Consider the following 230,686-nt stretch of genomic DNA (forward strand, 5'->3'; position numbering starts at 1 on the left):
TAACAATCCGAAAAAATTGTCCTTGCGAAATGAACTATTGCACCACAACAGTTGAATAAACACAATTGTGTTTATCTACATTATATTTATCTCAGTAAATATAATTATTTTTCTTACAAATCAAATGGGTTTTTATAAAATTAAAACTGCTTTTTGCTACATGGGTATAGATTTCTGTAGTTTTAGTTGAATTGTGTCCCGATAAAAGTTGAATGTACCTTATGTCTGTTCAATACATAAAAATTGCTTTCTTTTATTTAGACTCGTGGAGGGATTAATTCAAAATGCTAGTTCAAAATTAAAGAAACAGAAGACATAACAAATCAACTTTGGGATGTTTTTGAAAAAACGATTTAGTATTAATATTTCATACTGAATTAAGGTATTGCAAAATAGCAAATTAGGAGAAAAAGTTTTTAATAGCATTCTGTAAAAAAGGAAAGGTATAAAAGACTTATAAAAAGAAATAAAAAATGATGAGGATTTTGAATATTTTAAAAAAGTTTAGTAATACGCCATAGCACATTGCTTTTTCTCATTCACCCTGTCTCTAGCCCCAGTCGAGAGGTCAAAAAAGCAATAAGCTATTGGCAAAAGTCCTGTATAAGTAGCTTGTTTAAATGCTGTTTCACCAAACAACTATTTAAAACGCTACCCATACAAACACTTCATCCAACGCTCAATAAAAAACAAAACCTATTTTTTAAGAGATAATCCCCCTTAATTATAGTATTTGCTTAACTTTACTCGCACCCAAATCTTATTTTTATTTATGCGTTTATTAAGGCTATATAGTTCTATTTTAGTATTATTTTTTTCAGTAATAGTAAGTGCCCAAATACCTACTTATTACAGCAATATAGATTTCTCTCAAACCGATGATGCTCTTAAAAATCAAATAAATACATTAATAATAGCAACATATACAAACCAATTACCATATACAAGTGCTTCTACAGATGCTTGGGATATTATTAAAACAGTAGATTTAAACCCTTCAAATAATCAAAATGTGCTTTTAGTTTATGGTTATGATGATTTAGATAATACCTATAAAACAGATAGAACACGTAGTAAAGACTTAAATTGTACCTCAAACTCATGTATAGGTTTGTGGAATAGAGAACACGTTTTTGCAAAATCATTAGCAAACCCAAGTTTAGACACAAGTTATCCCAGTGCAGGTACAGATGTACATAATTTACACGCTTCAGATTCACAAATGAATTCTTCAAGAAATAACAGAGTATATACATCAGGTAATGGTAACTCTACAATAACAGCACCTTTATAACTTAAGTAACTCGCAAGTTTTAAAGAATAATTTCCCGTATTCCCAAAACAGTAAAAAACAGAAACGCCTTTGGTTTGCTTAACTACCCAATTTAACATGGATTGATACCCCTTAACATCATTAGTAAAAACACGGTGTTGCATTGCTAAGTGGCAACTTACGTCTATTGTTTTTTTTTTAGATACATCGATACCTACTACTTCTTCATAATTTTTAATACTTTTATATTTAGATATTTAAATTATGTAGCATAAACTATTTCCTTTAACGGGCTCTGGTAACCTAGTATTCCAATTGGTTCTATGCAACAGTTAAGAAGAAAAGAAGACTAGTACGTGTAATAAGACATTAACTTGAAGGCCGTTTTAGTTCTCTTTAAATTAATAAATCAATATAAAAAATCGTTAGCTATAATTTGAATGAAGCAATTAGTTCAAGATTTGATTAAGTTTCAGAATTTATAGATTTCATGTTACTAAACAAATAAACATCCTGTCCTTGCAAATATTTATTCAAACATTACTTATATGGATTATAGTAGTCCACCACCAAGAAAATTACGCTTATATTTTTTGGAGGAGATTAAAAACCCGTATTTTGCTTTAAGTCAAGTCTTTTAACCAATAAGAAAATGAGTAAACCATCCGTATCAAATTTTTTATCATTTTAATTATGCATTTCTTATGTAAAATAGCCAACATAGGGATCAATAGAATTACGTCGATTTATTGGAATCATCAAACTTTTGTTCTCGTTTTTTTGCTAATCACAAGCGTAATAAGGGCGCAGGACATCAAAATAGACAGCTTAAAGAAAGAATTGGCACTTCATACCAAAAAAGATACTGTAAAAGTTAATTTGTTAATCGATCTTTCTAAAAGTTATTCTACATCAGATATAAACCAATCCAACGGAAAAGCTCAAGAAGCCTATGATTTGGCTAAAGAGCTTAATTACAAAAAGGGAGCTGCAAATAGTCTACTAAGATTGAGCAATAATGCTTTAAGAAACGGAGAACGAGATAATGCCGAAAACTATACGCTTAAAGCCTTCGAAATATGCAAGGAACTGAAGGATCCAGATTGTATTTATGCTTCCTATACGTCTTTGGGAAAAATAGCATACTTAAACGGTAAATTTGATAAGGCTACCGACTTTTATAAGACAGTACTTGAACTAAGCCTTAAAAATGGTGACTCATTAGTTCAAGCAAATATGTATAATCATATTGGAGCCTCCAGGTACAGAAAAGGAAATTTTGATGAAGCTATCGACCTGTTTAAAAAAGCAGCTAATATAAGTGAACAATTAGGGGAGGAAAAGTTAAACTTGGACATTTTAAATAACATTGGTGCTATTTGCCTTAATCAAGGTAGGTATACAGAAGCTCTAGCTTATTTTAATAAATGTTTGAGTATACATACTACAAATGATAACAAGGAAGATATTGCCGTTTCTTCTTATAACATAAGTGCGGTTTATTATGAATTGAAACAGTACGATAAAACACTTGATTATCTAGATATTGCGCTAAATATTTATAGGGAATTAGATGATAAGAAACAGATTTCCAGAACATTAATCAATAAGGGTGCGGTTTATGCAGATTTAAAAGATTTTGAAAACGCCTTGTTGTATATGACAAAATCTATAAACCTTAGCAAAGAAATCAATGATAAAACAGAATTAAGTGGGGGTAATTTTCAACTTGGGGATTTATACTTTTTAATGGATCAACCTATAAATGCTTTGAAACATTATAAAGCTTGTTTAGAGATAAGTGAATCTATTGGAGATAAGATTTATAGCTGCCATGCCCATATTGGATTGGCAAAAACGTATGTTTCTCTCAAAAATTATTCTAATGCTCTAATACACGCCGAGAAAGGAAAAAAAATAGCAAATGAACTAGAACTTCTGCCTCAGCAAATATTGGTATACAAAACAATGGCAACCATATATAACGCAAAGGGGAACTATAAAAAAGCCCTTGAAAGTCATCAGCAATTCAAATTATTGAACGACAGCCTCTTTAATAAGGAAAATATCGAAAAAATTGCCCAGTTGGAATACGAATACAAATACAAGCAGGCATTGGATTCTGCTAGTATACGCGAATTAAAACTTACTAAAACGGTAATGAGCACTTCACAAGACCTTGCAAAGACCAAACAAAATTATCTTTGGGCCGTTATCGGCATTTTGGTTATCTCTATCCTGTCCGGTTCTTTGGTATTCTATCAAAAATACAAGAACGTTAAAGTAAAAAACCAAAATATTATTACCGAACAAAGGTTGTTGCGCTCGCAAATGACTCCACATTTTATATTTAATTCGCTTTCAGTCTTGCAGGGCATGATCTTGAACAAAGAAGAGAAAAAATCAATTACCTATCTATCAAAGTTCTCTAAACTATTACGACTTGTTCTAGAAAATTCAAGGGATAAAATAGTTCCCCTCATTCAAGAATTGGATGCCATAGACAATTATATGATCTTACAAAATATGGACGCCAATACACCTTATGACTATAGTTTGGTGGTGGATGAAAACATAAATATCAATCTCTTTTTGGTTCCGCCAATGTTAATTCAGCCTTTTATCGAAAATGTTATAGAACATGCCTTTACCAATGACCAAGAACAATGCGAAATAGAGATTCACCTTAGTTTCAAGAATCAAAAGTTAAGCTGTACCATAACAGACAACGGTGTTGGAATAGATGCCATGCTCCAAAAAACAAATAAAAAAAAGAAGTCGTTGGCCACCACCATTACCAGTGAGCGGCTAAACCTTTTGGCCAAAGATTTCAACATGCCAGGATCCGTATTTGTCGAGGATAGAAAAAAATATAATGAGCAAGGAACCAAAGTTACTTTGATCATTCCCTATAAAATAATAAAGAATTCATGAAAGCACTTATCGTTGAGGACAAAGCCTATATTAGAAAAGGCTTGATAAATCTTTTGGAAACGGTTGAAACCAATATAGAAATCATAGGTGAATGTGCTACGGTCAAGGAGGCCGTTGTGGTCTCGAATGCCTGTAAACCAGAATTGATATTTCTGGATATAAATCTCACCGATGGTACTGGATTCGACTTTCTAGAACAAACCGGGCACCTTAGCTTCAAAACCATATTCATTACCGCCTATGAAGAATATGCTTTGAAGGCACTTAAGGCCGGAGCCGTAGATTATCTTTTAAAACCTGTTGACGTTGAAGAATTGGATTTGGCCTTAAAAAAGATAAAGACCTTACCTTTTACTGAACAAAAAGAGCAAATAAATACGGCAAAAAAAGTTTGGTATCAAGATGATGCTACTCTGGTTCTTTCGCTTAGCGACAGTTTTCAGGTCATAAACCTGCAAGAATTATTGTACTGTGAATCCGACAAGGGGTATACCACATTCTACTTGGCCAATAATAAAAAATACGTGGCTTCCAAACCATTAAAGGAATACGAGGAGAAACTTGAAAAAGTCAATTTCACCAGGCCCCACCAGTCTTTCATGGTAAACTTGAAATTCATAGACAAATACGATAAGTCGGGCATCATCTATTTAAAGAATGGTCAAAAAATTCCTGTTTCCTCCCGAAAAAAGGAAGCTTTTATAACCACTTTTTTGAAATACAATAGTCATTGAGAAATATTGTTCCAATGATTAAGATCAACAGAAATAGCCATCTCTCCAAAACGCATATTCCCTTACTTCGCACGAATAATAATTCTCGGTTTACGAAAATAGATTGGCTATTTCATAGGAAATGCCATTGCCCCATCTTTACCCTGACCAAACCATTTCTTACTTAAGCCCGCTTCGAAAATCACACTTTTCCAATGGTGCTTATCAAGAAATATTAATATCAAATATTAATGGAAAACATCAAATCCAAACTAGGCCAAGGAGGCCTTGTACTTGCAGCTATGAGCCTAATTTCTGCTCTTTTGTCAATTTTTGATTACAACATCAGATTACTTGCTTGGATAGATAGTTGGGGCAGTACCATAGGATGGGTGCTCAGGGTAGTATTGATTCTAGCAGGTGGTGCGATGTTTTTTCTATTTGGAAGAGCAGAAGAGTAATAGTCAATCAACATAAAAAAGCATAAAAATGAAAATACACCCAATAATTTTAATGATAGTAATAACGCTGGTTTCCTGCGGAGGAAACATGGCAAAACAGCCTGCCAACGCCGATGGCTTTGCGGGCATTGAGAAAGAAATGAAAAGTGAATTTGGAGATAGTGCTTACTATACGGATTTGACTATCATTTACAATGAATCCATCGGTAATAGCATTTCGACCACGGTAACCGATGCCCCTGAATCTTTAAAAATGAGGCAATGGACCTACTCATTGGGCAACTGGAACCAAACTTCCGAAGTAACCTTGGAAATACCAGAGGGTACCAAGGCGGCAGATTTTATGTTTCAATTGGGTGAAAAAATCAGTCTTGGGAAATTAGGAGCACTCGTTGAAAAATCGAGTGAGCAATTAAAGGCCGAGAAAGACATCGAGAACCCCCGACTTGAAATGGCTTTTGTCAAATACCCAAAGAACGGTGATGTGAGTGATGCTCAATACATCGTAAAACTGCAACCTGAAAATGGGGGGACTTCTTTTTCTTTTTCATACAAAATAGACGGTTCATTAATTGAAATGGACTACTAAAATTCCGAACCTATTCCTCAATTAAATTAATTTATTTAACCAAAATAATCATGAACAATAAACTTAAAACTATTTACTTAGCCGTAAGTGTACTTTTTCTAAGTGTTGCCTGCAACAATGATGATGATGGAGTTGTAACCGTAACACTGTCCGATTTAGAGGTAAGCCTAGATGAAAATCCCCAAGAAGGTGATTCCGTGGGCACCGTACAAACCGATGTTTCCGCCACAAATTTTAATATCGTCTCACAAGCACCTACGGGAGCTTTGAATATTGACGGTTCTACTGGTGAACTTACTGTAGCCGATGCGACCTTATTCGATTTCGAGACCCATCCTACGATTACGGCAACCGTTACCGCAGACAATGCAGAAAATTCGGCAAGCATTACTATAAACCTGAATAATGTGAATGAGGTTTCCGGTCAGAATTTAGAGGTGACCATAGATGAAAATCCTGCCGAAGGGCAAGCTATCGGTAGTATACAGACCATTGGCAATGCTTCGGGCTTTGCCATCACGTCCCAGACACCGAGCGGCACTATGGATATTGATTTCAATTCGGGTGAACTTACCGTATTAGATGCTTCGCTATTCGACTTTGAAACCAATCCTGTACTGACAGCGACCGTTTCTATTGAAGATGCCGATAATCCGGTAACCGTAACCGTGAATCTTGAGAATGTAATTGAAGTAACGGCCCAAGACTTTACGGTCTCTATTGATGAAAACCCAACGGATGGACAGGTTTTAGGAACTGTACAGGCCAACAGTAACAGTACTTTAGCGTTTTCATTTACCTCGCAATCACCCATGGGCGCCATGGCCATTGATGCTGCTACGGGAGAATTAACGGTAATTGATCCCAACCTATTCGATTTTGAGACGAACCCCGTGATTACAGCAGAGATTTCGGTGACAGATGGTGCAGAAACAGTTACGGCCACGGCCACCATCAATCTAAACGATGTAGATGAAGTATCTGCCACAAATACGGATTTGACCATTGATGAAAACCCTTCCAATGGCGATGTTGTAGGAACCTTACAGGCCAGTGGCTCAAATGTAACCTATACCATTACCTTCCAGAATCCGGCTGGTGCATTTACGATAGATCCAAATACAGGTGAATTGTACGTAGCGGATGAAACCCTTTTCGATTTTGAAACCAACCCCAATATGTTGGCCACCATTTCGGTAAGCAATGGTACCGAAACAGTTTCTGCCAATGCGTTCGTAGAACTTAATGACTTGAACGAGATTGGGGAATTCAAGTATGGTGGTGTTATTTTTTGGATAGACCCTGCAAGTAACAATAGTGAAGGCTTGGTTTGTGCAATTTCAAGTTTAACCGTTAACGCCTGGGGTTGTTCAGGTACACTAACAGGGGCTTCTGGAGCTGGTATCGGAACAGGAGAAACCAATTCTGAGGCAATTATAGCTGCAGGTTGTATTCCATCTGCCGCATTATCTATTTCCAATTTAGATTGGAATGGTTATGATGATTGGTTTTTACCAAGTGTGGATGAATTCAATGAAATAGCGATAAACTACGACGATTACATTGCACCAACGATACTCGCCAATGGAGGAAGCGCCCTTTTTAGTACAGTATGGACTTCTACAGAAGTTAATGCAAATGATGCTTATATAGCTTTTTTAGGGGGCAGTGCTCCCATAGCCCTTCCTAAAAATACTGCAAATTTCACCGTATTGCCAATCCGGTCTTTTACGGACTTTTAAAAACAAACTACCGCCACAGATGGTCAAAACCATCTGTGGTTTTTCATTTATAACCAAAATCATACAACCAATGGAGAACTTAATTCAAATAAAACAACCATACAATTCTTTAGATGAACTCTATGAAGTCTTAAAAAAAGAATCCGGTTTTGAGTGTTCAAAAGAATATGATGTTTGGGAACAACGTACAGACACCAGCGGTCAAATGGCACAATGTATTGTACTTAAAAAAAGTGGCATGCACGCTGTTAAGTTACTTTTTGTGAATGAAAACACGGTGAAAGTAAACCATATCATTCCCAATAAACTAATGCATGCCTATTTCGGAAAAAGTGTAAAGGCTCGCAGAAGCATCTTAGACGTGATTACTGGAGCCCTAAAGCAGGCCGTCTTGGTAAAATCGCAGCAGCAAGCCTTTGAGGAATTGGAGGGCAAAATTAAAAGTTTAGCAGCCTAAAATCAATAATGTAATCCAATTAATTACATAACAATAATGGATAAAAGCAACAATTATTTTCCACCAATACATCTTAAAAAATCATCGACAAGGCAGGATGAAAAATGGGACGAGGCAGTAGCTCTTTTTAACAGTAAACAATATAACGAGGTAGTGCCTACCCTGCTGGATTATGTTGGGAATCATCTTTCCGGTAAAAAAAAAGGTGACACCTACGAAATACCCCATGGGTCGGTAGTGGTATCCATTACCCAAACAACTGATGAGCTGTTGATCAAATGCCCTTTTTTGAACATAAAAAATGCCAAAAAAGTACCCATGATGCGAAAATTGGCAGAACTCAGAATGTATCCGCTCAATTTGACCAATATAGTTTTAGATGGTCATTTGGTGTATTTTTCTTTTTCATGCCCGATAAGTCTTTGTGAACCGTACAAAATCTATGGGGTGCTTCGGGAAATATGCTATTACGCAGATAGCTATGACGACGAGTTTATAGAAAAATTTGGTGCAACCCACATACAAGAGCCAAAAACAACCCCTTTTCCAGAAAACAGCAAACAGGAAGCTTACGATAATTATCTAAAAATTTTGGGGGATGGCCTACAACGATTTGACCGGTACATGGAAAAACGGCATGGAAACAATGCATGGTACATGTTGAACATCACCTTAAAAAAGATAGAGTTCCATGCAGAGCCCCAAGGGTATATACGTACCCTATTGGAAAAGGCGATAGACGGACTTTTTGATGGTAGGCTACCATTTCATGACCGATTGCTGAATGGAAAATTGGCCTTGGAAAAATTGAAAGAACTCCCTAAGGAGCAATTCATGGCCGACCTCTATCAGACAGAAACCTTTATTCCCTATAAATACAGCGGAAAAAAGGAAAATATCAGAGAAAACTGGCAAGAAAATTATGAAGAAGCGCAGGAAATGATCTCCAATTCCAGATTCGAGGATGCTTCTAATCTTATACAGTCCTGTTTTTACAATATGTTCTTTTACAATTTGGTGAACGAAGAAATCAGCAAACCGATTACCGACGCCCTATCACAAGCCAGTGATTTGCCATGGAGCCAAGCGGCCCCCATTCTTTTAAAGGGCATGCAAACCATCATGGAAGATACGTTTATGGGTGCCGATTACGGTATGGACCTTACAAAACTTATGGGCGAACAAATGCAGCAATCCATGGCGGCCATGCAAAAGATCATGGCAAATTTTAAAACCAATTAAGCAAGGAATCATGAAGAATATAGAAAGTTCGGTATTTAAAGTAAATACTTCAAACGGCACGGGCACAGGTTTTTACAATAAAGAAGATGATATTATCATCACAAACTACCACGTTGTGGCGGGTTGTCATACCGTTAGCCTGGAAGGGAAAGATAAAAACAGGTACTTGACCCAAGTACTTTATGTAAATCCGGGAAAGGACATTGCGTTTTTGCGAGCTAACGACCTTCCAAAACCTATTGAAACGGTGGTGATTAAACATCAGACAGAATCAAATTCAAGAGATAAGGTGATCGTCTTGGGCTATCCCTACGGTATGCCGTTTACGGTAACCGAAGGTATTGTTTCAAATCCGCGCCAAAGTATAGGTGGCCGCTATTACATTCAAACGGACGCCGCCATCAATCCTGGAAATAGCGGAGGGCCGGTAATCAATGAAAAAGGGGAGTTAATGGGGATTGTGACCTCAAAATTTTCCGATGCCGACAATATGGGTTTTGCCATTCCCATGGAAACCCTTCGGGAAGAATTACAAATTGTAAATGATTTATCGGATTCCTTTACCCTAGGATGTCCCAACTGTGGGGGGCTTATTGAAGAAAAGACCGATTACTGCCCCAATTGTGGTGCAAATATAGACGAAAAGTTATTCGAAGAAATGATCCTTTCTGACTTTAGCCTAAAGGTAGAGGAGGCCATCACTAAATTGAGTATTAATCCCGTTTTGGCTAGGTCTGGCAGGGAGCGTTGGTATTTTCACCAAGGCAGTGCAGAGATACGCATATTCGTTTATGACAACAATTATCTATTCGCCACCTCTCCCCTAAACGACTTGCCCCGTAAAAATCTGGCCGAGATTTATGAGTACATCCTAACTGCGGATATGGGCCCGCATCGATTGTCAATTTCCGATAATCAGATCTATTTATCGTACCGCATCCATATCAGCGATTTGTATTCCGACCATAAAAATGAAACTCTGGAGTGTCTAGCCCAGCTTGCCACCAAAGCGGATGAACTCGACAATATATTCGTGAACGATTTTGGAGCAGAAATGACGCATTATAGTAAATAGTGCTTCCTAAGTCTAACATATCACATGAAACAGGTAAACTTAAAAGGATTAATGGTTCTACAATATAATATTTCACAGCATGGCACATTCTTAATAAAGTTTGGTGCTATGCTGTTCATTGCCCTATTATTTGTTTCATGTAAGGCATTAGTGCCAACTTCTAGAGAAAAAGTGGTTTTTAAGACTTTGGATTCCGTACTATATCCATTTCAAGAAATCACGAATGATAATGGATTAAAATCATTTTCTGATTTGCTTGAAGAAAAAGAAATAGTGCTTTTAGACGATTGGAGAAAGACAACATCAATTTTAGCAAATTTTTTTCAAGCGGAATGCGCGGGCTGCTCCAACCGAACAGCAGACCTAAACCCCCTTTATAAAGCAGAAAAAGGAAAGTTTATCCATTTTGGAATTCAAAACGAGATGGGTGTCGAGAATTGGGTTTTTAAGAAAAACGGACGATTTATCACCCGTTTTTATATGTTTCAAGGCGAAACACAAGAAAAAATCAACGAAAAACTAAAAGACTTTCGAAATATAGACTATGTGTTGGAAGGAGTTTATCCAATCGAAATCAATACTAAAAATGCTTGCCTAGAACATGTATCATATGCTCATGGTTTAGATGCCGACAATCAATGGTACAAAACCATATCTCCAACAAAAATCAGCTATGCTATAGACTTAAAGCAAAAAAATCCCGTTTTAAGATTTATGTTCAAAGGTGGATTGTACTCGTATCAAAAACCTAATAAAAATGGGCAAAATCAAATCATCAACTTTGTGGAGCCCTCTTTTTACGCTAATGCTGTAACTATTGATGAGCCTCAATCCTATTCTTCCCTTACCGATGCCTTTTATGCCAATGCCACATTTTTCTTGTTCTTTTTGGAGCAAGATGCCGAAGTTTCAATCCGTATGAAGTCAAAGATAAAGGGTATGGATTTCCGTTTCTCCGTGCTAGAAAACAATGGTTTTTTCACCATGGAAGAATACCTCAACAAAAAGGGAAAATTGCATGGTCAATATCGAGAAAAATTAAAAAAGGGCGAGTACTTGATCCGGGTTGTACATGAGAATGCAGATTTCATGCAAAACCCATTGTATACCGTTGAGATAGATAAAGAAAACGTGCATTAACCCGAAGCTATGAAATCATATGACCATTAAAAATAAACCAACGTTGTGTTCATTCTAATCATTGCCATACTGATTATTGTAGCAATTCTGCTGTTGATTCTTGCTTTTAGGTTTTTCAAGTGGACCTTAAAAAGCAAAAAACGGATACGGGCAGTTTTGGCCGTGTTGGTATTTGGTGCGACGGGACTGGTAATCCACCACTTCTTTTTTAAGGATATGCGGTTTATTCAGTCAAACGTATATCCCAATTTGTATTTGGTAAAATATCCGAATAAAGATTATTCCGTAGTACAGAAGGCCATACAAGAAAAAATAAAGGTGCACCTACAGACCGAGCATAAAACCGGAAAACCACTTTCGTATACCGGCGAAAATGGGATTTATTTTTATAAATACGGGGGAATGACCTTTGGTTTTATTGGAGAAGCTGGTACTGGCTATTTTATTGACCATGAAGAAGATTTTGGGGGCTTTGTAAGCGAAGAACTGGGTATGTACCGTGATTACCGCTTGGCAGAGTTTTATTATGACCCATGCCCAAATGATTCAACCTTATACTGTGGCGAAATCAATTATTTCAAAGAAGGTGAATTCTTTAAAGCAGATAGCCTAAAGAATATTTTTTCAAATGGTATTTATCCTAAAACAAAACGTGTAAAATGAAGTTTCAAGTTGTAATTATAGCACTCATATTGCTGTCTTGTGGCCAGGAGAACAAGCGTGTTGAAAAAGAGCAAAAAGCTAAAGATTCGGTGAATACCCTTCTTATGGAAGCTTCAGAAAACTTAAACGCGGACGAATGGGAGGCTCCAGCTGAAGCTCAAGAAAAAAGTCCAACGGATATCAGCATCCTAAACCTGTATAAATCCATGGAAGACAAGGATGAAGAAGAATTTCTACGGCAGTTTCCTAAGGATTTTAAACAATTTCAAAGCTATTTTGGCTGGGATACACCAAATGACGCCCCCCATGAACTTTACGAACACAGTATACATTATATCGAATACTTGTTTTATTTGCTGCGAACCAACAAATACCCTAATTATGAAAAAAATATTATCCGTATTTGTGAGAACGGACAATGGGAAGCAGATGGGGTCAACTACTTTCAACATCATGTGCTAAACTATGTAAGGGAATACAAAAAATATTACTTGATAAACGAGCTAAGTAACGAAAAGGCAAAATCGGTGCTATTCTTTCTCTATGACGGGCCACATCCAAAATTTGATGCTGATTTTGCATCACATTTAAATACTTCAAAAAAACAGATTTTAGAGGATTTATTTGAAACAGCGTTTTTTGATGACAATGAAAATCCGGACCCATTTCCAGAAGACCAAACCAATAGCACCTTCACCTTATCCGATTACATGGAAAACGAGCACTTTTTTATCAGGGATATTGACATCAACAACGATGGTATACGTGATAAAATAGTAAGTGCAGGGCCTTATCAAGGAGACGAACTATTGCTCTTTACAAATGAAGGGGAAGAATACCGATTCGCTTTAAAAACCACCAATTTTTCTGAAGATGGAGGCAACCAAATTGTTGATGTGGTCGCAGAACCCGATGGTTTTTTCATTAAAACTGCCTTTCCTGATGGCGGACTAAACGAGGCCAACCATCACATAGCCTTTAAAAAGAATAGTTGGATACTGACCAATTCGGTCTACAGAACCCGAAGCAGCAATCAAAAAGATGCTTTTATCTATGTATGCGATGTAGCGCAAGGACTAAATATGGCCGACACCCATTTTTTTGAGAAACTAAAGGGGATGCCCGATGAAGTTGAAAAAGACACTGTTTGCACGAAAGAAATGTTATAGATGCGAATTTTAAAACACATATTGGCCTATCTATTTTGGACGCTGTTGTCATTGTTCATAGGCATTGGCTATATGCGTTTGGTTTTAGGAGCCAATACGGCAAGCGAAGAAGGATTGGGCTATCTGCTGCATCTATTTTATGATATAGGGATGATTCAAGTTGGTCTGTGGGTTGGGAGCGCCATTGCAATCTGCTTTGTGTTGTTAGATATTTTTTACCTAAGAAAGAAACTGAAAAACAATCCCAAAAAGACGGTTATCCGTTTGGCGGTATTGCTAATGATTACCATACTCGTTGCCATAGTGCATTATTTACTCGAAAAAGTCATTGACGTAATTTAAAATAAGAAATGAAATACTTAATCCTTCTACTTTCTCCTTGGTTCCTTTCCTGTAACCATGGTGTTAACGAGAAAAATACACCCAAAATAAAAGTTCAGAAAATAGAAACAATTCAGGAGAAAGTTGACGCACCAGCAACCGATATTAAACCCACAAAGTTTAAAAGTGCATTGCGGCCCAACAAACCAGTATTGTTGAATGAAATATATACTGATACCCTAGAGTTTAGCGACTATTACGACGATGCCGATGTCTGCTTTCTGATCGGCAAAAAAAAAGGTGTAGATATTTCACTGGTATATACCTGGGATTGGATGAACAATCAAGAATACAATTTTAGACCAGGGGATATGATAGCGGTGCAATGGAAAATGGATAGCCTAGTTGAGGGCGGTGATGAAGAAGAGATTGAGATTTTGGAAAGGGCCTTGAACGCCAGAAAAATAGCATCTCACAATCATCCGGTACAATTTTTAAGTCGCCAAATAGCCTATGATGAAGCCGTGGGTGCCGAGGTAAGTACTATGGTCATCAACCAATCCTATTTGCACAATATCACGCCACCAGAAAAGGCGGCCTTGGCCTTTGTAGCTTATGATATTGGTAACGAATGTGAATGGGGTTATGATTCAAAAGGGGAACGTGTCCTGTGGTGTCGCATAGTATCAGCATTGGATTTGGCCCACCAATGTTCCGACAGGCAGCTCAGCTTTTTACGAAAATGGTTTGCCAAGGATACTATCTCCCTGAAAAAACTGGAAAGTTGTCCCACGATGCCGAACACAGCAACAATTCAGACCACTTTTGATGAGATTCTAATACAGAACAATAAAGCCGAAAAAACAATTACGGTGAGCTATAAAGTGACTGGAATTAATATGCGGGCGTCAAAATCATGGCAATTGTCACAGACCGATGTTTTTGAATATGATTCGGAGCATATTGCTTTGGTCGATTCAAAAAAATCGGATGTATCTGAAGATAAAATCAATATGAATCCTGATGCCGTTGAAAATACTGGCCCTCAAACCTTTGTTTTGTCCCTTAAAGACCACATACTGGAAGAATGGAAGAAACAAGACAATTTTGATTCCCTTAAAATCACATTTACCAATAATGTTTTAAGTATTAAAGACGATGAAGGTTTTACGTTAAGTAATTACGATTTTAATGAGATGGTCATTAACGGAACAAAAGAACCCCAAACAATATACCTAACGGTCACCAAAGAAGGAGGCAGTGCGGGTGGCAATGTAATGTTGGCAGAAACTTATTCTTTAACAGTTCTGGATACTGAAAATTTTGAGATAGCGAGCGTAAAATCCTCATTAATCGATTAAATAGTAAAACTTTAAAAAATAGTAAATGCGATTAAAATTAATAACGGTATTTCTAGGAACCACGACGTTGCTTTTCGGGATAATGGCTGGCGTTTTATATGTCCTGATCAATTCATATGAGGAAACAGTATATGAGCGTGAATTGACCATTATGAGCTATCAAAAAGTCATCGATGCTATGGGAAGAAGTAATGGAATTTCATGGGATAAGCTAAATACTGAGCTTACGATAGACTTTAATCTTGGTGAGAGTGGATATAATGGCTTTAATAATCAATATTATTATGTGCTACACCCTAAAAACAGAAAGGTAAACCCTCATGAGATGTCGAATTTCATGGGATTGCAGTTAGTTTTTGATCAGCATAAAAAACTAAAAACAGTGGATTTATATAAACCATAATCGTCATTAAATGAAAATTCAATATCACATAGCCTTACTAGTACTAATAATCTCCTGTGGCCAAGGCCCCAAAACGGATAAAGAACCGGAGATCGAAACCCAAGGCGCCGTTGAAATCATTGAAACGGCATTGGACACCTTACCTAAGAGCGTGCATTTAGATTTTGGCGAAGTAATTGCCAACAGCCAAACTAAAAAATTGCCACACATCGAAGACACAAATTTTGACAGTTTTATCGATGAAGACGATTACGATGAAGTAGATGCCGAAGCTTTGAAATTGAATCAAATCTATCCTGATTTTAATTCGGAAGGCCATAATTATAGAGCGATCACCATCTATAAGATACCTGTGAATACAAATTTTCACACCATTGTCACAACCATTCAACACGGAGATAATGAAATGGAGACGATTATAATCAATTATGATACGGAAGGGAACATCATAGATCACAAACAAGTAGCTTTCGATGAAATAGCCGAAGGCATGTCCAGGAGCGTCTCCCGAATTAGCGAAAGCAAACTAACGGTAAACAAAATATTTTGGGGCAACACCAAAGAAGTGGAAGAAATTGAATATGAAATTAGGGGTAATGGCACCATTGAAAAAGTAAGTGTCAAAAAATTGAACGATTCCTTTAAAAATTTTGCGCTGATCAATGGCGTTTTAACGGACCTGAATTTGGATTGGGTGCAAACAAAGACCGATTTGATCAGTACTCTGGAACACCCTGACAACCCCAACGAAAGCATTGTGGTCATCCCAGAAGTTGTGGATGAAGGCGAGCAATATTTTGACCTGAACAGCCACATTGTAATTGCGGACAACCGTTCTGGAAAAATAATGAACAAGTACTTTGAAAGCCAACAGTCGAACCAATGGGTATCGGACGCAGTTGAATTGCGGGAAATAATCATTGACACGGCCCTGTATCCTATTACTGAAGAAATAAAAGCTTTTGGAATACACGTGAATTACTACGGAATGTCACGGGTCAATCCGTACTCCAATAAAACATTAGCAATATTCGTGAAATCCGGTGATTCTTTAAAAAAAGTGTTGCACAACTATAGTGTGATGAACTATGGCGGGGAGTGGGACGGTGATTGTAATGGCGAATTTGTTCATGAGGGGAAAACTTTGGTGACCGGCACAAAAAAATCCAACGGCTATTATGATATACTGGTCAACAATAAGATAACAAAGACTAAAAACTTTACGGATAAAAATGGTGAATGCCAATCAAATGAAACCGTTGAGAGGAAAGAAATGACCCTGAAATTCAATGGAAGTACGTATGCCGAACATGATTCTGAGGCTATTTTATTTTCCGAGTACCATCCAGAAAAATTGGAGGGTATTCACATAGACAGATTTGATGTAGATCATGCCTATCAGTTGGAGGCATTCAAAATAGCAGCAGGAAACTATAAACCAGAAGACGGACGAACCGTAGCCCCAGATACCGAAACGGATTGGGGCGATAGGCTTTTAATGTTGGATGCATCCAACAAAACAGTATACCAATCAAAAGGGGTTGGAGACCTCTATCTTTTTGAGCCCCATTTTTATAAAAGCAGCGCATCGGACAAAGTCATTATTATTTGTCAAATGGCATTTGAATATCCATTTGGAGGTGAGGCCTTTATTCTTGAAAATGGAACCCTAAAACAAATTGGAACCCTTGATATGGAAGGTGGTGATGAAGAAAAATATTTGACCGAAATCGTAGAAATAAATGAGATTGACGACACCATCATTTTCGCACTGAAATCCGATGAAGTGATCTTGAAGCCTGGTTCAGAAGACACGCTTAAGACCAATAAAAATGTCATTTACGTGTATCAAAACAACGAATTGGCGTTGAAAACAAATTAGAAATGAATTTTAGGAACATCCCATTTTTGATAGCATTCTTTTTGGTTCAGGTGTTTTACGCCCAAAGTGAATCTATGCTGCCTGAGCTGCCCGCCAAGGGAAGGTCAATGCAAAATATAATTCCGACCAATTATAAAATTTTGTCAAAAGCTTCAGGAGATCTAAACGGAGACGGTTATAAAGACATCGTATTTGCGATCGAAAGTCCCATAGAGAAAAAATATGTCTATAAGCACGGTTCTGATAGCGATACCCTACACATTAACCCGAGGGTATTGGGTATCTACTTTGGCAAACGCAATGGAAAATTCAAGAAAGTACTTCAATCCAACGCGTTTATCATCAACCGAAATACACCGAATATGGACGAGCCTTTTAAAGGGTTACAAATCCTTCCAAATGGAGATTTGCAAATTGATTTCTATATATGGCCATGTCGCGAATGCACTTCATGGTCTTCTCACGAATACCTTTTCAGGTTTCAAAATAAGACTTTTGAATTGGTAGGGTATGAAGAAAGCATAGAGAACAGGGTTTTAAACGAGGGAACTTCTTATAGCATCGATTTTCAAAATAAAACACTGAAAATGATAACCGAAACCCGCAATGAGGACGATGAACGTGAATATAAGGAGGCCTTACAAAAATTTGAGTTAGATCACTTAAAAACAATCCAGTCTTTGGGTAAACCATTTGAGTGGGAATTTCAACAGTTACGCATATAACCATTTAAAAAAAGTAATATGAAAATCATTATCGCCATTGCAATTCTAGCGCTTATCGGGCTTACTGGCATTATTGTCAACAACCGGATAATTGGTAAAAAAAATCAAATCAAACAGGCCTTTGGCAGCATTGAGATTTATCTTAAAAAAAGGTTTGATTTGATTCCGAACCTTATCGCCATGCTCAACAAATATCTGGCGCATGAAAAGGAAACCTTGCTAAAGATCACAGAACTACGTAGTGCTGTTGAAAAAGCCTCCGGGGCGAACGAAAAAATAAAGGCCTCAAACGAGCTAACGCATATTATTGGCGGGTTGAACATCAACGTGGAAAACTACCCTGATTTAAAGGCCGACAAGCAATTCACGAACATCGAACGTGAACTTTTTGATATTGAAGACCAGATATCCGCGGCACGCCGTGCCTACAATGCGGCGGTCACCAGCTATAACAATACCATAGAAATGTTTCCCGCAAGTATTATCGCGGGTATTCGAAAAGACCAACCCGGCACGCTATTGGAAATTCCTAAATCTGAACAAAAAGAAATCAACGTTAATCAATTTTTAAATTCATAAATCATGCAAATGTTCGAAAACTTACCCTGGTACGGTTATGTGATACTGGCCATCGCTATTGCTTCTTATGCCATTCGTTATTTTAAAATTGGAAAGAAAGAATACGATGCCCCGGTAAAGACGAAGGCAAAATTTAGAAAGTCGCCAAACAGTGGACTCAATCAAGAACAATTATTTGGCTTAGCCTTGTATACGCCCATAGCCGAATGGTGGAAAGCCAACACCAACACCCTTTCATTTCTCACTGCCAAAGATGTTAAGCCCTATTTGGAAGGTTGGGGCATTGATACCGTGGAAGGGTATTGGGATTTGACCGAGTATTTTATGAAAGATGGTCGCCGATGGTACTTTGATTTTATCCAAGGAATGATTGAAAACGAACCTCAAGAAAAATGGGATGAACTAATGGATCAAAAATTCGGCAGTAATGAGCGGGCCCATCGTTATTTGAAAACGTTAAGTTCTGGAGAAGCCCTAAACAGTTTAAAGCAAAAAGGCATCATCCTTTTTGATTCCGAATTACAGCTTGGTGTGGCAGGTTATGATGCGACAGTATTGGTAGGGCAGGCACGTAAAGCCTATACCGGCAATATTATTTCTGAGGAAGAAGCCTGGAAGGTCATCAATTTTGCCAAAGCATTGGCCTTGCAACATTTTTCCTCTTGGGAAGATTTTGGAAAAAGCTTTGCCCTTGGTTTTGCCATAGATATGAGTGCCAATTCCAATACGTACAAAGAAGAAGTATTCCACCTTTACAAACAGGTTTTGGAAAGCCCAGACAGTCCGTGGAACACCATAAAATGGCCATAATAGTAAGATAATGCAAGAACGCATAGTAACGGCCTATTCCGAAACAAGCAAAGTGTTGGATACGCTTTATAAAAAAAAGAAGCGCACCCTTTTTTTGCAAAGAGTCATGTGGGGCATTACCGGTGTGTACCTCATATTTATGCTTGCATTGTTGGGCATACAACACATACCAATGCTCCAAAATACTTCTTTGGCTTTTTTGGATGTATTCAAGAACAGTCACACCAATCCCTACGCATCCCTCTATCCAATAATGGGGCTGATTGTCCTTTTGTATCCGACCACCATCTTTTTTACCAGGGCATTTCAAAAATTCAAAACCATTGAACAGAAAACCATTGCTAAAATGGTCAAAATGCTGTTTCCACAGGTTGAGTTTACCCAAGGAGCAATGGCCCCATCCAATGAAGTGGTAAAAAGCAAATTATTCCCTTGGATAAAGGAAGAAGCACCAGTTTATAGTTACGGGCAGATTAGACGGAGAACCAATGATACAGAAATAAACATAACGGACTTGGGCATTGTGGAAAACAATGTGGCCAACAAATTTTGGGGTATATTAATGCGTATTCCCGTTCTAAATATGTTAGGCGTTATGTACCAGACCGTATTCAAGAATATGGTAACCAAAAAATTGGCAGACAACACCAACTATTCTTTCCGAGGTATGTTCTGTTGGTTGCGGTTTAAAAAGAAATTAAACGGCCATACGGTGGTATTGTCCAAAAACCAAATGACAAAAGTGGACCGATTGGCCAGTTTTAATTTTAGGGAAGAGCAGGAAATACATTTGGAAGACCCAAGATTTACCAGCAAGTTTATGGTGTACGGTACCGACCAAGTGGAGGCTCGTTATGTTCTATCTGCTTCAATCATGGAAAAAATTGTTGCTTTAAAAGAAGAATTTGACCGACCCATATTGATGTCTTTTCAAAATAGACAAATGTATGTAGCCGTAAAAAATGCGAATGGGCTGTTTTCATTCCCATCAGGTAAGCTGGACAGTATGAAGCTAGTGGAAGAATTGGCTAATGACATTGAAACTGTCTTGGAGATTTCCGAAGAATTGGGGTTGTAGATGATATTTTCTTGATTAAAATAGATTCTATTCAGGATTTAGTTCAAATAAGCTAATTAACTTTACTTTACAAAACACCCATAAGTTCTGCCTTTAAATGCATTGTTATGATAACAGTTTAGAGTTCGGTTAATTAGTTTTTTTTGTTTTTAAAATATTGATATATAGAACATTGTGTAAAAAATATCTTTCAAGTTATTCCAGCGCATTTTAGTGTTTAGTTTGACATATATGTTTTATAGTTAAATTTGACATCTATGAAGCAAGATTACCAAAAGTGGTCTGTAATTCGGTTAGTAATAAAAGCATAAACAAGGAGAAACCCAGTAAATATGAGGGCTAAAAAAATAGGTTCGAATCCTTTCGTATTATAATAATATATACCAACTTTTTTAATACTCAACAAACCTTGCGTATAACATTTTCAAGGGCATCGTCAGCTTCCTTATGCATAAAATTGGCTTGATAATTTATTGTAGTCTTTAAATCACTATGACGATATAGTTTTTGGAGCATTACAGGATGTATTGTCTCACCAGCGATGTTGCCAAAACTATGTCTGGCAATATGCATGGTAAGCTTTTTGTTTATTCCAGCCTTCTTTGCAATAGATTTAAGGTAATAGTTTAATTTTTTATTTGCTGTTTTAATTTTTCTAAAGACATCTTTTGGATCTTTCATGTTGGCTTTTTTTAGTTCAGGAAATATGAAATCGTTGTTATGTCTTTTATATTTTTCATAGGATTTTAGTATTTCGTAGACTTTTTCAGGGATTTTTAATGATAATAATTTTGAATTTTTCCCCATTCTATATTGAAGTCTACCGTCTTTTATGTCGCCCCATTTTGTACGAAGAACATCGGAAACCCGAACACCTGCAAAATTGAAGCTATATAGCCAAATATTTCTGGTATGTACCTCTCCATATGAGAGGTTATTAAGATTCTCTATACGAAGGATTTCATTTGCATTTAAACCTGTCTTTTCACTTTCAGGAAATTTAATTTTTATTCGGTCACCACCAAATGGATAAAGTTTCTTTTTTACAATTCTAGCTTTAATAGCTCTATTGTAAAGAAGTCTTATTAAAACGAAAACGTTCATTATTGAGGTTTCGCAGAGTTTGTGTTCCTTTATTAGAAATACCTTGAATTTTTTTAAAAACCGTTCATCAATTTCCGAAAAACTTAATTGTTTAGACTTGTTGAATTTCAAAATATATCCAATATAGGCTGAATCGCAGGAGAGTCTATTAAACTTGTTCAATACTTCTAATTCATCTAAATGTTCTTGCGCGAGTTCAAAGAAAGTCGATTTTTTGGAAGCTCTGTCTCTGTAAATATCTTTCTTAATTTGTACAGCCGTGGCATCCCTATCCTTAGTTTGCAATGCAATAAGTTCTTTGTTTACTTGCTTAATCTTGGACTTAATAAGTCCATTAATTTCTTTTGAATTGGGGTGGTGTTTGTTTACAGATTTGTTTTTGTCATCCCAGTCTTCAATTTGGATATAGATACCAATATGCTTGTAAGTCGAACGACGATTTTTTGTTATTCTTATGGCGAGTGGATAAAGCCCTTGTTTGTTGGGCTTTTTTCTTAAGGTTATTTGAGCTCTAACTGCCATTGCTGTCCTGTCTTAATTGCGAAAGTCAAATCAGGTACAACATTTTAATTAAAAATATGTTGTAAAGATAGTAAAAACCTAAGATTTTTGGGTACAACATAGGTACAACATTTATTGATTTTGAGTGGTTTTAATTGCATATAAACAAAATCAATAAAAATGTAACTAGCTAAAAATCAACTGATTTGTGTTTCTTTGAGCAAATATACGCTAGACTTAGGATCTAGTGCCGCGAGGTGTGAGAGTTCGAGTCTCTCCGCCCGCACAAAAAGTAAAGCTTAATCAATTGTTTTTTTCAATTGCTTAAGCTTTTTTAGTTTTACAACCTCTCATAAAATGACTCACGATTTGTTTTATTAGAGTATTTAAGCTTATTTTAAAAATCGTATTCGGTTGTATTAAAAATTTCTTTTAGAACAAAGTAACTTTCTAAAACACCTATATTCTCAATTTTTGAAAGTTTAGACCTGATAAATTCATGATAAGCATCTAGACTTTCAAGGTTTATTTTTAAAAAGAAATCTACCTTTCCGGCCATATGATAGCATTCTTGAACCTCTTTTAAAGATTTAATTTGTTTGTCAAAGGTGTCTATAAATCCTTGATTATGATAGCGTAATGAGACCATGCATATAGCTGTAATTGGTCTGTTAATGCGTTTTTTATCAATTAATGCCACGTACTTTTTAATATAACCATGTTTTTCTAATCTTCTTATACGTTCATATACTGGAGAAGCTGTTAGGTTAAGAAGAGAAGCAATTTCTTTGGTTGTTTTTTTAGAATCGTTTTGTAGAATTCTTAAAATTTTAAGATCAATATCATCAATACGTTCCATTGTTGCAGAAAAATTCACTTTATGTAATATTAAAAATTTATTTAAAAAGGGATAAAAACTTTAAAATAACTTATAAAAAGATAAAAATACTTATTTTATGATATTTAACAGTATATATAATTGTTAAATGTTGTTATGTGTAATTTTAACCTGTTAAAAGTGTTTTTATGGAAGAAAAAATCTTAATAACGGGGGCTAATGGTCAGTTAGGATCTGTATTAGCAAATGCCTTAATAGAAAGGTATGGCTCAAATAGTATAATTGCTACAGATTTAAAACACAAGATTAAATTTAAGTGCTACTTTGAAGTTCTTGATGCCACAGATTATGATGGTATTCAAACATTAGTAAGAAAGTATTCAATAACGCAAATATATCATATGGCTGCTATTCTATCGGCTACTGGAGAGAAAAGGCCACATCTTACATGGGATGTTAATATGGAAACACTTTTTAATGTATTAGAAGTTTCTAGGCTTAATAATATTAAGAAGGTGTTTTTTCCTAGTTCTATTGCTGTATATGGAGCAGATGTTCCTAAAACCAATGCACCACAAAATTTTGCAACAACTCCAAACACAGTTTACGGTATTAGTAAAGTAGCTGGAGAACTTTGGGCTAATTACTATTTTAATAGATATGGGCTTGATGTTAGGTCTATTAGATATCCAGGTGTTATAGGTTATCAATCTTTACCAGGGGGTGGCACCACAGATTATGCTGTTGAGATTTATCATAAAGCTATAAATCAGGAACCATATGAATGCTTTTTAAATAACAAAACAACGTTGCCCATGATATATATGGAAGATGCTATAAGAGCCACTATAGAACTTATGGAGGCGCCATTAAAAAATTTAAGTGTAAGAACGTCGTATAATGTAGCTGGATTGAGTTTTAATCCAGAGGAATTAGCAAGTTCTATTAAAGAGATTTTACCAGAATTTCAAATTAGTTATAAACCAGACTTTAGGCAAGACATTGCTAATAGTTGGCCTGAAAGTATTGATGATTCTAAGGCAAGAAAAGATTGGAATTGGAAACCTAAATATAATTTAAAAAAGATTTCCGCAGATATGATAAAAAATCTACAACTACATTATAATTATAAAACACAAAAATCATAAACTATGTATGCCATTAAAGAAGATTTATTAAAAGATTTAGAGTTCATTAAAGCTAGCGGACTCTATAAAAATGAAAGAGTTATTACTTCTAAACAAGGGGCTGCAATTAGTACAGTTTCGCAAAATAATGTTTTAAATTTTTGCGCTAATAATTATTTAGGTTTAGCTTCAGATAAGGAAGTTATTGAGGCAGGTATAGAAGCTATTAAAACCCATGGGTTTGGGTTGTCTTCAGTTAGATTTATTTGCGGTACACAAGATATTCATAAAGCCTTAGAGCAGAAAACAGCTGAGTTTTTAGGAATGGAAGATTGTATTTTATACGCTGCTGCTTTTGATGCTAATGGAGGATTGTTTGAACCTTTGCTTTCAGTAGAAGATGCTGTGATATCAGATGAGTTAAACCACGCTTCAATTATTGATGGTATAAGGCTCTGTAAAGCAAAAAGATTCCGTTATAAACACAATAATATGGAAGATTTAGAGGAGCAATTAAAACTTGCTTCACCTTTAAGAAGAAAGCTAATTGTAACAGATGGATCTTTTTCTATGGACGGTACTATAGCTCAACTTGATAAAATTTGTGATTTGGCCGATAAATATGGCGCATTGGTTATGGTTGATGAATGTCACTCTACAGGATTTATAGGGAAAACAGGTAGAGGGACTCACGAATACCATAATGTAATGGATAGAGTAGATATTATTACAGGTACTTACGGTAAAGCGCTAGGAGGAGCTTCTGGTGGGTTTACAGCGGCAAGAAAAGAAATAGTAGATATTTTAAGACAACATTCACGCCCTTACCTGTTTTCTAATACGGTTGCTCCAGCAATTGTTGGTGCATCACTTAAGGTTTTAGATATAATATCTAATTCAACACATTTAAGAGATAAGCTAGAACAGAATACAAAATATTTTCGTTCAGAAATGACGAAAGCAGGATTTGATATTTTACCAGGAGTTCATCCTATTGTTCCTATTATGTTATATGATGCTAAACTTGCTCAAGAGTTTTCAAAGAAACTTTTAAGTGAGGGTATTTATGTAGTTGGTTTTTTCTTTCCAGTAGTGCCTAAAGATAAAGCTAGAATAAGGGTTCAGCTATCAGCAGCTCACGAATTAGAACAAATTAAAAAAGCAGTAGACTCATTTGTTAAAGTAGGAAAAGAATTGAAGGTTATATAAATGTTTAGAATTTTATTGTATTTACAGTCAATAGATTTTTTACTTCCGTTTATTAAATTTTGTTAATAAAGAATTGCTTCTCAGTTTTTGAGAAGCTTTTTTTGTTATTCAAACTTTTTCCTAATAAAAAGTAATGTTTCGTTGTAATATGTATTTTGCTTTTTAATTTTTGTTTTAATTATTTTTGTAAAAATAATATCAACAAAAGCAGGTAGCATGAAACTCCATCTTTTAGATAGAAGTAGCATTAGTAATAGTTCTTTTACCACTAAGGTAAATGAATATCCTTATTTTTTAAAAATTTGGCACTATCATCCAGAATTAGAACTTGTGGTTATTCTTAAGAGTGAAGGTACATGCTTTGTTGGTGATAGTATTGAAAAATTTGAGGTTGGTGATGTTGTTCTAATTGGTAAAGATTTACCACATATGTGGTTAAATGATGAAGACTATTTTAATGAAGAGTCTAATAAATCTGCTAAAGCCATAGCTATTCATTTTAAACAAGATTATTTAGGTAACACCTTTTTTAAAACGCCCGAAATGAGTCATTTATCAAAGCTTTTTGAAAGGGCTAAATTTGGGATAAAGTTTTTAAATGTTAGTAAAAATCTTATTTTGGAAATTCAAAATATGATGAAACTAAAAGGCTTTGATAAGACTATTACTTTTTTAACTATTCTTGATAAATTAGCCAACCATAAGCAAACTAAACAATTAGCAAGTGAGGGGTTTGTTAACTCATTCAAATCTTCAAAAAGTGATACCCAAGATAAAGTACAAGCTTATATATTTAAAAATTTTAATAATAATATAAGTTTAGATGAAGCTGCTAATATTGCGCATATGAATACATCGGCTTTTAGTCGTTATTTCAAACGTGTAAACAGAAAAACATTTTCTCGTTATGTAACAGAAATTCGTATAGGTTATGCCTGCAAATTACTTATAGAGAATAAGTTTAATATTTCAGCTATTTGTTATGAATCTGGATTTAAAAATATTTCAAATTTTAACAGACAGTTTAAGCTTATTATGAATTGCACACCCTCTGATTATCTTAAGAATTATAGAATTAAAACATCGTCTATTTAAGTAAAATAATTTTTTATTTTTAATAGATGATTTTAGTTTAAAAAGTGTCTTGATTTTGCAATTTTATAAATCAAACTGTTTTAAAGGCAATAATAGTATTATAATTAGTCAAATATTTGTAAGATGCACTTTTAATAAGACCGTACTATTGTATTTGTAAATTTTACTGTAAATTTTTTATGAGTAACAAAAATAAAATATTAAAAATACACCCAAAGGATAATGTTTTAGTAGCATTAACAGACTTAGCAAAAGGTGAGAAAGTTACGTATAATTCGCAAGAATTTACCCTTCAAGATGCTGTTGCTGCTAAGCATAAATTTACTACAGAAAAGTTAAGTAAGGGAGATGCTGTGTATATGTATGGGGTTTTAGTAGGAAGAGCTAAAAAAGATATTAAAGAAGGTGGGCTCATTAGCACAACTAATTTAGAGCATGATACAGAAAAATACAGTGCAGAGGATTCTGAAAATAAAGAAGTATGGAGTGCTCCTGATATTTCTAAATTTGTAAACAAAACTTTTAACGGTTATCACAGAGCAGACGGGAAAGTAGGTACAGAAAACAATTGGTTAATAATTCCTTTAGTGTTTTGCCAAAACAGAAATGTAGAAGTATTAAAACAAGCATTAGTTGAAAAGTTAGGTTTTGGAAAACAACAACATCTAAAATTAGATGTTGATACACTTATTAATGATTATAAAAATGGTGCTTCTGAAGAAGATATTCTAAAAAAAGATATTTTAAAAGAAGAGAGACATCAATATAAAAACCCGCTATTTCCTAATGTAGATGGTATTCATTTTTTAACCCACGAAGGTGGTTGTGGTGGTGCTACTTCAGATTCTATTGCGCTTTGTCATCTCTTAGCAGGTTACATAAATAACCCTAACGTAGCGGGAGCAACTGTTCTAAGTTTAGGTTGTCAACATGCACAAGCTAGTATTTTAGAAAATGCCTTGGCTAAAATGTCTCCCAATAATAAAAAACCTGTTTTTGTTTTAGAACAACAACAAATTCAATCAGAACAAGAATTATTGGCAGAGGCCGTTAAAAAAACATTTATTGGTTTAATGCAAGCCAACAAAATAGAACGCAAACCAGCACCATTAAGTAAGCTAGTAATTGGTTTAGAGTGTGGAGGTTCTGACGGTTTTTCTGGTATATCGGCTAACCCAACTTTAGGATATGTATCTGATTTAATTGTTGGTTTAGGTGGAGCAACAGTACTTTCAGAGTTTCCAGAATTAAATGGTGTTGAGCAAGAATTAATTAATAGGTGTACTAGTAAAGAGAAGGCAAAAAAATTCTCCCAAATTATGTCTACATACAATGCAAAAGCAGATGCTTTAGGCGCTGGTTTTTATGCAAACCCATCACCTGGAAATGTAAAAGATGGTTTAATTACTGATGCTATAAAATCTGCTGGTGCTGCTAAAAAAGGAGGAACATCACCCGTTGAAGATGTTTTAGATTATACAGAACAGGTAACCAAGCCAGGATTAAATTTATTATGTACTCCTGGTAATGACGTTGAATCAACTACTGGTTTAGCAGGTTCTGGCTGTAACGTTATATTGTTTACCACTGGTTTAGGTACGCCAACAGGAAATCCTATTACGCCAGTAGTAAAAGTTTCAACAAATAGCGCCTTATATAAGAAAATGCCAGATATTATAGATTTTAATACTGGGGCTATTATAGAAGGTAAGGCTTCTATTGAACAAATGGGAGAAGCGTTGTTAGATTTTGTTATTGAAGTTGCAAGCGGAAAATTAACAAAAGCAAAACAATTAAGACAAGATGATTTTATACCTTGGAAAAGAGGTATGTCACTATAACAAAAAGGAGTATTTTTAACATAATTAACCTAAATAAGAATGACAAAATTTAGTTTAAAAAATAAAACGGCTATTGTAACCGGAGGCGGAAGTGGTATAGGAAAAGCCATTTCATTAACCTTTGCAGAGCAAGGCGCCAAAGTTCATATATTAGATTTTAATTTAGAAGCTGCTAAAGAAACAATTAACGAAATTAAAGGTAAAGAAGGACAAGGTGAAGCTCATAAATGTGATGTAGCTAATCAGGAAAATGTTAATAGCATCATTAATAGCATTGCTTCAAAAGAAAAAATAAACATCTTAGTTAATAATGCTGGTATTGCGCATGTAGGTAATATTGAAGCTGTTGAAGAATCAGATTTAGACCGCCTATATAACGTAAATATAAAAGGTGTTTATAACTGTATTAAAGCCGCTTTACCTTCTTTAAAAGTAGATGGCGGAGGTGTTATTTTAAATTTAGCCTCTATTGCATCTACTGTTGGAATTTATGATAGATTTGCATACTCCATGACTAAAGGAGCAGTGCTTACCATGACCTATTCTATAGCAAAAGATTATATAAAAGACGGTATTCGTTGTAATTGTATTGCACCAGGAAGAGTACATACACCATTTGTTGATGGTTTTATTAGCAAAAACTACCCAGGTAAAGAAGAAGAAATGTTTGAAAAACTTTCTAAAACCCAACCAATTGGAAGAATGGGGACTACACAAGAAATGGCAGATTTAGTATTGTTTTTATGCTCTGATGAAGCCGGATTTATAACTGGGTCAAATTATGCAATAGATGGTGGGTTTGTAACCTTAAACGGAAAATAATAACTAATTTATAGACACAAATATATATGAAACTAATAAGATTTGGGGAGGCAGGTAAAGAAAAACCAGGCATCCAATTAGAGAATGGTAAAAGAATTGATGTATCTGCATTTGGTACAGATTATGACGAAGCCTTTTTTGGAGGTGACGGATTAAAGAACTTAGAAAACTGGTTGAAAGAGAATCAAGATGATTGTCCTATTGTTGATGATTCTGTAAGGTTAGGACCTCCATTAGTACGTCCATCAAAAATTGTTTGTATAGGTTTAAACTATGCTAAACATGCAGAAGAAAGTGGTATGGAAATTCCAAAAGAACCAGTGATTTTCTTTAAATCAACTTCTGCTATTGTAGGACCTAATGATGATGTAATTATTCCAAAAGGAAGTGAAAAAACAGATTGGGAAGTAGAGCTAGCTGTGGTTATAGGAAAAAAAGCATCTTATGTAGATGAAGCAGATGCAATGAATCACGTTGCTGGTTATGTACTGCATAATGATTATAGTGAGCGTGCTTTTCAAATAGAAAAATCAGGCCAGTGGTGTAAAGGAAAAGGTTGTGATACTTTTGCTCCTTTAGGGCCATTTATTGCCACAGCAGATGAAATTAAAGATCCAAATAACTTAAACCTTTGGTTAAAATTGAATGGTGAAAAAATTCAAGATAGTTCAACATCAGATTTTATTTTCAACATTCAAGAAGTTATAAGTTATTTAAGTCAATTTATGACATTACTTCCAGGTGATGTTATTTCCACAGGAACACCTTCAGGAGTTGGTTTTGGTTTTGAACCACCAAAATATATGAAACCTGGTGACGTTGTAGAACTTGGTATAGAGGGCTTAGGAACTTCTAAGCAAGTTGCAAGAGCTTACCAAGGCTAGTCTGTATTAATTTTATAATATAAAGTTGTTTTAGTTTTAGGTTTGTTTAACTGATATATTTCAGATTGAGCAAACCTTTTTTTATTAATAATAAAATATATAAGTTGCTCTACTTAGGTTGTTTTTTAAAAAAAGAGCAAAAATAGTATTGCTTTATATCATTTTTTAGATAGACAATTATATATTTTCGTTTTAGTATTGTAAATTAACATTCAGTAAACTAAAACTCATGAAAGTAGGTTTATTTATTCCTTGCTATATAAATCAATTATACCCACAAGTAGGTATAGCAACCTTAGAATTATTAGAAAAACTTAAAGTAAACGTTTCTTATCCGTCAGGACAAACCTGTTGTGGTCAACCTATGGCAAATTCGGGCTACGAATATGAATCTGTAGGTGCCTGTAATAATTTTGTAGAAAACTTTAAAGATTTTGATTATATAGTAACACCTTCCGGAAGTTGTGCTTATCATGTAAAAAAACACTACAATATCATTCCGCAAACAGATGAGGTTACTAAAGTACGTAATAATGTATATGAATTATGTGATTTCATTTTAAACGTATTAAAAGTTAAAAACCTAGGGGCTTCGTTTCCGCATAAAGTAGGTGTGCATAAAAGTTGTCATGGTTTACGTGGGTTGCGTTTAGGCTCTTGTTCAGAATTGGCAATAGACTCGTATTCTTATATTGAAGAATTATTAAGTGAAGTAAAAGGACTTGAATTAATGCCTGTAAAAAGAAGTGATGAGTGTTGTGGTTTTGGCGGAACTTTTGCAGTAACTGAAGAAGCTGTTTCTGTTAAAATGGGTAAAGATAAAGTGCAAGACCATTTAGAAAGTGGGGTAGAAGTAATTACTGCTACAGATACCTCTTGTTTAATGCATTTAGAAGGTTTAATTAACCGTAACAAAAAACCATTAAAGGTTTTACACGTAGCCGAAATATTAAACAGCCAAATGTAATTAAAACAAAACCATCTAACTGACCAACAAAATTAAAACTATGAGTCACGCAAAATTAGCATCCGTATTTAATAAAGACGAAAAACGTGTAGATTGGCACGATAAAGCGTTATGGTTTGTAAGACATAAAAGAGACAAAGCTGCTCATACCGTAAAGGGGTGGGAAGATTTAAGAAATTTAGGTCATGGCATAAAAGCACATATGCTAACTAATATAGATAAATACCTAATTGAATTTGAAGAAAATGCCAAAAATAATGGTGTACAGGTGCATTGGGCGGCAAATGGAGAAGAACACAATAAAATAGTTCATAGCATAATAAAAGAAAACAATGCTAAAAAGGTAGTAAAGAGTAAATCTATGCTTACCGAAGAGTGCCACTTAAATCCCTATTTAGAGAAAGACGGCATTGAAGTAATTGATACTGATTTAGGAGAGCGTATAGTGCAATTAGCTAAAGAACCACCTAGCCATATTGTGCTCCCTGCAATTCATAAAAATAGATTTGAAGTTGATGAATTGTTTCAAGAACATTTAGGAACAAAACCTGCTAATGGAGATCCTCAATATTTAACCAATGAGGCGCGTAAACATCTAAGAAAGAAATTTATAGAGGCAGATGTAGCTATTACAGGTGTGAATTTTGCCATTGCAGAAACGGGTGAATTTGTAGTTTGTACTAACGAGGGTAATGCCGATATGGGTGCGCATTTAGCGCCAGTGCATATAGCTTGTATGGGTATTGAAAAAGTAATTCCAAAACGCGAACATTTAGGCGTGTTCTTGCGTTTGTTAGCAAGAAGTGCTACAGGGCAACCCGTAACCACCTATTCGTCGCATTTTAAAAAACCAAGTGCTGGCAAAAAAATGCACATTATTATTGTAGATAATGGGCGTTCAGAACAATTAAGCAGACCAGATTTTAGAGCCTCATTACATTGTATTCGTTGTGGTGCTTGTATGAATACCTGTCCTATTTACAGACGTAGCGGAGGCCATAGTTATGATTATACTATTCCAGGTCCTATTGGTTCTATTTTATCTCCAGGAAAAGATTTAAAAAAATATAGTACCTTACCATTTGCTTCCACTTTGTGTGGCTCATGTTCAGATGTCTGTCCAGTTAAAATTGATATTCATACCCAATTATATAAGTGGAGACAAATTATAACCAAAGAAACACCACAGCCTTTTGTTAAAAAACAGTCTATGAAGGTTATGGGGAAAATTTTCTCAAAGCCCTCACAATTTGAAACCGTTGGTAAAGTAGCAAGGTGGTCTTTAAGAAACTTACCAAAATCTGTCATCAACTCTAAACCTAATGTTTGGGGTAAAGCCAGAGATTTACCAATAGGCCCGAAGCAAAGCTTTGATGAATGGTATAATAACAGAAATAACAACAAAAAAGACTAAACTATGGGGAGTAGAGAAGCCATATTAGCAAAAATAAAGTCTAACAAACCTGAACCTTTAAGTTTACCTCAAATTGATGCTGGTATTTTTGAAGAAGGTTTAGACATAATTAAAGAATTTACTAAAAAAGTAGAAATTGTTGGCGGTAATGTTTTACAAGCAAGTTCTAATGAAGATGTTATAAACCAAATAAAATCTATCATTCCAAATACTGCTATAAATTATTCTACTTTAGAAAATACACAGGATTTTAACACCCTAGATTTAGCTACTGTTAAAAACCCAAAAGATCTTGAGGATTTAGATATTCTAATTCTAGAAAGTAATCTTGGAGTTGCAGAAAACGGAGCTGTTTGGGTGTCTGATAACGAATTACCAATTAGAGTACTTCCTTTTATTACAAAACATTTGGTTTTAGTCCTTTCTTCTGAAGATATTGTGCCTTATATGCATCAAGCTTATGAAAAAAAACAAAATCAATCTTCTGGTTTTGGAGTTTTCATCTCTGGGCCTTCAAAAACGGCAGATATAGAACAATCATTAGTTATTGGAGCACATGGAGCACTGAGTTTAACCGTTTTTATCAAATAATTATAATAAAAAAACTAACCTTTTGGTTAAAAAGAAAATTTAATAATATTCTGTTTTTAAAAAGTTCCTCTCATTTAAGGAGCTTTTTTTGTACTTTAAAATACAACTCAAAAGGTTTCGTTGTTTTTAATGAAAATATTAGGTTTTTAACTTCCCAACTAATTAAAGATTATATATTTGCAAAAAAACTAATTTTCTTATTTGAAAGATGTTTATTGATTAACTCCTTCAAAAGAAAATATTTGTAAACCTAAAAGTAAACTAATCGTACATTAAAATGAACAAAGCAATTGATCAGCAGGCGGCAGATAATATAAGAGCACTAGCTGTAGCCATGGTAGAAAAGGCCAAATCAGGACACCCAGGTGGGCCAATGGGAGGGGCAGATTTTATGCATATCCTATATTCAGAGTTTTTTAACTATGATCCAACAGATATGACCTGGCCATTTAGAGACCGCTTTTTTATGGATGCAGGCCACTTATCTACTTTAATGTATGCACAATATTACCTTTTAGGAAATTATAAAAAAGAAGATGTTGCTAATTTTAGACAATGGGGTTCCATTACACCAGGACATCCAGAAGTTGATGTAGCTAGAGGTATAGAAAACACATCGGGACCATTAGGGCAAGGGCACACCATGGGTGTGGGAGCCGCTATTGCAGCTAAGTTTTTACAAGCTAGATTTGGTGATTGGATGAACCATAAAATTTATGGTTTTATTTCAGATGGTGGAATTCAAGAAGAAATTTCGCAAGGAGCTGGTAGAATTGCAGGTCATTTAGGACTTAGCAACTTTATCATGTTTTTTGATTCTAATGATATTCAATTATCAACTTCTACTGATGAGGTTACTACTGAAGATACAGCCATGAAATATGAAGCTTGGGGCTGGAAAGTAGTTACTATAGATGGGCATGACCATGACCAAATAAGAAAAGCATTAACTGATGCAAATAACGAAACAGAAAAGCCAACCCTAATTATAGGTAAAACTATTATGGGTAAAGGATGTGTAGCTGCAGACGGAAGTATGTTTGAAGGTTATTGTGAGTTACACGGACAACCAATTGGAAATACTGGTGCAGATTATGAAAAAACGCTTCAGAATTTAGGAGCTGATGTTGAAAATCCATTCGAAATTTATGATGAGGTAAGCGATTTTTATAAAAATTTAATTGCTGAAAAAACAGCTAATGCTTCAAAAAAGAAAGCAGAAATTGAGGCTTGGAAACAAGAAAATACTGAATTAGCAGAAAAATTAGACTTTTTCTTATCAGGAGAACTACCAAAATTAGATTTTGAAACTATAGAACATAAACCAGGGTTAGCTACCAGAGCTGCTTCTTCAAATGTATTAGCTTATTTAGCTGAAAATGTAGAGAATATGATTGTATCATCGGCAGATTTATCTAATTCTGATAAAACCGATGGTTTCTTAAAGAAAACATCAGCCTTACAAAAAGGTGATTTTAGCGGATCATTTTTACAAGCTGGGGTTGCAGAATTAACTATGGCATGTATTGCAAACGGTATTGCTTTACACGGAGGCGTTATTCCTGTGGTGGCAACTTTCTTTGTGTTTTCAGATTATATGAAACCAGCTATTAGATTAAGTGCTATACAAGAATTGCCAGTTAAATATGTATGGACACATGATGCCTTTAGAGTAGGTGAAGATGGTCCAACACACCAACCTGTTGAGCAAGAAGCACAAATTAGATTATTAGAAAAACTTAAAAATCACAGTCATAAACAAAGTTTCTTAGCTTTAAGACCAGCAGATTCTGCAGAAACGTCAGTAGCATGGAAAATGACTATGGAAAACACAAACACACCTTCTGGTTTAATCTTGTCTAGACAAGGAATTAAAGATATTCCTGCTCAAAAAGCATCAAGATATGAAGAAGCTCTTGGAGCAGAAAAGGGGGGGTATTTAGTGAAGGAAGTAGAAAATCCAGATGTTGTTTTAGTGGCTAATGGATCGGAAGTTTCAACCTTAATTGCAGCTGCAGAAATTTTAGAATCACAAGAAAATTTAAAGGTTAACATAGCTTCTATTATTTCAGAAGGCTTGTTTAGACAACAACCTAAAGCCTACCAAGAAAAAGTAATACCAGCAAATAAGCCATTATTTGGTTTAACAGCAGGATTACCAGTAAACTTAGAAGGACTAGTAGGAAAAAAAGGGAAAGTATTTGGGTTAGACCATTTTGGATATTCAGCACCTGCAGGCGTTCTTGATGAGAAATTTGGGTTTACAGGAGCGCAAGTAAGCCAAAATGTAGTAGAGTATTTAAACACAGTTTTAATAAAATAAAAACTAAATAAGATGAAATTTTTTATAGATACAGCTAATCTTGATGATATAGCAGAAGCACAAGCATTAGGAATTTTAGATGGTGTTACAACAAACCCATCATTAATGGCTAAAGAAGGTATTACTGGAGAAGAAAACATATTAAATCACTATAAGAAGATTTGTGATTTAGTTGATGGCGATGTAAGTGCCGAGGTTATTTCTACAGATTTTGAAGGTATGGTAAAAGAAGGAGAAGCACTGGCCGCTTTACACCCTCAAATTGTAGTTAAATTACCTTTAATTGCAGATGGTATTAAAGCGTGTAAGTATTTTTCAGATAAAGGTATTAGAACCAATGTTACTTTGGTGTTTTCTGCGGGTCAAGCCTTATTAGCGGCTAAGGCCGGAGCTACTTATGTGTCGCCATTTTTAGGACGTTTAGATGATATTTCAACAGATGGTTTAAATTTAATTGCAGAAATTAGACAGATTTATGATAATTATGCTTTTGATACGCAAATTTTAGCAGCATCTATTCGTCATACCATGCATGTTATTGATTGCGCTAAATTAGGATCTGATGTTATGACAGGCCCATTATCATCTATCACAGGTTTATTAAAACACCCTTTAACAGATATTGGTTTAGCTAAGTTTTTAGCAGATTATAAAAAAGGAAACTAAATCTATTTTTCTTTATATAAATAAAAAAGCTTCTCATTTTTGAGAAGCTTTTTTTATTACAACAAAAACTAAACTTAAACTACAATTTTACCATTTTAAAGGATTGTTCGGCTCCTAAATTATTTTTAATTTTTACTAAATAAATACTTGGTGGTAGATTAGAAATATTAAAGGCATAACCTTTTTCAAAATCGCCTTCATAGGTTAAAATCTGTTTGCCTGTAAGGTTATAAATAGATACAGAATTCACCTCTTTATTTATTTTAAACTCATTTCTTGTAGGATTTGGATAGACCATTAAACCAGTTTCAAAAATTATGTCTTCTGTACTTAATGAAGCTGTTTGGTTCCCGTATATTTTAAACTCACCAGCATCTAAACTAATAGCTTGTGTTGTATTGGTAATGTTTATAGAAGTATTACCTGTTTCATCCATTAAATCATACCAGGTTCCTGTGTAAGGGAAATTAGGTACAATGCTTTGGGTTGTTGTTTCAAAATTTGCTACAATAACTACATTTTTGAGTTCAGGTCCTGATGTGTTTAAGTCTCCTGTGTAAATATTAATTATTGGGGTTAAGTTTCCAGAATTTATTGTGTAATTGCCTTCAAATACATCTTCATTTATTTTTAAAGCATTAATTCTAGCCCAATCATTATATATTTGACTTCTGTTGGTGTCTCCCAACCAGTTTTCTGTCCATTGTGGTTGTGGTTTGGTGTCTAATTTACAACCATCATTATCATAAGATCCATTTGAACATGTAAAGATAGAATTATCCATTCCTAAATCACCAAAATGCCAAATCATTTTAGGACCAGGGATTGTTAAAGAAACGGCTCCTAGTGCAGACATTCTTCCTAGAGAAGCATTTAAATCGCCCATAATACCTGTGTTTCCATAAGTAACGTTTTTATACATTAACCGTTCTTCATCATGACTTTCGGCGTACCCAACTAGTCTTGGTTCTGTAAATCCTCTTGATACGTGTCCCATTCTACTTATATCAGAATCTGTTGCATACCCCATGGTTAATTGGTTGTAAGAGTCAGTCATTTTACCCCAAAGCATGATGCCTTTTCCTTCATCTGCTTTATAATTGGCCCATTCTATTTCTTCGTCAAGTGATGTTAAGCCATTACCATCTGCATCCCAATCAACACCTAAATGTTCAAAAATAACGTAATGATCAGGGTCTAAGCTCCATGAATAATCGGCATATTGTTTTAGTATGTCAACTCTATCATCATTATAGTCATTGGTACAGCCTTCATTGTTTTCGCAATTATTGGTGAAGCCTTTGGTTAAATCCCAACGGAAACCATCAATTTTAAATTCTTCAATCCAATGTTTAATAACACTTTCTACATAATTTTGTGTTCTAATGCTGTTAATATGGTCAAAATCATATCCAACAGAATAACTGTGAGCTGCTGTAGTGTTAAAATATGGGTTTTCACTGTTTGGGTCTCCCCAACCGTCTCCATCGGGGTCACTCATCCACATTCTAACCATAGGATTTCTACCAAACGCATGATTTAAGGCTAGGTCTAGTATTACAGCAATGCCATTTTGATGACAGGTGTCTACAAATTCTTTAAATTTTTCTTCTGTTCCATAATATTTATCTAAAGCCATATGGAAAGATGTGTTGTATCCCCAGCTTTCATTGCCTTCAAATTCCATAACAGGCATTAGTTCAATGGCATTGATGTTTAAGTTCTTAAAATAGTCTATTTTGTCTATTAAATCCTGAAAGTTTCTATCGGCATCAAAATCTCTAATTAAAACTTCATAAATTACCAAATCTTCTTTTTTTGGTTTTGAAAAATTGGTTACTTGCCAATTATAATCTGTTTGCCCCGTTTGTAGTACGGTTACTTCTCTTTCTTGACCTTCTGGATATTCTGGTAAGTTTGGGTAGGTTGATGCAGGAATGTATGGATCATCAAAAGGAGATAAAACCAAAGTGGAATAAGGATCGGCAGTTTTAACTAATTCTGGAGAATTGGCTGGGGGATTTTTATCTACTACCCAGTATTGGTAAGTTTCTATTTGTCCTGGAGTTAATCCAGTTAAAGTAATCCAAAATTTATTTCTAGTAACGTCCCAATTCATTGCATAGTTAGCATCTGGTTGCCAGTTATTAAAGCTACCAGCTACGTAAATAAAATCCTTTCCTGAAGCATACAAAACTAGTACTGCTTCTGTATCGCTTAAATATGTAATGCCATTTTGATAATCAGTTGGCATTACACTAATGTTTTGTCCGGGGTCTACTAGGGCGTTAAAACTCTTAGTAATAGTGGTGCCATTTAAGCTTACTTCTAAGGTGTAAATTTGGTTGTTTGTTATGTTAGTATGGGTATACGAATAAGATGAAATACCCGATTGTGTGTTAATAACAACATCATTGGCTTTTAGCACGTATTCTGCATTGCCACCAATGTTAGAAGCAGTAATAGATAAACTTTCACCAGAACTGAGAATAGTTGTTGAATTTTGAGCAGGACTACTTAAGCTTACTTGAAATGTACCAACATCAAAATAGAAATCAGAACAGTCATTAGCTTTTAATTCTTGAGAGCCGTCTTCATTTCTAAAGACCATACCCATTTTAATGGCATTTTCAATTTGTGTGCTTGTTAAGCTGTAATAAGTTTCAGGAACCATGGTAATGCTCCAGGTACCATCTCCATTATTAGTCATTTCTCCTGCACCATCGTCTTGCCCCCAGTTACCAACTACGTTATATCCCCAAGGATCAGAATCATCACCTATACCTGAGTGCATATATACTTTTGTAGGATTTGAAAAACCATTACAGTTTGATGCTGTTGAATTAACATCAACGGTGATGGTGATGGATTCATTAACATTAAAGGGATATGGGGTAATGGTAACTTGACCAAAAATAATGCTAGAAATGAAAAAACAAAGTAAAGTAAAAATATTTTTCATAAATTAATAGTTTAGTTGAAAAAGGCTGACCTACTAAGATCAGCCTTTAATTATTTGTTGAAAAATTGTATTAATTAACTTGGTTTAGCTCATAGGTTAAATTAGCTAAATCTAACATAATTCTATAGTTTCCGGCAGTAACAGCAATATTGTCTCCACCACCATCTAAAGTACCATCAACACCTGTGTCTCCGTAATCAGTTCCCCAATCTTCATTCAGTCTAAATTTAATTTCACCATCTACAATTGGTACAATTTCAGCAACCCAAATATCATTACTTAAAGGTGTTAAAGAGAAATCTGGAGTAGCTCCCCAATCGTTATAACCAGATCCTACAATACCCCAAATATCTGTTTCTTCCATTGTGTAGGTGCCATTTTCAAAATCTAAAGTTATGGCATAAAATCCAGCAGTAACAGCAATATTGTCTCCACCATCATCTAAAGTACCATCAACTCCAGTATCTCCAAAGTCTTCAACCCAATCGTTGTTTTTTCTAAATTTAATTTCACCATCAGTTAATTTAACACCAACTTTAAATGTATTTGTTACATAATCATATGTGAATTTTGCATCTGGAGTAGTTCCCCAATCATTGTATCCAGACCCTACAACACCCCAAGAGAATTCTTCTATAGTGTATGTTCCATTGGCAATATCTAAAGTAATTTTATAATCACCTTCGGTAACTGCAATGTTTGAGCCACCAGCATCAAGAGTACCATCGGCATCATTATCACCATAATCATTTGTCCATTCGTTATTTTCTCTAAATTTAATTTCACCATCAACAAGAGATACGTAGGCTACATAAACATCTGCCACATCGGTTGTGTAGAAAGGTGCGTCTGCAAAAGCACCCCAATTATTATAACCAGAGCCTACAATACCCCATGAAGAAATTTCAATACCAGAACCGCTTCCTGTACTTGCTTCTAGTAGGGTAACTGTTATTTGTTGAGTTTCTGTGAACATTTCTGTAGTAGAAGAGGTGTCTCCAGGAAATGCACGAACCCTGAAATTTAGAATACCAGAATTAGGAGCAACAATACCGTATTCTTCAGCTAAAGTTTTTAAAGTACCTATAGAAACTTCAATTTGATTGTTAGCATTAGATAGGGTTGAAACTGTTGTTGCATCTGTAAAGTCTCCTAATATTGAAGATTGTAGTTCATAAGATATATTAGTTTGTACGCCAAAATCTGCATCGTTAAAAGAAAATACAGCACCAATATTGTTGTTTGTACTTGTTTCTGCAGGTAATACATATTCTGATAAAAATGTATTATTAAATGCGAATTCACCTTGAGGTGCAGCGGTAAAAACTAAATCATCGTCTGTATCGCATGCGGTTATACTCAAAAATAGAGTAAAGATTATTACTAAAGGTTTTATATAATTTTTCATTTTATTTAGTTTTAGTTTAATAGCCTGGGTTTTGCGTTAAGTTAGGATTAGAAAGAATGGTGTTAGATGGTATAGGGAATAAATTTCTAAAGTCTGAGACAGCAGTTCCGTTGGCTGAATTTCCTTTAAAAGGCCATAGGTAGGAGTTGGTTGTGAAATAGTCATATCTAACTAAATCTGTTCGTCTTTGTCCTTCCCAGTAAAGTTCTCTGGCTCTTTCATCTAAGATAAAATCTAAAGTTAAATCAGATTCAGAAATATTTCCGGAAGTATCTCCATAGGCTCTTTCTCTAAGTTCATTAATTAAAGACACAGCAGTTGTGTTGCTTCCGCTAGAACCTCTTAAGGTAGCTTCGGCGTAGTTAAGGTAAATTTCTGCAAGTCTAATTAAAGGTAAATCTGTATCAGCAAAGTTTCCAGAGGCATCACTACCTTGATTGCCTTGAGAATCTAAATTAGAGAATTTAGTTATAGCATACCCATCGTTAAAAGAAGTGATATCTGAAATTTCAAGATTTTGACCATCTGTATAAAACATAGCGCGTTGATCTCCAGATTCCATTTTATTAACAAGAGCACTAGTGGTTCTGTTACCTGCCCAACCACCATTTACACCAAATGCACTAGCATCCATACTACCGCCTATAGCAGCATGAATTAAGAATGTAGAGCCTCCATAAGTTTGACTGTTAAGACCATCAAAATTAGCAGTGAAAATAAATTCATTTTGAGCGCCGTTAGTATCGTTATCGGCTAAAAACAATTCATCATAAGCTGTACCGTTTCCATTGGTGTCTGTAGTGTTAATGATATAAGATGAGTTAATAACATTTTCTGAAAAAGTTATACAATCTTCATATCTGCTAGTACTTGTCCAAACTTCGGCATTTAAGTAAAGTTTAGATAGAAGCGCCCATGCAGCTACTTCATCTACACGACCATATTCATTTGCACCGCTACTGGCTAAATTGTTTTGAATGTCTAATAATTCTGTTTCTATAAAGTCGAAAACTTCTTCTCGTGTGCTTTGAGAAGGTAATGAAGTTTCTATTTGTGTTACAAGTGGTATATCTCCATATAAATCGATTAAATTATAGTATGCAAATGCTCTGATAAACCTAGCTTCTGCAATGTATTCTGTAACAACATCATCACTTAGGCTAGATGCGTTTTCTATAAAGGAATTAGCAAAAGATACTGTTTGGGCTAAACGGTTATACATGGCATCTGTAAAATCGTTACTGGCAGTCCAATACATACCGTGTAAATCTTGTAAACCAGCATCTCCCCAAGCAACAACAGCATTATCTGTTGTAAGTTCGTTTAGGTTAAACAACATTCTGGTGTATTGAGAGAACCCTTCATCTATATTAGAAATATCAGCTTGTCCTGCAGGTCCTTCTTGTCCTGTAAGTGCAAAACTTGCATAAACTTTAGCAAGAGCACTTTTAGCTTCCTCTGCGTTTGAAAAAACATCTTCTTCTGTGAAGCTGTCTGGGTCTATTGGCGATTGGTCTAAATCGTCGTGACAACTAGCGGCAAATAATAATACGGCTAGAGGAAAAATTAGGTTTTTTATTAATGTCTTCATAGTTTACTTTTTTTAAAAATCGAAATTAACGCCTAACACGAATGATCTAGGTCTGGGGTAAAAGTTGTTATCTATACCACCAGAAATTTCAGGATCAATTCCACTATAATCTGTGAAAAGAGCAACGTTTTGTAGTGAGCCGTAAAATCTTGCATTAATGCCTTTTAGAATTTCATTTGCATTGTAACCAAGTGTTATGTTGTCTATTCTAAAAAACGATCCGTCTTCTACAAAATGATCGCTTAATGCGTTGGTTTCTTCTATGTTATAAAATCCTGTGTTATAGTAATCTGAAACAATATTACTTAAGTAATTATTGGTTGTAGGTACTACATTGTTTAAAATGCCTTTAGAAGCGCTAACATCGTTGTAAACATAATTACCAATACTAGCTCTTGTTACTATAGCTAAATCCCAATTTTTATACCTTAAATCTGTATTTATACCCATTGTAACATCTGCAAGCGCATCTTTATAAAGGTATTTGTCATCATCATTAATAACGTTATCTCCATTTAAATCTGCAAAAGCGCCTTCAATTGGTTTACCGTTAACATCATAAATTTGTTTGTATACATAGAAACTGTATGGCGATTCACCTTCACGATTCACCTGTACATTGTTACCAGTACCTGTAGAAATGCCACCTGTTGGCTGATCATCTGGTAAGTTAGTTACCTCATTTTGGTTAAATGAAACATTGTAATTTACATTCCACTGAAAGTTTTCGGTTTTAACAGGAATAACATTTAATGCAAACTCTATACCTCTGTTTTCCATGTCTCCAATATTAGCTTGAATGGTGTTAGAGAAGTTTGTAAATGGGTCTACAGTAGAGGTGGCAATTAAATCTTCAGTTTCTCTAATATATGCATTAAATAAACCAGATATGCGGCTATCTAAAAGGCTAAAATCTAACCCTATATTTAATGTGCGACCAACTTCCCATTTAAGATTGTCGTTAATAGCTTCTGGTCTATATGTTTGGTAAAAAGTTGATCCAAACTGATATCCAGCGGTATCTGTACTACCTGTATAGCGTGTTAAAAACAAATAATCTCCTAAGCCATTAACGTTACCAATTTCACCATAACCAACTCTTAATTTTAAGTTGTTGAAAAATGAGTCTTCCATAAAGGATTCGTTAGTAATATTCCAAGCTAATGCTAAAGAAGGGAAAAAGCCCCAACGATCGTCTGGGTTTAATTTAGAAGAAGCATCGGCTCTTAAACTAGCTGTTAAAAGGTAACGGCTATCATAGTCGTAATTTAAACGTCCAAAGTATGATAATAAAACGTTTTTAGATTTATCTATAAATTCATATTGGTTGCCATCTTCTTCGTCTTCACTATCATAACTATAATCGTTATATTCAAAAGATTGATAAGAGTAACCAGCAACCATATTAATATTATGTGTATCCTTAAAGGTTTTCTTATAAGTTAAATATGCATCAAATAATTTGTTTGTAGCTTCTTGCGTGTAGCTTGTAAGAGAACCATTCCAGTCTATATCTGCAGATGATAAATACTGTGATGTAATTTTACGACCATGACTGTTAGATTTATCTAAAGCTACATTTACCGTTGCAGTTAAAGCTTCAAAAAAAGGTAGCGTATAATCAAATTTTGCATTTCCTAAAAAGCGTCTAACCTCTGCGGTATCATCAACCAAGTTTAATAAAGCAACTGGATTTGTTGGAGATAATGAAATTTGAGTATAACCAAGTGGAGCAGAACTATTTTCTACTAACCAACCAGAATAACCACCAAAAGGTGATGAGCTGTCATAAACAGGTTGTGTTGGGTCATAAACTAAGGCGCTACCAATGGCATCACGATTAGCAAATTTATTTTCGGTGTAACTACCTTTAGCGTTTAATTCAATTTTAAGATGATCATCTAAAAGTTTAGGAGTTAAGCTTAATGCACCTGTAAGACGTTCAAAATTATCTCCTTTTAAAATTCCATCATGATTTGAGTAGGATACTGAAGCTCTCATAGGTACACCAAAAGCGCTACCCAAAGCACTAAAGTTATGGTCTTGCCCAAATGCTACTGTATAAATTTCGTCTTGCCAATCTGTATTAGCATTACCAAGTAGGCTTGCTGTTGTATCATCGTAATTAGAATCTAATTCAATAATATTTCTAAATTGATTAGCATTAAGCACATCTATTGTTTTTGTTGGGTTGTGTACTGTGGTAGAAGAGCTTAGGTTAAATGTAAACTCTTTATTTTTTCCTTTTTTAGTAGAAACAATAATAACACCATTAGCACCTCTAGAACCGTAAATGGCAGTGGCCGAAGCATCTTTAAGTACACTTATGCTTTCAATGTCATTAGGGTTAATTAAATTTAAAGGGTTACGAGAACCACCAACACCATCATTATCAATAGGTACTCCATCAATAACGTATAAAGGAGAGCTATTAAGGCTTAAAGATCCTGTTCCTCTAATTCTAATTTCTTGGCCTTCACCAGGAGCTCCGCTGCTAGAGGTTACGGCAACACCTGCAATTTTACCACTAATAAGCTGTTGCGCAGATACTATAGGGCCATCATTAAAATCTTCATCTGTAACCAAGTCTACAGTTCCTGTTAAGTCTTCTTTTTTAACACTACCATATCCAATAATTACAATTTCATCTAATTGTGCTGTGTCTTCGGTTAATTGAACGTCAAGCGTTTTTTGACCATCAAAAACAATTTCTGTAGATTGATAGCCTATAAATGAAAAGACTAAAATGTCTCCTTTGTTGGCTTCAATTTGGTATGCACCGTCAAAATCTGTTGCTGTTCCGGTTGTTGTGTTTTTTATTACAACATTTACTCCTGGGAGCGGAATGGAAGTTGATTTTTCTGTTACTGTTCCTTTAACTGTTGTTTGTGCAAATAAACTTATTGGCACAAAAAACAAGAAAAGCAGCAACTTATTCATTGTTGTCTTCATACAATAACTTTTAGAATTAATTTCTCAGTTTTAGTTAGTCAATATATTTTCACTTCTCGAGGATAAAACTATGTAAAGAAATTGTTAACAGATAATTTTTAATTACGAAATTCTCAGCGAAATCGTTTTCGTGTTAACAACTTTTTATTTTAAAGACAAAAAATTGATAAAACCCTATATTTGAGTGATTAGCTTAATATGTTTATATTTAACTTTACAATTAGAATTTTCTATTTACCTGATTAATAGCTACATGAAAAAAAAGATAACATTAAAACAAATAGCAAAGGAATTAGATGTGTCTGTTTCTACCGTTTCTAAAGCTTTAAGTGGAAGTAAAGAAATTAGTGAAGATACAACACAAAAAATACAGGCATTTGCTAAATTATATAACTATCGGCCCAATAATATAGCTCTTAGTTTAAAAAACAGAAAAACAAAAACTATTGGTATTTTAATACCAGAAATAGTGCACCATTTTTTTTCAACTGTAATTAGAGGTATAGAAAGGGTAGCTAATAGGCGTGGTTATAATGTTATTGTTGGTTTGTCTAATGAATCTTTTGCCAAAGAGGTTATTAATATGGAATTACTGGCTGGTGGTAGTATAGATGGTTTTATATTATCTATTTCAAAAGAAACACTATTAAAACAAGATTATCATCATTTTAACGCTACAATAAACCAAGGCATACCAATTGTTATGTTTGATAGGGTGGTAAATGAAGTAGATTGTGATAAGGTGATTGTAGATGATGAAAAAAGTGCTGTAAAAGCTGTTAAACTACTTGCAGATAAAGGTTGTAAAAATATAGCTTTAATTACAACAATGGATTATGTGAGTGTAGGTAGATTAAGAACACAAGGTTATTTAGAAGCGCTTCAAGATTGTGATATTGAAGCTAATTCTGATTTAATTTTAAAAATAGATGATAGCTTAGATGTTGAAAATCATTTAGAAATTCTAGAAAATGAAATTGAAAACTTTTTTAGAGCTAATAAAACCATAGACGGTATTTTTGCGGTAAATGAACTTTATGCTATAACAGCAATGAAAGTAGCAAGAAAATTAGGGTTTAATATTCCTAATGATATTCAAGTAATAGGATTTACAGATGGGGTGTTATCTAAACATGCCACACCTAGCTTAACAACGGTTAGTCAACACGGTCAAAAAATAGGCGAGCAATCGGCTAATTTACTTATAGATAGGCTAGAAGCAGAAGATTTAGAACAAAATTCTTATATAACAAGCAGCGAACGAAAAAAAGACTTTATTAAAATGGTTATTGAGACCGAAATTATTGAGAGAGAATCTACTAAATAATTTTTTTTAGAATAATTAAAAATCTTTTCTATATCTTTGTTGCAGAATCAAGACTTATATTTTCACTTCTCAAATAAGTTTTGATAAGTAATATCGCTTATCAAATAGTATTAATTAAACATACTATTTAATGGAAAAGCGTAGATTAAGTTTCTGGGAAATATGGAACATGAGTTTCGGTTTCTTAGGAATTCAGATGGGTTTTGCCCTTCAAAATGCTAATGCAAGTAGAATACTTCAAATTTTCGGAGCCGATGTTCATGAACTATCGTGGTTTTGGATAATAGCGCCTTTAATGGGGCTTGTTGTTCAGCCAGTAATTGGTCATTATTCCGATAAAACTTGGGGGCGTTTTGGTAGGCGTAAACCATACTTTCTAGTAGGAGCTATTTTAGCCTCTGTTGGTTTAATATTAATGCCACAAGCAGATTTGTTTATTGCATTTTTACCAGCGCTATGGGTTGGTGCAGGTATGCTCATGATTATGGATGCCTCATTTAACATTGCAATGGAGCCTTTTAGAGCTTTGGTTGGTGATAATCTTAGAACAGACCAAAGAACCCTTGGGTTTAGTGTACAAACCGCTTTAATTGGTTTTGGCGCCGTAATTGGTTCATGGTTGCCATATGCGTTAACTAATTGGTTTGGTGTTTCAAATGAAGCAACAGAGGGAACAGTACCATTTAATTTGGTTTTATCATTCATTATTGGAGCTATTATTTTAATTATTTCAATTTTAGTTACGGTAACTACTACTAAAGAATATTCTCCAGAAGAACTGGCAAGTTTTGATAATGAAACCCTAGAAGAGAGCCCTGATAAAAAATCTAGTTTATTAGATATTTTTGAAGATTTTAAAAAAATGCCAGACACCATGAGACAGCTAAGTTGGGTTCAATTTTTTTCCTGGTTTGGCTTGTTTGGTATGTGGGTGTTTGCAACTCCAGCCATTGCACAACATGTTTATGGTTTGTCATATACAGATAGTAGTAGTGCAGCCTTTCAAGATGCTGGAGATTGGGTAGGTATTTTATTTGGAGTTTACAATTTAGTATCTGCTTTTTATGCCTTTGCATTGCCTAGAATTGCCAAAAAAGTTGGTAGAAAAAAAACACACGCAATTTCATTGTTAATTGGTGGTATAGGCTTGCTTTCTATTTACATTATGCCAGATAAAAATTGGCTAATAGTTTCTATGATAGCTGTTGGTATTGCGTGGGCAAGTATTTTGGCTATGCCTTATGCCATTCTTGCAGGGTCTATTTCACCAAAGAAAATGGGTGTGTATATGGGAATTTTCAACTTCTTCATTGTAATACCTCAAATAATCAACGCATTAATAGGAGGTCCATTAGTTAAGTATGTTTACAGCAATCATGCAGTTTTTGCTTTAATAACAAGTGGAATAAGCTTTTTAATAGCTGCTGCTTTAGTATCAAAAGTAAAAGATGTTGATGATATAATTCAGGAATAAAATGAACAAAATAGGAGTTATATTCGATTTAGACGGTGTTATTGTAGATACCGCCAAGTACCACTATTTAGCTTGGAAAAGCGTAGCTAATAAATTAGGTTTTGAATTTACAGAAGAGCACAACGAACTGTTAAAAGGTGTGAGTAGAGTGCGTTCTTTAGAAATTCTTTTAGATATAGGAGAGGTACAAATTTCTGAAGAAAAAAAACAAGAATATTTAATTAGTAAAAACAAAGAATATTTAGGCTTTATCACAAAAATGAAAGCTGATGAAATTCTTCCTGGAGCTTCAGAACTGTTAGATGCTTTAGATGAAGCCGAAATAAAATATGTATTGGGCTCTGCAAGTAAAAATGCACCGTTAATTCTCAAACAACTAGGGCTTTATAATAGGTTTGCTGGCATTGTTGATGGTAACAGTGTGTCTAAAGCTAAACCAGACCCAGAGGTGTTTTTAATAGGAGCAAAAAAACTAAACCTACAACCAGAACAATGCGTTGTTTTTGAAGATGCAATTGCGGGCGTAGAAGCGGCAAATAAAGCCCATATGATTTCTGTTGGTATAGGTGATAAAAATACCCTTTGTGAAGCAGATTATAATTTTAATGACTTAACAGAAATTCCAGAAGATTTCTTTAAAAAGTTAACGACTTTAAATTGAGAAAACAATGAATCAAGACTATATAAAACCAGATAATTGGTCAATCATAGAAGAAGGCTTTCAGCCTCAATTAGTAGAATCTTCCGAAAGTTTATTTAGTATCGGTAATGGAGCCATGGGGCAACGAGCCAATTTTGAAGAAACTTATACAGGAGAAACCTTTCAAGGTAGCTATATTGCAGGAGTTTATTACCCAGATAAAACCCGTGTAGGCTGGTGGAAAAATGGTTATCCAGAGTACTTTGCTAAAGTACTGAACGCCCCTAACTGGATTGGGATAAACGTTGTTGTTAACGGAGAATCGTTAGATTTAAATACCTGTAAAAAAGTAGAAAAGTTTAGGAGAGAACTAAACATGAAAGAAGGATGGTTGTCTAGAAGTTTTGTGGCAACCTTACAGAACAACACAACCATAGAAGTAACCACAAAGCGTTTTTTAAGCCTAGATTTAGATGAGCTAGGTGCTATAAAATACAGTGTTACCCCAATAAATACCGATGCCAAAATTAGTTTCATACCGTATTTAGATAACGGTATAACCAATAAAGACACCAATTGGGATGATAAATTCTGGGATGTTATAAGGGTGAGCCATGAAAAACAACAGGCTTTTATTGAGGCAAAAACCATGAAGACAGATTTTTATGTTTGTACTTACATGGAATCCCAAATTTCAATTAATGAACAACCTATAACCGTAGAGCCTGCTGTTCAAACTACCTTAAATTATATTTCATTTGAATATGAGCAGGATGTTAATAAAGGAAATCCTTATACGATTACTAAATTTGGAGGATATACGGTTGATAGAAACCACGACAAAACCCAATTAGTTTCGGCTGCAAAAAATGTTTTAAAAGAAGCCTTTAAATTAGGGTATGACACCTTGCTAACTAAACAAAAAGAGGCTTGGGCCAGTATTTGGGAACGAGCAGATATTACTATTGATGGCGATGTAAAAGCACAGCAAGGTATCCGCTTTAATATTTTTCAATTAAATCAAACCTATTTAGGTACAGATTCCAGATTAAATATTGGTCCAAAAGGATTCACAGGCGAAAAATACGGTGGTAGTACCTATTGGGATACAGAAGCGTATTGCATTCCGTTTTATATGGCAACCAAAGATCAAAAAGTAGCCAGAAACTTGTTGGCGTACCGTTATAATCATTTAGAAAAAGCCATAGAAAATGCCGAAAAATTAGGGTTTACAAATGGTGCAGCGTTGTACCCAATGGTAACTATGAATGGAGAAGAATGTCATAACGAATGGGAAATTACTTTTGAGGAAATTCATCGTAACGGTGCTATTGCATTTGCTATTTATAATTACCACCGTTACACGGGCGATTATAGTTATATCCCAGAGAAAGGTTTAGAAGTGCTTATTGGAATTGCTCGTTTTTGGAAGCAGCGCGCTACATTTTCAAAAGATAAAAATAAATACGTTATTCTTGGTGTTACAGGTCCCAATGAGTACGAAAACAATGTTAACAATAATTGGTACACTAATTATTTAGCACAATGGTGCATTAATTATGCTTTAGAAAATATAGAAAAGGTAGAAGAAGAATATGTGCTGGATTTTCAAAGAATTGTTAAAAAACTTAATCTTACCGAAAAAGAATTAGCACTTTGGAAGGCAGTTGCAGATAATATGTATTTCCCTTATTCAGAAAAACATCAAGTGTATTTACAACAAGATGGTTTTTTAGATAAAGAATTAATAACAGTATCAGATTTAGATAAATCGCAACGCCCTATAAATCAACATTGGTCTTGGGACAGAATTTTACGTTCTCCATACATCAAGCAAGCCGATGTACTTCAAGGGTTTTACTTTTTTGAAGATCAATTTTCTGATGAAGAATTAGAACGTCATTTCGATTTTTATGAACCTTTTACCGTTCATGAAAGCTCTTTATCACCTTGCGTACACAGTATTCAAGCTGCTAAATTAGATAGGATGGAACAAGCCTATACTTTTTACTTACGCACCTCGCGTTTAGATTTAGATGATTATAACCATGAAGTACATGAAGGACTTCATATCACTTCTATGGCAGGAACTTGGATGAGTATTGTAGAAGGTTTTGGTGGTATGCGTGTAAAAAATAATATGTTATCCTTTACTCCTAGAATTCCAAAGCAGTGGAAAGCTTATTCGTTTAAAGTGAATTTTAGAGAAGCTATTATAAAAGTCAATGTAACTCAAAACCAAACAAATTTTGAAATGGAAGGTGAGCATGAATTGCAAATTTTAGTTAATAACACTTTGGTAACCATTAAACCAAATACTTTGGTTATGGTTTAATTTTATTTTTTTAGAAATGAAAAAAAATGTGAAATTATTAGTTGTGTTTATACTAACACTTAACTTTTCTTGTCGTAATAAAGAACAACATTTAACTACTATGGCTACTGTTGCTACATCAGAATCTATTACAGAATATCATGATATAGAGCGCATAGAGCCACATAATTGGTGGGTGGGTTTTAAAACTAAAGAGTTACAGTTGTTGGTTAAACACTCTAATATTTCTAAAGCTACTCCAAGTGTAAATTATAAAGGGGTTACTATTAAAAAAGTTCATAAAGCAAATAGCCCCAATTACTTGTTTTTAGATTTGGTAATTGATGAAACAGCTAAAGCAGGAAAGTTTAATATTGAATTTACGTTTCAAGACGGCAATAAAAAACAACAGACCTACGAATTAAAGGCAAGGAAAAAACCTGCCGAAGATTTTGTTGGCTTTAATAGTTCTGATGTTATTTATTTAATTACACCCGATCGTTTTGCAAACGGAGACCCATCAAACGATATTAATGAAAATCTTTTAGAAAAATCCATAAATAGAGATGATGATTATGCCAGACATGGTGGCGATATTAAAGGTATTACAAATCACTTAGATTACATTCATGATATGGGCTTTACGGCCATTTGGCCATGTCCTTTATTAACCAATAATATGCCTCAGGCATCATACCATGGTTACGCAATGACAGATTTTTATGAAATCGACCCTAGGTTTGGAACCTTAGATGAATATTTAGAGCTATCTTCTAAAATGTCTAAAAAAGGCATGAAATTAATCATGGATCAAGTAGCTAATCACTGTGGTTTAAACCATTGGTGGATGAAAGATTTACCATTTAAAGATTGGGTGAATCATCAAGATAATTTTGAAAAAAATAAAGATGTTTGGGATAATAAAAACATCATAAAATCTAATCACGTAAGAACATCTAATCAAGATATTTACGCTTCAAAAAAGGATAAAAAAGAAATGACAGATGGATGGTTTGTTTCTGCAATGCCAGATTTAAATCAACGTAATCCTTTTATGGACAAATATATCATCCAAAACAGTATTTGGTGGATTGAAACAGCAAATTTAGGTGGTATACGTCAAGATACTTATCCGTATTCAGACAAAGATTTTATGAGTACTTGGGCAGGAGCCATTATGCATGAATATCCCAATTTTAGTATTGTGGGTGAAGAGTGGAGTTACAATCCGCTACTTATAGGTTATTGGCAAAATGGAGCAAACAATAAAGATGGGTACAACTCCAATTTAAAATCGCCTATGGATTTTGCTATGCAACGCAATATTGTTGAGGCTCTTAACGAAGAAGAGGCATGGGATAAAGGCTTAGCTAAAATGTATGAAGGTTTAGCAAACGATTTTCATTATGCTAAACCAAAAGATATCATGATATTTCCTGATAATCATGATATGAGTCGCATTTTTACGCAGCTAAAAGGTGATTTAGTTAACACAAAAATGGCAGTAAGCTATATTTTAACCTTACCAAGAATTCCACAAATTTATTACGGAACAGAAGTTTTAATGGGCGATTTTGAAAAACCAGGAGATCATGGCTTAGTAAGAAGTGATTTTCCAGGTGGATGGGAAGGCGATACTGTAAATGCTTTTACCGGAAACGGATTGACCAACGAACAAAAAGAGATGCAATCTTACGTTAAAAAATTACTCAATTACCGTAAGAGCAGTAAAGCCATTCACGAAGGGAAAACAATCCATTTTGCTCCACAAAACAAGACCTATCTGTTGTTTAGAAGGTTTGGAGAAGAAGTGGTGGTGCATATAATCAATAAAAACGATACCCCATTTCAACTTGAATTAGATCGGTTTGAGGAGATTGGCTTAAAAGGTAAAACTTTAAAAAATATCATTACCGGAGAAACTTTTGTTTGGGATGATGTTCTAGAACTAAAAGAAAAAGGTAGCCTAATTTTAACTACAAAGATTTAATAATATGAGGCGTTTTTTTATAATAAGTTGCTTATTCTTTTTTATGTCTTGCAAAACAGATAAAAAACACAATATTTCAAAAACAGCTAAAGCACTTTCAACGCATGTTTTTAAAATTGAAAATGCTACTTTGTTCAGTGGCTCATTATATAGAATAGATAGCATACAGTCTAAATATATAACACCAAGACCAGTAGATGTTTGGTTGCCAGAAAACTATTCAAAAGAAAAGAAATATGCCGTTTTATATATGCATGACGGACAGATGTTGTTTGATAGCACCACGACATGGAATAAACAAGAATGGAAAGTAGATGAGTGGGCATCTAAACTTATGAACGATAAAATAACCAAAGACTTTATTGTAGTTGGTATTCATAATATCAAAGAGTTAAGGTGGTTTGATTTATTTCCACAAAAAGCTTTTTATAACCTAGAAGAAGACACAGATGTAGCCATGCTTCATGATGGTTACGATGGCTTTGAAGAGTCGCTATTAAACGGCGATAATTACCTTAAATTTTTGGTAGAAGAATTAAAGCCGTTCATAGATTCTAAATACTCCGTTTATACCAACAGAGAAAATACATATGTAGCAGGTTCTAGCATGGGTGGATTAATGAGTATGTACGCTATTTGCGAATATCCCGATGTTTTTTATGGAGCAGCTTGTCTTTCAACGCATTGGGAAGGAGCTGCCCCGATAGAAAATAATCCGTTGCCAAATGCTATTTTTAAATACATGGAAGCTAATTTACCATCGGCAGAAACCCATAAACTTTATTTTGATTATGGAACAGAAACACTAGATGCGCATTACCCCAAACACGCCCCTAAAGTAGATGAAATATTAACATCTAAGGGGTATGATAAAACGAACTCAAAAAATTTAATGTTTGAGGGAACAAACCATTCAGAACATGCATGGAATCAGCGTTTATATGTTCCGTTAACATTTTTATTAGGGAATACAGATGAACAAATTTAGTACAGTCTTTTTATTCGTTTTTGTCGGATTATTTTCATTCGGACAAAATAAGAACAGAACGTTTTTTGATGTAAACTACACTGAAGGAGACTTTCTAACTATAAAAGTAAACGACGGTTTATATAAAATTCAATTTTATACAAAAGATATTGTAGAGACCACTTTTATTCCAAAAGGAGAACAGTTTGATGAGTCCTCACATGCCGTTATATTACAGCCCAAAAAAGTAGATGTAGTTTATAGTTATAGCCCTAAAAATGACAACGTTTTTTTCAAAGCAAAAGAAGGTATAACTGTAAAAATTCAAAAGCATCCTTTTCAAATTTCATATGTTTATAAAGACAAGCCAATTGTTTCAGAAAAAGCAGGTTATGTTAAAAATGATAGTTTAGAAACCATTCAATTTAACCTCACTAAAGATGAAGTCTTGTACGGTGGTGGTGCCCGTGCTTTAGGAATGAACAGAAGAGGAAATAGGTTGCAACTTTACAATAGAGCGCATTATGGTTATGAAACCAGAAGTGAATTAATGAATTACACCATGCCAATTGTACTATCATCTAATCAGTATATGATTCACTTTGATAATGCTCCAATTGGTTTTTTAGATTTAGATAGTAAAGGTGATAATACGCTTGCCTATGAAACTATTTCTGGTAGAAAAACCTATCAGGTTATTGTAGGCGAAAATTGGTATGATTTATTAGATAATTATACCAATTTAACAGGAAAACAACCAATGCTGCCACGTTGGGCCTTAGGTAATTTTTCAAGTAGATTTGGGTATCATTCACAAACAGAAACCGAAACTACTATTGCTAAATTTAAAAAAGAAAAAATTCCTGTTGATGCCGTTATATTAGATTTATATTGGTTTGGAAAAGAGGTTATGGGTACTATGGGAAATTTAGAGTTTGATAAAGATTCTTTCCCAAACCCAAAGCAAATGATTAAAAACCTAAGAGACAATAATGTTGAAACCATTTTAATTACAGAGCCCTTTATTTTAACGACATCAAAAAAATGGGATGAAGCCGTTAAAGAGGATATTTTGGCTAAAGATTCTTTAGGAAATCCATTTACATATAATTTCTTTTTTGGTAATACAGGACTCATCGATATTTATAATCCAAAAGGAGAAAAATGGTTTAAAAATATATATAAAGATTTAGCAAAAAGAGGAGTTACAGGTTTTTGGGGAGATTTAGGAGAACCCGAAGTACACCCAAAAGAACTAATACACGCTACCGGAACTGCCAATGAGCTACATAACATTTATGGGCATAATTGGGCAGAATTAGTTTATGAAGCATCAAAAGAGATTAGTCCAAATAAAAGGCCATTCATATTAATGCGTGCAGGATATTCTGGTTCACAACGTTTTGGTATGGTTCCTTGGTCTGGAGATGTTAACAGAACTTGGGGTGGTTTACAAAGTCAACCCGAAATAGCATTGCAAATGGGTATGCAAGGGCTAGCGTACATGCATTCAGATCTGGGGGGATTTGCTGGTGCCAATTTAGACGATGAATTGTACGTGCGTTGGTTGCAATACGGCGTGTTTAACCCAATTTTTAGACCGCATGCACAAGAAGAAGTTCCTAGCGAACCCGTTTTTAGAAATGAAAAAGCTAAGGATTTAGCTAAAAAAGCTATAGAATTGCGTTATAAGTTGTTGCCGTATAATTATAATTTAATTTATGAAAATGCTAGGTTTGGCAAACCGTTAATGCGTCCACTTTTTTTTGAAGAGCCTAATAATGTAGCGTTATTCAATTATTCAAAAACCTATTTATGGGGAAACGATATATTGGTATCTCCTGTTTTAGAACAAGGCAAAACAGAACAGGAAGTGTACTTTCCTAAAAACGCTATTTGGTTCGATTTTTATTCAGATGAAAAAGTAAAAGGCGGACAAACAAAAACAGTTTTGTTAAAAGAAAATAATATCCCCACTTTTATTAGAGCAGGAGCGTTTATTCCCATGGCAAAACCAATGCAGTCTACCAAAGAGTTCAACGCTAATCATTTAGATGTGCATTATTATTTTGATGAATCTGTAAAAGAAAGTGAAGCAGAATTTTATAATGATGATGGGGCATTAGCCAATGCGTTTGAAGCAAATAATTATGAAATTTTAGAGTGCAAAGCAGAATTTGATAAAAATCGTTTAAAAATTGAATTTGAAGCAAAAGTAGCAGCAAATTACAGCTCCCAAATCAAAAACTTTAACCTTATAGTTCATAACATACAAAAGCAACCAAAACGGATTAATGTTGGAGGAAAAAAAGTGCATGTTGAATGGGATAGTAAAACAAAATTATTAACTGTGCCTGTGGTTTGGGAAGCTTCAAAAGGAAAAAAAGTACAAATAAAATTTAAAAATTAATAAAATGAATAAAACCATTGTTCTGATTTTTATAATAGCGTCTATAATAACTTCTATAATAACGTTTGGATGTAAAAAAGAATCAAAAAAGGAGATGGTTGAAAAAACATCTTTAAACAAAAAGCAAGTTATATATCAGGTATTCACGCGTCTTTTCGGAAATACTAATACTACCAATAAACCCTGGGGAACTATTGAAGAAAATGGCGTTGGAAAATTTAACGATTTCACAGATAAAGCCTTGAAAGAAATTAAAGATTTAGGGGTTACACATATTTGGTACACAGGTGTACCACATCATGATGTTATTACAGATTATACTAAATATGGAATTTCAAACGATGATCCAGATGTGGTAAAAGGACGTGCCGGATCACCATATGCTGTTAAAGATTATTACAACGTAAACCCAGATTTAGCTGTAGATGTTAATAATCGTTTAGGTGAGTTTAAAGCACTTATTGAGCGTTCTCATAAAGCAGGATTAAAAGTTATTATTGATATAGTGCCTAACCATGTGGCTAGAAATTATGAAGGTTTAACCAACCCTGAAGGCGTGGTAGATTTTGGTGCTAATGATGATAAATCTGTAACTTATCACGTAAATAATAACTTTTATTACAACCCTGATGAGTCATTTAAAGTACCAGTTTGGGAAAATAATTATTCGCCTTTAGGAGATGAAAAACATCCTTTAGAAGATGGTGAATTTGATGAAAAACCAGCAAAATGGACAGGTAATGGGTCTAGATTATCTCAACCTAGTATGAATGATTGGTACGAAACCGTAAAAATAAATTATGGTATTGCACCAGATGGAACTAAAGATTTTGATGAACTTCCAGAAGGTTTTGAAAATAAAGATTACAAAGAACATTTACAGTTTTGGAAAGATAAAGAAATTCCAGACTCATGGCATAAATTTAAAGACATTGCTCTGTATTGGTTAGATTTTGGAGTAGATGGTTTTCGTTTTGATATGGCCGAAATGGTGCCTGTAGAGTTTTGGAGTTACATGAATTCTAATATTAAAAATAAAAATCCAGAAGCTTTTTTATTAGCAGAAGTGTATAATCCAAGTTTATATAGAGATTATATTAAAAAGGGAAAAATGGATTATTTATATGATAAAGTTCAGTTGTATGATACTCTTAAAAACGTAATGCAAGGACACGGAAAAACAGACAATATTCCACCTATTCAAGAGGATTTAAAAGATATTGAACATCATATGTTGCATTTTTTAGAAAATCATGATGAACAACGTATAGCAAGTCCAGAATTTGCTGGAAATGCAAAAAAAGGAATGCCAGCTATGGTAGTTTCTGCAACTATTAGTACGTCTCCAACTATGATTTATTTTGGGCAAGAATTGGGAGAGCCTGGGGCAGAATATGCCGGTTTTGGAAAACCATCAAGAACATCCATTTTTGATTATATAGGTGTGCCAACACTACAACGCTGGGTAAATAATAAACAGTTTGATGGCGGACAATCTACTATTGAAGAAAAAACATTAAGAGACTTTTATAAACGCTTACTAAACTTTACAATTAATAGTACAGCTTTAGCTGGTAATTATCAAGATATTCATTTGTATAACAGAAAATATACAAATAATTATTCAGATAAAGTATTGTCTTTTGTTAGGTGGAATGATGAAGAAAAGCTAATAGTTGTAGCTAATTTTGACGATTCAAATTCCTATGAATTCAACTTAAAAATTCCGCAAGAGTTAATTAAAGACTTAAGTTTAAAAGATGGAATTTATAGTGTTAAAGATGAATTGTATGGTAAGTATAAGTCAAATTTAAACATTAAAAATTCCACAGGAACTATAAATATTAAAATCAACCCGTTAGAATCGTTTATTCTAAAAATTTATTAAAATGAAAAAAAGCATAATTCTGGCGTTAATTTATGTTCCACTAGTTGTATTTCTTGTCAATTGTAAGGAAAATAGAAAAGAAAAAGATAAAACACCCTTTGTTTGGGAAGGCGCCAATATCTATTTTTTACTAGTAGATAGATTTAACAATGCAGATGCTACAAACGATATTAATTTTAATAGAAACAAAGAAACAGCAGTATTAAGAGGTTTTAAAGGAGGCGATTTAAAAGGAGTAACTCAAAAAATAAATGAGGGTTATTTTACTAATTTAGGTGTAAACGCTATTTGGATGACTCCCATTGTTGAACAAATTCATGGAAGCACCAATGAAGGAACAGGTGTTACTTACGGATATCATGGATATTGGACAAAAGATTGGACAGCCATAGACCCCAACTTTGGCACTAAAGAAGATTTACATGAATTAGTAGAGGCGGCCCATAAAAAAGGTATTAGAATTTTATTAGATGCCGTAATAAATCATACAGGACCAGTAACAGAAAAAGATCCTGTTTGGTCAGAAGATTGGGTAAGAACAGAACCAAAATGTGAGTACACAAATTATGAATCAACTGTAACTTGTACTTTAGTTGAAAATTTACCAGATATAAAAACCGATAGTAATGAAAATGTAGAGTTGCCACAAGTATTGGTAGATAAATGGAAAAAAGAAGGCAGGTACCAACAAGAAATAGCAGAGTTAGATGCTTTTTTTGAAAGAACAGGTTATCCCAGATCACCGCGCTTCTATATTATTAAATGGCTAACAGATTATATTACAGAGTTTGGAATAGATGGTTACAGGTGTGATACCGTAAAGCATACCGAGGCTTATGTTTGGGAAGAATTTAAAACCGAGTGTGATTATGCTTTTGCTAAATTTAAAAAGGAAAACCCAAACAAAGTTTTAGATGATAATAACTTTTATTTAGTGGGAGAGGTTTACAATTACGGAATAAGCAATGGCAAGTATTTTGATTATGGAGATAAAAAACAAAACTATTTTGACAATAAATTTAATAGCCAAATAAACTTTGAATTTAAGTGGAACGCCAAACAAATGCCTATTCAAGAAATGTTTGCTAAATATGATAGTATTCTTCACTCAAATTTAAAAGGGTTTGGTGTTTTAAACTATTTAAGTTCGCATGATGATCATGATCCGTTTGATGCCAAACGCGAAAAACCTTTTGAAACAGCCAATAAGTTATTGTTAGCTCCAGGAACTTCTCAAATTTATTATGGCGATGAATTAGCTCGTGTATTACTTGTTGAAGGAGCTAGTGGAGATGCCAACTTAAGATCTTTTATGAATTGGGAAGCGCAAGAAAGTAACAGTGAAATTTTAAAACATTGGCAAAAATTGGGTCAATTTAGAAATAATCATCCAGCAGTTGGAGCGGGCAAACATCAAATGTTAAGTTCAAATCCATTTGTGTTTTCAAGAAGTTTTTCAAAAAAAGACTATCATGATAAAGTGGTTGTTGGTTTAAATCTTCCAAAAGGAAAGAAAATAATTAATGTATCTTCTGTATTTCAAAATGGTGAAAACCTCCATGAAGCATATTCAAATCAAGATTTAAAAGTTAAAAACGGAAAAGTTAGTGTTAATTCAGAGTTTAGTATTGTTCTTCTAGAAACTAAATAGTAAATTTAGTGTTACTTGTTGTAACATTTTAAGTGTTATGTAGTCTTTATTATAACGACTAACACAAATATTTGTAAATTTGTTTTGCAATACTATTCATATGACCAACATTAACGATAATATAGAATCGCCATTATTTCTAAAAGTAAGTTTTAGTGTTCTTTTAGATTATTATGAAGATTTAGCTAAACATCAAGACCAATTTGTTGCAGCTAGAGCTAAACATGTCTTGAAAATAGCAGAAGATTATCCAGAGTTGCGTAATGGGTTTACAAGTACTAAAATATTAGAAGACAGAAAAGAGGAAATTAAGGTAATACTTCAAGACTCTTTTAGCCCGGTCCTAACTAAAAATGAAATAAAAACAGCATCAATTCCTTTTCATGATATTATTTTTAATAAATCAGAACGTTTTAAAAATATCATAAAAACAGCAGGTGAAGGTTTTCAACTTCACATAAAAAATATGTCAGAAGATTATAGGTATATTGTTGCCTGTACAGTTATTTTAAATTTTTGCTATGGTTATGATTTGAATTTTAAGCGTCCGTTTTATTATGAAATACCAGATGCCAATGGTATTATGAGATATTACAAAATAATGTATAATGCAGATTTTTGTAAAATAAAACCAACACTTTCAGCACCAAAAATTACTCAAGAAGATTATGAAGAATTATTAGATAATTTTGAGAATTTTGACCTTTGGAAAGAGAAATTCCCGCCTAATAGCTACGTTTTTGAAGGGTTTGTTATTTCAAATATTTTTGATGTTACAGATGATCAATCTATATCTAATATAAAATCAACACTTATTTCAGATGAAAGTCACAAAGATGCTTCTTTTATAGAAAGGTTTTATGAAATATTTAGGTCATTACTTGGTCTTAAAGATATAAAGGTGGGGTTTTCTATGTATAATGCAGAAGATAACGCGTTTGAAAGCCTTTATGGAGTTAATGCTAGTAGTTTTTTGTTGGGTGATTTAGAGAAAGAAGATTGTAAAAAAGCATTATGTGTATGGTCTTACAACAGATTAATTAAAGAGCATAAAAACCTATCTATTTCAGATGTAGATAAAGCATATAGCAAATCAAAAGGAAAAATACCTCAAATAAAAGCTTTACATGAACAAGGTATAAAAAGTGCCATTTTTCTTCCTATTGCCAATGACTATGGATTAATGGGAGTTGTAGAAATTATTTCATATAAACCAAAAGCTTTAAATAGTATTAATGCGAATAAATTGGTTGATGTTATGCCTTATATTATTTCGGCTATTGAACGATCTAAAGCTGAAGAAGAAAACCTTATTGAGGCTATAATTCAAAAGGAATGTACATCAATACACCCAAGTGTGCACTGGAGGTTTGTAAAAGAGGCTAAAAATTTTATAAAAGATGAGGTGTTAGGAAAAGAAGCCCGTTTTAGAAAAATTGTTTTTGATGGTGTTTATCCGCTCTACGGTCAAATTGATATTAAAGGATCTTCAGAGGCTAGGAATAATGCAACTAAAGAAGATTTAAAACTACAGTTAAATGCTGTAAAAAGTATATTAAAAAAGGCTACAAAAATAGAGCCACTTCCTATTTATGAGCAATATATCTATCAGGTAGAAAAATATTTAGAAGGATTAGAAGATCACTTTCAAGTAGATAGTGAGCAACAAATTTCAGAGTTTTTCAAACAAGATGTAGAGCCTACTTTTAAACACTTAAGTAAGATTGATGAATTGTCAGAACTCATAGAAGGTTATCATAATAGTATTGATGAAAAAGTAGAAGTACTTTATAAGCACAGAAAAGATTATGATGATACTATTGCTACTATTAACCAAGAAATGGCTTCTTTGTTAGATAGTAAGCAAAAAGAAGCACAAGCAATGTATCCGCACTACTTTGAGCGTTTTAAAACAGATGGTGTAGAGCATAATATGTATATAGGAGAATCTATTACTAAAGAAGATAGTTTTAATCCATTATACTTATACAATTTACGCTTGTGGCAGTTGCAAGTAATGTGTGAAATGGAAAATATGTATTATCAAATGCGGTCAGACCTTCCTGTTTCATTAGATGTGGCTTCCATGATATTAGTATTCAATCAACCTTTGTCTATTAGTTTTAGAATGGATGAAAAGCAGTTTGATGTTGATGGTACATATAATGCCCGATATGAAATTGTAAAAAAACGAGTTGATAAAGCTTATATAAAAGGAACAAACGAGCGCGTTACTCAAAAAGGGAAAATAAGTATAGTCTATTCTCAAAAACAAGACGAGATAGAGTACATGCATTATATTAAGTTTTTACAAGATAAAAACTATTTAGATACAGATGTTGAAATAGTAGAACTTCAAGATTTACAAGCGGTTACAGGGCTTAAAGCTATACGTGTAAGTGTGCTTTATCATAAAAATGAAAATGATAAATCATTCTATACTTATGATGATTTAATGAAAGAAATTAAAGCTTAATCTTATCAATAAAATAGTTTAAGATCCTGCCCCAGAAAATTGAAAAGCAATAGCAAATGCAATAACACTTACAATTATTCCAACCATAAAAACACTGTAGGTAAGTCTAAGAATTTTGTATTTTTTATCAAGAACCAAACCTAAAAAATAAAGGTCTTTTTTCATTGAAGAATACAAATAATCACGGTCTTGCATCATTTCGCCCATAGCCCATTCAAAATCATTAAGCTTCATTTTATGAAAGTTGCCAAAAAATAAAAGGTTAACTTTTTTATTAGCTACATCTTCTTTTGTGAATTTACCTCTAGTAACATTGGGTCTTGTTGCTAAAACAGACAACACAATAGATGCCACTGTTACAACCACAAAAATAACTGTTGGTGTAATTAAATAATAATTTGACGGATTGTCTAGTTTAGGAATAAGATTTGCTAAAACCATAGACACAATAATAGCGTTTACAGAAAGTAAAATATTAGCTTTAGTATCAGCAATATTACTTAGTTGCATGTGGTTTTTTAGAGTAACTCTAAACATAGTTTCTATACCGCGTTCTGGTAATGCAACCTTGTTTTTTTTAAATTTTAATTCTTCTTTTTTTTGCTTTAGTTTCTTTTCATCTACAACTATTTTATTTTTTCTTTTAAGTAACTCAGAAAGGTTTTTGCTTTTTCGTTTTTCCCAAAGTGAAGCAGCTTCGGATGTGTAGAAATGATGTTTTTTAGTTAAGAAAGTAATATTTTCGTCTAACCATTCGGTTTCACTTAATACGTTGTTGTCTAACAATTCCCATTCCTTTCTTAAAAGTTCAGATGATTCTAAATAATTCTTGCTTCCAACATGAGAGCAATCGGCATCTCTAATTATTTTTTCAAGAAATGTTTTAGGCTTATAATCTATTTCAGTTGACATAATAAGTTGGCAAACGGCTTCAATTTTATCTGCAGGATATTTTTTAGATTCTAGAAATTCTCTAGCAATTTTAGTACTGTTTTTTTCATGGTTTTTACATCCTTTAATAAAACCTGTGTCATGTAACCAACTACTTAAGGTAAGCAGTTCTTTATCTGTGTCTGTTAAGTTACAAAGCTCTGCAAGCTCCAAAGATTTTTCCACAACACGTTGTGTATGTGTTAAATTATGATAAACAAAAGATTTGTCTAGTTCTTCATTTAAAAGATTTGTAGCAAATTTTTCGGTTTCTAGTAAAAGGTTACTCATAAATTATAAGGTTTAATGTAAAAATACTAAACTTTGCATTAAAGTATGTAAACGATTTTATTTGTTGTAAATTTCAATCTTTAATTACAATTTGTTGCAAATTAAAAGTGTGTAAGAGAACGAATAAAGTACCGACATATTATTAGTAAAAACAAAGAAAGAAATAATTAATATGATAACTTGGAAAGATGTTATTAATTTTTCGGTAAACGGAAATTTAGAACCAGACCTTCGTGTTGAAAAAACAGAACAAGAGTGGTTAAAACAATTAACACCAGAGCAGTTTAGAATTACAAGACAAAAAGGAACCGAACGCCCACATAGTGGTGCATTATGTACAAGTCACGATGCAGGTAAATATAGTTGTATCTGTTGTGGTTCACCATTATTTGATTCTACAATTAAATTTAGTTCTGGCACCGGATGGCCAAGTTTTACTCAGCCCATAAAAGATAATGCTATTAAGTACCAAAAAGATGATTCTTTTGGTATGGTTAGGGTAGAGGTTATGTGTAACACTTGCGATGCCCATTTAGGACATGTCTTTCCAGATGGACCAGAACCTAGCGGTTTGCGTTATTGTATTAATTCTGAATCTTTACAATTAGAAAAACAAAATGAATAAAAATATACAATTAGCCACATTTGGGGGTGGCTGCTTTTGGTGTACAGAAGCTGTTTTTAAAGAGTTAAAAGGTGTTGAAAAAGTAGTGTCTGGATATTCTGGTGGTAATGCTCCTGGTAAGCCAACTTATAAAGAGGTTTGCTCTGGTTTAACAGGGCATGCAGAAGTAGTTCAAGTAACGTTTGATGCTAATATGATTTCTTATCAAGATATCATAACTATATTTATGACAACACATGATCCTACAACTTTAAACCGTCAAGGTGAAGATGTAGGTACGCAATACAGGTCTGTTATTTATTATCATGATGAAAATCAAAAAGAAATAGCTAATAAAATTCTTAAAGACATAGCTACATATTATGAAAACCCTATTGTTACAGAGCTTAGTCCGTTAGACGTCTTTTATCAAGCTGAGGATTATCATCAAAATTATTATAGTAACAACACAGAGCAAGGTTATTGTAATGCTGTAATAACTCCTAAATTGGCAAAATTCAGGAAGTTATATGCAGAAAAGTTGAAGTAAGAACTTAAGTGTAATTACTATTTTTAAATTTTAGAATTAGCTATTCAAATGACAACCCATTTAAAAATCTTTTTAGCTTTTATTGCGTTATTAACTTTAAATAGTTGCGCTACATACAAAACTCAATACAAGGGAGCTGTTATTACAGGCAATTTTCAAGAAGAAGATATAATACATTCCTTCTACTTAATTGGAGATGCTGGTAATTCGCCAATAGGAAGTAAGTCTATTGCAGTTAAAACTTTAGGTGAAGAACTAAAAAAGGCATCAAAACATAGTACAGTATTGTTTTTAGGTGATAATATTTACCCAAAAGGAATGCCTACTAAAAAATCAAAAAGCAGAGTATTTGCAGAACATCAGTTAAATGTTCAAACAGATATTGTTAAAGATTTTAAAGGCGAAGCTATTTTTATTCCGGGTAATCATGATTGGTATAATAATGGTTTAAAAGGATTAAAACGTCAAGAAAAATATATAGAAGAAAGGTTAGGGAAAAACACATTTTTACCAGAAAATGGTTGCCCAATAGAAAAAGTTGATATATCAGATGATATTGTTTTAATAATAATAGATTCAGAATGGTATATAACAAACTGGGATAAACACCCAACCATGAACGATGATTGCGAAATTAAAACCAGAGCTAAATTTTTTGAAGAATTAGAAGGTTTAATAAAAAAAGCCAGAGGAAAGACTACGGTTTTAGCAATACATCACCCCATGTTTACAAATGGGCCTCATGGGGGGCAATATTCTTTTAGTTCTCATTTAACACCTTTACCAATATTAGGAACATTAAAAAATATACTCAGAAAAACCAGTGGTGTTTCACCAGCAGATATTCAAAATAAAAAATATAACACGCTTAAAAAACGTATAGTTACTTTAGCACAAGAAAATGATAAAGTTGTTTTTGTATCAGGTCATGAACATGGTTTACAATATTTAGTAAAAGATAATCTACCACAAATAATAAGTGGATCAGGATCTAAATCAACCGCTACCAGAAATGTATCTGGTAAATTTTCATCAAGTGAATTAGGATATGCAAGATTAGATGTTTTAAATGACGGATCATCTTATGTTAGATTTTATTCTGCAAATAATAATGAGCTTATTTACCAAAATCAAGTTTATTCAGAAGATGAAAAAGAGTATACAGATAAACACAATGTTTCTTTCCCTAAAGAAGTAAAAGCATCTGTTTACACCAAAGAAGAAGTAAATAAAAGCAAGTTTTATAAAACCGTTTGGGGAGATCGTTACAGAGAATATTACGGTGTTAAAGTTAATGCGCCAACGGTAAATTTAGATACCCTATTTGGAGGCTTAAAACCATTTAGAAAAGGGGGTGGGCATCAATCAAAATCGTTACATCTAAAAGATAAAGCGGGTAAACGCTATGTTATGCGGGCCATAAGAAAAAGTGCGGTTGTGTATCTGCAAGCTATGGCTTTTAAAGATCAATATATCGAAGGTCAGTTTGATAATACCTTAACAGAACAATTGTTGCAAGATTTCTATACAGGCTCTCATCCTTATGCGCCATTTGTAACTGGAGAACTGTCAGATGCTGTAGGTTTATACCACACCAATCCTGTGTTGTATTACGTGCCTAAACAAGATGCTTTAGGACAATTTAATACTAATTTTGGGGATGAATTGTATATGATAGAAGAGCATGTTTCTGATGGTCATGGAAATCTTAAAAGTTTTGGATATTCTAACAAAATAGAAAGTACCGATGATTTAATTAAAAAACTGCGTAAAGATGAAAAATATGAGGTAGATGATATCATGTTTTTAAGAGCACGTTTATTTGATATGGCTATTGGAGATTGGGATAGACATGTAGACCAATGGCGATGGGCCGAGTTTAAAGATAAAGCTTCTGGAAAAATAATTTACAAACCCATTCCAAGAGACAGAGACCAAGCTTTTTCAATAATGGGAGATGGTGCTTTAATGAATTTTGCAACAAGAGTGATTCCGCCTTTAAAATTAATGGAAGGTTTTAATGAAGATATTAGAAATGTAAAAGGTTTTAATTATAGCCCGTTTTCATTAGATATGATGTTGCTTAACAAAACAACTTTAAAACAGTGGCAAGAACAAGCCTTATATGTTCAAGAGCATATTACAGATAATGTTATAGATAAGGCTTTTAAAGAATTTCCTAAAGAAGTACAAACCCAAACAATTTTAGAAATTAAACAAATTTTAAAACAAAGGCTTAAAAATCTACCACAAATAGCAAATCGTTATTACCATACTTTAAGTAAATATGTGCTTGTTACTGGTACCGATAAGGATGATTTTTTTGAAATAGAAAGAATGCCTAACGGAAACACTAAAGTTACTGGGTACAGAATTAAAAATGGTGAAAAGGCAGATATATTTTATGAGAAACTATTTAATACCGATGAAACCAAAGAAGTTTGGATTTATGGAGTAGATGATAAAGATGTTTTTAAAGTTTTTGGCGAAGGAGATAATTTAATTAAAATTCGTTTAGTAGGTGGGCAAAATAACGATGTTTATACTATAGAAAATGGTAAGAAAGTAAAAATTTACGATTATAAAACTAAGAAAAATACCTTCACCACAAATAAAGGAATTAAAAAGCTAACAGATAATTATGAAACCAATATCTATGATTATACCAAGCCTAAAAACAATACCAATCAATTTATTCCAACAATAGGCGCTAATCCTGATGATGGATTAAAAATAGGATTTATAAATACTTATACACATTACGGTTTTGCTAGAAATCCATTTACATCACAACATACTGTTTCTGGAGCATACTATTTTGCAACAAACGGCTATGATGTTTCGTACAATGCAGAATTTGCTAATGTTGTTGGTAACATGAATCTTCAATTAAATGTAAAATTTACAAGTCCTAATTATGCAGTTAACTTTTTTGGTTTTGGAAATGAAACAAGCAATCCAGAGGCTGATGAAAATGACGGTTTAGATGTGGGGTTAAACTATAACAGAGTAAAATTACAAACCTTAAAATTTTCACCAGCATTTATATGGAAAGGTGATTTAGGAGCTAGCTTTAAAATAGGACTTAACTATGAATCTATTGAAGTAGAAGAAACAGAAGGCCGGTTTATAAATGAATTTATAGGTGATAATATAGAAACCAATAATACGTTTTTAGGTGCTAAAATGGAATATAGTTATCATAATAAAGATAATGAAGCCTTTCCTACTTTAGGTATGGAATCTAATTTTCAGTTAGGCTATACAACAAACATAGATAATTCAAAAGGTTTTGGGTATTTTATCCCTTCGTTAGGTATTGATTACAAGGTAATCTCAAGTGGACAATTAGTTTTGGCTTCTAAAGTAAAAGCACATATAAATATTGGTGATGAAGATGATATAGAATTTTACCAGGGCGCTAATATTGGTGCAAATAGCGGATTAAGAGGTTACAGAAACGAACGTTTTACAGGTATGTCTTCCTTTGTGCAAAGTACAGATTTGCGCTTAAATCTTAGAAAAATTAAAACAGGCTTGTTGCCATTAAATTTTGGGGTTTACGGTGGTTTTGATTATGGACGCGTTTGGTACAAAGAAGAAGATTCTAATGTTTGGAATAACTCTATAGGCGGTGGCGTTTTTGCAAATGCAGCAGATGTTATAACTTTAAATTTATCGGCTTTTAATAGCGATGACGGTGTGCAACTAGCCTTTAAACTTGGTTTTGGGTTTTAATTAAGGCTTAATTTGTATAAATTACCTCCTTCACCATGTGCTTTTTCATCAGTAATTAATAATGTGTTGTTGTCTTTAAAGCAAATACCTTCTTTTTGAGAAATGTAATCAAAAGGTATTTCGGTTACATTACCATTAAAAAAATCGTCACCTTTAAAATTAGAGAATACCCAAACAGATTTAGGTGTTAATAATACCATATGTTTACCATCATCACTTATGTCTGCAGAGGTAATCCAGCAATCAGATTCATTGCAAGTGTTAAAAGAACCTACTAATTCTGCAATATGATAACCTTTTGTTGCAGGGAGTTTGTAAAGATTGGTTTTTCCAAAGTTGTTTTTTACACGGCTCTTAGTAAATAAATACAAGCTATCATTGTAATGAAAAAAAGCTTCGCAGTCAAAATACATTTTTTTCTTTTTAGGCGGGAATTTTGTTTGATTTTTAAACTTAAAAGAAATACGTTCAACATCAATTTTTTTCCCTTCTATTAAAGCGGTTTTATTAACTTTTAAAATGGCTAAGTTGTCTCTTTTATTGTTGTTATTGCCAAAGTCGCCAATATAAAGATTACCCTCATCGTCTGATGTTAAATCTTCCCAATCATGATTTTTTGCATTAATTTTTAACTCGCTAATAATTTCTCCTTTGGTATTCAAACCATACAACAATGGTTTGTTTCCGCTGTCATTTAGCATCCAAATTACATTAGTGCTTTCAATAATTTCTGTTCCAGAAACTTCCTTTAAATCATTAGGTAAATCATTTATAAATTTTAATTTCCCTGTATTACAGGATGTTGATAAAGCTAAAAGAAATAAGAACGATTGTTTAAGCATAAAGTAGATTTAAATGCTAAATTTACATTGATTTTTTTATTTATGGAACATTATGATGTTATAATAATTGGGGGTGGTGCAGCTGGCTTTTTTGCAGCAATAAATACAGCTGAAATGAATCCAGATTTACACATAGCTATTTTAGAAAAAGCTAAAGAAGGGCTGCAAAAAGTGAAAGTTTCTGGTGGTGGGCGTTGTAATGTAACACATGCAGAATTTATTCCTTCAGAATTAATACAGAATTACCCAAGAGGCGATAAAGAATTATTAGGGCCATTTCATCAGTTTATGACTGGAGATACTATTGAATGGTTTGAAAAACGCGGAGTAGCCTTAAAAATTGAAGAAGACGGGCGCATGTTTCCAGAATCTAATTCCTCTCAAACTATAATTGATTGTTTTTTAACAGAAGCTAACAAGCATAAGGTAGATGTTTTTTACAGTACTACGGTTCAATCTATAAATAAGCATCATGAATATTGGGAGTTACAAACAAATAAAAATAATTTTCATGCTAAAAACATTGTAGTTGCTACCGGAAGCAGTGTTAAAGTATGGAAATTACTAGAAAAATTGAATCACCATGTAGTAAAACCTGTACCTTCTTTATTTACCTTTAATGTAAATGATAAACGCATTAAAAACATTCCAGGTGTAGTGGTTCAAGATGTTTTGGTTAAGGTTTTAAATTCTAAATTAGAATCTCAGGGGCCACTGCTTATAACACATGTTGGTTTTAGTGCTCCAGCTATTTTAAAACTATCGGCTTGGGGAGCTATAGAATTAGCTGAAAAGAATTACAAATTTCAAATTGAAATTAATTTTATAAACCAAGATTTTCAGGAGTGTTTAGAAACTTTAAAAGACATTAAGCAAGCATTAGCAAAAAAAACAGTTCTTAAGTTTTCGCAGTTTGAATTGCCTAAAAGATTATGGCAACAATTAGTGCTAGCATCAACTATTGAAGAGAGTACTAAATGGGCAGAAATAAATAAAAAGCAATTAGAAGCCTTGGCAACTCAATTAACCAAAGCTGTATTTAATGTTGATGGAAAAAGCACCTTTAAAGAGGAATTTGTTACAGCAGGTGGTGTAGATTTAAAAGAGGTTAACTTTAAAACCTTTGAAAGTAAATTACATAAAAACCTATATTTTGCAGGAGAGGTGTTAAATATTGATGCCATTACGGGAGGTTTTAATTTTCAAAACGCATGGACAGGAGCCTACATTGTTGCAAAAAATATTTCAAATTAAATGAACACTTTCATAGCACTTTTAAGAGGGATTAATGTTAGCGGACAAAAGAAAATCCCTATGGCAGAACTTCGAGAGTTGCTAGAAAAAAAAGGTTTTAAAGATGTGAAAACCTATATTCAAAGCGGTAATGTTATTTTTAATTTTTCAGAAACAAATAAAGACTCTTTGGCTTTAAAAATCCATGAGGCCATAAAAGCACATTTTAGATTTGAAGTACCCGTTTTAGTACTTTTTCCAACGGAATTAAAACAAATATTTAATGATTGTCCATTTCCAAAAGAAAAAAAAGAACATAGTTATTTTACATTTTTATTTACAGGTCCAGATAAAAAATTAGTAGATAAACTTACTGCAATATCTTATCCTAATGAAGAGTTTATAATTACAAACAACTGTATTTATTTTTATTGTGCAGTTGGTTATGGTAAAGCTAAATGCAGCAATAATTTTTTTGAAAATAAGTTAAAAACCACTTCAACAGCTAGAAATTATAAAACCGTAGTAAAGTTGTTATCTTTGACATCTCAAATAAATTAGATGACAGCAAACGATTTTATACCAAAAAAAACATTTAAAAACAGTAAAAACGGAAGCGTAACATGGGAATCTCCAAGTAATATTGCTTTAGTTAAATATTGGGGTAAAAAAGAGAATCAAATTCCTGCTAACCCATCTGTAAGTTTTACCCTTAGCGGTTGTAAAACCAATACTAAATTAAGTTTTTCTAAAAAGAAAATTTCTAATGATTTTTCATTTGAAGTATTTTTAGATAATGAAAAAAAAGACAGTTTTAAACCTAAAATAGATACCTTTTTTAAGCGTATTGTACAATATGTTCCGTTTATAAAAAATTATCATTTTGTAATAGAAACTACCAATACGTTTCCTCACAGTTCAGGAATAGCGTCTTCTGCATCTGGTATGAGTGCTTTAGCATTGTGTTTAATGAGTGTTGAACGTTCTTTAAGTGAAGTAGAAATAGCTGATGATTATTTCAATCAAAAAGCATCTTTTTTAGCACGTTTAGGTTCTGGGAGTGCATGTAGAAGTATTGAAGGCGATTTAGTAGTATGGGGAAAACATAATGAAATTACCAATAGCTCTAATTTATTTGGTGTTAAGTACCCATTTGAGGTTCATGAAAATTTTAAAAATTATCAAGACACTATTTTATTAGTAGATAAAGGTGAAAAACAAGTAAGTAGTACGGTGGGTCATAAATTAATGCACAATCACCCTTTTGCAGAACAGCGTTTTCAACAAGCACACAATAACCTTTCTCAGTTAATAAGGGTTTTTAAAGATGGTGATTTAAATGCCTTTATAAATATTGTAGAAAGTGAGGCATTAACCTTACACGCTATGATGATGACTAGCCTACCTTATTTTATTTTAATGAAACCTAACACCTTACAAATTATTAATAAAATATGGGCTTATAGAAATCAAACAAAATCAAAAATATGCTTTACACTAGATGCAGGTGCTAATGTACATGTGTTATATCCTCAAAATGAAAGTAAACAAGTAATAGAATTCATTAAAAATGAATTAGTTGCATATTGTCAAAATGGACAGTATATTTGTGATCAAATTGGCTTTGGGGCTAAACAATTAACTTAAAAAGCTTGTATTTTGTTTATTAATTGTTTAAATTTGTTAAACAAAATTAAGTTTGTGCCCTCTTAATCAAAATGTTTTATGAAAGGACCACTTTTTTATTCTAAAATATTACTCTTTGGAGAATACGGTATTATCAAAGACTCCAAAGGTTTATCTATACCTTATAGTTTTTACAATGGGGCATTAAAGACAGATAAAAATCTTTCAGGAAAAGCTAAAGAATCAAATGAAAGTTTAAAGAGGTTTACTCAATATTTAGAAACTTTAGATGCTAGTTTGGTTAGGTTTGATTTAGAGGCCTTAAACAAGCATGTTGAAGCTGGTATGTACTTTGATTCTTCCATTCCTCAAGGTTATGGTGTGGGTAGTAGTGGTGCTCTAGTAGCAGCTATTTATGATAAGTATGCTCAAGATAAAATTACGGTTCTTGAAAATTTAACAAGAGAAAAGTTACTTAAGTTAAAAGCAATTTTTTCGGCTATGGAATCTTTTTTTCATGGCAAGTCTTCAGGTTTAGATCCGTTAAATAGTTATTTAAGCATTCCTATTCTCATCAATTCAAAAGACAATATAGAAGCTACCGGAATTCCATCACAAAAAACAGATGGCAAAGGCGCTGTGTTTTTATTAGATAGTGGCATGATAGGAGAAACCGCGCCTATGATTAGGATTTTTATGGAAAACATGAAGCAAGAAGGGTTTCGTAAAATGATTAAAAATCAATTTATAAAACATACAGATGCTTGTGTTGAAGATTTTTTAAAGGGAGATATAAAATCGTTGTTTTCAAATACTAAACAATTGTCTAAAGTGGTGCTTAACCATTTTAAACCTATGATACCAAAGCAATTTCATGACCTTTGGAAAAAAGGACTAGAAACCAATGATTACTATTTAAAGCTTTGTGGCTCTGGTGGTGGAGGTTATATTTTAGGTTTTACAGAAGATTTACAAAAAGCAAAACAAGCACTTGCGGGTCATAAATTAGAAGTAGTTTATAATTTCTAATATCTTTATTTACCCTTAATTTATCTCAGGTTTTCACCAAATTTAGTTTCTATGCTATCAAGACAACAGAAACATATTTTGCTAAAATTCTTTAGTATGTTTTCTGTTATTAGAGGCTATAACATTTTAGTTGTAGTTGTAGCACAATATTTAACATCAATTTATATTTTGGCATCAAATATCCCTTTAAGAGAGGTTGTTTTTGATGTTAATCTTTTTATAATAGTGTTAGCATCAGCAGCTACTATAGCAGGTGGTTATATTATTAATAGTTTTTACGATTCAGAAAAAGATTTAATCAATCGCCCTATAAAATCAAAGTTAGATAGGTTGGTTAGTCAAAACACAAAACTGTCATTTTATTTTGTGCTTAATTTCTTAGCGGTAATTATGGCAAGTTATGTATCTTTTAGAGCCGTAGTATTCTTTTCTTTTTACATTTTTGGTATTTGGTTTTATTCACATAAACTTAAAAGATTACCATTTATAGGTAATTTAACATCGGCAACATTAACTATAACTCCTTTTTTTGCCATTTTTATGTACTACAAAAATTATGAAACCGTCATTTTTGTACATGCAACCTATTTGTTTTTAATAGTCTCTATGAGAGAACTTACCAAAGATTTAGAAAACATAAAAGGAGATTTAGCTCAAGATTACCATACCATACCTATAACTTACGGAGAAAAAGCTTCTAAAATAATGCTTACTACACTAGCAGCATTAACATTAGTACCTACTTACCTTTTGCTTTTTCGTTTTCAAATTGGGTACATGTATATATTTTTTTATTTAGGTATAGTACTACTTTTTCTTTTTTTAATCATACTATGGCGTTCTAAAACAAAAATTCATTATCTCATACTTCATAATATTTTAAAATTTATTTTGCTTGCTGGGGTATTTAGTATTTTACTAATTGATGTTGGTGTAATTTTAAACCGTATTTAATTTTTTTTTTTGAGTGTTACCACGCTGCAATTTTTAATGCGGGTTTTATAATTGGTTAGCATAGATAAAAATTATAAATAGGTGGTCAAAAATCGTCAATCGTAAATTAAAGTATATCTTTGCAAAAAATTAGTGTTTATGAGCAAGCAACAAGGTAAAGGACAAGGAAAATCTTCAGGAAGATTTAATAAAAATAAATCTAAAGGAGTATTAAAAACAAGTGCTTCAGCCAAAAAATCAAACAGCAATGAAATTAGGTTAAATAAGTACATTGCTAATGCTGGTATTTGTTCTCGTAGAGAGGCCGATGTTCATATAGCTACAGGCTTAGTATCAGTAAACGGTAAAGTAGTAACAGAAATGGGTTACAAAGTAAAACCTACCGATGAGGTTCGTTATGATGGTGCTAGAGTAAACCCAGAGCAAAAAGCCTATGTGTTATTAAATAAACCTAAAGGATTTGCAACAACCACTAGTGAGGGTAAAGGACGCACTGTTATGGATTTAGTTGCTAATGCTACTTCTTCAAGAATAAAACCTATTGGGCGTTTAGGCAGAAACTCTAAAGGCTTGTTATTGTTTACAAATGACATTGAAATTGAAAATAAATTTAAAAACTCTAAAAATGGAGTGCCACGTCTATTTCATATAGAATTAGATAAAAACTTAAAACTAGAAGATTTAAAGAAAATCCAAAATGGCTTTAAAATTCAAGGAAAACTCATTTCAGTAGAAGAAATTAGTTATATAGATGGTGCTTCAAAAAAAGAAATTGGTTTAAAAATTAAAAATACTGGTAATACTATTATTCGTACCATTTTCGATTACTTTAACTATGATGTTATAAGTATAGATTGTGTAGCCATTGCGCACCTTACCAAAAAAGATATTCCGCGCGGGCACTGGAAACACCTTTCAAAAGAAGAACTCTCTATGCTACAAATGTTATAAGTTAACGTATAAACTTAAAGCCGTTTTACTTTCTAAATAAACTTAACAATTACATAATATTACGGTACACTTTTTTGTATTTCATTTGTGCTAAGTTTAATTTAAATGCATTGGTTGAAAATTTTATGTTTGAGTTTCAGAAATATTTTTTAAATTGAACCTATATTTTTAGTATTTGTTTTAAAAAATAACCCCAAAGTAAAATGATACGTAAAATTGTAGATTACCAAAAGTTGAATGAAGATATCCTGAATCTTCTTGTAGAGAAGTTTCCTGATGGTTATGATGATGACCATATAATTTCATTTAGGAATGCTAAAAATGAAGTTATAGAGGCTGTTGAAGTGAGAACTGAAGACACCATTTATTTGGTAAAAGTAGGTAAACGCTTAGTACAGGCAATGCAAGATTTTGGTGATGAAGATGATACAGATGATGTAACAACAAGTACACCACCTGCTCCAGAAGCAGATTTTGATAAAGAAGCAGATTAGTAATATTGATTTTGATTAGTTAGATGAAAACCGCGGTTTTTAAGTCTTATCAAGATGGTTATTATACATTTTGGTTTGACAATGGAGACGAACTTTCTTTTGAAGAAGTTCACCCAAAAGCATTGTACAAGTACAATTTAAAAGAAGATGAATCTTTTATAGACAAAACATTTAAACTTTCCTATTCAGAAGTTTTTGATGATTTAGATGATTCTGTAATTTACAGAATAGAGTCACTCACTTTGCTTTAAGTTTGTTTTATAAATATCCCAAAAGAATACGCCATACACAATAAGGTATTCTATAGCAATTACAATAAGGTTTTCATGCTTATTGGCATTGCCTGTTTGTATATATGCTAAATAACTTAAAACAATAACAAAGCTCCACACTAAAGGAAATTTATACTTGGTAAAAACAGACAAAACAAGTAACGTAGCAACATACCAAGGGTGTACTGTGGTGGCTGTAAAGTAATAAAAGCTTAATACCAGCAACATAGCAGTAATAAGCGTTATAGGCGTTTTATTTTTTCTAAAAAAGGATATAATAAGTACAAATAAAACAACTACAACCGGAATTATTTTTCCAATAACAGCAATTTGGTTATAACCTGTAAAGGCATAACCAATTTCTCGAGCAATATAGTATAGGCTTGCATTAAACTCAAAGTTTTGAAACCAAAGCGCCACAGTTTCTGTGTAGTTTGAAATGAATTGACTTGAAAAAAATGGCGCAAAAAGTAAAAGCGTTACACCACCAACAATAGCATAAAATAAAATAAGTTTAGTTATTCCTTGTTTGTTACTTGTAGTATTTGAAGTAAACCACTGTAAAAACAAAGGCAAAAATATTAACGGAATTAATTTTGTAGAAATAGATAAGGCTAAAACCACAGCAGCCCATGCCCATTTACCAGAAACCAATAAATATAAACTCCAAATTAAAAAGAAAATCATAACACCTTCAAAGTGTAAATTTCCGGTAAGTTCTACAATAATAAACGGATTTAAAATATACAAAAAAATAGTATGAACAGGTTGTTTTAGTATTTGTAAAAGCTTTTTACCAAAGTAAAGGATTCCAAAATCGGCAGCTATAATAATTAGGCGTAACCCAATTACAGAACTTAAAATACTTGTTCCGGGAATTAAATTTGAAAGCACAAAACAAAATTGATTAACAGGAGGGTAATTGGTAAAATGACTAGCGTTAAGCTTACCCATACCCACATACAATTCCATTTTATTTTGAAAACCACTTAACAAACCTTGAGATATTTGATGTTCGGGAGTAGATAAATAAGGATTAAGACCCAAAATGGTCATGTTGCCATCCCAAATAAAACGGTAAAAATCTTGTGATAAATTAGGGATAGCCAAAATAAAGATGGCTCTAAACAGGAATGCTATAACAGTTAAAACTTGGGTGTGCTGTTTATAGGTTTTTAAAAACCAATAAAAACACACAAACAATGCTGTGTAAAGCCCTATAAGTTTTAAGTATTGTGTGCGCTCTAAGCTATATGCAAAAGCAATATAAAGCACACAACTAATTAATACTAACAGTAGTGTTTTTTTATATGTTTTTAAAACCGATAGGTTGAGTTGCATAAGCCAAATATAACATTATTGTGTATGTTACCAACAAACTGTAAGACTGAGCCTGTAGAAGTCTTATTTTAGGCATTTCACCAAAGTATTTTTGGTAAAACCTAAAAGATTTTAGGTAATAAAACTTAACCTTTGGTTGTTTGCTTAGTTAAAACCTTACTTGATGTTGTCAGGAAAATTTTCTAACTTCGTTTGAGGACGAATATGAGTTATTAAAAAAACAACTATGTACTTGGATTGTAGGTGTAAGAGGAAATAACCAACTAACATATGGAATAGTTAATTGTAAATATTAAATTATATTTGTCTAATGGCAACAAGGGTTGAAAATATAAATTCTGATATTATAAACTGGGCTATTACTCGTGCGGGTAATAGTCTAGAAGAATTTTATGCAGAAAATCCTGATGTTTTAGATTGGGTAGAAGGAAATAAGAAACCTACTATAAAACAATTAGAAAACTTCACTCATAAAGTTCACGTGCCTTTTGGCTATATGTTTATGAATGAACCACCTAAAGAGGAAATTCCTATACCCTTTTTTAGAACTGGAGCAGAACCAAGAGATAAAGTTTCTTTAAATGTTTATCATACTATCCAAATTATAAAAGACCGACAAAATTGGTTGACAAACTATCTGAAAGAAAGTGGTTATCCTGATTTAGATTTTGTTGGAAAATACAATGACAGCTCTGATTATAAAGAAATTGCAAATGACATCAGGAATACTTTAAAATTACCTGTTAATTGGGCTAGCAAACTTGATACTTGGGAGCAAGCTTTAGATTATTTGACATTACAAATTGAGGAAATTGGGATAATTATCAATTTTAATGGAATTGTAGGAAACAATACTAGAAGAAAAATTTTAGTTGAAGAATGTAGAGGTTTTGTTTTAGTAAATAATAAAGCACCTTTTCTATTTATAAATTCCGCAGATGCCAAGGCCGCTCAAATGTTTACTCTAATACATGAAATTGCTCATATATGGTTAGGAGAAAGTGCTGGGTTTGATAATAAACAAATGCTTCCAGCTGATGACCCAACGGAATTATTATGTGATAAAGTTGCTGCAGAATTTTTAGTACCTGAAATTTTCTTTAGAGAAAAATGGAATAGCAGTCAAAATATAAAATATTTAAGTAGAGTTTTTAAAGTTAGTCCAATTGTAATTGCAAGAAGAGCATTAGATTTAAATTTAATTGCTAGACCTTCTTTTTTTGAATTTTATAACAATTATATAGCTGAATTTAAAAACAAAAAAGAAAATCAAAGTTCTGGTGGTAATTTTTATGCAACTGCTAAAAAGAGAATTAGTTTAAGATTTGCTAGTTATGTTAATAATGCAGTAAACGAAAACAATCTTTTATATAGAGATGCTTATAAATTAACTAGTCTAAAAGGTAACACATACGAGAAGTTTATTAATGAATATCTATATCAAGTATGAGTAAATACATTGTAGATTCAAACTTCTTTATACAAGCTCATCGTTCAATTTATCCTCTTGATGTTGTTCAAAGTTTTTGGGTAAAAGTCAATGTATTATCTCAAAATGGAATTATAGTAAGTATCGATAAAGTAAAAAAGGAAATTTACGACAATTCTTCTCACGAAGATGAACTCAAAATATGGTGTGATTCTAATTTACCAGACGATTTTTTTATTAATACAGATACTGTTCTTCAAAATTATATTTCTATTGTAAATTGGACGAACTCGATGTCTCATCATTTCACACCAAGTGCGATCCAGGAATTCCTTGAAACTGATTTAGCAGACCCTTGGCTAGTTGCTTTCGCTATGAGTAATAATTGGACTATTGTTACTTATGAAAAAAGCCAACCTGAAAGAAAAAACAGAATAAAAATACCTGAAGTTTGTAATCAATTTAATGTAAGGTATATTGATACAATCCAGATGTTTAGGGAATTAAACGAAAGTTTTTAAATTAATAATTCCTATATCATAATTTATTATTACTTGTTTATTTACAAAACAGTTAAACCAAACCTCCCAAAATCAATACTATTTATTTTGCTAAATAGAACTTAGCAAACTACCGCGTTAAGGATAGTAGTGGAAAGCCCACAGTGAGGTACGAACGAGGACTTGCAACGGATAGCCTGACCCGATAGGGTAACGCCCAAAAAATATAAACAAAAAAAGCACTTAAAAAGTGCTTTTTTATACGGACGTCTCTGTAGTTTAATTGTGTATTGGCGACTAACTCAAATAATTAAATGATGGTTGACTGTCCTAAATGTATGTTTGTAAAGTTTAAGTTTGTTTCGTCTGGGTTGTTTATAAAATCTTCTATAAAATCGCCCACTTTACTAGTGCTAATATTATCGTATTTTGTGTTTAAATCTGGTGTGGTTATGTGTAGTTTTAATGATTTATCTACACCTTCTCTTACTAAAGCAGCTTCATCATACAATCCAAAATGTTCTAGTAACATAGCGGCACTTAAAATAGAAGCAATTGGGTTGGCAATTCCTTTATTAGTGGCTTTGGTATATGCTCCGTGAATAGGCTCAAACATAGCGTGTTTGTCGCCAATAGAGGCCGAGGCTAATAACCCAATAGAACCTACAATAACACTGGCTTCTTCTGATAAAATATCACCAAACATATTCTCTGTTAAAATAACATCAAACTGGCGAGGGTTGATAATAAGTTCCATGGCGGCATTATCAACAAACAAACAATTTAAAGTAACGTCTGGGTATTGTGTAGCAATTTCGGTTACTACACTACGCCAAAGTCTTGAACTGGCTAGTACATTGGCTTTATCTACCAAAGTTAATTTACGTTTTCTGCCCTGTGCTGCTTTAAATGCTAAATGCGCAATGCGTTCTATTTCAGAACGTTTGTAAGCACAAATATCAGAGGCTTCAGTATTACTAAATTTCTTTTCGCCAAAATAAATACCACTGGCTAATTCTCTGTAAATAAGAATATCGGTACCTTTTATTTGCTTTACTTTTAATGATGATTTGTTTAGTAAATCTTCGTAAGCAATTACGGGTCTTATATTGGTATAAAGATCAAAAGTTTTTCTAAGTCCTAATAAGCCTTGTTCTGGTCTTATTTCTGCTGTAGGGTTATCATCATATTTAGTATTACCAATAGCACCAAATAAAATAGCATCTGCTTTATCGCAAATGCTAATGGTTTCTTCTGGTAAGGGGTTGCCTGTTTTATCAATGGCACTAGCGCCAACTAAAGCTTCATTGAAAGTGAACATATGGTTAAACTCCATAGCAATAGCTTTCAAAACCTTGACGGCTTGAGCAGTGACTTCTGGCCCTATGCCATCACCTGGTAAAACGGCTATGTTTAACTTCATCCCTTTTTATGTTATAATATTTAAGACGACGTAATTTCGTTATAAACAGAAGTCGACTCAATTATTTGATGAATATCACTATCGTTAATTTCTTTTTTCTTATCGGCAAATTCTAAGAATTTACTATAAACTTCATCTAACTGAAGTTTTGTTAATTCATACCCAACATTTTTAGCTCTGTAAGCTAAGGCAGCTCTACCACTTCTTGCAGTTAATACAATAGCAGATTCTGTTACACCAACAGCTTTAGGGTCTATAATCTCGTATGTTTCACGGTTTTTAATAACCCCATCTTGATGAATTCCAGAACTATGAGCAAAGGCGTTGGCACCAACAATAGCTTTGTTTGGTTGTGTGTAAATACCCATACTATCAGATACTAATTGGCTAATACCGTAAAGCATTTCAGATTTAATTTTGGTATCTAAATTTAGGTAAGGGTGTTGTCTTAAAATCATGACTACCTCTTCTAAAGCAGTGTTTCCTGCACGTTCCCCAATACCGTTAATAGTACACTCAATTTGGCGTGCACCGTTAATAACACCTTCAATAGAATTGGCTGTTGCTAAACCTAAATCGTTATGGCAATGGCATGATAAAATAGCTTTATCTATACCTTTAACGTTTTCTTTTAAGTATTTAATTTTAGCACCATATTCACTTGGTAAACAGTATCCCGTAGTATCTGGAATGTTTAAAACTGTTGCTCCTGCTTTAATTACTGCTTCACAAACTCTAGCTAAATATTCGTTATCTGTTCTACCAGCATCTTCGGCATAAAATTCTACATCTTCCACAAAAGATTTTGCATAACTTACAGCTTTTACAGCACGTTCTATTATGGCTTCTTGGTTAGATTTGAATTTGAATTTTATATGAGATTCTGAAGTGCCTATTCCTGTATGGATTCTAGGAGTTTTAGCATGTTTTAATGCTTCAGCAGCAACTTTTATATCGTTTTCAACAGAGCGTGTTAAGCCACAAACGGTTGCTGATTTTACAATTTTAGAAATTTCTTCAACCGATTTAAAGTCGCCAGGACTAGAAACAGGAAACCCAGCTTCAATGATGTCAACACCTAATTGATCAAGCTGTTCAGCAATAACTAATTTCTGCTCTGTATTTAACTTACATCCAGGTACTTGCTCGCCATCGCGCAACGTAGTATCAAAAATTTGAACCTTATTATCAGACATTTATTTAAAATATATTTTCTAATTCTTTTACGAATGTATATTTTGGTTTCGTAAAACACTTAACTTTATATACTTTTTTACGATGTTTAACTACTTCCGTGTTAAGTTAATTAGTTGTTATTCAGTAATTTAAACTTGTTTTTGTAACTATGACAAGAGAGCAAAAAGATAATTTGTTTGTATTGGTAAAGTCACTGTCTAAATCAGAAAAGAGACAGTTTAAACTTTATGTGGGTAGATTGGGGGTAAACGAAGACTCTAAATTTTTAACCCTGTTTAATATTTTAGATAAATTACAAAAATACGATGAGGCAACTATTTTAAAAAAAGGCATTGTTAAAAAACAGCAGCTCTCTAATTTAAAAGCACATTTATATAAACAAATTTTAATTAGTTTACGCTTAAACCCATCACATAAAGATGCTAGAATTCAAATTAGAGAACAGTTAGATTTTGCTACTATTTTATATCATAAAGGCTTATACAAGCAAAGTTTAAAAATTCTTGAAAAAGCCAAAAATATGGCTATTGCTAATGAAGAAAAAAATATTGCCTATGAGATTGTAGATTTAGAAAAAATTATAGAAACTCAATATATTACACGCAGTTTAAGCAATAGAGCCGATGAGTTAACAGTACAAGCTAAAGAATTAAGCCAACAAAACGTGGTAGCAAGTAAGCTCTCTAATTTGTCGTTACAATTATATGGCTTGTTTTTAAAAACAGGCTACGTTAAAAACGACTCAGAACACAAACGTATTACAGAATATTTTCATGCCCGCTTGCCTGAGTATGATATTAATACATTGGGTTTTAGAGAAAAGTTATGGCTTTACAAAGCACATTTGTGGTACAGCTTCTTAACCCAAGATTTTTTAGCTTGTTACAAATACGCCTTAAAATGGGTTACACTTTTTTATGATAATAAAGATATGATTGTGCTTAACCCGGTGTTCTTTATGAGAGGAAATCACTATTTATTAGAGTCCTTATTTTATTTGCGTAAGTATGAAAAATTTAAAGAATATTTAGAAAAATTAGAAACAGTTACTAAAGAAAAATGGTTCCCCGTAGATGATAATATTGATGGATTAGCATTTCTTTATATTTATACCAATAAATTTAATTTACACTTTATTGAAGGAAGTTTTAAAGAAGGCTTATCATTAATTGATGAAGTATTAGTAAAGCTTAAAAATTACAGAAACCGAATTGATGAGCACCATGTAATGGTATTATATTACAAAATAGCAAGTATGTATTTTGGTGCAGGTGATAATAAAAGATGTATCCGATTTTTAGATAAGATAATTAGTAATAAATCACTGCAAATGCGCGAAGATTTATTATGTTTCTCAAGAATTTTAAATTTAGTTGCACACTACGAAGCAGGTTTAGATTATAATTTAGATGTACTCATAAAAAGTACTTATAAGTTTTTAATTAAAATGGAAGACTTATATGAAGTGCAAAAAGAATTCATTAAGTTTTTACGTAACCTTGGAGACATTTATCCACAAGATGTAAAAAATGAGTTTATTAAACTTCATAAAAAGCTTAAAGAGTTTGAAGATGACCCTTATGAAAGTAGAGCATTCCTGTATTTAGACATAATTTCTTGGTTAGAATCTAAAATTGAAAGTAGACCTATAGGCGATGTAATTAAAGATAAATTTGAAAAGGGTTTGAATTGAAAATAAAAAATTTTTCAATAAAAAATTAGGATTTTAATTTTTCTGAACCAATATTTGCAAAACAAAAGTTCAACTCACGTATTGAAATGTTATCAAGAAAGGTGGAGGGATTAGACCCAATGAAGCCTTAGCAACCCTTTAAACTTATTAAAGAAGGTGCTAAATTCTACTTAAACTACCAATTCATTTATTGGTGTTTGGATAGATAACTTAACAAAATTACTTCCTGTAATTTTAAAATTTCTTTGTAACATTTTTCTATGGTAAGTACGTTAGTAATAACGCATTTTGGCTTTTGAATTTATATAATAAATCAAAAAAAAATTAGAAAAATGAGCGATTTAAAATTAGAAACAAACGCATTACACGCAGGACACGATGTAAAAGCAACTGGAGGAACCAGAGCAGTGCCTATTTACCAAACAACTTCGTATGTTTTTAACAATTCAGAGCATGCAGCTAACCTATTTTCATTACAAGAGTTAGGGTTTATTTACACACGTTTAAATAATCCTACCAACCAAATATTACAAGAACGTTTAGCGGCTGTAGAAGGCGGTATAGGCGCTGTGGTATTTGCTTCTGGTACAGCAGCTATTTCAACAGGATTGTTAACACTTTTAAAAGCTGGAGACCACATTGTAGCATCTAGTAGTTTATATGGAGGTACTTACAATTTGTTAAGCGTTACTTTACCTAGGTTAGGTATTACAACAACCTTTGTAGATGCTTCAAACCCAGATAATTTTGCCGAGGCAGTACAAGAAAATACGCGTGCCTTTTTTGTAGAATCTTTAGGGAATCCTAAATTAGATGTATTAGATTTAGAAGCTATTGCTGCACATTCTAAAGCGGCCGGGGTGCCATTTATTGTAGATAATACGGTGGCAACACCAGCACTTTTAAACCCTATTAAACATGGGGCAAATATTGTAATTCACTCCTTAACAAAATATATTGGCGGACAAGGAACATCGCTTGGAGGTGCTATTATTGATGGTGGTAATTTCGATTGGTCTAACGGAAAATTCCCAGAATTCACAGAACCATCACCAGGGTATCACGGTTTAAAATATTATGAAACTTTAGGAGCTGCTTCATACACTTTCAAATTAATTTTAGAAGGCTTACGTGATTTTGGTGGCGCTATGAGTCCTACCAATGCCTTTAATATTATTCAAGGATTAGAAACCTTATCTGTTAGAATAAAACAACACAGTGAAAATGCGTTGGCTTTAGCAAAATGGTTAGAAGAACAACCAGAAGTGGCTTGGGTAAACTACCCTGGGTTAGAAAGTAGCAAATACAAAACATTGGCCGATAAATATTTACCAAAAGGCCAAAGCGGAATTGTTACCTTTGGAGCTAAAGGTGGTTTTGAAGCAGCTAAAACTATTGCAGATAAAACAAAATTATTTTCATTGTTAGCTAATATTGGAGATACTAAATCTTTAATAATCCATCCAGCAAGTACAACACACCAACAATTAAATGAAGAAGAGCAAGCATCGGCAGGTGTTACGCCAGATTTAATTCGTTTGTCTGTGGGTATTGAAGATTTAGAAGATTTAAAAGCAGATTTAAAAGCAGTATTTGCTGAAGTATAAATTAAGAAGAAACAACAAGTTGGAAAACGAGTTACAACATATCATTATAAAAAACTACAGGACCGAAAGTGGCGTCCTAAACCCTGAAATAAAATTAAGTTATCAGGTGTTTGGGAAACCACTTGGTTCTGCGCCTGTTGTGTTGGTAAATCATGCCTTAACAGGAAATAGTAATGTGGCCGGAAAAGATGGTTGGTGGAAAGATTTAATTGGTCATAACAAGGTTATAGATACCAAACTATACACGGTGCTTGCTTTCAATATACCTGGGAATGGTTTTGATGGTTTTATTATTGAAAACTATAAAGATTTTGTTGCGCGCGATGTAGCAAAATTGTTTTTACAAGGTTTAAAAGAACTAAAAACTGGTAAAATTTTCGCTACTATTGGCGGTTCTTTAGGTGGTGGTATAGCTTGGGAAATGGCAGTATTACAACCTAATTTTTCAGAACATTTAATTGTAGTGGCAACCGATTGGAAATCTACCGATTGGTTAATTGCTAATTGCCAAATTCAAGAACAGTTTCTACTAAATTCTAAAAACCCTGTGCATGATGCCAGAATGCACGCCATGTTGTGTTATAGAACACCAGAGTCTTTCAAAGAGCGCTTTCAGCGTACTAAAAATGACGATCTTGAAATTTTTAATGTTGAAAGTTGGCTACTACATCATGGCAAAAAATTGCAAGAACGGTTTCAGCTGTCAGCCTATAAATTAATGAATCAATTATTGAAAACGATTGATGTTACAAAAGGAAGATCGAGCAACTTTAACGTGTTAGAGAACATAGAAGCTAAAATTCATATTGTTGGTGTAGATTCAGATTTGTTTTTTACTGCTGAAGAAAACCGCGAAACACACAAACAATTGGCGTTAACACATCCAAACGTAACCTACAGCGAGATACACTCGGTACATGGGCATGATGCCTTTTTAATGGAATATGACCAACTTGAAAAAATAATAGAAGGCATTTTTGTGCCAAATTCTAAAAGACGAAGAATGAAAATATTGAAGTTTGGAGGGAAATCTCTAGCTAATGGAAAGGGTTTAGAAACCGTACTTTCAATTATTGAAAATAAGGTAAAAGCAGGAGAGCGTATTAGCGTTGTAGTTTCTGCTCGTGGTAATGCAACCGATGACTTAGAAAATATTTTAAACAAAGCCATAAAAGGTGAAGACTATAAAAATGAGTTAGAGGCTTTTAAAGCTTACCAATCAGAGCCTTTAAAAACTATAGATTTCTCTGAAGAATTTTCGGTGCTTGATAAATTATTTGAAGGTATTAGTCTGTTGCGTGATTACAGCAAAAAAACCAAAGATAATATATTGGCTCAGGGCGAATTGTTAGCTGTAAAGCTTATCACTCAATTATTAAATGAAAGAAGTATTGAGGCCAAAGCAGTAGACTCGCGCGAGTTAATTAAAACCGATGAATCTTTTGGTAATGCACAACCGCTTTCAAAAGTATCTAAAGAAAACACCAAGGCGTATTTCAAAAAAAATAATGATGTTGTAAATGTAGTTACGGGGTTTATTGCTTCAAATTTAAAAAACGAAACTACTACCTTAGGTAGAAACGGTAGCAACTATACAGCGGCTCTTTTAGCTAATTATTTAGATGCCGAAGAATTGCAAAATTATACCCATGTAAGCGGTATTTATACGGCAGATCCAAGTTTGGTGCCAGATGCACAACAAATAAGGGAACTTTCGTTTAGTGAAGCTAACGAACTTGCTAATTTTGGCACATCGGTTTTACACGCAAAAACTATCATTCCACTGGTTGAAAAAAATATCAACTTACGTATTTTAAACACATTTAACCCAGAAGATGAAGGTACGCTTATAACTGCAAAACCTAGCACCAAAGAGGTAACATCGTTATCGGTTTTAGAAAATGTAGCGCTTCTTAATTTAGAAGGAAGAGGGTTATTGGGTAAAATTGGTGTTGATGCCAGAATTTTTGGAGCCTTAAGTAATTACGGTATTAGTGTGAGTATTGTGTCTCAAGGCTCTTCAGAACGTGGCATTGGACTTATCATTGATGCAGACCAAGCTACTCAAGCAGTTATTGCTTTAGAGCGTGAGTTTGAAAGCGATTTTTACTCACAAGATGTTAATAAAATAGATGTGGTGGATGATGTAGCAGTAATTTCTATTGTTGGTATTGAATTAAGTTCGTTCCACAAACCATTTAACGCTCTAATTAAAAACCAAATTACACCGTTATTGTTCAATAATACCGTTACAGGAAAGAATGTGAGTTTGGTAGTTAAGGAGTCCGATCTTAATAAAGCATTAAATGTAATACATGGTGAAGTTTTCGGAATTTCAAAAAAGATAAACATTGCCATTTTTGGTCATGGCGGCGTTGGTGGTGCTTTAATAAATCAAATTTTAAAGTCTAAAGACGATATTGAAAAACGCAAAGGCATTAATTTAAATGTGTTTGCCATTGCTAATTCTAAAAAGTTATTGCTAGATAAAAAAGGTGTAAATTCTAACTGGAAAGAAGCCATTGCTTCAAGTGCTTTAAAAAGCTCTATTGATGATATAATTACTTATGCTAAAAATCATCATTTAGAAAATTTAATAGCAGTAGATAATACAGCAAGTTCAACCTTCTATCAAAATTATATTCCTTTAATTGAAGCTGGATTCGATTTAGTATCGTCTAACAAAATAGCCAATACCATTTCTCACGACTTTTATAGAGAATTACGCGAACAACTTGATGAAAACAAAAAGGAGTATCTTTATGAAACCACCGTTGGTGCGGGTTTGCCGTTAATTGATACCATAAAGTTGTTGCACGAATCGGGCGAAAACATTACACGTATTAGAGGTGTGTTTTCTGGGACATTAAGCTATTTGTTTAATAACTTTTCGGTGCAGGATAAACCGTTTAGTGTTATTGTTCAGGAAACTATCGATAAAGGCTTTACTGAACCAGACCCAAGAGAAGATTTCTCAGGAAATGATGTGGCTAGAAAGCTTTTAATTTTGGCTAGAGAGTTAGATTTACAAAACGAATTTGAGGATGTTTCGGTATTAAATTTAATACCTGAAGCCTATAGAGATATTTCGGTTGAAGAATTTTTAGGGCAACTAGATGTTTTAGATGAACAATACCAAAAGATAAAAGAAGCGCAAGAACCAGGGCACGTGTTAAGATACGTTGGTGATTTATCAGGCGATTTATCGCAAGATAAAGGCAATTTAGAAGTAAAATTAGTATCTATTCCAGAAGATAGCACCTTGGGGCATGTAAAAGGTAGCGACGCTATTTTTGAAATTTTTACAGAAAGTTATGGCGAACAACCTATAGTAATTCAAGGTGCTGGCGCAGGTGCAGAAGTAACTGCTCGCGGCGTTTTTGGAGATATTTTAAGGTTGTCTAAACATATTAATTGAAATTTATGAGCAAGAAAAAGCATTTTGAAACCGAAGCTATACGTACACAATCTGAAACTACACAGTTTTCAGAACATTCGGTACCCTTATATTTAACTTCAGGTTTTGTGTTTGATGATGCCGAAGAAATGCGGGCTTCGTTTGCTGAAGAAAAGCAACGCGATTTATACAGCAGATATAGCAATCCTAATGTTAACGAGTTTGTAGATAAAGTTTGCGCTATGGAAGGTGCAGAGGCAGGTTTTGCATTTGCTAGTGGAATGGCAGCGGTGTTTTCAACATTTGCAACTTTGCTAGATGCAGGAGATCATGTGGTGTCATGTAGTTCGGTATTTGGAGCTACTCATGGTTTGTTTACCAAATATTTTCCTAAGTGGAATATTGAATGCTCCTATTTTAACATTAATGAGGTTGAACGTATTGAAGACCTAATTCAACCTAACACCAAATTTATTTACGCCGAAACGCCCACAAACCCAGGTGTTGATGTGTTGGATCTAGAATTTCTAAGTACCATTTGTAAAAAGCATAATTTATTATTAGTTATAGATAATTGTTTTGCAACACCATATTTGCAAAATCCTATTAAGCAAGGTGCAGATTTAGTAATTCATTCTGCTACTAAATTAATGGACGGACAAGGACGTGTTTTAGGGGGGATAACGGTTGGGAAAAAAGAACTGATTAGAGAAATATATCTGTTCTCCAGATTAACAGGACCATCCATGAGTCCGTTTAACGCTTGGGTATTATCAAAATCGTTAGAAACCTTAGCAGTTCGTGTAGAAAAACATTGTGACAATGCCTTAAAGTTAGCAACTTATTTAGAAACGCATCCAAAGGTAAAATGGGTAAAATATCCGTTTTTAAAGTCACATCCAAAGCATGATATTGCTAAAAAACAAATGCGTTTAGGAGGTAACATTGTAGCCTTTGAGGTAAAAGGTGGTTTAGAAGGCGGACGCACGTTTTTAGATAGTATAAAAATGTGTTCGTTGTCGGCCAATTTAGGAGATACCAGAACTATTGTAACGCACCCGGCAAGTACTACACATGCAAAAGTAGAAGCAGAAGTGAAAGCTGCTGCGGGTATAACAGATGGTATGGTGCGTGTTTCTGTAGGCTTAGAGCATGTAGATGATATTATTGCAGATTTAGAACAGGCTTTAGAGAGTTAAATAGTCTCATTTTAAGGTGGTTAAAAATGAAAAAGTGTCATTTTTAATTAAGAATTTTTTAAGATTTTATGTCAACTTTTCATTATAAAGGGTGTGATTCACATTAAAAATTAACTTAAGCTAGTTTGGTACTTTTTTTGCCTTTATAACAATGTCTTTTTGAGGTGAATCAGCATTTTCTACAATGGTTTGCTTTAATAAAGAAACTTTTTAGAAGATGCTGTTTGTAACTTTTCTAGGCAATCAATTTTTTGTTTAATTATTAATTATTTGTTATGGAAGTAATTGATAAGAATGAAAAAGTTTTAAATCTGTCTCAACAATCATCTTTTAAACTTACAGAACTAAAAATGGATGTGAAAGACAACGTTTTAACAGTTCGTTTAAAAGCACCACTTTTAAGTCCTAATAACTATGTAGTTGATGTTTCTGACGGAATTCTAACACTTAAAGTAATGTTAGCCAAAATTGAAACTAACTATGGTGAAATTAAAAAGAAACCAATTTTTGTGGAATGCTTTTTAGTGCTACCAAATAGCAGTTTTAATAGTTTGCTAAACTCTCAATATTCAAATGGGGGACTGTACATTTCCATAGCACAAAACACACCAAAAACGTTATTGTCTTCAGATGCAATAACTGGTATAGCCTAAGTATCTAATAAAATTATTTGTTTAACTAAAATTTTAAATTATGAGCAATCTAGTAACAACTAAGAAAAATGGAAATTTGGCAAAAGTTGATAGATTTGCTGATTTCCCTGCATGGTCTAATTGGATAGATAAAATGTTTAGCACTGATTTTCCTTCTATTATGATGCCTAATTTCAATACAGGAATGACTCTGCCAAAAGTTAATATTAGAGAAACTGCAGATGCCTTTTTTGTAGATATGGCAGTTCCTGGAATGAAAAAGGAAGATTTTACTATAAATTTAGACAATGAAGTATTGTCTATTTCCTCAGAAATTCAAACAGAAGATAATCAGGTAGAAGATAATCATATCCGTAAAGAATATGGTTACTCATCATTTAAGAGAACCTTTTCATTACCTGAGTATATTGATGAGTCTAAAATTAACGCCACTTATAAAGAAGGTATTTTAAGTGTTCACCTTCCTAAAAAGGAAGAAGCAAAACAAAAACCTCCTAAAACAATTAAAATTTCATAAAACAAAAAAACCTCATTTTTTAAATGAGGTTTTTTTAATCTTCAAATGTTTATATTAGCACCATGCTTTCTAAAAGAACTAAATACGGATTAAAGGCCTTAACCTATATTGCCAAAAAAGAGGGAGATCAACCAGTTAGAGTTGTTGAAATTGCTGATAGTGAAAATATTCCTCAAAAATTTTTAGAAAGTATTTTATTAACCTTGAAAAAAGCCGGATTACTTGGTTCTAAAAAAGGAAAACACGGTGGTTATTACCTAAGAAATGAACCATCTAAAATACAAATGACAGATGTTATGCGTGTTTTAGAAGGGCCAATAGCCATGGTGCCTTGTGTAAGTTTAAATTATTACGAAAAGTGTGATGATTGTCCAGATGAACATCAATGTAGTGTTCATAAGCTTATGATTGAGGTGAGAGACAGTACTTTAAAAGTATTCAGAAACACTACTCTAGCAGATTTAGCTCTTAATTAGCTTGATAAATTCTTAAATTTTTAAGGATTTCATGTTTATTTTGTACCAATTACCCGAAAAATATTCCATTATTCTAAAAACTTGTTGATGTTGTTTGTTATGTAATAAAAAGTATTACTTTTGTAATCCCTACTAAATTGATAGGGTTAATATAAAATAATGGCAAATGATAGCGCAAATGTTATTAAAGAGTAAACAAAAAACTACTTATAAAGAGGATAGTGTTGGAGAAAAACCTATACGCAGTGTGGCTAAAGCACTTAGTTGGCGTATTGTTGGTACTTTAGATACCTTGTTGGTGTCTTATATATTAACAGGAAAAATATCGCTTGCAGCTTCTATAGCTTCAGTAGATTTTGTTACAAAATTAATTTTATACTTTTTCCACGAACGTTTTTGGAATCTTATTAAGTGGGGAAAATAATATATAAAAGATATGTTTAAAGAAGAGCAAATACAAAGTTTAAACAAGGAATTTAAAAAAGCTTCTCCTGCTGAAATCATAAAAAAGGCACTAGAGCTTAATGATAAAGCAGTGGTAACAACCAATTTTAGACCTTATGAAGCTGCTATTCTTCATGCTGTAAATTCAGTGAAAAATAAAATTCCTGTGGTATGGTGTGATACAGGTTATAACACACCGCAAACGTATAGGCACGCAGAACAAGTAATAAAAAATTTAAACTTAAATGTGTTTTTATATGTGCCAAAACAAACAACAGCACATAGAGATGTAGTTTTGGGTATACCAAGTGTAGATGATCCTAAACATGCAGAATTTACAGAACAAGTAAAATTAGAACCTTTTAGACGTGCCATGGAAGAACATAAACCAAACGTTTGGTTTACAAACCTGCGCCAAGGACAAACTGCTTTTAGAAACAGTATTGATATTTTTAGTTTAAGTGCCGATGGTGTTTTAAAAGTAAGTCCGTTTTATTATTGGTCAGACGAAAAACTCGATACCTATTTAGAAGAGCATAATTTACCTAACGAATTTAAATATTTCGATCCAACAAAAGCATTAGCAAATAGAGAGTGTGGTTTACACGCTTAAAAATATAATTATGAAGAAAGATACATCGCATATCAATTCGCTTGAAAACGAAGCAATTTATATCATGAGAGAAGTAGCAGCTCAGTTTGAAAAACCTGTGTTGTTATTTTCTGGAGGAAAAGATTCAATTACATTAGTAAGATTAGCAGTAAAAGCATTTTACCCAGCCAAAGTACCTTTTCCTTTATTGCACATTGATACGGGGCATAATTTCCCAGAAACTATAGAATTTAGAGACAGACTTGTAAAAGAATTAGGATTAGAACTAATTGTTAGAAATGTGCAAGATTCTATAGATCAAGGAAAGGTGAAAGAAGAATCAGGACGTTACGCAAGTAGAAACATGTTGCAAACTACTACACTTTTAGATGCACTTGAAGAATTTAAGTTTGATGCCGCAATAGGTGGTGCCAGACGAGATGAAGAAAAAGCAAGAGCTAAAGAACGTATATTTTCAGTTCGTGATGATTTTGGTCAATGGGATGAAAAAAATCAAAGACCAGAGTTGTTTGATATGCTTAATGGTCAAATAGATTTAGGACAAAATGTACGTGTATTCCCCATTTCAAACTGGACAGAACTAGACGTTTGGTCTTATATAGAAAAAGAAAACATAGAAATTCCTTCAATTTATTTTGCACATAAGCGTAAAGTATTCCTAAGAGATGGCATGATTTGGTCTGCAGAAGATGGTATTGTGTACCGTGATGAAGAAGAAGAAGTAATTGAAGAAATGGTGCGTTTTAGAACAGTTGGAGATATGAGTTGTACCGCAGCAGTTTTGTCTGATGCTACAACCATTACAAAAGTAGTTGAAGAGATTAGAGATTCTTCAATTTCAGAACGTGGTGCGCGTATTGATGATAAACGCTCTGAAGCAGCCATGGAAAAACGTAAACAACAAGGGTATTTCTAAAAATTTGCTTTAGCAAATTTTACCTTTAACTATTGGTTTTTAGCCTTTAGTGAGTAATTAAAATGAATTTATAATAGGCTAATAGCAAATAGCTAAAAGCCAACAGCCAAATAAAAATGGAAGTATTAAAAATAGCAACAGCAGGAAGTGTAGATGACGGGAAGAGTACCTTAATTGGGCGTATTCTTTACGATACAAAATCATTAACTACAGACAAACTTGAAGCCATAGAAAAAACAAGTAAACAGCGTGGTTATGATTACTTAGATTTTTCTTTAGCTACAGATGGTTTGGTTGCCGAGAGAGAACAAGGTATCACCATTGATGTGGCACATATTTACTTTTCAACTAAAAAGAAAAGTTACATTATAGCAGATACTCCTGGACATGTAGAATATACTAGAAACATGGTAACAGGAGCATCAACTTCACAAGCATCTATTATTTTAATTGATGCCAGAAAAGGTGTAATAGAGCAAACTAATCGTCATTTTTTCATTAATAATTTACTGAGAATAAAAGATGTTGTTGTAGCTATAAACAAAATGGACTTGGTAGATTATTCTGAAGAAGTTTACAATAAAATTAAAGCCGATTTTGAAGAATTAATGAGTAAAAGAGATTATCAAGATCAAACTATTTCATTTATTCCCGTAAGTGCTTTAAAAGGAGATAACGTAGTTAATAAATCTGATAAAATGCCTTGGTATAAAGGAGAGGCACTTTTAGAGCATTTAGAGAAATTAGACAAAGCCGATATCTTTAATGTAGGTACACCACGTTTCCCAGTGCAATATGTAATTCGTCCTAAAACAGAAGAATTTCATGATTTTAGAGGCTATGCAGGAAAAGTGTATGGAGGTAATTTAAGTGTAGGAGATGAGGTTGTTGTGTTACCTTCTCAAACAAAATCTAAAATAAAAGAAATTTATTTCTATAATGAAAAGTATGAAACGGCATCAAGACGTTCATCAGTTACTATTACTTTAGAAGATGATATTAATGTAAGCCGTGGCGATATGATTGTTAAAGAAGGAGATTTACCAACTATTGAAAAACAGTTTACTGCCAATGTTTGTTGGATGGACTCTAAGCAATTAACACCAGGTACTAAATACATTGTGCAACATGGTGTAAATAAAGTTTTAGCTAAGGTAGATACCATTCATCATAAAATTAACCCAGATTATTCAGGTATAGAAGAAGGTGTGTCTGGTTTAGGTATGAATGATATCGCTCAGGTTAGTTTCAAACTAAACAAGCCTATTTTCTATGATAAGTTTAAAGATCATCGTACAAACGGGTCTTTCATTATAATAGATTCACAATCAAATAGTACGGTAGGGGCAGGTTTCATTCAATAAAATTATGGTCTACCGTAAAGACTAAAAAAAGAAACGGAAAAAGAAAAAAGGAAAACACTAAAAAATCCTTTCTATTTAGTTAGGAAGGTGAGGAAACAATGCAAAGTTTTAGAACAGAAATAGAAAATCCGGTTGTTGAAAAGGATATTATTGAATTAGCCAATAAGATTGAACTTTTCAACAATGGTAAAATTGATGAAGAAAAATTTAGAAGCCTTCGTTTAGCTCGTGGAATTTACGGGCAACGTCAAGAAGGCGTACAAATGATTCGTATTAAATTACCTTACGGAAAAGTAAAAAGCAACCAGTTACGCAGAATTTCTGATGTGTCTGATGAATATTCAAGAGGGCGTTTACACATTACAACACGTCAAGATATTCAAATTCACTACGTAGATATTAATCGTACGCCAGAATTGTGGGCAGAATTAGATAAAGATGAAGTAACCATAAGAGAAGCTTGTGGTAACACGGTGCGTAATGTAACTGCTAGTGAAACTGCTGGGATAGACGTAAACGAACCATTTGATGTGTCACCATATGCAGATGCCTTATTCCGTTTCTTTTTACGTAATCCTATTTGTCAAGAAATGGGACGTAAATTTAAAGTGTCTTTTTCTTCTTCAGATGAAGATACGGGGTTATCCTATTTACATGATTTAGGTTTTATTGCTAAAATAAAAGATGGTGTGCGCGGATTCAAAGTGATGATTGGTGGGGGCTTGGGCTCACAGCCACGTCATGCAGATTTATTTTATGATTTTATTGAAACCGATAAAATTATACCACTTATGGAAGGTGTGGTGCGTGTGTTCGATCGTTATGGAGAACGTAAAAGTCGTGCCAAAGCCCGTATGAAATTCTTATTAAAAGATATAGGTTTAGAAGCGTTTAAAGAACTGGTTGATGCAGAACAAAAAGCCATAGAATTTAAATCTGTTCCAATTGATGCAGATGCTTACGAAACATCAACACCTGTTGAGGTGGCTTCTATTCCTGATGTAGAAATTAAGGATGAAGCAGCTTTTAATACTTGGAAAGCAACCAATTTAATTCCTCAAAAACAAGATGGTTATGTTGCTATAGGTATTAAAGTGTTATTAGGAGATTTTTATACAGATAAAGCACGATTATTAGCAGATTTAGTTGAAAATTATGCCGCGGGTGAAATTCGTTTAACCTTGCGTCAAAATATTGTAATTCCGTTTGTAAAGGAAGAATTGGTGCCATTTTTCTACCAAGAATTAGAAAAATTAGGGTTTGTAGAAGCTGGTTATAACAAAGCGGTTGATATTACAGCGTGTCCAGGAACAGATACTTGTAATTTAGGTATTGCAAGTAGTACTGGAATTGCAGATGAGTTAGAGCGTGTTATAAAAGCCGAATATCCGCAGTATTTAAATAACAAAGATTTAGTTATAAAAATAAGTGGTTGTATGAATGCTTGTGGGCAGCACAATATGGCAAATATTGGTTTTCAAGGAATGTCTGTTCGTACACCAGATAAATTAGTAGCACCTGCGCTACAAGTTCTTTTAGGTGGTGGTAATTTAGGTGATGGTAACGGCATATTTGCCGATAAAGTGGTAAAAGTACCAAGTAGACGCGGACCTGAAGCTTTACGTAGAATATTAGACGATTATGAAGCTAATTCAAATGGAAAGTTATTTGTAGATTATTACAAAGAAAAAGGTCAAAAATATTTTTATGATTTCCTTCAAGATTTACAAGATGCGAGCAACTTAACAGAAGCTGATTTTATAGATTGGGGAACTAATGAAAAATATGTTAAAGCCATTGGGGTTGGTGAATGTGCCGGTGTAGTGATAGATTTAGTAGCTACTTTATTTTTAGAAAGCGACGAAAAAATTGAAAACGCAAAAGAATCGGCTAGTAATGGTGTGTATTCAGGAGCTATTTATCATGCGTACAGTTCTATGATTAATACAGCAAAAGCGTTATTAACAGCAGAGAACAAGAAAACTAATACACATGCAGGTATTGTGAAACAGTTTGATGAATTGTTTATAGAAAGCAATAAAATTGAATTGGGCGGAAGTTTTAGCGATGTAGTTTATCAAATCAATAAATTTGCACCTTCTAAAGATTTTGCATTAAAATATATTGAAAATGCTTCCGTATTTTTACAAAAAGTAAGAGCGTTTAGAGAAGCAGAACTTGATACTGCAAATAAACAAGTTGTCTAAAAAATTACATTAATGAGTGTACTAACGCCAAAATTAACCGTTGTAGGTGCTGGTCCGGGAGACGAAGATTTAATTACGCTTAAAGCTATAAAAGCTATCGAATCTGCAAACGTTATCCTGTACGATGCATTAATCAACGAAAGTTTGCTAAAATATGCCTCGGCAAATGCAGAGCTTATTTTTGTAGGTAAACGGAGAGGGTGTTATGCATTTCAGCAAGAGCAAATTAATGAGTTAATAGTTTCTAAAGCAAAAGAAAAAGGACATGTAGTTAGATTAAAAGGAGGCGACCCATTTATTTTCGGTAGAGGTGCAGAGGAGATAGATTATGTAAAAGATTTTGGCTTACAAACGGCTGTAGTGCCTGGGATTTCGTCTGTAATTGGTGTGCCCGCTTATCAAGGTATTCCTTTAACAAGACGTGGTGCTTCAGAGAGTTTTTGGGTAATCACAGGTACCACAAAAAATCATCAACTATCAAATGATGTGTTGTTGGCAGCAAAGTCAACTGCTACGGTGGTTATATTAATGGGAATGCATAAATTGGGTGAAATTGTACAAGCCTTTTCAAATGAAAATAAACAAGAAACACCAGTAGCCATCATTCAAAACGGAACAAGAGATGATGAAGCTATTGGTATTGGTACTGTAGAAACTATTGAAGCAATTGTGCAAGAAAAAAAATTATCATCTCCAGCTATTATTGTTATTGGCGAAGTGGTAAATAAAAGAGTGCAGCTTACTTCTATTTATGATAGTGTAAAAGCTCAGTTTTAAATAAGAATTATGGAACGTAATAATTTATACCCCATTTTTCTTAAAGTAAAACAGCTTAATGTACTTATTGTTGGAGGTGGTTTTGTGGCAGAAGAAAAGCTAACGTTCTTATTAAAATCTAGTCCAGATGCTTATGTAACATTAGTATCACCAATGTTTAGAGAAGGCACTGTATCTTTAGCTAAAAAAGGTAATGTAAAGTTGGTTGAAGCAAAATACAATAAGCGTTTTTTAAAAGACAAACATATTGTTGTGGTAACAACCGATAAACCTAAAGTTAACAAAAAGGTGTATAAGCATTGCAGAAAGAGAAGCATTTTGGTAAATGTTGCCGATAACCCGCCACTGTGCGATTTTTATATGGGTGGTATTGTTACTAAAGGCAACGTAAAAGTGGCCATTAGTACCAACGGAAAATCGCCAACAACAGCAAAACGATTACGTCAGTTTTTTGAGGATGTAATTCCAGAAAATGTAGACGATTTAGTGAAAAATTTAAACGAATATAGAAAAACAATAAAAGGTGATTTCGAAGAAAAAGTTGAAAAATTAAACGAATTCACAAAAGGATTAATTCAAAAGTAAAATTAGAATTAGAACAATGATTAAAACAGATATACTTATTATCGGAGCTGGACCTACTGGATTATTTACAGTTTTTGAAGCAGGTTTATTAAAATTAAAATGTCATTTAATTGATGCTTTGCCACAACCAGGTGGACAATGTTCAGAGATTTATCCAAAGAAACCTATCTATGATATCCCTGGATTTCCAGAGATCTTAGCAGGCGATTTAACCAGAAATTTATTAGAACAAGGTAAACAATTTGAGCCTGGTTTCACACTAGGAGAACGAGCAGAAACTATAGAAAAACAAGACGATGGTTCGTTTATTGTTACCACTAATAAAGGTACAAAACACCAAGCGCCAGTAGTAGCCATTGCTGGCGGTTTAGGCTCTTTTGAACCTCGTAAACCTGCTATTGAAGGATTAGCAGATTATGAAGACAATGGGGTTGAATATATCATTAAAGACCCAGAAATTTACCGCAATAAAAATGTGGTTATAGCAGGCGGTGGAGATTCCGCTTTAGACTGGAGTATCTTTTTAACCGATGTAGCAAAATCTGTAACCCTAATTCATAGAAGAAATGAGTTTAGAGGTGCGCTAGATTCTGTAGAAAAAGTGGGTGAATTAAAGAACGAAGGTAAAATAAACCTAATAACACCAGCAGAAGTAACAGGTATTTTAGGTGATGGTAAAGTAACAGGTGTTGTTGTAGAAAAGAAAGATGAAGAACCTTTTACAATAGATACCGATCATTTTATTCCCTTATTTGGCTTATCTCCAAAATTAGGACCAATTGCAAATTGGGGCTTAGAAATTGAAAAAAATGCTATTAAAGTAGATAATACCAGAAATTACCAAACAAATATTGATGGTATATTTGCTATTGGTGATGTAAATACATATCCAGAAAAATTAAAATTAATTCTTTGCGGATTCCATGAGGCAACATTAATGTGTCAAGCGGCATATAGAATTATAAATCCAGGAAAACGCTTAGTTTTAAAATACACAACCGTTAGTGGTATTGATGGTTTTGATGGGTCTCGAAAAGAAGCTCCTAAAGCTGTAGTGCAGGCTATAAAGTAAATTTTATCTTGGTTATATAATCTTCAAATCCTGTAAGTTTTTTTACCTTGCAGGATTTAGTATTTAAAAGACATAATAAGTTTGTACAAATGAAAAGCTACAATGTTTGTTTAAAAGACACCGTTAAAACATTTACAAAACGTTTGTTTTATTCATTATTCGATTGTGAACAAGATGAAGAGCATTCTGAATACCTAAAGAAAACTTTTGTAAAAGTACTTAAAGCACTTGAGGTTGATAATGCTGAACAAATTTGGATAACCTTTAAGACTAACCTTCCTGAAATTAGGAGATTATTAGATTTAGATGCAATAGCCTTTGAAAATAACGATCCTGCTTCATATAATTTACAAGAAATATATTTGGCTTATCCTGGCTTTTATGCAATTTCGGTTTATAGACTAAGTCATGCTTTGTATAAATTAAAAGTACCTATTCTTCCAAGAATGATGAGTGAATTTATTCATGGCATTACAGGTATTGATATTCACCCAGGCGCTACCATAGGTGAGTCATTCTATATCGATCACGGAACCGGAATTGTAATTGGAGAAACATCTATCATTGGTAAAAATGTGAAAATTTATCAAGGTGTTACTTTAGGAGGAATCTCGGTAGCAAAAAGTTTAGCTTCAACCAAACGTCATCCTACTATAGAAGACAATGTGTGTATTTATGCCAATGCCACTATTTTAGGAGGAGATATTGTAATTGGAGCCAATAGCATCATTGGAGCAAACGTTTGGATAACAGAATCGGTACCCGAAAACTCATTGGTAACGTATCAAACAGAAATAAAAATAAGACCTAAAAAAAATGGCATTAAATAAAACAGTTTTAGATTTTATAGGCAACACGCCGTTGGTAGATGCAAGTCATTTAGTGTCTAAAAAAGGTGTAAAGTTATTGTTGAAATTAGAAGGCAATAACCCAGGAGGTAGTGTAAAAGACCGTCCTGCTTTTAACATGATAAATGAAGCTTTAAAACGAGGCGACATTAAAAAAGGCGACACTTTAGTTGAAGCTACCAGTGGAAATACGGGTATCGCATTAGCTTTAATTGCCAAATTATTAGAGGTGAATATGGTACTAATTATGCCTGAAAACTCAACTGAAGAACGTGTAAAGACCATGAAAGCCTATGGTGCTGAAGTTATTTTAACACCCTCTAATGTGGGGATTGAAGGCTCGAGAGATTTAGCTTTTAAATTAAGAGATGAAAAAGGCTATACACTATTAAACCAGTTTGAAAATGATGACAACTGGAAAGCACATTACAAAACCACAGGTCCTGAAATTTGGCAAGATACCAATGGAGAAATTACACACTTTGTGTCTGCCATGGGAACCACTGGTACTATAATGGGTGTGTCTACGTTTTTAAAAGAAAAAAACAATAATATAACCATTGTAGGAGCGCAACCAGATGACAATTCTAGAATTCCAGGTATTAGAAAATGGTCTCCAGAATATGTGCCTAAATTTTTTGATAAGAGTAAGGTAGATCAGGTTATAGAAGTTACCCAAACTGAAGCTAAAGTAACTACACAACGTATAGCTAAAGAAGCAGGTGTTTTTGCAGGTATGAGTAGTGGCGGCTCTGTATTTTGCGCTTTAAAAGTAGCTGCTTCTATTGATAAAGGTGTAATTGTAGCCATTATTTGCGATAGAGGAGACCGCTATTTGTCATCAGATTTATTTGAATAAGAGAGCCTTAAATTAAATAGGATAACAAAAATATAGTTACTATTTTTGTCAACCAAGTTCATTAACGTGTTAGTGTTATCAAGAAAGGTAGAGGGAATAGACCCAATGAAACCTTGGCAACCCTTTAACTTGTAAAGAAGGTGCTACGTTCTACTGTTAATTCTGAAATTATTTCAGATATAAAAACAGAAAGATAACGAATAGTATTTTTTACTTTTCTTGATGATGTTACACCAAGTAATATCAAAAAAATGTCAAACATATATAAAGCTTTAAAAGAGCGAATTTTGGTTTTAGATGGTGCCATGGGTACCATGTTACAAGCCTATAAATTCACTGAAGAGGATTTTAGAGGAGAACGCTTTAAAGACTATCCTATACCATTACAAGGTAATAATGATTTATTGTCAATTACCCAGCCAGAAGCTATAAAAACCATACATGGTAAATACTTAGAAGCTGGAGCAGATATTATTGAAACCAATACCTTTTCTGGTACTACCATAGCTATGGCAGATTATCAAATGGAAGACTTGGTGTATGAACTCAACTATCAGTCAGCAAAAATAGCCAAAGAAGTGGCTAATGAGTTTACTAAAAAAGAACCGCATAAACCGCGTTTTGTAGCTGGTTCTATGGGGCCAACAAACCGTACAGCAAGCATGTCACCCGATGTAAACGATCCTGGATATAGAGCTGTAACGTTTGATGAATTAAGAAAAGCATACAAACAACAAGCCGAAGCTTTGGTTGATGGTGGAGCAGATTTACTATTGGTTGAAACCGTGTTTGATACCTTAAATGCCAAGGCAGCACTTTTTGCTATTGAGCAGGTTAAGGACGAACGAAATATAGATATTCCGGTAATGCTTAGCGGAACCATTACAGATGCTTCTGGTAGAACCCTGTCTGGACAAACAGCTGAAGCTTTTTTAATTTCAGTATCGCATGTGCCATTACTTTCGGTTGGTTTTAATTGCGCTTTAGGAGCCAACTTATTGCAACCCCATTTAGAGGCTATAGCTAATAAAACAGATTTTGCCATATCTGCACACCCAAATGCAGGTTTACCCAATGCCTTTGGTGAGTACGATGAGTCTCCAGAAGAAATGGGAACTCAAATTGAAGAATACTTAAAAAAGAATTTAATAAATATTATTGGGGGTTGTTGTGGTACTTCTCCAGAACACATTAAAGTAATTGCAGAAATAGCTGCAAAATATACACCACGCCCTTTTACTGAACTCGTATCAGCAATACAATAGAATGAAGCAAGAAATATGAAAGTGAAACAAACAAAATATATGAAATTGTCTGGTTTAGAACCTTTGGTTTTAAACGAAAACAGCAACTTTATAAATATAGGTGAACGTACCAATGTGGCGGGTTCTCGTAAGTTCTTGCGCTTAATTAAAGAAGAAAAATTTGATGAAGCTCTAGATATTGCTCGTCATCAAGTTGATGGTGGTGCGCAAATTATCGATATCAATATGGACGATGGTCTTATTGATGGTAAAGAGGCTATGGTTAAATTTTTAAACCTTATTGCTGCAGAACCAGATATTTGTCGCGTGCCTATTATGATAGATAGTTCTAAGTGGGAAATTATTGAAGCTGGACTACAGGTGATTCAAGGAAAAGGAGTGGTTAATTCTATTTCCTTAAAAGAAGGTGAAGAAAAATTTATTTGGGAAGCAAAACAGATAAAACGTTATGGAGCTGCGGTTATTGTAATGGCTTTTGATGAAGTAGGACAAGCCGATAATTACCAGCGTAGAATTGAAATTGCAGAACGTTCTTACCGTATTTTAGTAGATAAAGTTGGTTTTCCTTCTGAAGATATAATTTTCGATTTAAACATCTTCCCCGTAGCAACAGGAATGGAAGAACACAGGCGAAATGCTATCGATTTTATTGAAGCCACCCGTTGGGTGCGTCAAAATTTAGAGAATGCTAGTGTAAGTGGTGGTGTAAGTAACGTGTCGTTTTCGTTTAGAGGAAACAACATTGTAAGAGAAGCTATGCATTCCGTATTTTTATATTATGCTATTCAAGCAGGTATGAATATGGGTATTGTTAACCCTTCAATGTTAGAGGTTTATGATGATATTCCAAAAGACTTACTAGAGCATGTTGAAGATGTAATTTTAGACAGACGTGACGATGCTACAGAACGTTTATTAGAATTTGCAGAAACCGTTAAAGGTACTAAGGCAGAAAAAACGGTAGACTTATCATGGCGAGAAAATCCGTTGCAAGACAGAATTACGCATGCACTTGTAAAAGGTATTGATGCCTATATTATTGAAGATGTTGAGCAAGCCAGACAGGAAGCCGATAAGCCAATTGATGTTATAGAAGGTCATTTAATGATAGGAATGAACGTTGTTGGTGATTTATTTGGAGCAGGTAAAATGTTCTTGCCTCAGGTTGTAAAATCGGCTCGTGTAATGAAAAAAGCAGTGGCTTACTTAAATCCATTTATTGAAGCCGAAAAAACCGAAGATGCAGAACCTGTTGGTAAAATTTTAATGGCCACAGTAAAAGGCGATGTACACGATATTGGTAAAAATATTGTTAGCGTGGTACTGGCATGTAATAACTATGAAATAGTAGATTTAGGTGTTATGGTGCCGCCAGAAAAAATTATTGAAACGGCTATAAAAGAACGTGTTGATGCCATAGGTTTATCGGGTTTAATTACACCTTCGTTAGACGAGATGGTGTATTTGGCCAAAGAAATGCAACGTGAGGATTTTGAAATTCCGTTGTTAATAGGTGGAGCAACAACCTCAAAAGCTCATACTGCTGTAAAAATAGATACACAGTATAAAAATGCCGTGGTTCATGTAAATGATGCATCACGAGCGGTTACCGTTGTTGGTGATTTGTTAAACAAAAAATCATCAAACGAATATGTTGCTAAGCTTAAGAAAGATTATGATGAATTTAGAACCAAGTTTTTAAAACGTGGTAAACAAAAATCATACATCTCAATTGAAGAAGCTAGAAAACGAAAATATAAAATAGATTGGGAGGCTACCGAAATTGTAAAGCCTAAAGAAATGGGCGTGCAAATGCTTAAACAATTAAGTTTAAAAGAGCTTTTACCGTTTATAGATTGGAGTCCGTTTTTTAGAAGTTGGGATTTACACGGTAAGTTTCCAGATATTTTAGAAGATGACTTGGTTGGTGAACAAGCTACTATTTTATATAATGAGGCTCAAACCATGATTAAAGAAATTGTAGCAAAACAATTATTAAAACCTAAAGCGGTATTTGGTTTGTTTGAAGCCAATACGATAAATGATGACGATATTTCAGTGAAGAAAAAAGGTGAACAAATTGCTGTTTTTAGAACGTTGCGCCAGCAATTGAAAAAGCGTGAAGGGGTTCCAAATCATGCCTTAGCAGATTTTGTAGCACCAGAAAATACAGGAAAAACAGATTATGTTGGTGCCTTTTGCGTTGGTGTTTTTGGTGCACAAGAGCTAGCTGAAAGTTATAGAGCTAAAGATGATGATTATAGTGCCATTATGGCTCAGGCTATTGCCGATAGGTTTGCAGAAGCTTTTGCAGAGTATTTACACAAACAAGTAAGAACTAAACATTGGGGCTATGCAGAAGGAGAAGATTTAAGTAATGACGAATTGATTAAAGAAACTTATAAGGGCATACGTCCGGCACCAGGGTATCCCGCATGTCCAGATCATTTAGAGAAGGAAACCATTTGGAAGTTATTAGATGTTGAAAAGATTATTGGTGTAACCTTAACCGAAAGTTTAGCTATGTGGCCAGCAGCAGCAGTATCGGGGTATTATTTTGCAAATCCGGAGGCTAAATATTTCGGATTGGGCAAAATTAAAGACGATCAATTAACAGATTATGCCGTGAGAAAAGGCATAAGCAAAGAGGTAGCTAGAAAGTGGTTGCACGCAAATTTGGCTGATTAACCCGCGTTAGCGATTGCAGCAAGTTACCGTGTAACGCGGAAAGCGCGACCCGCAGGGGAACGCCCAAAAAAAGAAAATATGGATTTATTTCTGCTTAGGTGGGAATGAAAAAAAATATAAATGAAAGTAACAGACCACATTAAAAATGCGAACGGAAAAACCTTGTTTTCGTTTGAAGTAATACCGCCTAAAAAAGGTAAAAATATTCAGGATTTGTATAATAATATAGATCCGTTAATGGAGTTTAATCCGCCATTTATTGATGTAACAACTTCACGAGAGGAGTATGTGTATATTGAAAGGGGAGACGGACTTTTAGATAAGCGTATTACACGCATGCGCCCAGGAACGGTGGGTATTTGTGCCTCAATTATGCATAAATATAATGTGGATGCTATACCGCATTTATTGTGTGGTGGTTTTACTAAAGAAGAAACCGAATATGTGCTGGTAGATTGCCACTATTTAGGTATTGATAATGTTATGGCATTACGTGGAGACTCCATGAAAGATGAACCTTATTTTAAACCTTGCGAAGGTGGGCACGCTTTTGCTAGCGAGCTAGTGGAGCAAATTGCTAAACTAAACAGAGGGCAATATTTACATGATGGTGTGGATGTAGAAAGTAATTCTGATTTTTGTATTGGCGTTGCTGGATACCCAGAGAAACATATGGAAGCACCATCGTTACAAACCGATTTAAAACGCTTAAAAGCTAAGGTAGATGCTGGTGCCGATTATGTAGTAACCCAAATGTTTTTTGATAACCAAAAGTATTTTGAGTTTGTAGAAAAAGCTAGAGAAATGGGAATAAATGTTCCTATTATTCCAGGTATAAAACCCATTGCCGTAAAACGACATTTACAATTATTACCACAAGTTTTTAAAATTGATTTACCGCAAGATTTGATTGATGCTGTAGAAAATTGTAAGGATAACAAAGCAGTGAGACAAGTGGGTATTGAGTTTGCTATTCAGCAGAGTAAAGAGCTGTTAGATTTTGGTGTACCAGTACTTCATTATTACTCTATGGGAAAGAGTGATAATATTAAGGCAGTTGCTTCGGCATTATTCTAATTAATGTTATGCATTTACTGTGTAGATCCACCCCAATGAAGTTGTTTTTAGCCTGCTTTTTTAGCCTAATATGCTGTATAGCTATTGCCCAAGATAAGCAGTACGCATCTTACTTTGATGTGAATTACTTTAAAGGGAATATAGCATTGCATAATAATGATATTTTGCATTTAATACAGGGGCATCCAGAAGGTGTGATTTTAAGTTGGAATAAAGAAACTTTTGGATTTGAAGACTGGGAACAGCGTTATAACTACCCAGATTACGGCGTGTCTTTCGCTTATCAAAATTTAAAGAATGAGGTTTTAGGGAATAATTATTCATTATATGCTCATTATAATTTTTACTTTTTTAAGAGGAATTTAATAATGCGAATAGGACAAGGAATAGCTTATACTACAAACCCTTATGATAAAGAAGAAAATTATAGAAATATTGCATTTGGATCTCGCATTTTGAGTTCTACTTATGCTATGTTAAATTATAAGAAGGAACGTGTATTTGGAAGGTTTGGTTTGCAAGCAGGTTTAACCTTTATTCATTATTCTAACGCTAATGTAAAGGCACCCAATACCAGTATAAATGCTGTGGCATTAAATTTGGGAGTAACCTACAGTTTGGAAGATAAAAAACCAGAGTATCAGCATACATTGCCAGAAAATGATAGTGAATTTTCAGAACCCATTAAATACAACTTAGTTTTTAGAAGTGGTGTTAATGAAAGCGATATTATTAATAGCGGTCAATTTGTGTTTTATACTTTGTCAGCTTATGCCGATAAGCGCATTAATAGAAAAAGTGCATTACAATTAGGAACCGATGTGTTTTTTTCTAATTTTTTAAAGGAATATATAAAGTATAAAGCGGTGGCGTTTCCTGAAGAAGATGTGTCTGGTGATGAAGATTATAAACGAGTAGGTATTTATGCAGGTCATGAGCTATTTGTAAATAGAATTAGTTTGGTATCTCAATTAGGTTACTATGTGTATTATCCGTTTGATTTTGAAGGACGCCTATATGTAAGAGTTGGACTAAAACGGTATTTTGCTAAGAAATGGTTTGGAGCTATAACCCTAAAATCTCATGGGTTTAAAGCCGAAGCTGTAGAGCTTGGAATTGGAGTAAGATTATGAAAAGACAATATGTTTAATTAGAAATAAATAAAAATGAGCAATTTAAAAGGTAAAAAAGCCATTATTACAGGGGGCGGAAGAGGCTTAGGTAAAGCTACAGCTATAGCATTTGCTAAAGAAGGAATTGATGTTGCTATAACCGGTAGAAATGAGAAAATTTTAAAAGAAACCGTAGCTGAATTAGAGAATATGGGAGTTAAAGCTATATACTCTGTTTTTGATGTAGGTAATTATGATGAGGTTAAAGCAAGTATAAAAACTATTGTATATGAATTAGGTTCGGTTGATATTTTAGTTAACAATGCAGGTATTGCAGCATTTGGAACTATACAAGAAATGGAAGTTAGTCAATGGAGTCAAATAATTCAAACGAACTTAATGGGGATGTATTATGTAACAAAAGAGGTATTACCTTATTTAATAAATCAAAATGAAGGAGAAATAATTAATGTTTCTTCTACAGCAGGATTAAATGGTAATGCTAAAACATCGGCTTATTCAGCATCAAAATTTGCAGTAATTGGAATGTCTGAGTCTTTAATGAAAGAGGTACGTAAAAATAATATTAGAGTTTGTACATTAACACCAAGTACCATTGTCTCAGACATGTCTATTGGTTTAGGAATTGCAACCAAAGATTCTGAAGAAAAAGTGTTACAACCAGAAGATTTTGCAGAATTAATAGTTGCTGGTTTAAAACTTCCTAAAAGAGCAATGCTTACTAGTGCTTCTTTGTGGTCTACAAACCCTTAATAATAAAAGCATCATGCTGCTTAAACAGAAATATTTGTAATATGAAAGCGCTAATGTGCACACTAAGTTTGCTTCTTGTTTTTTCTTGCAATAGTGAGCAGGCTACAGATTGTTTTCAGAAAACAGGAAATATTATTCAGCAAGAAGTTTTGGTTGATACATTCAACAAAATATTGGTAAATAGAGATGTAGAATTGATTATAACCGAAGGTGCTACCCAAAAAGTGGTAGTTGAAACAGGTAATAACTTAATGAATGATGTTACTGTTAAAGTAGTAGATAGCCAATTAATTTTAACCGATAATAATACCTGTAATTATTTTAGGGATTACGGTATAACCAAAGTGTATGTTACCTCTCCTAATATTACTGAAATTAGAAGCTCTACACAATATACTATTAGTTCAAATGGTGTGTTAACTTACCCTAGTTTAACTATTTTGTCTGAAGATTATGGAGCACCAGATACCATTACAAATGGTGAGTTTAACTTAAACATAAATAATAATAGTTTTAATGTTGTATTTAATAACCTATCTAACTGTTATGTAAGAGGAAACACTACTAATTTAAATGTAACGTTTGCAGCTAGTAATAGCCGTTTTGAAGGAGAAAATCTTTTAGCAGAAAATGTTACTATTTCCCACCGAAGTTCTAATGATATGATTGTGAATCCGCAACAATCTATTCAAGGAGTAATAAGAAGCACAGGTGATGTGATTTCTAAAAACCAACCACCTGTGATTCTTGTTGAGGAACTTTATACCGGTAAATTAATTTTTGAATAAATCTACCGATTGTTTTGCTATTTCTAGTTCTTCGTTCGTAGGAATGACTAACACTTTAACTTTTGAATTTTTAGAGTTAATTTCGTGTAAATCATCTTTACGAACTTTATTTTCTTCAGTATCTAATTCAATTCCTAAGTAATCTAAGTCTTCACAAACTAGTTGGCGTACTAAACTTGAGTTCTCACCAATGCCTGCTGTAAATATAATAGCATCTAGCCCGTTTAATATTGCTGCATAACTTCCTATATATTTTTTAATACGGTAAGCATTCATTTGCAATGCTAATTGGCAAGATTTATTTCCTTTTTCAGCTTCGGTTTGAATATCTCTTAAATCACTAAATCCTGTTAAACCTAGCATACCACTTTTCTTTAGTAGAAGCGTGTTAATGTCATCTAGATTGTAATTTAATTTGCTTGCTAAATGAAAAATAACAGAAGGATCAATATCTCCACTTCTGGTGCCCATTATTAAACCATCTAAAGGCGTTAATCCCATAGAGTGATCTATACTTTTACCGTCTTTTATGGCTGTTATACTACAACCATTTCCTAAGTGAATTGAAATTATTTTAGATTCTTTTTTGTTTAGATAAGCAATGGCTTGTTCTGAAACATATTTATGGCTTGTACCATGAAATCCGTATAACCTAATTTTATGATCTGTTAAAAGTTCATTAGGAATGGCGTATTTATAGGCGTGTTCTGGAATTGTTTGATGAAAGGCCGTATCAAAAACAACAGCTTGTTTTGCTTTAGGAAAAACGGTTTCTGCAACTTCAATTCCTTCTAAATTAGCTGGATTGTGTAGTGGTGCTAAGCTAAAAAGATCTTTAATGTTATCTTTAGCACTAGGGGTTACTTCTGTGGTGTTTTTAAAACGAGATCCACCTTGTACTACCCTATGTCCAACAATATCAATGTCGTTAGCAGAAGAAATAATTCCAGTATTTTTATCAAGCAATTGTTTTGCTAATAGCTCTAATCCAGTTTTATGATTTGCTATAGGTGTTAATATTTCAATTTTATCTTTATCAGTTTTGAATGTAAATTTCCCTTCATCTAAACCAATACGTTCTATTAAACCAGAGCAAAGAATTGTTTCTTCTGGCATTGCGAATAATTGAAATTTTATAGAGGAACTTCCTGAGTTTAAAACAAGTACTTGCATATTATATTTCTTGGGCTTGAATTGCGGTTATAATTACGGTGCTATATATGTCATCTGCTGTACAGCCTCTACTTAAATCGTTAACAGGTTTGTTTAAACCTTGTAACATAGGGCCTATAGCAAGCGCACCTGTTTCTCTTTGTACAGCTTTATAGGTGTTGTTTCCTGTATTTAAATCGGGGAATATTAACACACTAGCTTCTCCTGCAACATCAGAGTCTGGTAACTTACTTTTTCCAATACGTTTATCTACGGCTGCATCGTATTGAATAGGTCCTTCAATTTTTAATGACGGGTTTGTGGCTTTGGCAATTTCAGTAGCTTTTCTAACTTTGTCTACATCTTCACCTTTTCCTGAAGCTCCTGATGAATATGATAACATAGCTACTTTAGGTTCAATACCAAAATCTAAAGCTGTTTTAGCAGATGAAATAGCTATTTCTGCTAGCTGTTCTGCATTTGGGTTTGGATTAATAGCACAATCGCCAAAAATAGATACTCTATCTTCTAAACACATAAAGAATACAGAAGATACAATATTACATCCTGGTTTTGTTTTTATAAATTGTAACGCAGGACGTAGGGTGTGTGCTGTTGTATGTACCGCACCAGATACCATGCCGTCTGCATGCCCTTTGTGTATCATCATAGTAGCGAAATAAGATACATCAGACATGGCGTCTTTTGCCATATCCATATTTATATTTTTATGTTTTCTTAGTTCGTAAAAGGTGTTTACATAATCATCAAAATGAGGTGATTTTTGAGGGGATACTACGTTTACATCATCAAGATTTAGAGGAATATCATTAATTTCAATATTTTCTTGAATTTTTTCTCTTTCGCCTATTAATGTAATATCAACTACTTGAGCATTTACTAATCTTGCAGTGGCCCTTAGTACGCGTTCATCATAACCTTCTGGTAATACAATGTGTTTTTTATTGTTTAAAGCACGTTGTAAAAGGTTGTATTGAAACATTCTAGGAGTGAAAATATCACTTTTGAATGTTACTAAATTATCAGCTAATTTATCGGTGTCTACATGTTTTTCAAAAGTAGAAATAGATATAGCTATTTTTTCTGTGTTTTCGGCATAAATTTTAGATTTAACTTTTCCTATAGCGTTTGCTACATTAAACGTGCCATCATTTACACTAATAATAGGAACAACACTTGATAATCCTTCAATTAATTTTAGAATGGATTCTTCAGGAATTAATCCGCCAGTTAAAACTATACCCGAAATTTTTGGATAGTTTTTAGAAATATGGGCTTGTAAAGCACCTAGAATTATATCAGCCCTATCTCCTGCAGTTATAACTAAAGCACCTTCTTTTAGTTTTGTTAAGTAGTTTCTAAGTTGCATGGTACCCACTCCAGATTTTTGAACTTGGTTGTTAAGCATGTCTTTGCCAAACAATACTTTGGCATCAAGGGCTTTAACAATTTCTTTTAAGGTTGGGCTTGCTAAACTTTTAATTTTTGGTATTACGGCAATATTGGTATCATCAATACGCTCTAGTAATTTAGATTTTACACAGTCTAGCAGCTCTTCATCTACTTTGTTGGTCATTATAGAAAGTACATCTACTTCTTCTTTAAAAGTATCATGAGCTAGCTGTACACTATCAACAATTTCTTTTTTCTTTTTACCATCACCATTTATAACAATAATAACAGGAAGTCCTAAATTCTTAGAGATTAGCATGTTTATATCTAGTTCTAAGCTAGAGTTTTCATGAGAGAAATCAGTACCTTCAACTAAAATTAAATCAAAATGTTCCTCTAAGCGTTTGTATTTTTTTATGACTTCATCAATAACATAACCAGATTTACCTTGGTTATATAAATCTAATACTTCACTTCTAGTAAATGCGAATGTTTTTTTGTAGTTAATATCAATGTCAAAATGAGTTATAACCGTGTTAATGTGGTTGTCCATTTCTCCTACTTCAACATCTTCAATTATTGGTCTGAAATAACCTACCTTAGCAGTTTTACCTAAAAGCATACGCATTAGTCCAAGAACTACTACCGATTTGCCGCTGTTAGGTTCTATAGTAGCTACATAAATTCCTTTGCTCATTATACCTGTTTAATTTTTATAAAGATACTATTTTGATTTATGTTTAAAATTAGTATCTAACTCTATGTTAATATAAATTTAATACGGTGCAAAATTAATAACCGAATACACTTATAAAGATGATATTTGTCATGGTTTTTATAAAACCTAAAATTGGTTAACCAATTTAAGTAAATAATTTATATAAGCAAATTGTTTTTTTAAGAAGTGATTTTAGTTATTGGTTAAATCTCTAAATAAGGTTTCTAAACTAGTATTTTTTTGGTTTAATTGAAGAATTTTTAATTGGTTATCGTGCGCAAAATCAAAAACATAAGAGCGCATATCTTCTGAGGTATTAAATGTAATTTCATAAACAAAATCGTGTGTATTTTCAACAGTTTTTACTTTAGGCAATTGTTTTAAAAAGGCGTTTTCAACTCTAAAATCAAATTCAACAATTACAACCTGTTCTTTTTCTTCTTTTAATTCAGATAATTTTTTATCTGCTACAATTTCTCCTTTATTAATTATTATTACGCGGTCGCACATGGCTTCAACTTCTTGCATAATATGTGTAGATAGAAAAACGGTTTTAGTTTTTCCAACAGATTTTATGAGATTTCTAATATCAACTAATTGGTTGGGGTCTAAACCTGTAGTAGGTTCATCTAAAATTAAAACATCGGGGTTGTGTAAAAGCGCCGTTGCTAAGCCTACACGTTGCCGGTAGCCTTTAGAGAGTTGGCCTATTTTTTTATGAGCTTCGGGTGTTAAACCAGTAAGTTCTATAACTTCATTTATTCTTTCTTTTGATATTTTATAAATATGAGCATTAAATTTAAGGTATTCTTTAATATACATTTCTGTATATAACGGATTGTGCTCTGGTAAGTACCCAACACTTAATTGAGCTTGCTGGGTGTTTTGGTTTATGTCAAACCCATTTACTTTAGCATTACCGTTATTGGGTTTTAGGTAAGTGGTTAAAATTTTCATCATAGTAGATTTGCCAGCGCCGTTAGGACCTAAAAACCCAACTATTTCTGGTTTGTCAACTTTAAAAGAAATGTTATTTAAAGCTTTTTGGTTACCGTAAAGCTTAGAAATATTTTTAACCTCTATAGACATATTTAAAATATTTGTTCAAAAATAAATGATTATATAAACTAAAGTAAGTTTTGCTGTAAAATCTTTAAAACTTTTAAAAAAAAGATAAAAAAGTAATTCTACAATTTTGATTTATTAAAATATTAATTACTTTAGCCGCTGTAATTATGAGAACAACAGTAGTTTATACATATTTTAGCTTTTATTACTTCTTTTTTAGTTAAAGGAACGAGGCGTTATATGTGTAAATTAAAATAATAAATTTAAATATAAGTCTCGGTGAAAATCGAGACTTTTTTTTATGATAAAATCAGTAGCAATACAAGGAGTAAAGGGATCTTATCATCATATTGTTTCAGAACAATTTTTTGATAATTCAGTAGAACTTATAGAATGTTTAACATTTGATAGAGTGGTTGAAGTTTTAACCACTAAACATTGTGATGCGGCTATTATGGCTTTAGAAAACTCTATTGCAGGTTCTATAATTCCAAATTACGCATTAATAGATAGCCATAATTTACACATTGTTGGAGAACATTATTTAGATATTCAGCATAATCTAATGGCGTTGCCGGGTCAAAGTATAGAAGATATAAAAGAGGTGTACTCTCACCCAATGGCGCTATTACAATGCAAAGAGTTCTTTAAAAAGCACCCTCATATTAAATTGGTAGAGGATAAAGATACTGCAGAGGTAGCAGATAGAATACATACCAATCAGCTTAAAAATGTAGGTGCAATTGCCAGTGTTTTGGCAGCTAAGATTTTTGAGTTGGATATTTTAGCTAGCAGTATTCAAACTATCAAGAATAATGAGACTCGTTTCGCTATTGTAAAAAGAACCAATTCTGAAGTGCCGCAAAGTGAAATTAATAAAGCATCTATTAAGTTTGAAGCCAATCATAAAAGAGGAAGTTTAGCCACTATTTTAAATGTAATGAGTGATTGTAAATTGAATTTAACTAAAATACAATCTCTACCAATTATAGAAACACCTTGGAAGTATGCCTTTTTTGTTGATGTTACTTTTGAAGATTACAGCGATTTCCAAAAAGCAAAATCGCTAATAGAAATAATGGCCGAAGGATTTAAAATATTAGGTGAATATAAAAATGCAAAGTTATGATAGAAGTAGCTAACAGATTGCATACCGTACAAGAATACTATTTCTCAAGAAAATTGAGAGAAGTGAATACCATGATTGCAGAGGGTAAACCCGTTATTAATTTGGGTATTGGTAGTCCAGATATGCAACCGCCACAAAAGGTAATTGAAGCTATAACAAGTAGTTTAAAAGAAGTTAATGCTCATAAATACCAAAGTTATCAAGGAGTTCCAGAGTTGCGAGAAGCTATGGCATTATTTTATAAAGAACAATTTTCTGTTAGTGTAAATCCTGTTAATGAAATTCTTCCTTTAATGGGAAGTAAAGAGGGGATTATGCATATATCAATGGCTTACCTAAATGAAGGCAATGCTGTTTTAATTCCAAACCCAGGTTACCCAACTTACCAATCTGTTACCAAATTGGTAGGCGCTACACCAGTTTTTTATGAATTAGATGCCGCAAATAATTGGTTGCCAAATATTGATGAATTAGAAAAGTTAGATTTAAGCAACGTTAAGTTAATGTGGGTAAATTATCCGCATATGCCAACTGGTGCTCAACCAACCGAAGTTGCTTTTAAAAGTTTAGTAGCTTTTGCTAAACGTCATAACATCTTAATTGTAAATGATAACCCGTATAGTTTTGTGCTTAATGATAACCCAACAAGCATTTTAAATATAAATGGAGCCAAAGAAGTTTGTTTAGAGTTAAACTCTTTAAGCAAAACCTTTAATATGGCTGGTTGGCGAGTAGGTATGGTGTTGGGTAGTAGTGAGCATATTAGCAACATTTTAAAAGTAAAAAGTAACATGGATTCGGGTATGTTTTATGGCATACAAAAAGGAGCTATTGAAGCTTTAAAAAGCTCTAAAAAGTGGTTTGTAACATTAAACAATGTTTATAAAAAACGTAGAGATTTAGTTTGGAAATTAGCCAAATCACTTAATTGCACCTATGATGAAAACGCAACAGGTATGTTTGTTTGGGCTAAATTACCACAAGGCATAAAGTCTGAAGAATTTATTGATACCATTCTAAAAAACAACCATGTGTTTATAACACCAGGAACTATTTTTGGTAGTCAAGGTGAAGGGTACATAAGATTTTCACTTTGTGCTCCAGCAGAAGTAATAGAAGAATGTATAGCAAGAATTAAGTAGTATGAAGAATATATATATTATAGGAATTGGATTAATAGGCGGTAGTCTTGCTAAAGATATAAAGAAGCAAAAACCAGATAGTATTATACACGGTATAAGTAGAAAAGACGCTACTTTAGAGCAAGCTTTATCGTTAAATTTAATAGACAAAAAAGCCACCTTAGATGATATTGAACAAGCAGATTTGGTTATTGTGTCTATTCCTGTTGATGCTACAGTAAAACTATTACCAACCATATTAGATAAAGTTTCAGATAATGCTTTGGTAATAGATGCGGGTTCAACAAAAGAAGCCATATGTAAAGCTGTAGAAAATCATCCTAAAAGAAGAAATTTTTTGGCAGCACACCCCATTGCAGGAACCGAGTATTCAGGTCCAAGTGCAGCTATTAGTGGCTTGTTTGAAGGTAAAACAAACATTATTTGCGAAGTAGAAAAAACAGCATTTAAACTTCAAGAAAAAGCCCTAGAAATTTTTAGAAATTTGGGTATGCGTATTCGTTATATGAATCCAGAAGCCCATGATAAGCATATAGCCTATGTGTCTCACTTATCGCATATTAGTTCATTTATGTTAGGTAAAACCGTTATTGATAAAGAACGAAATGAACGCGATATTTTTGATATGGCAGGCAGTGGTTTTGCCTCAACAGTAAGGTTAGCTAAAAGTTCACCAGAAATGTGGACTCCCATTTTCAAACAAAATAAAGACAATGTTATTGAAACATTAGAAGAGTATATAAACAACCTTTCTCATTTTAAAGACTTAATGAAACAAGATGATTTTGAAGCCATTTTTGATGAGATGAAAAATACAAATTATATAAAAGACATATTAAACGGAATCAATTAACAAAAAACAATAATAAAATCCCAAATTCCAACTTACATTAATACTTGGATTTTGGAATTGGAAGCTTGAAATTTTATTACAAATTATGGAAAACAAAAAAGAATTAAGAAGTTGGTTAGATGATTTAGGCTTAGATCATCCGTTAGTGATTGCAGGACCATGTAGTGCAGAAACAGAAGAGCAAGTGTTAAAAATTGCTCATGAATTAAAAAATACAGACGTTACCTACTTTAGAGCTGGTATTTGGAAACCAAGAACTAGACCTGGTAATTTTGAAGGTGTTGGTGCTTTAGGGCTAAAATGGCTACAAAAAGTAAAAGAAGAAACAGGAATGAAAGTTTGTACAGAAGTAGCTAATGCTGCTCATGTAAAACTAGCTTTAGAACATGATATTGACATGCTTTGGATTGGTGCTCGCTCAACAGTTTCACCATTTATAATGCAAGAAATTGCAGATGCACTAGAAGGTACAGATAAACCAGTATTAATTAAAAACCCTGTTAACCCAGATTTAGCACTTTGGTTAGGAGGAATTGAAAGAATTTACAGTTCTGGTGTTAAAAATATTGGAGCTATTCATAGAGGGTTTTCAACTTATGAAAAAACTAATTACAGAAACAACCCTAACTGGCAAATGGCTATTGAATTTCAAAACAAATTCCCTGATATTCCATTAATCAATGATCCTTCTCATATCACAGGTAAGAGAGATATGGTTTTTGATGTGTCTCAAGTTGCTTTAGATTTAAATTTTGATGGCTTAATGATAGAAACACATCATAATCCAGAAAAAGCATGGAGTGATGCTGCTCAACAAGTAACACCAAATACCTTAATTCAAATTATGAGAGATTTAAAGGTTAAAAAAGAAGAAGATCCAGAGGGTGATTATAACAATAAGCTTAATAATTTAAGAGCTCAAATAGATATAGTAGATCATGAAATTATTGAGCTTTTAGGAAAACGTATGACAGTTTCTGATAGTATTGGTAAGCTTAAAAAAGAGAAAAATCTTTCTGTTTTACAAAGCAAACGTTGGAATGAGATTTTAGGAAGAATGGTACTTGAAGGTCAAGATTATGGCTTAAGTGAAGAGTTTATTTTAAAAATGTTTAAAGCTATTCATCAAGAATCAATTAACCACCAAGAGAAAATTATTAACGGTTAATACGTGAATTATATAAATAAAAAATGCCTCACATTTGTGAGGCATTTTTTTATGAGTAATGTTTTTTATTTACTTCTTCTAAAAAAGTATCTAGTAATAAATATTCCTTGTCCATCTCCTTTACCGCCTTCACTTTCAACACCAGTGTTTACAAAGGCAAGTTCCCACCCTTCTTCAATCATGGTGTTAATTTTAGAAGTAATAATAGCGTCATTTGCTGCAATATTTTGAAATCTAATACCTCCTAAATTATAAAAGTTTAAAAGTTTGGTTTCATCATAACCTTTCACTCTAATTTCCCCACGTTTAGATTTATTACGTGTATTATCTTCTTCTGTTTGTGTAGTTGTAAATTCTTTGTAGTCTTTGCTATCATTAGCACTAATAATTCTAGAACGCCCTAAACCATTAGGGACAATAGATTCTACACTAGTAATAACTTTGTACTCATATTGAGCATTAACCTCTGTTAAACCAAATATTGCAATAGCAATAATTAGAATTAATTTTTTCATGTTGTTGATTTGTTTATAAAATTTAATATGCCGAATATAGTTGTATTCGTACAAACTATATAATTATTTTAAGTTATTTTTGAAATAAATTATGACAGGACTAGTTTATAAATCTACCGGAAGTTGGTACACCGTTAAAACCCAGTTGGGTGAAACTTACCAATGCAGAATAAAAGGAAAATTCCGTATTAAAGGCATTAAAAGCACTAATCCAATAGCGGTAGGAGATGTGGTTGATTTTGAGTTAGAAAAAACTAACGATGTAGAATCTGGTATTATATACAACATACACGAGAGAAAAAATTACATTGTACGTAAATCTGTAAACCTCTCTAAACAAACTCATATCATTGCTGCTAACCTAGATCAGGTTTTTTTAATGATAACCATTAATAATCCACCCACATTAACCAGTTTTATAGATAGGTTTTTAGTAACTGCAGAGGCATACTCAATCAAAACTATTTTAATCTTTAATAAACTAGATGCTTACGATGAAGAAGCACTTTTAGAAGCAAAATATTTAGCTCATATTTATAGAAAAATAGGGTATGAGTGTATAGGTGTTTCGGCAAAAACTGGAAAGAATGTAGATAAGGTAAAAGCCATGATGAAAGATAAAGTGAGTATGTTTTCTGGTCACTCAGGGGTTGGGAAATCTACTTTAGTAAATACTATTCAACCTAATTTAAATTTAAAAACAAAAGAAATTTCAACCTTACATATGCAGGGGCAACATACCACAACTTTTGCAGAAATGTTTGATACAGATTTTGGAGGAAAAATAATTGATACCCCAGGCATAAAAGGTTTTGGTGTTGTAGATATGGATAAAGAAGAAGTAGGTGATTACTTTCCTGAAATTTTTGCTTTAAAGCAAGATTGTAAGTTTAATAATTGTTTGCATTTACAAGAACCAAAATGCGCTGTAAAAAAAGCAGTAGAAGCAGATGAAATAGCCTATTCTCGTTACAGAAGCTATCTGCAAATTATAGAAGGTGAAGATGAAAATTACAGAACCGATAATTGGGATAAAGAATGAAAATAGTGATTCAAAGAGTATCTGAAGCTAGTGTAACTATTGAAGGTGAAAGAGTTGCTCAAATAAATAACGGACTCTTAATTCTTTTAGGAATAGTAAACGAAGATACACAAGAAGATATTAAATGGCTAACAAATAAGATTACCAACTTACGTATTTTTAATGATGAAAATGATGTAATGAATAAGTCTATAAAAGATGTAAATGGTAATATTATAGTAGTAAGCCAGTTTACATTACATGCACTAACCAAAAAAGGGAACAGACCCAGCTATATTAAGGCAGCTAAACCAGAAATAGCTATTCCTTTATACCAAATGTTTGTTAAACAATTAGAATCAGACTTGGGAAAAACAGTTCAAACTGGGCAGTTTGGAGCCATGATGCAAGTAGCGTTGGTAAATGATGGTCCTGTAACCATAATTATAGACTCTAAAAACAAAGTTTAAGTTTTAATACTATTTCATTTCAACGATTTTAACATCTTTTTTTTTATTTCGTTTGTAAGATTTTTTATATTTAAAGTTTAAAGGGAAGATTTCATTATAAATCTGACTTTTATCATTTAAATTATTAATTAAGAGTAATACTTTTACTTTATTAGACCTGATTAGTATCTTCATGTTTACAAAATATTTAGCAAGTTTTTTATTATTATTCGTAACTACATTAACTTTTTCTCAAGACAATTTATACACTAGTTTAACTATTCCAGACAACTTAACACAAAATGCCAATGCTGTGGTAAGGAAGCATAGTGTAGATATAACTTTAAAGTCTTCAAGCCAAATGCAGGTGGTAGAAAAACGAATCATTACAGTGCTTAATAAACAAGGTAATGAGAATATAGATGCCTACGTGTTTTATGATAATAACAAAAGAATAGCTAACCTACAAGTCTTGGTTTTTGATGCGTATGGTAAGCAAATAAAAAAGTTTAAAAAGAAAGATTTTAAAGACGAGAGTGCCGTTAGTGGCGGTACATTATATTCAGATTCTAGGGTTAAGTATTTAGATTATACTCCTATAAATTACCCCTACACAATAGAATTTATTTGTGAAACTGTTAATAGTAACACGGCTTTCATTCAATCTTTTTACCCGGTTAACGATTATTATTTAAGTGTAGAAAACAGTATTTATAATATTACTTTTCCTGATGGGATGACCATACGCACTAAAGAAAAAAACTTTAATGATTTCAATTTACAAAAAACAGCCCAAAATAATATAATTAGCTTTAAAGTAGAAGGTATTGAAGCTTTTAAACCAGAAGATTTTAGTCCTGCTTTTTCTGTTATGGCTCCAAGAGTTTTAGTTGCTTCTAATCAGTTCTCTTTAGAAGGGGTAGAAACTGAAGTAGAGAATTGGAATGACTTTGGAAAATGGCTCTATGATGATTTGATAAAAGATACTCACGATCTGCCAGCAGAAACAATTACCGAAATTCAAAATCTGGTAAAAAATGAAACAACAGACATTGAAAAAGCCAAAAAAATATATCAATACGTTCAAAATAAAGTACGATACATTAGTGTGCAGGTTGGTATTGGTGGCTGGAAACCTTTTAATGTTTCAGAAGTAGATCAACTTGGATATGGAGATTGTAAAGCACTTACCAATTATACTATGGCTCTTTTAAATGCTGTTGGTGTAAAATCTCACTATACTGTAGTTTATGCAAGAGGTTCTCAACGTAGTATAGAGAAAGATTTTGCAGCAATGCAAGGTAACCATGTTATACTAAACATTCCACAAGAAAATAAAGAAGATATTTGGTTAGAATGTACAAGCCAAAAATTGCCTTTTGGATTTATAGGAGATTTTACCGATGATAGAGATGTGCTAGTAGTAACACCAGAAGGCGGTAAGATTAAACACACCAAAAAATACGAAGAAGAAGAAAGTATACAAACTATAAAAGGTGTTTGTAGTATTTCAAATGAAGGTGCTATAAAGGTAAAAGTAAATGTGGTTTCAAAAGGTATTCAGTATGATGATAAATATTGGCTAGAAACCGAAACCAGCAGAGATTTAGATACACATTATAAAAAAAGATGGAAATATATTAATGGACTTAGTATTGAAACCATGTCTATTAATAATGATAAAGAAAACATAGCTTTTATTGAAGATGTTAGCTTTAAAGCAACAAACTATTCTAAAATTATAGGTAACAGAATGTTGTTGCCAATTAATGTTTTAAATCGCAACACCAATATTCCAGATAGGTACAGGAGCAGAAAACTACCGCTTGAAATTAAAAGAGGGTTTAAAGATATAGATGAAGTTGAAATTAAATTACCCACAGATTATAAAATAGAGTCTAAGCCAAAAAATGTTTTAATACAAAACAAATACGGAAGTTATAAAACGGAACTTATTGTAAAAGATGAAAGTACCCTAATTTTTAAGAGAGAGTTTATTGTAAAAGACGGGAATTTTCCTAAAGAAGATTATAGTGCTTTTAGAGATTTTTATAAAGAAGTTTCAAAACAAGACAACGCCAAAATAGCACTAATTAAAAAATAAACTAAATGAAAATTTTAACAACCATCCTTACGTTATGTTTTACAGTTTCTGCTTTTACACAGAACTATAAATTTGGAAAAGTTTCAAAAGAAGAGCTTCAAGAATCTGTTTGCTCAATAGATTCAACTGCAGATGCAGCCTATTTATTTAAATATAGAAAAACTTATTTTGAATACAACCCAAACAAGGGTTTTGAGGTGAAAACAGAAATTCATAACCGTATAAAAATTTACACCCAAGAAGGGTTTGACTATGCTACCAAAGACATTAGGCTTTATAAAAGTCCTAGTGGAGTTAAGGAAGATGCATCTAGTATAAAAGGTTATACCTATAATTTAGAAAATGGTAAAATAACAGAAACTAAGTTAACAAAAAGCGGCATTTTTAAATCAGATGAAAACAAGTATATCAATCAAGTTAAGTTTACAATGCCAAATTTAAAACCAGGTTCTGTAATAGAATATAAGTATGTTATAGTTTCACCATTTACTTATAATGTAGATGAGTTTGTGTTTCAACACAGTATTCCTATTAAAAAGTTAGAAGCTAGCTTTGAAGCACCAGAATATTATAATTTTAAAGTAAATACCAAAGGGTATTTGCGCGTAGTACCTGAAATAGAAAAAAGATATGGCACCATTACTTTTACAGATAAATATAGATCAGTAGCTCCTAGTGGAGGTCAAACATCATATAGTAATTCTGAGGTAGATTATACTAAACAGCTTTCTAAATATCATTTAGAGAACGTACCAGCTCTTAAAGATGAACCTTATGTAAATAGTATTAACAATTACAGATCTTCAGTTAAGTATGAGTTGTCATATACCAAGTTTCCAAACTCCAATTTAGAAACATTTTCTACTACTTGGGAAGATGTTGTAAAACGAATTTACGATAACCCAAACTTTGGAGGAGAACTCAATAAAACATCCTATTTTAAAGACGATATAGATGCTTTAATTAGTACTGTGTCAGATCCAGCAACTAGAACAATGCTAATTTTTAATCATGTAAAAAAACAAGTAAAATGGAATGGCTATTACGGGTTTTACGCAGAAAATACTAGAAAGGCATACAAAGACCAGGTTGGGAGTAGTGGCGATATAAATTTAATGTTAACCGCTATGTTGCGTTACGCAGGTTTAAATGCTAACCCAGTTTTGGTAAGCACAAGAACTCACGGGGTACCACTGTTCCCAACAAGAGAAGGCTTTAATTATGTGGTAACTTGGGTTAAACTACCAGATGGTAAAGTAGCTTTGTTAGATGCCACAAATAAATACACAGTGCCAAATATTTTACCTTTTAGAGCATTAAACTGGCAAGGTAGAATTGTGGCCGAAAACGGGGGGTCTGGATTAATAGATTTATATCCTAAAACTAAGTCAAATAACGCAATATCCGTTATGGCTAAAATAGATGAAGAAGGTACTTTAGAAGGAAGCTATAGAAGTGTAAAAACAAACCATAGAGCCTTATCATTTAGAGAAAGATATAATGATGCCGATAAAGATGATTTTTTAGAAAAACTAGAGAACCAATATAACGGTTTAGAAATTTCAGATTACCAAGTAAAAAATGATTACGATTTATCTAAACCAATAATGGAATCGTATAAATTTGTTAAAGAAAGTCAGGCAGATATTATTGGAGATAAAATGTACTTCTCACCATTATTTTATTTAAAAACCAACGAAAATCCATTTAAACTTGAAAAAAGAGAGTTTCCGGTAGATTTTGGTTATCCTTCAGAGACTTCTTATAGATTTATTATTACCATTCCAGAAGGTTATAAAATTGAAAGTATTCCAGAACCGGCAGCTATGGCACTGCCAGATAATTTAGGTAGTTTTAAATATAATGTAGTGGGTAAAGGTAATAGTATTCAGGTGGCTGTATCAACTCAAATTAATCAAGCCATTATTATACCACTATATTATGAGTCATTAAAAGAATATTTTAATAAATTTATCCAAAAAGAAGCAGAACAAATAGTTTTAACAAAAATATAATGAATATAAAAAATGCTCAAAAAGTTGTAGATAATTGGATTAATGAACATGGTGTACGTTATTTTAATGAGCTTACCAATATGGCACAACTTACAGAAGAGGTAGGTGAGGTTGCTAGAATAATAGCGCGCCGATACGGTGAACAAAGCGAAAAGGAAAGCGATAAGGATAAAGATTTAGGTGAAGAACTTGCCGATGTACTCTTTGTAGTACTATGTCTTGCTAACCAAACAGGTGTAGATTTACAAGCCGCTTTTGATAAGCGTATGGATAAAAAAGCTAAAAGAGACCATGAAAGGCACCATCAAAACAAAAAATTAAAATCATGAAAATAAATTGAAATTCAAAAGATTCAAATGTTTTGAGTACTATAAAAAGTCTCAGATGAAATAATTTATATTTATATTTGACGCTTCTAATTTTAGAAGCGTTTTTTAATGGATATTACCTTACATAAGTCAACAATACAGCAACAATCTTCAATTGAAATTACAGGCTCTAAGAGTGAATCTAACAGATTACTGTTGTTACAAGCTTTGTTTCCAGAAATAGAACTAAGTAACGTTTCAAATTCTGATGATAGTAATTTAATGATTAAGGCATTAGCTTCAAAAGAAAAAGTAGTTGATATCCACCATGCAGGTACCGCCATGCGCTTTTTAACAGCCTATTTTTCGGTACAAGAAGGCAGGGAAACTGTACTTACAGGTTCAAAACGTATGAAAGAACGCCCCATTAAAATTTTGGTTGACGCCTTACAAGAGTTAGGTGCAGAAATAAATTATGTTGAAAATGAAGGTTTTCCTCCTATTAATATAATTGGAAAAAAGCTAACAAAAAATAAGGTGTCTTTAAAAGCAAACGTAAGTAGCCAGTATATTTCGGCCTTATTGTTAATTGCTTCAAAATTAGAAAATGGTATAGAACTTACTTTAGAAGGAGATATTACCTCTGTACCATATATTAACATGACACTAAGTTTGTTAAATGAAATTGGTGTAAAAACATCTTTTGAAAATAATACCATAACCGTTTACCCTTCAAAAGCTAACATAAAACCTTTAGTAGTTGAGTCTGATTGGTCATCTGCATCATACTATTTTAGTATAGTGGCACTTAGTGCGGTTGGTACAGAAATTACTTTGTCATCTTACAAAGAAAACTCTTTACAAGGAGATTCATGTTTAGTAGAAATTTACAAACATTTTGGGGTGTCATCAAACTTTAAAGAAAATAGCATTACCTTAAAGAAAGAATCATCAAAAATTAACTCGCTAACATTAGATTTAAAACATGCGCCAGATATAGCTCAAACTATAGCTGTAACTTGTTTTGCATTGGGAGTATCTTGTGATTTAACAGGCTTGCATACTTTAAAAATTAAAGAAACAGATAGGTTAGTAGCCTTAAAAACTGAAATTGAAAAACTAGGAGGAAGAGTTGATATAACAGACAAATCGCTTCATTTAAAAACTTCAAACAGCATTAAAGAATTAGTTTCAATAGCAACCTATAATGACCATAGAATGGCCATGGCCTTTGCTCCAATAGCCTTAAAAAAACCAATTATAATTGAAGATGCCATGGTGGTTTCTAAATCATATCCAACCTTTTGGGAAGATTTAAAATCTATAGGTTTTAAAATATCTCAATAATAATGACTTAAATACTTGACAACCCCTATTCTCAGATTGTATATTTGCAACTTTCTAAAAAAACAAAACTAGATGAAATTATCAAACTTTGGCTTTAATTTACCACCAGAATTATTAGCAGAATACCCTTCAGAAAACAGAGATGAAGCGCGTTTAATGGTTTTAAACAGAAAAGAACAAACTATTGAACATAAATTGTTTAAAGACATTATTGATTATTTTAATGAAGATGATGTTTTAATTTTAAATAATACTAAAGTATTTCCAGCTAGACTATACGGTAACAAAGAAAAAACTGGAGCTAGAATAGAGGTGTTTTTATTAAGAGAACTTAATGAAGAACAACGTCTTTGGGATGTATTAGTAGACCCAGCAAGAAAAATTAGAATTGGAAACAAATTATATTTTGGTGATGATGATGCCTTAGTGGCAGAGGTAATTGATAACACAACATCACGTGGTAGAACACTTCGTTTTTTATATGATGGTTCATACACAGAATTCCGTAGAAAATTACAGGAATTAGGAGAAACACCACTTCCTAAATACATAAAAAGAGAAGTTGAACCAGAAGATGAAGAACGTTACCAAACTATTTATGCTAAAAATGAAGGCGCTGTTGCGGCACCAACGGCAGGTTTGCACTTTTCAAAGCATTTATTAAAGCGTTTAGAAATAAAAGGTGTTAATTTTGCAGAGGTAACTTTACATGTTGGTTTAGGAACTTTTAACCCTGTTGAAGTAGAAGATCTTTCTAAACATAAAATGGATAGCGAAGAAATTACCATAGGTAAAGCTGCGGTTGAAACTGTTAACGAAGCTATTCAAAACAAAAAACGTGTTTGTGCTGTGGGTACAACTGCTATGAGAGCTATTGAAAGTTCAGTGTCTTCTAATGGTTTGCTTAATGAAACCGATGGTTGGACAAATAAATTTATTTTTCCACCTTATGATTTTAGTATTGCTAACTGCATGATTACTAACTTCCATACACCAAAATCTACACTTTTAATGATGGTGTCTGCTTTTGCAGGTCATGATTTTATTATGAAGGCTTATGAAGAAGCCGTAAAAGAAAAGTATAGATTTTATAGTTACGGAGACGCTATGTTAATTATTTAATCTAAGATAATATTAAATGTATAAAAGCCTCGTTTTACGGGGCTTTTTCTTTAAAACAAGGTTTCTTTCAATGGCAATTTGGTTAAATACTGTAGCAAAAATCGTTATTCGAAAAACGTTTCTTTATTTTTGCAAAATATATGGCAATTAACAAAAAAGATATAAGAGCTTTAACAAAAGAACAGTTAAGAGAGTTCTTTTTAAATCAGGGCGATAAAGCATTTCGTGGTAATCAAGTATATGAGTGGCTTTGGCAAAAATCTGCTCATACTTTTAATGATATGACTAACATATCAAAAAGTACTCGAGATATGCTAGAAAACCATTTTGTAATTAACCATGTAGAGGTAGATACCATGCAGCGTAGTAACGATGGTACGGTTAAAAATGCTGTGAGATTGCATGATGGTTTAATAGTAGAATCGGTTCTAATACCAACCAAAACAAGAACAACTGCTTGCGTTTCCAGTCAGGTAGGATGTAGTTTAGATTGTAAATTTTGTGCTACCGCACGTTTAAAACGTATGCGTAATTTAAACCCAGATGAAATCTATGATCAAGTAGTTGCCATTGATAAAGAAAGTAAACTTTACTACAACCGGCCTCTTAGTAATATTGTTTTTATGGGTATGGGAGAACCACTCATGAATTATAATAATGTGTTAAAAGCTATAGATAAAATAACTTCTCCAGAAGGTTTAGGTATGTCGCCAAAACGCATTGTGGTGTCTACCTCTGGTGTTCCAAAAATGATAAAAAAAATGGCCGATGACGGGGTTAAGTTTAAATTAGCCGTATCATTACATTCTGCTATAGATGAGGTTAGAAGTTCTATCATGCCATTTAATGAAAACTTTCCGCTTAAAGATTTAAGAGAGGCTTTGCAACATTGGTACGCTAAAACTAAAAATAGAATTACTTACGAGTATGTGGTCTGGAGGGATATAAACGATAAACGTAAAGATGTAGATGCTTTAGTTGCGTTTTGTAAGTTTGCTCCAAGTAAAGTAAATCTTATAGAATATAACCCTATTGATGATGGCGAATTTCAACAAGCAAATACAGAAGCTATAGAGATGTATCAAAATGTTTTAGAGGCTAATAACATAACCGTTACCGTGCGCAGAAGTAGAGGGAAAGATATTGATGCAGCTTGCGGACAGTTAGCTAACAAAAGTTAGAAAGTTTTCATCATTTTTTATAGTATTAAATTAAAAGGTTATTCCGCGAAAGCGCCATTTTATTTACCTAATTAGTATTATATTTGGTTTCTCTTAAAAGAAAAATTTGAAGATAGTAGAGCAAATAAAACAGCCAATTGCTTTTGAAATGGATCTTTTTGAACAAAAGTTTCAATTATCCATGTCTAGCAAAGTTGCTTTGTTAAACAGAATTACAACTTATATTGTAAACCGCAAAGGGAAGCAAATGCGCCCTATGTTTGTGTTTTTAGTTTCTAAACTGGTATCAAACGGAGAGGTGAGTGAACGTACTTATCGTGGCGCTTCGGTAATAGAATTAATTCATACGGCTACATTGGTGCATGATGATGTGGTTGATGATAGCAATAGGCGTAGAGGTTTTTTCTCGGTTAATGCTCTTTGGAAAAATAAAATAGCGGTATTAATAGGTGATTATTTATTATCAAAAGGTTTATTACTCTCTATTGATAATAATGATTTTGATTTGCTAAAAATTATCTCTATAGCAGTTAGAGAAATGAGTGAAGGTGAGCTGCTTCAAATTGAAAAAGCCAGAAAACTTGATATTACAGAAGCTGTTTATTATGAAATTATTAGGCAGAAAACAGCAACTTTAATTGCAGCTTGTTGTAGTTTAGGTGCTGCTTCGGTTAAACCAGATTCTGATGATGTTGAAAAAATGCGAAAGTTTGGGGAACTTATAGGGATGGCATTTCAAATAAAAGATGATTTGTTTGATTATGGTGATACCCAAATAGGAAAACCTACAGGTATTGATATTAAAGAACAAAAAATGACATTACCTTTAATTTATACATTAAACAACGCCTCAAAAAAAGATAAAAGTTGGTTAATTAATTCTATAAAAAACCATAATAAAGATAAAAAACGTGTAAAAGATGTAATTGCTTTTGTGAAAGATAATGGTGGTTTAGATTATGCTATTAAAAAAATGAAGGCATTTCAAGAAGAAGCACTTACTATTCTTAAAAGCTATCCAGAGTCTGAGTATAGAAACTCATTAGAGCTTATGGTTAATTATGTAATAGATAGAAAGAAGTAACCTATAAATGTATACAGGTTTTTAAAAAGAAGTTATTGCTGTTGCTGCTGTTGTTGAATGAGTTCTAAATTTTTCTGGTAGCTGTTCTTCTCAGAATTAGGTTGTTTTTCTTCAGGAAGTTCAAATTTGTCATTTCCATTTTTAACAGAACTAACTTTTACTTCTACATATAAATAATCATTAACATTACCTTTAAAAACACCTTTAACGGGTGCGCAATCTTTATAGTTTTTACCGGCTGCTAGTTTTACATGGAATTGATTAGCAATGGTATTGTTGGTTGGGTCTATACCTAGCCATCCGTAGAATGGAATATAAGCTTCAACCCAAGCATGAGTAGCTCCTTCACCACGAGAGCCTTCTTCATTTGGGCAAATATAACCACTAACATAACGCGCTGGAATACCTAGCATTCTAACCTTTTGCAGTAAAATATTTGTGAAATCTTGACAAACACCTGCTTTTAATTTCCAAACATGGTCTAGCTTTGAGTCTACACCAGTAACCCCTTTTATGTATTTAAAATTATTGTAAATGTATTCACTAAACTCAAGTACAATATTGTAGGGAGATATCTTGTTTAAATCTTTGGTTTTTATAAGTTCTGAAATACCATCAGTACCATCAAAAGTTATGTATTTTAAATAATCCATAAACTCTGGGTTATGTTTTAAAGATTTTAGTTCTTCCCATTGTTTTTGTATGGGAGCAGAGTTATTTGGTAAATCTATTTCATTGGTTATTACTTCAACTTCAGAAAGTATAGAAAGATAATCATGAGGTTCTATAATCATAAATGTACCTACGGTATTGCCATAAAAATCGGTTCTAGTTTCAATTTTCGGATTGTTATTTACAACTATTTTTTGTGAAACTACTTTTTGAAACTCGTTCTCTATTGGGTATAGCATAATTTGGCTAGCGCCGTCAAATACAAGATTGCTATATGTATACTTAGTAAGGTGTTTTATATAAAACTTAGGCATAAATTTGTATTAATTAGAATGTGAAAAATATACCGTATTTATTGAGAAAGAAATGTTTCTAATGTCTTCTTTAATTTCTTCAATAAAGTTATTAAGACCTTGCTCATTAATACTTTCAATAGTGGTATATTTTATAGTGCTTTCTAGCTTACCTAGTAAAAAATCTATATTATTTTTTTTAAGTTCATTGGCGTCAATAAGCATGTTTATATGTCTGTTAAGTTTGTTAATACTGTAATACAGAGATCTAGGGAATAGTTTGTCTTGAAACACCATAGTGATAATATGTTTTTCTTCAAAAGCCGATTTGTGCTTTTTTAAATAAAGTTGATATCCGCCAATTGAGAGTAATAGGTTTTTCCAAAAAACACTTCGTTCTAAACTATCAGAGGTTTTAGCAATTTCAATGAGTTTTAAAGCGGTAAAATCTGATATTTGGATAACGCGTTCTAAATATTTACCAACATTCATAAAATAATAGGAAGTACCTCTTTCTTGTGTTACATCCATACAACCATAAAACATTAAATGAAATGCCTGAAGGTTATCTAAAAAAATAATGGGGTCTTCTTCTTTAAGTTTATTAGGGAGGTTGGGGTTGGTTACAAAATGATAGTAATTATTAATACAAAGCCATAACTCTCTTGATATGTGCTCTTGTACACTTCTAGCATTTTCCCTAGCTTTTTTAACAATATTTATGATAGAGTTTGGGTTTTCTGTTTTAAAAACCATAAAATCTATACATTCAATTGGGTCTTCTGTGAGAAAATTGATACCTCCGGCATAATTTTCAATAATAGGAGACCAAGAGAACAATTTTGGCGCATCTTGATTTGCAGAATAATTAACTTTAAGCAAGCTTAAAATGCCATTGCCACGTTCCATATATCTTTCTAACCATATAAGGTTATTTGCAACTCTACTCAGCATAGTTTTGTTTTTTTATTGAATAACCCAAGTGTCTTTACTACCACCACCTTGGGAACTATTAACAACCAATGATCCTTCTTTTAATGCAACTCTAGTTAACCCCCCTGGGGTAATTTCTATTCCATCTCTTCCTGATATGGCAAAAGGTCTTAAATCTATACATCTAGGGGCCAATATACCATTTATACAACAAGGTGCTGTAGAAAGTCTTAAAATAGGTTGAGCAATAAAGTTAGAAGGATTCTTTTTAACTGTTTTAAGGTAGTCTTCTATTTCTTTTTCGCTAGCTTCATGCCCCATAAGCATACCATAGCCACCACTTCCATCTGTTTTTTTAATAACTAAATTGGTAATGTTTTTTTCAACATATTCAAGCTCATCTGGGTTTTTTAATTGGTAAGTTTTTATGTTATTTAAAATAGGTTCTTCATTTAAATAGTATTTTATCATATCTGGTACATAAATGTAAATAGCTTTATCATCTGCTATACCAGTACCTGGAGCATTTACAATATTAACGTTGCCTTTTCTGTAAGCAGCCATAATACCAGCTACTCCTAATACGCTAGAAGCATTAAATTCTAAGGGGTCTAAAAAATCATCATCAATTCTTCTGTAAATTACATCAACACGTTTTAACCCATTTGTAGTTTTCATGTACACAAAATGATCGTTAACCACTAAATCATTTCCTTCTACTAATTCAATCCCCATGAGTCTTGCTAATGTTGTGTGCTCATAATAGGCAGAATTATAAATACCAGGGGTTAGTAGTACTACGTTAGGGTTAGCTTGATCTGACAGTTCTTTGAGTTTTTTGTAAAGTATATTAGGGTAATTAGATACACTTCTTATTTGGTTTTGTGGTAAAATACCAGGGTAAATTCGTTTTGAGATTTCTCTATTTTCAAGCATGTAACTTACACCAGAGGGTGTTCTTAAGTTATCTTCAAGTACATAGAATTCTCCGTCGTTATTTCTAATTAAGTCTACCCCAGAAATATGGGTGTAAATATCATAAGGTACTTCTACATTCTTCATTTCCCTAAGAAAATTAGGGCAGGAGTAAACTAAGTTAGCAGGAATAATACCATCTTTTATAATAAATTGATCATGGTATATATCTCTTATAAACAAATTTAGTGCAGTAATACGTTGTTTAATGCCTCTTTCAATTTTACTCCATTCTGAGGCGGTTATAATTCTAGGAATAATGTCAAACGGAAATATCTTTTCAATACCCTCATTATCATTGTAAACAGTAAAGGTTACCCCTTGACTCATAAACAACTGTTTAGCTAATTCTTCTTTTTTAAAAAGATTGTCAGAAGACGTGTTTTTTAAAAAATTAGTAATCTTTTCATAGGGCTGTCTAACTATTTCTTTATGGTTATACATTTCATCCCAGGTATTGGGAAGTTGGTTGTAAGATGAAAACAGATTATTGTTAACCATATGCGCTCTTTAAATTAATAGTGTGTGTTAAACAATATTCAGTTAAGTTAAATATTTTTAAAAAATTATTACTTGTTTTTGTTTAATTATTGTTAATATTTTTGAATTTAATTAAAAAAATTAACAATAATTATTATTTGTTTAATTTGATATGGACTAATTTATGATTTTTAATAAATACAGAATCTTTTGTATGAAGGCATATATATAAATTATTAACATATTTTAATTTCATACAAAACCAATATTTATACATGAAAGAATTACTGTATTTTTACACTAAATGCAAACCTTAATACAAGAATATATTCCGCAATCTGCTTTAGCACAAGTTTTAAAACTATTAGAGCATGATAATCTAGTAATTAAAATTAAAAATGAACGTAAAACACGCCACGGAGATTACAGACCGTTACCTAACGGAAAACACCAAATAACCGTAAACTCTAACCTTAATAAGTATAGGTTTTTAATAACACTAATTCATGAGATTGCACATTTTGAGGCGTATAAAAAATATGGTAGATTTATAAAACCTCACGGAGTTGAGTGGAAACAAACCTTTCAACATTTAATGTTGCCGTTTTTAAATCCTCAAGTGTTTCCTAGTACTTTGTTGCCACTTTTAGCAACTCATTTTAAAAACCCAAAAGCATCTAGTGATACAGACACAACATTGGCATTAGCCTTAAAACAGTTTGATGAGCATAATGATAAAACATTTGTGTTTCAGTTACCTTTGAATAGTGTTTTTAAACTATATAATGGAAAAGTATTTAAAAAAGGAAAAAAAAGAACAAAACGTTTTGAATGTGTAGAACTTAAAACAGGAAAGTTGTATCTTTTTAACCCAAATGCAGAAGTAGAACCACTAAAAGAATACCATGAATAAAAATTATTACGCTATTTTAATGGCAGGAGGTGTAGGATCAAGATTTTGGCCAGTAAGTACACAAGATTTTCCAAAGCAATTTCACGATATGCTAGGAACCGGTGATACTTTAATTCAAAAAACATTTCAAAGATTAGCAAGATTAATACCTAAAGAGAACATATTCATTTTAACAAACGAGCGTTACAATGATTTAGTTTTAGAACAGTTGCCTGATGTAGAACAACGTCAAGTTGTTTTAGAACCTGCTATGAGAAATACAGCACCTTGTATTTTATATGCATCATTAAAAATACAAAAAGAAAATCCAGATGCGGTTATGATTGTGGCTCCAAGTGACCATTGGATTGAAGATGAAGCAACCTTCTCAAAAAACGTAGAACAAGCCTTTGAGTTTTGTTCAAATAATGATGCCTTAATGACTTTGGGTATTCAACCAACATTCCCAAATACAGGGTATGGGTATATTGAGTTTGATAAAACCTCAAACCAAATTATAAAATCTGTAAACCAGTTTAGAGAAAAACCAGATTATGCCACTGCAAAAGAGTTTATTGCACAAGGAAATTTTTTATGGAATGCAGGTATTTTTATGTGGAATGTTAAAACGGTTGTAAATACTTTTGAAAAAAATCAACCCGAATTATTCCAGCTTTTCAAATCAGGAATGTCTGCGTATAATACCAGTTCAGAAGCGGCTTTTATTGAAGAAAATTATCCAAAAGCAGAAAATATTTCGGTAGACTATGCCATTATGGAAAAATCTAAAAACGTTTATGTAATTGCTGCTGAATTTGACTGGAACGACCTTGGTACTTGGGGAAGTTTGTACGATAAATTAGATAAAGATGAACACAAAAATGCCGTAGTTAATTCTAGAACGCTTGTTGATGATGCCACAGGAAATATGATTAGAACCAAAGCAAATAAAATTGTAGTTGTTGATGGTTTACAAGATTATATTATTGTTGATAAAGATGAAGTTTTGCTTATCTTTCCCAAATCAAAAGAACAAGATATAAAGAAAACACTCCAAAAAGTTAAAGATAAATTTGGAGAACAATATGGTTAAACATGAGTGAAGAAAGTAAATTTAATTTCTCTGAAGAAGAAGTTTCTCAAAAAGATGAAGCAGTAGCTCAAAGTAAAGAAGCTATAAAGAAGGATGCACAAGGTTTATTTCAAAGCATTAAGCAATTTTTAAGTGAGTTATTAGCCTTTAGAGAAGATACCGATAGAGACGCTACTATTGCGGCAATAAAAGGCGATATTCCATTTAAAGGTGCTACCGCGTGGATTTTAATTTGTTCTATTTTTGTAGCATCAGTTGGGTTAAATGCTAACTCAACAGCAGTAGTTATTGGTGCCATGTTAATTTCACCACTAATGGGACCAATTCTTGGTGTGGGGCTATCAATAGCCATAAATGACATTGATACGCTTAGAAAATCTCTAATAAACTTAGCAGTTATGATAGTGTTAAGTTTAATTACAGCCTTTTTATTTTTTAGATTTTTTCCGTTAGGAAGCCAAGAAACATCAGAGCTTTTAGGTAGAACTAAACCCGACTTAAGAGATGTATTAATTGCTTTTTTTGGTGGTTTGGCACTAATTATTGCCAGAACTAAAAAAGGAACTATTGCTTCTGTAATATTTGGTGTTGCTATTGCTACAGCTTTAATGCCTCCTTTGTGTACTGCTGGTTATGGGTTAGCAAAAGGTAACTTTGATTATTTTGGAGGCGCCATGTATTTGTTTAGCATTAACACTATTTTTATTGCTTTAGCCACATTTCTTGTTTTAAAGTTATTGCGTTTTCCTATGTTGCGTTATGCCAACTCTAAAAAACGCAGAAATATTTCTAGGTTAGCATTGTTAATTGCTATTTTAGTTATGGTTTGGCCTATTTATACTTTTGTTAAAGTCTTTAAAGAAAGCCAAATGGAAAATGAATACAAATTATTTTTAACAGATGAAATAGAGTCTAATGAATCACTTTGGCTTCAAAGAGAAAAACTAGATCCAGAAAACAATAGAATTACATTATATTTTAACGGTGAAATAAATCAAGCTACAGAGACTGATTTAAGAAATGAACTTAATAAATATGAGAATATTAAAGGTTTTAGCTTAGTTATTAACGGAAATAAAAATGTAAGTGCAGAACGTTTAATGGATTTATATGATAAAGCGTTAATGACAATTGAAGAAAGAGATAGCGTTATAACTAATTTGAAAAAAGAAATTGAAGTACTTAACTCAAATAAAGGCATGTTAAACGTTGATGATTTTACACACCTTGCCAAAGATGCTAAGATTAAATTCACCGATTTGCAATCTTTTGGTTTTGCTAAAATGCTAAAGTCTAATGATTTTAAAAATGCAGATACTGTTGCATTAGCTAGTGTTAAATGGAATACTTCTTTAAAAGATAGTATCATTTCTATTAAAGAAAAAGAACTTCTTACTTGGATTAAAAAGGAACTGAAACTAAAAAATGTAGAGATAAAAAGAGATTAATAAACCAAATTTCTTTAATGGAAAATAAATACGCAAAACTATTTACAAGGGTAAAAGCAGCTATCATTGATAGTATAGTTTTGATAGTTTTAATGTATTTGGCTTCTTGGGTTTTTAATGCTATAGGAACCGTTCCTAATTATGCTAGAATAACAGTTTTTATTTTTATCTTTTTAATGTATGAACCTATTTTAATCTCAATGTTTGGAGCTACCGTTGGGCATTTTTTTAATGATATAGAGGTTAAAAGAGAAAACAATGAAAGTAAAAACGTAAACTTTCTCAGGGCAATTTTAAGGTTTATTTTTAAGTTTTTTTTAGGTTGGGTTTCATTGCTAACCATCCGTAATAGCGAAAAAGGTAAAGCTATTCATGATTTTGTTGGAGGATCGGTAGTTTTAAACTACAAAAAGTAATAACTAGTCGTTTTCTTCTAAATACATTCGGCGTACTTTTTTAAACAGGTTAGATGAGTACACAAAATTGGTTACCGATTGATTATCGGTTTTAAAAATGGTTTTATTAGAGCCTTCCCATTCTTTTTTACCATTTTTTAGAAAAACAATTTTTTCGCCAATTTCCATTACAGAGTTCATGTCATGAGAATTAATAACCGTTATAATTTGATATTCATCTGTAATTTCTTGTATCAGGTTATCAATAACAATAGCTGTTTTAGGGTCTAAACCAGAGTTTGGTTCGTCACAAAATAAATATTTTGGGTTGTTAACTATGGCTCTAGCAATGGCTACACGTTTTTGCATTCCACCAGAGGCTTCACTAGGCATTTTAAAATGAGCATCAGGCAGATTAACGCGTTTTAAAACAAAATCGGCTCGATCTTCCATTTCACTTTTACTCATTTTAGTAAACATTCGTAACGGAAACATCACATTTTCAACAATGGTCATAGAATCAAAAAGAGCACTTCCCTGAAAAACCATCCCTATTTCGGCTCTTAAATTTCGTTTTTCAGCTTCAGAAAGTTCAGAAAATACTTTTCCGCTAAAAGAAATAGTGCCTTTTTCATAAGGAAAAAGTCCTAAAAGACATTTTAAAAAAACGGTTTTTCCAGAACCACTTTGTCCTATAATTAAATTAGTTTTTCCTTTTTCAAAAGTGGTACTTATACCTTTTAAAATTTCGGTATCACCAAATGATTTATGTAAATTATCAACTACTATCATTAGCCTAACATCATGCCTGTTAAAATATAATTTAATAGAATTATAACTACTGATGTCCATACAAAAGCAGTAGTACTAGCTTTACCTACTTCTAAGGCTCCGCCTTTCATATAATATCCATAAAATGAAGGTATTGTAGCCAAAATAAAAGCAAAAACAAAGGTTTTTATAAAAGAATAGGTAACGTGAAAACCGTCAAAATCTGTTTGTAGCCCTAGTATATAATCTTCTAAACTGGTGTATCCTCCAAACACACATGCAGCCATACCACCAAGTATACCTAAAAACATACCAATAGCTATTGCAAATGGGTACAATAATAAAGCTATAGTTTTAGGGAAAACTAAGTAGTTTAAAGAATTTATACCCATAACTTCTAGAGCATCTATTTGCTCTGTAACTCGCATGGTCCCTATGCTAGAGGTAATAAAAGAACCCACTTTTCCTGCCATAATTATAGAGGTAAATGTTGGTGCAAACTCTAAAATTACAGATTGCCTTGTTGCAAAACCTACTAAATATCTTGGTATTAATGGGTTTTCAATGTTTAACGCAGTTTGGATGGTGATAACACCTCCTACAAAAAATGAAATAAAAGCTATAATTCCTAAAGAGCCAATTATTAAATCATCAATATCCTTTAGTATTAATGTTTTCATAACAGACCATTTAGTGGGCTTGCGGAACATTTCTGCAACCATTAAAAAATATTTGCCAATATTATGGAGATACTTCATAAATAAAATGTTACTGCTAAAGTAAAAAAAACTTAGAGGTATTTAACTTTAATTTTAAATAATGATGTATTAATATGTGTATTTTTGGAGTTGATAAAATCTAAATTTAAAATGAAATACTTAATTACACTTTTATTAGCGTTAGTTTTAGCTACACCATCTGTAGCACAAGAAAAAAAACCTAAACTGGTTGTTGGCATTGTGGTAGACCAAATGCGTTATGATTATTTAACACGTTTTGAAGACAGATTTGGAGATGGTGGATTTAAACGTATGATAAATGAGGGCTTTAATTGTAAAAACAACCATTATAATTATATACCTACTTATACGGGGCCTGGACACGCTTCTGTTTTTACTGGTACTACACCCAAAACTCACGGAATTATAGCCAATAATTGGTATGATAAATATGAAAAGAAAATGGTGTATTGTGCCGAAGATGACACGGTTGAATCTGTAGGTACAACTTCTAACGATGGAAAAATGTCACCACAACGTATGAAAACAACCACTTTTGCAGATGAAAACCGTTTGTTTACACAAATGCGCGGAAAAAGTATTGGTATTTCTGTAAAAGATAGAGGTGCTATTTTACCTGCTGGTCATTCTGCAAATGCCGCTTATTGGTTTAGAGGTAAAAGTGAAGGAAAGTTTATCTCAAGTACTTATTATATGAAAGATTTGCCAGAATGGGTAAAAGAATTTAATAACTCTAAAAAGATAAAATCTTATTTAAAAGAATGGAATACACTATATAAAATAGATACCTATAAAGAGAGTGGAAGTGATTTAAATGATTATGAGCGCGGATTTACAGGAAAAAAAACAGCTACTTTTCCGTATGATTTAAAGAAATTGAATAGGCTAAACGGTGGTTTTGATATCTTAAAATCAACACCATACGGTAATAGTATTGTTGCAGATTTTGCTATTGAAGCCATAAAAAATGAAGCATTAGGTAAAGATGAATATACTGATGTTTTAACAGTAAGTTTTTCAAGTACTGATTATATAGGGCATAATTTTGGAGTAAACTCAAAAGAAATAGAAGATACCTATTTGCGTTTAGATAAAGATTTAGAGCGTATTTTTAAAGCACTAGATAGAAGAGTTGGAAAAGGAAATTACACGGTGTTTTTAACATCAGACCATGGAGCTGTAAATGTGCCTAGTTATTTAAAAAGTGTAAAAATACCATCTGGGTATTTAAATAACGGTGAAGCAAAAGAGCAATTAAAAGCCTTTATGGTAAATAAATTTAAAGCAGAAGATTTAATTGAAAACGTTAGTAATAATCAAATCTTTTTGAATAGAGAAAAAATTAAATCACTTGGGTTAGATTTAGCTGAAGTTCAAGAGGCTATTGTTAATGAAATTATTAACTATAAACATGTGTATAAAGTGTTTTCGGCCCATGCTTTAAGTACAAACGAATATACTACAGGTATTGAAGCTTTATTACACAACGGTTTTAATCAAAAACGCTCTGGAGATATTTTAATTATTCCAGATCCTGCATATATTTCATATTCTCTAACAGGTTCAACACATGGCAGTGGCTTAAATTACGATACGCATGTACCTTTGTTGTTTTTTGGTAAGGGTATTAAGCATGGTGAAACATACAAAAAAACAGTTATTCCAGATATTGCACCAACTATTTCAGCTTTATTAGGAATTAGTTTTCCTAACGGAGCTAGTGGTCAACCATTAGAGTTTGTTTTAGAATAAAATGCGCAGAAAAACCTTTTATTCTATATTGGCCATCTTAATTCTTGTAGGAGCTTTTTCTTATGAATATTTTTTAGAAGAAGAAGAACAAACTCAAGTTATTGCAGAAGGTAAAAAGGTAAAGAAAGATACAAATGAGTATTTTTTACCAACCAGTACTACAGGACAAATAATACATCATAACGGGTATTCTTTATCTTATAACGAAGCTCATGAACAAGCCGAATGGGTGGCTTATGAATTAAAAAAATCTCAGTTATCTAACACCAACTTTAAAAGACCTTATTTTGAAGTTGATGAAATGGTTAAAACAGGAGCTGCCCATTGGCGTAATTACAAAGGTTCTGGTTATGATAGGGGGCATTTATGTCCTGCAGCCGACAAGAAATTTAGTAAACAGGCGCACGATGAAACTTTTTTAACCAGTAATATTAGTCCGCAACAACATGACTTTAATGCAGGTATTTGGAATAGGTTAGAACAAAAAGTACGTTATTGGGCGAGTAAGTACAACGGTGTTTTTGTAGTAACAGGAGGTGTTTTAAAAGGTGATATGAAAACTATAGGTAGTGAAAATGTTTCAGTTCCCAATCAATTTTATAAAGTATTGATTGATAACAATACAGGTTCAACCAAAATGATTGCTTTTTTAATACCCCATCAAGATTCTAATAAACCATTATATGAATTTGTAGTGTCTGTTGATGAGGTTGAAAACCTAACGGGAATAGATTTTTTTCCAGAATTAGAAGATGCTATAGAAAATAAGTTAGAAGCCTCTAGTAGTTATAAAGGTTGGGGGTTTAATTAATTTTAATACCTTATTTTTTTAGTTTTCCAAGCATACCTTTCCAACGTAATTGTCTAATAAATTTACCTTGCGCTTTGGTAACTAATTGTTTGGGTTTTTCCTTTTTGGCTTTAAAATAGCCACCCATATAATCTTTAAATAACTCAAAACTTTTCTTTTTAAGAGCTAATTTTAGGGCAGAAATTACAGTTATTACAAAACCATAACGCATTTTGTACATGGCTTCACCTTGCAAGTATTTAGAAGCCTTATTGTAGCTTACTCCTGTTGGTTTTAAGTGTTTTACGCATAAACTTTCGTCTGTTAAAATATCCCAGTTGTAAAACTTAGCTAATAGTTCATCAACGGTATCCCACCCCATAGATGGTTTTAGCTTTCCTATGTCTAAAAAGCAAGCTTTTCTATAGGCTTTTAACGCTCCGCGAATGTGATCTTTTCTAGTTAGATTTTCTAGTGCCCAATCATTATTCTTTTTAATATAGCAAAACCCAGAAGCCATTCCAAGACGGTCATTGTTTTTAAAATGATGCGCTAATTGTTTTAAGTAATTTTCTGGAAAAATTAAGTCGGCATCAAACTTACAAATTACGTCATAATCTTCATCTAAAACATTATAGCCCTTGTAAAAAGCATTTATGATTTTAGTTCCAGGTAAATGTTGGTTGGATGATTTTGAATTTACTAGTTTTATATAATTATATTTTGTTGAATAGCCTTCAACTATATCCAAAGTTTTGTCTGTAGAATTATCATTAACTACTACAATTTGTTTTGGTTTTAAGGTTTGATTTACTAAAGAATCTAGGGTTAAGCCAATAGAACTTTCTTCGTTATGAGCAGGTATTACAATGTAGAAATTCATAGTTAAAACTGAAAATAAATTACTCCAATTACAGAAAATTAGAGTTATTTATGATGTTCTTTGTTAACCCTTTTAGCGTACACAATGTAATATCTTGGTGTAAACCATCTTAAAATAGGGCGAATACCAATTTTTTTGGTAGGGTTGGTCCATTTTTGGCTATCTATTATTTTCCATCCTGTTTTTTCTAATAACCAATCAAACTGCCAATCTTCAAATTCATGATAATGTCTGTCCCATTTATCTGTTTTACTTTTATAGGCAGGTGCAAACCACAATTTTAACGGAATACTTGCTACCAATTTGTTGGCCTTTATTTCTTTTAAAACCGTATATGGAGACAGTAAATGTTCAAAGATTTCAAAAGCGGTTACTACATTGGCTTCAGAGTTTTTTATATTACTTACATCTTCATCTAAATCTTCACCACTAGTATTTTTAACCTTGTATCCATGTTCTAACATAATTTTAGAAAAAGGATTTTCTACACCTAAATCTAAAATAGTTTCAGTAGTAGTAATATGCTTTTTTAAGAATGAAATAGTATGTTTAAAACGTTTGTTAGGAAAGCTTTTTTCGTACATTTATTAGGCTAGTATTTGTATACAATAGCATTTATATTCATGCCAGCGCCAACACTTGCAAACATAACAACATCACCTTTTGATAGACTATGGTTTTCTAATTTATTGTTTTTTACCAAATCAAATAAAGTTGGTACAGTAGCTACAGAACTGTTACCTAAAGTTTGAATGCTCATAGGCATAATGTGCTCAGGGATTTTTGTTTTGTATTGTCTGTAAAAGCGTTTTAAAATAGCTTCATCCATTTTTTCATTGGCTTGATGAATAAATATTTTTTTAACATCATTAATGCTATAACCGCTATTGTCTAAACATGTTTTCATGGCTTTAGGAACATTAACCAATGCAAATTCATAGATTTTACGACCGTCCATTTTTATGTAGCGGATGTCTTGGTTTAACTCTGGGTTATTAGAGTTGCCAAAGTAAAGATAATAAGCTTCGTCATAGGTATAACTAGCAGTTTCATAAGCTAAAATACCACCTTCTTCTTCAGTAGCTTCAATAATTGTAGCGCCGGCACCATCAGAAAAAATCATAGAATCTCTATCGTGTTTGTCTACTACTCTTGATAAGGTTTCAGTACCAATTACTAAGCAACGTTTTGCCATACCAGACTGAATAAAAGCTTTTGCATGAATAACACCTTCAATCCAACCAGGGCAACCAAATAAAATATCGAAAGCTACACATTTGGGGTTTTTAATACCTAAACTATGTTTAATTCTGGTAGCTAAAGACGGTAACATATCACTTTGGATAGTGTTGTGTTTAACATCACCAAAATTATGCGCAACAATAATGTAATCTATAGTTTCTGGATCTATGTTGGCATCTTCAATAGCTTTTTCAGCAGCAAAGAAACCTAGGTCTGAAGAATTATGATGTGATTTTGCATAACGACGTTCTGCAATACCTGTAATGGCTTTGAATTTTTCAACTATAACTTCATTAGGGGCATTTATTGTAGAACCATCTGCATTTAAAAATTCATGATTATGAAAACTTTCATTTTTTTCTACGGTGTCAGGAATATAGCTGCCAACACCAGTTATTTTAATGTTCATAATACGTTTTTTACTATTAAAATTTGAGTTACCTGCTAAGATACTTGCTTTATATAAACTATGAGAAAAATAGTAGTTTTTATTACGATGTTCAACAGCCTAAATTAGGCCTCTATATAGTCTTCAATAGGGGCACAAGAGCATACTAAATTCCTATCACCAAAAGCATCATCAACACGCCTTACACTTGGCCAGAATTTATTATCTCTAATATATTCTAACGGAAAGGCAGCTTCTTCTCTTGTATATGGAAAATACCATTCATTAGAAGTTATCATATCAAGTGTGTGAGGTGCATTTTTTAAAACGTTATTAGTGTCTTCTTTAGTTACGCTATCTATTTCTTTTTTAATAGAAATCATAGCGTCACAGAATCTGTCAATTTCTTCTTTGCTTTCACTTTCGGTAGGTTCAATCATTAAAGTTCCTGCTACAGGAAATGAAACGGTTGGCGCATGAAAACCATAGTCCATTAATCGTTTTGCAATATCAGTAACTTCAATACCATTAGCTTTAAAAGGTCTACAATCTATAATCATTTCATGAGCTGCTCTACCACGTTCACCAGAATATAAAGTGTTGTAATAACCATCTAATCTATGTTTAATATAATTGGCATTTAAAATAGCTACTTTGGTAGACTGTGTTAAACCTTCTGCTCCTAACATTTTAATATAACCGTATGAAATTAAGCAAGCCAAAGCAGATCCAAAAGGTGCTGCAGAAATAGCTGTAATAGCCTTGTCTCCACCTGTTTTAAATATTGGGTTTCCGGGTAAAAAAGGCGCTAATTGTTTGGCAACACAAATGGGGCCAACACCAGGGCCACCACCACCATGCGGAATAGCAAACGTTTTATGAAGGTTTAAATGACAAACATCGGCACCAATATTTCCTGGGTTGGTAAGTCCAACTTGAGCGTTCATATTAGCACCATCCATATAAACTTGACCACCATTATCATGAATAATTTGAGTGATTTCTTTAATAGCAGATTCATATACACCATGGGTTGACGGGTAAGTTACCATTAAAGCAGCTAAATTGTCTTTATGTTTAATGGCTTTTTCTCGTAAATCATCAACATCAATGTTGCCTTCATCAGTAGATTTTGTAACTATTACTTTCATACCAGCCATAACCGCGCTTGCTGGGTTTGTTCCGTGTGCAGAAGAAGGTATTAGGCAAATGTTTCTGTGGCCTTCATTACGAGATTCATGATATGCTTTTATAACCATTAAACCAGCAAATTCTCCTTGAGCACCAGAGTTTGGTTGTAATGATGTAGCGGCAAAACCAGTTATTTCAGTTAATTGATTTTCTAATTTTTTTAAAACTCTACGATAGCCTCTAGCTTGTTTTTTTGGTGCAAACGGATGGATATTGCCCCATTTAAACCAACTTAATGGTAGCATTTCAGAAGCGGCATTTAGTTTCATAGTACATGACCCTAACGAAATCATAGAGTGGTTAAGTGATAAATCTTTACGTTCTAAAGATTTTATATAACGCATTAATTGTGTTTCAGAATGGTATTTATTAAATACATCTAGTTCTAAAAAGCCTGATTTTCTTTGAAGATATGCGTCAATATTATTAGCAGGAGTTACTTCAGATATTACAACGGTTTCTTTGTTGGCTGCTTCGGCAAAAATTGAAATTAAATAATTTATATCTCTTATTGAAGTGGTTTCGTTTATTGAAATTGTAACCGTGTCTTTGTCAGGATAACAAAGGTTCACTTTTTTTCTGGTGGCAATTTTTTTAATCTTTCTAGCTTTGGTTTTTATTTGAAGCGTGTCAAAGAATGATGTATTTACTTGTTTATAACCAAAACTTTCTAAAACTTCGGCAAGTTTAGAAGTTTTATTATGAATTTTATTAGCTATAAATTTTAAGCCTTTTGGTCCATGATAAACGGCATACATGCTAGCCATAACCGCTAATAATACTTGAGCAGTACAGATGTTAGATGTAGCTCTATCCCGTTTAATATGTTGTTCTCGTGTTTGTAAAGCCATACGTAACGCTCTGTTGCCATTAGCATCTTTTGTAACGCCAATAATACGTCCGGGTATATCTCTTTTATAGGCTTCTTTGGTAGCAAAGTATGCTGCATGTGGCCCGCCATAACCCATTGGTATACCAAAACGTTGGGTAGTTCCAAGCACCACATCGGCTCCAAAATTACCAGGTGCTTCAAGTTTTACTAAACTTAAAATATCAGCCGCTACTGCTACTTTAATTTGAGCTTCTTTGGCTTTTTCAATAAAAGACTTAATGTCTGTTATTTGGCCATCTCTACCTGGGTATTGAAGTATAGCACCAAAATATTCAGAAGAAAACTCAAAGCTTTTTTCATCTCCAACAACTAATTCAATACCAATAGGATTAGCTCTTGTTTCTAGTAAAGAAAGGGTTTGTGGTAAGATATTTTCTGAAACAAAAAACTTATTAATATCAGCTTTTTTTTGAGCTCTATCTCTTACTGAAAATAATAAACTCATGGCTTCTGCAGCAGCGGTACTTTCATCTAATAAAGAGGCATTAGCAATTTCCATTCCAGTAAGTTCAATGACCATAGTTTGGAAATTTAAAAGGGCTTCTAATCTACCTTGAGCAATTTCAGCTTGATAGGGTGTATATGCGGTATACCATCCTGGGTTTTCTAGTATGTTTCGTTGGATAACTGCAGGCATTACAGTTGGGTGATATCCTAACCCTATATATGTTTTATAGGCTTTATTTTTTTTAGATAAATCATGAATATGAAGCAAATACTCATGCTCTGTCATAGGTTCATCTAAATTTAAACCTTTTTTTAATTTAATGTCATCTGGTACGGTTTCGTAAATAAGTTGGTCTAAAGAATCTAAACCTAAAGTTTCTAACATTTCTTTTTGGTCTTTTTCATTAGGACCTATATGACGCAGTGCAAAAGCGTTTGTATTCATTTAGTAACAATTTGTAATTTAAACCGCAAAAATACGTAATATTTAATGTTGTTTATTTCTTAAATATGAAAGTTTTTAACCATTTAGCAACGTTATTAACAGTTTGTTTATTTTTGTCTAATGACTCTTTTGAAGCAATTTTTAAACTTTTATATAAATAGTAGTATTCATGTGTCTTTAGCGGTATGTTCGCTGACCTGGGTTACCCTAATTGAGTATGAAATACCATTTGATGAAAATCTATTGTTTTTTATGTTTTTTTCTTCTGTAACAGGGTATAATTTTGTCAAGTATTACGGAATTGCAAAGTTTCATCATAGGGGGTTGGCTAGTTGGTTAAAAGCTATTCAGGTTTTTTCATTTTTCTGTTTCATTTTCATGCTTTTTTATGCTTTAAAGTTAAACACAAAAACATTGTTATATATTTTAGGCTTTGGCTTAGTTACTTTTTTTTACGCTATTCCTTTTTTGCCTAAACATTTTTTTGTTGATAAGAAACAAAATTTAAGAAGTATTGGCGGGCTAAAAATTTATTTAATAGCATTAGTGTGGAGCGGGGTTACTGTTTTAACACCATTTATTAATAATGACATGAATTTAAGTGTAGATGTTTTTATAACAGGCTTTCAGCGCTATTTGTATATTATTGTTTTAATGTTTCCGTTTGAAATTAGAGATTTAAAGTTTGATAATCTTAAATTATCTACTATTCCTCAAAAGATTGGTATTAATAAAACAAAAATTATAGGTTCTTTAATTTTAGTAAGTATCTTTTTTTTAGAATTTTTTAAAGACGAAATGTCATTAAAACTCTTACTAGTAATGGTGTTAATTAATTTATGTACGCTAATTGCTTTGTGGTTTGCAAAAATAAATCAAGGGAAATATTATAGTTCTTTTTGGGTTGAAGGAATACCCGTTTTATGGTTAATATTACTTTTATTGATTAATTAGTCTACTTGCTCTTTAATAGCTTTATCTAGCTCTTTTTTCATGTTTTTTTTACAATTAGGGTCTAAGCATTTAACTTTAGATTCTTTTATTGTTTTTGTTAACATGGTGTTGTTTTTATAATAGGTTTTGGTGATCTTGCAGTAAGAGAGTCTAATACTGAGTTTTATTTTTTCCCATAAACTAGCTTCATTGTACTGCGCTTTATCACATATAAGTTGAGCTTCTTCGCAGCTTATAAATAAAAAACTTTTTTTCTTCATTATTAAAACCAATTTTCTTTTAGGCAACTTGCCATAGCTGTACGTGCTCTATGAATAATTACCCAAAGGTTAGACGCTGTAATATTAAGTTCATTACAAATAACTTCGGTTTCAAACCCTTGTATTGTTTTCATTTTAAAAATTTCAGCTTGCTTTTTAGGGAGCTTATCTAAGCAGTTATAAATGGCCTCTCCAAGTTCACTGTTTTGCATAGTGTCTTCTGCAGTTTTGTCGTAGGGGTCTGCAACACGCTCTTCTAACCAATCGCCTTCAGTTTCGTCGTCCTTATAATTAATTCTAACTTCGGCTTTTCCTTTATTAGAATTAATTTTTCTATAGTGGTCAATAATTTTTCTTTTTAAGATAGATATTAGCCACGTGCGTTCACTAGCTTCTCCTTTAAAGTTTTTCATTGACTTTAAGCCCGCTAAAAAAGTATCTTGTACTAAATCTTGAGCTACTTCTTTGTCACTAACTCTTGTAATGGTGTAGTTGTACAAGTAATCAGAATATAAATCGATCCATGTATTTGGATTAATTTGATGGTTGGGCATTGTCTATACAATTGTTATATAATATCAAAAATACATGATTTTTTTCATTTAAAATTCATATTGACTAGATGAATAAAATTATGATAGATAAATATATGTTTTTAAGCGCTTTTTATTTTAATAATCCAGCACGTTTTAATAGGGCTTCTGGTTTTGGTTCTTGTCCTCTAAAACGTTTGTAAAGCGTCATAGGATTTTCTGTACCTCCTTGAGATAGCACGTTATTTTTAAATTTACTGGCTACTTCCTTGTTAAAAATACCAGCTTCTTTAAAATATTCAAAAGCGTCTGCATCTAAAACTTCTGCCCATTTGTAGCTGTAGTAACCAGAGGAATAACCGCCTTGAAAAATATGTGCAAAAGCAGTACTCATACAATTATTTTCAACATCAGGATATAATTTAGTGCTGCTGAAAGCCTTAGTTTCATGAGCTTTAACAGAAGTAATTTGTTCTGGGTTTGGGTTAGCATGCCAACTCATATCTAATAAACCAAAACTTAATTGACGTAAGGTTTGCATACCTTCATTAAAGGTGGCCGATTCTTTAATTTTTTTAATTAAGTCCATTGGAATCAATTCACTAGTTTCATAATGTTTTGCAAATAACTCTAACGCCTCTTTTTCATAACACCAGTTTTCCATTATTTGGCTTGGTAATTCTACAAAATCCCAATAGACACTAGTTCCAGATAAACTTGGATAAGAGGTGTTGGCAAGCATACCGTGTAAAGCATGACCGAACTCATGAAAAAGGGTAGTAACTTCATTAAAAGTTAAAAGTGATGGTTTACTTTTTGTAGGTTTGGTGAAGTTACATACAATAGATACGTGTGGTCTTGAGTTTTCTCCGTTTTTTATATACTGAGGCTTAAAAGACGTCATCCACGCACCGTTTCTTTTTCCTGGTCTAGGGAAGAAATCTGCATAAAAAATAGCTATAAAGTCACCGTCAGTATTGGTAACTTTATAAGTCATAACATCTTCATGATATTTATCAATAGTGTTAATTTCTTCAAAATTTAAATCGAATAATTTATTAGCAACGGTAAAAGCGCCATCAATTACATTTTCTAGTTTAAAATAGGGTTTTAATAGCTCATCATCTAAACTAAAAAGTTTTTGTTTTAGTTTTTCAGAATAGTAAGCTCCATCCCACTTTTGAAGTTCATCTATACCATCAAGTTCTTTTGCAAATTCGCTTAAGTTTTTAAATTCTTTTTTGGCAGCAGGTTTTGCTTTTTCTAATAATTCATTTAAAAAACTTTCAACGTTTTCTGGTGTTTCTGCCATGCGTTCTTCTAATACAAAATGAGCATGGGTTTTGTAACCTAAAAGGTTTGCACGCTCATGGCGTAATTTTACAATTTCAAGAACAATGTTTTGATTGTCTAAATCATCATTTTTAAAACCTTTGCTTCCGGCTGCAAGTGTTATTTTTTTTCTTAATTCTCTGTTGTCTGCATAGGTTATAAAGGGTATGTAGCTTGGGTAGTCTAAGGTAAATAGCCAGCCTTCTTTTTGTTTAGATTCGGCTAGTTGTTTTGCTGCTTCTTTAGCACCATCGGGTAAACCCGATAAATCATCTTCATTGGTAATAAGCATTTCAAACTTGTTGGTTTCGGCAAGTAAGTTTTCTCCAAAGGTTAGTTTTAGTTTGCTTAATTTTTTATCTATTTCTCTGAGTTTTTCTTTTTTGTCTTCAGGAAGGTTAGCGCCATTTCTAGAAAAACTTTTATATTTTTTATCTAAAAGAGTTTTTTGCTCGGTAGTTAAGTTTAATTTGTTTTTAGAGTTATAAACTGCTTTAACACGTTTAAACAACTTTTCGTTTAAAGTAATGTCATTACTAAATTCTGATAATAATGGAGAAACCTCTTGAGCTATTTTTTGAATAGTTTCATTGGTTTCGGCAGAGTTTAGGTTGAAAAATATACTAGAAATTCTATCTAACTGTTCACCTGAAAATTCTAAAGCTTCAATAGTGTTTTTAAATGTTGGTGCTTCTGGGTTATTTGTAATACTGTCAATTTCGGCTTTAGCTTTATTTATGGCCTCTTTAAAAGAAGGTAAAAAGTAGTCGTCTTTAATTTTTGAAAATGGAGCTGTATTGTATGACGTTTTGAAAGGATTTAGTAATATGTTGTATGACATTGTTATGTTTTGTGAAGAATATGTTAAAATTTAAAATTTGTTATGCGCACATAATATATTTCGTATATATTTGCCACTTGAATTTTTAAGAGTGACTAACTCATAAGAATTATATGTTAATAGCTAGAAAACCTCGAGTATACTCGAGGTTTTTTTATTGTAAATCTTTTGCAGATTGGTTTACTTTTATTTTAAGACCTTCTTTATAGGCTATAATTTTGTCTAATACACATTTATCTGAAGTTGCAATAATTTGCGCTGCTAAAATACCAGCGTTTTTTGCGCCATTTAAAGCAACTGTAGCAACGGGAACACCACCGGGCATTTGTAAAATAGATAAAACAGAATCCCAACCATCAATAGAGTTGCTGCTTTTTACAGGAACTCCAATAACAGGCAGTGGAGAAAGAGAAGCTATCATACCTGGTAAATGAGCGGCACCACCTGCACCAGCAATAATTACAGCAAAACCTTTGGTATGAGCGTTCTTGCCATAATCAAATAGTTTTTCTGGTGTACGGTGAGCAGAAACAATATCTACTTCAACTTCTATATCAAATCCTTTTAAGATGTCTATAGCATCTTGCATAACAGGAAGATCACTTTTACTTCCCATAATTACGCCTACTTTGCTCATAATTATTTGCTTATAACTTTAATAGATTTTTTCACTTCTTCTGCAATACGTCTTGCTTCATTTAGGTCTTCATTTACAATGGTAACGTGTCCCATTTTTCTAAATGGTCTGGTTTGTTGTTTTCCATAAATATGTGGCGTAACACCATCCATTGCCATAATGGTTTCAATGTTTTTGTAAACTACATTACCTGTGTAACCTTCGGCTCCAACCAAATTTACCATAACGCCACCAACTTTACTATCGGTTCTGCCTAGGGGCAAATCTAAAATGGCTCGTAAATGTTGTTCAAATTGAGACGTGTAACTCGCTTCAATAGTTTGGTGACCAGAGTTGTGAGGTCTTGGAGCAACTTCATTTACTAAAATATCATCATCTTTTGTTTGAAACATTTCAACAGCCAATAGCCCTACATGATTAAAGGCTTTTGAAACTTTTAAGGCTATGGCTTCAGCTTTTTTAGCTATATTTTCATCAATTCTGGCAGGACAAATGACATATTCAACTTGGTTGGCTTCTGGGTGAAATTCCATTTCAACAACAGGATAGCTTTTAGTTTCACCAGAAACATTTCTAGCAACAATAACTGCCAACTCATTTTTAAAAGGCACTAAGTTTTCTGCAATACACTCAACATTTGGTAACCCTTGTAAATCTTCAATAGTTCTAACAATTTTGACCCCTTGTCCGTCATATCCAAATTGTGCACTTTTCCATACAAAAGGCAAACTTAATCCACCATGATTTATAGCTTCTTTAATTTCTGAAGTATAGGCGAAACGAGAAAAAGGTGCAGTAGGAATATCGTTATCTACATAAAATAGCTTTTGTTTTGCTTTGTTTTGAATGGTTCTTAGCGTTTTAGATGAAGGATAAACTTTTACACCTTCCTTTTCTAAATCTTCAAGAGCATCAACATTTACATTTTCTATTTCAATGGTTAAAACATCTACTTGTTTGCCAAAATTGTAAACAGCATCATAATCCATTAAATCTCCAAGCGTAAATTCATTACAAGCAATTTTACATGGCGCTTCATTACTCGAATCCATTACAGAAGTGTTTATATCAAATTTTCTGGTGTTATAAAGCAACATTTTACCTAATTGCCCACCACCAAGGATGCCAAGTTTAAAGTTAGAAGAAAAGTAGTTCATTCATACTGTTTTTTACAGAAACTGTTTTAAAGTAATGCAAAAGTACATGAATTTTTTCATTCCTATATTCATAAAAATAAATGAAAAAAATCAGGCTTTAACGAAGTAATTACCCCTCTAAAATAAAATTTTGTGTTTTCTGAAATAGAATTTAGTTTCTTACAGAAAAAAATACACTTAAATATGAAATTTGGTTAGAAAAGATAAATCAAAAAATGGTATTACTTAATCTATTGATTATCTTTGCATTTTTAAAACAAGTTTAGGGTGATAAAATTACATGATAAATATTTTAAGCCTTTTATTTCTGCAGCAGAAATAGATAAAGCCATTGATAAATTAGTAACTGAAATTGCTAACGATGTTGGAGATGAAATACCCGTATTTGTGGGTATTTTAAATGGGTCTTTTATGTTAACAAGTGATTTTGTTAAAAAATACCCCAAACCTTGCGAAGTACAATTTATTAAGTTAGCATCTTACGAAGGTTTAAAATCTTCAGATGACATTCAAAGGTTAATAGGGCTTACACAAGATCTTACAGGAAGAACTGTTATTATTCTTGAAGACATTATTGATACAGGAAAAACCTTAGCAGAAGTACATCGTATTTTTGAACATGAAAAAGTGAAAACGCTTAAAATAGCAACGCTTTTTTACAAACCCGAAGCATATAAAAAAGATTTTAAACTACATTATATAGGTATTGAAATTCCAGACAAATTTATAGTTGGTTACGGACTAGACTATGATAATTTAGGAAGAGATTTACCAGAAGTATATCAAATAAAAGAAACACAACACATGACAAATTTAGTGCTATTTGGCCCTCCAGGAGCAGGAAAAGGAACGCAAGCAGAATTTTTAAAAGAAAAATATAATTTAGTACACATTTCAACAGGAGATGTTTTTAGATTTAATATTAAAAACGAAACTGCTTTAGGAATGTTGGCTAAATCTTATATAGATAAAGGAGAGTTGGTGCCAGATCAAGTTACTATTGATATGTTAAATGCAGAGGTTGAAAAAAATACCGATGCAAATGGATTTATCTTTGATGGTTTCCCACGTACCAATGCACAAGCCAAAGCATTAGATGAATTAATGGATACAAAAGATTCTGAAATTAGTGCCATGGTAGCTCTTGAAGTTGATGATGAGGTTTTGGTTAAACGTCTTTTAAAAAGAGGAGAAACTAGTGGTAGAGCAGATGACGCAGATGAATCTATTATTAGAAACCGAATAAAAGAATACTACAGCAAAACAGCCATTTTAAAAGATTATTATTCTGCACAAAATAAATACTTTGGTGTTGATGGCGTAGGAAGTATAGAAGATATAACAGTACGTTTAAGTAGTGTTATAGATAAATTATAGTTGGTTGCGTTTATTTGTTTATTCGTATAGCTTAAAAAAAATCGAATAAACAAATCCACGAATTAACAAATAAACACAATAATGACTGAAGGTAATTTTGTTGATTACGTAAAGATTTATGTAGCGTCTGGAAACGGAGGTAAAGGGTCTGTACATTTACACCGTGAAAAATATATAACCAAAGGCGGACCCGACGGGGGTGATGGTGGTCGTGGAGGGCATGTAATTCTTAGAGGAAATTCTAACCTTTGGACACTATTCCATTTAAAGTTTAAAAAGCATATTAGAGCCGGTCATGGTGGTCATGGTAGTAAAAGTCGAAGCACTGGAGCCGATGGTGAAGATGTTTATATTGATGTGCCTTTAGGAACCGTAGTTCGCGATACTGAAACCAATGAAATTATTTTAGAAATAACTGAAGATGGCGAAGAGCAAATAATTGCTGAAGGTGGTAAAGGTGGCTTAGGAAACTGGCATTTTAAATCGGCTACAAACCAAACACCACGTTATGCACAACCTGGTTTACCTTTAGAAGAAAAGTACATTACTTTAGAATTAAAAGTATTGGCAGATGTTGGTTTAGTGGGCTTTCCAAATGCCGGGAAATCTACGCTACTTTCTGTAATTACGTCTGCAAAACCAAAAATAGCCGATTACGAGTTTACTACCTTAAAGCCTAATTTAGGTATTGTAGAATATAGGGATTTTCAAACCTTTGTAATGGCCGATATTCCAGGGATAATAGAAGGTGCTGCAGAAGGGAAGGGGCTAGGGCATTACTTTTTACGCCATATTGAAAGAAATTCTGTCTTGTTATTTTTAATTCCTGCAGATGCTGAAGATATTAAGAAGCAATACGACATTTTATTAGATGAACTAAGGCGTTATAATCCTGAAATGCTAGACAAGGAAAGACTTATTGCTATTTCAAAAAGCGATATGTTAGATGATGAACTTAAGGCAGAGTTGAAACAAGAATTAGACAATGAACTCCCAATACCTTATTTGTTTATTTCTTCGGTAGCACAACAGGGAATTCAACCGCTAAAAGATGCTTTATGGAAAATGTTAAATGATTAAGCATTTAAAATCGTTCTAAAATCCAATCTTTTATTATTGCCAAAGCAGTTAAAGAAAATGTTTCTTCTATAGTTTTGTATTCGCTTACAAGCCCTGTTTCTGCTGTTTGAAATAAATGATTTAATCCTTCTAATTCCTTAATTGTAACATCGGGGTTTTCTTTTAAAGCAGATTCAATACCACCTAAATTTAATTCTGGTAAAACTTGTAAATCCTTACTACCATTAAGAGCTAAAACGGGGCATGTTACTTTTTTTAAGTAATCTTGAGGGTTGGTTTTAATAAATGTGCACATCCATTTGCTTTTTCCCATTCCAGAAACTTGATTTATTAATGCATCTGTAACATATACCGAAAACGGACTTTTATCCTTAACTAATTGTTCTTTAAAAGCAGTTAGAGAATCTTTTGCTTTGGCTTCAACTTTACTAAAATCATTTTCTGTAATTATAACATCATATAGTTTGTTGGTTAGTGATTTGTTAAATTCTAGTACAGTTTGAGTTGCACCAGATTTTTTAGCCATTGCCCACGCCTGAGATTCTAAAACTTCGCGTCCTAATACTCCAGTGCCAGCAAGAAGAACATTAAAGGAAACATCATTATTTCTAGAGGTTACTATGGGGGCAATTAAACCGCCTTCGCTATGACCAATTAATCCTATTTTAGATTTTTCAAACTCCTTTCTACTTTTAATATAATTAATGGCAGTTTCAACATCTGTAGCAAAATCAAAAGATGTGGCATTTTCAAAATCTCCTTCAGATTTTGCGGTACCTCTATCGTCATATCTTAAAACAGCAATACCATTATTTGTTAAAAAATCGGCTAACACTAAAAATGGTTTATGCCTAAATAATGTTTCATCTCTGTCTTGCGGTCCAGAGCCACTAATTAAAATAGCAACGGGTGGTTTTTTGTTGTTTTTAGGAATTGTTAAAGTACCAGCAAGTTTAATACCATTAGCTTTGTTGTTAACAAAAGAAACTTCTTCTACAATATAGTTAAACGGTTTTTTGGGTTCTTGAGGGCGCTTGTTTTGGGCCGTTATATTTGTAGAAAATAGAATAAATAAAAATAAGTGGAATATAGATTTCATTTCTTTTGGGTGCTAATTAATAAAAGGAATAATTTTTGATTAAATTTAATCAAAAAAAATAACGAAGATGAAATCATTTAAAATTGTATTAATTGTTTTGCTTTTTGTTGGTTGTGCTCCTATTCAAGTAAATTATGATTTTGATAGAACAACAGATTTTTCAAAATATAAAACTTACCAGTATTATGGCGATATGGAGACGGGGTTGAGTGAATTAGATACCAAACGTTTGTTAGATGCCATAGATACAAAAATGGCTAGTTTAGGGTTGACGATTTCTGAAAATCCAGACTTTTTAATTGATATTAGAAGTATTGAATTTCAAGGAACTCCTAGACAAACCGTTGGTGTTGGCTTAGGTGGTGGTGGCCGTAATATGGGTGGCGGTGTATCTATTGGTATTCCTGTAGGAGGTACTAATGTAAACAGGCAAATAACTATTGATTTTGTTGATGAAAACGGTAAGGGGTTGTTTTGGCAAGCCGTTAGTGAGGCTAGTTTTAATGTAAATGCATCGCCAGAAAATAGAGAAGAGCGTTTAAAGGCTATTGCAGAAAAGGTGTTGGCAGGGTATCCGCCTAAATCTTAGAGTTTCACCACTTTTTTGGTGGCAATTAAAACATTATTTGCATAAATATTGGCTAGATAAATTCCAGAATTTAGCTGACTAATATTAATTTTTGAAATAGTGTTTATTGTAGCTGTTTTTACTTTTTTGCCATCAATACTAACCAAATCTACTTTAAAGTTTGATTGGTTTTCGCTTTCAATTTTAAAGTTTAAAAAAGTACTGGTTGGATTAGGGAACATCTTAATTTTAAAACTGTTTTCTTTACTAGATATATCTTCAATTCCTAAAGAAGCATAATTGATGGTCCAGGTTATTGTATGTACATTTATGGTTTCGTAATTGTTAATTCTAACAAGGCTTGTGTTGTCTGTAATTGCAGCTGTAAGTGTGTTTTCACCTTCAGCTAGATTAGTTTCATTTAAAGAAATTTCATCTAAATTATTCGCAAAAACACTATTGTTTAGAGTCCAAACACTTACTAAAGTATTGGGGTTGGGTTTAATTAAATTAAGACTGAAATCAATAGGGAAATTAGAGACTTCAACAGTGCTAGAAATAGGAGTATAACTATCAATAGGAGACACTAATTCATGAATTTTTGCAATGATGCCTTCTTTACAAACCGAGCAGAACCCTTTGTCTATTTTCTCCATAATGCAATTTTGGTGTGGTTTATACCAATCTGCACAGTTTCCAGTATCACAGGTATATTGATAAACACCAACATTGTTTGTGTTTATCCAGTTTTTCCATTTTACTAAAGTTGGGTTGGTTTCTTGAGTCATATTTATGGCTTCGGCTGCCAATTCATCTCCAGGATAATATTCATCTTTTAAATCGAAAAGCGAGTGTCCAATCTCATGCATAATTACATTGTTTCCCCAATCTCCATTGTAAGCCATTGGAAAACTACCGCCACTACCACCGTAATCGGGAGAATTTACCAAAATAAGTCCTACGTCGTAATTTGGCGTATTGTCGGCTAAAACACTAAATATTTTGGCTTCGGTGTTATTGGCACTATAACCATCAACTTCGTAATAAAGTAAATACTCTTTCCCAAAAGCTTCGTAAGTAGCATTAAAATATGTATCTACATAGGTGTTAGTTGAAGGTCTATCGGCACCACTTTCGTTAGATGGTACTTTTATAGCATAAACATTAAAATAATTGGAATAATTTGAAAAAGGAGGCTCTGCAAACATAGTTGAGGTAAAAGTTTGCGCATCTGAAATAAAATTGCTTAACTCACTTTCTTGGTAGCCTTCACTTAAAATAACAAGGTTTATACGTTTATCATCATCACCAGTAATTTTTATGGCTTCTACATCAAAAATTTGGGCGTTTATAATGTTTGTTAGAATTAAAAAGAGATGAATAACAGCCTTTTTCATTTTTAATTCAATTTTGTAGTTATGAGTTCATTTGTGTTTCTTTTGCCTTTGGTGATTAAAAACAAGCTTAAATAATGAGCATTAGGATGCAGTTGTAATTTTAATGAAATAGGAGCTTTTTTTAACACCTGTTTTTGTCTTGAAAATTGAAGAGAGTCATTTAAACTTTCTGTAAATTTTATTAATGGATTAGAAAGGTAATCAACGTGAATTTCTTTGTGATTTTTATCCAATTGAACACATTTAATATCATTAGTTTTGGGCTCGCTTACAAAATTATGGTTTTTAATTTTAACCACACCATCTGTGATTTTCTTATTAATTAAGTTTACAACTTTAAGTTCTCCTTGGTCCTCTATGGTATAATTAATAAATAATAGTTTGGCGTTTTTGGTAATAGGAATGGTGTTGTTGGTAACTTGTTTATGCCCACCGCAAGCCACAAGGAATAATAAAACTAGAGGAAATAATACTTTGAAAGTAAAGGGCCTTTTCATAAACGCAATAGATTTTGGGGCAAATCTGCTACAAATTTAATCAATTTAGTTTACATGTAATCTAACGCCTTTACTATGGCTATTGAACTCTGGTGCGTACATACTTTGAATGCTGGTAATACCATTACTCATGTTACCCGCATTATTTACCCTTAAATCATATTCAAAAACAAAAACGCCTTTTGGTAAATAATCAAAAAAGAAATTGGTGCTAGCATCTTTGGTGCTTTCATAATAACCCAAACCATCTTGCCATTTGTATTTAGAAATTACGTTTACGGGTTCTAAACCAGAAGCTCTCATATCTTTCATATGAACAAATTCCATTGGTCTATCACTTCTTAGTTCAATTCTTACTCTCACTAAATCGCCAACTTCTAAATGAGTTGTTGGGTTTATTTCTGTAATTTCTTCACCAGTAGCAGTATTCTTTTTTAGGAACAATTTTTTATTGAGTTTTAATGAAGTTTCGGCAGAAGTAATTTTATCTAAGTCTTCAAAATATTGCCAAAATAAACCACCCCAAGCAATACCATTGCCTTTTTTGGTGAGTTTAACTTCGCTCATATTGGAGTTAATTTCAGAAGCATTCCAAGAGGTTTTAAAATAGCCAGTTCCTGCTTCAACGTTAACATCTTCTAATTTTAAAGGATCTATTTTTTTATCGCCTAAAACAACATCAACCATTTCTGTTACACTAATCCAATCACTACCTTGAAGTAGTAAAGCATATACAGCTTCGGTAGTTGCTTTGGTGGTTTTCCAACGGTTTGTTTGTTTGTTTTTAAGTAACCAAATTTTCAGGTTGTCTATAATTTCTAAATTTTTTGTTTCGCTTTGAATGATAGTTCCTGCTTCTGAAAAAGCTTCAATTATTAACGCTTGAGTTTCTATAGGAGCCTGATACCAATACCAAGAGTTGGTGTTTTCTTTCCAGTACATGCCTAATTCTTCATTAGTGATACTGGTTTCTTTTAACGATTTTAAAATTTTCGAAGTTGTTTTTTGGTCATTCATTCTATGTAAAACTAAAACCATAAGTCCTTTGGCATAAAGCGAACGTTTTAACCAATATTTTTGAATTTGCGTTTGGTAATACTTGCTAATTTCTTCAACTTCTTTAGTCTTTTTAATCTCTGGAAAAAAGCTGCGCATATACAAATAATGTAGTTGTGTATAGCTTAAATGGTCTTTATTTAAATCTACATCTTTATTATACTTGGTTAAATCTTTATATTCTTTGATAAATTGAGTGTCTAAATATTTAATAGCTCTTTTAATCATTTGAGATTCTTTGCTGTCATATTTAATAACATTTAGTTTTTGAAGATGCCCAAAACCAGTAATGATGTGTTGGGTAATCCACCTGTTTTCATATCCACCTTTAAACCAAGCCCATGCGCCAGAAGCCATTTGATTATTTTCGAGTTTATTTAAAGCCAATTGTAATTCGTTATTCATTTTGTTTAAATCGAATAATAAAGCAATGCGTTTTTTCTGCTCGGTTTCACTTTGTGCATCGCGTAACCAAGGGGTTTCTTGAATTAAGATAGATTTTAGCTCTTCATTTTTTTCTAAATTAGAAATAAGAGCATTGGTGTTTTTCCACTGATTGAAAACTTCTTGAATTCTTGGGTTAGAATTTACAACATGACTTGCTAATGCATTGGCATAATACCTGCTAAAAGTTTGTTCATTACATTGATACGGATATTCCATTAAATAGGGGAGTGCTTGAATGGCATACCAAGCAGGGTTTGAAGTCATCTCTAAAGTTAACTTATGATGTTTTAATGTTGTTGATGTGTTGTTTTTCAACTTGTCTAAAGTAAATGTTCTAGTTTCATCACTTTTAATCCACATGGGCAAAGTTTCTGTAACCAACATACGATTGCTTAAAACAGGTAAAGCATTTTGTTCCCCATCACTAAAGGCTTCGGTTTTTGCAATTACTTTATATTGAACAGCCTGCACATCATCTGGTATTGATAAACGCCATGATACTTGGGTATTTCCATTGGCATCAACAGTGAATGGTTTGTTGTTTGCCGCATTACCTAATTTTGTGTCAATACTACTTCCAGAAATAGCATTAGTTAAAACTAAAAGCGCTTGTCCAGAAAGTTGTTTATCTGTTAAGTTTGCAATTTTGGTACTTATGGTAATTTGGTCGCCTTCACGTAAAAATCGAGGCGCATTGGGTATTACCATTAATTCTTTTTGAGTTATTGTTGTTAATGTTTTTGTAGCACTTTCTAAAGTTTTAGTGTGAGCTAATAACTGAAGTTTCCATTGGGTTAAAGCCTCTGGTGTTGTAAAACTAAAACTAACATTGCCTTTTTCATCAGTTTTTAAATGCGGAAAGAAGAAGGCTGTTTCTTTTAGGTTTTTTCTAACTTGTACTTGTGTTAAGGCATTCAATCCTTTTTTTGTGGTGATTATTACAACGCCATTAGCGCCTTTAGAGCCGTATATGGCAGTAGCAGAGGCGTCTTTTAAGACTTTCATAGTTTGTATTTCACTTGCAGGTATGTCTAAATCGCCTTCAACAATTTTACCATCAATTATGTACAATGGTTTGTTATTAGATGAGGTGCTGTTAACACCGCGAATTTGAACACTAGAAACCGCTGCAGATAAAGACTCTTTTTTTTGAGTGCCATAACCAACTACCACTACTTCATCTAGATTAGAACTGTCTTCTTCTAATTCTATTGCATTCTCAACAATTTGAACACCACTAACTCTACCGCTCAATGCTTTGGTTACTTCATAACGTCTCTGATTTCCAAAATAAAACCCAAACCAATTTAACTTATCAAAATACTGTTGAGGGTAGCTTAATTGATACCTTTTTTTGTTGTAAACTCTAAAATTTTTATTCCCAAAACTTTGGTTAGCATTACTTCTAACGGTAGAATAATAAAGTGGATTGTTTATAGGATTAAAATTCCATGTGTGGGGTTTAAACTGGTCTAGAGAGGCATCATACATACTTGCTAGTAATTCGGTACTTACTTTATCACCTTTTGATCCTGTGATATTAAAGCTCCAGGTTTCTTCAGTTCCTGGTTGTAAACGGTCTCTAAACGTATTGGTTTCAATGTTTAAATCGGTTTTAGGATAAGGCACCATGATGGCTTGATAACCCGATTGAAAACTATTAAAAGCGGCAAAACTGTAATGTACCATAAAGCCGCCAATGTCATTTTTAGTAACAGGAATACTAATAACTCTTTTGTTTTGGTTTAGTTGAATGATTTCAGTTTGAATAATTTTTTTATTCTTTTCAATAGAAATGGTTACGTTTAAGTTTTTAGCAGCTGAGGCCATGGTTAAATAAGCTGTATCACCTTCATTATATGTTGATTTATTTGTTGTAATACTAAACAGTTGGTTGTCTGCCAAAGTTTTATCGTCATCACTGTAAAGGGTTATTTTTGTTTGGTCTTTAACGGTTTGTCCAAACTTGTCTTTACTTTCTAAAATGACTAAATATTTGCCTGATTTCCATTTTTTAATTTTACCAAGTTTTAATGTTTTAGAGTTTTTGGTATCAAAACCTTTATCAAAAACTAATGTGCCTTTTTTCCAATTTTCAGGGTTGTGTTCATTGATGTAGGCGTCATGCGGAAATAGGTTTTCAAAAGCTTCTTCTGAAAACTCTTGATAATCTGGTGCGTCCCAAGGTCTAGACCTTAAAACGGTATTAGGAGCTTTTAGTTTATAGATTTTTATGGTACCCGTTGCAGGCACAAATTCACCATTTAAGTTTTTGGTATCAATACTAAGACTATGATCTTTTTTTGTTTTATCTAGGGTTTCATTAATAGTTATGTTTGCGGTTAAAGCATGGTAACCCACGTTTACTGTGGTTGTAGTACTTCGGGTTTCACCATTTACATCGGTTACGTCTGCAGTAACTTCATATTTAAAAATGGGTAAGCTAGATTTATCTACACTATTATCAGGGAGAGCTTTAAAGGTTATGTTAAATTCACCGTTATCATTTGTGGTGCTTTCACCATGTGTAATTTCTTGGGGCTCGCTATTAAAATAGGGACTGTACCAATAATACCAACGTGGATATTGCACTTTACGGTGTACTCTGTAAACTACTTTGGCATTAGTTATTTTGCTACCAGAATAAGCTATTGCGTTGCCTTTTATGGTTATAGAATCATTTACTTTGAAGGTTTCTTTTATAGGTTCAAATTTGGTTTCAAATTTAGGACGTTTGTATTCTTCAACAGAGAGATAGTGTTCTGTAAATAAGTCTTCTTCATCTCCATCAAATTCAATATAGTATTGCCCGTTTAATCCATTATTAGGTAGTATAAATTCACCGCTAACAGAGCCAAATTCATTGGTTTTAAATTCTAGTTCTTTAATTTCTTCATCATTTGTATTGTACAATACAGCGTACACAGGTTCATTGGCCAAAACCACGGATTTTCCTTTTTTAGTTTTCATAGCAATGGCTTTAAAGTAAACGGTTTGTCCAGGTCTGTAAATGTTTCTGTCTGTAAAAACAAAGGCTTTGTATTGTGTTTCTTCTTTGTCTGGTTTTTGGTACGTTCCCATCCAGTAATTACCAAAATAAGCGGTTTCGTTACCTTTGTTTACCTTAAGTGTTATGTTGCGATAGTAATTGTTGTCTTTTTCAATTTTTATTTGGCCAAAGTTATTGGTTGTGTAATTTTCGGTTTGTCTATAGTTAGAATTTCTAGTGTTGAAAGTTAGTTCTATACGGGCATTTTGAATAGGAGCACCATTATTTCTATTAATTATTTGAAAGATTTGATGGCCGTTAGTTTCAGTGTCAACTAAGGCTATATTAGTTACTTGAAGCGTAGTATAAGCGTAAGATGTAGGCGTGTTTTCTTTACTAAAAGCAACTACTACATATCTACCATTATTTAGTTTGGGTACTAAAACCTCGGTAGTGTGTGTTTGATAATCAGACTCATTTTTAAGTTTGCTTTCCCATGTTTTAGAGGCTTTTAATTTATTTAAGAACTCCCATTTTTCGTTTTGTTTGTAAATTTTGCTGAATTTCTCAAATTGTCTTTCACTTAATTTATAAGCAATAAGTTTTAACGAATCTAAGTTTTTGTAGCGCACTAAAATTCTAGCATGTTTTTGAATAGGTAAAAATGCTTCTGTGGTAATATTTAAAGATTCCTGTTCAATTTGATGCTTTAAAACTTTACATTTTATAGCACCTGTGCTTTCTGGAAATTGAGTCATTACTTTATTGCAAATAGTAATAGCTTCTTTAGCTTTCCAACGGTATTCTTTATTGGTTTTTAAGTTGTACTTTGTGCTTTGTTGGTAGTAAATTTGGGCAATTTCAAAGTTGTATAATGCTGAAACTTCATGATGCTTCCATGATTTAATTGCAGCTTCTAAAGTTTTGAGAAATAACGCTTCTTTATTTTGAAATGTAGCGTGCTGATGAACAAATTTTAAGCGTTCTATATTAACACTAACTAATGGTTTTGGCGATTCTTTTTTTAAATGAAATTGAATTAAGTCTTGGTAAATTTTTAAAGCATATAGTTGTAACGAAGTAGAGTCTTTTGATTCAATTTTTAATTTTGAAAAGAATGATGCATCACTTAAAAAATGAGGGGCATTAATTTCAAATTTGTAAGCAGGTTTAGTAATGTGAGTTTCATTAGTTTTATAAAATTCTAAGGCGTTATGACATAAAAAATCAAACAGTGTGGGCCTAAATAGTTTTGAGTCTTTTTGAGTATTTAATATAACATCATATTTTTCTAAAGGCTCTAGTTGCAGCATCAATGCATTTTGTAACGAGTTTTGATAATGCACATGTATTTCATTGAACAAGGTTTGTAAATCCCAAGTTCTAAAATCTACTTTGTCTACTTTTTCAGATGTTTTTGTGCGGTTATAAAACTTCCATCTATTTTGGTTAAAGTATTGCCAATACAGGTTTGCAAGTAAGTTTTCTAAAATATTTTTAGCAGGAAATTCATTGTTTTTAATTTCAGTTTTAAAGTCGTTTATAATTTTTAACTGCGCATCTTCTTCTAAAATTAAGGCGAATTTACTTTTAAAAATAAGCGTTTTTATTAGTTGAGGATGGTTGTTATCTTCTTTAGCTTTTACCGAAATATTTTCAACAACTTTTAAAGCAGATTTAGGTAAGCCCTCCATTTCAAAATGTTCTACTTGCTTCCAAAATCTTTCGTAATTATCATTTTGAGCAGATATAAGATTAGAAAATAATACAATCATTAAAAAGAGTAATGCGTTTTTCATTAGATTAGTGTTGTAAAATTTACATCTAAGGTACTTTCAAAAGCTATACCAAAAAACAGTTAATGAGTAAATTGCTTTTATGGTTGAGTGAAGTTACTTATTTTTAAAGAAACTTGTATTGCTTAACTTTAATATATGAATAAATTTCTCTTAATAATGTTAATGCCTTTTGTAGCCTTTAGTCAGCTTAATTTTGAAAAAGTTAAAGAGCTAATTAAAGAAAAACAGTATGATGAAGCAGAACAAATACTTAAAAATTATGTTAATGCTAATACTGATAATTTACAAGCAGTTGAGTTATTAGGAGATGTTTATGGGCATCAAAAAAAATGGGATGAAGCCATTATAGAATATAAAAAGTTAGTAGAGGCACAACCTAAAAATGCAAACTTTCACTATAAATATGGCGGTGTTTTGGGTATGAAAGCTCTATCTGTAAATAAGTTTAAAGCCTTAACAATAATAGATGATGTAAAAGCCGCTTTTTTAAAAGCCGCAGAATTAGATAGTAACCATATAGACACGCGTTGGGCTTTGGTAGAGTTATATATGAAATTACCAGGAATTATAGGAGGTAGTAAAAGTAAGGCGCTACACTATGCAAATGAGTTAGAAGCACTCTCTGAAGTAGATGGCTACCTTTCTAAAGGTTATATTTTTGAAAGTGACAAAGAACCAAAACAAGCAGAGAAGTATTATAAAATGGCTGTAAATAAAGGCGGTTCTTTAGTGTGTTATGATAAGTTAACTAAATTTTATTTAGCACAAAATCTTCCAGAAAAGGCTATTTCTAATCTTAATGAAGCATATAAAAAACACAAAAAAGAAGATTTGTTGTTACAAATAGAAGCAATTAAGGCTAACAATTATTAACATTGAAATAATTAAAATAAATTCTATTTTCTCTTTAAAGAAAAATTTATCAATCAGTATCTTTACAATCTACAAATTTAGTTTATGAACGTACATTTTATAGCTATAGGGGGAGCTGCTATGCACAATTTAGCATTAGCATTACATAATAAAGGATACAAGGTTACTGGTAGCGATGATACTATTTTTGAACCTTCAAAATCTAGATTAGAGGCTAAAGGATTATTGCCTAATACTTTTGGATGGTTTCCAGAAAAAATCACCCAAGATTTAGACGCCGTTGTTTTAGGTATGCACGCCAAAGCCGATAATCCAGAGCTTTTAAAGGCGCAAGAATTAGGTTTAAAAATCTATAGTTATCCAGAGTTTTTGTATGAACAAAGTAAACATAAAACCCGTGTAGTTATTGGTGGAAGTCATGGTAAAACCACTATCACATCTATGATATTACATGTTATGCATTATCATGATAGAGATGTAGATTATATGGTTGGAGCCCAGTTAGAAGGCTTTGATGTGATGGTAAAACTAACCGAAGAAAACGATTTTATTGTTTTAGAAGGTGATGAATATTTAAGCTCTCCTATTGATAGACGTCCAAAATTTCATTTATACAAACCCAACATTGCGCTTTTAAGCGGTATTGCATGGGATCACATTAACGTGTTTCCAACCTACGAAAATTATGTAGAACAGTTTAGCATATTTGTAGATTCTATTGTAAAAGGAGGAAGTATTAACTACAATGAAGAAGATGCTGAGGTTAAGCGTGTAGTTGAAGCAAGCGAAAACACTATTAGAAAAATACCATATTTCACACCAAAATATACAGTTGAAAACGGTGAAACTTTGTTAGAAACTCCAGAAGGACCATTACCAATTGAAATATTTGGAAAGCACAACCTTAATAATTTAGCAGGGGCTAAATGGATTTGCCAACACATGGGCATTCAAGAAGATGAGTTTTATGAAGCTATTGCCACTTTTAAAGGAGCTAGCAAGCGTTTAGAAAAAATCACCGAAAGTAATAATAGTGTAGCATATAAAGATTTTGCGCATTCACCAAGTAAAGTAGAGGCCACTACCAAAGCAGTAAAAGAACAATATCAAAACAGAGCTTTAGTAGCCTGTTTAGAATTGCACACTTATAGCAGTTTAAATGCAGAATTTTTAAAAGAATACAAAGGCGCTTTAGATGCTGCCGATGTTGCTGTGGTGTTTTATTCACCACATGCCGTGGAAATTAAAAAGCTAGAAGAAGTTACACATGAACAAATTTCTAATGCTTTTGAGCGAGACGATTTAATTATTTACACCAACCCAGATGATTTTAAAGACTTTTTGTTTGCACAAGATTTCAATAATAAAGCGCTGTTATTAATGAGTTCTGGTAATTATGGCGGATTAGATTTTGATGAGGTTAAAACGCTGATTAAATAGTTCATATTAGTTGGCTTTCCTTAAAATCTTTTCCATTTTTCTACCTCTAGCTAGTTCGTCAATTAATTTATCTAAATATCTTGCTTTTTTAGTTAACTCATTGTCTATTTCTTCAATTCTGTAACCGCAAATAACCCCTTTTATTAAATGAGCGTTAGGGTTTATAGTGGCTCTAGAAAAAAAGGTTTCAAACGTTACTTTTTCATCAATAAGAGCTTTTATTTCGTTATTGTCAAAACCTGTGAGCCATTCTATTACTTCAAGTAATTCTTCTTTAGTTCTGCCTTTTTTTTCAACTTTTGTTACATAATGAGGATATACAGATGCAAATGTCATGTTTGCAACTCGGGCATTATGTTCTGGGGTAGTTTTCATATTATTTTAAATTTTTATTAAAAAACGCTATAGTACGTTCCCATGCTAAGGTAGCTGCTTTTTTGTCGTATCTAGGTGTACTATTGTTATGGAATCCGTGGTTTACATCCGGATAAAAATGAGCCGTATATTCTACATTATTTTCTTTTAATGCTTTTTCATAAGCTGGCCAACCGGCATTAACGCGTTTGTCTAATTCTGCAAATTGTAATAATAGTGGTGCTTTTATTTTTGCAGCATCTTCAGCCGATGGTTGTCCTCCGTAAAAAGGCACTGCTGCTTTTAAAGTTGGTATTTTAACAGCCATCATATTTGATATCCATCCACCAAAACAAAATCCAACAACACCAATATTACCATTACAATCTTTATGATTTTTTAAAAAGTTATATGCAGCAATAAAATCTTCTAACATTTCATTTCTGTCTCTTTGGCGTTGCATGGTTCTGCCTTTATCATCGTTACCAGGGTAACCACCTAAAGGAGAAAGGGCATCTGGAGCTAAGCTTATAAAACCTTCAATAGCTGTACGTCTGCCCACATCTTCAATATAAGGGTTTAAGCCACGGTTTTCATGCACCACTACAACACCAGGTAATTTAGTAGTAGTGTTGTCTGGTTTAGATAATAAACCTTTTATTGTACCTCCTCCTTTGGGAGATTGGTAAGTAATATATTTTGAATCAATGCGTTCATCATTGGGTTGTACAACAAGATTTTCTAAATAGTTGGGAGTTATAAAACTTAATAAAGAGGTTACTGTAATGCCTCCAATAGCGTAAAGAGATAGTTTTTCAATAAACTGACGGCGGTCTATTTTATTGTGAGCATAATCATCATAGAGGTCAAATACTTCTTGTTTTATATCTTCTTTTTTAAGTGGTTTCATGATTGATGTTTTTTGTAATTCAATGTATATTAAAGTTTTGTGGTTTATAAAGTTAAAAAAAGAAGTTGATTTTCAATAATATATTATACTCCAAACTGTTTTAAGTGATGGTCTAAATGTTTATACTGTGCTTGTCCCCATTGTTCTGTGGTTAGTTTGCCAAAAAGAGGGTGATCTATCCAATCTGTTTTGTTTTTTAAACTGTGAAATTCATTAATTAGGGTTATTAATTGTTCTTTTTCAACTTTAAAATTAGGGTTATCTCTAACAACATATTCTGGAGCTGTAGGTATGCCTTGTTTCCAAGGCTTATCATTATAAAGACTAGATTTAAAAAGTTTAAAAACTAACTTTTTCATAAAACCTAAATTAGCATTGAGTTCTGTTTTACCCATAGCAACCTCAATGGGACCGTGGCAATGTTTTACCATTTTACTGGCATTCATAGAACCCCATTGTGGTTTAGTGGTAACTTTTAGTTTTTTTAGTCGGTTTAAAATTTCTTTATGGGCTTCTGGTTCAAATAATGATTTCATTAGATATAAGAATTTATATTGCACTTGAAATTTACAATAATTATCTTTAGCAAATGATAGAAAAAAGTACGTCCTTTTCAATAAAAAATTGGTCGCAAGATGATCAACCCAGAGAAAAACTTCTCTACAAAGGGAAAGCTGCTTTAAGTGATGCCGAATTAGTAGCCATTTTAATAGGCTCTGGCAATAGAGAAGAAAGCGCAGTAGCTTTGTGTAAGCGTATTTTAGCAAGTGTAGATAATAACTTAAGTGAACTAGGGAAGCTTTCTATAAAACAGTTAATGGCATTTAAAGGAATAGGAGAAGCCAAAGCCATAACCATTGCTGCAGCGTTAGAGTTAGGAAGGCGCCGTAGAGGAGAAGAGGCTTTAGAAAAAAAGAAAATTACCTCTAGTTTATCTGTGTTTGAACTTATGCAACCCATTATTGGAGAGTTACAACATGAAGAATTTTGGATTATTTATTTAAATAACTCTAATAAAGTAATTCAAAAAAATCAATTAAGTAAAGGAGGTATAACAGGTACTTTAGTTGATGTGCGTTTAGTGCTTAAAAGTGCTTTAGAAGTAGGAGCAACTTCATTAGTTTTAGCTCATAATCATCCTTCAGGTACATTAAAACCTAGTGAGGCAGATAAACAAATTACTACCAAGTTAAAAAATGCTGCAGAAAGTTTAGATATAAAAGTGTTAGATCATTTAATTATAACCGAAAAAGCCTATTTTAGTTTTGCAGATGAAGGGGGGGTATAATTTAATTGAGAATAAATGAATTTTGAAAGAACAATTTAAACTGTTTACTGCTACTGAAAACTGCTTGCTGAAAATATGCTTCTAGTTTATACACATAAAATAACCCCCAGAGTTAAATACGTTTTTAAACATATTTGCACTAGAATTTTAGGTATAGAGGTAAGTTTTACTACAGCTATAGAAAAGCTTATTGCTCATGATAGCTTAAAAATGTCTTACACCAAACAGCAATTAGGTAATGAGTTTTTTGTAAGAAGTCATGATATTATGTTTGAACAAGGCTTATCAGATGTTGAAGTTAATGTTCAAGATTGGGGTAGCACTAAATGTTTTTTCTTTATAGGTGAAAAAGGGGCTATTCCGTTTGATATTTTTGCAGCATCTTTTTATCTATTATCTAGATATGAAGAATATTTACCCCATGTAAAAGATGAGTTTGGGCGGTTTACAGCCACAGAAAGTTTAGGGTATAAATATGGCTTTTTACACCAACCAGTAGTTGATATATGGGCATATAAATTTAAAGAAGCATTACAAAATCAATTTCCAGATTTTAAATTTCCCACAAGAACTTATAGTGTAAGACCCATTATAGATGTGCCAAGTGCTTATAATTACAAATTAAAAGGCATTATACGTACTATTGGAGGTACTGTAAAAGATTTGTTTAAATTTAGATTAAGGAGTTTATATCTAAGGTACGCGGTGCTTCTTGGGTTTAAGCATGACCCATATGATACGTTTAAATACATTATAAACCGGCAAAAATTATGTAAGAATAAGTTCTTGTTTTTCTTTTTAATAGGAGACTATTCTACTTATGATAAGGGTATTAATGCCAGTAAAAAAAGTTTTATATCACTCATTAAACACGTTGCAGATTATTGTAATGTGGGTTTAAAAGTGTCTTATTTTGCTATTGATGATGTTACCATTCTTAAAAAAGAAAAAAATAGAATGGAAGATATTTTAAACACACCTTTGCAAGCATCAAGGCAGTCTTTTTCAAGATTAAATTTACCAGAATCTTATAGAAATTTAATCGATTTAGAAATTAAAGAAGATTACACTATGGGGTATGTTAATTATATTGGTTTTAGAGCAGGCTCTTGTACACCTTTTTTGTTTTATGATTTAGATTACGAAGTACAAACACCATTAATGATTTACCCTTATCACCTTTTAGACTATGCATTATTAAACAACAAATCTTTATTAGATAAAAAGAAAGTTTTAAAAGAAATTATAAATGAAGTTAAACAAGTAAATGGCGAATTTGTACCTGTATTTCATAATTACACATTTACAGATATAGACCAATGGAAAGGATACAAAGAATTGTTTAATTTAATTTTAGAATCGGCCAATGAAAGTTAGTGGAATTACAGATGTTTTTTTTGATTTAGACCATACCCTTTGGGATTTTGATAAAAATTCTGCTTTAACTTTTGCTAAAATTTTTAATCTTAATAAAATTGATGTTGAAATTAAAGATTTCCTACAGTATTATGAACCCATTAATTTAAACTATTGGAAACTTTATAGAGAAGAAAAAATTGATAAAGAATCGTTGCGTTTTGGTAGGTTGAATGATGCTTTTTTAGCACTTGGGAAAAAAGTAAACAAAGACATAATCTATAAATTATCAGATGATTATATCACCTATTTAACTACTTACAATTATTTGTTTGAGAATACGTTAGAAGTATTAAATTATTTAACCACAAATTACATACTCCATATAATTACCAATGGTTTTGAAGAGGTTCAGCAAAAAAAACTAATTAGGTCTAATATTAATAAATACTTTAAAACAGTAACAAACTCAGAAATGGTTGGAGTTAAAAAACCAAACCCCAAAATATTTAATTACGCACTCAATAAAGCCGAAACTAAAGTTGAAAATAGTATTATGATAGGAGATAGTTATGAAGCCGACATACTAGGTGCTAAGAATATAGGAATGGATGTTATATTTTTTGATGTAAAAAACACGGTTGCTACCAATGGTATTAAAAAAATTAATAATTTAATTCAACTAAAAAAATATTTATAGTAAAGCAGTATCTTTACTTTTATAGTTTAACCATAATTAATTTATAATGAAAGCTAAGTTTATCTCAATAATTATAACATGTTTTATAATATCATCAGTATATTCTCAAACTAATTTAAATGAATATAAATACGTAATTGTACCTAATAAATTTGACTTTTTAAGAGAAAAAGATCAATACCAAATGAATTCCTTAGCCGAATTTTTATTCAAAAAATATGGTTTTAATCCTATTATAGAAGGAGAGGAGTACCCAGATGATTTAACAAGAAATAGATGTCTTGCATTACGATCTGATGTTTTAAAAGATAAAGGTATGTTTAAAACTAAATTACAAGTTGAGCTTAAAGATTGTAATGACCGTGTTGTTTATACATCTCCAACAGGCGAAAGTAGAGAAAAAGAATATAATAAAGCATATCAAGAAGCATTAAGAAATGCTTTTAAGCCTTTTGAAACAATGAATTATTCATATAAACCTAATGAAAATATAACTACAATAACCACAGGTGGAAATGTATCTCAACAACCAGTAGCAGATAATAAGGTGTCTAAAGAAATTGAAGAATTAAAAGCAGAAATAGAAAACCTTAAAAAAGAGAAAGCAAAAGAAACTATACCCCCAACAACTACAATAACAACAAACCAAAAAATTAATGAAGTTAAGCCACAAGTAAAAGAAGACGTTGCAGCTACAGGTGTTTTATATGCTCAAGCAATTGCTAACGGATTTCAATTAGTTGATAGCTCACCTAAAGTAGTTTATAGAATGAAAAACACCGGGTTAGATAATGTGTTTTTGGTAGAAGGTAAAAGTGCCATTATTTTTAAAAAAGGTAATAATTGGGTAATAGAATATTATTTAGGCAGCCAATTAAAACAAGAAGCACTTAATATAAAGTTTTAACGACTTTTTATGCGTTAGGGATTGAACAGTTTGTTGGAGCTCCTCAACCTAGTTGAGAGCGACTAGTGAAAGCCCGACCCTTGTGGTAACGCCCTAATAATTTAGTAATTGTACTTGTCTTTCCAACGTTGTTTTAAAAAATCTCTATGAGCTTTTTCTCTAGCGTTATTACCGGGTTCATAAAACGTGGTATTTTTAATCTCGTCTGGTAAAAATTCTTGGTTAGCAAAATTGTTTTCATAGTTGTGTGCATATTTATAATTATCGCCATAACCAAGTTCTTTCATTAGTTTGGTAGGTGCGTTTCTAATATCTAGAGGCACACTTAAATCTCCAGTTTCTCGCACTTTTTGTTGGGCTAAATTAATGGCAGCATACGCCGCATTACTTTTTGGTGAACAAGCCAAATAAGTGGCACATTGGCTAAGTATAATTCTAGATTCGGGGTATCCAATGGTTGATACTGCCTGAAACGTGTTGTTGGCAATTACCAAAGCTGTTGGGTTAGCATTACCAATATCTTCGCTGGCAGCAATTAATAACCTACGGGCTATAAATTTTAGGTCTTCACCACCTTCAATCATACGCGCTAACCAATATACCGCACCATTAGGGTCGCTACCGCGAATAGATTTTATAAATGCCGAAATAATATCATAATGTTGCTCTCCAGTTTTATCATATCTAACCGTATTATTTTGCACTTTTTCTAGCACCATCTCATCGGTAATAACTACGTCATTTTCTTGAGAATTAACAATAAGCTCAAAAATATTGAGTAATTTTCTACCATCTCCACCAGAAAGTTTTAAAAGCGCATTGGTTTCTTTTAAAGTTATATTTTTTTTAGATAGAAACTCATCTTTTTCTATAGCACGCTGTAAAAGCGTTTCTAAATCGGTTTTATCAAAAGCATTTAAAATATACACTTGGCAACGCGATAAAAGTGCAGAAATAACCTCAAAACTAGGATTCTCTGTAGTAGCACCAATTAAAGTAACCCAACCCTTTTCAACGGCTTGTAATAAAGAATCTTGTTGAGATTTACTAAACCTATGAATTTCATCAATAAACAAAATGGGGTTTTTAGTTGTAAATAGTCCGCCGCTTTGTTTAGCCTTTTCAATAACATCTCTAACATCTTTTACACCAGAATTTATGGCACTTAATGTATAAAAAGGTCTGCCAGATTCTGTAGCAATAATGTTGGCTAAGGTTGTTTTTCCAGTTCCGGGTGGTCCCCATAAAATCATAGAAGGAATTAAACCTTGTTTTATACTTTGTGTTAACGCTCCGTTTGCCCCAACTAAATGCGTTTGGCTAACGTAGTCCTCTAAAGTTTTTGGTCTTAATCGTTCTGCTAAAGGCTCATTCATAACCGTAAATTTAGTTTATTTTTTGGTTTTGGGCGTGCCCTTTTTTGCGCTTTTCAAAAGTCTAAGCACAAAAAAGGTCGGGCTTTCCGCGTTACACGGTAACTTGCTACAATCCCTCACGCACTTACCTGCCAATTTATCACCAATACCAATTTTGGATTGTTATTTGTTATCTTTAGTTCTATGAAACATCAACATTTCAAATTTACAACAGGCGTTATTGTGTATCCGATTTTTTTTGTACTAATAATTTGGTCTGTGCTTTCTTTTGAGGTGCGTTTCAATGTAAATTTTAAAGAATACGGTATTTACCCTTTAACTTTTAAAGGGCTAAGAGGTGTTTTTCTTAGTCCGTTTATTCACGGTAGTATAGAACATTTATATCATAATACAGTACCGTTATTTGTGCTAACTATGGCACTCTTTTATTTTTACCGCCATATAGCTTGGAAAGTCTTTGTTTTAGGAATAATTGTTTCAGGATTTTTAACTTGGTGTATTGGTAGACCTTCTTACCACATTGGTGCTAGCGGATTAATATATGTATTAGTTAGTTTTACCTTTTTTAAAGGAGTATTTGCTAAACATTATAGGCTTATAGCTTTATCTCTATTAGTTGTATTTCTTTATGGTAGTATGATTTGGTATGTAGTTCCTATTGAAGAAAATATTTCTTGGGAAGGACATTTATCGGGTTTAATAACAGGTTTTCTTTTTGCCTTATTCTTTAAAAAGAAAATCGCTAAACCCAAAAAATTTGATTGGGAAGAAGAACATTATAATGAAGACGACGACCCATTTTTAAAACATTTTGATGAAGATGGTAACTTTATAGAAAATATAGATGAAGACGAAGAAAAAGGAAACCCAATTATAAACTATACTTATAAAGAAAAAGACAACTAGTTTACAATAGTTAAACTACAGCCTTTGTCTTACAACTTCATATAAAAAGGCACCACAAGCTACAGAAACATTTAAAGATTCAATATCACCAAGCAGAGGAAGTTTAGCTTTATCATCAACAACTTTTAGTGTAGAAGGGTTAATGCCTCTATCTTCAGACCCCATAATAATGGCACAAGGTTCTTTAAATGATACATCGTATAGTGTATTGTCTGTTTTCTCAGTAGCAGCAATAACTTTTATTCCAGAGGCTTGCATATAAAACACAGCATCTTTTATATGATCTACTTTACAAATTGGAATTTTAAATACTGCTCCGGCACTAGTTTTAATTGTATCTCCATTTACGGGTGCGCCACCTTTTTTCTGAATAATAATGCCATCAACACCAGTACATTCTGCGGTTCTAATAATAGCACCAAAATTTCTAACATCACTCAATTGGTCAAGTAATAAAAATAAAGGCGTTTTTCCAGATTCTACCACATTTATAACCAATTCTTCAATATCATAAAACGCTATTGGCGATATTTGAGCAACAGCTCCTTGATGATTCTTTTTAGTTAAGCGGTTAAGTTTTTCAACAGGTACATACGAAGTATTAATACTTTGTTTTCTTAAAAGCGTTTCTAATTCGGTAAATAACTCACCTCTTAAACCTTTTTGAAGAAAAACCTTGTCTATAGTTTCACCTGCATTAACAGCTTCTATGACAGCTCTAATACCAAATATTTGTGTTTGATTTTGCATGGGGTAAAGGTATAAAAAAAGCTGCCTTAATTAAGGCAGCTTTTTTAAATTATTAAAAGCTAATTATTAAGGTATATCCTCAACTTTAGAAGTGCTTTTATATCCTTCTATTGTATATACAGTACCTGGATCATTTGAAAACTCAACTTCAAAATAAATTGAATCTGTTGTTGTTCCTGTTCCAGGAGCTGTAGTGCCATTCTTTATGATTTTACCATTTGTAATGTCTAATACAGGAATTATAGTGTTTCCTGCACTGTTTACATAAGAATATTGACTAACTAAACCACTTCCAGCAAAAGTTAATGATTCAGGATCAGCAGGACACTTTACTTTAGTTGGCCATAATTCATGATCATCAATCCATATTTCATTTGTATTAGTAGAAGTATTGTAAATATCGAGAAGGTAATAACCTAACTCATAGACGTCTTCTCCATTGTATAGCAATTTAACATACCATCCACCCATCATATCTTGAACTAATAATCCACTATCATCAGCTACAGACTCTTCTTGTTCACAACCTACAAATGATGTAGAAAAGGCCAATGCTAAAATCAAAAAGCTGATTTTTTTTAATATTATGTTATATTTCATATTTTCTATTTTTTTAACAATGTTTAAAATAATAACTTTTTGATAACTATATTTGGGTTAAAGTAATGTCCCAAACATAGCCAACATCCCATGAAACCGAAAAAGTAATGGTTTTAGCTGCAGGGTCTACTGAAAAAGAGGTCATGCTTAAAGCACCTTCAAAAGCTCCCACTTCAACTACATCGGTATAAGTAAAATCATTTGCTGCGATATCATTTGCAGTCACTGTCATGCCTGTTGCAGCATAATCAGGGCCATACCCATATTCATGCTCATACCATCCACCAATAGCGTCTGATATTCCATAAACACCGTTACCTAAGTCTTTAATAAAAATAGGACCTATGTCTTCAGTTGAATATCCTGGTGTTCTAGTCATAGAGCAAGTGTAAGTCCCTGCGATACTAGTTACAAAATCTCCAGTACATGGAGGCCAAAGCACTTCTCTAAATGCAGTAGCAGGAATATCATCTTCGTTAAAGGCTGAGTAAGAAACACTGTATACATCTGGACCATCTATGGTACTACTTCCATAATAAGTTCCACTTATATCGGTAAATAATTCTATTTCTTGTCCGCCAGCAGAAGCTTCAGCACCCGGATCTGTATAAGAAGTTGCGTCACAATCAAGTTCTATAGATGTGTCGCCTGTAAGTGTAATTAAAGGTAAATAAGTTACACTAGACGAATCATTGGCTCCAGTTGCTTCCACACTTGGATCACAACTGGTCAAAGTCAATCCTAAGATTGAAAATGTATATATTAATAATTTAAAATTTTTCATAATCATTTTTTTTATTAGTTATCCCAAAATATGTTATCAGTAATTGATCTTTGTGCTGGTGCATTTGGGTTTAAACTTCTTTCTGTTTCAGGATAAAGCCATGAAGAAGGAAATTCTCCAGCAGATAATACTGATAATGGAGGTGTTTGCCAGATGCCATCTGTAAATATTCTGTTACCAGGTCTATCAAAACGGCGAGCTTCAATCCAACCTTCGTCTTCTTGTGTGCCATTTAATGATATCCATTTTTGAACACCTATTGTATTTAATCTGTCATCTAATGGGTCTGAGCTAGAATAGCCTAGTGAAGTGATATAAGATGTTCCATCTAATCCCATATAAGTAAAGTTTAAACCAACAGCATTTTCAAAAGCTGTAGTTTCGTCATCACTAGTTCCATATCTTGCTGCTGCCTCTGCTCTTAAGAACCAAACTTCCCAAGGACTCATTAAAAGTACAGAGTTAGCTTCTCCGTAAGCATATGTAGAAGATAAACTGTATTCGCTAGCATCAGCAGTAAAAGGCTCATCATCAATAGTTCCTTGATCAATACCACGTAAATTACCTTCAAAATCTCCAGAAGTAGCTAAGGTATAAAAGACTTCATCTCTTGGGTCATTTAAGTCTTGTAATACATTTAAAGTAGCGTTACTTGCAAAATAGAACATACCTACACCATATTCAGCTCTAGCATACATAGGGTTTTGATCTCCAGAAGCGCCAGAATAAGGAATTGCAGGGATATCATCAATTGTTTCTATAAAAGAACCACTAGAAATTAATGATTGGATAGCTGACGACTGAGAACTAACTTCAGAAGTTCTCATTAATACACGTAATTTTAATGAATTTGCAAACTTAATCCAATTAGTAATATTTCCTTCATAAATAAAGTCATCATCTCCAACATCTTCACTACTTGCTAAGTCTAATTCAGCTAACGCTTCATCTAGCATGGTAACTAAAGCAGGATATATAACAGTTTCTGCAGAATCATAACTAGGAGATAAGATAGAACCATCTTCTATAGCACCAGAAAGAGCTTCTGTGAAAGGAATATCACCAAAATGATCTACTAAGCCTTGAAAAATGTAAGCTTTTAATACTTTAGAAATTCCTTTATACGCTGATGAACTACTATATTTATCAATATAATCTAAATCTGCAAGAGAATTAGCATAGGCACGTTGCCAATAACCATTATGGTCAGTTGCAGTTTGAACAAAACGTTCTGCATTACCTATAGAAACACCAATACCCCAAGTGTAATACTGGCTCCATAAAAAAGAATCGCTATAGTTTAAATCGGTATCAACAATATAACCCAAAAAGCCAATTGATGAGCTCAATACTTGCGCATCACCTGCTGAAGGGAAAGTGTTAGGGTCTATATTAACTTCTTCTAAGCTATCAGAACATGAAAAGCCAAGAGTTAAAAATAGAATAAAAATTATTTTAAAATTATTTTTCATAATATATTTTTTTAGAATGACAATTGTAAATTAAGTCCTAAACTTCTAGATGAAGGTGTTTGGGTAGTCTCAATACCTTGTGCATTACCTGTTAGAGCAGGACCGTTTACTTCAGGATCTGCGTATTTGTTGTCACTAGGTAACCAATACCAAAGGTTTTGGCCAAAAAGCGCTAATCTAGCACTAGAAATAAAAACTTTTTCTAAGAATTTGCTAGGTACAGTATAACTTAATTCTACCTCTCTTAATTTTACATAACTTGCATCGACTAACATTGTAGAAACAGGAGGATCATAGTCTGTAAAATAATTTTGTTCAGTGATTTGAATCGTATTCTCTGAATATGTTCCATCACCATTGTCTATTACAGAATTAGGAAAGATGAAAGGTTGTCTGTCGTATATGGTTGTATTAACATTAGTACCATTAAAATTAGTGTTGTATTTGGTTTGTGATGCAAATAAACCACCTTCTTTCATATCAAACAATACTTTCAAACCAAACCCTTTGTAGTTAGCATTAGCTCCAAAACTTAATAAATAATCTGGTTGGTAAGAACCTAAATAAACATCATCATCAGGGTAAACAGGGTAACCAGTGTTAGCATCAACAATAACTTGACCATCATCATTGTATTTGAAATCATTACCTTTAAAAGTACCATAAGGTAAGCCTTCTTTAGCAACAAGAGAAATTGTTGTTGATCCGCCAAATCCAAAGCTTCCTACAGTTAATTCATCTTGTTCATCCGTGATTTTAACAACTTTATTATCATTAGTAGAATAAGTTCCGAACAATTCAAGATCTAGACCTTCAACTACACCGCTTAGAGGTTTTAAGGTTAAAGTAACTTCATGACCTTTATTTTCCATTCTACCAATGTTACTAACGGTGTTAGTGTAACCTGTAGATCTTGGTAAGTTAATGGTAACAATTTGATCATCATGAATTGAGTGATAGTAAGTATAGGCAACGTTTACTTTATCATTAAAGAAACCAAGATCTGCACCTACTTCATAAGTTGTAGTTAATTCTGGTTTAAGTCCTGGGTTTCCAATAGTATTACCAATAGTAAAACCAGGCACACCATCTTTAGGGAAGAATAATGCGTAATCACCTAAATCTACAATAGATGGGTTACCAACAAAATAAGAATTTAATAAGTAAATACTAGCATCTTTACCTGATGTACCGTAACTACCTCTTATTTTACCATAGTTTAATATATCATTTTTAATATTAAAAAGGTCTGTAAAGACTACAGAAGTACCAACGGCTCCATATAAGAAAGAATTATTTTCTGCAGGTAAAGTTGAAGACCAGTCATTTCTAGCAGATAGCTCTAGGAATGCTGCATTCTTATAACCTAAAGTTGCATTACCTAAAACACCATATATTCTATACTTACTTCTATACATACTTGAAGTAGGCGTTTGAACACTATTTGATAAGTTATAAACTCCATCAACAACTAAACCTCCTACAGTACTACCTGTTAAAGATTTGAACTCTCTTTGGAAGAAATTAAACCCTCCTGAAGCAGTTAATTTGAAATCTTCACTAAGCTCCTTGTTATAGTTTGCTAAAACAGTTGCATCTAAATTTAATGTTCTACTATCATAATTAGTATAATCACCTAATGAACTATGTTTTGAAGTACGTTGTGTAATTCCTAAGTCATCAGTCCAAACTAGTTGAGTAGCTGGAGTGAAAGCTGGAGTCCATACATCTGTTTGTGTGTTTACAAGGTTACCACCAAAACGACCAGTTACAGATAAACCATTTAAGAAGTCATAGGTTAAAGAAGCATTTGCAAGAAAGTTGTCAATATTAGCTTCATTACCGTATTCATTTAAAATGTAATAAGGGTTAACAGAAGAATATGATCCCCAATAACCGTCTATGTCATGAAAAGGACTTGTATAATCTCTAAGTTCGGTAAACGGTATATTAACAGGAGATTGGACAGCCATTGCATAGGCATTGTTCCCTTCAAAAGCACGAGAACCTTCTTGAGCTGTGTTTTGTCTTACATTAGCATAACTTACTTTAAAGTCTGACTTTAATCTATCACTTAATTTTGCAGAAGAATTAAAGGTTAAGTTGTTTCTTTTATAATAAGTGTTGTCTAGAATACCTGTTTGGTCAGTATTACCAAAAGAAACAAAATAAGTATAATCTTCTTTTGATCCTGATATGCTAATATTGTGATTATTAGTATAACCTGTATTAAAGAAATCTTTAAGTTGATTTTTGACGGCACTGTAAGGTCTTGTTAAAGCCTCTAAAGAGCCATCACCATCTGAATCAATAGGACTTGTCCAAGGTCTAACTACTCCGTCAAAAGCAGGTCCCCAAGACCAGTTTTCACCAGAGTCTAAATGAGCGTTATCATAACCTTGTCCAAATTTATTTTGACGTTGTAAGAGTACAATAGCATTTTGCATTGATGTAGAGCCGGTATAGTTAACTTTCATTTTACCAGACTTACCAGTTTTTGTAGTGATTAAAACAACACCAGAAGCACCACGAGATCCATAAAGCGATGTAGCTGAAGGACCTTTAAGAATTGTAATAGATTCTATATCTTCAGGATTGAGGTCATTAAACCTGTTTCCAAAATCTGAGTATCCAGTTGTAGAAACACCCTCACCACCTCGTGTAGCTGAATTGTCTATAGCAACTCCATCTACAACAATTAAGGCATTGTTATTACCAGTTAGAGAACCTTCCCCTCTTAATACTATCCTAGTAGAAGCTCCTACAGAACCAGAACCAGTTGATAGTTTTACTCCGGCAGTTTTACCTCTTAAAGCCTCTAAAGCATTTTTGCTAGGAGTAGTGAGTAAGTCCTCAGATTTTAATGTTTGATTTGCATAAACTACCTCTCTAGCATTTCTTGCTGAACTTCCTAATGCGGTAATCACAACTTCTTCAAGAGATGTTGCGTCCTCTTTCATAGTAACATTAATTGTGCTGGAAGAGCCAACAGTGACTTCGCTAGTTGTATATCCAACAAAACTAAATACAAGAACGTCTCCTGCACTTGCTTTTATTGAATATTTACCATCAAAATCAGATGATGTACCAGAGGTGGTACCTTTTACTAAAACAGTAGCTCCAGGTAACGGTAATCCAGAATCATCTGAAATTGTACCTGAAATTGTCTTTTCTTGTGCAAATGATATATGCACAACAAACGCTAGTATTAGCGTTAGAATTCCACTAAACTTTGTTTTCATTTTATAATTATTTGAATTAGTCAACGTCAAAAATCATAATAAAAAGTTAATAAAACAATAAATAATGGTTAAAATTTGATTTTTGTGTAAAAAAATCAACAAAATGAATTAATTAGGTTTGAATTTTAAGGAAAATATTAAATTCTGTTAAAAAATTGTAGTTAAGCTAATATGTACTTTAGAGTTTGATAGTTTGAATTGTTGATTTTTACTCTTGCCATTAGCATAATTAAGCTTAAATAGTCCGGATTTAGTGAGGATTCCAAAGCCAAAGCCAAAGCCAAATAGTTTTTCATTATGTGATGAAATCTTATTTTCAAAATATGCTGCATCAATTACAGAATGTAAGTAGATTGTATTATTAAGTTTAAATCTGTATTCTGTATTAATTAAACCATATAAAGTTGCAAATAGGCTATTTTCTTCAAATCCTCTTATGGAATTTATGCCTCCAAACCTTAATAGTTCATTTTCAAAGTATGTGTCTGAATTAATTATACTGCCGTTTGTTCTAATGTAAATACTATTGTTGCTATTTAGATTAAATATTTTAAATGCGTTTATGGTTAGTAGTGATTGTTTTTCTTTGTAATCGGTGTCTTCTCTATTTCCAAAATTTGTTTCTATATATATATAGGAGTTAAGTGGGAATAACAAATCGTAGTTTTGAGGTTCTGAGAATTCATATCCAAAAGAAAAATAATTCTTCTTATAATCTGTAACTAATGATGAAGAGGTTTCATTTAAGAGGCTGTTTGATTCTTCAAATAGTAATCCTGAATAAATTTTATGTTTAGAATTAATTTGATAGTGCAGTTTAGCTGTTTGTTCTACAGTTGTAAATGTAGAGTCTTTTTTAAAAATATTTAGTGATAAATCTATCCCTATGGGAGATCTAAATATATAAGGTAGAGTTAGGTTGCTGTCAAATGTTTTTTGCTCATTTTCATCACTTTTGTAAAGTAATTTAAAAGATTCGCCAAAATTTAAGTTGTTATTTAAGTTTAAATTTAAATAACCGTCAAATTGAATTTTGTTGGTGTCTTCATTGGTTCCAAAACCTAAAAAGCCATCAAATGAATTGCTTTGAGTTTTTTGTAAATATAAATATAGAGTTGTTGAATCTTTAGTGAACAGAACTTCTGGAGGTTTTATTTCAGAAGTGAAACCAAGATTTTGAAGTTGTTCGGTTTTACTTTTTATATCATTTAAATCAAAAACATCAGAAGGTTTTATTTTTAAATAATGTTTTAAATATGATTTTGGAAACTTTTCATAACCTTTAATAATAATATTGCTAATGGTTCTTTTTTCTTGGTTTTTATCAATTGTAAGTTCTGCTGTTAAGCGATTATCTTCTTTAACTTCAATATTTGAAAGTTTTAATTTTGAAAAGGGGAGCCCTTCTTTTGAGATTTCAGAATTTATAATGTTTAAGGCGTTTTCAATTTCGGTAAATTTCAATTCAAAATAGTCCTCGTAAATTTTTTCAGAAACTAATGATAAAATCTCATTAGAGGTAAAAGATTTGTTATATATATGAATGGTGTTGTATTGTTTTTTTAAATGAAAAGTGGCGTTATAAATAGTGTCATTAAATTTTTTTAAAGCTATTAATTTGTTTTCAATAAACCCTTTGTTATTTAGAAGTTTTTGAATAGCTTTTACTTCAGTTTTTAAAGACAAAAAATTATTGTGTGTTTTTTGATAGTTTAAAGAGTCAATTATTTTAGTTTCAAGTAAGGATTTGCCAGTTATTTTAAGTTTTAAATTTTGACAATTAGTTTCTACAGAAAAAAGTGTATATATAATAAGGAGTAATAAATAGGTATTCTTCACATTTTACAGAGTTAATTTTAAGAATTCAAATTACAAACTTTAAAAAGGTGATTTTTGTTGTAATAGAATCTAGTTAACTGTACAATTAACTTAAATAGCTGTGTAAATCTAACGGAAAAACCACAGATATAATATGACTTTTAGGTATAAATTTAAATTCAATTGAAAATTAATGAATTAGGGTTTGAATTATTAATTTTAATTTCTACCTTTGCAGCCCTCTAAGAAGAGGATTTTAAATTTATATAATAATTTATATGCCAACAATTTCACAATTAGTAAGAACAGGAAGAGCCAAAATAACCAAGAAGAGTAAATCGGCTGCTTTAGATTCTTGTCCGCAAAGACGTGGTGTATGTACTCGTGTTTACACAACAACACCTAAAAAACCTAACTCGGCAATGAGAAAGGTAGCTAGGGTGCGTTTAACAAACGGAAACGAGGTTAATGCATACATTGGTGGTGAAGGACATAATTTACAAGAGCACTCGATAGTATTGGTTAGAGGTGGAAGGGTAAAAGATTTACCAGGAGTTAGATATCACGTTGTTCGTGGAGCATTAGATACCGCAGGGGTGTCTGGTAGAACACAACGTAGATCTAAGTATGGTGCAAAACGCCCTAAAAAGTAATTAAACTTTAAGAAGAAGACATGAGAAAAAGACAAGCTAAGAAAAGACCTCTTTTACCAGATCCAAAATTTAACGATCAGTTGGTTACGCGTTTTGTAAACAATATGATGTGGGATGGAAAAAAGTCTGTAGCCTTTAAAGTATTCTATGATGCTATTGATATTGTAGATGCAAAAAAAACAGATGAAGAAAAAACAGCTTTGGAGCTTTGGAAAGATGCTTTATCAAATGTGATGCCTCACGTAGAAGTGCGTAGTCGTCGTGTTGGTGGTGCTACTTTTCAAATACCAATGCAAATTCGTCCAGATAGAAAAATTTCTACAGCAATGAAGTGGTTAATTGGTTATGCACGCAAGCGTAATGAAAAATCAATGGCTCAAAAATTGGCTGCTGAAATTTTAGCTGCGGCTAAAGAAGAAGGAGCTGCTGTAAAGAAAAGAGTTGATACTCACAAAATGGCGGAAGCAAACAAAGCATTCTCTCACTTTAGATTTTAATAAAAAATGGCTAGAGATTTAAAATATACAAGAAATATAGGTATTGCTGCTCATATTGATGCAGGTAAAACTACAACAACAGAGCGTATACTTTATTATACAGGTGTATCACACAAAATAGGTGAGGTACATGATGGTGCTGCAACTATGGACTGGATGGAGCAAGAGCAAGAAAGAGGTATTACAATTACTTCTGCAGCAACTACTTGTACTTGGCAGTTTCCAATAGAAAATGGAAAACCAACTCCTGATACAAAAGGATATCATTTTAATATTATAGACACTCCGGGTCACGTTGATTTTACTGTTGAAGTAAATCGTTCTTTACGTGTATTAGACGGTTTAGTGTTTTTATTCTCAGCTGTTGATGGTGTTGAGCCACAATCTGAGACTAACTGGAGATTAGCTGATAACTATAAAGTTCCTAGAATTGGTTTTGTTAATAAAATGGACCGTCAAGGATCAAACTTTATGGCTGTATGTCAACAAGTAAAAGATATGTTAAAGTCTAATGCAGTACCAATCGTTTTAAATATTGGTGATGAAGCAGACTTTAAAGGAATTGTAGATCTTGTGAAAAACAGAGCTATTATATGGCATGATGAAACTCAAGGATCTACTTTTGATGTTGTTGAAATTCCAGATGAATTAAAAGAAGAAGCTCAAAAATACAGAGCATTACTTATTGAAGAAGTTGCTACCTATGATGAGAACCTTTTAGAGAAATTCATGGAAGATGAAGATTCTATTACAGAAGAAGAAGTGCACGCTGCATTAAGAGCTGCTGTAATGGATATGGCTATCATTCCTATGATTTGTGGTTCGGCGTTTAAAAATAAAGGGGTGCAGTTCTTATTAGATGCTGTATGTCGTTATTTGCCATCTCCAACAGATAGAGATAATATTGTAGGTACAGATCCTAATACAGGTGAAGAAGCTGTGCGTAAGCCAGATGTTAAAGATCCATTTGCAGCTTTGGCTTTTAAAATTGCTACAGATCCTTTTGTAGGGCGTTTAGCATTCTTTAGAGCTTATTCTGGTCGTTTAGATGCTGGTTCTTATGTGTTAAATAATCGTTCTGGTAAAAAAGAGCGTATTTCGCGTATTTACCAAATGCACTCTAACAAACAAAATGCTATCGATTATATTGAAGCTGGAGATATAGGTGCTGCTGTAGGATTTAAAGATATTAAAACAGGAGATACGTTATCTGATGAGAAGAACCCAATAGTTCTTGAATCTATGGATTTCCCAGATCCTGTAATTGGTATCGCTGTTGAGCCAAAAACAAAAGCAGATGTTGATAAATTAGGTATGGCTTTAGCTAAATTAGCTGAAGAAGATCCAACATTTACTGCAAGAACAGATGAAGCTTCAGGTCAGACTATTATTTCTGGAATGGGTGAGCTTCACTTAGATATTATTGTTGACCGTCTTAAACGTGAGTTTAAGGTTGAAGTTAACCAAGGTCAACCACAAGTTGAGTACAAAGAAGCAATTACACAACGTGCAGAACACAGAGAAGTTTATAAGAAACAATCTGGTGGGCGTGGAAAATTCGCAGATATTGTATTTACAATAGAGCCTGCTGAAGAAGGAAAACAAGGTCTTGAATTCATTTCTGAAATTAAAGGTGGTAACGTTCCTAAAGAATTTATACCTTCAGTTGAAAAAGGATTTAAAATGGCAATGCAAAATGGACCATTAGCAGGTTATGAGGTAGATGCTATGAAAGTTACTTTGACAGATGGATCTTATCACGATGTAGATTCAGATCAATTATCATTCGAATTAGCTGCTAAATTAGGATTTAAAGCAGCAGCTAAAGCTGCTAAAGCAGTAATCATGGAACCAATCATGAAGTTAGAAGTACTTACTCCAGAAGAAAATATGGGTGATATAGTAGGTGACTTAAACAGACGTCGTGGTCAAGTTAATGATATGGGAGATAGGGCTGGATCTAAAGTTGTTAAAGCCGATGTTCCATTATCAGAAATGTTTGGTTATGTAACAGCTTTACGTACCTTATCATCTGGTAGAGCAACTTCTACAATGGAATTTTCACATTATGCTGAAACACCATCTAATATATCTGAGGAAGTAATTAAAAATGCTAAAGGTGTTGAAGCTTAAAATCTAAGAAAATGAGTCAAAAAATCAGAATAAAATTAAAATCTTACGATCACAACTTAGTAGATAAATCTGCTGATAAGATTGTAAAAACGGTAAAAAGTACAGGTGCTGTTGTTACAGGTCCAATTCCTTTACCAACTCACAAAAAGATTTTTACTGTATTACGTTCTCCACACGTAAACAAGAAATCAAGAGAGCAATTCCAATTATCATCTTATAAAAGATTATTGGATATCTACTCTTCGTCATCAAAAACTATTGATGCGTTAATGAAGCTTGAGTTACCAAGTGGTGTAGAAGTAGAGATTAAAGTGTAATTTGTAATTCCGAACTTGTTTCGGAATCTCACATGTCCCACCGATGCGGTCGCGGGAAAAACGGATAAAATACATTTCAGGGACGAAAGGTATTTTGTCCCTGAAGTTTTTTTAAATAAATAATAAATAAATTAATAATTAAATTATGTCTGGGTTAATTGGAAAAAAAATCGGTATGACCAGCATCTTTGATGAAAACGGGAAGAATATTCCTTGTACAGTAATCGAAGCTGGACCATGTATCGTTACCCAAGTCAGAACTGAAGAAGTTGACGGTTACAAAGCTGTTCAATTAGGTTTCGATGACGCGACAGAAAAAAGCGCTACAAAAGCAGACTTAGGTCATGCTAAAAAAGCGGGTACTTCTGTAAAACGCAAGGTTGTTGAATTTAAAGGTTTTGATGAGGAGTACAAATTAGGAGATGCAATCACTGTAGAACACTTTGTTGAAGGTGAATTTGTTGATATCTCAGGAACATCAAAAGGAAAAGGATTTCAAGGTGTTGTAAAACGTCACGGATTTGGTGGTGTAGGTCAAGCTACTCACGGTCAACATAACCGTTTAAGAGCACCAGGTTCTATTGGAGCTGCATCATATCCTGCAAGAGTATTCAAAGGTATGAAAATGGCCGGAAGAATGGGTGGTGAAAAAGTGAAAGTTCAAAATTTAAGAGTTTTAAAAGTAGTTCCAGAAAAGAACTTGCTTGTTGTTAAAGGTTGTGTACCTGGACACAAAAACGCTTATGTAACAATTCAGAAGTAATGAAAGTAGCAGTTTTAGATATAAACGGAAAAGACACAGGTAGAAAAGCAGAGCTTTCTAAAGAGGTGTTTGCTATTGAACCAAATGATCACGCGGTATATTTAGACGTTAAACAGTATTTAGCTAACCAACGTCAAGGTACTCACAAATCTAAAGAAAGAGGAGAGATTGCTGGTAGCACGCGTAAGATTAAAAAGCAAAAAGGAACTGGTACTGCAAGAGCAGGTAGTATTAAGTCTGGAGTTTTTAAAGGTGGTGGTCGTATGTTCGGTCCAAGACCAAGAAACTACAGTTTCAAACTTAATAAGAATTTAAAAAGATTAGCACGTAAGTCTGCCTTATCAATTAAAGCTAATGAAAAGTCAATAACAGTTTTAGAAGACTTTAATTTTGAGTCTCCAAAAACTAAAAACTTTACAGCAGTTTTAAAGGCTTTAGACTTAGAAAACAAAAAATCTTTGTTTGTGTTGGGTGGGTCAAATAATAACGTATATTTGTCATCGCGCAATTTAAAAGGTTCTGAGGTTATAACTAACACAGAATTAAATACTTACAAGATTTTAAACGCTAATCAAGTAGTGCTTTTAGAAGGTGCTTTAGAAGGAATTGAAACAAACTTAAGTAAATAAGAAACAGATGAGTATCTTAATTAAACCTATAATCACAGAAAAAGCGACTGCTGATAGCGAGTTAAGAAACTGCTATACTTTCGCGGTGAATACAAAGGCGAACAAGGTGGAAATCAAAAAAGCTGTTGAAGCTACATATGGTGTTTCTGTTGAAAAAGTTCGTACTATAAATGTCCGTCCAGATCGTAGTACCAAGTATACAAAAACTGGTATTCAACATGGTAAAACAAATGCTGTTAAAAAAGCAATTGTACAACTGGCGGAAGGTGAAATGATTGATTTATACGCTAATATGTAATTAGAATGTCAGTAAGAAAATTAAAACCAATCACACCAGGACAGCGATTTAGAGTAGTAAACGGGTATGACGCCATTACTACTGATAAGCCGGAGAAAAGCTTATTAGCTCCGAAAAAACGTTCAGGTGGTAGAAACAGTCAAGGAAAAATGACCATGCGCTATAAAGGTGGAGGTCATAAGAAAAAGTATCGTATCATTGATTTTAAACGTAACAAAACTGGTATTCCAGCAGAGGTTAAAACTATTGAATACGATCCAAACAGATCAGCTTTTATTGCTTTATTGAATTATCAAGATGGTGAAAAAAGATATATTATTGCTCAAAATGGTTTACAAGTTGGGCAAAATGTAGTGTCTGGTGAGTCTGGTGTTGCTCCAGAAATAGGTAATGCAATGCCATTAAGTGAAATTCCATTAGGAACTATTATTTCTTGTGTAGAGTTACGCCCAGGACAAGGTGCTGTTATGGCGCGTAGTGCCGGTGCATTTGCTCAATTAATGGCAAGAGATGGTAAGTTTGCAACCATTAAATTACCGTCAGGTGAAACACGTTTAGTGTTAGCAGCTTGTATGGCAACTATAGGTGTTGTATCTAATTCAGATCATCAATTATTAGTTGGTGGTAAAGCGGGTAGAACAAGATGGTTAGGAAGAAGACCACGTACTAATCCAGTTAGAATGAACCCAGTAGATCACCCAATGGGAGGTGGTGAAGGTAGAGCTTCTGGTGGACACCCACGTTCTAGAAATGGTATACCTGCAAAAGGTTATAGAACCCGTTCTAAAACAAAAGCGAGTAATAAATATATTGTAGAACGTAGAAAGAAATAAAACATGGCAAGATCACTAAAAAAAGGACCATACGTTCATTATAAATTAGAAAAAAAGGTAGCTGCTAATGTAGAAGCTAACAAAAAAACAGTAATCAAAACTTGGTCTAGAGCCTCTATGATTACTCCAGATTTTGTAGGGCAAACTATAGCAGTACACAATGGCCGTCAATTTGTTCCAGTTTATGTAACAGAAAATATGGTAGGTCATAAATTAGGAGAGTTTTCACCAACACGTTCATTCCGTGGACATGCAGGTGCTAAAAATAAAGGTAAAAAATAAGAGCTATGGGAAGTCGTAAAAAACAAATGGCAGACGCTATTAAGGAAAGTAAAAAGCAAGTAGCTTTTGCTAAACTTAATAACTGTCCTACGTCACCAAGAAAAATGCGTTTAGTAGCCGATTTAGTAAGAGGTGAAAGCGTTGAAAAAGCACTTAATATCTTAAAATTTAGTCAAAAAGAAGCATCAAATCGTTTAGAAAAGTTATTACTTTCAGCAATTGCTAACTGGCAAGCTAAAAACGAAGATGCAGATGTAGAGTCGGCTGAATTATTTGTAAAAGAGATTAGAGTAGATGGCGGATCAATGTTAAAAAGATTGCGTCCAGCACCTCAAGGTCGTGCACACAGAATAAGAAAACGTTCTAACCACGTAACATTAGTGGTAGGAGCTAACAATAACACACAAAGCTAAGATAGAAGTATGGGACAAAAAACAAATCCAATCGGAAATCGCTTAGGAATTATCAGAGGATGGGAATCTAACTGGTACGGAGGAAATGATTATGGCGATAAGCTTGCCGAAGACGATAAAATTAGAAAATACGTTCACGCGCGTTTATCTAAAGCTAGTGTAAGTAGAGTAATTATTGAGAGAACGCTTAAGCTTGTAACCGTTACTATCACTACAGCTCGCCCAGGTATCATTATTGGTAAAGGCGGTCAAGAGGTAGACAAGTTAAAAGAAGAGCTTAAAAAAATTACTGGAAAAGAAGTTCAGATTAACATTTTTGAAATTAAAAGACCTGAACTAGATGCGTATTTAGTAGCATCAAGTATTGCAAGACAAATTGAAAACAGAATTTCATACCGTCGTGCAATAAAGATGGCTATCGCTGCTACTATGCGTATGAATGCTGAAGGAATCAAAATTCAAATTAGTGGTCGTTTAAATGGTGCTGAAATGGCACGTAGCGAGCATTATAAAGAAGGACGTATTCCTTTATCAACATTTAGAGCCGATATTGACTATGCTTTAGTAGAAGCCCATACTACTTACGGTAGATTAGGTGTAAAAGTATGGATCATGAAAGGTGAAGTATATGGTAAAAGAGAGCTTTCTCCGCTTGTTGGTTTATCTAAGAAGCAAGGAAAAGGTGGGCGTGGAAAAAATCCTCGTCGTAGAAAGTAATTTTTTAAAGTAAAGAAACATGTTACAGCCTAAAAGAACAAAATTTCGTAAGCAACAGAAGGGACGTATGAAAGGTCTTTCTCAAAGAGGAAACCAACTTTCAAACGGAACTTTCGGTATAAAAGCACTAGATTCTAAGTTTATAACATCACGTCAAATTGAAGCTGCACGTATTGCCGCTACACGTTACATGAAAAGAGAAGGGTCGCTTTGGATTAAAATTTTTCCAGACAAGCCAATTACAAAAAAGCCTCTTGAAGTACGTATGGGTAAAGGTAAAGGTGCTGTAGAGTATTGGGTAGCTGTTGTAAAACCAGGACGCGTTTTATTTGAAATTGGTGGTGTGCCTGTAGACGTAGCTAAAGAAGCATTACGTTTAGCAGCTCAAAAATTACCAGTAAAAACTAAGTTTATAATTGCTCGCGATTACGAAGCATAATTTATTTGATATTATGAAACAATCAGAAATTAAAGAATTATCTACAGCTGAGTTACAAGAAAAACTTGGTGAGACTAAAAAAAGTTATTCAGACCTAAAATTGGCTCATGCAATATCTCCTTTAGAAAACCCAATTCAATTACGTTCTGTTAGAAGAACAGTAGCTAGAATTGCAACTGAATTAACTAAAAGAGATTTACAATAATTCTGCTGAAAGATGGAAACAAGAAATTTAAGAAAAGAACGTATAGGAGTTGTTACTAGTAACAAAATGCAGAAATCTATTGTGGTTTCTGAGGTTAAAAAAGTAAAACACCCTATGTATGGAAAATTCGTTTTAAAAACGAAGAAGTACGTTGCACACGATGAACAAAACGACTGCAACGAAGGAGATACAGTAAGGATTATGGAAACACGTCCTTTAAGTAAATCTAAATGTTGGAGATTAGTTGAAATAATTGAAAGAGCTAAGTAATTATGGTACAACAAGAATCAAGACTTAAAGTAGCAGATAACACTGGAGCAAAAGAAGTATTAACAATACGTGTTCTAGGTGGTACTAAAAGAAGATACGCTTCTGTAGGAGACAAAATAGTTGTTTCTGTTAAAGATGCAACTCCTAATGGAAACATTAAAAAGGGAGCAGTTTCTACTGCAGTAGTAGTGCGTACCGTAAAGGAAGTAAGAAGACCAGACGGATCTTATATTAGATTTGATGATAACGCATGTGTTTTATTAAACCCAACAGGTGAAATGAGAGGAACACGTGTATTTGGTCCTGTTGCAAGAGAACTTCGTGATAAACAATTCATGAAGATTGTATCATTAGCACCAGAGGTGCTTTAATACATTATTTAAGATGACAAAGCTTAAAATTAAATCAGGAGATACCGTAAGAGTAATTGCCGGAGACCACAAAGGATCTGAAGGTAAAGTACAAAAGGTATTTAAAGATACAAACAAAGCCATAGTAGAAGGCGTGAACATGGTGAAAAAACACACCAAACCAAGTGCACAAAACCCTCAAGGTGGTATTGTAGAAAAAGAAGCACCAATTCATATATCTAACTTATCATTGTTAACTTCTTCAGGAGAAACAACAAGAGTTGGGTTCAGAATAGAAGGTGATAAGAAAGTGAGATTTTCAGTAAAATCTAATGAAGTAATATAGTTATGGCATATTCACCAAGACTTAAAGAAGAGTATAAAAGCAGAGTAATTGCAGCTCTTACAGAAGAATTTGGATACAAAAATGTAATGCAAGTTCCTAAACTAGAAAAAATAGTTATTTCTAAAGGAGTAGGTGCAGCCGTTGCCGATAAAAAGTTAATTGACTACGCAGTAGAAGAGTTGACTACAATTTCTGGACAAAAAGCTGTAGCAACTATTTCAAAGAAAGACGTTGCGTCCTTTAAATTACGTAAAGGTATGCCAATTGGAGCTAAAGTTACTTTACGTGGCGAAAGAATGTATGAGTTTTTAGACCGTTTAGTAACGTCTGCTTTACCACGAGTAAGAGATTTTAACGGAATTAAAGCTACAGGTTTTGACGGAAGAGGTAATTACAACTTAGGAATTACTGAACAAATAATATTCCCAGAAATTAATATTGATAAAGTTAATAAAATCTCTGGAATGGATATTACATTTGTAACATCTGCCGAAACAGATAAAGAAGCAAAATCATTATTAACCGAATTAGGATTACCTTTTAAAAAGAACTAAGACATGGCTAAAGAATCAATGAAAGCCCGTGAGGTAAAAAGAGCTAAAACAGTAGCTAAATATGCTGCAAAACGTAAAGCTTTAAAAGAAGCTGGAGATTATGAAGCATTGCAAAAGTTACCAAAAAATGCTTCTCCTATTCGCATGCATAATAGATGTAAATTAACAGGAAGACCTAAAGGATACATGAGAGATTTTGGTATTTCTCGTGTAATGTTTAGAGAAATGGCAAACAAAGGCCTTATTCCTGGTGTTAGAAAAGCTAGTTGGTAATATTATTTAAAATAATCAGATTTAAGGTTCAGTAACCAACACTGAAAACCAAAATCACTAAATCAATTAATTATGTACACAGATCCAATTGCGGATTATTTAACAAGAATTAGAAACGCGGTGCGTGCTGGCCACAGAGTGGTAGAGATTCCTGCTTCTAATTTAAAGAAAGACATGACTAAAATATTATTCGAACAAGGATATATTTTAAGTTATAAATTTGATGATTCTACAACACAAGGCACTATTAAAATTGCACTTAAATATAATAGTGTTACTAAAGAGCCTGTAATTAAGAAAATTCAAAGAATAAGTAAACCAGGTTTACGTAAGTATGCTGGTGCAAAAGAATTACCTAGAATTCTTAATGGTCTTGGTATAGCTATCGTTTCTACTTCTCATGGAGTAATGACAGGTAAACAAGCCAAAAGAGATAATGTGGGTGGAGAAGTTTTATGTTACGTTTACTAAAAAAGGGAGAAAGACATGAGTAGAATAGGAAATAACCCAGTTGCAATTCCAGAAGGAGTTACTGTAGATGTAAAAGATAACGTAATTACAGTTAAAGGTAAATTAGGAGAATTAACTCAAAATTTTGATACTGTAAATGTTAAAGTTGAAGAAGGTAATGTTTACGTTACACGTTCAGCTGAAAATAAAGATAATAAATCTAAACATGGTTTGTACAGATCTTTAATTAATAACATGATTAAAGGTGTGTCAAAAGGATGGACCAAAGAATTAGAGTTAGTAGGTGTAGGTTACAGAGCTAGTAATCAAGGTCAAAAACTAGATTTAGCTTTAGGTTTTTCACATAATATTGTTATGAGTTTAGCTCCAGAAGTTAAAGTTGAAACAGTAAGTGAAAAAGGTAAAAACCCTATAGTTAAACTAACCTCTCATGATAAGCAACTTGTTGGACAAGTAGCAGCTAAAATTCGTGGTTTCAGAAAACCAGAACCATACAAAGGTAAAGGTATCAAGTTTGTTGGTGAAGAAATAAGAAGAAAAGCAGGTAAATCAGCTTAATAAATTAGTTATGGCATTAACAAAGAATCAAAGAAGATTAAGAATAAAAAACAGAATCCGTAAGGTTGTTTCTGGTACAGAAGCAAGACCAAGATTAGCTGTTTATAGAAGCAATAAAGAAATTTATGCTCAAATTGTAGATGATGTAACTGGTAATACTATTAGTGCTGCATCTTCAAGAGATAAAGAAATTAGTTCTGCAAAAGGTACTAAAATTGAAAAAGCAGCTTTAGTAGGAAAAGCAATTGCAGAAAAAGCTTTAAAAGCTGGTGTTGAAACTATTGCTTTTGATAGAGGAGGGTACTTATACCACGGAAGAGTAAAATCATTAGCTGACGGCGCTAGAGAAGCAGGACTTAAATTCTAAGAAATTATGTATCAAAATTATAAAAGTGCAGAATTAGTAAAACCAGGTGGATTAGATCTTAAAGATCGTTTAGTTGGTGTACAAAGAGTTACAAAAGTAACTAAAGGTGGTAGAGCATTTGGTTTCTCAGCAATTGTAGTAGTTGGTGATGAGGCTGGTGTTGTAGGACAAGGGTTAGGTAAATCTAAAGACGTTGCTAGTGCAATTGCAAAAGCTGTTGAGGATGCTAAGAAAAACCTAGTACGAATTCCTATAAGAAAAGGAACTTTACCACATGAGCAAAAAGGTAAATATGGTGGTGCAAGAGTAAACATTATTCCTGCTGCTCCTGGTACAGGTGTAATTGCTGGGGGTGCTGTAAGAACAGTTCTAGAAGCAGTTGGTGTACATGATGTATTATCAAAATCTCAAGGGTCATCTAACCCACATAACGTTGTAAAAGCAACATTTGATGCTTTATTACAATTAAGAGACGCTAATACCATTGCTAAAGATAGAGGTATTTCACTTGAAAAAGTTTTTAACGCTTAATAAAATCAATCATGGGAAAGATTAAAGTAACAAAGGTTAAAAGCGCTATCAATCGTACGCAAAGACAAAAAAGAACTTTAGAAGCTCTTGGTCTTAAAAAGATTGGACAAGTTAAAGAACACGAGGCAACTCCAAACATTCTTGGAATGATTGCTAAAGTTTCACATTTAGTTTCTGTTGAAGAAGCAAAATAATACAAAACTGAAATGGATTTAAGTAATTTAAAACCTGCACAAGGTTCAGTAAAAAGTCAAGGAAAAAGAGTAGGTAGAGGACAAGGTTCTGGAAAAGGTGGTACCGCTACACGTGGTCACAAAGGTGCTAAGTCTCGTTCTGGTTATTCTAAAAAATTAGGTTTTGAAGGTGGTCAAATGCCGCTTCAAAGACGTGTGCCTAAGTTTGGCTTTAAAAATATAAACCGTGTTGAATATCAAGGTATCAATTTAGATACGCTACAACAATTGGTTGACGATAATAAAATTAAAGATACTGTAGATTTAGATATTATTTTATCTAACAGATTAGCTGGTAAAAATGATCTAGTTAAAATTTTAGGTAGAGGAGAATTAAAAGCTAAATTAAAAGTATCTGCTCATAAGTTTACTGCTTCAGCAAAAGCTGCTATTGAAGCTGCAGGAGGAGAAGCTGTAACATTATAAGACCCTATTACAGTATGAAATTTATAGAATCAATAAAAAATGTTTGGAAAATAGAGGAACTAAGAAACAGAATCATAGTTACACTTGGTTTGTTATTAGTTTATCGTTTTGGTACTCAAGTTACATTGCCTGGTATAGATGCAGGTCAATTAAGTGAATTAGGGGCTAATACTGAAACGGGAATCCTTGGTTTACTTAGTGCCTTTACTGGTGGAGCTTTATCAAGAGCGTCTGTGTTTGCATTAGGTATCATGCCATACATTTCTGCTTCTATTGTTGTACAGTTAATGGGTATTGCTATTCCTTATTTGCAAAAATTGCAAAAGGAAGGTGCTAGTGGCCAAAAGAAAATTACGCAAATAACACGTTGGTTAACTATTGCAATATGTTTATTTCAATCACCAACATATTTAGCTAGCTTACCTAGTTTAGGTGTACCACAAAGTGCCTTTTTATTAGGAACAGGACCGTTATTCTATTTTTCGTCTGTAAGTATTTTAGTTACAGGATGTATTTTTGCTATGTGGTTAGGAGAAAAAATCACAGATAAAGGTATTGGTAATGGTATTTCATTATTAATTATGGTTGGTATTATTGCTACATTACCACAATCGTTTCTTCAAAATGCAGCAACTAGAATGGAAGGTAATAACGTAATGCTTATTCTTTTTGAATTAGTTATTTGGTTTGTTATTATTCTTGCTTCTATTATGTTAGTAATGGCTGTTAGAAAAATTGCAGTACAATACGCAAGAAGAACAGCATCTGGAGGGTATGAAAAAGCTGCCGTTGGTGGATCAAGACAATACATACCTTTAAAGCTTAATGCTTCTGGTGTAATGCCAATTATTTTTGCTCAAGCTATTATGTTTGTACCTAGTTTAATAGGCGGTTCTTCTTTCTTAAAAGATACATCAGCAGGTGCTTGGTTACAGACTAATTTTGCTGATATTTTTGGTTTCTGGTATAATTTAGTGTTTGCGTTATTGATTATAGTGTTTACTTATTTCTATACAGCAATTACAGTACCAACCAATAAAATGGCTGATGATTTAAAACGTAGCGGTGGTTTTATACCAGGTATTCGTCCAGGTTCAGAAACCGCTGAATATTTAGATAAAATAATGTCTCAAATAACTTTACCAGGTTCTATATTCTTAGCACTTATAGCTGTGTTCCCAGCATTTATTGTTAAGCTTATGGATGTAAGTCAAGGTTGGGCATTATTCTTTGGTGGTACATCATTACTAATTATGGTGGGAGTTGCAATTGATACTGCACAACAGGTAAATTCATACTTGTTGAATAGACATTATGATGGCTTGATGAAAACGGGTAAAAATAGAAAAGCAATAGCTTAATTATTATACTATGGCAAAACAAGCAGCAATAGAACAAGACGGAACCATTATAGAGGCATTATCAAATGCTATGTTTCGTGTTGAATTAGAAAACGGTCACATTGTGACTGCACATATTTCTGGTAAAATGCGAATGCATTACATTAAGTTATTACCAGGAGATAAAGTAAAATTAGAAATGAGTCCTTACGATTTAACTAAGGCTCGAATAACTTATAGATACTAATAAGATGAAAGTAAGAGCATCAGTTAAAAAAAGAAGCGCAGATTGTAAAATTGTGCGTAGAAAAGGTAGACTTTACGTTATAAACAAAAAGAATCCTAGATTTAAACAAAGACAAGGTTAAATTAGAAAAGAGTCATTAGTTTTTTAGTAGTTAGATGAATCTGCTTGAAATAGAAATGTTTAGGATTCTAACAACTAAAGACTAACAACTAGAAACTAAAAACAATATGGCAAGAATTGCAGGTGTAGATATACCAAAACACAAAAGAGGAGTAATTGCTTTAACATATATCTACGGAGTAGGTAAAAGTAGAGCACAAGAAATTTTAGCAACTGCTAAGGTTGATGAAAATATCAAAGTTCAAGATTGGAATGATGATCAAATTAGTGGTATCCGTGAGGCTGTTGCAGCCTACACAATAGAAGGTGAATTACGTTCTGAAACTCAATTAAACATTAAGAGATTAATGGATATTGGATGTTTTAGAGGAATTCGTCACAGAGCTGGTTTACCATTAAGAGGTCAACGTACAAAAAACAACTCTAGAACTAGAAAAGGTAGAAGAAAAACAGTTGCTAATAAGAAAAAAGCATAATTTATTATGGCAAAGACAAGTAGTAAAAAACGTAAAGTTGTTATTGACGCAATTGGCGAAGCACATATTACAGCTTCTTTCAATAATATTATTATATCTCTTACCAACAAAAAGGGCGATGTTATCTCATGGTCATCAGCTGGTAAGATGGGATTTAGAGGATCTAAGAAAAACACTCCTTACGCAGCTCAATTAGCTGCCGAAGATGCTGCAGGTGTAGCTCAAGAAGCAGGATTGAAAAAAGTAAAAGTATATGTAAAAGGTCCTGGAAATGGTAGAGAATCTGCTATTAGATCTATACATAATGCAGGCATTGAAGTTACAGAAATTATTGATGTTACTCCACTACCACATAACGGATGTAGACCTCCAAAAAGAAGAAGAGTATAATTTATACAATTCAATCTTAAAACAAATAAAATTAATATCATCTGTTACTCAGATGATGTTAATTTTTTGCATACATTTGCAAACTGAAAAAAAATAATTAAAACAAGTATCAACAAGAGATAAATGGTTATCGAAGGATAAGATTAAGACCTTAATTCATAACCACTCTTAAAACAAATTAAAATGGCAAGATATACTGGTCCTAAAACTAAAATAGCTCGTAAATTTGGAGAAGCTATTTTTGGAGAAGATAAATCTTTTGAAAAAAGAAATTATCCTCCAGGTCAACACGGAAACAACAGAAGACGTGGAAAAAAATCTGAATACGCTATTCAATTAGCAGAAAAGCAAAAAGCTAAATATACTTATGGTATTTTAGAGCGTCAATTCAGAGGATTATTTAAAAAAGCAAGAGCTGCACAAGGAATTACTGGTGAGGTATTATTACAATTATGTGAATCTAGATTAGATAATGTAGTATTCCGTATGGGAATTGCCCCATCTAGAAGCGGTGCCAGACAATTAGTATCTCATAGACACATCACCGTAAATGGTAAATTAGTAAATATACCATCTTACCAATTAAAAGCAGGAGATGTAGTTGCTGTAAGAGAAAAATCAAAATCTTTAGAAGTTATTCAAAATTCGCTTGCAAATTCTTCTCATGTTTATGAGTGGATTACTTGGAATAATGATACAAAAGAAGGTACTTACGTTTCTGTACCAGCTAGAATTCAAATTCCAGAAAATATTAACGAGCAATTCATCGTCGAATTATACTCTAAATAATAAATTAATCATATTGGTATTTAGCCAAAGGGTTCATAGGTTCTTCTTCAAACTTATAAACCGCGCAACTGAATAACAATTAAAACGAAGAAAAAACATTATGGCAGTATTTAATTTCCAAAAGCCCGACAAAGTAATCATGATTGATTCTACTGATTTCGAAGGAAAATTCGAATTCAGACCACTAGAACCTGGTTACGGATTAACAGTTGGTAATGCATTAAGAAGAGTATTACTTTCTTCATTAGAAGGTTTTGCAATAACTTCAGTAAGAATTGAAGGTGTAGACCATGAGTTCTCTGCAATTGCGGGTGTGGTTGAAGATGTTACAGAAATTATTCTTAATTTAAAACAAGTTCGTTTTAAAAGACAAATAGATGATATTGATAATGAATCTGTTTCCATTTCAATTTCAGGACAAGAAAGAGTAACAGCAGGTGATTTCCAAAAGTTTATCTCGGGTTTTCAAGTGCTAAATACAGAACTAGTAATCTGTAACCTAGATCCTAAAGTAAACCTTAATTTTGAAATTACTATAGAAAAGGGTAGAGGTTATGTGCCTGCAGAAGAAAATAAAAAAGCAGCTGCTCCAGTAGGAACTATCTTTACAGATTCTGTTTATACACCAATAAAAAATGTTAAGTATAGTATAGAAAACTACCGTGTAGAACAAAAAACTGATTATGAAAAATTAGTTTTTGAAATCATTACAGATGGTTCTATTACACCTCAAGATGCTTTAACAGAAGCTGCTAAAACATTAATACATCACTTTATGTTATTCTCTGATGAGAGAATTACGCTTGAAGCAGATGAGATTGCACAAACTGAAACATATGATGAAGAATCATTACATATGCGCCAGTTACTTAAAACTAAGTTAATAGATATGGATTTATCTGTACGTGCACTTAATTGTTTAAAAGCAGCAGAAGTAGATACTTTAGGAGATTTAGTGTCATTCAATAAAAACGATTTAATGAAATTCAGAAACTTTGGTAAAAAGTCTTTAACAGAGCTTGAAGAGCTTGTAAATGTTAAAGGTTTAAATTTCGGAATGGATTTAAGTAAATATAAATTAGATAAAGATTAAATAATCAACTCCTTTATAATTTGCTCCTCAAATGAGTGTAGTAGCAAGATAGAGGTTTAAAACAAAGGTCATGAGACACGGAAAAAAAATTAACCATTTAGGTAGACAAACAGCTCACAGAAAAGCAATGTTAGCAAATATGGCTTGTTCTTTAATAGAGCACAAGCGTATTAATACAACTGTTGCAAAAGCAAAAGCTTTAAAACAATTTGTAGAGCCTTTAGTAACTAAATCTAAAGAAGATACAACACATAACAGACGTCTTGTATTTAGTAAATTAAGACAAAAAGAAGCTGTTACAGAGTTGTTCAGAGAAGTAGCTGTTAAAGTTGGCGATAGACCAGGTGGTTACACAAGAATAATTAAGTTAGGAAACAGATTAGGTGATAACGCTGATATGGCAATGATAGAGCTAGTAGATTATAATGAAATCTATAATGCAGATAAGCCTAAGAAGAAATCTACAAGAAGAAGTAGAAGAGGAAAATCAGCTGCAGCTTCTACTCCGCCCGTAGAGAATAAGAATACTAACGAAGAGGAAGAATAAAGCATATAAAAAGATAAGTAAAATACTTATCTTTTTTTTTACATATAAAATAAGCACATTATGTTCAAGCATTACATTGTCTTTTTATTGATTACTTTTAGTATTGGAAGTTTAGCCCAAACTAACTTATCTACAAGTGGTTTAGGTGGTAGTTCTAAAGAATCTGTTAGTATGTTTTCTGGATTGAAAGCCAAAGAATACCATACTAATTTTAATAACAATGGAAATATAGAGGGAACCCCTTATCTTTTTAAAAGTTGGAAAAATAAATCAAAAATATGGTATGAAGATAAAATATTTAATTTAGACTCAGTAAATTATAATATACGAAGAGACACATTTGTTTTTAGATTAAAAAACGATTCTATCTTCATTCTTAATCCTAAAAAAATCACTAAAGTTGAAATTAATAATTTTGTATCTAAGTATACATTTAAACCTTATCCAAATAATAAGTTAGAAGAAAATTCTTTTTATGAAGTATTGTATGATAACAAAAATTATTCTCTCTTATCAAAATATAAGTTAAAAGTTAAAGGAGGCAGTGTAGACCCACTTACAAAAGAATATATTACTCCAAGGCAATATGTGCCAGAAAAGGATTATTTTATTTTAAAGCATAATGAAGGTGAGACAATAACAGATTTAAAACTAAAAAAAACTGTTGTTTTGAAATTAATTGAAAGTCCTTATCTAGGAGAAGTCAAAAGATTTGTTAAAAAACAAAGGTTGAAATATACTCAGATAGCTGATGTTAATAGAATACTAACTTACTATTATTCTATTAAAAGATAAAAAGGAAAGGGTAAATTATTTTAGTTTATCCTTTTTTTTATGCAATTTTGCGAAACTTTTTTATTGAAAACATGAAATATCAAAAAAAGCAAGACGCCATCATTCTTTTAGCAGATGGTACTATTTTTTACGGTAAAGCAGTAGGGAATAAACAAGGAACCGCCTTTGGAGAGGTGTGTTTTAACACAGGAATGACTGGCTACCAAGAAATTTTTACAGACCCATCATATTTTGGGCAATTAATGGTGGCTACAAATGCACATATTGGTAATTATGGAACCAATGAAGACGAAGTTGAATCAGATTCAATAAAAATAGCGGGGTTAATAGTTAAAAACTTTAGTTATGATTATTCTAGAGATGCAGCAGATAGTTCATTAGAAAACTTTCTAGATAAAAATAATCTTTTAGCAATTTCAGATGTTGATACTAGAGCTTTAGTTAGTTATATAAGAGATCACGGAGCTATGAATGCTGTAATTAGTACAGATATAGATAACGTAGAAGGCTTAAAAAAGCAATTAGCAGAAATACCTAGTATGGAAGGTTTAGAGTTGGCTTCAAAAGTATCAACAAAAGAACCTTATTACTATGGAGACGAAAATGCAACTTACAAAGTAGCGGCCTTAGATTTAGGTATAAAGAAAAATATTTTAAGAAATATAGCTAGTAGAGATTGTTATATAAAAGTGTTCCCATACAACTCTAAATTTGAAGATTTAGAAGCTTTTAATCCAGACGGATACTTTTTATCCAACGGTCCTGGAGATCCAGAACCATTGGTAGATGCCCAAAATATTGCAAAAGAAATTATTAAAAGAGATTTACCTTTGTTTGGTATTTGTTTAGGGCATCAAGTTATAGCAATTGCTAATGGGGTTTCTACTTACAAAATGTATAATGGACACAGAGGAATTAATCATCCGGTAAAAAACCTTAAAACAGGAAAAGGAGAGATCACATCTCAAAACCATGGTTTTGCTGTTAATAGGGAAGAGACGGAAGCTAATGCTGAATTAGAAGTTACTCACGTTCACCTAAATGATGATACAGTAGCAGGATTAGCAATGAAAAACAAAAATGTGTTTTCGGTTCAATATCATCCAGAAGCAAGTCCAGGACCACATGATTCATCATATCTATTCGATCAATTTATAGAGAATATTAAACAAAAATAATTAATATAAGCCTTTAAAAATTCTTGTTTTTAAAGGCTTATATTTTACTAAAACGTTATAGAGGTTATTTTTATAAATTCTTTAAAAACAACTAAAAAAAGACAAGATTTAACCGTAAATTTGAAGTATTAAATTAAAGTATAAATAAACTAATTATGAGTTCAATAATAAATATTCATGCTAGACAAATTCTAGATTCTAGAGGAAACCCAACAGTAGAGGTAGATGTTATAACAGAGAACAATGTTTTAGGTAGAGCTGCGGTACCATCTGGCGCTTCAACTGGAGAACACGAAGCAGTTGAGTTAAGAGACGGAGGAGATACTTACATGGGTAAGGGGGTTTTAAAAGCTGTTGAAAATGTAAACACTATTATAGCCGAAGAGCTTTTAGGTGTTTCTGTTTTTGAACAAAATTTAATCGATCAAATAATGATTGATTTAGACGGTACACCTAACAAATCTAAATTAGGAGCAAATGCTATTTTAGGCGTGTCTTTAGCTGCTGCTAAAGCTGCTGCTGCAGAATTAGGGTTGCCTCTTTATCGTTATGTTGGTGGAGTGTCTGCAAATACACTTCCTGTTCCAATGATGAATATTATTAATGGTGGTTCTCATAGTGATGCACCAATTGCATTCCAAGAGTTTATGATTATGCCTGTAAAAGCCAAAAACTTTACTCATGCAATGCAGATGGGTACAGAGATATTCCATCACTTAAAGAAAGTATTACACGATAGAAATCTAAGTACAGCAGTAGGTGATGAAGGTGGTTTTGCACCAACTTTAGATGGAACTGAAGACGCTATTGAAACTATTGGTAAAGCAGTTGAAAACGCAGGGTACAAATTTGGAGATGAAGTAAAAATAGCTCTAGATTGCGCTTCAGCTGAATTCTATAAAGACGGTAAGTATGATTATACTTTGTTTGAAGGAGATAAAGGTGTGGTAAGAACATCTGAAGAGCAAGCAGCTTATTTAGCAGAGTTATGCGAAAAATACCCAATTATTTCTATTGAAGATGGAATGGATGAAAACGATTGGGATGGATGGAAATCATTAACAGAAAAAGTAGGAGATAAAGTTCAGTTAGTAGGTGATGATTTATATGTAACTAACGTAGAGCGTTTATCTAGAGGTATTGAAAATGGAATTGCAAACTCTATATTAATTAAAGTAAACCAAATTGGTTCTTTAACAGAAACCATTGCAGCTGTAAATATGGCTAAAAATGCAGGATATACTTCAGTAATGTCTCACCGTTCTGGTGAAACCGAAGATAATACTATTGCAGATTTAGCAGTAGCTTTAAACTGCGGGCAAATAAAAACAGGTTCAGCTTCACGTTCAGATCGTATGGCAAAATACAATCAATTATTACGTATTGAAGAAGAATTAGGAGATGTTGCTTATTTTCCTCAAGAAAAAGCTTTCAAGGTTAGTTAAAAAATAATTAAAAAATATTCAATAAAAAGCGATTATTGTTTAATAATCGCTTTTTTATTTATTATTAATTTTAGATATACCTAAATTCATTAATAACTTAGAAAAATAGCTTTTAAAAATAAGGGCTTTTTTTGTATTTTAGCATTCCGCTTAAACAAAATAAATTACTTAAACTTATGGCAAATACTGCAACCATTGAAATTGGTGGTAAAAAATATGAATTTCCTTTAGTTGAAGGAACGGAAAAAGAAGTTGCAATAGATATTAAAAGCCTTAGAGCAGCTACTAATGGAATAATAACTTTAGATTCTGGATATAAAAACACAGGGTCTTGCGAAAGTGCTATTACGTTTTTAGATGGTGAAAAAGGAATTTTAAGATACCGAGGATATTCTATTGAAGAATTAGCTGAAAAAGCAGACTTTTTAGAAGTAGCTTATCTGTTAATTTTTGGAGAATTGCCAACAAAAGATGAGCTTGAGAAATTTCATAATGACATAAAAAAGAACTCTATAGTAGATGAGGATGTGCACAAAATTTTAAATGCTTTCCCAAAAGCAGCACACCCAATGGGGGTTTTATCATCTTTAACTAGTGCTTTAACAGCATTTAACCCTTCTTCTGTAAACGTAGAATCAGAAGAAGATATGTATAATGCTATCGTGAAAATTTTGGGCAAAATGCCTGTATTAGTAGCATGGACAATGCGAAAAAAACAAGGCTTGCCATTAGATTATGGAGATGATAGTTTAGGATATGTAGAAAATATCTTAAAAATGATGTTTTCAAAACCAAACCATAAATACGAGAATAATAAAATTTATGTAGACGCTTTAGATAAATTATTGATTCTACATGCAGATCATGAACAAAACTGTTCTACATCAACAGTTAGAATAACAGGTTCTTCTCATGCAGGATTATTTGTGTCTTTAGCAGCAGGTATTTCTGCTCTTTGGGGGCCACTTCACGGTGGAGCTAACCAAGCAGTACTTGAAATGCTAGAAGCTATAAAAGCAGATGGCGGAGATACAGCAAAATACATGGCTAAAGCAAAAGATAAAAATGATCCATTCCGTTTAATGGGATTTGGTCATAGAGTATATAAAAATTTCGACCCAAGAGCTAGAATCATTAAAAAAGCAGCAGATGAGGTTTTAGCCGATTTAGGGGTAGTAGATCCTATTTTAGAAGTAGCTAAAGGATTAGAAAAAGAAGCTTTAGAAGATCAGTATTTTGTAGATAGAAAATTATATCCAAATGTAGACTTCTATTCTGGAATTATATACAGAGCTATGGGGATTCCTGTAGAAATGTTTACTGTAATGTTTGCATTAGGGCGTTTACCAGGATGGATTGCTCAATGGAGAGAAATGCGTTTACGTAAAGAACCAATTGGAAGACCAAGACAACTTTATATTGGTGAAACTGAAAGAAGTTTTGTGCCAATAGAAAAGAGATAATATTTAATTATTTTTAAATAATTGTTAAGCTTTATGATTTTTCATAAAGCTTTTCTTTTTTTTAGGTTTTTTTTTAAGAATAATTCAAAGAATTGTTTTTTATGCTTAGATTTGGATTTTTAAATTAGCTTTTATATGAAGTTAAATATTCAAAATGAGACCTCAAGGTTAAGAGCAGTTGTTTTAGGAACAGCACAAAGCTGCGGACCAACACCTAAAGTAGAAGATTGCTATGACCCTAAAAGTATTCAGCATGTATTAGCGGGTACTTACCCTAAAGAAGCAGATATGATTTTAGAAATGGAAGCTGTTGCAGAAGTTCTAAAAAAATATGGTGTTACAGTTTATAGACCAGATGTATTAAAAAATTGCAATCAAATTTTCTCTAGAGACATTGCTTTTGTTGTTGAAGATAAAATTATTAAAGCCAATATTTTACCTGATAGAGATAGAGAGATTGAAGCTATAAGATATGTTTGGAATAAAATAGAAGATAAAAATAGAATTATTTTACCAGATGAGTGCCATGTTGAGGGAGGTGATGTTATGCCATGGAATGACTACATTTTTATAGGTACTTATACAGGAGCAGACTATTCAGATACCATTACAGCAAGAACAAACATACAAGCTGTACATGCTATTAAAGATTTGTTTCCAAATAAAAAAATAAAAGCTTTTGAATTAAGAAAATCTAATACAGATCCTAAAGAAAATGCATTGCACTTAGATTGCTGTTTCCAGCCAATAGGGAAAGATAAAGCTATCATTCACAAAAACGGGTTTTTAATTGAAAGTGAATACAAATGGCTTGTTAATTTCTTTGGAAAAGAAAATATATTTGAAATTACCAAAGATGAAATGTACCAAATGTATAGCAATATATTTTCAATTTCAGAAGATGTTGTTATTTCAGAAAAAAACTTTACTCGGTTAAATAATTGGTTGCGTAAACAAGGGTTTACTGTTGAAGAAGTACCTTATCATGAAATAGGAAAACAAGAAGGACTCTTACGTTGTACCACATTGCCCTTAATTAGAGATTAAAATGAAACAAACAACTAATACTATTTTAATGATTCGTCCGGTTAGTTTTAGGATGAATGAGCAAACGGCTGTAAATAATTATTATCAAAAAAATGTTGATAATGTACTGTCGGCTTCAGTAAATAAAAAAGCGCAACAAGAATTTGATGCTTATGTTGAAAAACTTAAATCTTTTGGTGTAAATGTTGTAGTAGTTTCAGATACTGATGATTTTGATACACCAGATTCTATATTTCCAAATAATTGGATTTCTTTTCATGAAGATGGTACGGTTGCTATATACCCTATGTTTGCAGAAAATAGAAGGCTTGAACGTAGAGAAGATATTTTAAATGTTTTAGAAGATAATGGTTTTTTAATAGAGCATGTAGTAGATTACACGTCTGCCGAAGAAGAAGATATCTTTCTTGAAGGAACTGGAAGTGTTATTTTAGATAGAGTAAATAGAAAAGCTTATTGTGCATTGTCTCCAAGAGCAGATGAAGATTTATTTATTGAATTCTGTGAAGATTTTGAATATACCCCCATTGTATTTACAGCAAATCAAACGGTAAATAGAGAGCGAAAAGCAATTTATCATACCAATGTTATGATGTGTATAGCAGAAACCTTTGCAGTAATTTGTTTAGATGCTATTGATGATAAAAAAGAACGAAAAAATGTGGTAAAGCATTTAAAAGAAACCAATAAAGATATTATAGCAATAACAGAAAATCAAGTAAATAGTTTTGCTGGAAATATGTTGCAGGTACAAGGAACAAATAATGAGTTGTACTTAGTAATGAGTCAAGCTGCTTATAATTGCTTAACGCCTCATCAAATATCACAAATAGAAAAACATTGTCCAATTATTTCAAGTTCTTTAAATACTATTGAAACTTGTGGTGGTGGTAGTGCTAGATGTATGATGGCAGAGGTGTTTTTGCCTAAGCAGAATTTAAGCTAGTAAATAAAACCAAAAAGTTCTTTAAGAAATTAGCTAATACTTATGCATCTTCGGGTCTTGATTTAGGTAATTGCACGTAGAAAGTTGTGCCTACATTTAAAGTACTTTCAACCCAAATTTTACCATGGTTGAGTTCTACCAATTCTTTACAAATTGAAAGTCCTAAACCAGTACCCTTTTCATTATTAGTACCTGGGGTAGTAAAGGTGTTATTTTTGAAAAGTTTCTCTAAATTTTCTTTAGAAATACCAATACCAGTATCTGCAATACTAACAATACAACTACCATTACTAATATGGTTAGAGATAGTAATGGTGTCACCTTTTTTAGAGAATTTTATAGCATTGGCTAAAAGATTTTGAATTACAATTTCAAACATACTGCGGTCTGCATAAGCAAAATCTCTTAATGAATGATCTACTAAATTAATTCCTTTACTTTCTAATCTTTGTTCAATAAGTTTTAATTTATCTTCAAAAACTTCTTGTACATCAAACAAACTTGGTTTTGGCTCTAATGATTGCATTTGAGATTTAGACCAGTTAAGCAAATTAAAAAGTAATAAAGATGCATTATTTGCATTTTCGCTTAACTCAGGTATTAAGTTATCAAACTCTTCTCTAGATAAAGAACCATCTCTTAACAACTCTATAAAACCATTAATAGAAGAAAGTGAATCTTTAAGATCATGAGATACAATTGAGAATAATTTGTCCTTTACATTGTTTATGTTTTCAAGGTGTTTGGTTTGTTCTTGAAAAGCCTGATTTTGAAGTTCAATTTTTATATTCTTTTCTTCTAACTCTTGGGTGTACTTAATATTACTATTACGCTTTAAATAAATTAAAATTAAAAAAGTAGAAACAATAGCAAGAGCAGCTATTAACCCATATAAAATTAGCTTAAACTTATCTGTGTTTTTATGAGTTTCACTAAATACAATTTTGCTATTTTTTGTTGTTTCTGTGGGGGTGTTTAGTTCTTCAGGTTTGTCAAAGTTGGGGTCTAGATTTAGGTTTATATTTTTACTAGATGTACTAATTTTAGCTTTTTCTCTATCAATTTTATTCTTTAAATCATAATATTCTCGTTGCCAAACAAAAGCCTTAGCAAAATCCTTTTTAATAGAATCTAGAGACTTCATAAACTTGTAGTGTTTCAGTAATTCTGGTTTATTATCAAGTTCTTTTGCAATGGTTCCAGCTTCTAATAGTTGTTGTTCTGCAACTTTTAGTCTGTTTTGTTGAATGTTTAAATTACCTAAATTGTTTAATGCTATTAATAAATTTGGCTTATCATTTTTACGTTTAGTAATGTTATAACCTCGTATTAAATATTTTGTAGCATTGGCATAGTCATTAAACATTAAATATTCTTCACCTAATTTTGGATAAATTTTACCTCTAACAGAATCATTTTTATTGTTAGCTAAAACTTTTTCATAAAACTCAATAGCTTTTCTATGTTCTTTTTTAAGAGAATATAATTCTGCCAAATTACTATTAGAAATATTTATACCAATAGAATCATTAAGCTGTTCTTGAAGTAGCAAGGCTTTCTCATAAAATTCAATAGCTTTGTCATAAGCTTCAACATTATTATAAGCTTCAGCCAAATTACTATATGCTAGTTTTAAATCTTCTCTTAAATTTCGTTTTTCTAATTCGTTAATAGCAGCTAAAGAATATTGTAGGCCTTTTGCATAATTACCACGTTTAATTTCAATAAGCCCAATACTATTGTTAACTTTTGCTATTCCTAACGTATCTTGTAAAGTGTTAAATAATTTTTTAGCTCTGTTATAGCCACTTAAAGCGTTAATGTAATCGTCTTTTTTAGCATAAATTAAGGCTTTGTAAAAAGTTATTTCTGCAATTCCTTTATTATAATTTATATTACTAGAGAGCTTTTCACTTTGTACAATATATTTTAAAGCTCTATCATAATCTTCATTTTTATAAAGAGCTTTTATAAGCTTTAAAGAAGTGTCTACTTTTAAAGAGTCTTGAGTTTGGTAAGCTAATTCTATAGAGAGACTATCTATGTCATTGGTTTGAGCCAACCCAATGTACATAAACAAAAACATAATTAAAATAATTATTCTCCTCATATAACATTTAAATTACAACACAATAAAACAACCCACAAAAGAAGTCTTATTTTTGAGGGAAAAGTAAGATTGCTTTATTTAACTGTAATTGTTTGTTAGTGTTTAAAATGTTTCCAATAAAAATTGGATATTAATAGCTTTACAAAACAAAATTTGTAAAAAGACATTTTATAATCTAATTTATAGGTTTTAATACCAATAAATTAGATAAAATGATGTATGAAAATTAGGTAAAAAACCGATGAATAGATGAACGGCAAAAATCATAGAAAAACTACACTTTTGTCGATGAAATGCAATGTTTTTAAATCTGTTTTTATTCATGTTTTTTAATTGATTGTTTATGAGAAATTTACAAAAATAATTAATCAAAATCTAGTAGTTTCTAATAGTTTTTTTACGTTAAAGCTTTAATAAAAGTTTTATCTTTGCCACCTAAAAAATAAACTATCAATGAGTCTTCAATTAACCTTAGAAAACCAAGTAAAACAAGCTGTTGTAGCTTCTTTTAATGTTAAAATTGAATCTGTAGAATTTCAAGCAACAAGAAAAGAGTTTGCTGGAGATATAACTGTGGTTGTTTTTCCTATGTTAAGGTATATAAAAGGAAATCCAGTTCAAATAGGTGATACTATAGGTAAATACTTGGTAGAAAATGTAGAAGATGTTAAAGCTTATAATGTTGTTAAAGGCTTTTTGAATATTGAAATTAGCGATTTATACTATCTTAACTTTTTTAATTCTATAAAAAATGATGATAGCTTTGGTTTTGTAACTCCACAAGTAAATGAAAAAGCTATTATGGTAGAATATTCGTCTCCTAACACAAATAAACCTCTGCATTTAGGACATATTAGAAATAACTTATTAGGATACAGTGTTTCTGAAATTTTAAAAGCTTCAGGGAAAAAAGTTTATAAAACCCAGATTATTAATGATAGAGGAATACATATTTGCAAAAGTATGTTAGCTTGGAAACGGTTTGGAAATGGAGAAACACCAGAAAGCACTGGTTTAAAAGGTGATAAATTGGTTGGAAATTATTATGTAAAGTTCGACCAAGAATATAAAAAGGAAATAGAAAACCTAATTACTTCTGGAGAAACAGAAGAGAATGCAAAAAAGAATGCCCCCATTTTATTAGAGGCTCAAGATATGCTACGTAAATGGGAAGCAGGAGATGAGGAAACTGTAAACCTTTGGAAAACTATGAATGGTTGGGTTTATGATGGTTTTAACCAAACATATAAAAACTTAGGAGTAGATTTTGATACCCTGTATTATGAGAGTAATACCTATTTATTAGGAAAAGAATTTGTAGCAGAAGGATTAAAATCTGGTGTGTTTCATAAAGAAGCGGATGGTTCTGTTTGGTGTGATTTAACAGATGAAGGTCTAGATAAAAAAATAGTACAACGTGCCGATGGTACAGCCGTTTACATGACTCAAGATATTGGAACTGCTATACAACGCATTAAAGATTTTCCAGATGTAGGCGGTATGGTTTATACGGTAGGTAACGAGCAAGATTATCATTTTCAGGTGTTGTTTTTAATTCTAAAAAAATTAGGATTTGATTGGGCAAAAAACCTGTACCATTTAAGTTACGGTATGGTAGATTTACCTAGTGGTAAAATGAAAAGTAGAGAAGGTACTGTAGTTGATGCCGATGATTTAATTGATGAAATGGCAGCTACTGCTGAAGAAATTTCAAAAGAACTAGGAAAATTAGAAGGCTATTCTGAAGAAGAAAAAAAGGAACTATACAAAACCATAGGCTTAGGGGCTTTAAAGTATTACATTTTAAAAGTAGATCCTAAGAAAAGAATCCTTTTTGACCCCAAAGAGTCTATAGATTTTCAAGGAAACACAGGGCCTTTTATACAATATACTTATGCTAGAATTCAATCTATTTTAAGAAAAGCATCAACTAGTAATGATGATGTTGCGGTTGAATTACATACAAAAGAAAAAGAATTATTAAAACAACTTCAACTATTCCCAGAAGTAATTCAAAATGCGGCAACACAACATAGTCCTGCATTAATAGCAAATTATACTTATGATTTGGTAAAAGAGTTTAACTCATTTTACCAAAATGTATCTATTTTAGGAGCTGATAACGAAGATGAAAAAACCTTTAGAGTTCAGTTATCTAAAGCCGTAGCTAATACCATAAAAAATGCTTTTAGTGTTTTAGGAATTCAGGTGCCTAAACGTATGTAATTATAATTCATAGTAGGGAGCTATGGCTGTTATCCAACCCTTTATTTCTGTAGGGTTGGTTGAGATAAGTTCACCTGTTTTTAGATTAAATCGGCTAATTTCATTAAACGGTGTTATTGTAACTATTTCATCATTAAAAACGGTAAGACAATAGGTGCCTGTGCTTTCTGCTATAGGTATTTTACTTTCTTTTTTGTTAGATAGTTTTAGTTTAACTACGGGTTCGGTTTCAGAATAACGTAAGTAGTATAAGTTATTGTCATAAATAGCAATATCTGGAATATTATACGATGAGTTTTTTGTAGAAATTTCTTCAACAAGCGTTCCGTTTTTCTCTATTTTAGTTATTGTTTTGTAGTTTGAATAGTACAAGTAGTCATTTAACAGCGCAATACCTTCTGTTTTAATGTTTTTTATTTCAGATAGAACGGAACCATTTTCTGGGTTAAGTTGGTAAACAGATTCGTTTTCTGCATCACCACCAACCCATAAAGATTCACCATCAAAAGCTAAAGCATGTGGCGATTCTAAATTTGCAGGTAAATTTAATTTTAACTCAACCGTAGCGGTTGTTTCATTGTATAAATAAATACCAGGGCTTTCGTATCTTTTATGTGTTAAAACCCACAACCTAGTGGTGTCAGTGGTAATTATTGGCTCTTCAATTAAGATCGAACCTTCGGTTTTATCGTCTAAATCATAACTACAAGAAGGCGCTATAATTGCAATAATACATAAAGTTAAAAGAGCTTTAAGTGCTTTCATAAACTAAATTTTAATAACCTTATGAATTTCAGTTTTATTGTTTTCCAAGAGTATTTGAAAAAAGTAAACACCGCTACTATATTTAGATAAATTAATACTAGCGGCACCATCAATTAAACTTGCTGTTGTTTCTAACAATAAAATACCCGAAGCATTGTATACTCTAAATGAAACAGTTTCTGTGTTGTTGATACTAGATAAATTAACAGTGTCTCTAAATGGGTTGGGGTATATTAACCATTGCTTGTTTTCTTTTGTTGAGTCATTTGTACTTGCAACGCAACCTTTTGAGATATCATACTCAGATTTTAAAAGATCTTCAATTTTTAAATTTACAAAACTATCATTTAAGGTATGGTTGAAAAACGTAGCATCAATAACGGTGTCATTAGCACCAAGATAATTTTGTAGTAGGGTTGCAAAGGTTTGTCTGTAATCGTATTGAACTGTTTTTAGTTGATAGTTGTTGTTACTTGTAGCTTCAGTTAAATCTGGGTTTGTACCAGAAACCCCGCCAGCTACTGGTTTACCAAAAACAAACATGGGAGCTATCTCTCCGTGGTCTGTACCTAAATTGCCATTTTCTGCAGCCTTTCTACCAAATTCTGAAAAGGTGAGTCCTACCACATCATCGGCTAAATTTTGACTATTTAAATCATTTATAAAAGCTTCCATACTTTCAGATAGCTCTGTAAGTAATTCGTGATGTCTTCCTAATACTTCACCAACACCTTGTACTTGTGCGTCATGAGTATCAAATCCAGAAATACGTACCATGTATATTTTAGAGCCTAAATCGCCACTTATTAATCTAGCTACTGTTTTTAACTGATTAGATAAATCTGTATCTGGATAGGTTATATCATTTCTTCCTTTATTAAATGCATTAGAGATAGATTCTGCATATGTATTAGATAGAGCATCAGTATTTGTTATAAATTTTAATTGATCTCCATAATCTGAATCTGGAATGTTTAAAGGCGGTACACCTCCTAATCCGCTTAAAACAGTATAAAATCCTGCGGGGTCTTGCCCTGTAAGATTTAAAGATAATCCGTGAGCTTCTTCAGCATGAAACCCTAATGATGTTTTGTTTGAGCCAATTTCTACTGCAAGTGGGTAGCTTTCAACAATTAAATCGGAATAGAATAATTCCATAAAGCGTCCCATCCAACCTGTGTCCGAACCATTTAAGAGGCTGTTACCGTCATTTCCTGTTAAATATAAATCGGTAGATTTAAAATGACTTTTATTTTGTGATGGATACCCCACAGATTGTATTACGCGTAACCAACTCTTATCATATAAAGATTTAAATCCTGTTAGAGCAGGGTTTAACCCAACTTGCTGGTTATCTGGTAAGGTACTGTCTAAGGTAATATATTTGTTAGTTCCTGAAATAGGAACTTTTATAGTAGGTCTTAAATTACTATAAATGTCATATTGATTTAAAGGAACAACAGTATTGAGACCATCATTTGCTCCTGCTAAATTTATAAGCACCAATTTTCGGTTTGAGATGTCTGGGCATTCAAAATAAGGCATAAAAGATTTTAATGCCGCTTGCAGTTGAAAAGGTGTTAAACCAATAACTGAGGCTGAGGCCGAAAGTTTTATAAAGTTTCTTCTTTTCATAGTTTTTACATTAATTGAAATTCAGCAGCATTAATCATAGCAATTATTAAAGCATCTAAACGTGTTTTTACAGTAACATCATCATTACTGCTTAGATATTGGTTCCAAACACCTGTCCAATAATAATCAGGATAACCTTCATCTACTAAAAAGCTTTTAAAATAGTTTACCCTATCTGTATCAATAGATTCTGGATATAATAAATCTGCTATTTCTGAAATAAGTAAATTGGGGTCTTGGGCATTTGTAATTTTATTTTTTACAAATAACACGGTATCTAATGAAGCATAAGTGTTACCAGATGTAATGGTGTTTTTTTCTTCAATTAAACTTTCTACAAGTTTGTATCTTCCTATAATTGTGTTAGATGAAAACCAATATCTGTCAAAATTTGGTTCTTGGTAGTAAGCGGGATAACCTGCTACATCTTCTGGATTGAAAAAGTCCATTCCCGAAGCTTTAAAGTAACTGTTATGAATAAATTTGTAGAAGAAATTGTTGTAATAATCTAAAGCATTGCTTGATGGATTAGGAAACGTTACACTAAACATAGAGCAAATTTCAGATAGTAATTGTAATGGGCTTTTAATAATACTTCCTATAATTTCATCGGTAGCATCACTATCATCAGCATCAAAAAAATGCTCGCTAGATAATAAGGTTTTTACAACAGGTAATACCTCATAATTGTTATCAATTAATAGTTGTGCTAGTGGTTCTATAATATCGGTTTCAACTTCTTCATCCCAAGTGCTTTTAACAAAGTAACGGTATAGTTTTCTGCAATAAGCCTTTGCTGTTTCTGGTTGTGCAAAAACCATTTCAACAAAATCATCAAGTTCTTCAAAAGCACCAGTTTCAGTATCTCTACCAACTATAACTTGATTGCCAAAAGCACTACTAAAAGTTTTATTATTTGTATCATGTTGGTCAATGTTTATATACCCCATTGGGATGTTAGTGTCTGGATCTATATCTGTTCTTTCGGGACTTTGTTTAAAACCAGATAGTACTTTAGCAGCTTGTTGTATATCTATTTCGGTATAGTTTGTGTAATTTTCTGGACCAATTTGTTCACCTTTTAAAACGGTGAATAACTCTAAATATTCTCGGGCATAGTTTTCGTTAGGATTATTTTTATTGTTTTGTGTATTATCTAAATAATCTAACATGGCATTATCTAATGTTATTTTTTTTGCTAGGGTTTTTATATTTCCTAATGCATAAAAATCCAGTAACCTTAAGTAATCATAATAGTAGGTTGAAGCACCTGCGCCATCGTCTTTAGCAACTGTAAAACATGTATGAAAGAAAAAGGATAATTTATGTTTTATACTTGTTTGATTGATGGCATTATACCACCACCATGCTGTAACTATTCCCCGTTTTCTGGCTTGTCCTGAAAAGTTGTTTGGTAACTCTTCAGAAGAGGTCCAAAATTCATCGGGGTTATCGGTTGGAAGCGGATCATAAGGTTCTGGTAGTATGTATGCCGATTCTGTAGTTATACTATCAATGGCTTGGGTTGCCGTCATACCTGTAAATACTTCCAATTGTTCTTTGGAGAAATTAAAGGTAGCACGCCTTAGTAAATGCTTAGCTTTTCTTAAGTCTAAGTTTGACGTAAGAGGATTTAGTGATGCCATTTTTCTTTTTTTGAGGAAAATAGAAAATATATTTACTAGCGAATCAAAAAAGAATGAATTTTCGTTGAAATTCAGTTAATTATATCGACGAAATGCATATTTATATCGATTTAATGATGTTTTGTGTTAAAAATGTAGTCTAAAACTTATGTTTGGGGTAATGCCTAATGACTCATTTTCTATTTTAGATATATTTCCTTCATTATCAGATGTATAATAGGTATTTATAACATTTTTTCGGTTTAGTACATTCCAAACAGAAGCACCTATGGTGGCTTTAGAAGTTCTTGATAAATCAAAAGAGTAGGTAGCAGAACAATCGGCTCTTAAATAATCATCTAAATTATTACTATTAGGACTTTGGTAAGTAATTGTTTGGTTGTTAGGATCATTATTTTCAGCAGGAATTGTAGTGGGTTTTCCAGAGTTCCAGTTTAACCCCATAGCAAGTTTTAAATTGTTTTGAGTATAAGTGCCTGCAAATGTAATTGCATGCCTTATATCTGTATTATTAGGGAATTTTTTTCCATTATTTAGGTCTGGAAACAGGTAATTATTAGTGCTATATGAATAAGAGATCCATGTGCTAACAACATCGTCAAATTGTTTGTTAAGCAATATATCAATGCCTTTAATTTCATAACTACCAACGCTATGAACAAATTGATATTGATTTTGAAAACCTTGACTTCTAGTAGTTATACCATCTACTTTTTTAATATAAGTTTCGGCACTAATTAATAGTTTGTTTTTATTATAATGAACTCCAGCTGATAGTTGCTTGCTTTTTAAAACGGGTACGGGAAATATGGTTTGGTTACCTACTTCAATAACCTCTTTATTATTATTTGAGAGTACCCACCGACGTTTTTCAATTCCTAGAAAATCGTTTTGAAGGTCAATAATTTGAGAAGTGAATTGGCTTTTATATTCACCTAAAACTTCAAATCTGAAATCACTTAAAAAACGTTGACTAAAACTTAATCTGGGTTCTGCAATAAACATGTTAAACTTATCAAGATAGTTTAAACGTGTGCCAAATTTTAATTTAGTTTGCGCCCCATAAGAAAGCAATGAGGTTTCTACATAAACAGCATGACTTTTAACAACTTCTTTAATATATCTTCTAAAATTTGGGTTATTAATGTCTTCAAAATTACTAATACCAACCTCGTTTAGTTGATAACCACCATTAAGTTGAAATTGATGATTATGTTTGTAGTTAAGGTCTATTTTGGCTGCACGGTCATAAACTCTATTTTCTTGAATTAATCGCTGGTTATTTAAAACATCATGGTTTGTTGCATCTAAAGAATAGTTTGAAGCATAAACTTGAGTTGTGGTAGACAATTGGTCTGTCCAATCTTTGGTATAAGTAATGCCCAACGCTAAATTTTGTTGTGATAGGTTACTGTTTAAATACTCTGGTCTATCATTAATTGTAGATTGTTCATCATAATTAAACTTATTATTTACGTTTAAAAAATGAAGTCTTAGTTTATCTTTTTTAGTAATGTTATAGAGGAATTTAAGCGTAACATCATAAAAGTAAAATGATTCATTTTGCGATATAGAATTACCGTTACTGTTATTGTTGTTGAAATCTGAATCTTGAAAAATACGTTTAAAATATTGATTGTAAGTGGTAGTTTCAATTAAATCTGTTACAGATCTGCGAGATGAAAGTTGCAATTCTGTTTTTTTAGAAAGCGGAATTTTAGCAAACCCATCTGCATTTATAAAATTAAGACCACCACCTGCTTTAAATTCATTATCAATTTCGTTAGGTAATTGCATGTCTATAATACTAGAAATGCCTTCGCCATATTTAGCACTAGTTCCGTTTTTGTAAACGTTTATTTTTTTTGTGATGTACGGATTGAATGCGGAAATGAGCCCGAAAAAATGACCAGATTGATACATTTTTATGCCATCCCAAAGTAACAAATTTTGGTCATGTGTGCCACCTCTAACATTAATGTTTGAAACTGTTTCATCGGTACTTATTACACCTGGCAAAGCTTGAATGGTTTGTAAAACATCAGGTTCTATTAATCCTGGTAAAATACCAAAAGTCTCAGGTTTTATAGTTATAGAGCCATCATTAAATTTGGTTAATCCGGTGGTTAAATAATTGGTAACTATAACTTCTTCTAGGGTTTGTATTTTAAAACTAGTTCTCTTTTTTTTTACTGGTTTTATAACTACAAAACGATTATTTAATACTTCAAAATCTAGGTTTGTTTCTTTTTTTAAAAGTCTTAAAGCGTCTTGTAATGCTAAACTTTTATCAGGTAGTGTTGCTATTTTATTTTTAACTGTTTTGTCTGCATAAGAAAAACTAATATTGTATAGGTCTTCTAATTGTTTTAATACAACAGTAAGGAGTTGCTTTTCTTTTTGAACGGTTTGTGCTTTTAAAAGTGTAGCGTTCAAAAAAAACAGGAAAATAAAAAGATAAATGAGTCCTTTGCTATTCACGCTTTAAAATTATAGTATCGTTTGATTGACTATAAGTTAAATGTAAAGGCAAGGTAATAGATTTTAGTGCAACTTCAATATTGTTATGTGTGAAATTACCTGTGAATAGCTCATTGGAATCTACGCCAATTAAAGTTATATCAACATTGTACTGTCTTTCAAACTCTGCAATAACTTGCTTGTAGGGTAAGCTTTTAAAATGACTTTCGTTATTTAACCACGAAGGAGTTAAGCTGTTTTCTTTTTCTTTAGCAATTGTTTTCCCATCTATAATTAAAAAACTGTCTCCAGGATTTAATTTAGTTTCAAGAGAATTAAAAGTAACGCCTACTAAACCTTCGTAGCAAATAACCTCAAAATAATTGTCTCTTTGTTTTACATTAAATTGAGTGCCATAAACCGTAACGGTTCCTGTTTCTGTTATAACGTTAAAAGAAGAACCTTTAGCAACTTTAAAAAAAGCTTCGCCTTGTAGTTCTACTTCTCTGTTGTTTTTCCAAGAGTTTTTATTAAATATTAAAACCGATTTAGCGTTTAAAGAAACGCTAGTGGCATCTGGCAAATTAACCGTGGTTTTTTGAGCCATATCGGTTGTTATAGTAGTATCAATAGTTGTTGTATAATAATAAAGGCCAAAACAAATAGCTAAAATAGCAGCAACACGCATAAAGGGTTTTACCCAGTACGTTTTAGGTTGCTTTTTATTTTTAATGGTTGCTAATACACTTTCAAGTTCTTTTGAAGTCTCATATTTTGGAGCCTTAAAAGCTTGTAAGTTGTTATTTAACTTTACTAAATCATCATAGTCTTCAAGGTTTTTAAAAGCTTGAAGTTCTTGATTATTCAAATCATTATTTAACCATTTTATTATTAAAGTTTCTCTGTCCATTTTTCCTCTATTCAACTATATAACAAGTTATTTTTATTTTTTCCTACCCTTATCATTTAATTTTTTTTAATAAATTCAAATTTCAATATTTATTTAGTGAAAATTATGTTGATTTTAACTAACAACCACCAACTACAACTCCTTAATTTCTTCTCTCAATTTTTTCAGCGCTCCATAAATACGTTTTTCAACGGCTTTGGTAGATATATCTAAAATTTCGGCAATTTCTTTAAAGCGTTTTCCTTCAATTCTGTTCATTAAAAAAGCTACGCGTTGTGGTTCGGTTAAGTTTTCAAGTGCTCGTTGTAATTTGTCATTATATTCTTTTTCACGCATTAAAAACTCAGGGTTTTCATTAGTGCTTAATTTAGGTTTTGCATTTTTTTGATGTTTTAAAACCACTTTTTGGTGTGCCGCTTCATTCAGCATTAAATTATTCGCGGTAGTAAAAAGGAAGCTTTTGGCCTTATCGGGTGTTATTTTTGCACAGTTTTCCCAAAGTTTAACAAACGCTTCTTGAGCTTTGTCTTTAGGGTTTAATAATTCGCCAAATTTATAGTATAAAAAATTGTGTAGGTCTTTAGCGTGTTTATTAAATATTGATGAAAAAATATGTTCTGCACAAATATTATCATGTAATTTTTTGCTCATGGTTTTGGTAGTTGGTTGTACTAAAATAACCCTTTTTACTAGAATTTTAACTTTTTTTTAAGGTATAAGGGTGGGAATTTTTAAAGTTGAATTGTTTTATCATTAAAAAAGCTATGTTTAAACTAAAACCAAACATCATGAAAACTAATTGGAGAATATACTTATTACTACCTTTTTTTGCTCTTTTGTTTTTTAACTCATGTCAAGAAGAAGTAGTTGAAATTACAGAAGCGTCAGAAGAAGAGGCTTTAGTAGCAGAATCTGAGCTTACAGCATTTGTAAGTGCAACTTCTAAAATGGACGGTTCTAAAGACAATATTATAGATCAGGCTAGTTGTATTTCTATTAAACTACCAGTTACTGTTATTGTAAATGGTGTTGAGATTATCATTGATTCTGAAGAAGATTTTACTATTGTAGAAGCTGTTTTTGATGAGTTTGATGAAGATGATGATAATCTAGAAATGATTTTCCCCGTCACCATTATTAATGCAGATTATGATGAGGTTACCATTAGTAGTGAAGCAGAATTAGAAGCTCACGTTGAAGAATGTGGAGGAGAAAATGAAGTAGATGATGACATTGAGTGTATAGATTTTCAATACCCAATTTCATTCTCAATTTTTAATTCAGATTTCTTAATTATTGATACCGTTGAAATTGAAAACGATAAACAATTGTATCGTTTCATGAAAAAAATTAGAAACAGCGAAGTCTTAGCAAGTATAAATTACCCAATAACAATGGAATTAGCAGATGGTACTGAAGTAGTTGTAAACAACAATGTAGAGTTACATAATACCATAAAAGAAGCCAAAGACGCATGCGATGAAGACGATGACAACGATTATAACGATGACGATTTCACTAAAGAACGTTTAGATGAGTACTTAAAAAAATGCCCATGGTTAATACATGAATTTAAAAGAAATGCAACTAGTTTAACAGATACCTATTTTGAATATGCTATTAACTTTAAAGAAGAAGGTGTCGTGGTAATGAAAACTAGAAATGGCGATATTCTAACAGGTACATGGGAAACTAGTGTTGAACTAGGTAAAGGCGTTAAGTTAAAAATGGAATTTGAGAATCTAGCAGACTTTACATTAGAGTGGTACGTTTATGAAATAGAAGAAGGAAAAATTAAAATATATCAAGAAGACAGTAACAGAATCATCATGAAACGTTATTGTGATATTATTATAGACAACACCATAGACCGCGTTGAAAGTTATTTACAAGAGTGTTTATGGAGAGTAACTAAACTAAACGTTGATGGAACAGATAATGAGACAGACTACATAGGCACACCTTTAAAATTCTATGAAAACAATGTTGTGAAAATTAGTGTTAATGGCGAGTTAATTGAAGGAACTTACGAAGTATTTGTTATAAACTCAGGAAATATTGGGGTATCAATCGAGTTAGAAGATAGACCAAATCTAAAAAAACAATGGGTAATTACATTCTTAGGAACAGAATTAATAAAGTTAGAAAATAACAACACTAATAAAATGACACTAATGAGACATTGTCCAGGTACAGACAATGACCTAAATTACATAGATGATATTGTAGTTTCAAGTACATGGGAGGTAGCTTCATACATGGTTTTAGATGCAGATTTAACAGAAAATTTCTATTTATACACAATCAATTTCTTAGAAAGTGGATGGATTAAAGTAACAGACCCAAATAACGGAATAATAGACGGCTCTTGGTTAGCTTACAGAAATTCAGAGCTGTATTTAGCAATGCACTTTGGTATAGAGCTTCCATTTAGTCAACTTAACTATAGATGGAAAATTAAAGAAATTACACAAAACAGAATAGAATTGGTAAATCTCTCCTTTATAGGCGAAACAGAAAGTACACTAGTTCTAGAAAAAAAAGAATAATTATGTTATGAAAAAGAGAAACTTAGATTTTCGGTTTGCTAGGTTAGTTAGCTAAGTTTCCTTTAAGGCTGTCAAATTTTAATATTTTTGACAGCCTTTTTTTATACACTTTTTGGGCGTTACTCTCACTGCGTTCAAGTCGGGCTTTCCGCGTTACACGGTAACTTGCTACAATCCCTAACGCAAACACAAACCCGTATCATCATTTTTACAAGCTCAAGCTTTATAAATACACGTCAAATCACTAACTTTGCGCTTCTTAAAATTTAAAGAAAATTATGTTTAATAATTTAAGCGATAAATTAGATAAAGCCTTACACGTATTAAAGGGACACGGAAGTATTACTGAAGTAAATGTAGCCGAAACTTTAAAAGAAGTAAGACGCGCCTTGCTAGATGCCGATGTTAACTTTAAAATAGCCAAAGATTTTACCAATAGAGTAAAAGAAAAAGCACTTGGTCAAGATGTACTAACAACATTACAACCAGGGCAGCTAATGGTTAAAATTGTAAAAGATGAGCTAACCCAACTTATGGGTGGTGATGCTGCAGGTATTAATTTATCAGGTACTCCAAGCATTATTTTAATGTCTGGTTTACAAGGTTCTGGTAAAACTACCTTTTCTGGTAAACTTGCCAATTACCTTAAAAACAAAAAAACTAAAAAACCTTTACTAGTAGCTTGTGATGTATATCGTCCTGCGGCAATAGACCAATTACATGTAGTAGGAGACCAAATAGGCGTTGAGGTTTTTAGTGACAGAGGAAATAATGATCCCGTAGCCATTTCGCAAGCAGCCATAGCACATGCCAAAGCAAATGGGCATAACGTGGTAATTATAGATACCGCAGGTCGTTTAGCTGTAGATGAAGTTATGATGACCGAAATATCTAACATTCATAAAGCCATACAACCACAAGAAACATTATTTGTGGTAGATTCTATGACAGGGCAAGATGCTGTTAATACAGCAAAAGCCTTTAATGATGTCTTAAATTTTGATGGTGTAATTCTTACCAAATTAGATGGTGATACCCGTGGTGGTGCAGCTATTTCAATTAAATCGGTTGTAAACAAACCTATAAAATTTATTGGTACAGGCGAAAAAATGGAAGCTATTGATGTATTCCATCCATCACGTATGGCCGATAGAATTTTGGGAATGGGAGACGTTGTCTCGCTTGTTGAAAGAGCCCAAGAACAATTTGATGAAGAAGAAGCAAGAAAACTTCAAAAGAAAATTGCTAAAAACAAGTTTGGTTTTGATGATTTCTTAAAGCAAATTCAGCAAATTAAGAAAATGGGTAACATGAAAGACCTTATTGGTATGATACCTGGCGCTGGAAAAATGATGAAAGATATTGATATAGATGATGATGCCTTTAAAGGTATTGAAGCTATTATTCACTCTATGACACCAAAAGAAAGAGCAAATCCTTCAATTATAAACGCTAGTAGAAAAAAGAGAATTGGAAAAGGTTCTGGAACATCAGTTCAAGAGGTAAATCAGCTTTTAAAGCAATTTAACCAAATGAGTAAAATGATGAAAATGATGCAAGGTGGTGGCGGTAAAAAGATGATGCAGATGATGAAGAATATGCAACGCTAAAAGTTTACAGTAAGACTAGTCATCAGTTGGCAGTCAAATCAATCATCATAAATAATTACTGCATACTGCAGGCCGAAAACTAATAAATATGACAATCTTAGACGGTAAAAAAGTTAGTAACGATATTAAAGATGAAATTGCAGAACATGTAGCTGCAATGGTTTCTAAAGGAGAAAAAGTACCTCACTTAGCAGCAGTTTTAGTAGGTAATGATGGCGCAAGTATGACTTATGTAAATGCTAAAGTGAAAGCTTGTGAAAAAATAGGTTTTAAATCAACACTAATTGAATTACCAGAGTATACTTCTGAAGAAGAATTGTTAGAAAAAATACATGAATTAAATACCAATAATGATATTGATGGTTTTATAGTACAGTTGCCATTGCCAGAACAAATAGATGAGCAAAAGGTTTTAATGGCTATAGACCCAGATAAAGATGTGGATGGATTTCATCCAACAAACGTTGGAAGAATGACTTTAGATTTACCAACTTTTTTACCAGCTACTCCATATGGTATCATGGAACTTTTAGAACGTTACCAAGTTGAAACTTCGGGTAAAAACGTAGTTGTTATGGGGCGTAGTCATATTGTTGGTAGGCCAATGAGTATTTTAATGAGCCAAAAGCGAAAAGCAGGTGATGCTACCGTTACAGTAGTACATAGTCGTTCTAAAAACTTAAAAGACATTACTAAAGAGGCAGATATTATTGTTGCAGCAATTGGTATCTCGGAGTTTTTAACAGGAGATATGGTAAAAGAAGATGTAGTTGTTATAGATGTTGGTATTACTCGTGTACCAGACCAAACTAAAAAGAATGGTTACCGTTTAGCTGGTGATGTGCATTTTGAAAGCGTAAGTAAAAAGGCTAGTTACATTACCCCAGTTCCAGGAGGTGTTGGACCAATGACTATTGCTATGCTGCTTAAAAATACGTTATTGGCTAGAGAAAGAAGATCTTAGTTTTTTTAAACTCAGCGTTTTCTTTTTACTGTTTTAGGATTAAACTCTTTTGAAGAATTACTTATTAATTTGCTCAACTCAGTAAACTCATCTTTAGTGAGTTCTCTATATTTTCCAACAGGTACATCAAGTTTAATATTCATAATTCTTACCCTTTTTAGTGTTTTAACTTCATAATTTAAGTGAGAACACATTCTTCGTATCTGTCTGTTTAAACCTTGGGTAAGTATAATTTTAAATGTTTTAGAGTTTAACTTTTTTACTACGCATGGTTTTGTGGTTTGTTTTAATTCTTCTAAATAAATACCTTTAGACATGCGTTCTACAAAAGTTTGAGAAATTAGTTTGTCAACCGTAACTATGTATTCTTTTTCGTGATTGTTACTGGCTCTAAGAATTTTGTTTACAATATCTCCATCATCGGTTAAAAGTATTAAACCTTCGCTAGGTTTATCTAATCGTCCAATAGGGAAGATACGTTTATGATAGTTTATAAAATCTATAATATTATCTTTTTCAACACGAGTATCTGTAGTGCAAACAATACCAACAGGTTTATTAAAGGCTAAGTAAACAAATTCTTGCTTTGTATTTTCAATAAGTTCACCGTCAACATACACCTTATCTTCAGCTGATAGTTTTGTGCCTTTTTCTGGTATTTCTCCATTTACAGTTATTCTACCAGCTTCAATAAGTTTATCGGCTTCTCTTCTAGAGCAATAACCAACTTCACTTAAATATTTATTAATACGTTTTAAAGGTTTGTTCATAATGCAAAAGTAAGCATCTTATTTATCTAAGAACTCTAATATGTTTTTAGTTACAGAAGTATCATTTAATGAATGGCCAAATCCTTTGGTTGAAATTAGCGTACTGTTTTTAAAATTTTTATTAATACGTTTAGCATCAGAATATGGTATTATCATGTCTTTTATATCATGAATTATTAATGCTTCGGCATCAATATCTTTAGAGAATTTAGATGTTGAAAAATCACTTGGTTCTGCACCAAATTTTTTAAGAATAACTTTGTTAAGATTTTTTTCAACTTTTTTGTTATAGCCTAATAGTTTAATATAATTTTTTAAAATGTTTTCAAACTCTGAAGGAGCTCCTAGTAAAACTAATTTTTTTAAAGATTTTAATTGATATTTCTGTTGAAAAAATACTGAAGCCATACCGCCTACAGAATGGCCAATTATAACTTCTGGGTTATATTTTTTAGCAACAACGTTAATAAACTCAGAATATAAAAGGGCATTAAATAATTCACTTCCAGAGGCTCCATGTGCTGGTGCATCAAGAGCAATCACATTGAAATCTTCAGCAATAAAATTTTTAACTTTATTTTTCCATCGAGCCGAATTACTTTCCCAACCATGAACTAATAAGATTGTAGCTTTGTTTCCTTGCCAATGGTAGGTAGCAATATTTAAACCTTCGTATTTTAAAAATCCTTGTTTTGCAGATTTTAAAAATTCTTTATGCCAAGGTTTTAATTCGCCTTTTCTAGGTTTAGAAAAGATATGTAAGGCTTTATTAGCGGCGTAATACCCTGAGAAATAACTTAATAAATTAATGTAAGAACCAATAAGTTTTATTATAATTTTTTTCATTATTTGTTTTCTCTATTTACTTTATCTACAGAAAAAGCAGGTGTGCAAATAGCAATATATTCACAAGGTTCTGTAAATGGATTAGAATATTGTACACGAGTATTTTTTTCAATTTTTATAGATTGACCTGCTTTTAAAACTATAGTTTCATTTTCTATAATAAACTGTTTTTTTCCTTTAATTATAAAAGTGTATTCATCAAATTCTGGTGTTTGAAAAGGTTCGCTCCATCCAGGTGGAGCTGTCATATGTGCTATGCTAATTTGAGTGTTTCCGTCACTAGCAACTCCAAAATGTTCTTTTATTATTTTTCCATCATCAGTAGGTACTACAAATGGGTTATTTTGAATTTTGAATTTTTTCATATCATTCCTTAAAAGGTTTCCGTTTTATCATGCCGCCTTTAATATCTTTTACAAGTCCCATAATTAAAAAGGCTTTACGGTCTATTTTTTCAATTTCAGTTTTTATTCTGGGAATTTCTAAACGAGTAACTACAGAATATATAATATTTTTTTCGGTATTAGGTTCACCTTCGTTAAATCCGCCTTTTCCAACATAAATAGTGCAAGCGCGTCCTAATTTTTGAGTTAACATTAACCTGATGTCTTCATGTTTATTGGATATTATGGTTAAGCCAACATATTCTTCTACACCATCAACTACAAAATCTACAGTTTTTGCCGCCGATAAATAAGTTAGAATAGCATAAAGAGCTGTTTCAATAGATAGGATATAAGCACCAAAAGAAAAGATGATAATGTTAATTAATAATAAAACATCGCCAACAGTAACTGATAGTTTACGGCTTAGGAAAATTGCAAGAACTTCAGTGCCATCAATAACACTTCTACCACGCATAGACATGCCAATACCCAAACCTAAAAAGAATCCGCCAAAAACAGCAATAAGTAATTTGTCTTCGGTAATAGTTGGATAATTTACAAAATGGACTACAAATGCTAAAAAAGAAATGGCAACTATACTGCGTAATGCAAATTTTAAACTTATGGTTTTTGATGCCAAAATAATAAAAGGAATGTTAACTAAAACTAATAAAACACCTAGTTTTAAAGATGTAACATTTTCTAATAATAACGAAATACCAGTTGCTCCACCATCTATAAATTTGTTTGGTAACAAAAAACCTTTTAAGCCAAAACCAGCCGAAAAAACACCAATAATTATATAGGCATATTCACTTATGGTATGAGAAAGCTCTACTTGTAAACGCCTAACTAAAGGTACAATTTCTTTCTTGCTAACTGATTTATTACTGTTTTTACTTTCTAGTCTCTTTCGAGCTAGATCTACTAGTATTTTAGACAAGAAAGGGTTCATTATAGATGATTTGTTAGTTATTCCAGATTAAGAAAAAATACTTAATTTTTGCATTATCAGGAATGTGAGTTTCTTCAAATTTTAAATCTAAATCGAAGCGTAAATTGGCGGGCAATTCTTTTTTGTCAATTACAAAACTAGCGTTTAATTCATTTACATAAATTGCAATAGAGTTGATAAGATTATCAATTTTAGAAATTTTGTAAGCAGTAATAATATCTTTAAAAGTACTTAATGTAGAAATGCCTTTGAGTGTTTTATATTGTGGGTCTAGAATTTGAATACTTTCAATTACTGATGTTGAATCTAATGAATTTTTGGGGGTTAAAATAAGACGTTTTTCTCCATTTTTTTTAAAGATTTCTATGTTGTTTACACTGCCTGCAAATTCATCTCCGCTGGTGTATTTTGAAATAGAATCATTAACGAAAATGGTTTCTAAGTCTTTTATTTGGGTTGAATCTGTTAATAAACCAATGTGGTGTTTTGATATTTCAAAAGGGTTTTGTTTTTTTTTACAATTTGTAAAAAGTATAGCTAGAAATATGAGGCTTAAAATGAGTTTATTCATTATTTTTTTGATTTAAAATGACATACCAATAATCTACTTATTTTTTCATAACTTTTGTTAAAATGCCAAATACACTTCTAATAAATGTTGCACTTGTAAGCACTTTAACTACCGGGTTCATTCTAGTGCTTTTTCTGCGGGTAGTAGTGCTTCTGGTTTTTTGTTTTGCTTCGGCTTTTTTTAAAGCTTCTTTTTCTTTTCTTGCTTGTTCTTTAGCTTCTTCGGCTTCAGCTTTTTTAATTTTTTCATTAAGCATTTCATAAGCACTTTCTCTATCAACTTCCTTATTGTACTTTTTGGTAAGTTTAGATTGAGATAGTAGTGTGCTTAATTCTGCATCAGTTAAAACATCCATTCTACTCATGGGTGCTCGCATCATGGTTGCAGCTAATGGGGTAGGGCGCCCTTTTTCATCTAATGCTGAAACTAAAGCTTCTCCTATACCTAATGATGTTAGTACTTCGGTAGTATCATAATATTCAGAATCTGGATAGTTTTCAGCAGTTAGCTTAATGGCTTTACGGTCTTTAGCTGTAAAAGCTCTTAAAGCATGTTGTACTTTTAAACCTAATTGGCTTAAGACTTCTTCAGGAACATCAGTTGGGTTTTGGGTAACAAAGTATAAACCAACACCTTTACTTCTTATTAGTTTTACAATGCTTTCAATTTGGTTTAGTAATGCTTTTGATGCTTCATCAAAAATTAAATGTGCCTCATCAATAAACATGATAAGCTCTGGTCTATCACTGTCACCTTGCTCAGGGAAAGTAGAGTAAATTTCGGCCAGTAGACTTAACATAAAAGTTGAAAAAAGTTTAGGTCTGTCTTGAATGTCTGTAAGTCTAATAATATTTATATACCCACGCCCATCATCATCAACACGCAATAAATCATCAACTTCAAAAGAAGTTTCACCAAAAAACAAATCGGCTCCTTGTTGTTCTAATTCTATAATTTTTCTTAAAATAGCGCCTGTTGAAGCTGTAGAAATTCTGCCATAAGAATCGGTGAATTCTTTTTTGCCTTCTTGTGTAGCATATTGTAGAATTTTTTTAAAATCTTTTAAATCTAATAAGGGTAGTTTGTTGTCATCACAATATTGAAAAATAACCGAAACAATACCACTTTGGGTTTGTGTTAAATCTAAAATTCTAGATAATAAAACAGGGCCAAATTCGCTTATGGTAGCTCTTAATCTAACACCATCTTGTTCCGATAGAGTCATGATTTCAACAGGAAATGCTTTAGCTTTAAAAGGTAAACCTATTTTTTCATGGCGTTCATCTATTTTTGGATGTCCTGGACTAGGTTGTGCTAAACCGCTTAAGTCACCTTTTATATCCATTAATAATACAGGAATTCCTTTGTCGCTTAAATTTTCTGCTAAAACTTGCAAAGATTTAGTTTTTCCCGTTCCTGTAGCTCCAGCAATTAAACCATGTCTGTTCATGGTTTTTAATGGAATTTTTACGTGTGCACCAGTAATAGTTTCGCCATCTAACATGGCTGCCCCAATAGGGATATAATCCCCCTTGGTTTTATAGCCTTCTGTAATGACATTGTAAAAAGTTTCCCTTGTATCCATACTCGATATTTTGGATAAAAATACAGGAAATTAAAAATTTTTCTTAATTTTTTATTCTATTTTCTAGAAATAGAGTGTGTAGGCTTACCTGTAAGCTTCATAAATAACAACAATGTGGTCTCTGTAGTTTGTGACATTAATGGTGAAACCATCAGTGTTAAAACTAGTTACCGAAGCGGCCGTTAGTCCTATATCATCCCCATTTTGGTTAGAATATCTGATACCAATAGCCCTAGAGCTTGAAGAATATTTAGAAATATCATTAATGGAATTACCGCTAGCACCAATAAATATGACTTGCTGGTTTATAGAGCCACCGTAATTTGTGGCATAACCTATAGAAGTTCCAAAAACATTATTATAGCCACCATTGTTGTTACCAGAACCATTATCAGAATTTAAATTATAACCTTCAACATTAGCATGTGCAGAAAATTTAATTGATGTAGGTTGAAAAGGTAGTCCTGTAATAGTTTGGGTACCTGTACCGCTAATAATAAATTTACCAAAGTAAACAGTAGTTCCTAAATAGGCTCCAGAATCTGTTCCTGAGGTAATAATATTACCAGAGTCTGAACTAACAGTTAGGTTTGAGTTTATTGGGCTCCACACAGGACTTGCTGGTGTGCCAGAATTAAATTCAAAAATATTAAGAGTAGTGTTGAATATGAGTAAACCAGTAGCTGGGTTTGTAATGCTATTCCTTTCAACTGTAGTTAGTCTTGGGGTTAACATTCCTTTACTAGTAGATTCAACATGTAGAATTGATGATGCATCTGGAGATGTTGTGCCAATTCCAACTTGGGAAAATCCATTATACATACTAACAAATAGTATAATGGTAAATGCTATGTTTTTCATAGTTTAGAGAGAAATTTACGCAATTTACTTAAGCAGGTTGTCACAAAAGTAAGAAAATAAATAGTATATAAAAATTAAAAAACAATCATCTAATCAAATTAAAGGTAATGTGTATCTTTGCAATCTTATGAATGAGTCATTAAAAAAACAGGTTGATAAAGGGGAGATGCTTCCTTTAATGGAGGAGTTTTATACCATTCAAGGCGAAGGGTTTTACAAAGGAACGGCAGCTTATTTTGTACGTATTGGTGGGTGTGATGTAGGGTGCCATTGGTGTGATGTAAAGGAGAGTTGGAATGCTAATTTACACCCGCCAACAGAAACTGACAAAATAGTTGAGAATGCTAAAAAATATAGTGATACCATTGTTGTAACAGGAGGTGAGCCCTTGACTTGGGATATGACCTTGTTAACAGCAAAACTTAAGGCCGAAGGATTAAAAACTCATATTGAAACTTCGGGGGCATATAAACTTACGGGCACTTGGGACTGGATTTGTTTATCTCCTAAAAAAATGAAGTTGCCAACTAATGAGATTTATGCCAAAGCAGATGAGCTAAAAATGATAGTTTATAATAAAGACGATTTACGTTTTGCCGAAGAACAAGCAGCAAAAGTAAATAAAGATTGTATTTTATATTTACAACCAGAGTGGAGTAAACGTGATAAGGTAATACCTTTAATAGTAGATTATGTGATGCAGCATCCTAAATGGAAAGTGTCTTTACAAACACATAAATATTTAAATATACCTTAAATAAAAAAGCCTTGAAATTTCAAGGCTTTTTTTTTATTATTAATTTCTAAAAAATTATTTTGTAAACGGAACGGTAACTCGTGTGGTCCCCCAACCTAAGTGCATATTGCCTTCAGTAAAGGTAATAGAAAAAGCTTCAAGCATTTCACCTTTGCTTACAGGGGCAGAAACTCTAATAACATCGTTAGCTTTATTATATGAATAAGCGCCCCAAACATTTATATCTTTACTTATAATAATAGTCCATTCTTTTTCACCAGGAATAGTAAAAAGTGAATATTCACCTGCACTTACTAATTTTCCTCCTATTTTCATATCTTGGTATAACGTAATAGAAGCAGCTTCATTTGCTCCTGTTCTCCATACTTCGCCGTTAGGAGCCAATTTACTTAGTTCTCTACCTTTTAATTGAGGTCTGCTATAAATAACCTTTGCCATAGCAGGTGCTTTTCTAGATGTTCTGTAAAAAGCTGCATCCATAGGACTTTTGTCTAAGCCGCTGAATTTTTGTGCATTAAGGTTAGTTGATAGAAATAAAGTTAAGGCTAAAGTAATAGTGCTTAAAAAAGATAAATTTTTCATGTTTTTTATTTTATTGAAAATTAGTTAATGTGGTCTGAAAGTTAAGTTGAAACTTACCATGTAAACGTTAAATTTTATATAAATTATGTTAAGAAATTAAGCTGAAAACAATTAGTAAACCTTCTATAATTTAATAACGTGTTTAGAAATTCTGCCTAAATTGTTGTGAAATTCAAGAATATAATGCCCGCTAGCTAGGTCGCTTACATTAAAGTTATAAACTTTTTTAGTTTTAGTAGTTATAATATCTCGTTGGAGTTTTTTTAAAAGCTTACCGTTACTATCATATATGTTAATAAGAAGATTGTCTGGCGCTTTAAAATCTATTGTAAATTCTAAAATGTTTTCTATAGGGTTTTTTGTGATTAAT

General features: G+C 32.6%; 210 protein-coding genes and 2 riboswitches (1 of these 212 cut by a window edge). Of the genes, 150 read left to right on the plus strand and 60 right to left on the minus strand.

What is annotated here, in order from left to right:
• The first annotated feature begins 772 nt into the window (after nucleotides 1-772).
• The 5 genes from J1D01_RS08725 to J1D01_RS08745 all read left to right on the plus strand — a co-directional run bounded on the left by J1D01_RS08725 (nucleotide 773) and on the right by J1D01_RS08745 (nucleotide 5,970).
• A complete protein-coding gene (locus tag J1D01_RS08725; protein ID WP_421150564.1) occupies nucleotides 773-1,294 on the plus strand; it encodes an endonuclease in 522 nt (173 codons plus the stop codon).
• Between the two features lie 819 nt (nucleotides 1,295-2,113).
• Nucleotides 2,114-4,207 carry a tetratricopeptide repeat protein gene (locus J1D01_RS08730; protein ID WP_421150565.1) on the plus strand — a complete coding sequence of 698 codons (2,094 nt, stop codon included), beginning with the start codon at nucleotides 2,114-2,116 and terminating at the stop codon, nucleotides 4,205-4,207.
• Nucleotides 4,204-4,941, plus strand: a complete 738-nt coding sequence (locus tag J1D01_RS08735) for a LytR/AlgR family response regulator transcription factor (RefSeq protein ID WP_421150566.1) — start codon at nucleotides 4,204-4,206, stop codon at nucleotides 4,939-4,941. Before J1D01_RS08730 ends, J1D01_RS08735 begins: the two co-directional genes overlap by 4 nt.
• A gap of 281 nt (nucleotides 4,942-5,222) precedes the next feature.
• Nucleotides 5,223-5,381 carry a hypothetical protein gene (locus J1D01_RS08740; protein WP_421150567.1) on the plus strand — a complete coding sequence of 53 codons (159 nt, stop codon included), beginning with the start codon at nucleotides 5,223-5,225 and terminating at the stop codon, nucleotides 5,379-5,381.
• Between the two features lie 28 nt (nucleotides 5,382-5,409).
• On the plus strand, nucleotides 5,410-5,970 hold the full coding sequence (locus J1D01_RS08745; RefSeq protein WP_421150568.1) for a hypothetical protein: 561 nt from the start codon (nucleotides 5,410-5,412) through the stop codon (nucleotides 5,968-5,970).
• A gap of 73 nt (nucleotides 5,971-6,043) precedes the next feature.
• On the opposite strand, the gene J1D01_RS08750 is transcribed toward J1D01_RS08745, so the two are convergent.
• The gene (locus J1D01_RS08750; RefSeq protein ID WP_421150569.1) at nucleotides 6,044-6,199 is read right to left on the minus strand and encodes a hypothetical protein; all 156 of its coding nucleotides are present in this window, start codon (nucleotides 6,197-6,199) and stop codon (nucleotides 6,044-6,046) included.
• A gap of 439 nt (nucleotides 6,200-6,638) precedes the next feature.
• Here J1D01_RS08750 and J1D01_RS08755 point away from each other — a divergent pair, with 439 nt between their 5' ends.
• The 15 genes from J1D01_RS08755 (at nucleotide 6,639) to J1D01_RS08825 (ending at nucleotide 20,617) form a co-directional block, all read left to right on the plus strand.
• On the plus strand, nucleotides 6,639-7,712 hold the full coding sequence (locus J1D01_RS08755) for a hypothetical protein (RefSeq protein ID WP_421150570.1): 1,074 nt from the start codon (nucleotides 6,639-6,641) through the stop codon (nucleotides 7,710-7,712).
• Between the two features lie 19 nt (nucleotides 7,713-7,731).
• Nucleotides 7,732-8,169 (plus strand): hypothetical protein, encoded by a 438-nt coding sequence (locus J1D01_RS08760; protein WP_421150571.1) that lies wholly within the window; start codon nucleotides 7,732-7,734, stop codon nucleotides 8,167-8,169.
• Nucleotides 8,170-8,205: 36 nt separating this feature from the next.
• Nucleotides 8,206-9,411 carry a hypothetical protein gene (locus J1D01_RS08765; RefSeq protein ID WP_421150572.1) on the plus strand — a complete coding sequence of 402 codons (1,206 nt, stop codon included), beginning with the start codon at nucleotides 8,206-8,208 and terminating at the stop codon, nucleotides 9,409-9,411.
• Between the two features lie 10 nt (nucleotides 9,412-9,421).
• Nucleotides 9,422-10,486 carry a trypsin-like peptidase domain-containing protein gene (locus J1D01_RS08770; protein ID WP_421150573.1) on the plus strand — a complete coding sequence of 355 codons (1,065 nt, stop codon included), beginning with the start codon at nucleotides 9,422-9,424 and terminating at the stop codon, nucleotides 10,484-10,486.
• A gap of 24 nt (nucleotides 10,487-10,510) precedes the next feature.
• A complete protein-coding gene (locus tag J1D01_RS08775; protein ID WP_421150574.1) occupies nucleotides 10,511-11,626 on the plus strand; it encodes a hypothetical protein in 1,116 nt (371 codons plus the stop codon).
• 216 nt (nucleotides 11,627-11,842) lie between these two features.
• Nucleotides 11,843-12,289 carry a hypothetical protein gene (locus J1D01_RS08780; RefSeq protein ID WP_421150575.1) on the plus strand — a complete coding sequence of 149 codons (447 nt, stop codon included), beginning with the start codon at nucleotides 11,843-11,845 and terminating at the stop codon, nucleotides 12,287-12,289.
• Nucleotides 12,290-12,495: 206 nt separating this feature from the next.
• On the plus strand, nucleotides 12,496-13,458 hold the full coding sequence (locus tag J1D01_RS08785; RefSeq protein ID WP_421150576.1) for a hypothetical protein: 963 nt from the start codon (nucleotides 12,496-12,498) through the stop codon (nucleotides 13,456-13,458).
• Entirely contained in the window at nucleotides 13,459-13,800 is a 342-nt protein-coding gene (locus J1D01_RS08790; protein WP_421150577.1) for a hypothetical protein, read from the plus strand.
• Nucleotides 13,801-13,808: 8 nt separating this feature from the next.
• On the plus strand, nucleotides 13,809-15,140 hold the full coding sequence (locus J1D01_RS08795) for a hypothetical protein (RefSeq protein ID WP_421150578.1): 1,332 nt from the start codon (nucleotides 13,809-13,811) through the stop codon (nucleotides 15,138-15,140).
• Between the two features lie 25 nt (nucleotides 15,141-15,165).
• Nucleotides 15,166-15,543, plus strand: a complete 378-nt coding sequence (locus J1D01_RS08800; protein WP_421150579.1) for a hypothetical protein — start codon at nucleotides 15,166-15,168, stop codon at nucleotides 15,541-15,543.
• Between the two features lie 10 nt (nucleotides 15,544-15,553).
• Nucleotides 15,554-17,425 carry a hypothetical protein gene (locus J1D01_RS08805; RefSeq protein WP_421150580.1) on the plus strand — a complete coding sequence of 624 codons (1,872 nt, stop codon included), beginning with the start codon at nucleotides 15,554-15,556 and terminating at the stop codon, nucleotides 17,423-17,425.
• A gap of 2 nt (nucleotides 17,426-17,427) precedes the next feature.
• Nucleotides 17,428-18,150 carry a hypothetical protein gene (locus J1D01_RS08810; RefSeq protein WP_421150581.1) on the plus strand — a complete coding sequence of 241 codons (723 nt, stop codon included), beginning with the start codon at nucleotides 17,428-17,430 and terminating at the stop codon, nucleotides 18,148-18,150.
• An 18-nt stretch (nucleotides 18,151-18,168) separates the two neighbouring features.
• Complete coding sequence (locus tag J1D01_RS08815) at nucleotides 18,169-18,729, plus strand: LemA family protein (protein ID WP_421150582.1); 561 nt, start codon at nucleotides 18,169-18,171, stop codon at nucleotides 18,727-18,729.
• A 3-nt stretch (nucleotides 18,730-18,732) separates the two neighbouring features.
• Nucleotides 18,733-19,539, plus strand: coding sequence for a DUF1266 domain-containing protein (locus tag J1D01_RS08820; RefSeq protein ID WP_421150583.1), 807 nt, complete (start codon nucleotides 18,733-18,735; stop codon nucleotides 19,537-19,539).
• A 10-nt stretch (nucleotides 19,540-19,549) separates the two neighbouring features.
• Nucleotides 19,550-20,617, plus strand: a complete 1,068-nt coding sequence (locus tag J1D01_RS08825; protein WP_421150584.1) for a DUF3137 domain-containing protein — start codon at nucleotides 19,550-19,552, stop codon at nucleotides 20,615-20,617.
• 399 nt (nucleotides 20,618-21,016) lie between these two features.
• Here the strand turns inward: J1D01_RS08825 and J1D01_RS08830 are convergent, their stop codons facing one another.
• Both J1D01_RS08830 and J1D01_RS08835 read right to left on the minus strand, forming a co-directional pair.
• Complete coding sequence (locus J1D01_RS08830; RefSeq protein WP_421150585.1) at nucleotides 21,017-22,243, minus strand: phage integrase SAM-like domain-containing protein; 1,227 nt, start codon at nucleotides 22,241-22,243, stop codon at nucleotides 21,017-21,019.
• Nucleotides 22,244-22,619: 376 nt separating this feature from the next.
• Nucleotides 22,620-23,099, minus strand: a complete 480-nt coding sequence (locus J1D01_RS08835; RefSeq protein WP_372936343.1) for an Lrp/AsnC family transcriptional regulator — start codon at nucleotides 23,097-23,099, stop codon at nucleotides 22,620-22,622.
• Between the two features lie 149 nt (nucleotides 23,100-23,248).
• On the opposite strand from J1D01_RS08835, the gene J1D01_RS08840 reads away from it, so the two are divergent.
• The 11 genes from J1D01_RS08840 to fsa all read left to right on the plus strand — a co-directional run bounded on the left by J1D01_RS08840 (nucleotide 23,249) and on the right by fsa (nucleotide 35,999).
• Nucleotides 23,249-24,208 (plus strand): NAD-dependent epimerase/dehydratase family protein, encoded by a 960-nt coding sequence (locus tag J1D01_RS08840; protein ID WP_421150586.1) that lies wholly within the window; start codon nucleotides 23,249-23,251, stop codon nucleotides 24,206-24,208.
• 3 nt (nucleotides 24,209-24,211) lie between these two features.
• Nucleotides 24,212-25,396 (plus strand): glycine C-acetyltransferase, encoded by a 1,185-nt coding sequence (kbl, locus tag J1D01_RS08845; RefSeq protein WP_421150587.1) that lies wholly within the window; start codon nucleotides 24,212-24,214, stop codon nucleotides 25,394-25,396.
• A gap of 216 nt (nucleotides 25,397-25,612) precedes the next feature.
• Nucleotides 25,613-26,491, plus strand: a complete 879-nt coding sequence (locus tag J1D01_RS08850; RefSeq protein ID WP_372936348.1) for an AraC family transcriptional regulator — start codon at nucleotides 25,613-25,615, stop codon at nucleotides 26,489-26,491.
• 179 nt (nucleotides 26,492-26,670) lie between these two features.
• Complete coding sequence (locus tag J1D01_RS08855) at nucleotides 26,671-28,332, plus strand: UxaA family hydrolase (protein ID WP_421150588.1); 1,662 nt, start codon at nucleotides 26,671-26,673, stop codon at nucleotides 28,330-28,332.
• A gap of 39 nt (nucleotides 28,333-28,371) precedes the next feature.
• On the plus strand, nucleotides 28,372-29,154 hold the full coding sequence (locus J1D01_RS08860; RefSeq protein ID WP_421150589.1) for an SDR family NAD(P)-dependent oxidoreductase: 783 nt from the start codon (nucleotides 28,372-28,374) through the stop codon (nucleotides 29,152-29,154).
• A 26-nt stretch (nucleotides 29,155-29,180) separates the two neighbouring features.
• The gene (locus tag J1D01_RS08865) at nucleotides 29,181-30,038 is read left to right on the plus strand and encodes a fumarylacetoacetate hydrolase family protein (RefSeq protein WP_372938834.1); all 858 of its coding nucleotides are present in this window, start codon (nucleotides 29,181-29,183) and stop codon (nucleotides 30,036-30,038) included.
• A 229-nt stretch (nucleotides 30,039-30,267) separates the two neighbouring features.
• Nucleotides 30,268-31,005 (plus strand): (Fe-S)-binding protein, encoded by a 738-nt coding sequence (locus tag J1D01_RS08870; protein WP_421150590.1) that lies wholly within the window; start codon nucleotides 30,268-30,270, stop codon nucleotides 31,003-31,005.
• Nucleotides 31,006-31,045: 40 nt separating this feature from the next.
• The gene (locus J1D01_RS08875) at nucleotides 31,046-32,419 is read left to right on the plus strand and encodes a lactate utilization protein B (RefSeq protein WP_421150591.1); all 1,374 of its coding nucleotides are present in this window, start codon (nucleotides 31,046-31,048) and stop codon (nucleotides 32,417-32,419) included.
• A 3-nt stretch (nucleotides 32,420-32,422) separates the two neighbouring features.
• Nucleotides 32,423-33,010, plus strand: coding sequence for a LutC/YkgG family protein (locus J1D01_RS08880; protein WP_372937047.1), 588 nt, complete (start codon nucleotides 32,423-32,425; stop codon nucleotides 33,008-33,010).
• Between the two features lie 277 nt (nucleotides 33,011-33,287).
• On the plus strand, nucleotides 33,288-35,333 hold the full coding sequence (locus J1D01_RS08885) for a transketolase family protein (protein ID WP_421150592.1): 2,046 nt from the start codon (nucleotides 33,288-33,290) through the stop codon (nucleotides 35,331-35,333).
• A gap of 12 nt (nucleotides 35,334-35,345) precedes the next feature.
• Entirely contained in the window at nucleotides 35,346-35,999 is a 654-nt protein-coding gene (fsa, locus tag J1D01_RS08890; protein ID WP_372937049.1) for a fructose-6-phosphate aldolase, read from the plus strand.
• Nucleotides 36,000-36,078: 79 nt separating this feature from the next.
• On the opposite strand, the gene J1D01_RS08895 is transcribed toward fsa, so the two are convergent.
• From J1D01_RS08895 to J1D01_RS08910, 4 genes are all read right to left on the minus strand, one after another.
• Nucleotides 36,079-38,961: an alpha-amylase family glycosyl hydrolase gene (locus J1D01_RS08895; protein ID WP_421150593.1), complete on the minus strand. Its 2,883-nt coding sequence runs from the start codon at nucleotides 38,959-38,961 to the stop codon at nucleotides 36,079-36,081.
• Between the two features lie 70 nt (nucleotides 38,962-39,031).
• Nucleotides 39,032-40,369 (minus strand): SusE domain-containing protein, encoded by a 1,338-nt coding sequence (locus J1D01_RS08900; RefSeq protein WP_421150594.1) that lies wholly within the window; start codon nucleotides 40,367-40,369, stop codon nucleotides 39,032-39,034.
• A 16-nt stretch (nucleotides 40,370-40,385) separates the two neighbouring features.
• Complete coding sequence (locus tag J1D01_RS08905; protein WP_421150595.1) at nucleotides 40,386-41,960, minus strand: RagB/SusD family nutrient uptake outer membrane protein; 1,575 nt, start codon at nucleotides 41,958-41,960, stop codon at nucleotides 40,386-40,388.
• A gap of 12 nt (nucleotides 41,961-41,972) precedes the next feature.
• Nucleotides 41,973-44,912 (minus strand): SusC/RagA family TonB-linked outer membrane protein, encoded by a 2,940-nt coding sequence (locus J1D01_RS08910; RefSeq protein ID WP_372937053.1) that lies wholly within the window; start codon nucleotides 44,910-44,912, stop codon nucleotides 41,973-41,975.
• A gap of 253 nt (nucleotides 44,913-45,165) precedes the next feature.
• Here J1D01_RS08910 and J1D01_RS08915 point away from each other — a divergent pair, with 253 nt between their 5' ends.
• The 10 genes from J1D01_RS08915 to J1D01_RS08960 all read left to right on the plus strand — a co-directional run bounded on the left by J1D01_RS08915 (nucleotide 45,166) and on the right by J1D01_RS08960 (nucleotide 62,049).
• A complete protein-coding gene (locus tag J1D01_RS08915; RefSeq protein WP_372938415.1) occupies nucleotides 45,166-46,239 on the plus strand; it encodes a LacI family DNA-binding transcriptional regulator in 1,074 nt (357 codons plus the stop codon).
• A 130-nt stretch (nucleotides 46,240-46,369) separates the two neighbouring features.
• Nucleotides 46,370-47,713: an MFS transporter gene (locus J1D01_RS08920; RefSeq protein ID WP_421150596.1), complete on the plus strand. Its 1,344-nt coding sequence runs from the start codon at nucleotides 46,370-46,372 to the stop codon at nucleotides 47,711-47,713.
• A 1-nt stretch (nucleotide 47,714) separates the two neighbouring features.
• Nucleotides 47,715-48,374, plus strand: coding sequence for a beta-phosphoglucomutase (pgmB, locus tag J1D01_RS08925; RefSeq protein WP_372938419.1), 660 nt, complete (start codon nucleotides 47,715-47,717; stop codon nucleotides 48,372-48,374).
• Between the two features lie 7 nt (nucleotides 48,375-48,381).
• Entirely contained in the window at nucleotides 48,382-50,688 is a 2,307-nt protein-coding gene (locus J1D01_RS08930) for a glycoside hydrolase family 65 protein (protein WP_421150597.1), read from the plus strand.
• A 16-nt stretch (nucleotides 50,689-50,704) separates the two neighbouring features.
• Nucleotides 50,705-52,657 (plus strand): glycoside hydrolase family 13 protein, encoded by a 1,953-nt coding sequence (locus J1D01_RS08935; RefSeq protein WP_421150598.1) that lies wholly within the window; start codon nucleotides 50,705-50,707, stop codon nucleotides 52,655-52,657.
• 43 nt (nucleotides 52,658-52,700) lie between these two features.
• Complete coding sequence (locus J1D01_RS08940) at nucleotides 52,701-53,645, plus strand: alpha/beta hydrolase (RefSeq protein WP_421150599.1); 945 nt, start codon at nucleotides 52,701-52,703, stop codon at nucleotides 53,643-53,645.
• Nucleotides 53,632-56,034 carry a TIM-barrel domain-containing protein gene (locus J1D01_RS08945; protein ID WP_421150600.1) on the plus strand — a complete coding sequence of 801 codons (2,403 nt, stop codon included), beginning with the start codon at nucleotides 53,632-53,634 and terminating at the stop codon, nucleotides 56,032-56,034. Before J1D01_RS08940 ends, J1D01_RS08945 begins: the two co-directional genes overlap by 14 nt.
• Nucleotides 56,035-56,038: 4 nt before the next feature.
• Nucleotides 56,039-57,922 carry an alpha-amylase family glycosyl hydrolase gene (locus J1D01_RS08950; RefSeq protein WP_421150601.1) on the plus strand — a complete coding sequence of 628 codons (1,884 nt, stop codon included), beginning with the start codon at nucleotides 56,039-56,041 and terminating at the stop codon, nucleotides 57,920-57,922.
• Nucleotide 57,923: 1 nt separating this feature from the next.
• The gene (locus J1D01_RS08955) at nucleotides 57,924-59,573 is read left to right on the plus strand and encodes an alpha-amylase family glycosyl hydrolase (RefSeq protein WP_421150602.1); all 1,650 of its coding nucleotides are present in this window, start codon (nucleotides 57,924-57,926) and stop codon (nucleotides 59,571-59,573) included.
• A 100-nt stretch (nucleotides 59,574-59,673) separates the two neighbouring features.
• Nucleotides 59,674-62,049 carry a GAF domain-containing protein gene (locus tag J1D01_RS08960; RefSeq protein ID WP_421150603.1) on the plus strand — a complete coding sequence of 792 codons (2,376 nt, stop codon included), beginning with the start codon at nucleotides 59,674-59,676 and terminating at the stop codon, nucleotides 62,047-62,049.
• Between the two features lie 18 nt (nucleotides 62,050-62,067).
• On the opposite strand, the gene J1D01_RS08965 is transcribed toward J1D01_RS08960, so the two are convergent.
• On the minus strand, nucleotides 62,068-63,270 hold the full coding sequence (locus J1D01_RS08965) for a Pycsar system effector family protein (RefSeq protein ID WP_421150604.1): 1,203 nt from the start codon (nucleotides 63,268-63,270) through the stop codon (nucleotides 62,068-62,070).
• 172 nt (nucleotides 63,271-63,442) lie between these two features.
• Between J1D01_RS08965 and msrB the strand changes: the two genes are divergently transcribed.
• Genes msrB through J1D01_RS08980 form a run of 3 tightly spaced genes read left to right on the plus strand, consistent with a single transcriptional unit; the run spans nucleotide 63,443 to nucleotide 68,162 of the window.
• On the plus strand, nucleotides 63,443-63,895 hold the full coding sequence (gene msrB / locus J1D01_RS08970) for a peptide-methionine (R)-S-oxide reductase MsrB (RefSeq protein WP_421150605.1): 453 nt from the start codon (nucleotides 63,443-63,445) through the stop codon (nucleotides 63,893-63,895).
• Nucleotides 63,888-64,424, plus strand: a complete 537-nt coding sequence (gene msrA / locus J1D01_RS08975; protein ID WP_372936521.1) for a peptide-methionine (S)-S-oxide reductase MsrA — start codon at nucleotides 63,888-63,890, stop codon at nucleotides 64,422-64,424. Before msrB ends, msrA begins: the two co-directional genes overlap by 8 nt.
• A gap of 48 nt (nucleotides 64,425-64,472) precedes the next feature.
• Nucleotides 64,473-68,162 (plus strand): metallophosphoesterase, encoded by a 3,690-nt coding sequence (locus J1D01_RS08980; RefSeq protein WP_421150606.1) that lies wholly within the window; start codon nucleotides 64,473-64,475, stop codon nucleotides 68,160-68,162.
• On the opposite strand, the gene J1D01_RS08985 is transcribed toward J1D01_RS08980, so the two are convergent.
• Nucleotides 68,159-69,004, minus strand: a complete 846-nt coding sequence (locus J1D01_RS08985) for a hypothetical protein (RefSeq protein WP_421150607.1) — start codon at nucleotides 69,002-69,004, stop codon at nucleotides 68,159-68,161. The two genes, J1D01_RS08980 and J1D01_RS08985, sit on opposite strands and share 4 nt — an antisense overlap.
• Nucleotides 69,005-69,046: 42 nt before the next feature.
• On the opposite strand from J1D01_RS08985, the gene J1D01_RS08990 reads away from it, so the two are divergent.
• The 8 genes from J1D01_RS08990 (at nucleotide 69,047) to J1D01_RS09025 (ending at nucleotide 75,542) form a co-directional block, all read left to right on the plus strand.
• Entirely contained in the window at nucleotides 69,047-70,258 is a 1,212-nt protein-coding gene (locus J1D01_RS08990) for an NAD(P)/FAD-dependent oxidoreductase (RefSeq protein WP_421150608.1), read from the plus strand.
• Nucleotides 70,259-70,798 (plus strand): DUF1697 domain-containing protein, encoded by a 540-nt coding sequence (locus J1D01_RS08995; RefSeq protein ID WP_421150609.1) that lies wholly within the window; start codon nucleotides 70,259-70,261, stop codon nucleotides 70,796-70,798. It abuts the gene before it with no gap.
• Entirely contained in the window at nucleotides 70,799-71,884 is a 1,086-nt protein-coding gene (locus tag J1D01_RS09000; RefSeq protein WP_421150610.1) for a diphosphomevalonate/mevalonate 3,5-bisphosphate decarboxylase family protein, read from the plus strand.
• A 78-nt stretch (nucleotides 71,885-71,962) separates the two neighbouring features.
• Complete coding sequence (locus J1D01_RS09005; protein ID WP_372936509.1) at nucleotides 71,963-72,892, plus strand: mevalonate kinase family protein; 930 nt, start codon at nucleotides 71,963-71,965, stop codon at nucleotides 72,890-72,892.
• Between the two features lie 51 nt (nucleotides 72,893-72,943).
• Nucleotides 72,944-73,846 carry a geranylgeranylglycerol-phosphate geranylgeranyltransferase gene (locus tag J1D01_RS09010; protein ID WP_421150611.1) on the plus strand — a complete coding sequence of 301 codons (903 nt, stop codon included), beginning with the start codon at nucleotides 72,944-72,946 and terminating at the stop codon, nucleotides 73,844-73,846.
• 138 nt (nucleotides 73,847-73,984) lie between these two features.
• Nucleotides 73,985-74,797: a pseudouridine synthase gene (locus J1D01_RS09015; protein ID WP_372938829.1), complete on the plus strand. Its 813-nt coding sequence runs from the start codon at nucleotides 73,985-73,987 to the stop codon at nucleotides 74,795-74,797.
• A 203-nt stretch (nucleotides 74,798-75,000) separates the two neighbouring features.
• Entirely contained in the window at nucleotides 75,001-75,291 is a 291-nt protein-coding gene (locus J1D01_RS09020; RefSeq protein ID WP_372938828.1) for a hypothetical protein, read from the plus strand.
• Between the two features lie 23 nt (nucleotides 75,292-75,314).
• Nucleotides 75,315-75,542 (plus strand): hypothetical protein, encoded by a 228-nt coding sequence (locus J1D01_RS09025; protein ID WP_372938827.1) that lies wholly within the window; start codon nucleotides 75,315-75,317, stop codon nucleotides 75,540-75,542.
• Here J1D01_RS09025 and J1D01_RS09030 read toward each other — a convergent pair.
• Nucleotides 75,525-76,904: a mannosyltransferase gene (locus J1D01_RS09030; protein ID WP_421150612.1), complete on the minus strand. Its 1,380-nt coding sequence runs from the start codon at nucleotides 76,902-76,904 to the stop codon at nucleotides 75,525-75,527. The genes J1D01_RS09025 and J1D01_RS09030 overlap by 18 nt on opposite strands.
• A 310-nt stretch (nucleotides 76,905-77,214) precedes the next feature.
• Here J1D01_RS09030 and J1D01_RS09035 point away from each other — a divergent pair, with 310 nt between their 5' ends.
• Both J1D01_RS09035 and J1D01_RS09040 read left to right on the plus strand, forming a co-directional pair.
• Nucleotides 77,215-78,354: an ImmA/IrrE family metallo-endopeptidase gene (locus J1D01_RS09035; protein ID WP_421150613.1), complete on the plus strand. Its 1,140-nt coding sequence runs from the start codon at nucleotides 77,215-77,217 to the stop codon at nucleotides 78,352-78,354.
• Entirely contained in the window at nucleotides 78,351-78,854 is a 504-nt protein-coding gene (locus J1D01_RS09040; RefSeq protein ID WP_421150614.1) for a DUF4411 family protein, read from the plus strand. Before J1D01_RS09035 ends, J1D01_RS09040 begins: the two co-directional genes overlap by 4 nt.
• A 289-nt stretch (nucleotides 78,855-79,143) precedes the next feature.
• Here the strand turns inward: J1D01_RS09040 and leuB are convergent, their stop codons facing one another.
• Together leuB and J1D01_RS09050 are read right to left on the minus strand one after the other, a co-directional pair.
• Entirely contained in the window at nucleotides 79,144-80,256 is a 1,113-nt protein-coding gene (gene leuB, locus J1D01_RS09045) for a 3-isopropylmalate dehydrogenase (RefSeq protein ID WP_372935682.1), read from the minus strand.
• Nucleotides 80,257-80,276: 20 nt separating this feature from the next.
• Nucleotides 80,277-81,452 carry a 2-isopropylmalate synthase gene (locus tag J1D01_RS09050; protein ID WP_372935684.1) on the minus strand — a complete coding sequence of 392 codons (1,176 nt, stop codon included), beginning with the start codon at nucleotides 81,450-81,452 and terminating at the stop codon, nucleotides 80,277-80,279.
• Nucleotides 81,453-81,601: 149 nt separating this feature from the next.
• Here J1D01_RS09050 and J1D01_RS09055 point away from each other — a divergent pair, with 149 nt between their 5' ends.
• The 23 genes from J1D01_RS09055 (at nucleotide 81,602) to J1D01_RS09165 (ending at nucleotide 108,384) form a co-directional block, all read left to right on the plus strand.
• Nucleotides 81,602-83,146 (plus strand): hypothetical protein, encoded by a 1,545-nt coding sequence (locus J1D01_RS09055; protein WP_372935686.1) that lies wholly within the window; start codon nucleotides 81,602-81,604, stop codon nucleotides 83,144-83,146.
• Between the two features lie 86 nt (nucleotides 83,147-83,232).
• Nucleotides 83,233-83,358, plus strand: a riboswitch (SAM riboswitch).
• Between the two features lie 120 nt (nucleotides 83,359-83,478).
• Nucleotides 83,479-84,753, plus strand: a complete 1,275-nt coding sequence (locus tag J1D01_RS09060) for an O-acetylhomoserine aminocarboxypropyltransferase/cysteine synthase family protein (RefSeq protein ID WP_372935688.1) — start codon at nucleotides 83,479-83,481, stop codon at nucleotides 84,751-84,753.
• Between the two features lie 19 nt (nucleotides 84,754-84,772).
• Nucleotides 84,773-88,171 (plus strand): bifunctional aspartate kinase/homoserine dehydrogenase I, encoded by a 3,399-nt coding sequence (thrA, locus tag J1D01_RS09065; protein WP_421150700.1) that lies wholly within the window; start codon nucleotides 84,773-84,775, stop codon nucleotides 88,169-88,171.
• A 5-nt stretch (nucleotides 88,172-88,176) separates the two neighbouring features.
• Nucleotides 88,177-89,349, plus strand: coding sequence for a trans-sulfuration enzyme family protein (locus J1D01_RS09070; protein ID WP_372935690.1), 1,173 nt, complete (start codon nucleotides 88,177-88,179; stop codon nucleotides 89,347-89,349).
• 275 nt (nucleotides 89,350-89,624) lie between these two features.
• Nucleotides 89,625-90,002, plus strand: a complete 378-nt coding sequence (locus J1D01_RS09075) for a hypothetical protein (RefSeq protein ID WP_372935692.1) — start codon at nucleotides 89,625-89,627, stop codon at nucleotides 90,000-90,002.
• 40 nt (nucleotides 90,003-90,042) lie between these two features.
• Nucleotides 90,043-90,519: an Hsp20/alpha crystallin family protein gene (locus J1D01_RS09080; RefSeq protein ID WP_421150615.1), complete on the plus strand. Its 477-nt coding sequence runs from the start codon at nucleotides 90,043-90,045 to the stop codon at nucleotides 90,517-90,519.
• 62 nt (nucleotides 90,520-90,581) lie between these two features.
• Nucleotides 90,582-90,995, plus strand: coding sequence for an RrF2 family transcriptional regulator (locus J1D01_RS09085; protein WP_372935695.1), 414 nt, complete (start codon nucleotides 90,582-90,584; stop codon nucleotides 90,993-90,995).
• A gap of 166 nt (nucleotides 90,996-91,161) precedes the next feature.
• On the plus strand, nucleotides 91,162-91,419 hold the full coding sequence (locus J1D01_RS09090) for a DUF2061 domain-containing protein (RefSeq protein WP_076699591.1): 258 nt from the start codon (nucleotides 91,162-91,164) through the stop codon (nucleotides 91,417-91,419).
• A gap of 12 nt (nucleotides 91,420-91,431) precedes the next feature.
• A complete protein-coding gene (locus tag J1D01_RS09095; RefSeq protein ID WP_372935698.1) occupies nucleotides 91,432-92,052 on the plus strand; it encodes a phosphoadenosine phosphosulfate reductase family protein in 621 nt (206 codons plus the stop codon).
• Between the two features lie 10 nt (nucleotides 92,053-92,062).
• Nucleotides 92,063-92,968, plus strand: coding sequence for a sulfate adenylyltransferase subunit CysD (gene cysD, locus J1D01_RS09100; protein WP_372935700.1), 906 nt, complete (start codon nucleotides 92,063-92,065; stop codon nucleotides 92,966-92,968).
• Between the two features lie 116 nt (nucleotides 92,969-93,084).
• Nucleotides 93,085-94,332, plus strand: coding sequence for a sulfate adenylyltransferase subunit 1 (locus J1D01_RS09105; RefSeq protein WP_372935702.1), 1,248 nt, complete (start codon nucleotides 93,085-93,087; stop codon nucleotides 94,330-94,332).
• A 98-nt stretch (nucleotides 94,333-94,430) separates the two neighbouring features.
• Nucleotides 94,431-96,539: a HEPN domain-containing protein gene (locus J1D01_RS09110; RefSeq protein WP_372935704.1), complete on the plus strand. Its 2,109-nt coding sequence runs from the start codon at nucleotides 94,431-94,433 to the stop codon at nucleotides 96,537-96,539.
• 12 nt (nucleotides 96,540-96,551) lie between these two features.
• Complete coding sequence (cobA, locus tag J1D01_RS09115) at nucleotides 96,552-97,316, plus strand: uroporphyrinogen-III C-methyltransferase (protein ID WP_372935706.1); 765 nt, start codon at nucleotides 96,552-96,554, stop codon at nucleotides 97,314-97,316.
• A gap of 9 nt (nucleotides 97,317-97,325) precedes the next feature.
• Complete coding sequence (locus J1D01_RS09120; RefSeq protein WP_421150616.1) at nucleotides 97,326-97,901, plus strand: precorrin-2 dehydrogenase/sirohydrochlorin ferrochelatase family protein; 576 nt, start codon at nucleotides 97,326-97,328, stop codon at nucleotides 97,899-97,901.
• Between the two features lie 16 nt (nucleotides 97,902-97,917).
• Complete coding sequence (locus tag J1D01_RS09125) at nucleotides 97,918-98,973, plus strand: NAD(P)/FAD-dependent oxidoreductase (protein WP_421150617.1); 1,056 nt, start codon at nucleotides 97,918-97,920, stop codon at nucleotides 98,971-98,973.
• An 89-nt stretch (nucleotides 98,974-99,062) separates the two neighbouring features.
• Nucleotides 99,063-99,803, plus strand: coding sequence for a serine O-acetyltransferase EpsC (gene epsC, locus J1D01_RS09130; protein ID WP_372935711.1), 741 nt, complete (start codon nucleotides 99,063-99,065; stop codon nucleotides 99,801-99,803).
• Nucleotides 99,790-100,680, plus strand: coding sequence for a cysteine synthase CysM (gene cysM / locus J1D01_RS09135; RefSeq protein WP_372935713.1), 891 nt, complete (start codon nucleotides 99,790-99,792; stop codon nucleotides 100,678-100,680). Before epsC ends, cysM begins: the two co-directional genes overlap by 14 nt.
• 72 nt (nucleotides 100,681-100,752) lie before the next feature.
• Nucleotides 100,753-100,880: riboswitch (SAM riboswitch) on the plus strand.
• 51 nt (nucleotides 100,881-100,931) lie between these two features.
• The gene (locus J1D01_RS09140) at nucleotides 100,932-101,945 is read left to right on the plus strand and encodes a homocysteine S-methyltransferase family protein (protein ID WP_372935715.1); all 1,014 of its coding nucleotides are present in this window, start codon (nucleotides 100,932-100,934) and stop codon (nucleotides 101,943-101,945) included.
• Nucleotides 101,946-101,960: 15 nt separating this feature from the next.
• Complete coding sequence (gene metH / locus J1D01_RS09145; protein WP_421150618.1) at nucleotides 101,961-104,633, plus strand: methionine synthase; 2,673 nt, start codon at nucleotides 101,961-101,963, stop codon at nucleotides 104,631-104,633.
• 120 nt (nucleotides 104,634-104,753) lie between these two features.
• On the plus strand, nucleotides 104,754-105,710 hold the full coding sequence (metF, locus tag J1D01_RS09150) for a methylenetetrahydrofolate reductase [NAD(P)H] (protein WP_372938466.1): 957 nt from the start codon (nucleotides 104,754-104,756) through the stop codon (nucleotides 105,708-105,710).
• Nucleotides 105,711-105,745: 35 nt separating this feature from the next.
• The gene (locus J1D01_RS09155) at nucleotides 105,746-106,843 is read left to right on the plus strand and encodes an acyloxyacyl hydrolase (RefSeq protein WP_421150619.1); all 1,098 of its coding nucleotides are present in this window, start codon (nucleotides 105,746-105,748) and stop codon (nucleotides 106,841-106,843) included.
• Between the two features lie 33 nt (nucleotides 106,844-106,876).
• Complete coding sequence (locus J1D01_RS09160; RefSeq protein ID WP_421150620.1) at nucleotides 106,877-107,596, plus strand: 3-ketoacyl-ACP reductase; 720 nt, start codon at nucleotides 106,877-106,879, stop codon at nucleotides 107,594-107,596.
• A 53-nt stretch (nucleotides 107,597-107,649) separates the two neighbouring features.
• Nucleotides 107,650-108,384, plus strand: a complete 735-nt coding sequence (locus J1D01_RS09165) for a head GIN domain-containing protein (RefSeq protein WP_421150621.1) — start codon at nucleotides 107,650-107,652, stop codon at nucleotides 108,382-108,384.
• Here J1D01_RS09165 and J1D01_RS09170 read toward each other — a convergent pair.
• The 3 genes from J1D01_RS09170 to gldA all read right to left on the minus strand — a co-directional run bounded on the left by J1D01_RS09170 (nucleotide 108,370) and on the right by gldA (nucleotide 112,756).
• On the minus strand, nucleotides 108,370-109,557 hold the full coding sequence (locus J1D01_RS09170) for an acetate/propionate family kinase (protein ID WP_421150622.1): 1,188 nt from the start codon (nucleotides 109,555-109,557) through the stop codon (nucleotides 108,370-108,372). The genes J1D01_RS09165 and J1D01_RS09170 overlap by 15 nt on opposite strands.
• A gap of 1 nt (nucleotide 109,558) precedes the next feature.
• A complete protein-coding gene (pta, locus tag J1D01_RS09175) occupies nucleotides 109,559-111,646 on the minus strand; it encodes a phosphate acetyltransferase (protein WP_372938048.1) in 2,088 nt (695 codons plus the stop codon).
• Between the two features lie 213 nt (nucleotides 111,647-111,859).
• Nucleotides 111,860-112,756, minus strand: a complete 897-nt coding sequence (gene gldA / locus J1D01_RS09180; protein ID WP_421150623.1) for a gliding motility-associated ABC transporter ATP-binding subunit GldA — start codon at nucleotides 112,754-112,756, stop codon at nucleotides 111,860-111,862.
• Nucleotides 112,757-113,036: 280 nt separating this feature from the next.
• Here gldA and J1D01_RS09185 point away from each other — a divergent pair, with 280 nt between their 5' ends.
• The 4 genes from J1D01_RS09185 (at nucleotide 113,037) to J1D01_RS09200 (ending at nucleotide 117,027) form a co-directional block, all read left to right on the plus strand.
• Nucleotides 113,037-113,864 carry a prephenate dehydratase gene (locus tag J1D01_RS09185; protein ID WP_421150624.1) on the plus strand — a complete coding sequence of 276 codons (828 nt, stop codon included), beginning with the start codon at nucleotides 113,037-113,039 and terminating at the stop codon, nucleotides 113,862-113,864.
• The gene (locus tag J1D01_RS09190; RefSeq protein ID WP_372935101.1) at nucleotides 113,861-115,006 is read left to right on the plus strand and encodes a pyridoxal phosphate-dependent aminotransferase; all 1,146 of its coding nucleotides are present in this window, start codon (nucleotides 113,861-113,863) and stop codon (nucleotides 115,004-115,006) included. The genes J1D01_RS09185 and J1D01_RS09190 overlap by 4 nt, the downstream gene beginning before the upstream one ends.
• Nucleotide 115,007: 1 nt before the next feature.
• Nucleotides 115,008-115,859, plus strand: a complete 852-nt coding sequence (locus J1D01_RS09195; RefSeq protein ID WP_421150625.1) for a prephenate dehydrogenase — start codon at nucleotides 115,008-115,010, stop codon at nucleotides 115,857-115,859.
• 85 nt (nucleotides 115,860-115,944) lie between these two features.
• Nucleotides 115,945-117,027, plus strand: a complete 1,083-nt coding sequence (locus tag J1D01_RS09200; protein ID WP_372935097.1) for a chorismate mutase — start codon at nucleotides 115,945-115,947, stop codon at nucleotides 117,025-117,027.
• 65 nt (nucleotides 117,028-117,092) lie between these two features.
• On the opposite strand, the gene J1D01_RS09205 is transcribed toward J1D01_RS09200, so the two are convergent.
• Nucleotides 117,093-117,542, minus strand: coding sequence for a hypothetical protein (locus tag J1D01_RS09205; protein ID WP_421150626.1), 450 nt, complete (start codon nucleotides 117,540-117,542; stop codon nucleotides 117,093-117,095).
• 91 nt (nucleotides 117,543-117,633) lie between these two features.
• Here J1D01_RS09205 and rsgA point away from each other — a divergent pair, with 91 nt between their 5' ends.
• From rsgA to J1D01_RS09250, 9 genes are all read left to right on the plus strand, one after another.
• On the plus strand, nucleotides 117,634-118,584 hold the full coding sequence (gene rsgA / locus J1D01_RS09210) for a ribosome small subunit-dependent GTPase A (protein ID WP_421150627.1): 951 nt from the start codon (nucleotides 117,634-117,636) through the stop codon (nucleotides 118,582-118,584).
• Nucleotides 118,581-119,033 carry a D-aminoacyl-tRNA deacylase gene (dtd, locus tag J1D01_RS09215; protein WP_421150628.1) on the plus strand — a complete coding sequence of 151 codons (453 nt, stop codon included), beginning with the start codon at nucleotides 118,581-118,583 and terminating at the stop codon, nucleotides 119,031-119,033. Before rsgA ends, dtd begins: the two co-directional genes overlap by 4 nt.
• 172 nt (nucleotides 119,034-119,205) lie before the next feature.
• Nucleotides 119,206-121,116, plus strand: a complete 1,911-nt coding sequence (locus J1D01_RS09220; protein ID WP_421150629.1) for a DUF3857 domain-containing protein — start codon at nucleotides 119,206-119,208, stop codon at nucleotides 121,114-121,116.
• Between the two features lie 5 nt (nucleotides 121,117-121,121).
• Entirely contained in the window at nucleotides 121,122-123,131 is a 2,010-nt protein-coding gene (locus J1D01_RS09225) for a DUF3857 domain-containing protein (RefSeq protein ID WP_421150630.1), read from the plus strand.
• Nucleotides 123,131-123,460: a nucleotide pyrophosphohydrolase gene (locus J1D01_RS09230; protein ID WP_372935085.1), complete on the plus strand. Its 330-nt coding sequence runs from the start codon at nucleotides 123,131-123,133 to the stop codon at nucleotides 123,458-123,460. The genes J1D01_RS09225 and J1D01_RS09230 overlap by 1 nt, the downstream gene beginning before the upstream one ends.
• Nucleotides 123,461-123,568: 108 nt before the next feature.
• A complete protein-coding gene (locus J1D01_RS09235; RefSeq protein ID WP_421150631.1) occupies nucleotides 123,569-124,786 on the plus strand; it encodes a 3-phosphoshikimate 1-carboxyvinyltransferase in 1,218 nt (405 codons plus the stop codon).
• A gap of 72 nt (nucleotides 124,787-124,858) precedes the next feature.
• Nucleotides 124,859-125,908, plus strand: coding sequence for a tRNA preQ1(34) S-adenosylmethionine ribosyltransferase-isomerase QueA (gene queA, locus J1D01_RS09240; RefSeq protein ID WP_372935081.1), 1,050 nt, complete (start codon nucleotides 124,859-124,861; stop codon nucleotides 125,906-125,908).
• Between the two features lie 140 nt (nucleotides 125,909-126,048).
• Nucleotides 126,049-127,089 (plus strand): 23S rRNA (adenine(2503)-C(2))-methyltransferase RlmN, encoded by a 1,041-nt coding sequence (rlmN, locus tag J1D01_RS09245; protein WP_372935079.1) that lies wholly within the window; start codon nucleotides 126,049-126,051, stop codon nucleotides 127,087-127,089.
• Between the two features lie 106 nt (nucleotides 127,090-127,195).
• Nucleotides 127,196-128,173 (plus strand): polyprenyl synthetase family protein, encoded by a 978-nt coding sequence (locus J1D01_RS09250; protein WP_372935077.1) that lies wholly within the window; start codon nucleotides 127,196-127,198, stop codon nucleotides 128,171-128,173.
• Nucleotides 128,174-128,205: 32 nt separating this feature from the next.
• Here J1D01_RS09250 and J1D01_RS09255 read toward each other — a convergent pair whose 3' ends face one another.
• From J1D01_RS09255 to J1D01_RS09265, 3 genes are read right to left on the minus strand one after another with little or no spacing between them, the layout of a single operon-like run.
• A complete protein-coding gene (locus J1D01_RS09255) occupies nucleotides 128,206-129,159 on the minus strand; it encodes a transglutaminase family protein (protein WP_421150632.1) in 954 nt (317 codons plus the stop codon).
• A 9-nt stretch (nucleotides 129,160-129,168) separates the two neighbouring features.
• Nucleotides 129,169-130,092 (minus strand): alpha-E domain-containing protein, encoded by a 924-nt coding sequence (locus J1D01_RS09260; protein WP_372935073.1) that lies wholly within the window; start codon nucleotides 130,090-130,092, stop codon nucleotides 129,169-129,171.
• 12 nt (nucleotides 130,093-130,104) lie between these two features.
• Entirely contained in the window at nucleotides 130,105-131,547 is a 1,443-nt protein-coding gene (locus J1D01_RS09265; RefSeq protein ID WP_421150633.1) for a circularly permuted type 2 ATP-grasp protein, read from the minus strand.
• A gap of 283 nt (nucleotides 131,548-131,830) precedes the next feature.
• On the opposite strand from J1D01_RS09265, the gene J1D01_RS09270 reads away from it, so the two are divergent.
• From J1D01_RS09270 to J1D01_RS09285, 4 genes are read left to right on the plus strand one after another with little or no spacing between them, the layout of a single operon-like run.
• Nucleotides 131,831-132,439 carry a SprT-like domain-containing protein gene (locus J1D01_RS09270; RefSeq protein WP_421150634.1) on the plus strand — a complete coding sequence of 203 codons (609 nt, stop codon included), beginning with the start codon at nucleotides 131,831-131,833 and terminating at the stop codon, nucleotides 132,437-132,439.
• Entirely contained in the window at nucleotides 132,432-133,511 is a 1,080-nt protein-coding gene (locus J1D01_RS09275; RefSeq protein WP_372935067.1) for a mannose-1-phosphate guanylyltransferase, read from the plus strand. Before J1D01_RS09270 ends, J1D01_RS09275 begins: the two co-directional genes overlap by 8 nt.
• A 2-nt stretch (nucleotides 133,512-133,513) precedes the next feature.
• On the plus strand, nucleotides 133,514-134,959 hold the full coding sequence (locus tag J1D01_RS09280) for a DUF389 domain-containing protein (protein ID WP_372935065.1): 1,446 nt from the start codon (nucleotides 133,514-133,516) through the stop codon (nucleotides 134,957-134,959).
• A gap of 17 nt (nucleotides 134,960-134,976) precedes the next feature.
• Entirely contained in the window at nucleotides 134,977-135,375 is a 399-nt protein-coding gene (locus J1D01_RS09285; RefSeq protein ID WP_372935063.1) for an RDD family protein, read from the plus strand.
• Nucleotides 135,376-135,378: 3 nt separating this feature from the next.
• Here the strand turns inward: J1D01_RS09285 and J1D01_RS09290 are convergent, their stop codons facing one another.
• Entirely contained in the window at nucleotides 135,379-136,146 is a 768-nt protein-coding gene (locus J1D01_RS09290) for an ABC transporter ATP-binding protein (protein WP_372935061.1), read from the minus strand.
• Nucleotides 136,146-136,883, minus strand: a complete 738-nt coding sequence (locus J1D01_RS09295) for an MlaE family ABC transporter permease (RefSeq protein ID WP_372935059.1) — start codon at nucleotides 136,881-136,883, stop codon at nucleotides 136,146-136,148. Before J1D01_RS09295 ends, J1D01_RS09290 begins: the two co-directional genes overlap by 1 nt.
• A 111-nt stretch (nucleotides 136,884-136,994) precedes the next feature.
• On the opposite strand from J1D01_RS09295, the gene pafA reads away from it, so the two are divergent.
• Together pafA and J1D01_RS09305 are read left to right on the plus strand one after the other, a co-directional pair.
• The gene (gene pafA / locus J1D01_RS09300; protein ID WP_421150635.1) at nucleotides 136,995-138,617 is read left to right on the plus strand and encodes an alkaline phosphatase PafA; all 1,623 of its coding nucleotides are present in this window, start codon (nucleotides 136,995-136,997) and stop codon (nucleotides 138,615-138,617) included.
• Between the two features lies 1 nt (nucleotide 138,618).
• On the plus strand, nucleotides 138,619-139,428 hold the full coding sequence (locus tag J1D01_RS09305; protein ID WP_421150636.1) for a DNA/RNA non-specific endonuclease: 810 nt from the start codon (nucleotides 138,619-138,621) through the stop codon (nucleotides 139,426-139,428).
• A gap of 10 nt (nucleotides 139,429-139,438) precedes the next feature.
• Here the strand turns inward: J1D01_RS09305 and J1D01_RS09310 are convergent, their stop codons facing one another.
• The 4 genes from J1D01_RS09310 to gcvP form a co-directional block, all read right to left on the minus strand.
• Entirely contained in the window at nucleotides 139,439-140,290 is an 852-nt protein-coding gene (locus J1D01_RS09310) for a glycosyltransferase family 2 protein (protein ID WP_372935053.1), read from the minus strand.
• A gap of 44 nt (nucleotides 140,291-140,334) precedes the next feature.
• Nucleotides 140,335-140,874, minus strand: coding sequence for a methyltransferase (locus J1D01_RS09315; protein ID WP_372935051.1), 540 nt, complete (start codon nucleotides 140,872-140,874; stop codon nucleotides 140,335-140,337).
• 8 nt (nucleotides 140,875-140,882) lie between these two features.
• Nucleotides 140,883-141,941, minus strand: coding sequence for a 3-oxoacyl-ACP synthase III family protein (locus tag J1D01_RS09320; protein ID WP_421150637.1), 1,059 nt, complete (start codon nucleotides 141,939-141,941; stop codon nucleotides 140,883-140,885).
• A gap of 104 nt (nucleotides 141,942-142,045) precedes the next feature.
• On the minus strand, nucleotides 142,046-144,895 hold the full coding sequence (gcvP, locus tag J1D01_RS09325; protein ID WP_421150638.1) for an aminomethyl-transferring glycine dehydrogenase: 2,850 nt from the start codon (nucleotides 144,893-144,895) through the stop codon (nucleotides 142,046-142,048).
• A gap of 120 nt (nucleotides 144,896-145,015) precedes the next feature.
• On the opposite strand from gcvP, the gene J1D01_RS09330 reads away from it, so the two are divergent.
• The gene (locus tag J1D01_RS09330) at nucleotides 145,016-145,849 is read left to right on the plus strand and encodes a hypothetical protein (protein ID WP_421150639.1); all 834 of its coding nucleotides are present in this window, start codon (nucleotides 145,016-145,018) and stop codon (nucleotides 145,847-145,849) included.
• On the opposite strand, the gene J1D01_RS09335 is transcribed toward J1D01_RS09330, so the two are convergent.
• The 5 genes from J1D01_RS09335 to J1D01_RS09355 all read right to left on the minus strand — a co-directional run bounded on the left by J1D01_RS09335 (nucleotide 145,846) and on the right by J1D01_RS09355 (nucleotide 150,609).
• Nucleotides 145,846-146,109, minus strand: a complete 264-nt coding sequence (locus J1D01_RS09335) for a hypothetical protein (RefSeq protein ID WP_372935043.1) — start codon at nucleotides 146,107-146,109, stop codon at nucleotides 145,846-145,848. The two genes, J1D01_RS09330 and J1D01_RS09335, sit on opposite strands and share 4 nt — an antisense overlap.
• Before the next feature lie 2 nt (nucleotides 146,110-146,111).
• Nucleotides 146,112-146,663, minus strand: a complete 552-nt coding sequence (locus tag J1D01_RS09340) for a sigma-70 family RNA polymerase sigma factor (protein ID WP_372935041.1) — start codon at nucleotides 146,661-146,663, stop codon at nucleotides 146,112-146,114.
• 112 nt (nucleotides 146,664-146,775) lie between these two features.
• Nucleotides 146,776-148,815, minus strand: a complete 2,040-nt coding sequence (locus J1D01_RS09345; RefSeq protein WP_421150640.1) for a M3 family metallopeptidase — start codon at nucleotides 148,813-148,815, stop codon at nucleotides 146,776-146,778.
• Between the two features lie 154 nt (nucleotides 148,816-148,969).
• Nucleotides 148,970-149,452 carry a 5-(carboxyamino)imidazole ribonucleotide mutase gene (purE, locus tag J1D01_RS09350; RefSeq protein ID WP_372935037.1) on the minus strand — a complete coding sequence of 161 codons (483 nt, stop codon included), beginning with the start codon at nucleotides 149,450-149,452 and terminating at the stop codon, nucleotides 148,970-148,972.
• 2 nt (nucleotides 149,453-149,454) lie between these two features.
• On the minus strand, nucleotides 149,455-150,609 hold the full coding sequence (locus J1D01_RS09355; protein ID WP_421150641.1) for a 5-(carboxyamino)imidazole ribonucleotide synthase: 1,155 nt from the start codon (nucleotides 150,607-150,609) through the stop codon (nucleotides 149,455-149,457).
• A 267-nt stretch (nucleotides 150,610-150,876) separates the two neighbouring features.
• Between J1D01_RS09355 and J1D01_RS09360 the strand changes: the two genes are divergently transcribed.
• Both J1D01_RS09360 and obgE read left to right on the plus strand, forming a co-directional pair.
• Nucleotides 150,877-151,986 (plus strand): adenylate kinase, encoded by a 1,110-nt coding sequence (locus J1D01_RS09360; protein WP_372935033.1) that lies wholly within the window; start codon nucleotides 150,877-150,879, stop codon nucleotides 151,984-151,986.
• A gap of 81 nt (nucleotides 151,987-152,067) precedes the next feature.
• Nucleotides 152,068-153,066 (plus strand): GTPase ObgE, encoded by a 999-nt coding sequence (gene obgE / locus J1D01_RS09365; RefSeq protein ID WP_372935031.1) that lies wholly within the window; start codon nucleotides 152,068-152,070, stop codon nucleotides 153,064-153,066.
• A 4-nt stretch (nucleotides 153,067-153,070) separates the two neighbouring features.
• On the opposite strand, the gene J1D01_RS09370 is transcribed toward obgE, so the two are convergent.
• The gene (locus J1D01_RS09370; protein ID WP_421150642.1) at nucleotides 153,071-154,165 is read right to left on the minus strand and encodes an alpha/beta hydrolase family protein; all 1,095 of its coding nucleotides are present in this window, start codon (nucleotides 154,163-154,165) and stop codon (nucleotides 153,071-153,073) included.
• Between the two features lie 67 nt (nucleotides 154,166-154,232).
• Between J1D01_RS09370 and J1D01_RS09375 the strand changes: the two genes are divergently transcribed.
• On the plus strand, nucleotides 154,233-154,754 hold the full coding sequence (locus tag J1D01_RS09375; protein WP_372935027.1) for a DUF4136 domain-containing protein: 522 nt from the start codon (nucleotides 154,233-154,235) through the stop codon (nucleotides 154,752-154,754).
• On the opposite strand, the gene J1D01_RS09380 is transcribed toward J1D01_RS09375, so the two are convergent.
• From J1D01_RS09380 to J1D01_RS09390, 3 genes are read right to left on the minus strand one after another with little or no spacing between them, the layout of a single operon-like run.
• Nucleotides 154,751-156,130: a M64 family metallopeptidase gene (locus tag J1D01_RS09380; protein ID WP_421150643.1), complete on the minus strand. Its 1,380-nt coding sequence runs from the start codon at nucleotides 156,128-156,130 to the stop codon at nucleotides 154,751-154,753. The genes J1D01_RS09375 and J1D01_RS09380 overlap by 4 nt on opposite strands.
• Nucleotides 156,131-156,132: 2 nt before the next feature.
• Nucleotides 156,133-156,627: a hypothetical protein gene (locus tag J1D01_RS09385; protein WP_421150644.1), complete on the minus strand. Its 495-nt coding sequence runs from the start codon at nucleotides 156,625-156,627 to the stop codon at nucleotides 156,133-156,135.
• A gap of 45 nt (nucleotides 156,628-156,672) precedes the next feature.
• A complete protein-coding gene (locus J1D01_RS09390) occupies nucleotides 156,673-162,918 on the minus strand; it encodes an MG2 domain-containing protein (protein WP_421150645.1) in 6,246 nt (2,081 codons plus the stop codon).
• A gap of 135 nt (nucleotides 162,919-163,053) precedes the next feature.
• Here J1D01_RS09390 and J1D01_RS09395 point away from each other — a divergent pair, with 135 nt between their 5' ends.
• Together J1D01_RS09395 and J1D01_RS09400 are read left to right on the plus strand one after the other, a co-directional pair.
• Nucleotides 163,054-163,791: a tetratricopeptide repeat protein gene (locus J1D01_RS09395; protein WP_372935020.1), complete on the plus strand. Its 738-nt coding sequence runs from the start codon at nucleotides 163,054-163,056 to the stop codon at nucleotides 163,789-163,791.
• An 84-nt stretch (nucleotides 163,792-163,875) separates the two neighbouring features.
• Nucleotides 163,876-165,231 carry a UDP-N-acetylmuramate--L-alanine ligase gene (locus tag J1D01_RS09400; RefSeq protein ID WP_421150646.1) on the plus strand — a complete coding sequence of 452 codons (1,356 nt, stop codon included), beginning with the start codon at nucleotides 163,876-163,878 and terminating at the stop codon, nucleotides 165,229-165,231.
• A gap of 6 nt (nucleotides 165,232-165,237) precedes the next feature.
• Here the strand turns inward: J1D01_RS09400 and J1D01_RS09405 are convergent, their stop codons facing one another.
• From J1D01_RS09405 to J1D01_RS09415, 3 genes are all read right to left on the minus strand, one after another.
• Nucleotides 165,238-165,606, minus strand: coding sequence for a DUF2200 domain-containing protein (locus J1D01_RS09405; RefSeq protein WP_076698064.1), 369 nt, complete (start codon nucleotides 165,604-165,606; stop codon nucleotides 165,238-165,240).
• A gap of 1 nt (nucleotide 165,607) precedes the next feature.
• The gene (locus J1D01_RS09410; RefSeq protein ID WP_421150647.1) at nucleotides 165,608-166,495 is read right to left on the minus strand and encodes a dienelactone hydrolase family protein; all 888 of its coding nucleotides are present in this window, start codon (nucleotides 166,493-166,495) and stop codon (nucleotides 165,608-165,610) included.
• 83 nt (nucleotides 166,496-166,578) lie between these two features.
• Complete coding sequence (locus J1D01_RS09415) at nucleotides 166,579-167,031, minus strand: DUF1569 domain-containing protein (protein WP_372935014.1); 453 nt, start codon at nucleotides 167,029-167,031, stop codon at nucleotides 166,579-166,581.
• Between the two features lie 53 nt (nucleotides 167,032-167,084).
• Between J1D01_RS09415 and radC the strand changes: the two genes are divergently transcribed.
• From radC to J1D01_RS09435, 4 genes are all read left to right on the plus strand, one after another.
• Complete coding sequence (radC, locus tag J1D01_RS09420) at nucleotides 167,085-167,783, plus strand: RadC family protein (protein ID WP_421150648.1); 699 nt, start codon at nucleotides 167,085-167,087, stop codon at nucleotides 167,781-167,783.
• A gap of 75 nt (nucleotides 167,784-167,858) precedes the next feature.
• Nucleotides 167,859-169,160, plus strand: coding sequence for a polysaccharide deacetylase family protein (locus J1D01_RS09425; protein WP_372935010.1), 1,302 nt, complete (start codon nucleotides 167,859-167,861; stop codon nucleotides 169,158-169,160).
• Entirely contained in the window at nucleotides 169,150-169,839 is a 690-nt protein-coding gene (locus J1D01_RS09430; protein ID WP_372935008.1) for a YjjG family noncanonical pyrimidine nucleotidase, read from the plus strand. The genes J1D01_RS09425 and J1D01_RS09430 overlap by 11 nt, the downstream gene beginning before the upstream one ends.
• A gap of 46 nt (nucleotides 169,840-169,885) precedes the next feature.
• The gene (locus J1D01_RS09435; RefSeq protein WP_372935006.1) at nucleotides 169,886-170,746 is read left to right on the plus strand and encodes a hypothetical protein; all 861 of its coding nucleotides are present in this window, start codon (nucleotides 169,886-169,888) and stop codon (nucleotides 170,744-170,746) included.
• Between the two features lie 101 nt (nucleotides 170,747-170,847).
• Here the strand turns inward: J1D01_RS09435 and J1D01_RS09440 are convergent, their stop codons facing one another.
• The gene (locus J1D01_RS09440; protein ID WP_421150649.1) at nucleotides 170,848-172,122 is read right to left on the minus strand and encodes a replication-associated recombination protein A; all 1,275 of its coding nucleotides are present in this window, start codon (nucleotides 172,120-172,122) and stop codon (nucleotides 170,848-170,850) included.
• 183 nt (nucleotides 172,123-172,305) lie between these two features.
• Between J1D01_RS09440 and J1D01_RS09445 the strand changes: the two genes are divergently transcribed.
• A complete protein-coding gene (locus tag J1D01_RS09445; RefSeq protein ID WP_421150650.1) occupies nucleotides 172,306-173,028 on the plus strand; it encodes a rhomboid family intramembrane serine protease in 723 nt (240 codons plus the stop codon).
• Between the two features lie 15 nt (nucleotides 173,029-173,043).
• Here J1D01_RS09445 and rlmB read toward each other — a convergent pair whose 3' ends face one another.
• The 6 genes from rlmB to J1D01_RS09475 all read right to left on the minus strand — a co-directional run bounded on the left by rlmB (nucleotide 173,044) and on the right by J1D01_RS09475 (nucleotide 181,562).
• Nucleotides 173,044-173,778: a 23S rRNA (guanosine(2251)-2'-O)-methyltransferase RlmB gene (rlmB, locus tag J1D01_RS09450; protein WP_421150651.1), complete on the minus strand. Its 735-nt coding sequence runs from the start codon at nucleotides 173,776-173,778 to the stop codon at nucleotides 173,044-173,046.
• Nucleotides 173,779-173,844: 66 nt separating this feature from the next.
• Nucleotides 173,845-174,342 (minus strand): lipid-binding protein, encoded by a 498-nt coding sequence (locus tag J1D01_RS09455; protein ID WP_421150652.1) that lies wholly within the window; start codon nucleotides 174,340-174,342, stop codon nucleotides 173,845-173,847.
• 82 nt (nucleotides 174,343-174,424) lie between these two features.
• On the minus strand, nucleotides 174,425-175,162 hold the full coding sequence (locus J1D01_RS09460) for a BT_2262 family domain-containing protein (RefSeq protein ID WP_421150653.1): 738 nt from the start codon (nucleotides 175,160-175,162) through the stop codon (nucleotides 174,425-174,427).
• A 14-nt stretch (nucleotides 175,163-175,176) separates the two neighbouring features.
• The gene (locus J1D01_RS09465) at nucleotides 175,177-176,634 is read right to left on the minus strand and encodes a SusD/RagB family nutrient-binding outer membrane lipoprotein (RefSeq protein WP_421150654.1); all 1,458 of its coding nucleotides are present in this window, start codon (nucleotides 176,632-176,634) and stop codon (nucleotides 175,177-175,179) included.
• Between the two features lie 11 nt (nucleotides 176,635-176,645).
• Complete coding sequence (locus J1D01_RS09470; protein ID WP_421150655.1) at nucleotides 176,646-179,876, minus strand: SusC/RagA family TonB-linked outer membrane protein; 3,231 nt, start codon at nucleotides 179,874-179,876, stop codon at nucleotides 176,646-176,648.
• Nucleotides 179,877-180,023: 147 nt separating this feature from the next.
• A complete protein-coding gene (locus J1D01_RS09475; RefSeq protein WP_421150656.1) occupies nucleotides 180,024-181,562 on the minus strand; it encodes a POTRA domain-containing protein in 1,539 nt (512 codons plus the stop codon).
• A gap of 410 nt (nucleotides 181,563-181,972) precedes the next feature.
• Between J1D01_RS09475 and rpsL the strand changes: the two genes are divergently transcribed.
• The 38 genes from rpsL to ctlX all read left to right on the plus strand — a co-directional run bounded on the left by rpsL (nucleotide 181,973) and on the right by ctlX (nucleotide 206,128).
• Entirely contained in the window at nucleotides 181,973-182,347 is a 375-nt protein-coding gene (gene rpsL, locus J1D01_RS09480) for a 30S ribosomal protein S12 (RefSeq protein WP_076698048.1), read from the plus strand.
• Nucleotides 182,348-182,367: 20 nt separating this feature from the next.
• On the plus strand, nucleotides 182,368-182,844 hold the full coding sequence (gene rpsG, locus J1D01_RS09485; protein WP_421150657.1) for a 30S ribosomal protein S7: 477 nt from the start codon (nucleotides 182,368-182,370) through the stop codon (nucleotides 182,842-182,844).
• A gap of 6 nt (nucleotides 182,845-182,850) precedes the next feature.
• Entirely contained in the window at nucleotides 182,851-184,977 is a 2,127-nt protein-coding gene (fusA, locus tag J1D01_RS09490; protein WP_421150658.1) for an elongation factor G, read from the plus strand.
• Between the two features lie 11 nt (nucleotides 184,978-184,988).
• On the plus strand, nucleotides 184,989-185,294 hold the full coding sequence (gene rpsJ / locus J1D01_RS09495; RefSeq protein WP_007650482.1) for a 30S ribosomal protein S10: 306 nt from the start codon (nucleotides 184,989-184,991) through the stop codon (nucleotides 185,292-185,294).
• A gap of 145 nt (nucleotides 185,295-185,439) precedes the next feature.
• Complete coding sequence (gene rplC / locus J1D01_RS09500) at nucleotides 185,440-186,057, plus strand: 50S ribosomal protein L3 (RefSeq protein WP_421150659.1); 618 nt, start codon at nucleotides 185,440-185,442, stop codon at nucleotides 186,055-186,057.
• Nucleotides 186,057-186,686: a 50S ribosomal protein L4 gene (gene rplD, locus J1D01_RS09505; RefSeq protein WP_421150660.1), complete on the plus strand. Its 630-nt coding sequence runs from the start codon at nucleotides 186,057-186,059 to the stop codon at nucleotides 186,684-186,686. The genes rplC and rplD overlap by 1 nt, the downstream gene beginning before the upstream one ends.
• Before the next feature lie 7 nt (nucleotides 186,687-186,693).
• Nucleotides 186,694-186,984 (plus strand): 50S ribosomal protein L23, encoded by a 291-nt coding sequence (rplW, locus tag J1D01_RS09510; protein ID WP_406684789.1) that lies wholly within the window; start codon nucleotides 186,694-186,696, stop codon nucleotides 186,982-186,984.
• Between the two features lie 5 nt (nucleotides 186,985-186,989).
• Nucleotides 186,990-187,817 (plus strand): 50S ribosomal protein L2, encoded by an 828-nt coding sequence (gene rplB / locus J1D01_RS09515; RefSeq protein WP_421150661.1) that lies wholly within the window; start codon nucleotides 186,990-186,992, stop codon nucleotides 187,815-187,817.
• 3 nt (nucleotides 187,818-187,820) lie between these two features.
• On the plus strand, nucleotides 187,821-188,099 hold the full coding sequence (gene rpsS / locus J1D01_RS09520; protein WP_027880209.1) for a 30S ribosomal protein S19: 279 nt from the start codon (nucleotides 187,821-187,823) through the stop codon (nucleotides 188,097-188,099).
• A gap of 5 nt (nucleotides 188,100-188,104) precedes the next feature.
• On the plus strand, nucleotides 188,105-188,512 hold the full coding sequence (gene rplV, locus J1D01_RS09525; protein WP_421150662.1) for a 50S ribosomal protein L22: 408 nt from the start codon (nucleotides 188,105-188,107) through the stop codon (nucleotides 188,510-188,512).
• A 9-nt stretch (nucleotides 188,513-188,521) separates the two neighbouring features.
• Nucleotides 188,522-189,229, plus strand: coding sequence for a 30S ribosomal protein S3 (gene rpsC, locus J1D01_RS09530; protein ID WP_076698034.1), 708 nt, complete (start codon nucleotides 188,522-188,524; stop codon nucleotides 189,227-189,229).
• 19 nt (nucleotides 189,230-189,248) lie between these two features.
• The gene (rplP, locus tag J1D01_RS09535) at nucleotides 189,249-189,668 is read left to right on the plus strand and encodes a 50S ribosomal protein L16 (RefSeq protein ID WP_421150663.1); all 420 of its coding nucleotides are present in this window, start codon (nucleotides 189,249-189,251) and stop codon (nucleotides 189,666-189,668) included.
• Nucleotides 189,669-189,681: 13 nt separating this feature from the next.
• Nucleotides 189,682-189,873, plus strand: a complete 192-nt coding sequence (rpmC, locus tag J1D01_RS09540) for a 50S ribosomal protein L29 (protein WP_421150664.1) — start codon at nucleotides 189,682-189,684, stop codon at nucleotides 189,871-189,873.
• Between the two features lie 12 nt (nucleotides 189,874-189,885).
• Nucleotides 189,886-190,143: a 30S ribosomal protein S17 gene (gene rpsQ, locus J1D01_RS09545; RefSeq protein ID WP_139001948.1), complete on the plus strand. Its 258-nt coding sequence runs from the start codon at nucleotides 189,886-189,888 to the stop codon at nucleotides 190,141-190,143.
• A 2-nt stretch (nucleotides 190,144-190,145) separates the two neighbouring features.
• Nucleotides 190,146-190,514, plus strand: coding sequence for a 50S ribosomal protein L14 (gene rplN, locus J1D01_RS09550; protein ID WP_130937892.1), 369 nt, complete (start codon nucleotides 190,146-190,148; stop codon nucleotides 190,512-190,514).
• A gap of 13 nt (nucleotides 190,515-190,527) precedes the next feature.
• Nucleotides 190,528-190,839 (plus strand): 50S ribosomal protein L24, encoded by a 312-nt coding sequence (gene rplX / locus J1D01_RS09555; protein ID WP_076698028.1) that lies wholly within the window; start codon nucleotides 190,528-190,530, stop codon nucleotides 190,837-190,839.
• A gap of 2 nt (nucleotides 190,840-190,841) precedes the next feature.
• Entirely contained in the window at nucleotides 190,842-191,393 is a 552-nt protein-coding gene (rplE, locus tag J1D01_RS09560) for a 50S ribosomal protein L5 (protein WP_345005273.1), read from the plus strand.
• Nucleotides 191,394-191,396: 3 nt separating this feature from the next.
• Nucleotides 191,397-191,666, plus strand: a complete 270-nt coding sequence (gene rpsN / locus J1D01_RS09565) for a 30S ribosomal protein S14 (protein ID WP_076698025.1) — start codon at nucleotides 191,397-191,399, stop codon at nucleotides 191,664-191,666.
• A 72-nt stretch (nucleotides 191,667-191,738) separates the two neighbouring features.
• Nucleotides 191,739-192,137: a 30S ribosomal protein S8 gene (rpsH, locus tag J1D01_RS09570; protein ID WP_421150665.1), complete on the plus strand. Its 399-nt coding sequence runs from the start codon at nucleotides 191,739-191,741 to the stop codon at nucleotides 192,135-192,137.
• Between the two features lie 15 nt (nucleotides 192,138-192,152).
• Complete coding sequence (rplF, locus tag J1D01_RS09575; RefSeq protein ID WP_421150666.1) at nucleotides 192,153-192,695, plus strand: 50S ribosomal protein L6; 543 nt, start codon at nucleotides 192,153-192,155, stop codon at nucleotides 192,693-192,695.
• Between the two features lie 10 nt (nucleotides 192,696-192,705).
• The gene (gene rplR / locus J1D01_RS09580; protein WP_076698020.1) at nucleotides 192,706-193,062 is read left to right on the plus strand and encodes a 50S ribosomal protein L18; all 357 of its coding nucleotides are present in this window, start codon (nucleotides 192,706-192,708) and stop codon (nucleotides 193,060-193,062) included.
• A 6-nt stretch (nucleotides 193,063-193,068) separates the two neighbouring features.
• On the plus strand, nucleotides 193,069-193,593 hold the full coding sequence (rpsE, locus tag J1D01_RS09585) for a 30S ribosomal protein S5 (RefSeq protein ID WP_116038977.1): 525 nt from the start codon (nucleotides 193,069-193,071) through the stop codon (nucleotides 193,591-193,593).
• A gap of 11 nt (nucleotides 193,594-193,604) precedes the next feature.
• Nucleotides 193,605-193,787 (plus strand): 50S ribosomal protein L30, encoded by a 183-nt coding sequence (rpmD, locus tag J1D01_RS09590; RefSeq protein ID WP_076698017.1) that lies wholly within the window; start codon nucleotides 193,605-193,607, stop codon nucleotides 193,785-193,787.
• A 12-nt stretch (nucleotides 193,788-193,799) separates the two neighbouring features.
• Nucleotides 193,800-194,252, plus strand: coding sequence for a 50S ribosomal protein L15 (gene rplO, locus J1D01_RS09595; protein ID WP_372938183.1), 453 nt, complete (start codon nucleotides 193,800-193,802; stop codon nucleotides 194,250-194,252).
• A gap of 14 nt (nucleotides 194,253-194,266) precedes the next feature.
• Nucleotides 194,267-195,613: a preprotein translocase subunit SecY gene (secY, locus tag J1D01_RS09600; RefSeq protein ID WP_372938184.1), complete on the plus strand. Its 1,347-nt coding sequence runs from the start codon at nucleotides 194,267-194,269 to the stop codon at nucleotides 195,611-195,613.
• Nucleotides 195,614-195,623: 10 nt separating this feature from the next.
• The gene (infA, locus tag J1D01_RS09605; protein ID WP_007094967.1) at nucleotides 195,624-195,839 is read left to right on the plus strand and encodes a translation initiation factor IF-1; all 216 of its coding nucleotides are present in this window, start codon (nucleotides 195,624-195,626) and stop codon (nucleotides 195,837-195,839) included.
• Between the two features lie 4 nt (nucleotides 195,840-195,843).
• Nucleotides 195,844-195,960 carry a type B 50S ribosomal protein L36 gene (gene ykgO, locus J1D01_RS09610; RefSeq protein ID WP_013305171.1) on the plus strand — a complete coding sequence of 39 codons (117 nt, stop codon included), beginning with the start codon at nucleotides 195,844-195,846 and terminating at the stop codon, nucleotides 195,958-195,960.
• Between the two features lie 106 nt (nucleotides 195,961-196,066).
• Nucleotides 196,067-196,435 carry a 30S ribosomal protein S13 gene (rpsM, locus tag J1D01_RS09615; RefSeq protein ID WP_372938186.1) on the plus strand — a complete coding sequence of 123 codons (369 nt, stop codon included), beginning with the start codon at nucleotides 196,067-196,069 and terminating at the stop codon, nucleotides 196,433-196,435.
• Between the two features lie 6 nt (nucleotides 196,436-196,441).
• Nucleotides 196,442-196,825 (plus strand): 30S ribosomal protein S11, encoded by a 384-nt coding sequence (gene rpsK / locus J1D01_RS09620; RefSeq protein ID WP_372938187.1) that lies wholly within the window; start codon nucleotides 196,442-196,444, stop codon nucleotides 196,823-196,825.
• 183 nt (nucleotides 196,826-197,008) lie between these two features.
• A complete protein-coding gene (rpsD, locus tag J1D01_RS09625; protein ID WP_372938188.1) occupies nucleotides 197,009-197,614 on the plus strand; it encodes a 30S ribosomal protein S4 in 606 nt (201 codons plus the stop codon).
• A 100-nt stretch (nucleotides 197,615-197,714) separates the two neighbouring features.
• Nucleotides 197,715-198,707 carry a DNA-directed RNA polymerase subunit alpha gene (locus J1D01_RS09630; protein ID WP_421150667.1) on the plus strand — a complete coding sequence of 331 codons (993 nt, stop codon included), beginning with the start codon at nucleotides 197,715-197,717 and terminating at the stop codon, nucleotides 198,705-198,707.
• A 70-nt stretch (nucleotides 198,708-198,777) separates the two neighbouring features.
• Nucleotides 198,778-199,254 (plus strand): 50S ribosomal protein L17, encoded by a 477-nt coding sequence (gene rplQ / locus J1D01_RS09635; protein WP_372937250.1) that lies wholly within the window; start codon nucleotides 198,778-198,780, stop codon nucleotides 199,252-199,254.
• Between the two features lie 60 nt (nucleotides 199,255-199,314).
• The gene (locus tag J1D01_RS09640; RefSeq protein WP_421150668.1) at nucleotides 199,315-200,049 is read left to right on the plus strand and encodes a hypothetical protein; all 735 of its coding nucleotides are present in this window, start codon (nucleotides 199,315-199,317) and stop codon (nucleotides 200,047-200,049) included.
• 71 nt (nucleotides 200,050-200,120) lie between these two features.
• Nucleotides 200,121-201,227 (plus strand): glutamine-hydrolyzing carbamoyl-phosphate synthase small subunit, encoded by a 1,107-nt coding sequence (gene carA, locus J1D01_RS09645; RefSeq protein ID WP_372937252.1) that lies wholly within the window; start codon nucleotides 200,121-200,123, stop codon nucleotides 201,225-201,227.
• A 155-nt stretch (nucleotides 201,228-201,382) separates the two neighbouring features.
• On the plus strand, nucleotides 201,383-202,672 hold the full coding sequence (gene eno / locus J1D01_RS09650; protein ID WP_372937253.1) for a phosphopyruvate hydratase: 1,290 nt from the start codon (nucleotides 201,383-201,385) through the stop codon (nucleotides 202,670-202,672).
• A gap of 176 nt (nucleotides 202,673-202,848) precedes the next feature.
• Nucleotides 202,849-204,135: a citrate synthase gene (locus J1D01_RS09655; protein WP_421150669.1), complete on the plus strand. Its 1,287-nt coding sequence runs from the start codon at nucleotides 202,849-202,851 to the stop codon at nucleotides 204,133-204,135.
• Nucleotides 204,136-204,270: 135 nt separating this feature from the next.
• The gene (locus J1D01_RS09660; protein WP_421150670.1) at nucleotides 204,271-205,182 is read left to right on the plus strand and encodes a dimethylarginine dimethylaminohydrolase family protein; all 912 of its coding nucleotides are present in this window, start codon (nucleotides 204,271-204,273) and stop codon (nucleotides 205,180-205,182) included.
• A gap of 1 nt (nucleotide 205,183) precedes the next feature.
• Entirely contained in the window at nucleotides 205,184-206,128 is a 945-nt protein-coding gene (gene ctlX, locus J1D01_RS09665; protein ID WP_421150671.1) for a citrulline utilization hydrolase CtlX, read from the plus strand.
• Nucleotides 206,129-206,168: 40 nt separating this feature from the next.
• Here ctlX and J1D01_RS09670 read toward each other — a convergent pair whose 3' ends face one another.
• Nucleotides 206,169-208,238, minus strand: a complete 2,070-nt coding sequence (locus J1D01_RS09670) for a tetratricopeptide repeat-containing sensor histidine kinase (RefSeq protein ID WP_421150672.1) — start codon at nucleotides 208,236-208,238, stop codon at nucleotides 206,169-206,171.
• A gap of 453 nt (nucleotides 208,239-208,691) precedes the next feature.
• On the opposite strand from J1D01_RS09670, the gene argS reads away from it, so the two are divergent.
• Nucleotides 208,692-210,464 (plus strand): arginine--tRNA ligase, encoded by a 1,773-nt coding sequence (argS, locus tag J1D01_RS09675; protein WP_372937258.1) that lies wholly within the window; start codon nucleotides 208,692-208,694, stop codon nucleotides 210,462-210,464.
• Here argS and J1D01_RS09680 read toward each other — a convergent pair whose 3' ends face one another.
• The 6 genes from J1D01_RS09680 to J1D01_RS09705 form a co-directional block, all read right to left on the minus strand.
• Nucleotides 210,465-211,229 carry a DUF5050 domain-containing protein gene (locus J1D01_RS09680; protein ID WP_421150673.1) on the minus strand — a complete coding sequence of 255 codons (765 nt, stop codon included), beginning with the start codon at nucleotides 211,227-211,229 and terminating at the stop codon, nucleotides 210,465-210,467.
• 3 nt (nucleotides 211,230-211,232) lie between these two features.
• On the minus strand, nucleotides 211,233-212,864 hold the full coding sequence (locus tag J1D01_RS09685; RefSeq protein ID WP_372937406.1) for a DUF1501 domain-containing protein: 1,632 nt from the start codon (nucleotides 212,862-212,864) through the stop codon (nucleotides 211,233-211,235).
• 5 nt (nucleotides 212,865-212,869) lie between these two features.
• On the minus strand, nucleotides 212,870-214,510 hold the full coding sequence (locus J1D01_RS09690; RefSeq protein WP_421150674.1) for a DUF1800 domain-containing protein: 1,641 nt from the start codon (nucleotides 214,508-214,510) through the stop codon (nucleotides 212,870-212,872).
• A 126-nt stretch (nucleotides 214,511-214,636) separates the two neighbouring features.
• Nucleotides 214,637-216,946 carry a TonB-dependent receptor plug domain-containing protein gene (locus J1D01_RS09695; protein WP_421150675.1) on the minus strand — a complete coding sequence of 770 codons (2,310 nt, stop codon included), beginning with the start codon at nucleotides 216,944-216,946 and terminating at the stop codon, nucleotides 214,637-214,639.
• A 37-nt stretch (nucleotides 216,947-216,983) separates the two neighbouring features.
• Entirely contained in the window at nucleotides 216,984-217,880 is an 897-nt protein-coding gene (locus J1D01_RS09700) for a FecR family protein (protein WP_421150676.1), read from the minus strand.
• A gap of 132 nt (nucleotides 217,881-218,012) precedes the next feature.
• Nucleotides 218,013-218,531, minus strand: coding sequence for an RNA polymerase sigma factor (locus J1D01_RS09705; protein ID WP_372937411.1), 519 nt, complete (start codon nucleotides 218,529-218,531; stop codon nucleotides 218,013-218,015).
• A gap of 137 nt (nucleotides 218,532-218,668) precedes the next feature.
• On the opposite strand from J1D01_RS09705, the gene J1D01_RS09710 reads away from it, so the two are divergent.
• From J1D01_RS09710 to folD, 3 genes are all read left to right on the plus strand, one after another.
• Nucleotides 218,669-220,429: a hypothetical protein gene (locus J1D01_RS09710; RefSeq protein WP_421150677.1), complete on the plus strand. Its 1,761-nt coding sequence runs from the start codon at nucleotides 218,669-218,671 to the stop codon at nucleotides 220,427-220,429.
• A 278-nt stretch (nucleotides 220,430-220,707) separates the two neighbouring features.
• Nucleotides 220,708-222,039: a signal recognition particle protein gene (ffh, locus tag J1D01_RS09715; protein ID WP_421150678.1), complete on the plus strand. Its 1,332-nt coding sequence runs from the start codon at nucleotides 220,708-220,710 to the stop codon at nucleotides 222,037-222,039.
• Between the two features lie 88 nt (nucleotides 222,040-222,127).
• On the plus strand, nucleotides 222,128-223,003 hold the full coding sequence (gene folD / locus J1D01_RS09720; RefSeq protein ID WP_372936874.1) for a bifunctional methylenetetrahydrofolate dehydrogenase/methenyltetrahydrofolate cyclohydrolase FolD: 876 nt from the start codon (nucleotides 222,128-222,130) through the stop codon (nucleotides 223,001-223,003).
• An 11-nt stretch (nucleotides 223,004-223,014) separates the two neighbouring features.
• Here folD and J1D01_RS09725 read toward each other — a convergent pair whose 3' ends face one another.
• The 7 genes from J1D01_RS09725 to J1D01_RS09755 form a co-directional block, all read right to left on the minus strand.
• On the minus strand, nucleotides 223,015-223,773 hold the full coding sequence (locus J1D01_RS09725; protein ID WP_372936875.1) for a pseudouridine synthase: 759 nt from the start codon (nucleotides 223,771-223,773) through the stop codon (nucleotides 223,015-223,017).
• Between the two features lie 18 nt (nucleotides 223,774-223,791).
• Nucleotides 223,792-224,619 carry an alpha/beta fold hydrolase gene (locus J1D01_RS09730; protein ID WP_421150679.1) on the minus strand — a complete coding sequence of 276 codons (828 nt, stop codon included), beginning with the start codon at nucleotides 224,617-224,619 and terminating at the stop codon, nucleotides 223,792-223,794.
• The gene (locus J1D01_RS09735; RefSeq protein WP_372936877.1) at nucleotides 224,619-224,984 is read right to left on the minus strand and encodes a cupin domain-containing protein; all 366 of its coding nucleotides are present in this window, start codon (nucleotides 224,982-224,984) and stop codon (nucleotides 224,619-224,621) included. The genes J1D01_RS09730 and J1D01_RS09735 overlap by 1 nt, the downstream gene beginning before the upstream one ends.
• Before the next feature lies 1 nt (nucleotide 224,985).
• Nucleotides 224,986-225,948, minus strand: coding sequence for a YitT family protein (locus J1D01_RS09740; RefSeq protein WP_421150680.1), 963 nt, complete (start codon nucleotides 225,946-225,948; stop codon nucleotides 224,986-224,988).
• Between the two features lie 25 nt (nucleotides 225,949-225,973).
• Complete coding sequence (locus tag J1D01_RS09745) at nucleotides 225,974-226,531, minus strand: hypothetical protein (protein WP_372936879.1); 558 nt, start codon at nucleotides 226,529-226,531, stop codon at nucleotides 225,974-225,976.
• Nucleotides 226,532-226,568: 37 nt separating this feature from the next.
• Complete coding sequence (locus J1D01_RS09750; protein ID WP_372936880.1) at nucleotides 226,569-228,116, minus strand: helicase HerA-like domain-containing protein; 1,548 nt, start codon at nucleotides 228,114-228,116, stop codon at nucleotides 226,569-226,571.
• A gap of 84 nt (nucleotides 228,117-228,200) precedes the next feature.
• On the minus strand, nucleotides 228,201-228,977 hold the full coding sequence (locus J1D01_RS09755) for a hypothetical protein (protein WP_421150681.1): 777 nt from the start codon (nucleotides 228,975-228,977) through the stop codon (nucleotides 228,201-228,203).
• A 127-nt stretch (nucleotides 228,978-229,104) separates the two neighbouring features.
• On the opposite strand from J1D01_RS09755, the gene J1D01_RS09760 reads away from it, so the two are divergent.
• The gene (locus J1D01_RS09760; protein ID WP_421150682.1) at nucleotides 229,105-229,734 is read left to right on the plus strand and encodes a 7-carboxy-7-deazaguanine synthase QueE; all 630 of its coding nucleotides are present in this window, start codon (nucleotides 229,105-229,107) and stop codon (nucleotides 229,732-229,734) included.
• Nucleotides 229,735-229,788: 54 nt separating this feature from the next.
• Here J1D01_RS09760 and J1D01_RS09765 read toward each other — a convergent pair whose 3' ends face one another.
• Nucleotides 229,789-230,316 (minus strand): DUF2911 domain-containing protein, encoded by a 528-nt coding sequence (locus tag J1D01_RS09765; RefSeq protein ID WP_372936883.1) that lies wholly within the window; start codon nucleotides 230,314-230,316, stop codon nucleotides 229,789-229,791.
• A 123-nt stretch (nucleotides 230,317-230,439) separates the two neighbouring features.
• Nucleotides 230,440-230,686, minus strand: the end of a protein-coding gene (locus J1D01_RS09770) for a YCF48-related protein (RefSeq protein ID WP_421150683.1). 1,031 nt of this gene lie beyond the right edge of the window; 247 of the gene's 1,278 nt are visible here — the last part of the coding sequence; the start codon falls outside the window, past its right edge — the gene reads right to left on this strand; its stop codon occupies nucleotides 230,440-230,442.

It is taken from the genome of Seonamhaeicola sp. NFXS20 (genome assembly GCF_049132085.1).
Classification (GTDB): domain Bacteria; phylum Bacteroidota; class Bacteroidia; order Flavobacteriales; family Flavobacteriaceae; genus Seonamhaeicola.

Coding starts and splice junctions, on each gene's coding strand:
- rplQ (WP_372937250.1), top strand. CDS start 198,778: ATGAGACACGGAAAAAAAATTAACCATTTAGGTAGACAAACAGCTCAC.
- J1D01_RS09070 (WP_372935690.1), top strand. CDS start 88,177: ATGAGCAAGAAAAAGCATTTTGAAACCGAAGCTATACGTACACAATCT.
- J1D01_RS09260 (WP_372935073.1), bottom strand. CDS start 130,092: ATGCTGAGTAGAGTTGCAAATAACCTTATATGGTTAGAAAGATATATG.
- J1D01_RS08910 (WP_372937053.1), bottom strand. CDS start 44,912: ATGAAGACAACAATGAATAAGTTGCTGCTTTTCTTGTTTTTTGTGCCA.
- rlmB (WP_421150651.1), bottom strand. CDS start 173,778: ATGCAAAATCAAACACAAATATTTGGTATTAGAGCTGTCATAGAAGCT.
- J1D01_RS09020 (WP_372938828.1), top strand. CDS start 75,001: ATGATACGTAAAATTGTAGATTACCAAAAGTTGAATGAAGATATCCTG.
- J1D01_RS09075 (WP_372935692.1), top strand. CDS start 89,625: ATGGAAGTAATTGATAAGAATGAAAAAGTTTTAAATCTGTCTCAACAA.
- J1D01_RS08920 (WP_421150596.1), top strand. CDS start 46,370: ATGGAAAAGCGTAGATTAAGTTTCTGGGAAATATGGAACATGAGTTTC.
- J1D01_RS08790 (WP_421150577.1), top strand. CDS start 13,459: ATGCGAATTTTAAAACACATATTGGCCTATCTATTTTGGACGCTGTTG.
- J1D01_RS09670 (WP_421150672.1), bottom strand. CDS start 208,238: ATGAGGAGAATAATTATTTTAATTATGTTTTTGTTTATGTACATTGGG.
- J1D01_RS08940 (WP_421150599.1), top strand. CDS start 52,701: ATGTCTTGCAAAACAGATAAAAAACACAATATTTCAAAAACAGCTAAA.
- J1D01_RS09315 (WP_372935051.1), bottom strand. CDS start 140,874: ATGTACGAAAAAAGCTTTCCTAACAAACGTTTTAAACATACTATTTCA.
- J1D01_RS09400 (WP_421150646.1), top strand. CDS start 163,876: ATGAACGTACATTTTATAGCTATAGGGGGAGCTGCTATGCACAATTTA.
- J1D01_RS09025 (WP_372938827.1), top strand. CDS start 75,315: ATGAAAACCGCGGTTTTTAAGTCTTATCAAGATGGTTATTATACATTT.
- radC (WP_421150648.1), top strand. CDS start 167,085: ATGATAGAAAAAAGTACGTCCTTTTCAATAAAAAATTGGTCGCAAGAT.
- J1D01_RS09040 (WP_421150614.1), top strand. CDS start 78,351: ATGAGTAAATACATTGTAGATTCAAACTTCTTTATACAAGCTCATCGT.
- J1D01_RS09230 (WP_372935085.1), top strand. CDS start 123,131: ATGAATATAAAAAATGCTCAAAAAGTTGTAGATAATTGGATTAATGAA.
- J1D01_RS09105 (WP_372935702.1), top strand. CDS start 93,085: ATGGAAGTATTAAAAATAGCAACAGCAGGAAGTGTAGATGACGGGAAG.
- J1D01_RS09270 (WP_421150634.1), top strand. CDS start 131,831: ATGCAAACCTTAATACAAGAATATATTCCGCAATCTGCTTTAGCACAA.
- J1D01_RS09660 (WP_421150670.1), top strand. CDS start 204,271: ATGAAGTTAAATATTCAAAATGAGACCTCAAGGTTAAGAGCAGTTGTT.
- J1D01_RS08810 (WP_421150581.1), top strand. CDS start 17,428: ATGAATTTTAGGAACATCCCATTTTTGATAGCATTCTTTTTGGTTCAG.
- J1D01_RS08860 (WP_421150589.1), top strand. CDS start 28,372: ATGACAAAATTTAGTTTAAAAAATAAAACGGCTATTGTAACCGGAGGC.
- J1D01_RS09155 (WP_421150619.1), top strand. CDS start 105,746: ATGAAGTTGTTTTTAGCCTGCTTTTTTAGCCTAATATGCTGTATAGCT.
- J1D01_RS09285 (WP_372935063.1), top strand. CDS start 134,977: ATGGAAAATAAATACGCAAAACTATTTACAAGGGTAAAAGCAGCTATC.
- rpsH (WP_421150665.1), top strand. CDS start 191,739: ATGTACACAGATCCAATTGCGGATTATTTAACAAGAATTAGAAACGCG.
- J1D01_RS08995 (WP_421150609.1), top strand. CDS start 70,259: ATGAACACTTTCATAGCACTTTTAAGAGGGATTAATGTTAGCGGACAA.
- J1D01_RS09655 (WP_421150669.1), top strand. CDS start 202,849: ATGGCAAATACTGCAACCATTGAAATTGGTGGTAAAAAATATGAATTT.
- pgmB (WP_372938419.1), top strand. CDS start 47,715: ATGAACAAAATAGGAGTTATATTCGATTTAGACGGTGTTATTGTAGAT.
- J1D01_RS08900 (WP_421150594.1), bottom strand. CDS start 40,369: ATGAAAAATTATATAAAACCTTTAGTAATAATCTTTACTCTATTTTTG.
- J1D01_RS09335 (WP_372935043.1), bottom strand. CDS start 146,109: ATGAAGAAAAAAAGTTTTTTATTTATAAGCTGCGAAGAAGCTCAACTT.
- secY (WP_372938184.1), top strand. CDS start 194,267: ATGAAATTTATAGAATCAATAAAAAATGTTTGGAAAATAGAGGAACTA.
- kbl (WP_421150587.1), top strand. CDS start 24,212: ATGTATGCCATTAAAGAAGATTTATTAAAAGATTTAGAGTTCATTAAA.
- J1D01_RS09745 (WP_372936879.1), bottom strand. CDS start 226,531: ATGAATAAACTCATTTTAAGCCTCATATTTCTAGCTATACTTTTTACA.
- J1D01_RS09225 (WP_421150630.1), top strand. CDS start 121,122: ATGAAAATTTTAACAACCATCCTTACGTTATGTTTTACAGTTTCTGCT.
- J1D01_RS09275 (WP_372935067.1), top strand. CDS start 132,432: ATGAATAAAAATTATTACGCTATTTTAATGGCAGGAGGTGTAGGATCA.
- ffh (WP_421150678.1), top strand. CDS start 220,708: ATGTTTAATAATTTAAGCGATAAATTAGATAAAGCCTTACACGTATTA.
- J1D01_RS09255 (WP_421150632.1), bottom strand. CDS start 129,159: ATGCCTAAGTTTTATATAAAACACCTTACTAAGTATACATATAGCAAT.
- J1D01_RS09375 (WP_372935027.1), top strand. CDS start 154,233: ATGAAATCATTTAAAATTGTATTAATTGTTTTGCTTTTTGTTGGTTGT.
- J1D01_RS08870 (WP_421150590.1), top strand. CDS start 30,268: ATGAAAGTAGGTTTATTTATTCCTTGCTATATAAATCAATTATACCCA.
- J1D01_RS09685 (WP_372937406.1), bottom strand. CDS start 212,864: ATGAAAAGAAGAAACTTTATAAAACTTTCGGCCTCAGCCTCAGTTATT.
- J1D01_RS08990 (WP_421150608.1), top strand. CDS start 69,047: ATGGAACATTATGATGTTATAATAATTGGGGGTGGTGCAGCTGGCTTT.
- purE (WP_372935037.1), bottom strand. CDS start 149,452: ATGAGCAAAGTAGGCGTAATTATGGGAAGTAAAAGTGATCTTCCTGTT.
- rpsE (WP_116038977.1), top strand. CDS start 193,069: ATGTATCAAAATTATAAAAGTGCAGAATTAGTAAAACCAGGTGGATTA.
- J1D01_RS08980 (WP_421150606.1), top strand. CDS start 64,473: ATGACAACCCATTTAAAAATCTTTTTAGCTTTTATTGCGTTATTAACT.
- J1D01_RS09440 (WP_421150649.1), bottom strand. CDS start 172,122: ATGAATGAGCCTTTAGCAGAACGATTAAGACCAAAAACTTTAGAGGAC.
- gldA (WP_421150623.1), bottom strand. CDS start 112,756: ATGTCTATAGAGGTTAAAAATATTTCTAAGCTTTACGGTAACCAAAAA.
- J1D01_RS09735 (WP_372936877.1), bottom strand. CDS start 224,984: ATGAAAAAATTCAAAATTCAAAATAACCCATTTGTAGTACCTACTGAT.
- J1D01_RS09390 (WP_421150645.1), bottom strand. CDS start 162,918: ATGAAAAACGCATTACTCTTTTTAATGATTGTATTATTTTCTAATCTT.
- ctlX (WP_421150671.1), top strand. CDS start 205,184: ATGAAACAAACAACTAATACTATTTTAATGATTCGTCCGGTTAGTTTT.
- J1D01_RS09760 (WP_421150682.1), top strand. CDS start 229,105: ATGAATGAGTCATTAAAAAAACAGGTTGATAAAGGGGAGATGCTTCCT.
- J1D01_RS09405 (WP_076698064.1), bottom strand. CDS start 165,606: ATGAAAACTACCCCAGAACATAATGCCCGAGTTGCAAACATGACATTT.
- metH (WP_421150618.1), top strand. CDS start 101,961: ATGAAAGTGAAACAAACAAAATATATGAAATTGTCTGGTTTAGAACCT.
- J1D01_RS09200 (WP_372935097.1), top strand. CDS start 115,945: ATGGAAAACAAAAAAGAATTAAGAAGTTGGTTAGATGATTTAGGCTTA.
- J1D01_RS09385 (WP_421150644.1), bottom strand. CDS start 156,627: ATGAAAAGGCCCTTTACTTTCAAAGTATTATTTCCTCTAGTTTTATTA.
- J1D01_RS09340 (WP_372935041.1), bottom strand. CDS start 146,663: ATGCCCAACCATCAAATTAATCCAAATACATGGATCGATTTATATTCT.
- msrA (WP_372936521.1), top strand. CDS start 63,888: ATGAATAAAAATATACAATTAGCCACATTTGGGGGTGGCTGCTTTTGG.
- J1D01_RS08775 (WP_421150574.1), top strand. CDS start 10,511: ATGAAACAGGTAAACTTAAAAGGATTAATGGTTCTACAATATAATATT.
- rplV (WP_421150662.1), top strand. CDS start 188,105: ATGGGAAGTCGTAAAAAACAAATGGCAGACGCTATTAAGGAAAGTAAA.
- rpsG (WP_421150657.1), top strand. CDS start 182,368: ATGAGAAAAAGACAAGCTAAGAAAAGACCTCTTTTACCAGATCCAAAA.
- rplD (WP_421150660.1), top strand. CDS start 186,057: ATGAAAGTAGCAGTTTTAGATATAAACGGAAAAGACACAGGTAGAAAA.
- J1D01_RS09205 (WP_421150626.1), bottom strand. CDS start 117,542: ATGAAAAAATTAATTCTAATTATTGCTATTGCAATATTTGGTTTAACA.
- J1D01_RS09725 (WP_372936875.1), bottom strand. CDS start 223,773: ATGAACAAACCTTTAAAACGTATTAATAAATATTTAAGTGAAGTTGGT.
- J1D01_RS08985 (WP_421150607.1), bottom strand. CDS start 69,004: ATGCTTAAACAATCGTTCTTATTTCTTTTAGCTTTATCAACATCCTGT.
- J1D01_RS08745 (WP_421150568.1), top strand. CDS start 5,410: ATGAAAATACACCCAATAATTTTAATGATAGTAATAACGCTGGTTTCC.
- J1D01_RS09060 (WP_372935688.1), top strand. CDS start 83,479: ATGAGCGATTTAAAATTAGAAACAAACGCATTACACGCAGGACACGAT.
- rpsQ (WP_139001948.1), top strand. CDS start 189,886: ATGGAAACAAGAAATTTAAGAAAAGAACGTATAGGAGTTGTTACTAGT.
- J1D01_RS09730 (WP_421150679.1), bottom strand. CDS start 224,619: ATGAAAAAAATTATAATAAAACTTATTGGTTCTTACATTAATTTATTA.
- rplX (WP_076698028.1), top strand. CDS start 190,528: ATGACAAAGCTTAAAATTAAATCAGGAGATACCGTAAGAGTAATTGCC.
- J1D01_RS09750 (WP_372936880.1), bottom strand. CDS start 228,116: ATGGATACAAGGGAAACTTTTTACAATGTCATTACAGAAGGCTATAAA.
- metF (WP_372938466.1), top strand. CDS start 104,754: ATGAAAGTAACAGACCACATTAAAAATGCGAACGGAAAAACCTTGTTT.
- J1D01_RS09370 (WP_421150642.1), bottom strand. CDS start 154,165: ATGAAATCTATATTCCACTTATTTTTATTTATTCTATTTTCTACAAAT.
- rpsD (WP_372938188.1), top strand. CDS start 197,009: ATGGCAAGATATACTGGTCCTAAAACTAAAATAGCTCGTAAATTTGGA.
- J1D01_RS09640 (WP_421150668.1), top strand. CDS start 199,315: ATGTTCAAGCATTACATTGTCTTTTTATTGATTACTTTTAGTATTGGA.
- J1D01_RS09010 (WP_421150611.1), top strand. CDS start 72,944: ATGCTATCAAGACAACAGAAACATATTTTGCTAAAATTCTTTAGTATG.
- ykgO (WP_013305171.1), top strand. CDS start 195,844: ATGAAAGTAAGAGCATCAGTTAAAAAAAGAAGCGCAGATTGTAAAATT.
- rpmD (WP_076698017.1), top strand. CDS start 193,605: ATGGGAAAGATTAAAGTAACAAAGGTTAAAAGCGCTATCAATCGTACG.
- J1D01_RS09030 (WP_421150612.1), bottom strand. CDS start 76,904: ATGCAACTCAACCTATCGGTTTTAAAAACATATAAAAAAACACTACTG.
- J1D01_RS09460 (WP_421150653.1), bottom strand. CDS start 175,162: ATGAAAAATTTTAAATTATTAATATATACATTTTCAATCTTAGGATTG.
- rpsL (WP_076698048.1), top strand. CDS start 181,973: ATGCCAACAATTTCACAATTAGTAAGAACAGGAAGAGCCAAAATAACC.
- J1D01_RS09165 (WP_421150621.1), top strand. CDS start 107,650: ATGTGCACACTAAGTTTGCTTCTTGTTTTTTCTTGCAATAGTGAGCAG.
- J1D01_RS08885 (WP_421150592.1), top strand. CDS start 33,288: ATGAACAAAGCAATTGATCAGCAGGCGGCAGATAATATAAGAGCACTA.
- rplR (WP_076698020.1), top strand. CDS start 192,706: ATGGCATTAACAAAGAATCAAAGAAGATTAAGAATAAAAAACAGAATC.
- J1D01_RS08875 (WP_421150591.1), top strand. CDS start 31,046: ATGAGTCACGCAAAATTAGCATCCGTATTTAATAAAGACGAAAAACGT.
- J1D01_RS08740 (WP_421150567.1), top strand. CDS start 5,223: ATGAGCCTAATTTCTGCTCTTTTGTCAATTTTTGATTACAACATCAGA.
- rplN (WP_130937892.1), top strand. CDS start 190,146: ATGGTACAACAAGAATCAAGACTTAAAGTAGCAGATAACACTGGAGCA.
- J1D01_RS09395 (WP_372935020.1), top strand. CDS start 163,054: ATGAATAAATTTCTCTTAATAATGTTAATGCCTTTTGTAGCCTTTAGT.
- fusA (WP_421150658.1), top strand. CDS start 182,851: ATGGCTAGAGATTTAAAATATACAAGAAATATAGGTATTGCTGCTCAT.
- J1D01_RS08950 (WP_421150601.1), top strand. CDS start 56,039: ATGAATAAAACCATTGTTCTGATTTTTATAATAGCGTCTATAATAACT.
- J1D01_RS09220 (WP_421150629.1), top strand. CDS start 119,206: ATGTTTACAAAATATTTAGCAAGTTTTTTATTATTATTCGTAACTACA.
- J1D01_RS09280 (WP_372935065.1), top strand. CDS start 133,514: ATGAGTGAAGAAAGTAAATTTAATTTCTCTGAAGAAGAAGTTTCTCAA.
- cobA (WP_372935706.1), top strand. CDS start 96,552: ATGAGTGTACTAACGCCAAAATTAACCGTTGTAGGTGCTGGTCCGGGA.
- J1D01_RS09290 (WP_372935061.1), bottom strand. CDS start 136,146: ATGATAGTAGTTGATAATTTACATAAATCATTTGGTGATACCGAAATT.
- J1D01_RS09160 (WP_421150620.1), top strand. CDS start 106,877: ATGAGCAATTTAAAAGGTAAAAAAGCCATTATTACAGGGGGCGGAAGA.
- J1D01_RS09415 (WP_372935014.1), bottom strand. CDS start 167,031: ATGAAATCATTATTTGAACCAGAAGCCCATAAAGAAATTTTAAACCGA.
- J1D01_RS08965 (WP_421150604.1), bottom strand. CDS start 63,270: ATGAGTAACCTTTTACTAGAAACCGAAAAATTTGCTACAAATCTTTTA.
- J1D01_RS08805 (WP_421150580.1), top strand. CDS start 15,554: ATGAAAATTCAATATCACATAGCCTTACTAGTACTAATAATCTCCTGT.
- rplF (WP_421150666.1), top strand. CDS start 192,153: ATGAGTAGAATAGGAAATAACCCAGTTGCAATTCCAGAAGGAGTTACT.
- J1D01_RS09265 (WP_421150633.1), bottom strand. CDS start 131,547: ATGGTTAACAATAATCTGTTTTCATCTTACAACCAACTTCCCAATACC.
- rplB (WP_421150661.1), top strand. CDS start 186,990: ATGTCAGTAAGAAAATTAAAACCAATCACACCAGGACAGCGATTTAGA.
- J1D01_RS08865 (WP_372938834.1), top strand. CDS start 29,181: ATGAAACTAATAAGATTTGGGGAGGCAGGTAAAGAAAAACCAGGCATC.
- J1D01_RS09295 (WP_372935059.1), bottom strand. CDS start 136,883: ATGAAGTATCTCCATAATATTGGCAAATATTTTTTAATGGTTGCAGAA.
- J1D01_RS08935 (WP_421150598.1), top strand. CDS start 50,705: ATGAAAAAAAATGTGAAATTATTAGTTGTGTTTATACTAACACTTAAC.
- folD (WP_372936874.1), top strand. CDS start 222,128: ATGACAATCTTAGACGGTAAAAAAGTTAGTAACGATATTAAAGATGAA.
- J1D01_RS09630 (WP_421150667.1), top strand. CDS start 197,715: ATGGCAGTATTTAATTTCCAAAAGCCCGACAAAGTAATCATGATTGAT.
- rpsK (WP_372938187.1), top strand. CDS start 196,442: ATGGCAAAGACAAGTAGTAAAAAACGTAAAGTTGTTATTGACGCAATT.
- rplW (WP_406684789.1), top strand. CDS start 186,694: ATGAGTATCTTAATTAAACCTATAATCACAGAAAAAGCGACTGCTGAT.
- J1D01_RS09190 (WP_372935101.1), top strand. CDS start 113,861: ATGATAGAAGTAGCTAACAGATTGCATACCGTACAAGAATACTATTTC.
- J1D01_RS08830 (WP_421150585.1), bottom strand. CDS start 22,243: ATGGCAGTTAGAGCTCAAATAACCTTAAGAAAAAAGCCCAACAAACAA.
- J1D01_RS08850 (WP_372936348.1), top strand. CDS start 25,613: ATGAAACTCCATCTTTTAGATAGAAGTAGCATTAGTAATAGTTCTTTT.
- rsgA (WP_421150627.1), top strand. CDS start 117,634: ATGACAGGACTAGTTTATAAATCTACCGGAAGTTGGTACACCGTTAAA.
- J1D01_RS08825 (WP_421150584.1), top strand. CDS start 19,550: ATGCAAGAACGCATAGTAACGGCCTATTCCGAAACAAGCAAAGTGTTG.
- J1D01_RS09005 (WP_372936509.1), top strand. CDS start 71,963: ATGAAAGGACCACTTTTTTATTCTAAAATATTACTCTTTGGAGAATAC.
- J1D01_RS09195 (WP_421150625.1), top strand. CDS start 115,008: ATGAAGAATATATATATTATAGGAATTGGATTAATAGGCGGTAGTCTT.
- J1D01_RS09110 (WP_372935704.1), top strand. CDS start 94,431: ATGCAAAGTTTTAGAACAGAAATAGAAAATCCGGTTGTTGAAAAGGAT.
- J1D01_RS09355 (WP_421150641.1), bottom strand. CDS start 150,609: ATGAACTACTTTTCTTCTAACTTTAAACTTGGCATCCTTGGTGGTGGG.
- rpsS (WP_027880209.1), top strand. CDS start 187,821: ATGGCAAGATCACTAAAAAAAGGACCATACGTTCATTATAAATTAGAA.
- dtd (WP_421150628.1), top strand. CDS start 118,581: ATGAAAATAGTGATTCAAAGAGTATCTGAAGCTAGTGTAACTATTGAA.
- J1D01_RS09140 (WP_372935715.1), top strand. CDS start 100,932: ATGTCAAACATATATAAAGCTTTAAAAGAGCGAATTTTGGTTTTAGAT.
- J1D01_RS08800 (WP_421150579.1), top strand. CDS start 15,166: ATGCGATTAAAATTAATAACGGTATTTCTAGGAACCACGACGTTGCTT.
- J1D01_RS08735 (WP_421150566.1), top strand. CDS start 4,204: ATGAAAGCACTTATCGTTGAGGACAAAGCCTATATTAGAAAAGGCTTG.
- J1D01_RS09425 (WP_372935010.1), top strand. CDS start 167,859: ATGCTTCTAGTTTATACACATAAAATAACCCCCAGAGTTAAATACGTT.
- J1D01_RS09085 (WP_372935695.1), top strand. CDS start 90,582: ATGCTTTCTAAAAGAACTAAATACGGATTAAAGGCCTTAACCTATATT.
- J1D01_RS08815 (WP_421150582.1), top strand. CDS start 18,169: ATGAAAATCATTATCGCCATTGCAATTCTAGCGCTTATCGGGCTTACT.
- J1D01_RS09705 (WP_372937411.1), bottom strand. CDS start 218,531: ATGAGCAAAAAATTACATGATAATATTTGTGCAGAACATATTTTTTCA.
- rplE (WP_345005273.1), top strand. CDS start 190,842: ATGGCATATTCACCAAGACTTAAAGAAGAGTATAAAAGCAGAGTAATT.
- J1D01_RS08905 (WP_421150595.1), bottom strand. CDS start 41,960: ATGAAGACATTAATAAAAAACCTAATTTTTCCTCTAGCCGTATTATTA.
- infA (WP_007094967.1), top strand. CDS start 195,624: ATGGCAAAACAAGCAGCAATAGAACAAGACGGAACCATTATAGAGGCA.
- J1D01_RS09095 (WP_372935698.1), top strand. CDS start 91,432: ATGTTTAAAGAAGAGCAAATACAAAGTTTAAACAAGGAATTTAAAAAA.
- queA (WP_372935081.1), top strand. CDS start 124,859: ATGAAATTATCAAACTTTGGCTTTAATTTACCACCAGAATTATTAGCA.
- rlmN (WP_372935079.1), top strand. CDS start 126,049: ATGGCAATTAACAAAAAAGATATAAGAGCTTTAACAAAAGAACAGTTA.
- J1D01_RS08930 (WP_421150597.1), top strand. CDS start 48,382: ATGAATCAAGACTATATAAAACCAGATAATTGGTCAATCATAGAAGAA.
- fsa (WP_372937049.1), top strand. CDS start 35,346: ATGAAATTTTTTATAGATACAGCTAATCTTGATGATATAGCAGAAGCA.
- J1D01_RS08795 (WP_421150578.1), top strand. CDS start 13,809: ATGAAATACTTAATCCTTCTACTTTCTCCTTGGTTCCTTTCCTGTAAC.
- argS (WP_372937258.1), top strand. CDS start 208,692: ATGAGTCTTCAATTAACCTTAGAAAACCAAGTAAAACAAGCTGTTGTA.
- J1D01_RS09435 (WP_372935006.1), top strand. CDS start 169,886: ATGAAAGCTAAGTTTATCTCAATAATTATAACATGTTTTATAATATCA.
- J1D01_RS09690 (WP_421150674.1), bottom strand. CDS start 214,510: ATGGCATCACTAAATCCTCTTACGTCAAACTTAGACTTAAGAAAAGCT.
- cysD (WP_372935700.1), top strand. CDS start 92,063: ATGAAGAAAGATACATCGCATATCAATTCGCTTGAAAACGAAGCAATT.
- J1D01_RS08855 (WP_421150588.1), top strand. CDS start 26,671: ATGAGTAACAAAAATAAAATATTAAAAATACACCCAAAGGATAATGTT.
- J1D01_RS08785 (WP_421150576.1), top strand. CDS start 12,496: ATGGAAGACAAGGATGAAGAAGAATTTCTACGGCAGTTTCCTAAGGAT.
- J1D01_RS08915 (WP_372938415.1), top strand. CDS start 45,166: ATGAAAAAAAAGATAACATTAAAACAAATAGCAAAGGAATTAGATGTG.
- J1D01_RS09125 (WP_421150617.1), top strand. CDS start 97,918: ATGATTAAAACAGATATACTTATTATCGGAGCTGGACCTACTGGATTA.
- rpmC (WP_421150664.1), top strand. CDS start 189,682: ATGAAACAATCAGAAATTAAAGAATTATCTACAGCTGAGTTACAAGAA.
- J1D01_RS09755 (WP_421150681.1), bottom strand. CDS start 228,977: ATGAAAAACATAGCATTTACCATTATACTATTTGTTAGTATGTATAAT.
- rpsC (WP_076698034.1), top strand. CDS start 188,522: ATGGGACAAAAAACAAATCCAATCGGAAATCGCTTAGGAATTATCAGA.
- J1D01_RS09430 (WP_372935008.1), top strand. CDS start 169,150: ATGAAAGTTAGTGGAATTACAGATGTTTTTTTTGATTTAGACCATACC.
- J1D01_RS09765 (WP_372936883.1), bottom strand. CDS start 230,316: ATGAAAAATTTATCTTTTTTAAGCACTATTACTTTAGCCTTAACTTTA.
- pta (WP_372938048.1), bottom strand. CDS start 111,646: ATGAGCAAAGGAATTTATGTAGCTACTATAGAACCTAACAGCGGCAAA.
- J1D01_RS09445 (WP_421150650.1), top strand. CDS start 172,306: ATGAAACATCAACATTTCAAATTTACAACAGGCGTTATTGTGTATCCG.
- J1D01_RS09700 (WP_421150676.1), bottom strand. CDS start 217,880: ATGGACAGAGAAACTTTAATAATAAAATGGTTAAATAATGATTTGAAT.
- msrB (WP_421150605.1), top strand. CDS start 63,443: ATGATAACTTGGAAAGATGTTATTAATTTTTCGGTAAACGGAAATTTA.
- J1D01_RS09465 (WP_421150654.1), bottom strand. CDS start 176,634: ATGAAAAATAATTTTAAAATAATTTTTATTCTATTTTTAACTCTTGGC.
- J1D01_RS09380 (WP_421150643.1), bottom strand. CDS start 156,130: ATGAAAAAGGCTGTTATTCATCTCTTTTTAATTCTAACAAACATTATA.
- J1D01_RS09035 (WP_421150613.1), top strand. CDS start 77,215: ATGGCAACAAGGGTTGAAAATATAAATTCTGATATTATAAACTGGGCT.
- eno (WP_372937253.1), top strand. CDS start 201,383: ATGAGTTCAATAATAAATATTCATGCTAGACAAATTCTAGATTCTAGA.
- J1D01_RS08770 (WP_421150573.1), top strand. CDS start 9,422: ATGAAGAATATAGAAAGTTCGGTATTTAAAGTAAATACTTCAAACGGC.
- J1D01_RS09000 (WP_421150610.1), top strand. CDS start 70,799: ATGACAGCAAACGATTTTATACCAAAAAAAACATTTAAAAACAGTAAA.
- J1D01_RS09710 (WP_421150677.1), top strand. CDS start 218,669: ATGAAAACTAATTGGAGAATATACTTATTACTACCTTTTTTTGCTCTT.
- J1D01_RS08895 (WP_421150593.1), bottom strand. CDS start 38,961: ATGAAAAATATTTTTACTTTACTTTGTTTTTTCATTTCTAGCATTATT.
- J1D01_RS09120 (WP_421150616.1), top strand. CDS start 97,326: ATGGAACGTAATAATTTATACCCCATTTTTCTTAAAGTAAAACAGCTT.
- rpsJ (WP_007650482.1), top strand. CDS start 184,989: ATGAGTCAAAAAATCAGAATAAAATTAAAATCTTACGATCACAACTTA.
- leuB (WP_372935682.1), bottom strand. CDS start 80,256: ATGAAGTTAAACATAGCCGTTTTACCAGGTGATGGCATAGGGCCAGAA.
- J1D01_RS08760 (WP_421150571.1), top strand. CDS start 7,732: ATGGTCAAAACCATCTGTGGTTTTTCATTTATAACCAAAATCATACAA.
- J1D01_RS08880 (WP_372937047.1), top strand. CDS start 32,423: ATGGGGAGTAGAGAAGCCATATTAGCAAAAATAAAGTCTAACAAACCT.
- J1D01_RS08960 (WP_421150603.1), top strand. CDS start 59,674: ATGACCAACATTAACGATAATATAGAATCGCCATTATTTCTAAAAGTA.
- J1D01_RS08725 (WP_421150564.1), top strand. CDS start 773: ATGCGTTTATTAAGGCTATATAGTTCTATTTTAGTATTATTTTTTTCA.
- J1D01_RS08765 (WP_421150572.1), top strand. CDS start 8,206: ATGGATAAAAGCAACAATTATTTTCCACCAATACATCTTAAAAAATCA.
- J1D01_RS08955 (WP_421150602.1), top strand. CDS start 57,924: ATGAAAAAAAGCATAATTCTGGCGTTAATTTATGTTCCACTAGTTGTA.
- J1D01_RS08945 (WP_421150600.1), top strand. CDS start 53,632: ATGAACAAATTTAGTACAGTCTTTTTATTCGTTTTTGTCGGATTATTT.
- epsC (WP_372935711.1), top strand. CDS start 99,063: ATGAAAAGCTACAATGTTTGTTTAAAAGACACCGTTAAAACATTTACA.
- J1D01_RS09170 (WP_421150622.1), bottom strand. CDS start 109,557: ATGCAAGTACTTGTTTTAAACTCAGGAAGTTCCTCTATAAAATTTCAA.
- rplP (WP_421150663.1), top strand. CDS start 189,249: ATGTTACAGCCTAAAAGAACAAAATTTCGTAAGCAACAGAAGGGACGT.
- rpsN (WP_076698025.1), top strand. CDS start 191,397: ATGGCTAAAGAATCAATGAAAGCCCGTGAGGTAAAAAGAGCTAAAACA.
- J1D01_RS09235 (WP_421150631.1), top strand. CDS start 123,569: ATGGATATTACCTTACATAAGTCAACAATACAGCAACAATCTTCAATT.
- carA (WP_372937252.1), top strand. CDS start 200,121: ATGAAATATCAAAAAAAGCAAGACGCCATCATTCTTTTAGCAGATGGT.
- J1D01_RS09320 (WP_421150637.1), bottom strand. CDS start 141,941: ATGAACATTAAAATAACTGGTGTTGGCAGCTATATTCCTGACACCGTA.
- J1D01_RS08780 (WP_421150575.1), top strand. CDS start 11,843: ATGCGGTTTATTCAGTCAAACGTATATCCCAATTTGTATTTGGTAAAA.
- J1D01_RS09050 (WP_372935684.1), bottom strand. CDS start 81,452: ATGTCTGATAATAAGGTTCAAATTTTTGATACTACGTTGCGCGATGGC.
- J1D01_RS08820 (WP_421150583.1), top strand. CDS start 18,733: ATGCAAATGTTCGAAAACTTACCCTGGTACGGTTATGTGATACTGGCC.
- J1D01_RS09015 (WP_372938829.1), top strand. CDS start 73,985: ATGAGCAAGCAACAAGGTAAAGGACAAGGAAAATCTTCAGGAAGATTT.
- rplO (WP_372938183.1), top strand. CDS start 193,800: ATGGATTTAAGTAATTTAAAACCTGCACAAGGTTCAGTAAAAAGTCAA.
- J1D01_RS09330 (WP_421150639.1), top strand. CDS start 145,016: ATGACTCTTTTGAAGCAATTTTTAAACTTTTATATAAATAGTAGTATT.
- J1D01_RS09345 (WP_421150640.1), bottom strand. CDS start 148,815: ATGTCATACAACATATTACTAAATCCTTTCAAAACGTCATACAATACA.
- J1D01_RS09055 (WP_372935686.1), top strand. CDS start 81,602: ATGACAAGAGAGCAAAAAGATAATTTGTTTGTATTGGTAAAGTCACTG.
- J1D01_RS09680 (WP_421150673.1), bottom strand. CDS start 211,229: ATGAAAGCACTTAAAGCTCTTTTAACTTTATGTATTATTGCAATTATA.
- pafA (WP_421150635.1), top strand. CDS start 136,995: ATGAAATACTTAATTACACTTTTATTAGCGTTAGTTTTAGCTACACCA.
- cysM (WP_372935713.1), top strand. CDS start 99,790: ATGGCATTAAATAAAACAGTTTTAGATTTTATAGGCAACACGCCGTTG.
- J1D01_RS09080 (WP_421150615.1), top strand. CDS start 90,043: ATGAGCAATCTAGTAACAACTAAGAAAAATGGAAATTTGGCAAAAGTT.
- rplC (WP_421150659.1), top strand. CDS start 185,440: ATGTCTGGGTTAATTGGAAAAAAAATCGGTATGACCAGCATCTTTGAT.
- J1D01_RS09410 (WP_421150647.1), bottom strand. CDS start 166,495: ATGAAACCACTTAAAAAAGAAGATATAAAACAAGAAGTATTTGACCTC.
- J1D01_RS09305 (WP_421150636.1), top strand. CDS start 138,619: ATGCGCAGAAAAACCTTTTATTCTATATTGGCCATCTTAATTCTTGTA.
- J1D01_RS08840 (WP_421150586.1), top strand. CDS start 23,249: ATGGAAGAAAAAATCTTAATAACGGGGGCTAATGGTCAGTTAGGATCT.
- J1D01_RS09185 (WP_421150624.1), top strand. CDS start 113,037: ATGATAAAATCAGTAGCAATACAAGGAGTAAAGGGATCTTATCATCAT.
- J1D01_RS09090 (WP_076699591.1), top strand. CDS start 91,162: ATGATAGCGCAAATGTTATTAAAGAGTAAACAAAAAACTACTTATAAA.
- rpsM (WP_372938186.1), top strand. CDS start 196,067: ATGGCAAGAATTGCAGGTGTAGATATACCAAAACACAAAAGAGGAGTA.
- obgE (WP_372935031.1), top strand. CDS start 152,068: ATGACTGAAGGTAATTTTGTTGATTACGTAAAGATTTATGTAGCGTCT.
- J1D01_RS09310 (WP_372935053.1), bottom strand. CDS start 140,290: ATGAATTTCTACATTGTAATACCTGCTCATAACGAAGAAAGTTCTATT.
- J1D01_RS09470 (WP_421150655.1), bottom strand. CDS start 179,876: ATGAAAACAAAGTTTAGTGGAATTCTAACGCTAATACTAGCGTTTGTT.
- gcvP (WP_421150638.1), bottom strand. CDS start 144,895: ATGAATACAAACGCTTTTGCACTGCGTCATATAGGTCCTAATGAAAAA.